Consider the following 230,686-nt stretch of genomic DNA (forward strand, 5'->3'; position numbering starts at 1 on the left):
CGAGACGACAACAAATGAGTTAAATCGTAATGATATCATGAATATATTTTTGGACATTAATTTAGCAAAAGGTTTTACGTATAAATTAAACGCCAGCCGAAGATCATGGAATTATAAAGCAATGGCCTTTAATACATCAAGATCACTTTCCGGAATTGCCAATTCAGGACAAGGAAGCGGCAGTATACTTTATAAAGATAATGTAGAATACCAATTAAGTAATATTTTGAATTACAACTTTAAACTGGCCGAAAAAAATCATTTTAATGCTACTGGAGTTTATGAAATTACTTCATCAGAATACAATGAATTTAAAAACTCGGCAAGCAGAATTCCAAGTGATATTTTGGGAATTTACGGTTTAGAAAGTGCTTTTTTAAATACACCTGAAATTGGCGGAAACGAAAGGTCTCTGATTTCATTTGCAGGAAAATTAGAATATGATTTTGACAGCAAATACTATTTTACAGTTTCAGGCAGAGCCGATGGATCTTCTGTATTTGGTGCCAATAATAAATGGGGATTTTTTCCTGCTGTAAATGCCGCATGGAATGTTTCAAATGAAAACTTCATGAAAGAACACGTTCCGGTTATCAGTAATTTAAAATTAAGAGCCAGTTATGGTAAAGTAGGAAACCAGCCAAAAGATCCGTATCAAAGTATGGCGGTTGCAGATCAGAGAGATTATATCATAAACGGAATAAAAGTATCTGGATACGTTCCGGGAACACAATTGTCTAATCCGGATTTGCGCTGGGAAACTTCAACGCAGTTAAATCTTGCAGCAGATTTTGGATTATTTAAAAACCGATTAACAGGAACTGTTGAGATTTACAATACTGATACTTCTGATTTATTGATTTATGAAACCTTAAATGCAAATACAGGTTATACCAAAAAACTTTCAAATATTGGTAAAGTAAACAACAAAGGTTTAGAAATTACCTTAAATGGTGATTTAATCAAAAAGAAAGACTTCAGATTAAATGTTGGTGCTACTTTCACTAAAAACAAAAACAGCATTGTAAGTATTTATGGCAAAGATGCCAACGGAGACGGAAAAGAAGATGACGATGTTGGGAACTTATGGTTTATAGGAAAACCTATTGATGTGTATTACCGATACAAAGCTGTTGGAATTTATCAGGAAGGAGAAACCATTCCAATTGTTACAGGAACAACTTTATATCCGGGAGACATAAAATTATACGATGCTAATCCGTCAAACGGAGCCAATCCAAACCCGAATGAAGACCGTGTCATTACATCAAAACTGCCAGATTGGTTTGGAACTTTTTCACTGGCTTTAGAATACAAACAATTTGATTTCTCGGCAGATATTTATACTGTTCAGGGAGTTACAAGAGATAATTTATTCTTATACGATTATGTAAAAGGAGGTTCTTTGAGAGGAGTAAAAAACGGTATCAAACAAGATTACTGGACACCTGAAAATCCAGGAGGAAACTGGCCGAGGCCAAGAGACGGAAACGATCCGCCGTATATCAATACTTTAGGGTTACAAGATGCCTCTTACATTCGTTTGCAAAACGTTTCTGTTGGATTTAAATTTCCAGAAAGCACACTTAAACCATTAGGATTAAGTAATATGAGATTGTATGTAACCGGAAGTAATTTGGTTACCCTTACAGATTATCAGTCTTACAGCCCAGAGAAAGAAATAAACGATTATCCGGAACCTGTTACTTGTGTTATAGGCTTACAAGTAGGTTTTTAATAACACAGTTTAAGACATTAAATAAAATAAAAATAACAAGATCATGAAAAATATAAATTTTCTATTTGTTTTGATATTCGGACTTTCTTTAGGACTTACTTCATGTGAAGATTTTCTGGAAGAAAACGTAAAAGATCAGGTTTCTGTAGATTATATCTACAATTCTCCTGCAGGATTAGAAGTAGGAGTAAATGCACTTTACAACCAAATGCGTTTTTATAATCTGCCATCTGGTGATAACAGCGATTTGTGGGCCAATGTTTTCTTTATGGTCGCAACCGATTTAGGATTGCACAGAACCTGGAATACACCTTACGGTACAGGACATAATCCGCAGTCATATACAGGATCAAAATGGATTCAGGGCTATAAAATTATCGACAGATGTTCGGCAATTATTACATCGGCAAGAACTATAAAAATGGATGAGAATGCCAAAAAAAGATTAGTAGCGCAGGCACGCGTTATTAGAGGAGAATTGTATCTGGATTTAAAACAAATGTATGGAGGTATTTTAATTGATACTATTCCAACAACTCCTCAAAACATCAATGACCCGGTAGAATATAAAGTAGCCAGCGATGCTGATGTATATCGATTAATCGATGCTGATTTAGACTATGCGATTGCCAATCTTCCTTTTAAAGTAGATCCGGGACGTTATGGTCAGGGAGTTGCGAGACACATTCGCGGAAAAAGCGCATTATGGCAGGAAGACTGGACAGAAGCTGCAGCACAATTTGACGCCATTATTAACGACGGAACACATGGTTTAGTGGCTCTTGTTGATGTTTGGGGACAAAATGCCAATCATAAAGAATCTCTTTTTACTTATCAAAAAGACTTTTTATTAGGCCCGGAAGATGGGTTAGCTGGAGGAGGCGGTTCGTGGTTAAGCAGCGTTTTTACACACAGAACTTACGAATTAAACGCAAACGAACTGATTCAGGATGTGGCTTACGGAGGTCAGGCTTTAGGATGGTTTTATCCAAATAATTACCTGAAATCACTTTACGATCAGGCAAACGATCTTCGATTCAAAACTTATTATTATTCAGATAATTATCAAGATTATAAAATCAATGTTCCGGGAAATCCAAAATTCGGACAGCCGATTACCAATCCGGCTATTGCAGCGCCAAATGGAAATTACAGAGCATGGCATTGGAGTTTGAAAAAATACCATGATACAGAAAAACTGCCAATGACCTCAAACAGTTACAAAGATTATATGTATTACAGACTGGCAGAAACGTATCTGCTGGCATCAGAAGCACATCATAATTTAGGCAACGATACAAAAGCATTAGCATATTTAAACAAAGTAAGAAGAAGAGGTTATACAGGAAATCCTGAAAGCACCGTAACCACTTTTGATTTGACTGCATGGACTTTAAACAACTATTTAGACGAATCGGCAAGAGAATTAGCTTTTGAAAACAACAGATGGTTCTTATTAAAAAGATTAGGACTTTTAGTAGAAAGACAAAATTTATATTTCCGTTCAAGCCCGTCTGGAACTATTTCGGGAGAAGTGCCTTTAAAAATGACACCGGCAATGGTAAATATGCCAATTCCGCAGAGCCAGATAGATTTAATGGGAAAACCAGAAGGATTTAATGTTGGATACAATTAAGGTTAAAGTTAGTAATAACCCGTCCGGAAGTTAGAATATTCCTGATCTGACTTCCGGATTTAAAAAGAAAACACATGAAAAGTAAACAATATATTTTAGGAGCATTAACCGCTTTGCTGTTTGCCTCTTGCAGCAACGATGAAAAAGTAGTTTTGAAATATGCAGATGAAGGCGATTCAGGCAATCCAAATCCTATTACGCAGACTTTAAAAGAAAAAGCAAAATTTAAAATTGGAGCTGCTGTAAAAATGAAAGATCTGCAAAACGAAGCCAATTATAAAAATGCTGTTTTAAAACATTACAATCAGATTACAGCCGAATTTGAAATGAAAATGGCAAGCATCTGGACCTCTTCAACGGCATATAATTATACCGCCGCCGATTATTTAGTAGGTTTTGCTCAGGACAATAAGATGGAAGTTCACGGACATACTTTGGTTTGGTACGATTCATTTCCGGAATGGTTTAAAAAAGCCCAATACGATTCGATTGCATTTGAAGCCAAAGTAAAAGTCTATATTACTGATGTTGTAGGACGCTACAAAGGAAAAGTAAAAAGCTGGGATGTTGTTAATGAAGTTTTTGCAGACGGCGGCGCCATGCGAAACGAAACGGTTATCAATTCACTGTTTAAAGATCCGATTGGATTTTACGGAAGATGTTTCCGCTATGCAAAAACTGCAGATCCTGATGCAAAATTATTTTACAACGATTACAGCGTAGTTCTGGATGCAGGAAAAAGAGCCTCAATCAAAAAAATGGTAACAAGATTCAAGGCAAACGGAGTACCAATTGACGGTTTAGGAGATCAGTTTCATTATGCCACAGATACCAACAGGCAAACGATGAAAACCGGTTTTACAGATCTTGCTTCAACAGGATTGTTAATACATATTTCAGAATTGGATATTAAAGTCAATACTGGAAAATCAGATTCGTATGTTTTTAATGATGTTGAAAATCAGAAACAGGCAGAAACCTATAAATACATTACAACTATGTATGAAGAGCTCCCTCAAGCCCAAAAATTTGCCATTTCAACATGGGGAGTAACAGATAAATATACGTGGCTTACAAGTTTCTGGCACTCAAAAGAATATCCATTGCTTTTAGATGCTGATTATAATAAAAAACCAGCTTATCAGGGATTCTTAGACGGATTGAAGTAAGAGAGATATTTTAGAAAAAAGAGACAAGAAGCAAGATTTTTGAGAGTATACCCTTTCTGAGTTACAGTTTAGAAAAGTCTTTACTCTTGTTTCTTTCCTCTTTCTCCTTCTCAAAAAAATTAACCAAAAAACATTGAAATCATGACCATAAAACTAAATCATATATCTAAATTAAAATACCTGTTTTTAGTTCTTTTCGCATGTTTATTTTCCTGCGAAGATGATGTACGCGAAGTATATCTTTATAAAAAAGGAGAATTAAGCGCAACTTCAACAAATACAGCTATTAAAGGAGGAGAAACAGTAACGTATATTGATGCATCAACAAAAGTGCGTGCCATAAAGTGGACTTTTCCAGGCGGGTCGCCGGGAGCTTCAATTGAACCGAATGTTGAAGTAAAATATACCAAAGCAGGAACTTTTACAACCACCTTAGAAATCACATTTGTAGACAATACAACTCAAAAGAAAACTTTTACGGTTGAGGTTGAAGCACCGCCGACACCTCCAATTGTTATTCCGGCAGATGCTCTTAAAATTTACTCTGAAAATCCGGATTTTACCAAAATAGCTCCGGTTTTAAACTGGGTTTCAAGCAATCAATTTGTAATTAAAGAAGTTGCTCAAGACGGTTATGAAGGTGCTTACAGAAATTTTTCTCTTCCTGCGACACCGCCGGCTGCAGAAGCAAAATGGGCAATGGCAATTTTACAGTTTGTAAATTTCACTGATATCTCATCTTACACTTATATCAATATGGCAGTAAGAACTACAAGTACAGGAAAAATCAGATTTAGAATGAAAGATGCCTCTAATACTGGTTATGTAGAATTTGATGCCGCAAGTAATTTATACGGACTAAAAAGAGACGGAAGCTGGAACATGGTTAAAATTCCAATTGCCGATTACAAAAAACAGAATCCGCTGTTAGACTTAACAAAAATCAAAGATATTTTGGTTTTAAGAAGCGTTGATCCGGAAGATGTTAGAGCATTAAATAATTACACTTTCGATTTCGATCATATCTATTTATCGAAATAAGATTTCTTTTTTATTACACAATTTCTTTATGGGGCAGTTTTTTTGCTGTCCCATAATTCTTCAAAAACAATTAAAATGAATTTAAAGAAACATTCCGTTTATGCCTTATTCGGTTTTTTAAGTCTCACATTGCATGCGCAGCATAAAAATACATATCAAAAAGTCGAAGCCAGACAAAATGCTTTAGATCCAAAATGGGTAGCGTATGATGCTAAAACTATTGATAAACTTCCAGGATTTAAAATTAAAAAAGAGTCACCAGCCTCCGTTTACGGCGGTTCTAAAATGTGGCAGAAAGAAGCAACCGGATTTTTTAGAACCGAAAAAATAGACAACAGATGGTGGATTATTGACCCGGAAGGTTATCCCTATATTTATAAAGGAATTGCGGTTTTTAATGCAGGACGTTCTGAAAATCAGCAAAAAGCATTTGATAAGAAATACGGAAGCAAAGAAAACTGGGTAAAACAAGAATCAAAATTACTTCGCGATAATGGATTTAACGGTGTAGGAGCATGGTCGAATGTTGATTTGGTTCGTAATGCTGAAAATCCTTTGGTTTACACGGTTATCATTTCGCCAATGGGAATATATCATTCCGATCATATTAAAAAATTTGGAGGAAAATATAAAGAAGCAAGCTGGCAGAATTACCGTTTTGATTTGGTAATGGTTTTTGATAAAGAATTTGATTCTTACATTGAAAAATCGGTAAAAGAGATTGCTCAGTACAAAAATGATAAGTATTTGATGGGTTATTTTACTGATAATGAACTGCCTTGGTATAACGACGCATTAGATAAACATTTAACTTTATTGGCCAAAGATGAACAGGGCTATATTGCTGCAAAAGAATGGTTTGATAAAAGAAAAGGATTTAATACTTCAATCTCTGATATTACTCAGGAAGACAGAATGGCATTTACTGCTTTTTACTTTGAAACTTACATGAAAAAGGTAACCGAGGCATTAAGAAAAGCAGATCCAAACCATATGTATTTAGGATGCCGATTCAATCAGGATAAAGATCAGGAACTAACCAATCCGGAGATTTTTAAAGTGGCAGGAAAGTATATGGATATCATTTCGATCAATCATTACAGAAAATGGGAGCCAAGTCAGGATTTAATGAATAAATGGGGCGAATGGTCAGGAAAACCGTTTCTAATTACAGAATGGTATACTAAAGGTGAAGATTCTGGTTTACCAAACAATACAGGAGCAGGATGGCTGGTTCGGACTCAGAAAGAAAGAGGAATGTTTTATCAGAATTTCACTTTAGAACTTTTAAAAAATAAAAACTCAGTAGGCTGGCATTGGTTCAAATATATGGATAATGACCCGCAGGATTTAAGTACAGATTATTCAAACCGTGATTCAAACAAAGGAATCGTGAACAGTAATTTCGAACCGTATCAGCCATTATTAAAAGAGATGAAAGTTATTAATGATAATGCCTACGAACTGACACGTTATTTTGATAAAATGTAAAAATCTTTAAACACATAGAAACATAGATTTTTTAGGCTTAAAAAAGAGTATAAAAGAAACTAGTTTCTAATGCATAGATGAGCTTTGTGAATCTAGATAATCAAAAATCTGCACAATCTGCCAAATCAGCGGGAGAATTTTCAGCTCACAGATTTAGCAGATTAGCAGATAAAATCTAACAATGTGTTTAAATTAATTAGACTTATATAATTAAAAATTAAGAACTATGAAAAAAATTGTAATGCTGTGCTGCACTTTTCTATTGATGGTAAAAGCAACAGCACAGGAAGTTCCATTAGTTTCCAATATTGCAGCCCGTAACAATATTACCTTAAACGGAAAATGGAGTTATATTGTAGATCCGTTAGAAAACGGGTATTACGATTACCGTTTGATGCCTTTTAAAAACAATGGATTCTTCGAAAATAAAAAATTCAATACCACAGATTTAACCGAATATAATTTTGCGACTTCTGCCACAATGGATATTCCGTCAGATTGGAACAGCAAAGACGAAAGATTGTTTTTTTATGAAGGAACTGTTTGGTTTCAGAAAGACTTTAATTATAAAAAAGATTCTAAAACCAAAGGGATTCTTCATTTTGGAGCAGTCAATTATGATGCAAAAGTCTATGTAAACGGAAAACTGGCAGGAACACACGTTGGAGGCTATACACCTTTCAATTTTGATGTAACTGATCTATTAGTCGACGGGAATAATTTTGTAGTTGTAAAAGTAGATAACAAGCGCCACAAAGATAATGTTCCAACTGTAAATATGGATTGGTGGAATTACGGCGGAATTACAAGAGATGTTACTTTGGCTCAGGTTCCAAATATGTATGTTGAAGATTATTTGGTTCAATTGGATAAAAAAGAAAAAGGCAAGATTTCCGGCTGGATAAAACTGAATAGTGAAACAGCAAATCAATCTATTTCAGTTTCTATTCCAGAATTAAAAATCAAAAAGAGCATTACAACAGATGCTAAAGGAATGGCGTATTTTGAAATTAAAGCCAATCCGGTTTTATGGACGCCGGAAAAACCAAAATTATACGATGTGACCATTTCCAAAGCAGATGAAAATATAACAGATCAAATTGGTTTTAGAACTATTGAAACCAAAGGAAAAGAGATTCTGTTAAACGGAAAAAAAGTCTTTTTGAGAGGAATCAGTATTCATGAAGAAGCACCTTTCAGGTCAGGAAGAGCGTGGTCTGAAGATGATGCTTTAACGTTATTGAATTGGGCTAAAGAGTTAGGCTGTAATTATGTTCGTCTGGCGCATTATCCTCATAACGAAAATATGGTAAGACAAGCTGAGAAAATGGGTATTATGATTTGGTCTGAAGTTCCTGTTTATTGGACCATTTCATGGACAAATCCTGATACGTATGCTAATGCTGAGCGTCAATTACACGATATGATTTACAGAGATAAAAATCGCTGCGGAATCGTGATTTGGTCTATCGCCAATGAAACACCACATAGTGATGAAAGAGACGTTTTCCTGAGTAAATTGGCTAAATACGCACGCACGCAGGATAATACTCGTTTAATTAGTATGGCGATGGAAGTTACCAAAAGTCCAAACAATGTCAATACACTTCATGATAACATGAATGAATTTGTAGACATTGTAAGTTTCAATCAATATCTGGGCTGGTACAGAGGAACAAATGAATCTTGTAAAGATATGCAATGGGTGATTCCGTATAACAAACCAGTTATTATCAGCGAATTCGGAGGAGAAGCTTTACAAGGGCTTCACGGAGATAAAAAAGAACGCTGGAACGAAGAATATCAGGAAGAATTATACATTCAAAATACTCAGATGTTTAATCGTATAGAAGGTTTAGCAGGAGTTTCACCCTGGATTTTAGTTGATTTCAGATCACCAAGAAGACAATTGCCAAACATTCAGGATTTCTTTAACCGCAAAGGCTTAATCTCAGATCAGGGAATTAAAAAGAAAGCTTTTTATGTAATGAAAGACTGGTATGCACAGAAAGAGCAGGAATATAAATAAGTGAGTTAGAGTTTTAGATAAAGAGGAAAACCTTTGGAATCAGAAATGATTTTGAAGGTTTTTTTAGTTTTTGGAAATGTTGTTCTTGAATAAATACAAATAGAGAATCTTCTCCGAAGGTTCGAATCCCTCTTTCTCCGTACTTACTTTTTTGGGAAAATAAACATATTAATTAAAAGGTAATAAAAAAAGAAAACCCTTAACGTTAGTTAAGGGTTTCAAGTTCAGCGGAGAAAGAGGGATTCGAACCCCCGGACCTGTTACAGTCAACAGTTTTCAAGACTGCCGCATTCGACCGCTCTGCCATTTCTCCAATATGTTCGCAATCGTTGCGTGATTGCGAGTGCAAATATAAGGCGTTTTTTCGATTGTGAAAATTTTTTTGGAACTATTTACAAAGAAAAATATATAATAAAAAAAGAAAACCCTTAACGTTAGTTAAGGGTTTCAAGTTCAGCGGAGAAAGAGGGATTCGAACCCCCGGACCTGTTACAGTCAACAGTTTTCAAGACTGCCGCATTCGACCGCTCTGCCATTTCTCCAGTATGTCGCTCTCATTGCCTGATTGCGGGTGCAAATATAAGACGGTTTTTCGGTTCTCAAAACTTTTTTTAGACTTTTTTTTGAAACTTTTTTTAAATAATTTTCAAGTGTCTAGTTATCAGTATTTCCGAAAATGAGCTTTTTTGAAAAATTATTCTAAATCGTCTAAAATTGGTGTCGGTTTTTTATTTTCATCAACTGCGACAAACGAAAAAGTTCCAGAAACTACCGTTTCGCGAAGTTCAGAATACATTTGTTCCATGAAAATATCAACATGAATTTTACAACTTGTTCTTCCAACACTGTCTACTTTTGCTACTAATTCAATTAAGGTTCCTGCTGGAATCGCTTTTTTGAAGTCGATTTGACCTGTAGAAATTGTGACTACTTTTTTACGGCTGAAACGAGTAGCGCAAATAAAAGCTACTTCGTCCATTAGATGAAGCGCAGTTCCGCCAAATAAAGTATCGTAATGATTTGTTGTGCTAGGGAAAACCGCTTTAAAAATACGTGTCTCCGATTTTAAAATTCTTTCTTCTACAGTTCCCATATTAATAAGTTACATATTCAGTGATTTCAAGGCCATATCCAATCATTCCAACGCGTTTTGTCTGCTCAGTATTAGAAACTAATCTAATCTTAGAAATATCAATATCGTGAAGGATTTGAGCTCCAATTCCGTAATCTTTACTATCAATGATTACTTTTGGTGCTTTCAAAGTTCCTTGCGCCTGTAATGATTTAAGTTCAGAAATTCGGTTTAACAGATTTACGGCCGTCATATCCTGATTAATAAAGATAACAGCACCTTTCCCATTTTCATTTATTACTTTAAACATGTCATCTAACTGCTGTTCGGCATTATTAGTTAAAGTACCCAATAAATCATTATTAACCTGTGAAGAGTGAATTCTCGTTAAGATTGGTTCACCAAGATTCCAGGTTCCTTTTGTTAAAGCGATATGAATTTGTTTGTTTGTAGTCTGCTCGTATGCTCTTAATCTAAAAGTTCCAAAACGGGTTTCGATATCAAAATCTTCTTTTTTAACAATTAAACTGTCGTGCTGCATTCTGTAAGCAACCAAATCTTCAATTGAAACTAACTTTAAATCGAATTTTTTGGCCACTTTTATTAATTCAGGTAAACGCGACATTGTACCATCCTCATTTAAGATTTCACAGATAACACCTGCAGGTTTAAATCCTGCCAGACGTGCAAAATCTATAGCAGCTTCAGTATGTCCTGTTCTTCTTAAAACGCCTCCTTGTTTGGCAATTAAAGGGAAAATATGTCCAGGACGAGCTAAATCGTGTGGTTTGGTATTTGGATCAACTAATGACTGAACAGTTTTTGAACGGTCAGCAGCAGAAATACCAGTTGTAACGCCATGTCCTTTTAAATCTACAGAAACTGTAAAAGCAGTTTCCATGTGATCTGTATTGTTGGTAACCATTGCACGTAAATCAAGTTCTTTGCAGCGGCTTTCAGTAAGCGGTGTACAAATTAATCCGCGTCCGTGTGTAGCCATAAAATTGATCATTTCCGGAGTTACTTTTTCGGCTGCAGCCAAAAAATCACCTTCGTTTTCGCGATCCTCATCATCGACTACAATGATTACTTTACCTTGACGAATATCTTCTATAGCTTCCTCAATGGTATTCAGTTGGATTTTTGTTGACATAATTATTGTTTGTTTTGAGCTGGTTTAAACCGCTCATAAATTTTTTGAAACAGTTGTGAAATAGGAGTGGTTATTGCATCAAAATTAATTAATCCGTTATCATTTGTAGCACGATACGTTAATAATATTGCCAATGGTGAAAGAATAAATGAAGACATCCATGATCCCATAAAAGGACTCATACCGCCTTCTTGTGATAATCTTTTTCCAAAAGTATTGATGAAATGAAAAGTAATAAAAATTAAAACCGCAAAAACGATTGGCAGACCAAGTCCTCCTTTTCGAATAATAGCGCCTAATGGAGCACCAATAAAGAACATTAAGAAACAAGCAAAAGCAATAACAAACTTTTCATACAATGCAGTTAAATGCTTGTTGATTTCACGTTGTTTGTCTTTTAAGTCTTTTTGTGTCGTTTCGATTGAGTAAATGTTGCTGGTAACATTACTGCTTGCCATTTTTAAAACATCAGATTTCTCTTTGTTTGTATATAAAGTTAAAAGATCGTTTGGGAGATTTTTTTTCTTTTTGGCTTTTTCTATCTCGCTTTGAGGAATAGATTTTCTAATTCCAACACGCTGGTTTATATTTTCAGAGAATGAAATGATTTCATTGTCAAGATTTTTGTTCAATGAATCTAATGTATAACGCAATTCGTTTACGTTCAGCATGGCATTTGTGCCCTCAATACTTTCTTTACTGTCATCGACTTTATTTAATTCAGATAAATCAATGTTGATGATGTGTTTTTTGAAAGCAGCTTTTATAAAAGGAAGTTTAGCGCGGTCCTCGTATTTTTTTGGAGTAACATCCTGATAGTAAAAACCGTTATTTAAAACAAGTTTCAAAATACTCGATTTCTCACTGCTGATTAATTCACCGTCTTTAGCCTTAATAACAGTTTTGTTTTCACCAATGTTATTTGCTTTTTCATGAATGGTAACGCCGGTTAAAATATTACCGTTTTCACCGGATTTTTTATTGACTTTAATGTTGTAAGTTCCAACATCATTAAACTGGCCTTCGGCAATTGCCATCGCAGGTTTAGCCTGAGCAATATTTTTACGGAAGTTTACAAATTTATATTCAGCATAAGGAATAACGTTATTGGCAAACCAAAAAGCTACAATACTTAAAACAAATATAAAAATGATTAAAACCCGCATGGCTCTTTGAAGCGAAATTCCGGAAGATTTCATGGCAGCGAATTCATAATTTTCGGCTAAATTTCCGAAAGTCATAATCGAAGCCAAAAGAACCGAAAGCGGTAAAACCAGCGGAATAATACGAGGCATAGAAAAAAGCAGGAATTTCACGACCAGTAATAAGTCGAGATCTTTACCTGCTAGTTCTGATATAAATAGCCATACTGTTTGAAGTATGAATATGAAAAATAAGATTACAAATACCGTAGTAAATGTAAATAAGAATGTTTTTAATAAGTATTTGTCTAGAATTTTCAACCTTCTGATTAATCTAATTTATTGATGTAGTATTTCGGGTATTTACTCGCTACAAAGGTAAATTGATTTTTTGATAATGGCTGATTGGTTTTAAAAGAATTAACGGTTAAAGTTGTTTTTGTTCCGTTTTTTCCAGTTTCAATCAAATTATAGATGTGTTTTGTCTGAACGTCAATACCTAACAAAATTTCTTTTCTTTGGTCTTTTCCTGTAGTTGGCACTAATTTAATGTACTGGATTTTTCTTCCTTTTACATTTTGTACAATATCCATAGTGTATTTGTAACCAGAATTAAAGAACGTAAGCATTTTTGAAGGCGTAACTGCGTTATCGTCTTTTTCATTTACTTTAGAAACAGTAACTTCTTCGTCTTCAGGAACAATTGTATATGTTTTTTGTCCGTCGAAAATTTTAGTAACGCCCATAAAATTCAATACATATTGATTTCCTTTCATAGTAACATTTCCTTTACTGTCCTGGTTGATGTTTTCTTTGGCGTTATTCAAAGAATATTTAAAGTCGATTACGATGTTATCGTAGCTTTTTATTTTTGTAGTTACTTCGTTCAATAAATCTTTAGCTTTTTTATCCTGAGCCTGAATAGAAGTGAAGCTCAAAAGCAAAATAACTGCTATTTGAAAACACTTTTTAGTCATGTTAAAGATAGAATTGTTGTTGATTTCCTGAATTTTTGTTCTCATGATTGGATTAATTTTGTTCATTATTAAAAAATTGATCAAGAGCACTTAAGTCTAAAATATTCACGCTTCTTGCTTTACTGCCTTCAAATGGTCCAACAATTCCTGCTGCTTCCAGCTGATCGATCAAACGACCGGCTCTGTTGTAACCTAATTTTAATTTTCTTTGCAATAATGAAGCAGAACCCTGTTGTGCATTGACAATAATCTCTGCAGCTTCTCTAAATAAGGTATCTCTTTCAGAAATATCCATATCAAGATTAATGCCAGTTTCTTCTCCAACGAACTCTGGAAGCAAATAAGCTGTGGCATACGCCTTTTGTGAACCAATAAAATCTGTAATTTTTTCAACTTCAGGCGTGTCAATAAAGGCACACTGCACACGAATTACATCATTTCCATTCGTGTATAATAAATCTCCTCGTCCAATTAACTGGTCAGCGCCCTGAGTATCTAAAATTGTTCTTGAGTCGATTTTTGAAGTTACTCTAAAGGCAATTCTGGCAGGGAAGTTGGCTTTGATTAAACCGGTAATAACGTTTACAGATGGTCTTTGTGTTGCAATAATTAAGTGAATACCAATAGCACGCGCCAGCTGAGCCAAACGAGCAATTGGAACTTCGACTTCTTTTCCGGCAGTCATAATTAAATCGGCGAACTCATCGACAACCAAAACAATGTAAGGTAAAAATCGGTGTCCAGCTTCTGGATTTAATTTTCTGGATTTGAATTTTTCGTTGTACTCTTTAATATTACGAACCATCGCATCTTTTAATAAAGAATAACGATTGTCCATTTCAGTACAAAGTGAATTCAAAGTGTTGACCACTTTTGCATTATCAGTAATAATAGCATCTTCCGTGTCAGGAAGTTTAGCTAAATAATGTCTTTCAATTTTGTTGAAAAGTGTAAGCTCTACTTTTTTCGGATCGACTAAAACAAATTTTACTTCTGCCGGATGCTTTTTGTATAACAATGAAGTTAAAACAGCATTTAATCCAACAGATTTTCCTTGTCCTGTTGCTCCCGCCATCAATAAGTGAGGCATTTTAGCAAGATCGACAACAAAAGTTTCGTTTGAAATGGTTTTTCCTAAAGCAATTGGCAGTTCCATTTCAGCTTCTTGGAACTTTGCAGCTCCAATAACACTTTTCATAGAAACCATAGTTGGAGTCTTATTCGGAACCTCGATACCAATTGTTCCTTTTCCTGGAATTGGTGCAATAATACGAATTCCTAAAGCGGATAATGACAATGCAATATCATCTTCTAAACTCTTAATTTTAGAAATTCTGATTCCGGCTTCAGGCACAATTTCATATAAAGTAACCGATGGACCAACGGTTGCTTTGATTTGCGCAATTTCGATTTTGTAGTTACGAAGTGTATCTACAATTTTATTTTTGTTTTCTTCTAATTCTTCCTGATTAATTGTAATTCCTCCAGTCGAGTATTCTTTTAATAAATCGATGGTTGGGAATTTATAATTGGATAAATCCAAAGTTGGATCAAATAATCCAAAATCAGCAACCAAACGTGAAGCAAGATTTTCTTCTATAATATCTTCCTCTTCGGCTTTTTCAATTACAAATGCTTCATCAGGAGTAACTAATGGAAGTTCTTGTTTTGGCTGAATTGGCTTTAAAATCGGATTTAATTCAATTTCAGATGAATGATTGATTGTTGGTTTTAAAGCTTCTTTATTGATTTCGAATTTAGAATCATCAGTTTTTAAATGAATGTTATCTAATTCAGGATCTTCTTCAATTGCAAATTCTTCTAAGTTATAAGCGCTTTCGGGCTCCAGCTCTTGTTGTTGTGGCTTTTTGATTGAATTTAGTTCTGATTTGAATTCTTTTTTAGTAGAATCAAAATAGGACTGAATTTTTTCTGGAGATACTTTTATTTTAAAGATTAAATAAACGATCAGTCCAAAAAGCAGAGTTAATAAAGTTCCAGTTTTTCCAATGTAATCCTGTAGAAAAATATTCAGCTCATAACCAATAGTTCCTCCCAATTCTGGAGCCGAAGTGGCGAAAAATCCAAACAGAACTGAAACAACAATAATGGCAAATATGTCCCAGAACCAGGTGTTTTTAAGTTTTTTGGTTGAAAGTTCCAATGCTAAAAACAAACCGGTTAAGAAAAATAATCGAACTAATATAAAAGAAGCCAGACCAAAGCCTCTGTAAACAATTAAATCTGCAAGATAGGCTCCAAATTTTCCAAGCCAGTTTTGTACTTCTTCGCTGCGATCTCCAAGGCTGTCAACAGCACTTTGATCAGTCTGCCATTGTCCATTAACATAAAATGAAATAAATGCTACTAACAATGCAATAGAAAAGAGTACCAAAAGGCATCCCAAAACAAATTTTTGCGGTTTGTTTAATTTCCAGGATCTAATGCCTGCAATTTTTGATTCGGTTTTTTTGTCTACAGTTTCTTTTTTACTTTTTGCCATTCTTACGTTCCTGTCCTATATAAATTTTGGAATATAAATAATTAAACCTATTGCAATTGCTGTCATTGCGGCAAAAAATACCGCTCCTGCAGCAATATCTTTAATAAATCCGATTCGTCTGCTGTAATCAGGATGGATAAAATCGGCGATTTTTTCAACTGCCGTATTTAATCCTTCAACGCTTAAAACTAAACCAATGGCTAAGGTTTGACATAGCCATTCGGTTTGAGAAATATGAAAATAGAACCCGGCAATAGTCATGATAATTCCCAATGAGAATTGAACCATAACGCTGTGTTCTGTTTTAATCAATTTTACAGCTCCTTTAAAAGCATAGGTAACGCTTTTTAAACGACCTGTAACAAAAGTATTATCTTTTTGAAACTCCATTTATTGGAAAATATTATAGTGCTGCTAAAGCTGCTTCGTAATTTGGTTCGTTTGCAATTTCTGCAACTTGTTCTGTATGTGTAATTGTTCCATCAGCATCAACAACAATAATAGCTCTTGAGTGTAAACCAGCCAATGGTCCGTCAACAATTTCTAATCCGTTTGCTTTACCAAAAGCACCAGTTTGAAAATCAGATAAATTAACTACATTTTCTAAACCTTCTGCACCACAAAAACGTTTTTGAGCGAAAGGTAAATCTCTTGAAATACATAAAACAGTAGTATTTTCTAATCCGCTTGCACTTGCATTGAAAGTTCTAACTGATGTTGCGCAAGTTCCTGTATCAACACTTGGGAAAATGTTTAAAACTAATTTTTTACCAGCGAAAGTACTTAAAGAAGCAACTGATAAATCATTTTGTACTAATTTGAAATCAGCTAATTTTGAACCAACTGCTGGTAATTCGCCTGATGTATGAACTGGATTTCCTCCTAATGTGATAGATGCCATGATTTTTGTTTAAAATTAATGAGGCTCAAAAGTAAGGATTAATATTTGAATCTAAAAGTATTTGTTATGCGTTTAAGGAGAGATTAAGATTGGCTTTTTGGCAGCCTTGGATTTAAATATTTTAGATTTTAGAGGGTAGATTTTAGATTTGTTCAGCCTGACAAAGATTGCCTAAAAATGGGAACTCAGACTGCGACTGAAAACTGCGACTGAATACTATAAAAAAAAGCGTCTCCAAAAATAGAAACGCTTTCTTCGTCATGTTTTTTTGTTTTTTTCTTTGAAAAAAGAGGCCGATTTATTTATCGATTGAACCTAAAACACGTTTCATAAACGTATTTAAAGCTTCTTTTTTATCAGTTCCCTGAGCAACCAATTTTTGTACTTCAAGAGCACCATACATATTTGAAATCAATTCACCAATTACGTCTAATTCTTCATCTTTAAGAGAAGGAATTTCAGTCATTGCCTCAAGAACTTCAATCGTTTCAATGATATAATCCTGATCGTTTTCTTCGATGAATTGCGTTAAATGCTTTATTACTGGTAATTTCATAATTTTTTGTTTAAGCGTTAAATCGTTTTTTTGTTTAATCGATTAAACGAATAAACAAATAACCAATTAAACAATAGCGTTTACTAAGTCAATTAAAACTTCTTGTTTGTTAGTCTGCGTTTCGCCAACTAATTGTCCGTTTACGAAAGTTGCGAAAGTTGGCAGGTTACTCACATTAGCTAATTTTCTAGATTCAGGAGAATTTTCTGCATCAACCAAAACAAAAGTGACAGCTTCATTTTCTGTTGCTAGTTTTTTGAATTTTGGTTTCATAATACGGCAATTTCCACACCATGAAGCTGAATATTGTACTACTACTTTTTCGTTTTTAGCAACTAAATCTGCTAACGTATCTTCGTTTAAGTCGATTAACATAATTTTATTTTTTAAGGTGCTAAGTCGCTGAGGTACTAAGATTCTAAGTTTTTTAGTTCCTAATCCTTTAATGACTTAACGTTAAGATTTTTTTTGAGATCTAAAGTCCTCGAGGTTCTAAGATTCTAGGTTTGAACCTTAGAACCTGAAGACTGTATTGTAGAATTATAATTTAAGATTTAAAAGTTCAGTTAAAAAAACTTAGAGCCTTAGTAACTTAGAACCTCAGAACCTTAAAAAAGAATTAGTTTGCGCTTAAGTATTCAGCAGTACTGATTCTGTCAGCAGACATAGCTTCTTTACCAGCTTCCCAGTTTGCAGGACAAACTTCACCTTTAGTCTGGATGTGAGTGTAAGCATCAACCATTCTTAAGTATTCATTTACGTTACGTCCTAATGGCATATCGTTTACGCTTTCGTGGAAGATTTTTCCAGTTTCGTCAATTAGGTAAGTAGCTCTGTAAGTTACGTTTGAACCTTCGATGATAACTGAATCTGTATCTTCGCTGTAGCTTGTAGATTCGATATCAAGAATACCTAAAATGTTAGCTAAGTTACGGTTTGTATCAGCTAAGATTGGGTAAGTAACACCTTCGATTCCACCATTGTTTTTTGGAGTATTTAACCAAGCAAAGTGAACTTCGTTTGTGTCGCAAGAAGCACCAATTACGATAGTATTTCTTTTTTCAAATTCTGGTAATGCAGCTTGAAAGGCGTGTAATTCAGTTGGACATACAAAAGTAAAATCTTTTGGGTACCAAAATAAAAGTACTTTTTTATTGTTGTTTACTGCTTCTTCAAAAATGTTGATTTTTAAATTGTCACCCATTTCTGAGATAGCATCTACTGCAATACTTGGGAATTTTTTTCCTACTAAAGACATAATTTTCGTTTTACGTTAAATATTTATTTCTGGTGCAAAAGTAGGATATAAGTACAGGTTCTTACAATAAGATGTGATTATAAAAATTTATAAGTTGATAAATTTTGACTATTCTAAGTTTTAACTTATTGAATGTCAATATTTACTGGTAAGTCGCCGTTGAAAGTATTTTTTTCTAAAAATTGAATTCCTGCTGTTTTTTGAAATTCTTCGAAATCCTGATAAGCCTCAATTAGTCCTGAAGCTTTTTTCAGATTTGGAATTAAAGGCAATGCATACGGATTTCCAAAAACAAAAACGATGCATTTTTTGGTTTGCAATAATTCAGAAAGTAAATTCAAAACTTCGTTATCAATTTCGAAATTATTAAGTGGTTTTGCTTTAGGAACAAATAATGAAATTAAAATAGTTTCGAAATTTTCTAATTCTTTTTGGATTGCCGAAATATCTGAAACTTCTGGATTTTCAAAAGCAAATTCTGGAGAATCAAGTTTTGAGTTCAGCGTTTTGAAAAAGGTGTTTTCAGTATTTTTATATAAACTCAGTTTAGCGAATTTATTGTTTTTCTGCGCTTCAAAAGCTAGTTCAGTACTAGAGTTGTCTATAATTTTAGTAATTGCATTTTGAGCAATTTCTAAGTTTATATTTGATGTTTTTTCAAAATCTAATTCACCCGAAGCTGCAGTATTTCCAGAAAGAATTCCTGCTTTTTCTTTGGCTTTCATAATTCGGTTATAGCTTTCGAAAATACGATCTGGAGAAGCATTTTTATAAATCGCTGCAATTCCTTCCGGCACATTTTCTGCGAAGCATAAAACATCATTTCCAGCATTAAAAGCTTCCCATTCTAATTGACCTTTGGTTTCATACAATTTAGAAACGCTGTGCATATTTAGGGCATCAGAAATTACTAAACCATCATATCCTAATTTGTCACGCAAAAGATCCTGAATAACCGCTTTTGATAATGTTGCTGAAGTATCTTTACCGTCGTTTAAACTAGGAACAGCCAAATGTCCAATCATGATCGAATCGACATTGTTTTCAATTCCTTTAATGAACGGATATAATTCGTTTTCCATTAATTCTTCCAGCGTTTCTTTTAAAACAGGTAATCCCAAATGCGAATCTACATTCGTATTTCCATGCCCGGGAAAGTGTTTCAGACAGCCTAAAACGCCAACTTCAGACATTCCTTTTAAATATTCAATCGAAAAATCGGCTACTTTTTGTTTATTTTCGCCAAACGAACGATATCCAATAACAGGATTATTTGGATTATTGTTGATGTCTGCTAAAGGCGATAAATTATACTGAATTCCGGCTGCTTTTAAATCTAAACCAATTTGTTTTCCAGCTTCATAAACCAAATGAGATTTGTTTTCTGGCAAAGCGCCAAGCGTAATTGCGTAAGGATATTGAGGTGTTTTTTCAATTCGCATTGCCAATCCCCATTCGGCATCAATACTAATTAAAAGCGGTGTAGAAGCGGCTTTTTGATAACGAACAATTAAAGCCTTGATTTTCTCGTAGCTGTCGTCATTAAAAACTACTTTTTTCTTGCTTTCATAATTGGTTGCAGCGCTCGCACGACTATGAAAAAAGGTCAATCCGCCAATATTGTGTTCTTTAATAAGGCGTTCTGTTTCCTGAATATTTTCTTCGGTATCATTGATAAAAACGGCTGGGAAAAAGAATTGTCCTATTCTTTGTCGTAATGCTTCGGCTGTAATTTTCATTATTATAAAGTCTTTTTCATGCAGACACTATTATCCATTTCTTCATAAGGCGGATAATTTGGAATGATAGTATAATTTAATTTTTGGTATAAGTTGATGGCTTCGGGCTGTTTTTTTCCGGTTTCCAAAATAGTATAAGTATAACCGACTTCTTTTGCCCAGGTTTCGAGTTCTTTTAAAATAGCAGAAGCAATTCCTTTTTTTCGATAATCAGGATGCACATACATTCTTTTAATTTCAGTTTTGTCGCTTTCTTTTTCTCTAAAAGCACCGCATCCAACAGGAACATCATTTTCGTAATAAACAATAGTATGTTTTATTTTGTTGGTTTTATTAAACTGATTGTAAAACGAATGATCTACACCGTCTCTAATGGCTAAATCTTTATCTAATAAAGCAACCAGATTTATAAAATCGGGATCATCTGAATTGGTTCGCTTTATGCTCATGATTTTTAATATTTAGAATAGTATTGTTTAATTTTCTAACACATAGAAAAATAGTATTTGGTTCTTGGAAAAGGTGTTTCACTTTATTTAAATACACATAGCTATGTCTTGAGAAATGAGTTTCTCTTTTTTATTCTTTTCACACAAAAAATCTATGTCTCTATGTTTTAAAAGAATGTTTTATTTCAGTTTTGCTTTCTTTTGTTTAGCTAATTGTTTTTTGGTTTCAATTGCTTTTTCTAATCGGTTTTTAAAACGGAAAAGTTTTGGTAAACCTTCCAATCGGTCTTCGATCGTAATTTCTTCGTAAACCACAATGGCTTTTTCTAAAACGCGAATTTCATTTTCCAGATCGTTTTGGTTTTTGTAAATCGTAGCCAAACGATCGTAAGGATGATTTCCTTTAAAGCCTTCCGCGACATTTTCCTCATATAATTCAATAGCTTTTTCAAGATTTCCGGATTTTTCGAACTCAGCTCCTTTTAAGTTGCGTTCGGCCTGCAAATTTTCATTGATTTCCATATTGTAAGAGTTTGATTTGGGGTTAAACTTCTTCAGATTTTTTCCCAAAATCTTTCGGGAAAGTTAAAAAACGTGATAAAATAAGACCTGGAATTGTAGCTATAAGAACCCAGATAAAGAAGTTGTCATAGCCTAAATATTTTTGAATATAACCACTCAGCATTCCCGGAAGCATCATTCCTAAAGCCATAAAACCGGTTGCCAGTGCATAATGTGCTGTTTTTGATTCTCCTTCGGCAACATGAATTAAATACATCATAAAAGCAGTAAATCCAAAACCATAACCAAATTGTTCTAAAATCACGACGGCATAAATGTAATAAATTGATGCGGGGTGAAAAAATGCTAATAAAATGAATCCAATAATAGGTAAATGCATTGTTAAAAACATTGGAAACATCCATTTTGTAAGACCATGTCTGGAAATAGCAATTCCGCCTAAAATACCGCCAATTGTTAAGGCAGCAACACCGCAGGTTCCATAAATAATTCCTACTGCTTCGGTATCTAAAGCCATTCCGCCCAATTTTTTTGGATCTAATAAAAATGGACTTAACATTTTAAGCAGCTGCGATTCTCCTAGTCTAAAAACCAGAATAAAAGCCAGAATTAAACCAATTTGTTTTTTCTTAAAGAAGCTTATAAATATAGTTCCAAAACTTTGATGATGTGTTTCTTTATTTTTTTCGACAGCGTTTATTTCGTTTTTTGGAGTAAAAATGAAATTGTAAATCGTAATAAAGGTCATTAGCAAACCAACTGCAATCATAGTATACGACCATGCTTTAGTATTATCGCCGTATTTGTGTTCCAGATATCCTGCAAAAAGTACAATTAATCCGTTTCCGGCTAATAATGAAAGTCTGTAAAAAGTACTTCTGATTCCGAGGAAAAAAGACTGCTGATTTTCGGGTAAAACCAATAAATAAAATCCATCGCTGGCAATGTCATTAGAAGCCGAAGCAAAAGCTGCAACCCAGAAAATAGCCAGAGTCATTACAAAAAATCCATTTGTTGGAATCGTAAAACCAACTAATAAAAAGGCTATCGAAATAAGGAACTGCATGGATAAAAACCATTTTCTTTTGGTTCCTGTTAGTTCAATAAACGGACTCCAAAGTGGTTTGATAACCCACGGCAGATATAATAAACTGGTATAAACTCCAATATCTTCATTTGAGATTCCGAGATTTTTGTACATAATTACCGAAACGGAAATTATAACGGCATAAGGCAGTCCGGATGCGAAGTTAAGAAGCGGAATCCAAAACCAGGGTTTATTATCTGTTTTCATTAGGCTGAGCAGGTGAATATATTTTAAAATTCTTTTTTATGTCGGCAGCAGCGGGTGTGCTTTCGTTTGCAAAATAATCAATAAATGTTACAGCACAAGCTTTATACATGCTGATTTTTTCTGCAGGAATAGAAAATGAAATAACACCGTCTTTTTCAACAGCTCTAACTTTGTCGATTATTTTTGTCGCGTCGTTTGTATTGATTTTTGAAATATGCTCGCCTCCATAAATTACAATATAACGCACCTTTGTATTAAGCGGACTTTTAATGCTGAAAGTATATGTTGAATTATCTTTTGTAAATTCTGTAAAAACAGGATTGTCGATTATTATGCGTTTTAAATTTGGAACCGCAGCTGGAATCGAAGGATATTTATATTGATTATCTCCTAAAAGACGAACAACATCTAAATTTTTGCTCATGAACCATTTAGCACTGAAATAAGCACTTCCGTTTACATTTTTAAAGCTTCTGGCAAAATCAACCTGAGTTGGAATTTCGGTGGCAAAATACCAGCTTTTATCACCATCGCCTCTAATTTTATAGGATGCATGACCAATATAAATGGCTGTGTTGTTTGCGTTTTCAGACCACCATTTTACTAATTTAGAGTAAGAAGCTCTAGGATTATTCATGCTCCAGTATAATTGCGGCATAATGTAATCAATCCATTTTTGATCCATCCATAAAACAGGATCTGCATACAAATCGTCGTAATTAGAAGTCGATTGTGTTTCTGAACCTTTTGGATCTTGAGATTTGTTTCTCCAAACTCCAAACGGACTAATTCCAAATTGAACCCAGGGTTTACTTGCTTTTATGGTTGTAGAAATGGTATGTACAAAGTTACTCACATTAGCACGACGCCAGTCTGCAAGACTTAAGCCAGAACCGTATTTTTTGTAAGAGGCTGTGTCGTTAAATACTTTTCCGGGAACAGCATATGGATAAAAATAATCGTCAAAATGAATTGCGTCGATATCGTAGTTATCAACTACTTCTTTTACTACTTTGGTTAAATGTGTCTGAACTTCAGGAAGGGCAGGATCGTAATAGTATTTTCCGCCATATTCTATCATCCATTCCGGATGTTTAAAAATATCGTGATTTGGGCTCAAAAGATTTTTATTTAAATCAAAAGTAGCACGATACGGATTCAGCCAGGCATGAAATTCAAAGCCTCTATTGTGTGCTTCTTCGATCATCCACTCCAGCGCATCGTAATACGGATTTGGTGCAGTACCTTCTTTTCCTGTTAAGAATCGTGACCACGGCGCAAATTCTGAAGGATAAAATGCATCACCAACACTCCTGATCTGAACGATAACAGCGTTATAATTTAGTTTTTTATAGGTGTTTAAAATTTCAAGATAATCAGCCTTTTCCTTTTCGACATTATCAATTGCCGTTTTTGGCCAGTCAATATTTACTACAGTTGCAATCCAGACTCCTCTAAATTCATTTTTAGGATATATAATTTTTTCTTGTGAAAAGACTTTCCCTCCAAAGAAAAATAAAAATATTATAGAGTATAGTAAGTACTGATTTTTATGCATTTCAAATGTTTATTTTAACAAGAACCAAAAATAGGTTTAATTTTTTTTCTGCCGCGAATTCACGAATTTTATTTTCTCAAACTATAAAAAAATAATTCGCAGTAATTCTTTTTTGCCACACCCGATAATCATCGGGATAAATAAATTATTTGGATTAATCTTTTAATCCTTTAATCTGTGGCAAACTTATTCTTTAATCAGGAAAAGAAATTTTTCCCATTGTTACAGATGGAATTCCTTTTTGTGAACCAAAATTATAATTTCCGCCGGCAACGGTTTCATTAGCCAAAACGGCAAATAAAACGGCTTCTTTTGCATCGCCTGAAATCCCCAGAACGTCACTTTTTTCAAATTTACAAGACAATAATTCCTGTAACCATTTCACCAATAACGGATTTCGTGCACCTCCGCCCGACATATAAACCGTAAACTCTTCTATTGGTGTTTTAGTATTTTGTACGACAAACAAAACTGCTTCGGCAATTGTTTCGGCACTTAGGCGTGTTAAAGTTGCCAGCAAATCTGGTGCCGAAATGTTTTCCAGACCTAATTTTACCAAAGCTGAGTTTACAAATTCGTGATTAAATAATTCCTGGCCAATTGTTTTTGGAAAGCTTTGTTTGAAAAAAGGATCACTTTTTAATTCGCTTAAAAGTTCTTGATTTACAGTTCCTTTTTTAGCGATTTCGGCATCTTTATCAAAACTTTTTTCAGGAAAAAATTGTTTGGTAAAAATGTCAATTAAAGTATTTGCTGTTCCGGTATCGGTTACAAAAACCTCTTCGGCGTTTTGAGAAGCGGGTAAATAAGTGAAATTTGCAATGCCGCCCATGTTCAGCATAATTCGGTTTTCGCCTTTTTTGCTGAATAATAAATAATCACCATAAACAGCTAAAGGCGCGCCTTCACCGCCTGCGGCAACGTGTTTTTGTCTGAAATCAGATAATGTGATAATTCCGGTTTTTACCGCAATATGATCACCGTCGCCAATCTGCAAAGTTGCATTGGGAAATTTTTCCTGCTGATGTAAAAATTTTGGCGCATGCAGAACCGTTTGTCCGTGCGATGCGATTAAATCTACCTCACTTGCGGGAATATTCCATTTAGCAAGACAATCGTTAATCATTCCTGCATGTAGGTTTGCAATCCATTCGTTTAGCAAAACCAAATGCTGAAAATCGATTGTTTTCTGTGCAAATACCTTTCTTATTTCGGTTTTAATATCGTCGTTGTAATCAATGGTTTCAAATTGCTGGATTTTGACAACCGTGTTGCCGCCTTCACCAGAAACTTCGCAAAGAGCCAAGTCGAGTCCGTCGAGAGAAGTTCCAGACATTAAACCTAGTATTTTTCTGGTCTCTTTTTGAGCAATTTCGTAAAGGGTTTTTATATTTTTATTCATTTTCAAGTAATCTTAAAAAACGCATTTAATTTGATAACGCTAAAATGGGATTATTTTGCATATAAATTTAGAAAAAAGAAATTTTATTGTTTTGAATTGCAAGAATTAACAAAAATCTCATCGGGATGAAATATTTATACACAAATTAATGGAGTCAAGAAGTATTTCATTGTGTTGAAATATTGATGTTTAAAAGATTTCCCTCCACTGGAGCTTCTGAGAAAACGAATCAAAACAGCTCTATATATTACGCTTCTCCAAAGCTTGAGCTATAATTGAAAAATTAACTAAAAACTTATATCTCTAATTTCTATATTTGCTCATAACCAATTAAAAAAAATAAAACCATGTTTGTTATTATAGGACTTTTTGCTTTCCTTTTTATTATCGGAATTATAATCTACAATTCACTTATCGGAAAAAGAAATCAGGTTACCAATGCTTTCTCGGCGATTGATGTTATGCTGAAAAAACGTTTTGATTTGATTCCAAATCTTGTTGAAGTTGTAAAACAATATACAAATTACGAACAAAGCACTTTAACTAAAATTGTTGAGCTTCGTGCAAAAGCGACTTCAGGAAATTTGACAGATGAAGAAAAAGCAAGTTTAGACACTCAGCTGAGCTCAGCCGTAAAAGGTTTAATGGTTACTGTAGAAAATTATCCAGATTTAAAAGCGAATACTAATTTCTTAAATCTGCAGACTACATGGACAGAAAGTGAAGAACAAATTGCAGCAGCAAGAAGAACTTACAACTCAGCCGTAACAGATTATAACAACGCGATTATGATGTTTCCTGGTAATATATTTGCCGGAATGCTGGGCTATACTAAAATTGAGGTTTTGGCAACTCCAGAAGAAGAGCGTAAAAATATTAGTGCAAAAGAACTATTCAATAATTAATGGATTCAGAATTAAATTCTAAAGTCAATCTGCAGGAAATACTGAATACCTTAGAAGTTGATCGGAAAAAAATTTCCGAAACGTATAAAACCTGTTATATATTATTTGGCCTTACATTAGTAATTTTAGTTATCGGGTTATTAATTCGATTTCCTGCTTTGGGAATTATTGGATGTTTAGTTCCATTAATTATAGGTATTGTGATGTATTTTAAAATAGATGATGATGCCAAAAAATACAAAGCAGATTATAAAATGAATGTTGTGGCATCGGCATTAAAAACAGTTAACGAAAGTTTTGTTTTTGCACCACTAAGCGGACTTCCGGAATATGAATTTGTAAGCTCGGAGCTTTTTACAACCGAACCTGATCGCTATAAAACGCAGGATTTAATAACCGGAACGACCGATAAAACTTCTTTTTGGTTTGCCGAAGTACACGCCGAATATAAAACCCAAACTCAAACCAAAAATGGGACGCGAACAGAATGGCACACTATTTTTAAGGGAATTATTTTTGCAGCCGATTTTAATAAAAACTTTAATGTTTCGACAGTTGTTCGTCCAAAAAGTTTTGGTGCTAGTCTTGGAGCGTGGTTTTCTAAAAATGTTTTCAGTTTTGGAAACACCGAAGTTGTACAATTAGAAAACACTGACTTTGATAATAAGTTTGTAACCTATTCTAAAAACCAAATCGAAGCGCGATATATTTTAACGCCTGCCATGATGGAAAGAATTCTGGATTTAAACAAAAAATGCGACGAAACAATTTCGATCTCGTTTATACATTCTAAAATGTATATTGCTTTTCCATTGTCTCAAAATTATTTTGAAGCGCCTATTCATTCGTCACTTTTAGTGCCAGATTTACTTACTGATGATCTTTCAATCGTTAAGTTTATGCACGATATTATTCATGAACTGGATTTGAATACGAGGATTTGGGGAAAGGAGTAAAGTTTCTTTTTTTTATAAAATATTTTAAGCCGTTTAATAGATTTTGATTTATTCAAGATTTATTAAACGGTTTTCTTTTTAAGTAATTCAGGTATAAGTACTTGGTTTTCTAGAACGGTTAATTGTTACTTTTGAGGTGAATAATTAACTAAATAAACTGACCTATGAAAAATTTAATTTTGATTGTTGCTCTAATGTTTGCATTTAATTCAAATGCACAAGCTAAAAAACAATATAGAAGCGCAAAAACAGGACAATATGTTACAAAAGCAAAAGCTGATAAAAGCCCATCTACGACTTACAGTACAACAAGAAAATCAAAAAAATAGACATATTAAAAGAAGAAAATAAATAAAAAAACCTCGATCTTAAAAATCGAGGTTTTTTGTTTCTACTCCGCTAGCGCGAGCGTCTCGCTCGTGCCCGCAAAGAGCATCAATTATTAAAATAAAAACCTCAATCTTAAAAGTTGAGGTTTTCTTTTTTTAATCTTTACTCCAAATCCAAATAAGGATTTAAAGTTTCAGCCAATTCATTGAGCCAGTAAAGACCGTCTCTTAATTTGGCGATTTCATATTGAAGCGATTCGTGTTCGCTCATAACGCCTAACGCCAATGTGAAATTTATCTGCCTAAGTGTTTTAGCCATTTCTTCAGGTTCAATTCTGTCGTTGAAAAAAATCAAAAGCCTGATTTGGGTTTCTGTGGAAAGTGTGTTGGTACTCATAATCTTTGTGTTTAGGAAAAGAACCCGCACAGCTAAGGTGTCCTACGCCACAAAGTGCGTTGCAGTTGTTTCCAATACCGCCACCATACCGCACGGGCAAAAGTTTTTTTGATATCATATTTCTTTGTGTTTAGGATTGTAAAGATATCAAAAAAGTATTTTAAGTAAGAAAAAGATTATTTTTTTTGCTTGATAATGAATTAGAAATAAACTAAATCATCTCTAGATGGTAAATATAAAGCGATATTTTGAGAAAAGATAAACTAAGATAGATTTTCAGGCAGTTTGTCATTTCGACGTAAGGAGAAATCTTCGCAAGAAACTTCGCAACAATGTGCCTCAGCGTGTGGAGATTTCTCCTTACGTCGAAATGACAAGATTGAGGGAATTTGTGGTACAAATGTTTACCAATTACTTCTAATGAAACCAAGTGTCCTAGTCCTGATGGGAGCGGCATCCTTTTGCGCCGGGGTTCGGCGTAAAAGATATAGCGGACAGCAGGAAATAGCTCCTTATTAAACTTCTAAATTTTTTGAGTACCAAATTCCAAAAGAAAACATTCAAAAATTGTTTTCATAAGCCTTTGACTTCGCTCAGGATGACAGTAAGATTTAAAGGCAAAGGAAAAAAAACTTAGAACCTTAGCATCTTAGAATCTCAGCACCTTTTATTTCAACACAAACTCATTTTCTTTCAATTTCTTTAAAACTGCAGCAATAATTTTAGAGCGGCATTCTGAATTTTCCGTCGTTGAAGCCGTTTTAACCCAATACCGAATATTGAGCTGAATGACACCCGCAGCGGCAACATCGGTAATTACGGCTGCATTTTCGTGGTCTTTTTCGGTTACATCTTCGCTGTTTCCTAGAACTTCTTTTACGAGTTCGATGGCGCGGGTATAATCAGAACCATATTCGAGGCCGACTGTGAAAGTCTGAAGCAGAAAACCTTCGCTGTTGTAGTTAATGAGCGTGTTTTTTATAAGAAGCGCATTTGGAATATATATAATTTTCGAATCGCTTTTTACTTCGGTATCACGCAGGTTGAGATTGATGACTTCGCCTTTTACGCCGTTGCTTTCGATAATATCGCCAATAGAAAACGGACGTTTGAATGCCAGAAGAATTCCGGCAAGAAAATTTTCTCCAATATCTTTAAGCGCAAAACCAATTACAAAAGCCGAAATCCCCGCTCCGGCAAGCATACTTTGAGCAACGCCGTCAAGACCAATAATTCGGAACATAAATAAAATTCCGATAATAATTAAAACCGATTTAATTAAACGTGCAATAAAAACTGCCAGAAGACGATCGTGCATTTTTACTTTGAGTCGGTTTCCGGCAAAAATCCCCACTCGGCTTGCGATAAACCACGAAACGAGAACAACTAAAACGGCGAGAATAAATTTTGGCGTAAGATCGACAATGCTATTGTAGTAACCTTCGAGATGGTTGATGACGTCCTGAAAGAAATTTTCCATAATTGTAAAAAGCGTAAAATGTTTAAAATTGTTGAGTGAATTTTTAAACACATAGAAACATAGTTTTTCTTTGCACTTAAAGGCATTTCATTTGTTTAAATTCACATAGTTGCGTTTGTAATTCTATGTGTTAAAATCTAGATTTTTCAACTATTCTCAGAATTTAAAGAAATAAATCTATGTTTCTATGTGTTTGAAAATATTATCCAACTTGGCAAAACAATAAAATTACTTTTTAATAAGTTTTACGCTTTACAGGATTCTCTCAGAATTTTATAAAATATGGCGGAGTTGTTACATAAAATCCAAAAATAGAATCGTTTTGCCCTGCGATATTTTTATCTTTGTGATCTGAGTTTTTTCAGAAAATATTTTTATAAAAAGCACCATTTAACATGTTGACCCAATCTCATTTAGATCAATTAGCCAGCGAACTCGAAGGCACACTTTTGTACGATGATCTTCATAAAACACTTTATTCGACAGACGCATCAGTATATCGGATTCGGCCAAATGCGGTGGCTTTGCCTAAATCTACGGCAGATATCAGCAGGTTAATTCGCTTTGCGGCGCAGCATCATATTTCGGTTACGCCAAGAACAGCCGGAACTTCACTTGCGGGACAAGCAGTTGGAGATGGACTTGTGATTGATGTTTCGAAAAATTTCACAAAAATATTAGGTTACAATGCCGAGAAAAAAACGGTTACGGTTCAGCCAGGCGTAATTCGCGATGAATTGAATTTGTATTTGAAACCGCACGGCGTATTTTTCGCTCCAATTACGTCAACTTCAAACCGCGCGATGATTGGCGGCATGGTGGGAAATAATTCATCTGGAACCACTTCGATTCGGTATGGTGTTACGCGTGATAAAATTGCCGAGGTAAAAGCGATTTTAAGCGACGGAACAGAAGTAGCTTTTGGTGAATTGACTTCGGCAGAATTTATCGAGAAAACCAAAGGCGATTCTTTAGAAAATAAAATCTACAAAAGCGTTTACGACGAACTTTCGGTAAAAGAAAATCAGGAAGAAATTATAAAGGAGTTTCCAAAACCGGAAATTCACAGACGAAATACAGGTTACGCCGTTGATATTTTGTTGAAATCAGAATTATTTGGCGGAACTGAACCCACAATCAATCTTGGAAAATTACTTTGCGGAAGCGAAGGAACACTGGCTTTTACAACCGAAGTGACGCTGAAAGTAGACGATCTTCCTCCGCCTCACAGTATTATGGTTGTTGGACATTATCATACCATTCAGGAATCTCTAGAGTCGGTTGTCGTGGCAATGAAACATCATTTGTACACTTGCGAAATGATCGACGATACGATTTTAGATTGTACGAAAACGAATCGTGAGCATATTAAAAACCGTTTCTTTTTGGTTGGAGAACCAAAAGCGATTATGTTGTTTGAAGTGGCTTCTCACACTTTAGAAGATGCCGAAAAACAAGCCGATGCTTTGATTGCTGATTTAGAGAAAAATAATTTTGGTTATGCGCGAGTAAAAATCTACGGAAATGATATTGACAAGGCCAACGAACTAAGAAAAGCAGGTCTTGGACTTTTGGGAAGTATTGTAGGCGATGATAAAGCTGCCGATTCTATTGAAGATACAGCGGTTGAGTTAAGTGATTTACCAGCATATATTGCAGAATTTTCGGCGATGATGTTACGTCACGGACAGGAAGCGATTTATTATGCGCATGCCGGTGCGGGAGAACTGCATTTGCGTCCGGTTTTGAATTTGAAGAAAACATCTGACCTAAAATTATTCAGAACCATTGCAACAGAAGTGGCACATTTGGTGAAAAAATACAAAGGTTCGCTAAGTGGTGAACATGGAGACGGAATCGTGCGCGGGGAATTTATTCCGTTTATGATTGGTGACAAGAATTACGAATTGCTGAAAAGAATCAAATTAGCATTTGACCCGAATTCGGTTTTAAATATCGGAAAGATTGTCAACGCCTTGAAAATGGACGAAAACCATCGTGTAGTTTCAGGCAGGGTAGAACCGGATATTAAAACGTTTCAGGATTTCTCAGACAGTTTAGGAATTTTGCGTGCTGCCGAAAAATGCAACGGTTCTGGCGATTGCCGAAAAATGCCATCGGCAGGAGGAGCAATGTGTCCGAGTTATCGTGCGACCAGAAATGAGAAAGAAACCACTCGTGCGAGAGCAAATGCTTTAAGAGAATATTTGACGTATTCTGAAAAAGAAAACAAATTTGACCAGAAAGAATTATACGAAGTTTTTGAGTTATGTGTAAGCTGTAAAGCCTGCGCAAGCGAATGTCCGAGTAATGTTGATGTTGCAACTCTAAAAGCGGAGTTTTTATACCAATATCAAAAAGCAAACGGATTTTCGACTAGAAACAAGATTTTTGCCAACAACGCCAAATTGAACAAAATGGGAAGCAAATTCCCGTCGATTACGAATTTTGTTTCGAATCAGTCTTTCGTGAAAAAAACAATGGGAATTGCAACGGAAAGACAAGTTCCGTTATTGGCAAAAAAGACTTTTAGAAAATGGTATCAAAATCATAAACCTGCAACATCAGATTTTCCAAACGGAAGATTGTATTTGTTTGTAGATGAATTTACAAATTATTACGACGTAAATATCGGGATTGATGCTTTTGAATTATTGACGAAATTAGGTTACGAAGTTCTAATTGTAGATCATGAAGAAAGCGGAAGAACGTATCTTTCAAAAGGATTTTTAGAAGAAGCTAAGAAAATTGCCAATCACAACGTAAATATTTTTAAAGATTTGATTTTGGCAAATGCACCTTTAATTGGAATTGAACCTTCGGCAATTTTGACTTTTAGAGATGAATATCTTCGTTTAGCCGATGATAAAGAAGCAGCAGAAAAACTATCCCGAAATGCTTTTACAATTGAAGAATTCTTTAAAAAAGAAATCATAGACGGAAAAATAACTCCAGATTCTTTTTCTGAAGAAACGAAAGAAATTAAGATTCACGGACATTGTCATCAGAAATCTTTAAGTTCTGTTGAAGCTACTTTCGCAATGCTGAATCTGCCTAAAAACAATACAGTTACGATTTACAATTCCGGCTGCTGCGGTATGGCGGGCTCTTTTGGCTACGAAAAAGAACATTATCAGGTAAGTATGCAAATGGGAGAGGATACACTTTTTCCAAAAGTACGCAGCACGGCTGAAAACGTAAAAATCGCTGCTGCAGGAACAAGCTGCCGTCATCAAATTTATGATGGAACAAAGCGAGAAGCACAACATCCAGTTAGTATTTTGAGAAATTGTCTGCGTTGAGAAATGGCTCACTGATTTTACAGATTGAACGGATTAACACAGTTTTTAATCATTCTGTTTGCTTAATTTTTTTTTATAACCCTGCGTTAATCCGTTCAATCTGTAAAATCGGTGGGCAAAAAAAACAATCTGCACAAACCAGTTAAATCTGTACAATCCGCGGGCAAAAAATATTCACGTAAAACAAAATCGTTTTATATATTTGAAATAAGGATATTTTTTGCATTATTTGCAAAATAAAACAAAAACGACTGAATTAAATTAATTTATAACAGTAAAACATATATGGCATTATCAAGTTTATTCCGAAAGAAAACAGTACAGGATATTCTGAAGCAGGTTGCTCAGAACGAAACAGACGGTCATAATGCCTTAGGAAAACATTTGACAACTAAGGATTTAACAGCCTTCGGAATAGCAGCAATTGTTGGAGCAGGAATTTTCAGCACGATTGGAAAAGCCAGTGCAGACGGCGGACCAGCTGTAATCTTTTTGTTCTTATTTACTGCTTTGGCTTGTAGTTTTGCTGCTTTTGCTTATGCAGAATTTGCTTCGATGGTTCCGGTTTCAGGAAGTGCTTATACATATTCTTATGTCGCTTTTGGAGAATTAATAGCATGGATAATCGGCTGGGCTTTAATTATGGAATATGCCGTTGGAAACATTACCGTTGCCATATCGTGGAGTGATTATTTTACCGGACTGCTCCAGAGTGGCGGTATTCACCTCCCGCAATGGATTCAGATGGATTATTTAACCGCTTCAAACGGTTTTAAAGATGCCGAAGCTTTAATGCGAGGCGGAAAATCATTCGAAAATTTAAGCACTGCTTTACAACAAGCCCATACTGCCTGGACAACAGCACCAACAATAGGATCTTTCCATTTTGTAACTGATATACCGGCTTTATTTATCATTATTTTGATTACAGCTTTAGTGTATAGAGGAATGAAAGAATCTCGTAACGCCAGTAACTTAATGGTTGTGGTAAAACTTTGCGTAGTACTTTTAGTAATTGCAGTTGGGGTATTTTATGTAGATACAGCAAACTGGGATCCGTTTGCTCCAAATGGAGTTGGAGGGGTTTTAAAAGGAGTTTCGGCTGTTTTCTTTGCCTATATTGGTTTTGATGCAATTTCTACAACTGCCGAAGAATGTAAAAATCCGCAGAGAGATTTACCACGCGGCATGATGTGGGCTATTATTATTTGTACAATTCTTTATATTGCCATTGCGTTGGTTTTAACCGGAATGGTAAAATATCACGAATTAAATGTTGGAGATCCTCTTGCATTTGTTTTCGACAAATTAGACCTAAAATGGATGTCAGGAATTATTGCTGTGAGTGCAGTAGTGGCAATGGCAAGTGTTTTATTGGTTTTTCAAATGGGACAGCCTCGTATCTGGATGAGTATGAGCCGTGATGGTTTATTGCCAAAGAAATTTTCTACAGTTCACCCAAAATTCAAAACTCCGTCTTTTGCTACAATTGTAACAGGTTTTGTAGTAGCGATTCCAGCGTTATTCTTAAACCTAACAATGGTAACTGATTTATGCAGTATTGGGACGTTATTTGCCTTTGTATTAGTTTGTGCAGGAGTTTTAGTGTTGCAAAACAAACCAGAAATTCCAAGAGGAAAATTCAAAACGCCTTATATCAATTCAAAATTTATTCTGCCCGTTTTAATGATTGCCGGATTGTATTATGCTTTTGCATTCAACAATAAAGCAACAATGGCGTTTATCAATAACGATCCGCAGATTTATGATGCGACTTCAATTGTTACTTCTTTAGATAAATCAGAATCAGAGCAGGTTTTTAAATATTTAGAAAGTATCGAAGTAAATAATAAAACTGCAGAAACTTCAGATTTAGAGCATTTATTAGGACAATACCAAGACGACGAAGTAAAATATGCTGAGGTGGTAAAAGGTTTGCCAATTGCTGATTCTGCAAAATACGAATCAGGTTTTAGTTTATTCAAACACAAAATTCCAATGTGGATATTCCTATTCGTTTTAGTTGGATTAGCTGTTTGGGCTTTTAGAAGAAACTTGTCTTTAATTCCGCTTTTAGGATTAATCTGCTGTCTGTACATGATGGCCGAATTAAGCGTTTGGAACTGGATTTATTTTACAGTTTGGTTAATCATCGGATTACTGATTTATTTTGGCTACAGCCGAAATAATAGTAAGCTAAATGTAGCCAAAGTTTAAATTAGAAATAAAAAGTAATAAAAAAGCCGTTCTGAGATTAATCAGAACGGCTTTTTTTATGAAAAAAATCCGCTTAGAGAAATCTCCAGCGGATTCAAACAACTAATAAAAAATCTTGCAAATTTATTTATAAAGAAGTGTTTGCTTTTATAGTGATCAAATTTTTTTGTTTAAAATACCCCGTTCCGATGGAACTCAATTTTGGGACATTTCTATCCTTTCAACGGATTAAAATCCGTTGTTACAAAACAAATAATTTTTACGGAATTTTACCAGAGTTCCATCGGAACGGTTATGCTGTAGGGATGGATTTTAATCCGTCCCAGATCAAAAATTAAACCAGCGTAAACCCGTTAAACCTGTAAAACCCGTGGGCTGGAAATTTTTAATATTCCAAGTTCAATCATACATCGTTTCATCATTTCGTAAGTACGGTCAATATCATTATCCAAACCAATAGAAAAACGAATCAAACCATCTGTTAATCCCATTTCTTTTTGTTCTTCAAGCGGAATTTCACTAGAAGTTGAGGTTCCAGGCGCGCTGAATAACGTTTTGTAAAAACCTAAACTTACTGCTAGATAACCTAAATTTCGGGCTTGCATTAACTCCATTAATTCATTGGCTTTTTCCAAAGTACCAACATCAATCGTCAGCATTCCTCCAAAACCGTATTCAGGATTAATCATTGTTTTGTACAATTCATGACTTGGATGACTTTTCAACCCAGGATAAACTGTTTTCAAACCATCTTTCTCAAATTGATCTGCCAAGAAATGCGCATTATGACTGTGCTGTTTAATTCTAATATGAAGCGTGCGAAGATTTTTCATCACACTTGCAGAACGCAGACTGTCCATTGTTGGTCCTAAAAGCATACTTGCGCCAGAATTTACGTTTTTCAAAGCGTTGATAAATTCTTTCGACGCACAAGTTACACCGCCAACTGTATCACTGCTTCCGTTAATGTATTTTGTTAAACTATGAATCACAATATCGGCCCCCAATTTTGCAGGAGAAACAGAAAGCGGTGAAAATGTATTGTCGACAACCAATTTCAAATTGTGTTTTTTGGCAATTTTAGCCAAACCAGCAATATCAGCTACTTCTAATAACGGATTACTAACAGTCTCGCAATACAAAACTTTCGTTTTTGGCGTAATTGCAGCTTCAACAACATTCAGTTTTGTAATGTCAACAAAGCTCGTTTCAATCCCAAATCTTGGTGTAAAGTTTTTCAGAAAAGCATATGTTCCGCCATAAATAGTTCGGCTTGAAACGATATGGTCGCCAGCACCGCACAATTGCAATAGAGTAGGCGTAATGGCTCCCATTCCAGATGCAGAAACATTTGCTGTTTCAGTTCCTTCCATTGCTGCCAAAGCCTGATCGAGATATAAATTACTTGGCGACGAATGGCGAGAATATAAATAACAGCCTTCCATATTTCCTTCGAAAGTATCAAACATAGTTTTAGCCGAAAGAAAGGTATAAGTCGAAGAATCAGAAATCGACGGATTCACACCGCCAAATTCTCCAAAGTATTGCAAATCCTGAATTTTATCTGCTGGGTTAAAGTTTTTCATTTTTATGTCATTGCGAGGAACGAAGCAATCTCATCCTCTAGTTAGTATTAATGTTTAGGAGCTATTTCCTGCTATCCGCTGTATCTTTTATGGTGAACCCCACCATAAAAGGATGCCGTTTCTATCAGGGCTAGGGCACTCCTTTTCAGAAGAAATTATATTCAAAATAAAATCTAATTAGAAAATTAATCAATATTAAAATGAATAATTAGATTTTAAAACTATAAAAATATGTTATTAATGATTTTTAATCTAAATTTGATTCATATAAAGCATTTAAATAGATTTTCTATCATTTAGATAAACTATCAACAATTAACCAAAACCATCAACTATAATGGCTTTAGACGCTACAGATAAAAAACTCTTGGTTTTACTACAAACCGATAGTAAAAAAACAACCAAAGAATTATCCTTAAAACTTGATCTTTCTGTTACAGCGGTATATGAAAGAATTAAAAAGTTAGAACGCGAAGGAATAATCAAAAACTACGTCGCGTTAGTCGATAAATCCAAAATCGAAAAAGGATTTGTAGTTTTCTGTCATTTAAAACTCATTCAGCACACAAAAGAATTCTTAACCAAATTTGAAAGTGAAGTCATCAAACTAAATGAAGTTTTAGAATGCCATCATGTAAGCGGCGATTACGATTATATTTTAAAAGTTCTGGTAAAAGATATGGAAGCGTATCGCGAATTTTTAGTAACTAAACTTACTTCATTGCAGCATATTGGAAGTACACAAAGCATGTTTATGATTAGTGAAGTGAAGAATTCGACGGTGATTTCGTTCTAAGATACTAAGTTGCTAAGGTTCTGAGATTCTAAGGTTTCTTTTTTAATCTCGCAAAGATGTGAAGTCGCAAATTTTTAATTGAATTGCCTCCAGCTTCAGCTGGAGGTTTTAGAATTATGCAGAAAAAGGCTTTAGCCAAATCTTAGTCAGTTTGGCTAAAGCCTTTCGTAATGACATTATTCTCCATCCAGCTAAAGCTGGACGCTATTGATTCAACACTTTTACAAAAAACTTCGCGTCTTTGCGAGACTAAAAAAACAAAAACTTTGCGAACCTTCGCGTAATTCTTAGCGCTCTTTGCGGTAAAACTTAAACCCAAAATTTCACGCAAAAAACATTGAAAATTAAACTTTAAACAGAACTTTATTGCTTAATTTTGTAACCGCTAAAATAAAAACAAAATACTATGAGTTCATTTGACGTAGTCATTATAGGTTCAGGTCCTGGAGGATATGTATCAGCAATTCGTTGCGCACAATTAGGTTTCAAAACTGCAATTGTAGAAAAATATAATTCATTAGGCGGAACTTGCCTTAACGTAGGTTGTATTCCTTCAAAAGCATTATTATCTTCTTCTCATCATTATGCTGAAATTGCTCATTTTGCAGATCACGGAATTGAAGTTTCCGGCGATGTAAAAATCAATTTAGAGAAAATGATCGCACGCAAGCAAGCTGTTGTAGATCAAACAGTAGGTGGTATTAACTACTTAATGGAAAAAAATAAAATTACTGTTTTTAATGGTTTAGGTTCATTCGTAGACGCAACTCACATTGCTGTTGCAAAAGTTGACGGAACATCAGAAACTATCGAAGCAAAATATACTGTAATTGCTACAGGATCAAAACCATCTTCTTTACCATTCATCAAAATTGATAAAGAAAGAATTATTACTTCTACTGAAGCTTTAGCTTTAAAAGAAGTTCCAAAACACCTAGTTATTATTGGTGGTGGAGTTATCGGAATCGAGCTTGGACAAGTTTATCTTCGTTTAGGAGCTCAGGTTTCTGTAGTTGAATTCATGGACAGAATCATTCCTGGAATGGACGGAGCTCTTTCTAAAGAATTGACTAAAGTATTGAAAAAACAAGGAATGAAATTCTATGTTTCTCACAAAGTAAAATCAGTAGAAAGAAACGGCGATGCTGTTATAGTTCAGGCTGAAAATGCAAAAGGAGAAACTATTACTCTTGAAGGAGATTATTCATTAGTTTCTGTTGGTCGTCGTCCTTACACAGACGGATTAAACGCTGACAAAGCTGGAGTAAAAATTTCAGACAGAGGACAAGTTGAAGTAAACGATCATTTACAAACCAGCGTTCCAAATATCTACGCAATTGGTGATGTTGTTCGCGGCGCGATGTTAGCACACAAAGCAGAAGAAGAAGGAGTAATGGTTGCTGAAATTTTAGCAGGTCAAAAACCACATATCGATTATAACTTAATTCCTGGAGTAGTATATACTTGGCCAGAGGTTGCTGCAGTTGGACAAACTGAAGAGCAATTGAAAGCAGCTGGAGTAAAATACAAATCTGGAAGTTTCCCATTCAAAGCATTAGGACGTGCAAGAGCAAGTGCCGACTTAGACGGATTCGTAAAAATCCTTGCTGACGAAAAAACAGATGAGGTTTTAGGAGTTCACATGATTGGTGCTCGTACAGCAGATTTAATTGCTGAAGCGGTTACTGCAATGGAATTTAAAGCTTCTGCTGAAGATATTTCAAGAATGAGCCACGCACACCCAACTTTTGCCGAAGCGGTAAAAGAAGCAGCATTGGCAGCTACAGAAAATAGAGCTTTACACGTATAATTTTACGTTAAATCATATTTCAAAAACCATCAGAGAAATTTGATGGTTTTTTTAATTACACCATTTTTAAAAATAAGAGTAAAAATTTTGAGCCAAAAAATGTAAACCTGAAGAATAATTTTGTAAATTAGATATAGATTTCAGGTGCTATCTTTATGATAATTAAAAAGATAGTATTATGAAAAGTAAATATATAGTTCCAGTTTTGATTGGAGCAGGAATTGGTCTCGCATTGTATTCTTGCGGAGGAGGAATTCCAGAGAAAGCAAAAGCTCTAACAAACTTTGACAGCGCAAAATATCTCGGAAAATGGTACGAAATTGCCAGATTAGATTATAAATGGGAAAGAGATTTGAACAATGTAACAGCCGAGTATTCTTTAAACGAAGATAAAACTATAAAAGTCGATAATAAGGGCTATAATGTCAAAAAAGACAAATGGGAACAAAGTGTCGGGAAAGCTAAATTTGTCAAAAAAGACAACATTGGTATGCTAAAAGTCTCATTTTTTGGTCCTTTTTATTCTGGTTACAATGTCGTAGCAATCGATCCTGATTATAAATATGCACTTGTAGCTGGAGAAAGTTTAAAATATATGTGGATACTTTCCAGAGAAAAAACAATTCCGGAAAGTGTAAAAGCAGATTTTCTTATCAAAGCTCAGGAAATTGGATACAAAGTAACTGATTTGGTTTGGGTAAAACATGATAAGTTGAATTAAATAAAAAACGCCGATATTTTTAAATATCGGCGTTTTTTATTTTTATCTGTATGAATCAAGGAGTAAATACAGTTTTATAATTATCCCAATATCTGTAAATCAAAAATAAATTTCCAAGGAAAAGCAATACAGCAATTGGCAGACCTTCTGGCGCAAGGAAATAATTAATAAACAAAATATTGATTGTAATAGGTAAAATCAGAATATTTGCCAAAGTCACAAAACGACCTGTAACAAATGAAAGACCACAAAGCAATTCAACTGTTTTTGCCAAAGGCAATAAATAAGTCGAAGCAACTAATCCCATATTAAATGCCTTAAAATTACCTGTTGTTTCTGGTTCCGGCGCGAGTTTAAAAAAGAACGAAATTGAAGCAAACAGCAAAAGAAGGCCGATTAAAACGCGGACAATGATAGTAGCAATTTTCATAATACTTAGAATTTAAAATAGGTTAAATGATATAATTAGTGGGTTGAAAACGCAAAATCTATATTCATCAATCAAAACTGAAAATTTATTTAAGCCAGCTTTTTTTTGAGAATTTAACAATCAATAATATTCTATTTTGGGATTAGTTTAATGCTATATCAAATATAATGATTTTTTTTCTTACTAAAATGTTGTATTTTAACAGTTTTGATTATTTTTTGAAATATTTTCTATAAACAAAATAACCTCCAATACCAATCAATATAAACGGCCACAGATTAAGGAAAAATATAAAGACTGCTTCAATAATATATAGGCCGTTTTTTAAGGCATCTAAAATCTGAATTCCTAAATTAGGTCTATAGCTGCTGCTGTCTTTTTCGCTTGCCGTTACGTCCTGTTTTATTGTTTGGTTTTGATAAAGCTGTAAAGTAATTGTGCTGAAATTAATCTGATCTTTTAAAGAAAGATTGTTTACTAAAGCATTGTCGCCTGCTTCTTTTTGATTTGCCAATGTATTTTCGGCATCAACAATATCATTTACTTTTTTGCCTTTATTGTCAATTGCTTTTTCTATTCGGCTGGCACTTTCGCTGTTTCGTTTTTGCGAAAGCTGATTACTTAAAAGTTTTAAAGAGACATCATCTGCTTTAATAACTCTAAAATCCAAAAAGTCAATTTGTCTCGCAATTGTTTTAATCACTGTATCCAGCTGCGTATTAGGAACTCGGATTGTGATATTATTTTCTACTGTAAATTTAGTTGTTTCCACAGTGCTGTCCTGACTGATTTTAGTGCTGATCTGGCCCTGAATATTGCTTTGCAGATTCGTATAGGTTACAAAACCTCCAAATTTTTGAACTGCATTTTCGATTGCATAAGTTGATTTTACAACATTTTTGACTTTAAATTTAAGATCTGCAGTTCTGATAAATTTTTGTTTACTGTCTTTGTTTTCGACTGTTGCAGATGATGAAACTGCTGTGCTGTCTGCTGAGGCATAATCAGCTGTTGATTTTCCTGCCGCATAGGCATTTTCAGCAGATGTATTTTCGGCTTTTTTACAGGAAAAAAGCAGCACTATGATGGCTAAGCCGGTCAATCCTAATTTTACAATTGTTTTCATAAAGGTTAAAAATTTGATTAAAATGAACGTTTGTTGGTTAAAGGTTTCTAATTGTGTAAAATATTTCATGAATCGATTCAAAAACGATATACTAAAAAGCGTGCCAATAATTTTAAGATATTCTTTTTATCGAAGGATTTTTTTTGTTGTAATTTTGAAGTTTAAAAAATATCATTTTTGAGAGTTTCTATTCATAAACATATTTCAAATCCTTTTGATTTTAAACAGCAGCTATTAAGCTGGTCACAGCAGTTTCGAGAGGTTGTTTTTCTGGAAGGCAATGGCTATCCTGAGCAATATTCAAGTTTTGACTGTATTCTTGCTGTTGATGCTTTTACATCAATTAAAACTGATTTTCATAATGCATTCGAAGATTTAAAACAATACCAGCAAACCACTAAGGACTGGTTGTTTGGCTATCTGTCGTATGATTTAAAAAATGATATTGAAGATTTAAGATCCAACAATTTTGACGGATTAGAATTTCCGGATTTGTTTTTCTTTCAGCCCAAAAAAGTATTTCTGCTTAAAGGAAATGAACTGGAAATACAATATCTGCTTTTTTGTGATGATGAATTTGAAGATGATTTTAATGAGATAGTTGAAAGTCAATCCCGAAGCTTCGGGACAAAAGCTGAAAGTTCTGCACCTTTAAAAATTGAACAGCGTATTTCAAAAGATTTATACGTAGAAAAAGTAAACCAAATGCTTCATCATATTCATATTGGTGATATGTATGAAGCCAATTTCTGTATGGAATTTTATGCTGAAAATGCTGTTATAGATCCTCAGGAAAAATTCAGAAAACTAAATGAAATTTCGCAGGCGCCATTTTCGGTTTTCTTTAAAAATCATAAACATTTTCTGCTTTCGGCATCGCCGGAACGCTATTTAAAAAAAGTTGGAGAAACTATTATTTCCCAGCCCATAAAAGGAACTTCAAAAAGAGCTGCAGACCCTGTAGAAGATGAAGAGTCAAAAGCCACGCTGGCTTCAGATGAAAAAGAACGTGCAGAGAATATTATGATAACTGATTTGGTACGGAATGATCTTTCGCATACAGCTCAAAAAGGTTCTGTTGAGGTAAAAGAACTCTGCGGTATTTATTCATTTCTGCAGGTGCATCAAATGATTTCGACTGTTGTTTCAAAATTAGATAAACAATATTCAGCTGTAGATGTTTTAAAATCTACTTTTCCAATGGGGAGCATGACTGGAGCACCAAAAATTTCGGTAATGAAAATTATTGAAAATGTGGAAGAAACTAAACGTGGACTTTACAGTGGTGCTGTAGGATATTTTACGCCAGAAAGTGATTTTGATTTTAATGTGGTAATTAGAAGCATATTATACAATCAGGAAAAACAATATGTTTCGTTTTCAGTAGGAAGCGCCATAACATCTAAGTCGGTCCCTGAAAAAGAATACGAAGAATGTTTACTGAAAGCGAGAGCAATGCACGAAGTTTTGCGATAATTTTTTTCGCTGCTAATGGCACGAATTTGCACGAATTACTTTTTTACCATAGATTAAAAAGATTTACACAGATTTTTTAATCATTTTAATCCTTTAATCTGTGGCTAATTTTAGTGCCTATATTTTTTAAAGGGAAAAATTTGTGGAAATTTGTGCAATTCGCGGCAGAAAAAATCCGCTTAACATTTCATTTAAAAATAGATCGAATTTAATTTTTTACTTTTATCGAATGCTTTCAAAATTTCAAAATCATATCGTATCCAGATTTCCTTTCTTAAAACAGAAAAAGCTTTTTCTGGCTGTAAGCGGAGGATTAGACAGTATGGTTTTACTGCATTTGTTTAAGCAGTTAAACTATGAGATTGCTGTTTTACATTGTAATTTTCAGCTTAGGGGATTGGAAAGTTTTGGCGATCAGGAATTTATTCAAAACTATTGTGATAAAAATAACATCAAAATTTTTACTACTCAATTTGATACTCAGGCGTTTGCAGAAGATTACAAGCTTTCGATACAAGTTGCGGCAAGAGAGCTTCGATACAGTTGGTTTTATGAGCTTTTAGAAGAAAAACACTTCGATTATCTCTTAACAGCCCATCATGCCGATGATAATCTGGAAACTTTTATCATCAATTTAACCCGTGGAACCGGATTAGACGGCTTAACCGGAATTCCGGAACAAAACGATAAAATTATTCGTCCATTACTTCCATTTTCAAGAGAAGAAATTTTAAAATACGCTCAGGATAATAATATCGAATGGCGTGAAGACAGTAGTAATGCTTCGATTAAATATGTTCGAAATAAAATTCGTCATGATTTAGTTCCGGTTTTAAAACAAATCAATCCTAATTTTTTGGATGCTTTTCAAAAAACACAATCTTTTCTGCAGGAATCAAAAGAAATGGTAGAAGATGCTTCGATTGTGATTTATCAGCAAGTTGCGAAAGAAGCCGGAGACGACATTCATTTCGATTTAAACCAGCTAAAAAAACTTCCAAATTATAAATCATATTTGTATCAATGGCTGAATGAATTTGGATTTTCGGCATGGAAAGATATTTATGATTTGGTTGAAGGACAATCTGGAAAACAAGTTTTTTCAGATGAATTCAGACTGCTTAAAAATCGCGAAATTTTGATTTTGACTCCAATTTCAGAAACATCAGAAAAAGAAGAATTCGAAATTTATGAAAACGATACAGAAGTTAATTTTCCCTTAAAAATGACACTTTGTAACGTAGGTCACACAACATTCGGTTCAAATAGAACTATATTTGTCGACGCTGAAAAAATCCAGTTTCCTTTGAAATTACGTAAATGGAATGAAGGCGATGTTTTCCAGCCATTTGGAATGAATGGTAAGTCTAAAAAAGTAAGCAAACTTTTTAAAGACGAAAAAATGTCCCTGATCGAAAAAGAAAAAACATGGATTTTGTCTTCTGATGATCAAATAGTCTGGATTGTTGGAATTAGACAGGACGAACGTTTTAAAATAAAAAATACCACAAATAAAATACTTAAAATAGAATTGCAATAATGAACTTTAATCAAAATCATCGAGCGATACTTTCAAGAAGTATCTGGAATAAAATAACCGCCTTTTTACTGCTGTTCTTTTTTACTTTGGCAGGAAATGCTCAAATTTTAGAGCCTGTAAAATGGACTTCTAAAATTGAGAAAAAAGGAAACAATGCCGTCTTAATTTTTGATGGAACAATCGAAAAAGACTGGCACATGTATTCGCAGTTTACACCAGACGGCGGACCTCTTGCACTTGAAATTTCTTTTAAAAACCAAAAAGGAAACTACGAATTAGTTGGAAAAGCAAAAGAAGGGAAAACGAGAACGGCTTATAATGACGTTTTTGGAGTAGATGAAACTTTTTTTGAAGGAAAAGCACATATTGAACAAGAAATAAAAATCATTAATCCGAATTTAAAAACGGTAGATGTAGATTTTGATTTTCAGGTTTGTAAAGAAGTTTGTATCAATTCAAGCAAGAAATTCTCGATTGCTGTTCCTTCAACTTTTAAAATAGATGAAGCCCTTCCTGTTGTGTCAGAAGCAAAATTAGACGAAACAAAAACGGCTGGTTTAGCAGTTGATACTATTAAAAAAGAAACAGCTGCAACTGAAGACCACACTGTAAAAGCTGAAAATGAAGCGAAAGGAGACATTCCGGCTCCAGCACCAGCAAGAAGTTTATGGTCAATCTTTTTTATTGCATTTTTATCTGGATTTGCTGCTTTGTTAACACCTTGCGTTTTCCCAATGATTCCTATGACGGTTAGTTTCTTTACAAAACAAAGTAAAAGTCGTGCAAAAGGAATTAGAAATGCTATTATTTACGGACTTTCTATTATTGCAATTTATGTAATTTTAGGACTTATAGTAACTAAAATATTTGGTGCCGATGCCTTGAATGCATTGTCTACAGATGTTTGGTTTAACCTGATTTTCTTTGTAATCTTAATCATTTTTGCTACTTCATTTTTGGGTGCTTTCGAAATTATGCTTCCAAATTCTTGGGCAAATAAAGCAGATCAACAGGCAGATAAAGGCGGGTTGATCGGGATATTATTCATGGCTTTGGCTTTGGCAATTGTATCATTCTCTTGTACAGGACCAATTGTGGGGACTTTATTGGTTGAAGCAGCTTCAAACGGAGGAATTGCTCCCGTAGTTGGAATGCTTGGTTTTTCATCCGCATTAGCGCTTCCATTTATGTTATTTGCTATGTTCCCGGGCTGGTTAAATTCACTGCCAAAATCTGGCGGATGGTTAAACACCGTAAAGGTAGTTTTAGGGTTTTTAGAATTAGCTTTAGCATTTAAATTTTTATCAAATGCTGATTTAGTTCTTCAATTGCATTTCTTAGAAAGAGAAGTTTTCATCGCAATATGGATTGCAATTTTTGGAGCTTTGACTTTATATTTATTCGGAAAAATAACTTTGCCTCATGATAGTCCAACGCACCATATTTCGGTTGGAAGATTGTATTTAGGATTACTTACTTTAGTGTTTACAATGTATTTAATTCCTGGACTTTGGGGAGCACCGTTAAAATTAATCAGCGCATTTCCACCGCCGCCGCAATATAGCGAAAGTCCTTTTGGAGTAGGAGGTTCTGGTAACGGAGCTGTTTCTTCAGAATCAATAAAAGGACTTCCTGAAGGTGCAGAATTAGGTCCGCATGGTATTATGGTTTTTCATGATTATGAAGATGGATTAGCTTATGCAAAAGAAATTAAAAAGCCAATTATGCTCGATTTTACAGGTTATGCTTGTGTAAACTGTAGAAAAATGGAAAACAATGTTTGGTCAGAACCAACAATTCTTCCAATTCTAAAAAATGATGTGGTTTTGATTTCGCTTTATGTAGATGATAAACGTGAATTGCCAAAAGAAGAACAATTTGTTACTAAATCCGGAGATAAAATCATTACAGTTGGAGATAAATGGACTGATTTCATGATTTCTAAATATAAAACAAATACACAGCCTTTATATGTGATTACAGATTTAGAAGGAAACAATTTAAATGCTTCTAAGCCAACAATAAGTTATGTAAGCGCAGATGAATATTTACATTGGCTGAAAGAAGGAATTTCTAACTTTAAATAATCATTTAAGAATTAAGAATTAAGAATTAAGAATTAAGAATTAAGAATTAAGAATTAAGAATTAAGAATTAAGAATTAAGAATTAAGAATTAAGAATTAAGAATTAAGAATTAAGATTATAGTTAAAAATCTAAAAAATAAAAGGGATTTAATTCAAAGCAAAAAGCACTCTAAATTTATAGCTTAGAGTGCTTTTTTATTTAAGGGAAAAAGGGGAAAATTAATTCTTATAAGAACTCTCCGTGTTGAGAAATATCTAATCCTAACTCTTCTTTTTCTTCAGTAACTCTTAGAGGAGTAATTTTATTTACTACAAAGAATAAAATATAAGAACCAACAAAAGCGAAGATTGAAACAGCAACTAAAGCAGTTAACTGGTTGATGAATAAAGTAGGAGTTCCGAAGATTAAACCTTGATTGTCACCAACAGCAGGGTTAATAGCTTTTGAAGCAAAAACTCCAGTTAATAACATACCTACCATACCACCAACACCGTGACAAGCAAATACATCAAGAGCATCGTCGATTTTTCCTTTAGGGAATTTACTAACTACTAGGTTACTCACAATTGCAGAGAATAAACCAATGAAGATTGCGTGAGAAATGCTTACGAAACCAGCAGCAGGCGTAATAGCAACAAGACCTACAACTGCACCAATACAAGCTCCAAGAGCAGAAAGTTTGTGTCCTAAAATTTTATCAAGGAAAACCCAAGCCATTGCAGCAGCAGCAGCAGCAACTGTAGTTGTTCCTAAAGCCTGAGCAGCAAGACCATTTGCTCCTAATGCAGATCCGGCGTTGAAACCAAACCATCCAAACCAAAGTAAACCTGTTCCTAATAATACATAAGTAATTCTTGCAGGGTTAACTTTTTGAATTTTTCTTTTTCCTAAGAAAATAGCTCCAGCCAATGCAGCCCATCCAGCACTCATGTGTACTACTGTACCTCCGGCAAAGTCTAATACTCCCATTTTAAAGAAAATTCCATCAGGATGCCAGGTCATGTGAGCAAGTGGTGTGTATATGAATAAGATAAATAAAACCATGAATAACAAATAAGCCCAGAAACGTACACGTTCTGCAAAAGCACCTGTAATTAAAGCAGGAGTAATGATAGCGAATTTTGCCTGAAATAATGCGAATAATATAAAAGGAATAGTTGGTGCAAGGCTCCATGCAGTGTTAGTTCCAACTCCTTCAAAGAATAAATTATAAGTTGGATTTCCTATAATTCCTCCAATAGTAGGTCCAAAAGCAAGTCCAAAAGCAACAACAGTCCATAAGATAGTAACAATTACCATTGCCATAAAACTTTGAAGCATAGTACTAATTACGTTTTTCTTACCTACCATTCCTCCGTAGAAAAATCCTAATCCTGGCGTCATTAACAAAACAAAAGCAGTTGCAACGATCATCCAAGCTGTATCTCCTGTATCAAATTTTACAGCTTCAGCCGGAATTGGGTTATCGGCAATGATGAAATTTGATATAAAGGTTAGTACCAAAATAGTGATAAGAATCACACTTAAAATAATTTTTCGCATAGTTATTTAGTTTTAAAATTTTTGATAAAAGTATAAAATCATTTAATACCCCATAAAAAAATAGGGGTTGTTGTTTAATTTTTGTTAAATTTAAAATTTAACCCCTATGATTTTGCGTGAATTTCTTAAAACAAACTTAAAATTTACATTTTGGCAGCATTTTTTTTTCACTTACTGTCATTTTTGATAATTTTTAGGGTAATTGGTTGCTATTTTTTGTAGGATAATGGATATTTGTTGTTTAATAGCGTCTTGATTTTTGTAACGAAGAAGTTTTTTTTAAACTTTTTAACAATTTTGATGATTATAATTTAAGAATGGAAAACAGAAAAATTAAATGGGGAATTGTGGGGCTTGGAAATATTGCACATCAGTTTGCATCAGATTTGTTGTTGATCGAAAATGCTGAGTTGACGGCTGTTGCTTCCAGAGATTTTTCTAAAGCTGAACTGTTTGGAGAAAAGTTTAATGCATCAAGAATGTATAATTCGTATGATTTGCTTTTTGAAGATTCAGAAATTGAAATCGTTTACATGGCAACTCCTCATAATTCGCACGCCGAATTGACAATAAAAGCCTTAGAGAAAGGAAAACATGTGCTTTGCGAAAAACCAATGTCGTTATCTTTTCAAGATGCGCAAAGAATGATCGAAGCTTCGAGAAAATACAATAAGTTTTTTATGGAAGCTTTTTGGACGAGATTTATTCCTTCGGTTCAGGATGTTTTGCAGAAAATTAATAACGGAATTATTGGAAACGTAAACTATATAAAAGCTGATTTTGCTTTTCACGGAAGTGAAACAGAAAACAAAAGGCTTTTTGACAAACAATTAGGCGGCGGCGCATTATTTGATATTGGTGTTTATCCTTTATTTCTGTCTTATATACTATTAGGAAAACCAAAAGAGATCGCAGCAAAAGCAGTTAAACATAAAAATGATATTGATCTGCAGACTTCTATGATATTACAATACGAATCGGCACAATCGGTTTTGCATGCTTCTATTGTTTCAGAATCTGATATGAAAGCGGTTATTTCTGGAACAAAAGGAAGAATAGAATTAAATGCTCCGTGGTTTATTGCTGATGGTTATTCTTTATTTATAAATGAGAAAAAAGAAGCGGCTTTTACGCTGCCTGCTTTAGGAAAAGGATATTCACATGAAATTATCGAATGCCACCATTGTATTTTGAATAATGAAATTGAAAGTAAACTTTGGTCACATCAAAATTGTTTGGATTTGAGTGAGATAGTGGAGGAAGTTAAGAATAAATCATAATCAGTAAAAATCAATATAATACATCCATTCACCAGTTTTTCTATTTTTAGCAAAATAGAAGTTACCGCTGTCAATGATATTTAAGTTTGCTTTTTCATCAGAAGAAATTTGAAATACAAATTCATAATCTTCGCCAAAATCAATTCCTGACTGACGATAGCTTGCATATCCTCCAATTTTATGACCATTCCTGTTTTCAAAAAAATCATAATAAGAGTCAATAGCGCCAGAGTCTTCCAGTTCCAGTATTTTGTCTGTGATTTCATCTGAAATTCCGGAAGCATCTTCCCAAACCGGATAATCTTCTTCAATTAATTTATTAGATAAAGGAAAAGCTTTTATAAACGATACATCATTTTGTAAATCCTTTATAACAATTTTATCTGTGTTTTTGTATTCGCGCAAAACCCAATTATTTCCGTTAGGCGTTAAATCCATTGGGAAATCCTGAGATATAAAAACGGTAATAATTTTTGTTTCTTTTAAAATGTTGGGTACAAAAGGAAACTGATCGAAATATAATTGAAATAAAGGAAGCATTAAGTTCCCTTTTTGATCTAATGGAATTTGTTCGTTTTCATTATATAAATAAACTTTTCCAATCCAGCTTTCAGTAATTGAATTAGTTGGCTTGAACCCGCCAGCTATAAATTCTGTCGCATTTTTTGCCAGTACATTTTTTATTTTTTCTATTTCATCCATTGTCACTGATTTTAAAAGAAAAGTAAATTTAAATATATTCTCTAAGTTAAAAATCTATTTTTGTAAAAATAAAAAGTAATAAAATATTTACAAATATAATTAGATTTATTTCTAATTGTAATACTTTTACTCTTTAATAATAGATGAGTTTTTATGTTAGTAAAAGTTTACGGAAGTGCCGTTTTTGGAGTTGAGGCCACAACCATTACAATTGAAGTGCATATGGATAAAGGAATTGGTTATCATTTAGTTGGACTTCCGGATAATGCCATAAAAGAAAGCAGTTATAGAATTGCAGCAGCTTTAAAAAATAACGGATTAAGTTTTCCGGGAAAAAAAATCACTATAAATATGGCGCCTGCTGATCTTCGAAAAGAAGGTTCTGCGTATGATTTACCGCTGGCGATGGGAATTTTAGTGGGTTCAGACCAGATAAAAGCGCCCGAAATTGAACAGTATATTATTATGGGCGAACTTTCTCTTGACGGAAGTTTACAGCCTATTCGCGGTGCATTACCTATCGCTATAAAAGCAAAAGAGGAAGGTTATAAAGGTTTTTTCCTACCGATTCAAAATGTGAAAGAAGCAGCAATTGTATCTGATTTAGATGTTTACGGAGTTTCTAATTTACAGGAAATAATTGATTTTTTTGCTGGAAAAGGAACTCTCCAGCCAACGATAATTGATACCAGAGCTGAATTTTACAAAACTCTGGATTTTCCTGAGTTTGATTTCTCTGACGTTCGCGGGCAAGAAAGTATAAAACGCTGTATGGAAATCGCTGCTGCTGGAGGACATAATATTATTTTAATTGGTCCTCCTGGTGCAGGTAAAACAATGCTCGCAAAACGAGTTCCGAGTATTTTACCGCCTATGACATTACGTGAAGCGCTTGAAACCACTAAAATTCATAGTGTAGCCGGAAAACTAAAAGAAGTTGGGTTGATGAATCAAAGACCATTTAGAAGTCCGCATCATACAATTTCAAATGTCGCATTGGTTGGAGGAGGAAGTTATCCGCAGCCAGGAGAAATTTCGATGGCACATAACGGTGTTTTGTTTTTGGATGAACTTCCGGAATTTAAACGAGATGTTTTAGAAGTAATGCGACAGCCGTTAGAAGACCGTGAAGTAACTATTTCGAGAGCTAAATTTACGGTGACGTATCCGTCATCGTTTATGCTGGTGGCAAGCATGAATCCGAGTCCGAGTGGATTTTTTAATGATCCAAGTATGCCAAATACTTCTTCTCCGCACGAAATGCAGCGTTATATGAGTAAAATTTCCGGTCCGCTTTTAGACCGAATTGACATTCATATTGAAGTTACACCTGTTCCGTTTGATAAATTAGCAGACGACCGAAAAGCCGAAAGCAGTGTAGAAATTCGTAAGCGCGTAACTGCAGCACGCGAAATTCAAACTAAACGTTTTGCCGATGTAGAAAATATCCACTACAATGCACAAATGAGCAGTAAACTAATCCGTGAGTTTTGTGCCTTAGACGAGCAGTCAAAAGAACTGCTTAAAAACGCAATGGAACGTTTAAATCTTTCTGCCCGAGCTTACGATAGAATTCTGAAAGTAGCACGCACAATTGCCGATCTAGACAATTCAGAAAATATAATTTCGCAGCATATCGCTGAAGCAATTCAATATCGAAGTCTGGATCGCGAAGGATGGCTGGGATAAATTAATTTTAGATTTTAGAATTCAGATTTTAGATTCGAAGCATTATAAAAAAACTTTGTCAAAGTTCTAAACTTTGACAAAGCTTCTCGAAATGGCAAGCAGCACTTTTAATTCAGTTCAATAAAATCTTCAATTTTTATCTCTTCCAAAAAATGAACATCATGCGAAACCACAATTAAAGTTCCTGTATATTCATTAATTGCAGTGTTAAGGATTTCGATATTTTGAATATCAAGATTATTTGTAGGTTCGTCTAGAATGATAATATCAGGAGCTTGATTATTAATTGTTAAACAGCAAAGCATTAAACGCATTTTTTCTCCTCCGCTTAAAGCAGCACAAGGTTTATTCCAGTCATTTTGCGAAAACAAAAACTTGTTGAGTTTCATTTTGATATCATGTTCCTGTAAACCTGATGAATTAAATTTCTGAGCCTGCTCATAAACCGTAATTTCGTTTTCTATAAGCGAATAATCCTGATCGATATAAATAATCTTCGAATCAGCTTTTTGAAAAGTTCCAGTTTTGGGCTTCAATTCGCCCATGATAATTTTAATTAGTGTCGTTTTTCCAGAACCGTTTAAACCTTTTAGTGCTAAACGCTGACCACTCAGAATTTGAAAGCTTAGCGGGTTTTTCCATAGAGACTGATTTTCGTAACTGTGATTAATTTCAACTGCTGTAAAAAGTGTTTTTCCTTTATGTAAATTCGTTTTGTCAAAACCAAATTTCATTTGATCAATATCCGGTAAAGACGATCGCAATTCTTGTAAATCTTTTGAGATTCCGCCAATTTTTTCAGCATGAACACCTTTCGTTTTTGCCGTGCTGTTTTCGGCATTATTGCGTAAAGTATTCATCATAATTCTGGAAACCCCGGCTTTCTTTTGTTTCTTTTCACCGCGTGAATCCAGTTTGTTCTGACGTTCAAGAGTTTCGCGTTCTTTTTCTTTCGCTTTGCGCAAAGCCTTTTCTTTGCTCTGGATATCCTGACTTAAAGCATTGTTTTCTATTCCTTTTTGTTCGGCATAAAAATCATAATTACCACCATAAACTGTAATTCCGTGTTTGGATAATTCACAAACCGGATTCAGTAAATTAAGCAGTTTTCGATCGTGGCTCACAACAATTAAAGTTGAAGAAGTGCTTTTTATAAAATTGTACAATAATTCTCTGCCCGAAATATCCAAATGGTTACTCGGTTCATCAAGCAAAACAAGTTCAGGTTCGTGAATTGAAATTCCGGCCAGAAAAACTTTTGTTTTTTGCCCGCCGCTCAGTGTTTCCAATTTCTGATTCAAATTTAAATCCTGCAATTGCCAATATTTTAATGCTTCATTGCAGCGATCTTCAATTGTCCAGTCATCGTTTAAAGTGTTGAGGTTTTCTTCGGAAACAGTTCCGTTAAGAATTTCCTGAAGCGCATTCAGTTTGTCTTCAACCTGCAATGCCTGAGCAATTGTAAGATGATTAAATTGTCCGAATATCTGCGGCAGATAATAAGGTTTAGAATTGGTTTTTAATATTCCGTCGGCAGGTTGTAATTCGCCTGCAATAATTTTTAATAAAGTTGATTTACCAACGCCGTTATTGCCAATTAAAGCAATTTTTTCGTGAGGATTAACTGTAAAGGTAATTTTATCAAACAACAAATCTTTGTTTGAATGAAGGTATGAGATATTCTGTAAAATAACCATGATTTCTTTCTTTAGGAGATAAACAAATATGTAAGCCGATTTTCAGCTTACCTTAAAATTGTCCGAAAGAAATTTTTATTCACATAGAGTTTGTGCGGTTTATTTAGTGATGCAAAGATATAAAAAATATTTTTTAAGATTTAAATACCAGATTACTCAAATTTTAAATTGGCATTTTTTGACATTAAATAGGAGGTAAGCTTTTTGATTTTTCCGTTTTCCATTTCAAAAACATCACAAAAAACGGCATCCAGTTTGCCGCCGTTTTTCATGTTTCCCTGAACTGCACCTTCGGCAATTACAATGTTATTTTCTTCAATTAATTTAATAATCTGAATTGTTGGACTTCCAACAAAATTGTCATTTTCAATCTCTTTGTCAAAAGCTTCTTTGCCCACATGCTGATAAATTCCGGGCATTTCCCAAACAACATCATCAGTAAGGCAAGCAAGGATTCTTGCGTGATCGCTTACCATAAAAGCAGCCATATATTCGTTTACAGTTTGTTTATTTGGTGTCATGATAAGGAATTATGAATCAATAGATTATAAAATTACAATTTTTTGGAATATTTCTAAAATCCCCTTTATTCTTTTGTTTGAGGATAAAAGAATTTAAAAGAATTAAAAACGGCCAAATGCAGGATTGTTCCATGGTTTTCATTAGGAAAATAATCAAAAAAGACCTTAATGTTTTTGCTTTTAGAAGCCTGTATTTTCTCGGCTAATAAATTGGCATCAACTTCCATAACTCTTGGGATTTCGGTTGGAGTTAATCCTTCTTTGCCCACTGCAATATAAATCTCTGTAGGCTGTTTAAAATTTTCCTGAAGAATTTGTGAATCTATATTCAGTATAGAACCATTATCCCACCATATACTTGGGCTTACAATAACATATTTGTTAAAAAGCGATGGTTTTTTAAGCAGTATTTCAGAACTTAATAATCCGCCAAGCGACTGTCCTATAATCATTTTTGATTCAGTTGTTTTGTATTTTTTATCAATAAAAGGCTGTAATTCTTTTTCGATAAAAGCAATAAATTTATCAGAATGTCCGGTTGTTGGAAAACGTTTTTTATCTTTTTCAAGAGTTGTTGCAAAAGTAAAATCTCTTTTTCTGTCCACCGTTGCAATACCTACCACAATTGATTTTGGAACCTGATTAATCCATTCAAAACTATTAAACTGAACTAAACCTGAGATGTGAATAAAATCTTCATTGGCAGAACCGTCTAATAAATAAATTACGGGATATTTTTCTGCATCTTTTGGGTTGTAGCCTTCTGGAAGATAAATGTTCAGGATTCTGTTTTCGCCTAATTCTTTTGACTGTATTTCGTCGATAACGCCTAATACAAAAGGTTTAGCTGTTTCTGTAGTTTTAGATTTGTTGTTTTGGCTGAAAAGGAAAGGGGAGGATAAAATTAAAAGTGTGATTAAAAATTTGTTCATTGATTGAAGTAAAAATGATTTGTAAAAAGAAAGACGAAAGTTACAATTTATTTTTTGCAGCTTTCGTCTTTTATAGCATTCAAACTTATTTATTTTGCTTTTTCTGCAAAAATTTTGTCTAATCCTTCCATTGCAATGGTGAAACCTTCTTTGAAGCCCATTTGAATAATCATTTCCAAATCAGATAGTTTTTCGTGTTTTATTACAACATCAACGAAGGTAGAACCGCCTTGTTCAGAAAAATTTACATTCCAGTCTGAACGCGGAAATTCGGTATTTAAATTTCCTTCACTGTCACTGAATGCATCCAGATATTTAAAATTAGTCTTCGGGCTGATAGAAGTAAAATCGGCAATTGCCCAGTGTTGTTCGCCTTCTGGCCCAATCATGGCATAAAGTCTGCGTCCGCCTTCTTTAAAATCCATCCTTTTTGTTTTGGATTTCCACGGAGCCGGTGCCCACCATTGATCTAAAATTTCTGGTTCTGTCCATGCCGACCAAACGTTTGCTAATGAAGCATCAAATTCACGTTTTACATTTACAGTACTATTTTCTTTATCTACAGTAAAATTCATTAAAAGATTTGATTTCATAATTCTCTCGATTTTAAATTCATTATTACTTTATTAAACTGTTATTTTCTTGCTTCAAAGATTTTATCCAAAATTTGCATTGTCGCTGTGATTCCATCTTTGAAACCCATTTCGATTAATTTTTCCATTTCTTCAAAGCTGTCTCGTGTTATGGCAATGTCTACAACTGTCAAGTCGCCTTGTTCTGAAAAGGTTAAATCCCAGTATGAACTTGCAAAAGCAGAATTTGGTTTCCCTTCGGCATCACAAAAAGTAGAAGAATGTTTAAAATTTGTTTTTGGAGAAATCGAAGTATATTCAAAACAACTCCAGCGTTCTTCGCCTTCAGGACCAACCATGGCATACAATCTTTTTCCGCCTTCTTTAAATTCCATACTTGTGGTTTTAGATTTATACGGAGCCGGCGCCCACCATTGGTCTAAAATTTCAGGTTCTGTCCAGGCTGACCAAACATTTGATAACGATGCGTCGAATTCACGTTTGATGTTTACAGTCTTATTTTCTTTGTCTACAGTAAAATTCATTAACAGGTTAGATTTCATTTTCTTTAGATTTTAGATTCATTAATACTTGATCCAGCTGGCTGAAACGGCTTTCCCAGATTTTTTTGAATTGTTCGAGCCATTGGTCAACTTCTTTCATTTTTTCGATTTTGAGCTGATAATAAATTTCTCTGCCCACTTTTTTTTCATCTAATAATTCACATTCATTTAAAATTTTGATATGTTTTGAAACTGCCTGACGTGTAGTATTAAATTGTTCTGCAATAGCATTTGGTGTTAATGCATTGGCAGATATTAAAACTAAAATCGCTCTTCGGGTTGGATCGGCAATAGCCTGAAATATATCTCGTTTCATTTTAAATATAAATTACGCAACTAATCAGTTGCAAATATAAGCAACTTTTTGGTTGCGCAATTCTTTTTTATGATTTTTTTAATTGAGGATTTTTTATAGAAACAAAAAAGGCGCATAAAATGCACCTTTTCCTAGTTTTAATTTAGCTTCTAAATTTATTTTTGACAATAATATCTTTAAGTCTCGCTTTCAGGTCTTCTCCCGTATCATAAACCATTTGTTCATTATTAGGGAACGGAACGGCGCGTTTATTAAAATAAGAGATATAATTGTCTTCGCATGCATTTTTATCGCCTTTGTAAGTCGAATAAATATTTTCAAAAACAAATTCACTGCTTACCGGGAAAGTCTGGATTAACTGATTTGTTTTTATATCAATGTAATCAACTTTTGCTGTAATCTGACAGGATTTAAATTGTCTGAATTCGTAAATATTAGCACGAAGTGTTCTGTAATTATCAACTTTTATTTCTTTGCCTAAACTGTCTTTTACAGGTCTTCCGCGACTGTCTACAAGTGTTTTTACACCATCTTTTATTTGTCTTTCTTTAATGAATTCCTTTTCTTTTATTTGTTCCGGCGAAATTAGAATTTGTCTAAAGTTGATAATCAGGCTGTAGTCGTACACTATATTTTTTTGTCTGGCATTATGATAGACCGTCCATTTATCGTTTAATCCGTAAGTTTTAAAATCCAGTAAGTCTTCCTGAAGTAATTTCGGAATCACCATTTCGGTTTCATTTTTCGCGTAAACATCTACAAAATCAGTTCCTTTAAACTGGGCGTCGTCCATCAGTTTTTTAGTGTTTTTGTAATTTGGGTTGATGCTTTCCAAATACGCAAAATCATCATAGGCTTTTCTAAAATCGAGTTTGTTGTTAGATTTTAAAAGAGCCGAAGCATTTTCATATAAATATTTTGAAAGTGCATTTCTACTGCTTACAATTTGATCTGAATAATTATCAAATGGGAAATAAGCGTTTTTTCCTTGTTTCAATAAAGGCAGAGGCAGTAAAGGGCGAATTTTTTCCTGACGATTATTAAGTTGTAAATATGTATTGTAAATACGTTCTGCATTTGCAGGATTTGCTTCTTTTGTGATCATTTCAAGATTGCGTAAATCTCTGTCTTTGGCTTTTGCAAATGCTTCTTCCAGCAGATAAACATAATCTTGTTTTCCTTTAGAATCTTTTTTGGTTCGGAGTGCTTCGACCGCTCTGTCGATGGCGCCGTCGTAATTTCCGTCACTCAGCATAGATTGTGTTGTTTTAACTCCGCATGACGAAAGAGCTAAAAATAGTATAGAAAATAAAAGGGTAATTTTTTGCATGGCATTCTTTAATTGAAGGTGTAAATATATCTTTTTTAACTTTCAACAACTATGCCTTTTTTAAATATTTTGAAGAGCATAAAGAGGTTTTTACAAGAACGATTAGCCCCGCTTTTGCATTTATATCTTCGATAATATCAGCTCTATCGGGATTAAAATAGATGTGTATTTTTTATAACACATAATTTCGCATAATTTATGGCAGCAGTCAATAAATCATCATCCGTATTTATTTCGCTTATTTCTTTCAGTACAATTAAAGCAAATTTGCTATAACCTTCTTCTAATAAAGCTTCTGCATCAAATTCAGCATCATTTAATGAATTCGATTTTTCGATAGCATCTTTCTGTTTTAAAATACCATTTATATGCTTTTTTATTAAATTAATGCTTTGTGCTTGGTTATTGTCTAGATAGGCTCCAAAAGCTCCCGAAAACATTTTTCTTCTAAATGACAATAAAGGTTTTCCATTTTCATCGCAAACGCTATCATGCAGATCTGCCCAGACTTTTTGTTGCTTTCCTTTTGGAGTCCAGTTAAAAGAAATATTTTCTCTTTTTAAAATTTCTTCACCAAAACTAATTTTCTCAAATTTTAATTTTAAAAATTCTGTTCTTGATAATTCTTTTTCGAGTTCTTTAGAATTTTCTTTCCAAAAGACTTTCCAGGCTGCGACATCTTTTCCTTCGATGAAATCTTTAAAGTATTTTAGATATTTCTTTTCCATTTTTAATCTTCCCAGGTTTCAATTAAATTATCGCTCCATAATTTTTGAGCAAACTCTTTAAAAACTTTGGGGCCTTTTTTGAAGTTTTCATCCAGTTTATATTCACCGCCTATATATTGTTCTTTGCCATTGTCAAGAAGTCCAACAGCAACTTTGCTTTCGCCTCGCATAGCATATTTTTGATTTCCTTCGTACATGATAACCTTCATGTCGCACGGACTCACATCGCCGTGGCAGACAGTTTTGTACATCAGCCATGTTTCGGCAATTCCGTTTTTGTTAAAATCTGTAACCTGAAATGTGTTTTTTACAAACGAGGCTACTATATCTACAGGACAATCTGAAATATAGTCGTAAACTTTCCAGGTTTGTTTTGCTTCATTTCCCGAAACTATAAAATGATACGCAAACAATTCGGCATCAGAGCCATCGGTTTCGTGTTCAAATTTTTTGTTTATATGATAGCCTGTTTCGGTTGTAATCACAATATTATCTCCTAATTTATCTTTCCATCGAACGGCATTTTTAATAAAGCCTTCATATTTTATTGAACTTGGAAATTGTGTAGAATCAATTTTTTCTACCGTTAAAACAAAATCTTTGTCTTCAATTGCTTCTGATTCGGTTTTTGCTGTGGGTTTAATTTCTTCTTTTTTATCTTCTTTACAGCTTGAAAAGAGAATTACAGAAAGTAATACGATGAAAATATTTTTCATAAATTTTATTTTGGCGTTTAAAAAATTAATTTGGGTTTAATTGAGTAAGTAGCTTTTTTATCAATACAATCTGCCCTAAATGATAATAACTGTGTTCGATCATACAGTCAATATTTCTTCTATAAGTACCGTATTTTTCATCAACGAATGGTTCATTGAGTTTTTCATCTGGCATTTGTTCAACAAAAGAAGCAAATTCTTGACTGTCGTTCCAAAACTTCTCTAAAAAGTTGTTCCATTCTTCCTGTGATTGAATAGAAGGAAAGTCAAAACTGAATTTGTCTTTTATATCGAGTGTTCCGCCTTTAAAAACCTGATTAAGTCCTTTAATGTAATAATGAATATGCTGTGCAAGAACTGCAATTGTATTTAAGTTTTGAACAGGTTTTACTGCGATTTTCCAATCCAGATTTTCGAGCTGGAGTTTGTAATTTGTATTTGCAACCCAAGTTCCGTTTAGGATAATTTCTTTAAAACGACTAGCAATTTCTAATGTACTTTTCATATTCAAAATTATTTAGGAAGTTATTTTACAGCTTTATTCCTGCTGAACCCAATCGTATTTACCATTATTTAGGTAAATAATCCCGCCTCCGCAGCTTTCATCGGCGTGAATAAAGATTCCGTCGTTTGGCAGTTTTATTTTGTCTCCTTCTTTTATTTCTTCATCGCTTATAATTTCGCCGTCTTCATTTACATTGTTCCATACAATGTTTCCTTTTGATGCTTTTTCGAATACTCCGGCCCAGTCAATTTCGTCAAAACCCTGATCCAGAATATTATTTCCCATTCCGAAATAATCTGTGCGGTTTCCGTTCCCGAAAATTATTCGCAGACCGCTTTTATCGTTATTTGTACTTCGAACAATTTCTACAGTTTCATTTTTTCCGTCTCCGTCTAAATCGCATAGAATTTTGTTTGTTTTATGTTTTGCAGAAATTACAATTGTATCGAAGTCGTCGTTTATAATTTCATTTTCTTCTACTGTTACAACTGTGTCTTTTAAAGCAGCTGGTGTTTTTTCGGTTGTTGATTCTTTTTTGCAAGAGATAAAAATAAAGGCAGATAAAAGTAAAATTTTGAATTTCATGTTTTTGAATTGCGATTTAGGTGTATTTCGAATCGCTAAAATATAAAAAAAGGTTTACAAGAAAGTTACAGGAAATGAAAATTAGCCGCCGCAATGTGTCTTTGTTGAAATTAGATTGTTCAATAAAAAATGCTTCGGAGAAGCATAATATTTATAACAATGATGTACACGCAGATTTCAAGCTCCAGCGGAGCGATATATATTGTTTAAAATGTGCCGCTCCTCTGGAGCTTTTTGTGTATGGACATGAATTGTGCTATAAATATTGCACTCCTCCGGAGGTTTCACAGTAGATAGAAAATGTATTGTTTATTGCAAAATAGCCTCAATTTTTGTTTCTGATTTTTCTTTAACTGGGCTGTCTGGGCGAAAACTCCAAATAATTAGAAATTTTCCTTTTGCCAAATATTCTTCCGGACGTTCATTGGTTGGCTGGCCGGCTTTTCCCCATAATAATCCCTGCAGAAATCTGTCGCCTTTAAAAACGTGTTCAAATTCAAAATACATAATAGAACCGCTGTCGGCTCTGTTTTTAAAACTTTGAATCTGCTTGCTTTTTACGACTCCCACAATATTACTGTAGGTTTCGATATCTGTATAAAAATTGCAGGCCTGAGGCGTAACACAAATTTGACCGTCGTTTGCTGTATAACCTTTTGGAATTTCTTTTGCTTTTAATTTTAAATCGGCTAAGGTCTGGCTGAAAACATTGGCAGTAAATAACAGGAATAATGCCGACAGGGAAATCGTAATTTTCATTGTTTTTGGTTTTAGATTTGGGTAGTTTTGAATTTAATTTATGATTTTCTAATTTTTATCTGATACACAATTTCCCAAAAAATAATTGAGAAAACAGCATTCGCAAATATGGCGGTTTTAACCTGATACGGATCGTAATCTATAAACAAATGCAGATTGGTAAATTTTAAAGCCAAGAATAGAGATAAAGCAGCAATACCAATAGCCGAGATTATATTTAGTAATACATTCCACTTTAATCCAAAAAAGGCATAAATGAGATTGAAAACAGCAAATCCGCAGCCTAAAGTTATATAAGGATCGGTTTTTAATTTTTCGCCTACCGAAAGAAAAAAGGTTGTAGAAGTAAGGTATAAAAAGAATAGAATTGAGTAAACAAGGATTCGTATTTGTGGTTTCATTTTGTTGTATTTTATTTGTTTATTTTTCGTTTACAAAAAAAGCACAAAATCATAAGATCTTTGTGCTTTTGCTGGATTTTTATTATCGAGGAAATTATTTTCCTTTTAGTAATTTTTCTAAATATTCGTTTTTGTCTTTTTCGGCCTGAACTAGACGTTCGTAAAGCTTTTTGTTTTCTTCATAAGATTCAATCAATTTATCTATTGGATTGAATGTTGGATGAAAGTTCATAGAAGCAGCAATCATTGTAGAATTGTCACTACTACTATTGTGATATGTATTTCCAATAATATTAAATACAGCTTCATCGCTATAATTTTTTATAGCTTCTGCCGAAACGCCTAAAACTTCAGCAATTGCATCTAATTTATCATCTTCAATGGTTTCGCTTCCTTCAATATTTGAAACAGTTTGCTGCGTAACACCAATTGCAAAAGCAAGTGCTTCTTGTTTCATACCTCTAAGCTCTCTGATTCGGCTTATGTTTCTTCCAATATGTTTTGGTTTTGCTGTTGTAGTCATAGCTCAAAGATATTTAAAAAATTTTAGATTTTTTGATCGTTGTAAAAAACAAAAATACTTTGTAAGATACAATTATCATTTGTCGGTTACCCGAAAATCTATTGATTACTTGCGGGAAGTAAAAATACAATTTTTCTTACTTTAAAATTAAAGATTGTTAAATAAAATAAATGCCTAAAAATATAAACAAGAAATTAAATACCGATGAAAAAAAATGAAATGGAAAATGAAGAGAAATTTAGAAAATTAATGTGTTATTATTTTAAAACTCTAAAATCGGCGAATAAAGAAAATGAGCAATATGTTGCCAAAGTTAAATTTTCAAGTTATTATGAACTTGGCTGTGCTATTAGCGAAATGCTAAAACTATGCGTTTTAGGCGTAGATAACGATGTGCATAAAATTTCAGAAACAGATATAAAAACAACTATCAATTTGTCTTTAATTTTAGAAGTTGTACATCAGCTTTTTCCTCTGGATGCATTTGAATTTCTGGATGAAATCGATGAAATGCTTCTTGAAAAAGTTCAAAATTTAAAAGAATAATATACTTGCGTCTCGCTCGTGCCTGTGAAAGTTTTTTTATTGTTGATTTCTTAAGATTATGTTCACGAGCGGGACGCTCGCGCTGGCGGGGGCAAAATAAAAAATCCCATTCACTTTTCGAGAACAGGATTTATGATATGTTACTTTTGAAATTAAAAGCTTAGTTTAAACTCGATTTTATTAATTTCATCTTGTTTTCCAGATTGAAACTCAATATTTTTAAGATTATTAAGTGATGAATCAATAATAACTTTTGAGTCTTTTGTAGTTAATCTTTTAGTTTTAATTGTTTTTTTTACACTCTTCATATTCTTTTCCTTTTAATTAAAAAACCATCATAGTCCTTTTTATAATCAAATGGCTCATCTATGATTTTATTATTATCAATCATTCTTGCACCAAATATATCAAAAGTTTCTGATAATTCCTCTAGATTTAACATAATAGCTCTTTTGTAAGTATTTGTTCTTCTGGCATCACTTCCTCTAAAAAAGATTGTTATTTGCGGATTAACACTTGTAAATTCATATACAGTTTTTACTACAGTTGCTAAAACAATTCTAATATCTCCGTTATCATTTATGATTTGATCATCTATAATATATTTCTTTTTTGATAAATCGTATTTTAAATCTCCAAAACCAAGATTGTATACATTTGAGTTTGTAGTAGGTGAATAAACAACTACTTTTCTAAAATTGCCTTTATGTCCGACACTTACAAAATTGAATACAGTCGATAATTCATTTTTAATAAGAGCATATTTTTTATAATTCATTTACGTGTAAATTTCTTACAAAATTAAAGTTTTTATAAATTTATCTAAATTTTTAGACAAAAATCTGGAATAAAAAAATCCCGCCTCAATTAAGAAACGGGATTAAAGTGATATTCTCTTTTTTTCTATTGTTAAACCGCAGCAGCAATTTCTTGTGGTAACGGAATTTGATTTTTAAGTAAATCTTCAAATGTTTCAGCCTGGCGAATCAAGATTCCCTGACCGTTCATCCATAAGACTTCGGCTGGTTTGTATCTTGAATTGTAGTTTGAAGACATTGAGAAACAATATGCTCCAGCGTTTCTGAAAGATAAAATATCTCCTTCAGTAATTTCCTGAATTCTACGGTTGTTTGCAAAAGTATCAGTTTCGCAAATGTATCCAACAACTGAGTAAAAACGCTCTTTTCCTTTTGGGTTTGAGATGTTTTCGATATGGTGTGAAGATCCGTATAACATTGGACGAATTAAGTGGTTGAAACCACTATCTACTCCAGCAAAAACTGTAGATGTTGTTTGTTTTACTACATTTACTTTTACTAAGAAATGACCTGCTTCGCTCACCAGAAATTTTCCTGGTTCGAAAATCAGCGTTAAGTCTCTTCCATACTCAGCACAAAAAGCGTTGAATCTTTTTGATAATTTTTTACCTAATTCTTCGATGTCTGTTTCGATATCGTCTTTTTTGTAAGGAACTTTAAATCCGCTTCCAAAATCTAAGAATTGTAAATCTTTGAAATGTTTTGCGGTATCAAATAAGATTTCAGCAGCATACAAGAATACTTCGATATCTAAAATATCAGATCCTGTGTGCATGTGAATTCCTACGATGCTCATTTTTGTGTTTTCGACAATTCGCAATATATGCGGAATCTGGTGAACAGAAATTCCGAATTTACTATCAATATGTCCCACAGAAATGTTAGCGTTTCCGCCCGCCATTACGTGTGGATTAATACGAATACATACCGGAATATGCGGGTGTTTTGTTCCGAATTGCTCCAGAATAGATAAGTTGTCAATATTAATTTGTACACCCATTGCGGCAACTTCTTCGATTTCTTCTAGAGAAACGCCGTTTGGTGTAAAGAAAATTCTTTCGGGTTCATAGCCAGCATGAAGTCCTAATAAAACTTCCTGAATTGATACAGTATCTAAACCAGACCCCATGTTCTTTAATAACTGAAGAATCGCAACATTTGACAATGCCTTCATGGCGTAATTAACTCTTAAGTTTTCTACCTTAGAGAAAGCTTTAGTTAACCTATTGTACTGAGATTGGATTTTTTCGGCATCGTAAACATACAACGGACTTCCAAATTGGTCTGCTAACTGCAGTAAATCTTTTGCTTGCATTTTTAAATCATTTTGGGCAAAGTTATTACACTTTTATCTATCAACAAATAATTTGTAGAAAAATAACAAATTATAACAAATTGTTTTATTTTAAACAAAAAGTTGCTTGTTTTGGAATTTTGTAACCTTTTTTAAGGTACTGAGGTACTAAGATGCTAAGGTACTAAGTTTTTTTGGCTCGAATTCGCGAATTAACTTATTCTTAAATGCTGTTGAAATTATTATTTTGCCACTCCCGATAGCTATCTGGATAAAATGATTTGCACAGATTATTTTTTGTTTAGCCACGAATTACACAAATTTTCACGAATTTTTAATTTTAGATTTTTCGCAAAATACTAAAACATAGTCTGTGGTTTCAACCACGGGAAACATTGGGATTGGGCTTAGTCATAGATTGTATTCCCGTGGTTGAAACCACGGGCTATATTGAAATAGAAACCGGCCAGAAAATAAAAATTCGTGAAAATTGGTGTAATTGCTTCGCCAGTTCGCTATCGCTCGGGTCGTGGCTAAGAAAAAATCCTTTTAACCATGATAATCTATGGCTAAAAAAAACAAAACCCCTGAATTATCAATTCAAGGGTTTGTAGTAGTTAGTTATGTTGTTTATCGGAAAAGATTAATAAAATGCAAGGAAAAAAGACTTAGTATCTTAGCATCTTAGCACCTCAGAACCTAAAAAAAATTATAAGCTCGGTAAATCTCCTTTTCCTTTAGTAGGCAAGTTTGTAGATCCCATAAGGAATAAATCTACTTCTCTTGCAGCTTCGCGACCTTCTGAAATAGCCCACACGATTAATGATTGTCCTCTTCTCATATCACCTGCTGTGAAAATGTGAGGCACGTTTGTCTGATAGTTATGCGCTTTGTAATTGCTTCTCATATCAGTTTCGATTCCTAATTGTTCGCTTAATGTTTTCTCCGGACCTGTAAATCCAAGAGCTAATAAAGCTAAATCGCAAGGCCAGATTTTTTCAGAACCTTCTTTTTCGATTAATTCAGGACGCTGACCTGGAGTCATTTTCCATTGCACTTCAACAGTTTTTAATCCAGTTAATTCACCTTTATCGTTAGAAATGAATTCTTTGGTATTGATTAACCAGTTTCTGTCACAGCCTTCTTCGTGAGAAGAAGATGTTTTAAGTTGCAACGGCCAGAAAGGCCAAGGAGTTGATTCGCTTCTTCCAACTGGAGGTTTTGGTAAAATCTCAAAGTTAGTTACCGATTTAGCTCCGTGTCTGTTTGAAGTTCCAATACAGTCAGAACCAGTATCTCCACCACCAATAACGATTACATCTTTACCAGTTGCTTTAACCTGATCTGGAATTGATTCTCCGTATAAAACTTTAGTTTGCTGTGTTAAGAAATCCATTGCCTGAACAACGCCTTTGCTTTCGATTCCTTTAGTTGGCAAGCTTCTTCTTTCAGTTGCTCCTCCGCATAAAACGATAGAATCGAATTGGTTTAATTCTTCAACGCTGAAGTTAACACCAACATTTACATTAGTTTTGAAAGTGATTCCTTCTGCTTCAAGAATAGCTACACGACGGTCGATAATTCCTTTTTCTAATTTGAAATTTGGAATTCCGTAACGTAATAAACCACCAATTGCGTTGTCTCTTTCAAAAACAGTAACCGTGTGACCAGCTCTGTTTAACTGTTGAGCAGCTGCAAGTCCCGCAGGTCCTGAACCAATAATGGCAACTGTTTTTCCAGTTCTTGTTTTTGGTGCTTGTGGTTTAATCCATCCTTCAGCGAAACCTCTTTCTACGATGCTTTTTTCGATGTTTTCGATAGAAACCGGATCTTTGATGATTCCTAATACACATGATTTCTCGCATGGAGCAGGGCATAAGCGTCCTGTAAATTCAGGGAAGTTATTAGTAGATTGTAAAATCTCTAATGCACTCTGCCATTCTTCCTGATGCACCATGTCGTTGAAGTCAGGAATTAAATTTCCTAACGGACAACCACTGTGGCAAAAAGGAATTCCACAGTCCATACATCTTGATCCTTGTTCTTTTAATTTATCTTTTGGTACCGGAATAGTAAATTCGTTGTAGTTAGAAACACGTTCTGCTACTGCTAAATTACTTTCATCGGCTCTGTTATATTCTTTAAATCCGCCTATTTTACCCATGACATTTTAATTAAATCTAAATGATTAAAATTCCAATTACTAAATTCCAAATTCCAATTTTTTTAACCGCAAAGAGCGCAAAGGCTTTTTTAAAATTCTTTGAGAGTTTTAAGTTCGCAAAGCTTTGAGGTTGATTTCAATCTAAAATCTAAAATCTGAATTCTAAAATCATTTATCCCGCTATTAATTCTTCTATTTTTTTCTCTTCTGCAATTCTTTGTAATGCTTTTTTGTAATCAGTTGGCATTACTTTTACGAAGTGCTGTTGTTGGTTTTCCCAGTCTGCTAAAATTCTTTTTGCTAATGGACTGCTTGTGTACAACGAATGATTTTTGATCAGTTTTCTTAGTTTCGTAAGATCTTCTTCTTCCATTGGGTCGAATGCAACCATTTCCATGTTACAAACTGTAGAATCGAATTTCTTATTTGGATCGTAAACATAAGCTACACCACCGCTCATACCAGCCGCGAAGTTTCTTCCTGTTTTTCCTAAAACTACTACTGTACCACCGGTCATGTATTCGCATCCGTGATCTCCAATTCCTTCAACAACTGCTGTTGCTCCAGAATTTCTCACACAGAAACGCTCTCCGGCCATTCCATTAATATAAGCCTCTCCGGTAATAGCTCCGTAAAGGGCAACGTTACCGATAATGATATTGTCTTCAGGGTTGAAGGTTGCAGTAGGAGGTACTTTTACAATTAATTTTCCTCCAGAAAGACCTTTTCCTAAATAATCATTACAGTTTCCGTGAATTTTAAATGACAATCCGTTTGTTGCGAATGCACCAAAACTTTGTCCGGCAGAACCTTCAAAATCAACTAAAATAGTGTCATCAGGTAATCCTTGTGCGCCGTAGATTTTTGAGATTTCGTTACTCAAAATCGCACCTACAGAACGGTCTGTATTTTTAATTTTAAAGGTTACTCTTGTTTTCTCTTTTCTATAGATAGACGGAATAGCTTCTTTGATAATATCAAAATCCAATACGTTTTCAAGTTGGTGATCTTGAGTAGTTGTATTATGATTAGGCTGTGTTTTCGCTTTTTCCGGTTTGTATAGAATTGATGACAAGTCTAAGCCATTTGCTTTATAATGTTTGATGGCTTTGTTCACATTTAATTTTTGTGACTGACCTACCATTTCTTTTAAAGTTCTGAAACCTAACTGCGCCATGATTTCTCTTAACTCTTCAGCAATAAAATACATGAAGTTGATTACGTGCTCTGGAGTTCCTTTGAAATTCTTTCTCAATTCAGGATCCTGAGTTGCAATACCAACTGGGCAGGTATTTAAGTGACAAGCTCTCATCATGATACATCCAGAAGCTACAAGCGGCGCAGTTGCGAAACCGAATTCCTCAGCTCCTAATAAAGCTGCGATTGCAACGTCACGACCTGTTTTTAACTGTCCGTCGCACTCTAAAACTACACGGCTTCTTAAATCGTTTAAGATCAAAGTCTGCTGAGCTTCAGCTAAACCAAGTTCCCACGGAATACCTGTGTGCTGTAAAGAGGTTAATGGAGCAGCTCCCGTTCCTCCGTCGTAACCAGAAATTAAGATTACGTCAGCTTTAGCTTTGGCAACACCGGCAGCGATGGTTCCAACTCCAACCTCAGAAACTAATTTCACGTTGATACGAGCTTCACGGTTTGCATTTTTCAAATCGTAAATCAACTGAGATAAATCCTCAATTGAGTAAATATCGTGGTGAGGAGGAGGCGAAATCAAACCTACATAAGGTGTAGAGTTTCTGGTTTCTGCAATCCAAGGCACTACTTTTTCTCCAGGTAACTGTCCACCTTCACCAGGTTTCGCACCTTGAGCCATTTTAATCTGGATTTCTTTAGCATTTGTCAAATAGTTGATCGAAACACCAAAACGTCCTGATGCAACTTGTTTGATCGCACTGTTTCTAGAATCTCCGTTAATTTCTTTCTGGAAACGTTTTGGATCTTCTCCACCTTCTCCAGAGTTACTTTTTCCGCCAATTCTGTTCATTGCAATTGCTAAATTCTCGTGTGCTTCTCTAGAAATAGATCCGTAAGACATGGCACCCGTTTTGAATTTCTTTACAATTTCTGTCCAAGGCTCTACTTCATCAATAGAAATTGGGTCTAAATTGTTGAATTCGAATAAACCTCTAATAGTCATTAAGTTTGAGCTTTGCTCGTTAACGGCATTTGAGTATTCTTTATAACTTTCTGGGCTGTTTAAACGAACTGCCTGTTGTAATTTAGAAATAGTGGTTGGGTTAAACATGTGTTTTTCTCCACCACGTCTCCATCTGTAAATACCTCCAATTTCAAGAGAAAGCAAGTTTGCAATTTTTGAATTTGGGAAAGCTTTTTGGAAACGTTTTTTAACTTCTTTCTCTACTTCCATTAAACCAATTCCTTCAATTCTTGATGGAGTGTAAGGGAAGTATTTAGATGTAAATGTTTTGTTTAAACCTAAAATCTCGAAAATCTGAGCAGCTCTGTATGAATGTAAAGTAGAGATACCAATTTTGTTCATGATTTTCACGATTCCTTTTGCAATCGCTTTGTTGTAGTTTACAACAGCATAATCAGCTTTTACTTTTGTGATGAAACCTTTTTCAACTTGATCGTGAATGATTTCGTTTACCATGTAAGGGTTGATTGCACTTGCACCATATCCAAACAATAAAGCAAAATGATGAGGTTCTCTTGGTTCTGCAGATTCGATGATGATTCCGAATTTAGAACGAACCTGTAAAATGTTCAAAGAGTGGTGAATGTAAGAACAAGCCAATAACATTGGAATTGGAGCTAATTCTTCGCTCACGCCTCTATCAGATAAGATGATGATGTTGCATCCTTCTTCAACCGCTTTAAAAGTTGCCTGAACACATTTTTCAAGCGCACGCTCTAAACCGTTAACTCCTTTTTCTATTTTGTATAAAGTAGAAATAGTAGCCGATTTGAAATCTGGGTGATCTATATTTCTAATTTTATCCAAATCCTCATTAGAAACAACTGGATTTTGGATTTTTAATTTTTTACATTGTTTAGATTCAATTTCGAAAATATTGAAATCTCCACCAATCGCTAAACTGATATCAGTGATGATTTCTTCACGAATACCATCCAACGGCGGGTTTGTAACCTGAGCAAACAATTGTTTGAAGTAATTGTACAACAACTGAGGCTGATCTGAAAGAACTGCTAAAGGTGTATCGTTACCCATAGAACTGATTGCTTCAGCTCCGTCGCTGCCCATTGGGTTGATGATTGTTTTTAAATCTTCGATAGTATAACCAAACAAACGCTGTCTTGTTAAGAAATCTAATTTTTCAACAGGAGTAGGGTTATTTGTGTAAGGAACGCTGGCTAAAGGTAACAAGTTTTCGTCAACCCATTGCTGGTAAGGACGTTTTGTAACTATCGCTTTTTTAACTTCTTCGTCTTCGATGATACGGCCTTCGTTCATATCAACCAAGAACATTTTTCCTGGCTCTAAACGACCGTGCTGAATTACATCTTCTGGATCGATGTCTAATACACCAATTTCAGATGACATAATTACGAATCCGCTTTTCGTTAATGTATAACGAGAAGGACGCAATCCGTTTCTGTCTAGTAAAGCACCAATTACGTTTCCATCTGTAAACGGAATAGAAGCAGGGCCATCCCAAGGCTCCATGATACAAGCATTGTACTCATAGAAAGCTCTTTTTTCCGGAGACATTGTCTGGTGTTTTTCCCAAGCTTCAGGAACAACCATCATCATTGCCTCTGGAAGAGAACGGCCAGTCATTAATAAAAGTTCAATTACCATATCCATAGAAGCAGAATCTGATTTTCCTTCTAAGATAATTGGGAATAATTTTTTGATATCATCGCCAAAAACTTTGCTCTGCATAAGCTCTTCACGAGCACGCATACGGCTTACGTTTCCACGAAGTGTATTGATCTCGCCATTATGACACATGTATCTAAACGGCTGAGCTAGGTCCCAAGATGGGAATGTATTTGTAGAGAAACGCTGGTGTACAAGTGCTAAACGAGTCACCAAGTCTGGATCTTTCAAATCTATATAATAACGGCTGATGTCTTCCGGCATCAATAGACCTTTATATATTATAGTAGTTGTCGATAAACTAGTAAAATAAAACATGTGGCTTTCTGAGGTTTTAGATCCTCTTACGGCGTGTTCAGCAATTTTTCTAGCTGCAAAAAGTTTTGCATTAAATTCTTGTTCAGTTAAATCCTGACCGTTTTTAGAAACGAAAACTTGTTTAACTGTTGGTTCTTTTTCTGCGGCGATTTCACCTAGATTTTCAACGTCAACGGGTACATCTCTCCAACCTAAAACTTTTAAGTTTTGGTCTTTGATTGTAGCTTCAAATGCATTAATACAAAAAGAAACCTGGTTTTTGCTTTTTGGTAAAAAAACCATTCCTACTGCATACTCACGCGCTTCTGGGATTTCAAAGTCACAAACTTTCTTAAAAAAATCATGAGGAATGTCGAATAAAATTCCGGCCCCGTCACCAGTTCTTCCATCAGAACTTACGGCACCACGATGTTCCAATTTAATTAAGATGTCTAATGCTTTGTGAATAATATCATTTGACTTAATACCATTCAAATTACAAATAAATCCTGCACCACAATTGTCGTGTTCAAATTCAGGCAGATAAAGCCCTTGTTCTTTAACTCTCATTCTTGATATTTTTTTTACAAAAATAAAGATTTCGTTAAACATAATGTAGTGAAATTATCTATTCGCTTTCATTTTTGTAGTAATATTAGAAAAAGGGTTCTTAAATGATAATATTATTATATAAACCATTGCGAATTATCAAAATCATAATTGAGAATAAAATATATTAAGAAAAATCGTCGCAAGGCCAATAAATTCAGTGAATTTTTTGTTAAATATCAAACGTTTTCTGCGATTTGTGTTAACATTAACAAATTGTTCCGTTAACGATTTGTTTGCGTTGAGAAATATTCAACGGTTTATACCTGTATACAATATTATTTAATTGAAAAAGATTTTACTATTAAGTTGTATTTTGTTACTTTTGTCGCACTTTTATTCTGAAATAAATTCAGAACCAGACAAATTCTATATTATGAACATACACGAATATCAAGGAAAAGAAATTTTAGCGAGTTACGGAGTACGCGTACAACGCGGAATTGTGGCTAACAATGCGGTTGAAGCTGTAGCTGCTGCAAAACAATTAACTGCCGAAACTGGTACAGGATGGCATGTAATAAAAGCACAAATTCACGCAGGTGGTCGTGGAAAAGGTGGTGGAGTTAAGCTGGCAAAAAACTTACAACAAGTTGAAGAGTTAGCAGAACAAATCATCGGAATGCAGTTGATTACACCTCAGACTCCGCCTGAAGGTAAAAAAGTAAATAAGGTATTAGTTGCAGAAGATGTTTACTATCCAGGTGAAAGCGAAACTTCTGAATTTTATGTTTCTGTTTTATTGAATAGAGGTACAGGACGCAACATGATTATGTATTCTACTGAAGGTGGAATGGATATCGAAGAAGTTGCTGAACATACTCCACACTTAATCTTTACTGAAGAAATTGATCCAACTGTTGGGTTACAAGGTTTTCAAGCTAGAAGAATTGCTTTTAACTTAGGACTTTCTGGAAATGCTTTCAAAGAAATGGTTAAATTCATCGACGCACTTTACAATGCTTACATTGGTTCTGATGCTTCTATGTTTGAAATCAACCCAGTTTTAAAAACTTCTGATAACAAAATCTTAGCTGTTGATGCTAAAGTTAACATCGACGATAACGCTTTATACAGACAACCTAAATATGCTGAAATGAGAGATATCCGTGAGGAGAATCCAATCGAAGTTGAAGCTAAAGAAGTTGGTCTTAACTATGTTGACCTTGACGGTACTGTAGGATGTATGGTAAACGGAGCTGGTCTTGCAATGGCAACTATGGATTTAATTAAATACGCTGGTTTTGAGCCTGCTAACTTCCTTGACGTTGGTGGAACTGCTGATGCTAAACGTGTTGAAACAGCTTTCAGAATTATCTTGAAAGATCCAAACGTAAAAGCTATCTTAATTAACATCTTCGGAGGAATCGTTCGTTGTGACCGTGTTGCTCAAGGTGTTGTTGACGCTTACAAAAACATGGGAGACGCTATTAAAGTGCCAATTATCGTTCGTTTGCAAGGAACAAATGCTGAAATTGCAAAAGAATTAATTGACAACTCTGGTATGCCAATCTTATCTGCAGTTCAATTCCAAGAAGCTGCTGACCAAGTTAAAGCTGCTCTTTCTTAATTAAAATAAGAAATCAATTTATATAGAAAATCCCTCCATTTCGGAGGGATTTTTTTGGAGTTAATTTAACCGCAAAGGGCGCAAGTTTTTTGTCAAGGATTATGAATACAAACGCAAAGTTCGCAAAGCCAAATCGATAAAATTTTGTGGATTTTATTTCAATATAGCCCGTGGTTTCAACCACGGAGACGCTCAGTGACATACAGATTTGATAAACAAATTGTGATATGCATTGTGTCTCCTTGGTTGAAACCACGGGCTATGTTTTAAAATTAGGAACTTTATTAAAATCTATTGGTAACAAAAAATTCGCAAAGCTATATGTTTAAAATTTTAGCCACAGATTATACAGATTAATACAGATTTTTTTAAATCTTTCTAATCCTAACAATCAGTAGCTAAAAACTTTGCGAACTTTGCGTTCCCGATAGCTATCGGGATTGCGCTCTTTGCGGTTAAAAAAATACTATTTCAAAACAGTCGCCAAATCTACAAGTTCAAATGCAGGATCATGAGATATAAATTCTCTAATCAATGCAGCATGTCCAGCGCCGACTAAAATCATTATTTTATTATCTGTACTTTCAGTCAGTTTTTGAATTAAAGAATACATATATAAATTTCTTTTGTACCAATTTGCAACTAAAGATGCTCCAGTAAAATCATCTGGATTTCCACCTCTGTTTGCTACTTCCAAATACCATTGAATATTTTCATTTTCGGATTGTTTTGTATTGTAATACAGCATCATTTCTTGTAAAGAACTTTTTCTAATTTTTTCGTTATGCTGCTTTTCGAAATTTTCCGTCACCACTTTATTTCTCTGTATTAAATCCTTTTGGTTTGCTTTTTCCATTGCCATCATTAAACTGTCATATCGAAAAGAAGTGTAAAGATTCATTCCGTATAATTTTTTATGATTCAGTTTTTTAGCTGTACGAAGTGCCAGTTGTGTTATTTCACTTTTGTTGTTTTTAAAAAGACTGTCAGTATTTTTATTATAAAACTTATCCAAGTCGGTTTGTTTGCTAAATTCCCATTCTACAAATATTTTATCAGGTCCAAACTTTTTGATTTTGTCACTCATAATTTCGAGTTCCTTTTGGCTCTTTTCAGACATAATGCTGAAACTATTTAGCTGGGCAACATCAAGACCTGGATTTGCATAATGAAAAGTTCCAATTAATAAAACCTGTTTCTTTTTTATTTGAGATGATGAAAGATTAAATGTAAGAAGTGCTAGTAATAAAATGATTTTCTGCATGATTGTTTTGATTTAGATTCACAACAAATGTATAAGTGTGTTAGAAGCGTTTTTCTCATTTTTGATGAATTACAGGTTTTATTTGATCAAGTGCTCAAATTTTACTTTCAAAAAGTTGGTATATGATTTTTGATGTTTTGTCACTAAGAAAAACTGGTTTTGTATAAACAACACTTTCGTTTCAGTGTATAATTGTATTTTTGGTTTCATAACTGTTTTCTATGAAACTTAAAATACCTTTTTACTACCATATTATTCTTTTTGCCGGGTTGTTTTTAACCTTTTGTCTTTGGGATTACGGAATAAATAACCGACTAGAGATGGTACAGCAAACCAAAATTTATTTCTGGCTTACATCGACTTTTATGCTTTCGGTTTTTGCGTCTTACCTTCTCAATTTTTATACTTTTTGCAGCTGGTTTTTAAACAAAAAGAAAATTCTTTTTTACTTTTTAAGTATTCCGGTTTCTTTAGTCATTTTTGCAGGTATAAGGTATTTTTTTCAGGAAATAATTATGTTTCATTTTACAGGAATGCATAATTATTTTGAAGAAAGCAGAGAAATAACGTTCTACATAAAAGACAATTTTTTATACGGACTTCCTGCTGTAATTTTAAGTGCTTTCAGTTATTTATTCTGGGAATTTCAAAATACACAGAAACAAAATCAGGAATTAATGCTGGAGAATAAAAAAGCCGAATTTCAAATGCTGAAAGCACAAGTGAGTCCGCATTTTTTATTTAATACTTTGAATTCATTTTACAGTCAGTTAATTTTAAAAGATGATAAAATGGCTTCAGATGTTTTGGTTCTTTCAGATCTGCTTCGGTATGTAATTACAGAAACAGACAAAGATGAGGCAATACTATCAAGGGAAATTCAGTTTATAAAAAACTATATTCATTTACAGAGAAAACGATTTGAAGATCAATTGTATTTAGATTTTTCTGTTGAAGGAGATTATTCTAATGAGAGAATATTGTCATCGGTATTAATTCATTTTGTTGAAAATGTTTTTAAACACGGAAAATTTAATAAAGAAAAAGAAACCGCAGTTATTTCCATTAAAATAAAAGATGAGTTTCTGGAAATCTCAACTTTTAATTATAATGCCGACGGTGAAAATTATTCCTCGACCGGAATTGGTTTTACGAACTTAATAAAAAGGTTGGAATATGCTTATAAAAACCAATTTGTTCTTGAAAAAAGCGAAGAAAATAATACCTTTAAGACATACTTAAAAATACCGCTAAAAAAATAATTTATGGCTTTTAAATGTATTATTGTTGATGATGAACCGCCTGCAACACGGATACTCGAAAATTATATTGGGAAAGTGAGTTTTTTAGAAAAAACCGAAGTTTTTAACGATTCATTAAAAGCGTTAGAGTTTTTAAATACACAATCTGTTGATGTGATTTTCCTGGATATCCAAATGCCTCAATTAACAGGATTACAGATTTCCAGAATTATTTCAAAAGATATAAAAGTTATTTTTACAACTGCTTATCCTGATTTTGCATTAGAAGGGTTTGAATTAAATGCTGTTGATTATTTATTAAAACCTATATCTTTTGAACGGTTTTATCAAGCCGTTTCTAAACTGAATACTCAGTCAAAAACAGTTGTTTCAAATCAAAATAATTTACCTGATTTTTTATTTATTAAAACAGATGCAAAGAATAAATTCCAGAAGGTTTTTTTAAATGATATTTTATATGTAGAAAGTCTTCAGAATTATGTTTGTATTCATACTTCTAAACAGCAGATTATTACACATTCGTCATTGAAAAATGTAATTGAATCATTACCGGAAAACAATTTTATTCAAATACAGAAATCCTATGTTGTTTCTTTAAAACATTTAGAATCAACAGACAATTATTCTGTTTACATTAACGGAAAAGAACTTCCTATTGGAGCAGCTTATAAAGAAGCATTTTTTGATAAAATAGAGGAGAATAAGATTTAAAAGTTAACCGCAAAGTACGCTGAGATATTTACTTTTCTTTGTAATTATAAACGCAAAGTTCGCAAAGCTGGATAGATAAAGCTTTGCGAACTTTGCGTTTTTGAGTGTACAGCTGATAAAAAAAACTCAGTACCCTTTGCGGATAAATTATTTCTTATTCTTACCGTTTTTAAAAACCACTTTTTCTACAACAGCTGGTTTTCCATTTCCTTTTGGGAATGCTTTCTTTTTTGGTTTTCCGGCTGATGAACCTGATTTTGAAGAACTTTGGTCACCTCTATATTTTTCTGAATCTTTTGGAGCAGCTTTAAATTCTGGTCTTTCTTTAGAAGTTTCTTTCTTCGGAATTTCTGATTTATGTTTAGCTAAAACATCATTAGGGTTTTTAGGATTTTCTTTCGTTCCTCTTAAATGAATCACTAATCCGTTTAAGAAATTACGCAAAACCTGATCACCGCATTCCATGTAGTTTGGATGATCTTCGGCTCTAAAAAAAGCACCTAATTCTGATTTCGAAATTCTAAAATCTACTAATTCTAAAATTTCAACTATCTGGTCATCACGGAGCATCAAAGCCACGCGAAGTTTTTTAAGTATATCGTTATTTGTCATAATTTTTGTTTCAGGTTTTTCTGTTTCAAGTTTCAAGTTTTTCCAATCTGAAACTACAACACCTCATTTATTTTTTACAAAGGTAGTTTTTAAAATGATTAAAATCTAGAATTGAAATCATTTAAAGTTGTAACCAATTTATCTAAATCTTCTTTAAGATGATTGGCTGTGATTACAATTCTATTTAATGGTTCGGCTTCTTTGTTGTATCTAAAACTGGCGATAATGATTTTTTCCTGCTTTAGTTTTTTTACCAATTCATTTGATAAAAGATAAATTAAAGGGTAGTTTTTATCAAATTTAACATTACTGTTTTTAATTAAAATCGAATCAATATAATTTAAATTATCTAACAGTTTTTGATGCTGTATTTTATAAATTTCAGAAGCATCATAAATTGTTTGTACAAAAGCTGGATTCATTCCCGCAGCACTTGTAAAAGTTTCAATTTCTTTTATTGCTGTAATGAATTCAGAATCTGATGCAATAACACCGCCTGTTAATCCAAAAGCTTTTCCGAGAGACGAAACCAAGATTTTTCTTTTAATGGGAAATGAAATTGCAGCATAAATTCCAGAACCATTTTTGTTTACAATTCCCAGCGAATGTGATTCGTCAATAACCAATGTAACTTCTTTATGATTTGGAATTTCTTTTAAGAAAGATAAATCAACAGCTTTTGTTTGAAATGAAGGAACGCCATCTGTCAAAATTGTGATTTTTTCCGGTTTTGAGTCTAATAAACGATCATTCAATTTTTCATTAATAAAAACAGGCTGGCTATTTTCAATTTGAATAGCCGAATGAATTTCATTTAAATGATAAAAAACAGCTGTTTCTTTTTTTAATTTCTCTAAAACCAATTTTCCGGCCAGCATTCCCGAAGAAACGGTAACGGTGCTTTCTGATCCTATGTGAGAAGCTAAAAACGTTTCGCTGGCATCATAAGCCGTTAATTGAATATTTGCAGTTCTGGAGCTTCCGTAAGTTGTTCCCCATTTTAAGATATTCTGAATAACCAAATCCTGAAATGCTGTGTTTGTTGGAAGTCCTAAATAAGCAGTTCCGCCAAAATACAAATACTGTGCTTGGTCAATTTCAATAACTCGATCAGGAAATTTTTCGACTTTCATTTTACAGCAGTGTAACTCCCGTTCCGTTTAAATTAGAATAACTTACAACACCGTCTTTTATGGTTACGCCCGTTGCAATATCTTCTGCCAAAAGTAACGCTCCGTCCATATCTACATAATCTAATTGAGGCAGTAAGTGAGCAATGGCAGAAATCCCAACAGTAGATTCGGTCATACAGCCCACCATTGTTCTTAGTCCTAATTTTTTAGCTTCTTCAATCATGCGTTTTCCAGGTGTTAATCCGCCGCATTTTACGAGTTTTACATTCACACCATGAAAATGATTGAAACATTTTGCCACATCTTCTTCAATAATACAGCTTTCGTCTGCAATTACAGGAAGAACAGAATGTTTAAAAACTTCTTTATGACCTTCCCAATTGTCGGCTTTCATAGGCTGTTCTAGAAATTCAACACCTAGTTTTTTTAGTTCAACCGAATTATTGATTGTTTCTTCAACTCCCCAGCCGCAGTTGGCATCGATTCTAAAAATGGCATTGGTGTGTTTTCGAAGCTCTTTTACAATTTCTATATCTTCTTGAGTTCCCAGTTTGATTTTATATATCGGCCAAGGAAGTTCCTGCATTTTAGAAACCATTTTATCGATAGAAGCAATTCCGATGGTGTAATCTGTCATTGGATTTCTTTCGGTTGTATAGTTCCATAATTCGTAAAGTTTTTTACCCTTTTTGCGGGCATACAAATCATTGTAAGCAAGGTCTAATGCACACAAAGCAAACATATCATCTTTTAGATATTGATGAATTTTAGCCCAAAATACATCGGGTGTATCATTCTCAGTATCTTCAATAATACTTCTTATTTTTTCTAAATCCTGCATCATCATCGGAACTGTGATGTTGTAATACGGGTTTGATGTGGCTTCTCCAAAACCCGAAAATCCTTCACTTTGAAGTTCAACAATCAGCGAAGGCTGAAAATCAATTGATTCTCTTGAAATGGTAAAAGTATGTTTTAGTTTGAGATTGTATTCTCTTAAAATAAGTTTCATGGTTTAATGCTTGTTTTTTGTTTTTTTGAAAAATAGAATTCTAACTCTTTTTGATAGACATTTTTACGCCAATGCCTGTTTGTAAATCTGGTGCATTATCTAAATTTAAATCTTCCCGAAGATACACAAAATAAGAAAATCGCTTCGTAGAATAAGTACAAATTGCACTCCATCCTTCTAAGTCTTCATATAAATGGGAAATTGTTTTCTGCCAATGCGTATTTATCCTTTCTCCGGTTAAAACAATATAATCTATGTCGCTTTTCTTATTATAAGAATTTTGAAAATTGTAATTGATTCCATAAGAAATGTGATTGCTGTTTCTAAGTTTTACTTTGTAATTAATCAAACCTTCAAAACTGCATAAAAAATCCTGATTGCTGAGATTTACGCCATCTCCGTATTCAAAAAGATGCTGGCGTAAAACTCCGGCACTTAAACCAAAACTTAGAATATTTTTATCTTTAATAATCCTTTTTTTTATGATAGAAGATGAAATTCCAAAATCGGCTGCAGGATTGTATTTTGAAGTATTAATACCTAACTGCGCTCCAAAATTTAGGTAAATATGATGTTTTTCATTCATTTCCAGTTTTGGATAATAAGTATAATTAATATCAACTCCCGGAATCGTGAAATTATTGTTGTCCATTTTTAGAACCTTTCCGTTCTCATCTTTATATACTATTCCGGCTTTATTTATACCATAATGATATCTTGAAAACGGATCTTTTCCACCGGCAATATTGCGATGAAACCACTCGATCGATTCATCAGAAGTAAAAACCGAATAGGGATATTTACCTCGATCCAGTGAGTTGGCGCGAAGACTTAAATTGAGTTCATGATTAACGGTAAGCGGTAATGTAAAATTGAATCGGTAGGATCGAATAACACCATCGGCCTCAAACTCTTTGATTTTAGAAGGAGATTTATTTAAGTCAAAAGCAAATTCACGAACGTGCCATGGAAGATTTTTAGAATTTTCACGATCAACTGGATCTGTTAATTCGTATGATTTTACATAAGGAAGTACAACGTTTCCACTCGAAACTTCAAATGAAAAGGAGTATTTTTCAGTATTTCGAACATTGAAATTATGATTTAATCTCGAAATGTAAATTCCAAAAGGATGTGTTGAAAGTGTATTCGGTTTTATGATATCAGATGAATTTTCCAATTCTTCATTCCAAAAATCAGCTTTGTTTGATTGTGCTGCAGAAAAACAATTGACAAGTAAAAAGAGAAAAAAGAGTAAATGATATTTCATTTCAGATTTTAAAAATTTTGATAAATCTAATAAATTTTAAAAAGATTAGATTGGTTAATTTTTAAAAAAATGAATTGTTTTAACTTTTTTAAAATAAGCTTTTTAAGGTAATTGTTCCTGTAGTTTTTTAATGTCGTCACGAAGCTTGGCAGCCTGCATAAAGTCTAATTCTTTTGCTGCTTTTTCCATAGATTTTCGTTTCTCGCGAATTAGTTTTTCCAGATCAGCTTTTGATAAATAAGCTGTTTCCGGTTCGGCTGCAGCTGGAAGAGTGTGACCTAATTCGTATTCTACCAAAGGATTTTTGGTAAATGCGCTGTCGATCTTTTTATTTAAAGCCTGAGGCGTTATATTATTTTCAACGTTAAAGTTAATTTGTTTTGTTCTGCGATAATTGGTTTCGTCAATTGTTCGCTGCATACTGGCCGTAATTTTATCAGCATACATAATTGCTTTACCATTTAAGTTACGTGCAGCACGACCAATAGTTTGGGTTAAAGAACGATGATTTCTTAAGAAACCTTCCTTATCAGCGTCTAAAATAGCAACAAGAGAAACCTCCGGTAAATCTAAACCTTCACGAAGTAAGTTAACTCCAATTAAAACATCAAAAATACCTTTTCGTAAATCCTGCATGATTTCGATACGTTCTAAAGTATCTACTTCAGAATGGATGTAACGACATCGAATACTGACTTTTGTTAGATATTTAGCTAATTCTTCGGCCATTCTTTTGGTTAAAGTAGTCACTAAAACTCTCTCGTCTAATTCGCATCGAACCTGAATTTCCTCAATTAAATCATCAATTTGATTTAAACTCGGACGAACTTCGATAACTGGATCTAACAGTCCAGTTGGACGAATAATCTGTTCGACATAAATACCATCCGATTTTTGTAATTCATAATCGGCAGGAGTAGCAGAAACGTAAATCACCTGATTTTGCAATGCTTCAAACTCTTCAAATTTCAAAGGTCGGTTATCCATTGCAGCTGGTAATCTAAAACCATATTCAACCAGATTTTCTTTACGGCTGCGATCGCCTCCATACATGGCATGAACCTGAGAAACGGTTACGTGGCTTTCATCAACAACCATTAAATAATCACTTGGAAAATAATCCAGAAGACAGAAAGGTCTGGTTCCGGCTTGTCTTCCGTCAAGATAACGTGAGTAATTTTCAATTCCGGAACAATATCCTAATTCGCGAATCATTTCTAAATCGAAATTGGTTCTTTCTTCCAGACGTTTGGCTTCTAAATGTTTGCCTATTTCTTTAAAGTAATCTACTTGTTTTACTAAATCCTGCTGAATTTCCCAGATTGCACCTTGTAAAACTTCCGGAGAAGTCACAAACATATTGGCGGGGTAAATAGTCAGCCTTTTAAATTTTTCAATAACCTGCGAAGTCTTGGCGTCAAAAGATTCTATTTCTTCGATTTCATCACCAAAAAAGTGAACTCTGTAAGCATCATCTGCATAACTTGGATAGATTTCAACTGTATCACCTTTAATTCTAAAAGTTCCCGGATTAAAATCAGCTTCAGTTCTGGCATATAAACTCTGCACCAGACTGTGAAGTAATTTGGTTCTTGAAATAACCTGATCTCGGGTAATTTCGATTACATTCTTTTTAAATTCAACAGGGTTTCCAATACCGTATAAACAAGAAACTGATGCAACAACCAAAACATCACGACGTCCTGAAAGAAGGGAAGAAGTAGTGCTTAAACGCATCTTTTCGAGCTCTTCATTGATTGATAAATCTTTTTCAATAAAAACTCCCGTTACAGGCATAAAAGCTTCTGGCTGATAATAGTCGTAGTAAGAAACAAAGTATTCAACCGCATTATTAGGAAAAAATTGTTTGAATTCTGAATACAGCTGCGCCGCCAAAGTTTTGTTGTGTGCCAAAACCAGCGTAGGGCGCTGTACTTCCTGAATAACATTTGCTACAGTAAAAGTTTTACCAGATCCTGTAACTCCTAATAAAGTTTGATATTTTTCTCCGTCGACTACACCTTGCGCCAGTTTTTGTATGGCTTGAGGCTGATCTCCTTTTGGACTATAATCTGAAGTTACTTGGAAACTCATTTGTTACTGATGAAAAATTAGTTTTGTAAAGATACAAAGTTTGAATGCTATTCTAAAAAATTAATGACAGCATCATTTGTAATTTTAGGCTGATCGATTGTTAAAAAATGCCCTGCATCTTTTATGATTTTTGTCTTGCTGTTTGCTAAATATTTTTGTGCACGTTCTAAACTTTCTTTTGAATTAATAACGTCTTTATCGCCAATTATAACCAAAACCGGATTTTGTATTAATAAAAGTTCTTTATCTGAAAAAGGATGCATTTTAAGCATACTGGAGTTTGATTTTGCATATTTATTGGCCAGATAAAATTGTCTTTTATAAACTGGACTTATTTTTTCGGGATGAGTTGAAAATGTAGAAAGTGTTTTTCCGAATTTTTTCTCACTCGGAAAAAGTTTCAGCATTAAAGCAGAAGTTGTTTTGCCGACTTTATCAATAAATTTGAATGTCTGCGCCGGACTCAATAGAACAATTTTATCAATTAAATTCGGTTTTTGAGTGGCTAATAATGTTGCGATCCAGCCGCCTCTTGATGCACCTATAATGTCAAATTTCTTGAGTTTATAATAGCTGAAAATTTCGTTGTAATAAACCAGAATATCTTCTGATGAAAGTGGTTTTGCCGTTAAGTGCGATTTATTGGGTTCCATTATAAAATCGATGGAATAAATGCGATGATTTTTGGCTAAAACCTTAATGTTTGGATACCACATTGTAGAGCTGGCATCCATTCCATGTAGTAATACTAAATCTTTTCCGTTTTTTGGACCTGCAATGATTACATGAGCTGTTCCAAAACTGGTTTTGACATCTTCTTCAGTATATGGAATTTCCCAAAGTTTTAAGGACTTGTTATAAGCGGTTTGGTATTTTTGTTCTTCGCTTTTAGTTTTAAAAACATAATCTTCAAATTTTGCTTTTTTGGAAGCGCAGCTGGTAACTAAAAATAATACAATAAATAGGCGGGAATATAGTTTTAGCATAGTGATAAAATTCTGGTTTTAACATTAAAGTTACGATTATCGTAAACGAATGATGTATCAGAATTTTATTTTAAAGTATCATAATTTTAAGATTGTTCTCTTTTTGATGTCAAATAGTATACTTGCACCAAAGCTAAAATAGCATTTGGAATAATTACAGGTAAAAGCCATTGTCTCATATCTCTATAATCATTTAAAAAAATACCATAGATAACAAAACAAATACAGCCAAACATATTAATGAATCGAATGGTTCTGAGGTTTTTCAGCATAAAACCACCTACAATAAAAACAGATGCGAGATAACCTATATATTCTGCCATAATCTTGATTTTAAATAGTTGATACTAAATGTAGCAAAACCAAATTATAAAATCAATATTTTGTATTGAAAATCAGGAGTTTATATAATCCATTTTTTCTGTTCTATTTCGTTTAAAAAGCTCCATGCCACAATACGGCTGTTTTTTTGTCCTTGTGACATTTCAATTGTTTTAACTGAAACGGCATTTACCTTTTTTAGGGTTTTATATATAGAGGAAAGATTTTCTTTTTTAGAAACCAATGTTGTAAACCACAAAACTTGTGAAGTATATTTGACACTTTCATAAATTATTTGTGTTATGAAGCCAATTTCACCTCCATTGCACCACAATTCGGCATTTTGGCCTCCAAAATTTAAAACAGGATTTGTGTTTTTCTTTTCTTTCGGATTTAAATTCGAAACTTTTCTGGAAGTGCTTTTGTTTGCTTCTTCTGCTGATGCATGAAAAGGCGGATTACACATGGTGAATGTAAAACGATCTTCGGGAATTATAATGTTTTTGAAAATAAACCGGGGTTCTGTCTGCTGTTGTAAACTTATAGCATCAATTAATCTTGGATTTGCTTCTATGATTTTGCTGGCATTTTCAATCGAGGTTTTGTAAATGTCTGTTGCAACAAAACTCCAATTATAAATAGAATTTCCTAATATCGGATAGATTAAATTGGCGCCCGTTCCTATATCAAGTCCCATAACAGAATTGCCTTCTGGAATTTTACCATTATTTGTTTCTTTTAATAAATCGGCTAGATAGTGAATATAATCAGCGCGTCCCGGAATGGGCGGGCAGAGGTAATTTTTAGGAATATCCCAGTTTTGAATATCGTAATAAGTTTGCAGTAAAGCTTTGTTTAAAGTTTTTACAGCAAGCGGATTACTGAAATCAACGGTTTCGATTCCGTGTTTGTTTATCGAAATAAAAGCCTTTAATTCGGGACAATTAGAGATAAGAAGTTCAAAATCATATCGGGAACGATGAAGATTTCTAGGATGTAAATTGTCTTTTTGTGAATTGTTTTCTGCTTTCATTTAGATTTATTTCAGTGCAAAGATAGGCATTCCTTTTTTGGGATTGAGAATTCTAAACGAATGTAAATATTACAACAATAGATTTAATCAAAACATTCCATTAGCAGTAAATCACCATTTGAATGAGAAATAGTTACAAGACCATCTTTTGCAACAGAATTACTGCTTCCGGTTCTATACCCCATGGTTAAGGTGTCATTTTGCAGAGGATATTCTAAGTTGGTTGAATAAATACCATTTACAACCCCAATTGGAATCAATGAAATAGGTGTTTTTGCTGTATACCATTTTTCGAATTTCGTTGGAAGAAGGAAAATCTTAGAATGATCGTCGAGAATTACAATTTTTATTAAATCACGGTAACGAACTATATTCGTAAGGTTTGTAATTGTATGATCGGCACGTTTTCCGGTTGCCCAGACTACATTTACGGCAGGGATTTTTCTTTTAACCAGATAATCAAAAGCTTTCTCTAAATCGGTTTTGTCCTGATCTGGTGTATGAACAATTTCGATAGGATATTGTGAAGTTTTATACACTTCCGGATCGAAACCGCGGTCAAAATCTCCCAGAAGCACATCGACTTTAATTCCTAATTCAATTACTCTTTCAATAGCAGAGTCTAACACTATAACAAGCGGAGACCATTCTAGCAATTGGCCTAATAATTCGGGATTACAGGCAGCTCCATTGGCAATTATTAAAGCAGGTTCCTGATCGTCGCGTACAATATGGTGTGAAGACATTTAGAGTTGATTTTAAATATGCTGCAAATGTACGAAAGTTATGGGCTTTGACTGGTATCAGTTCACTTAATTGACTTTAAAAGCTACTGCATCAACTTCTATCTGCATATTGTCGAGAGCTAATCTTGGAACTGGAATTAAGGTACTGGCAGGAAAAGGTTTGTTTTTCCAGGTTTTACGAATTTCTTCTTCCCATATTTTTAGTTTTTCTGAGGAATGACCGACTATTAGAACTGTAATTTTCATCACATTTTCTGGCTTTAGCTGGTAACTGTTTAAAATCGTTGTCAGGTTTTTTAAAGCCGTTTGAACTTGCTCTCTAAAGGCGGGGCTTAAAATATGTTCTTTGCCTAAACCACCGCTCTGACCTGAAATATAAACCAGCTCTCCAGGTGTTTTTACAGAAGATGCGTGACTGAAACCATACGGAGTGGGATTAAATAAAGAATCAGGATTTTTAAAAGTTTGCGCTTTTGTCTGGAATATGAAAACGCATAATAAAAGGGAAATTAAATGTTTCATGTTTTAAAAATTAAAATTAAGAGCACAAAGGTTTCGTAATTCTAATTTTTAAAACATTTACATATGTTGAGGTTTTGCTGTTTTAGCAGTTTTTTTGTCTACAAGATTAATCAAGCAGTCTTCTGTGATAATTTATCTGTCCTAAATGATAACCTAAATGTGCAGCAAGATGAACTAAGAAAAATCCGGTTGTCATTTCTTTTTCAAAAACAATCTGCGGGTAAACTGCAGTTAAATCATCTTCGGTTAAAGAATCCAGTGCATTGTTTACAACTAAAATAGTGTCTTCAATTTTTTGGATTAATTCTGATCTCGGCACATCTTTTAGAGAAAATTCTAAAGGACGGTTTCTAATATATCCTGTTTTTCCAATTTCGGCTCCAATGTAAGTATTGATGTTTCCAATTAAATGCAGGCAAAGATTACCTCCAGAATTAGAAATGTTTTTTTCAATGTCCCAAATGTGGTTTTCGTATTCATACGATTCAATTTCGAATTTCAATTTATTTAAATCTCTATTAAAAAGTATTTTTAGTGTTTCGATTAACATGTTTTTTAGCTGAAAGTTAAGAAGAATAATTCACTGCCCGGAAAATCAATCTCTGTTTTTTATTGGGATCCATATTTCTTCTTCAGAGTCTGGATCATCTTTTTTGTATTTATGGTCCATTACTGCAAAATGCGGTCTGTTATCAACAGTATATTTTGAATTTGGAAGCCATTCTGTAAAAATAGGATGATAGGTTTTGTGCGCTTCTGAGGCTGGCCCGTAATGAACAAAAACGGCATATAAGCCATCCGGAACAATTAAAGTTTCCAGGTTTTCTGGAATAGTATCTAAATTTTGGACTTCAACGGCGGCCCATTTTTGAAATGTTTTAGAAGGATCAAAATTGTCAAAATGATCTAAAGTATAAACCTCAAGAGAATACAAATTATCGTCAATAGTATTTTTGATATTCTTACGGCTGGGCATAAAACTGCTCCATAATTCAAATGTTTTATTTTCTATAAAAGACATTTCAATATGTTTTCCGATGAGTTTTTTTTCGCTCAAAGTCTCAATTCTAGCTTCCATATTTCTATTGTATTGTGAATTTTTTTGTTTCTTTTTCACTTAATGAAAAATAGCCTAACGGATAATTTGCTTTGTCTGTTGTATTGATAATATTTCCTTTTACAGTTGCAGGAGGAGATTGAAACGGTCCGCCGGTATTACTGCCGGCAATGCTTACTAAAATGCTCATGTAATTGTAGTATTGTTTTGAAATGCCAATGTGAGTAATTTCAATTTCATCGCCAGGTTTTAGATCATCATCATCTGAAACGCTGAAAAATTCATTTCCCTGAAAAAACTTATCTTCATCTACATAATAATTCGAAGTTATTTTGTTAGAATATAGATATTTATACAAATAGAAATTGTCTTCATCTGGCGGATCATTATAATACGCTCTTACTTCGATATCTTTTCCGGTAAATCCTCCTTCATTATTTTGTTCAATTCTGGTAATTGGCGCTACAGATTTTAATATTTCTGCTGCAGTATAAGTATTTCCGCCGCTGGTTACAGTTAAGGTGTATGTTTCGTTAATTTTTGGAATAAAATCATTGCATATATAACGGCCGGTTTTTTGAATTTCAATAAAATTAAACTGCTTGCCGCTGCTGTTTTTTATATAAACTACTGCTCCGGAAACTGTTGGAATTGTATTTTCGAAATAACCAGTTGTTGTTGTTAATTTTATAACCTGTTGTTTTCCCGTTGTGCCTTTCTCCCAATTTATTGCTGCTTCGATCACTAGTTTTGGAGGTGCAGTGTCGAGATCAACATCGACAACATCTTCACAACTAATGAAGAAAGATGAGGAAAGTAAGACGATTAATAAAACTACTTTTTTCATATTGTATTAATTTTCACTTGTGAAAAATTGTGTTTAAAATTTAAAATTGTAACTAACTGCAGGCACTATACCAAATATTGAAAATCGTACAGCTTCGTTTATTCCTGTATCAGAATTCTGCCTGAAATTAATAGAAGCAGCGTTGCTTCGGTTATATAAATTATAAATACTGAAAACCCATTCGCCTTTCCAGTTTCGGTCTTTATTTTTTCTTGGTGTTAAAGTTGCCGAAATATCTAAATGGTGATAAGCAGGAAGACGATTCTCATTTCGTAAACCGTAACTTGGAACTGTAATTCCTAAGTATTCATACTGCCCGTTTGGATACGTAACCGGCTGTCCGGATTGTAAAACAAAGTTAGCGCCAAATGACCATTTTTCATTTAAATTATAAGCAGATGTTACAGCCAGATTATGCGTTTTATCGTAAGCAGAACTGTACCATTGACCATCATTAATTCCAATTTCTTCAGGAGTTCTTCCTGGTGTCTGCTGTTCAGATCTTGATAAAGTATAAGAAATCCAGCCGTTGAATTTTCCAGTGTTTTTCTTTACCATAATTTCGAGACCGTAAGCACGCATTCTTCCATTTAAAATTACCTGCTCGATAGCATTATTTGCAATTAAATCGGCACCGTCTATATAATCCAGCCTGTTTTGAATTTTTTTGTAAAAAGTTTCAACTTCAAGTGAATAATCTCCTCCTTTAATATTTCGGAAATATCCTAAAGCCACCTGATCTGCAATCTGTGGTTTAATGTAATTATCGCTTGGCATCCAGACATCAAGCGGAGTAGGAGATGAGGTGTTTGAAATTAACTGAAGATATTGCGCCATTCGGTTATAACTCGCTTTTATTGACTGATCTTCATTTAATTGATATGAAATGGCAAATCTTGGCTCTAGATTATTATAATCCTGAATTACTTTGTTCTTACCGAAATATTTTGTTGAAGTGGGTGTGCCTTTTTCATAAATCTGCATATCAGAATTAAAAACAACAGGACTATTATTGTCGTAATAATTAATAGTCGACGAACCTAAACGATAAAATAAACTGTATCGTAAACCGTAAGCAACCGTAATTTTTTTAGAAAGCTGATTTTCGGCATCTAAGTAAACCGAAGGTTCAAAAGCGTATTTTTTATCTAATTGATCCGGATTAATTCCTGAATCAGCACTGCTTGGTTTAATGGTTCCCGGATTAAATTCATAATAAATTCCGTTTAAACCATAATTCAATTTGAATTTATCTGAAATATAATGTTTGAAATCGTATTTGATGTTGTAGTTTTTGATTCCTGAATCCCATTTGAAACCAACAAAATCCAGATCAAGTCCATAATAATAGTCACTGTAAATTAAAGATAAATTCGAAAATAATTTATTTGAGTACAAATGGTTCCAGCGAAGATTTAAAGTTGAATTTCCATAAATATTGGTAAAACTTTTATTCAGACTGAAAACATCGCGTCCAAAATATCCGGATAAATATAAGCTGTTATTATCGTTTAATTTATAGCTGAATTTTGCATTTAAATCATAAAAATAAGCCGAGTTGTCTTTGTTGTCTTCAGAAAGTTTTAAAAACAAATGCGCGTAAGAAGCACGTCCTCCAATTAAAAAAGAACCTTTGTCTTTTACAATTGGACCTTCTACAAGAAGACGGCTGGATATTAAACCAATTCCTCCGTTTACATGAAAATCTTTACTGCTTCCGTCTTTCTGGTAAATTTCCAGAACAGATGAGGCTCTTCCTCCAAAACGTGCCGGAATGCCTCCTTTGTATAATTTTAAATCTTTAATGGCATCTGGATTAAAGACTGAGAAAAACCCGAAAACATGTGATGAATTAAAAATTGTAGCTTCATCTAATAAAATTAAATTCTGGTCAGCACCGCCGCCCCGAACATTAAATCCTGATGCGCCTTCGCCCGCATTTGTAACTCCGGGAAGCAATAAAATCGATTTTAAAACATCGACTTCTCCTAAAACTACCGGCATTTTTTTTATGGTTGAAATAGAGAGTTTATTCACGCTCATTTCTGGCGATTTGATGTTTATTTTGCCCTTATTATCAGTTATAATAACTTCCTGCAGTTCTTCGCCGCTTTCGCTGATATAAAAATTATTCTTAGTATTTTGATTTAAATTGATAGTCTGCTGAATGGTTTGATAACCTATATAACTAATTTCTATTTGATGTTCGCCTCGCGGCACTGTAATAGAATAAAAACCGTATTCGTTTGTGGTTGTTCCTATTTTTAAGGCTGGAATATAAATGTTGACCCCAATTAAAGTTTCATTATTTTTAGAATCCTTTATAGTACCGCTTAGTGTAAATTTATCCTGAGAGAAAGAAGTAAAAGTCGTAAAGATAATAATTAGAAAAAGGCTGATTTTTTTTGTAATCATTGTGCTGGTTTTGATATACATAGATAGTGATTCTTGCTAAATATTACAGACGAACTTTTGTTAAACATAAGTTAAGAATAAAAAAAGGACAACTTTGTGAGTTGTCCTTTTTTAATATTTGTAAAACGCACAGAAGTGCGCTTAAATTATTTGATTTTAGCAATAATAGCATTGAATGTTTCACTAGGGCGCATTGCTTTGCTTACTAACTCAGGAGTTGGCTGGTAATAACCGCCAATGTTTTGAGCTTTTCCTTGTGCTGCAATTAATTCAGCATCGATTTTAGCTTCGTTTGCTTCAAATTCAGCAGCAATTGGAGTAAAGATCGCTTTCAATTCAGCATCTTTGTCCTGAGCTGCTAAAGCCTGAGCCCAGTAGAATGCTAAATAGAAGTGAGATCCACGGTTATCAATCTGACCAACTTTACGAGCCGGAGATTTATCGTTTGCTAAGAATTTATCGTTTGCCTGATCTAAAGTTTCCGATAAAATAATTGCTTTAGAATTGTCTAAAGTTTGTCCTAAATGCTCTAATGATGCACCAAGAGCTAAAAATTCTCCAAGTGAATCCCAACGTAAATATCCTTCTTCTGTAAATTGCTCAACGTGTTTTGGAGCAGATCCTCCAGCACCAGTTTCAAACAACCCGCCGCCGTTCATTAAAGGAACGATAGATAACATTTTTGCAGAAGTTCCTAATTCTAAAATTGGAAATAAATCTGTTAAGTAGTCACGTAAAACGTTTCCAGTTACAGAAATTGTATCTAAACCTTTGATGATTCTGTCTAAAGTAAATTCTGTAGCAGCAATTGGGTTTAAAATACGGATATCTAAGTTTGTAGTATCGTAGTCTTTAAGGTATTTTTGAACTTTTACGATCAATTCTCTATCGTGTGCTCTGTTTTCGTCTAACCAGAAAACTGCAGGAGTATCAGATAAACGAGCTCTGTTTACAGCCAATTTAACCCAGTCCTGAATAGGAGCATCTTTTGCCTGACACATTCTGAAAATATCGTTTGCTTCAACGTTTTGTTCCATTAAAACATTTCCGTTTTGGTCAACCACACGTACAACACCGTCACCTTTAATTTGGAAAGTTTTGTCGTGAGATCCGTATTCTTCTGCTTTTTGAGCCATTAATCCAACGTTTGGAACACTTCCCATTGTTTTTGGATCAAAAGCCCCGTGTTTTTTACAGAAATCGATAGTTGCAGTATAAACACCAGCATAAGATCTGTCTGGAATAACAGCGAATGTATCTTGTGCTTTACCTTCTTTGTTCCACATTTGTCCAGAAGTACGAATCATTGCCGGCATAGAAGCATCAACAATTACATCAGATGGAACGTGTAAGTTTGTAATTCCTTTATCAGAATTAACCATTGCTAAAGCTGGTCCGTCAGCGATTGCCTGATCGATAGCAGCTTCAACTTCTGCCTGTTCTGGTCTTCCGGCAATTTTAGCGTAGATATCGCCTAAACCGTTTCTTGTATCAACGTTTAATTCAGCAAATAAAGAAGCGTATTTTTTGAAAACATCTGCAAAATATACTTCAACGATAGCGCCAAAGATAATTGGATCAGAAACTTTCATCATTGTAGCTTTTAAGTGTACAGAAAGTAAAACTCCTGCAGCTTTAGCTTCAGCGATTACATCTGCAGCAAAAGCTTTTAATTTATTTACACTTAAAACAGAGCTGTCAATAATTTCACCTGCTTTTAGCGGAGTACTTGCTTTTAAAACAGTTGTAGTTCCGTCTTTAGCAACGAATTCAATTTTTACATCATTAGCATCATTTACAGTTAGTGATTTTTCGCTTCCGTAGAAATCACCGTTTGACATAGAAGCTACCTTTGTTTTTGAGTCAGCAGACCATGCACCCATTGAGTGTGGATTTGCTTTTGCAAAGTTTTTAACGGCTCTTGGCGCTCTACGATCAGAGTTACCTTCGCGTAAAACAGGGTTTACAGCAGAACCTAATACTTTTGCATATTTTGCTTTAATTTCCTTTTCAGAATCGTTTTGCGGATCTTCCGGGTAATTAGGAACATTATAACCATGTGATTGTAATTCAGCAATAGCCGCTTTTAATTGTGGTACAGATGCTGAAATGTTTGGTAATTTAATAATGTTAGCTTCTGGCTGAGTTGCTAATTGGCCAAGTTCTGCAAGAGCATCTCCTGTTTTTTGAGCATCTGTTAAAGATTCAGGGAAGTTAGATAAAATTCTTCCTGCCAAAGAGATGTCTCTAGTTTCAATAGCAATACCAGCTGTAGAAGTAAAAGCTTGGACAATAGGTAATAAAGAATAAGTCGCTAATAATGGCGCCTCATCAGTTAAGGTGTAAAAAATTTTTGAATTCTGTGTCATTTTTTTTTCTTTTTTTATAATCGTGTCGTCACAAGAATGGCGATGTAAAGGTAAAAGTCGGCTCAAAAACGAGCGGAGCAAATATAATAAAAACAGTCCGAAAACGGTGTAGTTTTAGTTAGAAAAGCATGTTTTATCAGATTGTTATTTCGTGCTCATTAAATTGTCAAATCGATGATTTTGCTATTAAAAAATTACGGTTTTGATATTAGGAAAGAAAAAGACATAAAAAAAACTCGTTTCAAATGATATGAAACGAGTTTTTTATAACAATTAGATAAATGATTATCTTCTTTTATCTTTAATCTTAGCTTTTTTACCAGTAAGTTCTCTGAAGTAGAAAATTCTAGCTCTACGAACTGCACCTTTTTTGTTGATTTCGATTTTTTGTAAAGCTGGTAAGTTTACTGGGAAGATACGCTCAACTCCAATAGCTCCAGACATTTTACGAATTGTGAAAGTTTCTGTAGTTCCAGAACCTCTTCTTTGAATAACAACTCCTTTAAAAAACTGAGTTCTTGTTTTTTCACCCTCTTTAATTTCGTAGAAAACAGTGATTGTGTCTCCAGCTCCGAAATCTGGGAAATCTTTTTTAGCAACGAATTCGTTTTGAACGAATTTTAATAAATCTGCCATGATAATTTTATTATTATAGTTTTATATAAAGCAACATTCACGTATTTCGCCAGAGGTTGGTCTAATTCGGGTGCAAATGTAGAAAATAATTATAAATTATGAATTATAAATTGAAAATTATTTTAACTATCTGATAAAATGATTGTTAGACTCAGTTTTTAGTTTCACTTTTCAGTTTTTTTCTTTTTAAAAAATGTAAAACATAAGTATTCATTTACTTTTAATAAATAGAAATCCTATATTCGTAATAAACAGATTGTAATTATAAGATAAAATTAGGATGGAGAAAAATTATCTGAAACAATATATTGAGTTTTCTAATGCATTTAGAGAATCAAACAGCTCAAAAGAAAGTGTAGAAAATATTTATGATCTGCTTTATGAATTGGAGGATGTGGATAGAACTAAAGAAGACAACTTAGTACTTTCAAATGCATATATTCTTTTAGGTTTTCATAAATCAGCTTATGAAGTTTTTAAAGAAACGGTAGATTTGAGTAATAGTAAAGAAGTTTCTAAATTATATGTGATGGAACAAAAAGCCAAATCACATGGAAATAATTTTATCATAAAAGACATTAGAAAACTTAAGGAAAAGAAAGAATTGCCAAAACTTACTCGATCAGATTTTCAAATTTCTAAAGAAGATAGAAGGAAGTTTGAAATCCCTCAAAAGGAGATTGTAATATTCAATAAAAATATAAAAGGAAAAATCTCGATATATACTCCTGATTTAGATATTGAAAAATATTCAGATATAATTTTTGAACATCTCAATTGGCTTGCAGATTGCAAAAATGAATTAATTGAATTTTATAATCAAAACAATGAATTTATTGATGAACAGGCAAATGATGATTGGTATGATACTTTAGATATTTACAGTATTCAATTGACGATTAATAATTCATCAGACATTGAAACTTTAATTTCTGCAGGAGATACTTTTTCGCAAGATCATATTTTAGATATAGAACTAACAAATCGAACGATTATTTCGATGAATTACGACGGCTGAATTTTTATTTAGTCCTGGTTTTCGGCCTCAGTTACTGAAAACTGAAAACCGCGACTGAATACTTTTTAATGCTCTTCCAATAAATCTGGCCGTCTGTTTTTAGTATGTTCATATGCGGCATCTTCACGCCATTTTTCGATTTTAGCAGCATGTCCGCTGGTTAAAACTTCGGGAACTTTCCATCCTTTATAATCGGCTGGTCTTGTGTATATAGGTCCAGAAAGTAAATTATCCTGAAAACTATCTGTTAAGGCTGAAGTCTCATCACTTAAAACACCCGGAATTAAACGAATCAAAGCATCAGATAAAACCAAAGCACCTAATTCTCCTCCAGATAAAACATAATCGCCAATAGAAATTTCTTTGGTAATAAAATGATCTCTAACTCTTTGATCAACACCTTTATAATGACCGCATAAAATGATAATGTTTTCATACATTGACATTTTGTTGGCCATTTTTTGGTTTAAAGTTTCGCCGTCTGGAGACATATAAATGATTTCGTCGTATTCGCGCTCACTTTTTAAATGTGTAATACAATCGTCAATTGGCTGTATCATCATCACCATTCCGGCACCTCCGCCAAACTGATAATCATCTACGCTTTTTTGTTTGTTGGTTGTATAGTCGCGCAAATTATGAAAATGTACTTCAACCAAACCTTTGTCAATAGCACGTTTCATAATCGAAGCCTCAAACGGACTTCTTAATAATTCTGGCAAAACCGTTATAATGTCAATTCGCATTTTCTTCTCTAATTATTCTAGGCTGCAAAGATACAAGTTAATAATTGGCATTCTAAAAAACAAAAAGCAAATAATTCCAAATCTTAAATAGCTGTCAAAATATTTGATAATGATTGGTTTTGGTGTTAATGTATTGCTTGTCAATTTGTTAAATGATAATTATATAACATTAGAGGATAATTGTGTAAATAAAATTTTACTAATTTCAAGTATCATTACAATGCTTAATTATATGAATGGCAGATTAAAAACCAATCTAAAAACTAAATTTTATGAAAAAGATACTACTAATGACTGTTATATTTGCTCTCCACGTTTCTTGCTCAAGTACTAAAAATTCGATGGATGTTTCAATAGGAGAAAACAAATCAAAATTAATTAAGACGTATGGATCTCCCGTAAGAACTTTACCCGATAACGAAAATGGAGAAATTCTTGTATATGCAGATCAGGTTTTCCTGAATGAAGATAATTCTAATGGTCCCAGAATAGCGGGACAAAACTATTGGAATTACAATTATGTATATGTAAACAAGGATGGAAAAGTAACTTCAACTCGAAAAGAAAAACAAAACTATCCTCCTCAGGCTATTGATTCTCAAAAAATACAGGGAATGAATTTGCTGACGGCAAAATAGATGTAGTCCATACGGGACAAAATATGTTACGATAATTCTTGGCTGCCGATATTTTGTTCCTAACGGAACAGATAAATGATAAGTTAATAACAAAAAAAAAGAAAGATAATTCTTTCTTTTTTTTTGTTATGTTTGCGATGTAAAAATTATTCCGCTAGGAATAAAATATCGGTAAAAAAAAATAATATATAGAATCAATGTCCCGTAGGGACTGCATAAAATGGCAAATACATATTCATTTTGTTTTTGCTGTGAAATATAGGAAAGCAATTATTCACAAAAACTGGAGAGATGAATTGTTCAAGTATATTTCTGGAATCATAAAGAATAATAATCATAAACTTTTGGCTATAAATGGCGTTTCAGATTATGTTCCTATTTTGATTGGTATAAGGCCTGTGCAGTCAATATCAGAATTGATGAAAACTGTGAAACAAAATTCATCAAAGTGGATAAATGAAAATAAATATATAAATAGTCATTTTGAATGGCAGGAAGGGGATATGGAGCATTTTTATATAGTAAATCTCAATTGAATGCCGTTATAGAATATATTCAGAAGCAAGAACAACATCATAAAAAGAAAACATTTAGAGAAGAGTACATCAATTTTCTTGAAAAATTTGAAGTTGATTATGATGAAAAGTTTATTTTTAAAGAACTAATCTAAATTTGAACATGTCTCCACAAACATTAAAAATTGTAGCCATAACCGGCAGTACAAGAAAAAACTCAAGTAATTATAAAATTCTAAAACATATTTCAGAGCAAATTAAAACAGGTTTTGAAGTTGAAATATTTGAAGATTTAGATACCATTCCTCATTTTAATCCAGATTTAGATACCGAAAACCCTCCGAAAGAAGTTGTATTATTAAGAAATAAAATAAAAGAGGCAGACGGAGTAATAATATGCACTCCAGAATACGTGTTCAGTTTACCCGGAAGTTTAAAGAATGCTTTAGAATGGTTTGTTTCAACTACTATTTTTTCAAATAAAAAGACGGGCTTAATAACTGCTTCGGCATCTGGAGAAATGGGACACGAACAGCTCGAGCTGATTATGAAAACCCTTGAAGCTAAATTTGATAATAATACACAATTATTAATACAAGGTATTCGGGGTAAAGTAGATGCAGATGGAAAAATTATAAATGAAGAAACCAAAGCAGCTCTTCAAAACTTCACAAATAACTTTGAAAATCAATTTTTATATTAAAATTACTTTCTGAAATTAGATCAAAAATGATTACAAGAAGAACTTTTATTATAAATACAAGTCTTACTGCAGCGACAGTTTTGGCTTTACCTTCATTAGCATTTTCTATGGATAAAAAAGAGATTGGTTTACAGTTGTACACATTGAGAGAGGAACTTCCAAAAAATGTAAAAGCGGTTTTAGAAAAAGTTGCAGCTTCTGGATATGCAAATGTTGAAACGTATGGCTTTTCGATTAAAGATCAATTTTGGGGATTATCTCCGGTTGAATTAAAAAAGATTTTAGATGAAAATAATCTAAAAGCAGTAAGCGGTCATTATAATTTAGGAAGCTTTTTATATGATGGAAATACTACTGAACTTATAGCTTCAATTGAAGCGGCAAAGACTCTTAAAAGCGAATTTCTAACTGTTCCCTGGGTTGATGAACCTTTTAGAAAAAGTCTTGAAGATTATAAAAAGATTGCTTCACGATTAAATCAGGCAGCTAAAATGTGTGCCGATTCTGGATTAAAATTTGCTTATCATAATCACGATTTTGAATTTCAAAAACATGATGGTGTTACGGGTTATGAGATTTTATTAAATGAAACCGATAAAAACCTTGTTTGTTTTGAATTAGATCTATACTGGGTTGTTCGTTCAGGAAATGATCCGCTGCAATTGTTTAAAGAAAACCCGAGCCGTTTTAAAATGTGGCATGTAAAAGATATGGATAAAAAAAATCAGGCGCTGAATACCGAAGTCGGATCTGGATCAATTGATTTTAAACCTTTTTTTGCAGCAGCAAAACAGGCCGGAATGGTTCATTTTTTTGTTGAACAGGAAAATAATTTTGCTGTAAATTCTTTTCAGTCCATTAAAACAAGCTGCGATTTTATTTCAAAAAAACTGATATAAAACTAAATCATCAAAATGTCTTATTTTTGTAAAAATCAATTTTGAAAGCTATGCAGAATATTGGAACAAGTAAAGAATTTATAAAAGGAGACGAAATAGAGTGGGAAGTGGTTGGCGAAGGAATCAAACGCAAAATTCTTGCTTTTGATGACAGAGTTATGCTTGTAAATGTACATTTTGAAACGGGAGGAATTGGTGTTTTACACGAACATTACCATACTCAGGTTACGTATGTTGCAAGCGGAAAATTTGATGTCACCATAAATGGCGTAACAGAAACCTTAAAAGAAGGCGACAGTTTTTACATTCCGCCGCATGCAGTACATGGAGTTGTATGTTTAGAAAGCGGTATGCTTACCGATGTTTTTGGTCCAGCAAGAGAAGATTTTCTAAAATCATAAAAGTTTTAAAATCAAGAGAATTATCATTTGAAAACCTTGATCTGATCTTAAATTTAAAAATTTTATAACTTTTTTAAAGTTTTGATTAAGATTAGATCGGTATTTTTGCAAAATGAATTTATCTAAAACTAACGTATTGTTTATGGCAGTTTGCACTGGTCTTATAGTTGCAAATCTTTATTACTGCCAGCCTTTAATTGTTTTAATTGCAAACGAATTTAAAATTCCTGAAGCCAGCGCCGGAACTATAACATATTTAACTCAGGCCGGTTATGCCATTGGGTTGTTTTTTATGGTGCCGCTTGGTGATAAATTAGAACGCAAAAAGCAGATTTTAATTACCACTTTTGCCTCTGTAATTGCATTACTTATTGCAGCAACAGCAAAAAGTTTTCTTATTTTGCAGATAGCTTCTTTATTAATTGGAATCACTTCAATTGTACCGCAGCTTATCTTGCCTTTGGCCGCTTCATTAAGTACGCCGGAACAACGAGGAAAAGTTATCGGAACTATCATGAGTGGTTTATTGGTCGGAATTTTGCTATCGCGAACTTTAAGCGGATTTATTGGCGAAGTTTTAGGCTGGAGATCGATGTTTTATATCGCGGCCGGAATTTGTCTTTTGATCTTTTTTGTCATTCAAAATAAATTCCCTGTAAATAAACCTCAGTTCAAAGGGACTTACGGGCAATTAATCCAATCTTTATTTACCCTTATAAAAACACAGCCGGTTTTACGTGAAGCTACAGCAATCAACGTATTTAGTTTTGCTCAGTTTGGTGCTTTCTGGACCACAATGGTTTTACTGCTTTCCGGAGAACCTTTCCACTTTAATAGTGCTACAATTGGTTTATTCGGAATTGTAGGAGCTTCGGGAGCTTTGGCAGCGCCTTTGGTTGGAAAAATAGGAGATAAAGGAAATTCGAGAATTGCAGTTGGTTACGGTTGTTTATTGATATTAATAAGCTTCTTGATTTTCTATTTTTCTATAGAAAGTGTAATTGGAATAGCGATTGGAATTGTGTTTATTGATATTGGAATTCAGGGTGTTCACATTTCAAATCAAACCAGAGTTTATTCTCTATTGCCAGAAGCCAGAAACAGATTAAATACGGTATTTATGTCGTTTAGCTTTTTAGGAACCGCTGCAGGATCTGCTTATGGATTATTGTTGTGGAAACTGGGCGGATGGCATGCGGTAACGATTGGCTGTATGGTTTTATCGTTATTATCATTAACAGTTTATGGACTGACTTATAAATCAAAATCTAAAAAACAGAAAGCACAAATTGATTAAAAAATTAATTTGTAAATTTGCGTTCAATTAAAAAATAACAACAATGGAAAACGGAATATATGCTAAATTCAACACTGGCAAAGGTGCGATTTTAGTAAAACTTACACACGATTTAACACCTGGAACTGTAGGAAACTTTGTTGCTCTTGCAGAAGGGAATATGGAGAATAAAGTGAAACCTCAGGGACAAAAATTCTATGACGGATTAAACTTTCACAGAGTAATCGCTGATTTTATGATTCAGGGTGGATGTCCTAAAGGAACTGGAACAGGAGATCCAGGTTATAAATTTGATGATGAATTCGTACCAAGTTTAAAACACGACCGTCCAGGAGTTTTATCTATGGCAAATTCAGGTCCTGGAACTAATGGTTCTCAATTTTTCATTACACACGTACCAACTCCTTGGTTAGACGGAAAACATACTGTTTTTGGACATGTAGTTGAAGGACAGGATATTGTTGATGCTATTGCTCAAGGTGATGCATTAGAGTCTGTAGAAATCATCAGAGTTGGTGAAGAAGCTCAAAAATGGAATGCAATTGAATCTTTTATTTCTTTAAAAGGTGCCAGAATGAAAAGAGAAGCAGCGTTAAAAGCAGAATCTGAAGCAAAAATGGAACAATTAGCAGCTGGTTTTGATAAAACAGAAAGCGGATTACGTTACAAAATGATTCAAAAAGGTGAAGGTAAAAAAGCTGAAGCTGGAAAAACAGTTTCTGTACACTACGAAGGATCTTTAGAAAACGGAAAAGTTTTTGATTCATCTTACCCGCGTAAAAAACCAATCGAATTTAAATTAGGAATTGGGCAGGTTATCGAAGGATGGGACGAAGGTATTGCTTTATTACAAGTTGGAGACAAAGCTCGTTTTGTAATTCCATCTGATTTAGCTTATGGACCATCTGGTGCAGGTGGAGTTATTCCGCCGCATGCAACTTTGATTTTCGACGTTGAATTAATGGACGTAAAATAAGAATATACAAGACAATTTATAATTGTTTTAAACTAGAATCCCGTTCGGTAATCGAATGGGATTTTTTTTAAATTTACTTGAAAACTAAATTTAAAAACAAGATGAAATTAAGAATATTAAGTGCAGTATTTGCAGCTGCGCTTTTAACAGCATGTGGTTCTTCAAAATCTGCTTCTGTAGCTTCTGCTACTCCGGCAGCTCCAGCAAATACGACAGTAGAATTAACTCCTGAACTTGCAGAAGGAAAAAACTTGTATGAGAATAGTTGTGCCAGATGTCATAAATTATATGAGCCGACTAAATTTAGCAAAGAAGACTGGCAGCCAATTTTAATCCGCATGCAGAAGAAAGCAAAACTTGATGATGTAAAAATGGCTTCAATAACAAATTATATTCACTCGCAATTATAATTTGCATTCAAAATAATAAAAAACCTGTTCAGTATTTTTTGAACAGGTTTTTTTTATTTTTCAAATAGATATAAAAAAACACCTTCACATGATGAGGTGTTTTATAAATTAAGAATGATGTACTACAGCCGAGTTATCTACTGCTACAATCTTTAAAGTTTTAATGCCGGCCGGTAATTCCCAATCGACTTCGTCATTTTCTTTAAAACCAATAATAGCTACGCTTAAAGGTGCCAGAATTGAAATTTTGCTCTGCTTGACATCTGCATATGAAGGTAAAACAATTTGAATCTTCATTTGTTTATTTGCTTTTACATCTTCAATCGTTACAAGAGAATTAATCCTGATAACCGAACTGTCCAGTTCGCTTTCTTTACTTATTACAGCGCGGTCTAACTCTTGCGAAAGCTGATTTGCCTCTTTAGTATTAGTTGAATTTTTACTTTTTAAAATCAATTCTCTTAAAAATTGATAGTCTGATTTACAGAAAGTGGGTGTTGGTTTCATATCTATATTGAATTTATTGTTATTAATTTTTTTTGAATGATTTTTCTTCTTTTGTATTGTTTAGAACGAACTTTCCTTATCCTATTAAAAATAGGTCGTTAAATGAAAATTATGTAGTTTGAAAAAACAAAAAAATATCCGACCAAAATTGATTTTTGTCAAATACGTAAATGCTTAAGCTGATGTAAATCCTCCGCCTGAAAGAAGAAAAGTGAAATAGACGGAGGCCTAATTAATAAAGGCCTTACTATGCGAAATAAATACAGCAGAAAGCGGCTTTCTTGTAAGAGAAAGCAGCAAAGCAGAAACTGTAAATATTGTTATAGTGCTCACAATGAGTAATGTTTGTTTGTTAGCAAAGATAGTAAACTTTTTTTAAAGCGCACATATCTTTATTTCCATTTGATATTGCAGCCAATACTAGGCTTTTGAATTTCGTTTAAAATTCGGTTATAAATCAAAGCGTCGATAGCATTTCTTAAATCAGTTCCGCTTAACGGAATTCCGTTTCCGGGTCTTGAATCATCTAATTGTCCTCTGTAAAATAACTTATTTTGATTGTCAAATAAATAAAAATCAGGAGTGCAGGCAGCCTCATAAGCTTTGGCAGTTTCCTGAGTTTCATCAAATAAATAAGGAAAATCTATTTTATGCTGTAAAGCAAAATCAGTCATTAATTCCGGAGAATCTTCGGGAAATTTTACAATATCGTTGCTTGAAATGGCAATTATTCCAAGTCCCTGAACACGATAATCGTTTGCAATCATGACAATTTCGTTAATAACATGAAGCACAAACGGACAATGATTGCACATAAAAATAACAAGAGTTCCTTTTGATCCTTTTAAATCTTCAAACGAATAGACATTATTCGAATTAGTATCTTTTAAATAAAATTCGGGAGCAATTGTCCCAAGCGGAATCATATTTGAAGGAGTTCGTGCCATTTTTATAGAATATTAATTCTCAAAAATAGCTTTAAAAATCTGTAAAAGAAAGTGTACAAGAAGAAATTGTTGTATCTGACTGTGAGTAATTTTTTGAACAGATTGCACAGATTAAAATGATTTTGAAATTTTATAACAGATTTTTATCCGCAAAAAGTCCTTTTAGTCTGTGTAATCTGCAGCTGACTTATTTTATGAATTCAAGAACTCAAGTAAATCTTTATTTAATTTGTCTTTTTCGGTATAGAATAAGCCGTGTGGTGCGCCTTCATAAACAATAAAAGTATTGTTTTGTATTGCTTTGGCGGTTTTTTCTGAACTCACTTCAATAGGAACATTTTTATCGTCGGTTCCGTGTATTATTAAAGTTGGAACTTTAATAGTATGCAGTTCGTCTCTAAAATCGGTAGTGTTTAGGGATTCTGCACATTGCAATGTAGCTCTTGGTGAAGCTGCAGAACATAAATCTCTGTAATATTCTAACAAAGGCGTGCTTAAAGGTTTATTGATAATGTTTACACCAAAAAATATTTTTCCAAAATTATCCAAAAAGCCTATTCTGTCTTCATGTATTGAGGCAGCAGTTGCTTCGGTTTTTTCTTTTGGACGTCCTTCTGGATTATCTTCAGTTTTTAATAAAAATGGAATAATAGACGAAATAAGAGCGGCTTTTGTAACGCCTTTTCCCTGATGTCTGCTAAAATATCGAACTACTTCACCGCCGCCCATCGAAAAGCCCACTAAAGTCACATTTTCTAATTCTAGCTGTTCTATGATTTCACTTAAATCATCACTTAGAGTATCATAATCATAGCCATCCCAAGGCTGAGACGATTTACCAAAACCACGACGGTCATAAGCAATTACACGATAATTATTTTTAACCAAAAATTCAATTTGATATTCCCACATTTCGTTAGAAAGAGGCCATCCGTGAATTAAAATAACGGGTTTTCCTTTTCCGTAATCCTTTACATAAAGTTTTACATTTTTGGCCGTTTCTATATATTTATCTGTATTTAACTGATGAATATCGAAGTCTAAATCTCTTAGAGTTGGATTTGAGTTTATTATACTATTTTCCATTTTTTACATCTTTTTCTAGTTAGTTACTAAACCTGTATCGTAAAATTAATTCGAGAGTAAAAAAATGGGTTATAGAATTAGGTATATTCGTTACAAAATTTATAGGTTTGTAAATAAAGAATAAAAATGGATTTAACCTGGAACGAGTTTGAAAGAACCGATATGCGTGTAGGTACAATCATTGAAGTTAATGATTTTCCCGAAGCGAGAAAACCTGCTTTTCAGCTTACAATAGATTTTGGTGCAGAAATTGGTATCCGAAAATCATCGGCACAAATTACAAAACGATATAACAAAGAAGATTTAGTAAACAGACAGATAGTGGCGGTTGTAAATTTCCCAAGAAAACAAATTGGAAAATTTATGAGCGAATGTCTGGTTCTTGGAGCTGTAGGCGAGGAGGGAGATGTTATTTTACTTGCCCCGGATTTTAAAATTCCAAACGGATTGCGTATTGGCTAGTTTTCAGTCGCAGTTTTCAGTCTCAGTCTCAATGTAAAATTGTAAACTGAGACTGCGAACTATTTAGTTTTAGAAATTAACTGTTGCAAAATAACCTGTCCTTCTTCCCAATATTTCAAATCGGAGTCTGAATTGATATGTCCTTGTTGACCGACGTTTACAAAATCACTTCCCCATTTTTCTGCAAAATATTGTTTTCTTTCGAATGAGGCGTAAGGATCGTTTTCGCTGGCTACTACTATTGATGGAAAAGGTAGTTTGTAAAGCGGCATAGGCGAAAAATTTCTGATAATATCCGGTGTATGTTCAGGTGAATCAACATCGGCTGGAGCCACAAGTAAAGCGCCAATTATATTTTTATTTGAATGTGTTTCTGCCCAGTGCAATACTAATGAAACTGCCAGACTGTGTGCTACTAAAATAGTTGGATTTTCAAGTTTTGAAACTGCTTCGTTTAAACGGGAAATCCAGTCTTCGCGTACAGGTTCATCCCAATTGTCCTGAACCAGACGAATTGAATTTTTAAATTTTTCGTGCCAAAAGGTCTGCCAGTGTTTCTCTCCGGAATTTCCTAATCCCGGTAAAATTAATAGTTGTGTTTCCATTGCCGTGGAATTATTGTATTTATTTTTTAGTTTGTTTTTCTTTTAAAATTCGGTTGACTTCATTTACCAATAAAGGAAAAGCAGGTTCCGTCATTCCATGTCCATAACCGTCTAATTCGTATAGTTTTGTTTGTGTATGTCCAACCAGTTTCATCATTCTGGCCATATAAGCGTTTTCTTCATAACGGCCTAACATTTCCAATTCACGATCTCCTGTAATTAATAAAAGCGGCGGAGCATCGGCGCGAACGTGATACAAAGGTGCAAACGTATCAATTATAGGTTGTTTTTCCGGAATTCCGTTTTCTCTTCTAATTTCAAAATGTGTAATACATTGTCCGCTAAACGGAATAAGTCCCGCAATTCTGTTGGCATCGATTCCTTCTTTTTGCAGCCATTTTTTATCTAAGCCAATCATCATTCCCAGATATCCTCCTGCCGAATGTCCTGAAACGAAAATTGAAGATGGATCTCCTCCATAATTAGCAATATTGTTAAATGCCCAGCTTACTGCTGCAGCGGCATCTTCAATTGCTTTAGCTGCTTTTGCTTTTGGAGATAATCTATAGTTTACGCCAATAATAGCAAAACCTTTATTTTTTAAAGCCTCCGGGATTTCTTTGCTTCCTCCTGTTAATCCTCCGCCATGAAACCACACAATAGTGGCAAAGCCTTTTGTGTTTTTTGGATAATAAATATCGAGAACACATCTTTCGTTAATGTAACTGTCAGATTTATTTATAGCGGTGTTATAATATTGAATGTTTGATTTGGTTTCATAATCGGTTTGTTGTGCCAATGCCGAAACGGTAATTAAAACGAATGTTACTAAAAATATTACTTTTCTCATTACAAGTTTATTATAAATTAAATCTAAAGCCTAAAATTGAGATTTGATTATCTACTAAAATTATAGAATTTTAAAGTATAAAAAAAGCCCAAAATGTGTTACATGTTGGACTTGTATTTTTTAAGGTTGTATTAAGACTAAATATCGTCAAAATCAATATCGGTAAAGCTTGATCTATGCGTTTCTGCTTTATCAGAGCTGTATTCTTTTTTAAAATCTTTTTGGTGTCTTTCAGAAATTACTTCTTCGCCTTTGTGGTTCAAAACGTATGAAGTCATTTCTTCTAATATTTCAGCAAAAGCACTAAAATCTTCTTTATATAAATAAATTTTGTGTTTTTTAAAATGAAAAGAACCATCTTCTTCAGTAAACTTTTTGCTTTCGGTAATGGTAATATAATAATCGTCAGCTTTAGTAGCTCTCACATCAAAGAAATAAGTTCTTCTTCCTGCTCGTAATACTTTAGAAAAAATCTCTTCTTTTTCTAACATGTCATTTTCTCTCATAATACGTTCTATCATTTTTGGAATTAATAGTAATCAAAAATCATAAAAAATTATCTATTACGCAACAATTAAAGTAATTCTTTTTCCGAAAGTTGTTTTAAATATAACGACGCATAATAGCCTTCCTGATTTATTAATTGATTATGAGAGCCTTGTTGAATAATCTTACCATCTTCAAGAATAATAATTTTGTCGGCATTTTTAGCCGAAGAAACTCGATGACTGACAATTATTGTAGTTTTATCTTTACAAAATTCGAATAAATTGTTTAAAATCGTTTCTTCGGTTTCGGTATCGACTGCAGATAAACAATCATCAAAAAGTAAAATAGCAGGATTTTTTATAATTGCTCTTGCAATAGATACACGCTGTTTTTGTCCGCCGGAAAGTGTTATTCCTCTCTCGCCCAAAATTGTATCATATTGTTTGTTAAAAGCGATGATATTATCGTGAACTACAGCATTTTTGGCAGCATCAATAACTTCTTCATCAGTCGCATTTTGATTTCCGAATTTGATGTTATTTTTAATCGTGTCCGAAAATAAAAAGGCATCCTGAGGCACAATTCCTATGCTGTTTCTTAAATCATTTAGGTTTAAAGTGCTGATCTCATTTCCGTCAATTGTTATTTTTCCGCTGGTAACATCATATAAACGGGAAATTAAAGACAATATTGTTGATTTTCCAGAACCTGTTTTTCCTAAAATGGCAAGGGTTTCTCCTTTTTTTACCGTAAATGAAACCTCTTTTAAAGCTTCAATATTAGTATCTTCATAAGTATAATTAACATTTTCAAAAGCAATCTCGCCCTGAATATCTGATGAATTTGGATTGTTGTTTTTGATTTCCGGTTCAATTTTCAAAAATTCATTTAATCGTTTTTGAGAAGCCTCTGCTTCTTGAACCATAGATGAAACCCATCCAAGCGATGCAACCGGCCAGGTTAGCATATTAACATATAAGATAAATTCGGCAATAGTACCAATATTCGGAATAGTTCCGTTAATGTACATCACGCCTCCAAAATAAATTACCACCAAATTACTGATTCCAATAAGGGCAATCATTAAAGGACCAAACAGCGATTGCACTTTAGCAAGGTCTAAGCTTTTACGTTTGCTTTCGTCTGAAAGTTCAATCATATTGTTTTGGTGCTGATTTTCTAATGAATACGCTTTGATAACTCTAATTCCTGAAAATATTTCCTGAGTAAAGCTTGAAACTTTTGAAAGATATTGCTGAAATGTAGTGCTTCGCTTATTGATTTCTGAACTTAGTTTGAAGATACAATAAGATAAAATTGGCAGCGGCAGAATAGTATATAACGTAAGCAGTGGCGAAACATTATACATATATAGTATAACAATAGCAAAACGAATAACTGTATTTATGGTGTACATTACGGCAGGGCCAACGTACATGCGGACTTTTGATACGTCTTCGCTTATACGGTTCATTAAATCTCCGGTACGATTTTGCTTGTAGAAATTCTGTGAAAGATTTTCGTATTGCTTGAAAACTTCGTTTTTTAAATCAAATTCTATATGGCGTGACATTACTATTAAAGTTTGTCTCATTAAAAAAGTCAGGAAACCTCCCACAATGGCACTTCCTATAATCAAAAGGATGTTATGAATTAATTCCTGCTGGTAAAAGTTTGTTGTTATAGAAGATTTTTGATCAGTTTCTGATAATTTGAGAAACTTCTCAATTACATCAAAAGACTGACTCACCAGTTTTGGAGTAAATAAAAAGAATATTTGTGCGATTATGGTGATTAAAATACCTAAGGAAAAACTGTATTTATATTTGATGAAATATTTGTTTAAATAGCTTAATTCTTTCATTTTTTTAAGAAATTCGATATTGAATTGATTGGGAATTATGAATTATTATTAAATAAAATTATAATAAAATGCAATTTAATCAAAACAATTATATTGTAAAATTGTTATTTTATGGATAAAAAATTAGCACATGTGTATTTTTTGTTTATGTTTGGATTGTCTTTTTGACGAATTCATAATTTTTAAACAAATTAAAACTAACACTATGAATGCAGCTTTCGCAACTGGAAAGGAACTTCAAAAAATGGACCCTGTTTTTGGTCAGTTATCTTTTGATGATCACGAACAAATTGTATTTTGTAATGACAAAGATACAGGTTTAAAAGCAATTATTGGTATTCATAATTCTGTTATGGGACCAGCCTTAGGAGGTACAAGAATGTGGAATTATAATACCGAGTGGGAAGCATTAAACGATGTTTTGCGTCTTTCCAGAGGTATGACTTATAAATCAGCTATTACCGGTCTGAATATTGGCGGTGGAAAAGCGGTTATTATTGGAGATGCAAAAACTCAAAAAACGCCTGAATTAATGCGTAAATTTGGTGAATTTGTACACTCTTTGAGCGGAAGATATATTACAGCTGAAGATGTTGGAATGGAAACTAAAGACATGGACACTGTAAGAGATGTAACGCCTTATGTTACCGGAATCTCTGAAGAAAGAGGCGGTTCTGGAAATCCTTCTCCTGTAACAGCTTACGGAGTTTATTTAGGAATGAAAGCAGCTGCTAAAAGTCAGTTTGGTTCTGATGTTCTGGAAGGTAAAAAAGTTTTGGTTCAGGGCATTGGCCACGTAGGTGAAACTTTGGTTGATTATTTAACTAAAGAAGGAGCGATAGTTACAATTACTGATATCAACGAAGAAAAATTATATCAGGCAGCTTCAAAATACAATGCCGCTATTTATACAGGTGAAGATTTATATACTGCCGATGTAGATATCTATGCGCCATGTGCAATGGGAGCAACAATTAACGACAATACTGTAGATAAAATTAAAGCTAAAGTTATTGCCGGAGCAGCAAATAACCAGTTAGCTGATGAAAATGTTCACGGTGCAAGATTACAAGAAAGAGGAATTTTATACGCTCCGGATTTCTTGATTAATGCTGGTGGAATCATCAATGTTTATGCTGAATTAGAGCATTATGGCAAAGCTGAGATCATGTCTAAAACAGAAAATATCTATAATACAACTTTAGAAATTATCGATTACGCTGCTAAAAACGGAATCACAACTCATAAAGCGGCACTTACAATTGCTCAAAATCGTATTGATGCAAGAAAAATCGAAAACGCTAAGAAATAATTTTTAGAGTTTTTTATTATTAGTTTACAGTCTCAGTCAGAGTTTTCAGATTTTGAAAATTGTGACTGGGACTTTTTTTATGCAATTCTTTACTGCTGTAAACAGATACTTTTTTTTATCTGATTCCTAATATAATACTATAAACGGTGACTGCGACTGCAAACTCTAATCCAAAAGCACGACTTTTTTACGAATTAATTTTAATATCAGGATTGAAATTCCTAATTTTGCAGACTAATTTTTAAATGTTCTTACGAGGTGGTAAATAGAAGACACATACGCATTAAAGTAATGCAGTCCATTTATGCAATGCATCAAAGCGGTTCTGATAATATGGAAAAAGAAGAAAAATTTCTTTTCTACAGTATTGATAATATTCAGGACTTATATCTGATAATGCTTTCTTCATTGATTGAAATATGCAAAAAAGAATCAGTTTTTTTACATCTATCAAGCAAAAAACATCTTGCAACTCCAGCAGAACGTAATCCGAACGAAAAGTTCATTAAAAACAAAATCTTTCAGCTTCTTGCCGAAAGTAATTCCCTTAGCATTGCTTTAGAAAACCGTAAAATCAATAACTGGTCATTAAATGATGATTATATTATTTTGCTTTTAAATGATATTAAAGCAAGTGATATTTACAAAAAGTATATGAGCAATAATGTCAATACTTTTGAAGAAGACAAACAGTTTATTGCTGATTTATTTGCTGAAGTTATTGTTCCAAATGATAAATTATATGAATATTTGGAGGATGATAAATTAACTTGGGTTGATGATATTCCGGTTGTAAATACGCACATTATTAAGCAGTTAAAAGCAATTAAAACTGATAATCCCGACGAATTTAGAGTTCCTAAATTGTATAAAGATGTTGAGGATAAAGATTTTGCAAAAGATTTATTTAGAAGAACTGTTTTAAACGAAGCTGTTTTAGCAAAAGAATACGACGATAAAACGCCAAATTGGGACAGTGAAAGGATTGCAGAAATCGATACAATTATCCTGAAAATGGCAATTTGCGAATTCTTAAAATTCCCTTCGATTCCTGTAAAAGTAACTCTTAACGAATATTTAGAAATTGCAAAAGAGTATTCTACGCCAAAAAGCAGTATTTTTATCAACGGAATTTTAGATAATCTTGTAAAAGAGCTTGAAGCCAGTAAAAAAATGGTGAAAGTGGGAAGAGGGTTAATGTAATTTTAGAAGAAATTCCAGTTTAAGAATAGAAAATTCCAAAAAGAAAATATTAATATAAATCAAAAACAGAATTTAATTATGGGACAATTAAGTCAATTTGCACCGTTCCTTTTAATGTTTGTGGTAATCTATTTCTTTATGATCAGACCACAGCAAAAAAGAGCTAAAAACGAAAAAGAATTTGAAAGCAGCCTGAAAGTAGGTGACAAAATAGTAACAAAAAGCGGATTTCACGGTAAAATTGCTGAATTAGCAGAAACTACTGTAGTAATCGAAACTATGTCAGGAAAATTAAAATTAGAGCGTTCAGCTATTTCTTTAGAATTGAGCGCAGCTTTGAATAAGAAAGCTTAATTTTAAATTACAATATTTTAAAAATCCCAAATTCCAAAAAGGAGTTTGGGATTTTTTGTTTAAGCAAAACGCATGTAATGTAATTGGAGGAACGAAGTATCCGCACTAATATAAGCATGTGTAATAAGCATCGTGAGATTGCTTCGTTCCTCGCAATGACATTACTTTACGTAAAAAAAAGACCTTTGTCAAAGTTTTAAACTTTGACAAAGGTCTCGTATTGCTTATAATTTTGAATTTAACTATCTGTATTTGTCGTTTAATCCAATATTTCCTAAAATCATCGGAATAACTTTTTCGATTCTTGCGAGTTTTGTTTTTTCCTGTTTTGCACTTTCAATATATTCCAGAAACTCGTATTTCTTATAAGGAGTAAATTTTTCAAAAGCATCTTTTAAAGCCGGGTTTTGAATCATTTCTTTTTCAAGAAGTTCTGAAACAATGGTTTCTTTTTTTGAAGGTTTTATGACTTTTCCTTCTTTTTCATTTTCAATTGCTTCTAAAATATACTCAAGAACTTCTTTTTCGTTTACTTCTTCTTTTGAAGTAAAACGCCATTGACGCATTGATTTTGTTTTGTCTTCTTGAGCATTTATCAGTCTCTTTTTTTCATCTTTCAGAAATACACCATTTAGAAACCAAATTGCAAAATAATTTTTAAAACCTCCAATTCCGATAACATTTTTTTTGTTGTAAACATAAATTGGACCTCCCCATTTTGTGGTTTCGACCAGTTCAGTTTTGTCAATGATTGCTTTTAGAAAAAGAAGTTCTTCTTCCCATTGATTGACTTTGTCCCAAACGTGTTTTTTGTCAGAATTCGTTTCCACTTTATTTTGTTCTTTTAGGTTTTTCTGCCGCATCAAAAGCTCCTGGAATCGCAGTCAATTCTGCAATTTTTACAATTACATCAGTTGCTTTTTGAATGCTTTCTGCGGGAACATATTCGTATTTTCCGTGGAAATTATGCCCGCCCGCAAAAATATTCGGACAAGGTAAACCCATAAAAGATAACTGAGAACCGTCAGTTCCGCCGCGAATAGGTTTTATGATAGGTTTTATGTTTAATTCGCGCATCGCTTTTTCGGCAATATCCACAATATGTTTTACCGGAAGTACTTTTTCCTTCATATTGTAATATTGGTCTCTTATCTCGGTAATTACAATATCTTCGCCAAATTTCTTTGCAAATTTTTTATTGAATTTTTTCGCAATTTTCTCAATCAGCTCTTTACGTTTTTCGAATTTCTTTTTGTTGTGATCGCGAATTATCAATTCTAAAACAGTTTCTTCAATGCTTCCTGTTAAATGGTGAACATGGAAAAATCCTTCGTAACCTTTAGTTTCCTGAGGCGTTTCTCCTTTTGGAAGTTCGTTGATAAATTCATTAGCCAAAAGCATAGAATTAATCATTTTACCTTTTGCATAACCCGGATGAACACTTTTTCCTTTAAAAGTAATTTTTGCTCCTGCAGCATTAAAGTTTTCATATTCTAATTCGCCAATCTGGCTTCCGTCCATAGTATAAGCCCATTGAGCGCCAAATTTTTCAACATCAAAATGATGTGCGCCGCGACCGATTTCTTCATCTGGCGTAAAACCAATCCTGATTTTTCCGTGCTTTATTTCCGGATGCTGAATTAAATATTCCATTGCTGAAACAATTTCTGTAATTCCCGCCTTATCGTCAGCTCCTAATAAAGTTGTTCCGTCAGTTGTAATAATCGTCTGCCCTTTATATTGTAATAAATCTTTAAAGTAATCCGGAGATAAAATGATGTTTTTTTCAGCGTTTAAAATAATATCTTTTCCATCGTAATTCTCTACTATTTGAGGCTTTACATTGGCACCGCTGAAATCTGGTGAAGTATCAAAATGAGAAACAAAACCAATTGTAGGCACTTCGTGATCGACATTGCTTGGCAGTGTTGCCATAATGTAAGCTTTGTCGTCTATAGTAACATCTGTTAATCCAATTGCTTTTAGTTCTTCAACTAATTTATTGGCAAGATTCCATTGTTTTTCTGTACTTGGTGTTGTTTTCGAATTCGGATCTGATTCAGTATCAATTGTTACATAACTGATAAAACGATCTATGATATGTTGCATTTCTTTTTATTTTTAGCAAATATAAACATTTTTTTTAGGAGGTATATTTTGCTGTCTGCCTTCCAAAAAATAGAAAAAGGATTCTGTTTAGAATCCTTTTATCGTACTGTTTTTTATAGTTTAAATACTTTTTACACATCTAAAACCAACATGGTTAGCGGCAGATCTGATTTCTCCTTTTCCTCTGGTTCCAACCATATAGCGTGTACAGTATTGGTCAGTACATAAAAAAGAACCGCCGCGATGCACACGTTTTATTTCGGTTGGGTCATTAGGATCATAGTAGGCATTTGGCCCCTGCGGATTTTTGACTGTTTTACCGCTTTCTGCTAATGATTTGTAATAATCTACACTGTACCAGTCATTCACCCATTCCCATACATTTCCGGCCATATCGTACAAGCCATACGCATTTGGTGCAAATTGCGCGGTTGGAGCTATTCCTTTAAAACCATCTTCGCCGGTATCACCATCTTTTATTGGAAAATGACCTTGATAAATATTGGCCTGAAATTTTCCCTTTGGTTTTAAATCATTTCCCCATGCATATAAGTTTCCTGTTTTGCCGCCGCGTGCGGCAAATTCCCATTCTGCTTCGGTTGGAAGTCTTTTTCCTGCCCATTTAGCATAAGCAGCAGCATCTTCGTATACAACATGTACGACTGGGTATTTTTCCTTTCCTTTAATATTGCTCTGCGGACCTTCCGGATGTTTCCAGTCTGCGCCCGGTTCGTAACGCCACCACTGCAGAAAATTATTTAAATTAACTGCTGAAGGAGTGGGAGTAAAAACCACTGAACCTGTAATTAAATCTTCTTCATTAGCTGTAGGAAACTCTTCTTTAGTTGGTTTCTGTTCAGCTACAGTAACATAACCAGTCGCTTTTACAAATTTTTCAAATTCTTCATTTGTAACTTCAGTTTTGTCCATATAATATCCGTCAACATAAACACGATGAATAGGAGCAGCGTCTTTTGTAACCCCTTTTATACTGCATAAACTTTCATCTTCAACATTACTTCCCATAGAGAATTCTCCTCCGGGAATCCAAACCATGCCTTCCGGAGCTTTGCCTGAAGGTTTATTTTTGTTTTCGATGGTAGGTTTAAATGCCGATGGTTCTGAAGTATTTGGTGTTTCGTGACATTCTAAAGCTGTTTCTTTTACTTTTTCTTTAGGTGAAATTAATTTAGTTACACCATAAGTAATGGAAATTATAAAGATGGTCAGAAATGCGAAAATCCAAAAGGTTTTATTTTTCATGGTTAATAGTTTTGGTCTGATGGTATGGTTGTCAAATAGATGGGTAAAATTATAAAAATAACTTTTAATAGTATAGTAATTTTATAGAATTAATAAAATTAATCTATTCTTTTTCAACTTGAACTACTTCATATTTATCTTTCCCATCAATTTTTACGGGTTGATAATAGGTTTCTCCAAATTTTACATATTTAGCATCACCAATAGTAACTTCTTCACCTCCTTCTGGCAGGTTTTCAACTATAGTTCCGGCTGTTGGTGCTACTACTGTATATTTTTCTCCATCTTTTTCATAATACGTTCCTCCGTAGTAATAGTTATTAACGGTTCCTGTATTGACCGTTTCAGCACCGCTTGGAATATTATTTACTGTACCGCCAACAGGTGCGGGAACAGCTGTATAACCTCCGTTTGTCGAGGTGTACCAAACTCCCTGATCATAATGATACTGCGTGCTTTCTACACTAACCACAATGGCTGTGACTGCTAATGTGGCTACAAAGAAGCCCCACGGATGCCAAACGGGACCCCAATAAAAAGGAACGTAAGGACGTGGGAAATATGGATGATAACAATTGTATCTGTAACCTCCGTATACATAAGGCGGACGTGCATAAGGTCTAGGTCCTGGTCTCACAATTGTGTTACGATTGTTACGAACATGAACACTGTTATTAACGTTAATATTTACATTGTTTCTGTTTCTGTTAACTGTGTTGCCGCTTATGTTGGTATTTCGGTTGCCAGAGTTTCTAATGTTGTCAGAATTTCGGTTACCTGAATTGTTTCTGTTATTAATTTTTGTGTTTGATGCATTAGCGGGCCTTGTAACTTTTGTTCCAGATCCGTTAGATCCTGGTCTTGTCGCTGCAGGTCTTGTTGCCGGCCGTGATTGATTAGCCGGCCTTGTTGCTGCTGGTCTTGTGTGAGCGCCGCCACTAGGTCTGTGAACACCGCCTCCGCCGCCTCCAACACGACGTTGTGCAAGGCTGTCAATAGAAATCAAAAAAAACGATCCGGACAGACAAACAATTGCTGCTTTTTTTATTGTTTTGCTTATATTTTTCATTTTCAGTGTTTTATGTCGTATAAAGTTATTAAAAAAATGAATTTGTATTTGAAAAAGAAGTAAGAATTTTATAATGAAATATCCCATTGTATTCTAAATCGCCAGCCTTGCTCTAAAGGAAGTGTCTTGTCCTGAAAACTGAAATAGCTAAACTCCGAAGTCAATTTATTTTTATGTCCTTTAAAGAACCAGTTAAAAGCCAATGTAGATTCGTCTTGTCTATTTTGCCTTATGGAATAATCAGGTCTGTATGCGGCGTGTCTCGCTGCCATTTCCAAATGTTTGGGCCACCATTCAAAAACATTATGAAAAAAATACCCTGCCTGAACGTAGTAGCCTTTCATAACAGTCATATCATTATTATTGTATTTATCGATAATTTCTTTGGTATGCCATTCGCTCTGCCAGGAAAAACCACGATACATAAAAGCGGTTTCTACATTCCATTGATTCACTCTGTACTGCCCTGGCAAACCATTTTCAAATCCGTCGAGAGAACCACCGCCAGCTTGCGAAAAACGAGTATACGGGCTTCGGTTAGTTATGGCAGAAAAGGCAATAATAGGAGTGGGTTTTTCGTGAAATTCTAAATCACAGCCTTCAAAATCCAGAAACCTGCCTAAGAAATTCCATTGTGCTCTTCCAAAATACATAAGATGATTATCGTCATTAGAAGTACTGCCTCGTCCTGTTCCGGTTAATGCTGCAAACCAATAATTAAAATCGGCAATTCCTGTTCCTTTTAAATGACCGTAAACTTCAACTCCTAATTCTCTATCAACTGTAAAAGGGCGGTTAATAAGAGATCGTTCTACCATTTGTTGTTCACCGCTGCTTATAAAACGTTCGCGCGTAAATTCTGTTTTCCATTGCCCGACTTTAAAGCTCAGCCAATCCCATTTTTCAATCATTATTCTAAAATCAAGCAAATTGGACTGACTTAATTCGTATTCCCAATAATATTTAAGCCAGGGTTCAAATGCATGACCGCCAACTTTTAGTCTGGCTCGATTTATTTTAAAAGTAGTTTTGGCATCCTGACTGTAATCGTCATAAGTTAAAGGGTCTGTATCATAAGGAGTAGAAAAACGAAATTGTAATCGGCTTTGCAATTGAAAAAGAAATTTATTGTCTTTGGTCTGCAATTCGATTCCTTTACTGCCATATCGAACATTCATGAGTTTAGTTGTGTCTTTTTCCTGCTGAGACCATCCTCTAAAACCAATTAATAAAATAAAAACTAAAACCAGATTTTTCGAAATACGATTTGTTTTTTCTGCGTTGTACATAAGTTCAATAGGGTTGTATAAAATTTATTTTCCTCCAAAGTTTTTTGCAATTCCTAATCCAATTCCCCAGCTGTCATAAGCATTCCATTTTAGATCATAGCTGAATGTTCCAAAAATCTCCCAGTTTTTAGGAAGTTCATAACCGTATTCTATGCCCGCTCTCGTCAGGAAAAAATTGTCTTCTTTTGCAAATTCGCCTCCAAAACCTAAAAGAAAACTCCAATGTTCATTAGGTTTATAAATTCCCATTAAAGCAGGGGCAACAGGGTAGCTGCGTTCTACAGTTTCTTTATCTTCATCATTTGCATAAACTTTCTCAACTTTAAATTTTTCGATTACAAAATCAGTATGAAGTCCAACAGCCCATTTTTCATGAAACTGAAACGTATAATCAATTCCCCATGCTGGCAGGCTTAATACTTCACGATTTCCTTCATCATCTCTGCCTTCAAAAACATGAACATGATTTATTGAAATGCCTATTTGATGATGCGGACTAAAGTTTTTTTCTACACTTTCCTGAGCTGAAATTTTGGTATAACCGGCTAAACAAAATATTATTACCAGAAAAGCTGTTTTTCTTAGATGAATTCGGGTGTCTGCTTTCCTTTCATTTTGCATAATTTCTAATTTTTGAATTAAAAAATTGCAGCAATATTTTTTGTAATTGCTTCAAAATTAAATAATAAAAAAACCAGAGAAGGAGAATGAGAGCCTTGAAGTTGTTTCATTTTATAACTTGCAACCTCTTATTTATTTGTTTTTTCTAAAAAAGCACCTTTTTAAACTATAATATTTAAATTTGCAGCCAAAATAACAACAACACAACTCTTATGTATAAATTGATAATTCGTCCGATACTTTTTTGGTTTGATCCTGAAGAAGTGCATTACTTTACTTTTTCATTTGTAAAATTCATTTCAAAAATCCCTGGAGTTTCGTCGATTATAAGATCAATTTATGAAGTAAAAGACAGCCGTTTAGAAAGAGAAGTTTTTGGCATTAAATTTAAAAATCCGGTTGGACTTGCAGCAGGATTTGATAAAGATGCTAAACTGTATAAAGAGCTTTCAGATTTTGGTTTCGGTTTTATAGAAATTGGAACCGTAACTCCGGTTGGACAGGAAGGAAATCCTAAAAAACGTTTGTTTCGTTTAAAAGAAGATCAGGCGATTATTAACCGAATGGGGTTTAATAACGGCGGAGTTCTCGAAGCGGTAGAACGTTTGAAGAAAAATTCGGGAGTTTTAATTGGAGGAAATATAGGAAAGAATAAAGTGACCGACAACGAAGATGCTGTTAAAGATTACATCATTTGTTTTGACGCTTTATACAATCATGTTGATTATTTTGTTGTGAATGTAAGTTCGCCAAATACTCCAAATTTAAGAGCATTACAGGATAAAGAACCTCTAACGGCTTTATTGCAGACTTTGCAGAACAGAAATGTTGAAAAACAAAAAACAAGTACTCAAAAAGTAAAACCAATTCTTCTAAAAATTGCTCCAGATCTTACAGATGAGCAATTGTTAGATATTATCGATATTGTAAAAACAACACAGATTGCAGGTGTAATTGCAACCAATACTACAATTTCGAGAGAAGGTTTACAATCTTCAAATCAATCTGAAACGGGAGGTTTATCTGGAAAACCATTAACAAAACGCTCTACAGAAGTAATTCGTTTTCTTTCGGAAAAAAGCAACAAAGCATTCCCAATTATTGGAGTGGGAGGAATTCATTCTGCCGACGATGCGATTGAAAAACTAAATGCAGGAGCAAGTTTAGTACAGTTGTACACAGGATTTATTTACGAAGGGCCAGCGTTGATAAAAGCAATCAACAAAAAAGTTTTAGGGCAGTTGTAAAAGAAGTGCCTGAACGATTAACCCGGCGAGAATTGCGGTTCCAAAACTAATTAAAGTACCAATTAAAACATATTCGGTTAGTTTTCGGTCTTTGGCTTCTTTTAAATCTCCAAACCTAAAAATAGATTTGGCAGCTAAAAGAAATCCGATTGCCTCAAAATGATTAGTCAGGATAAATCCGAAAACAAATAAACGTTCCAGAATACCAATATAATTTCCGGCCGCAATTAATGAATTGTCCTGATTGTCGATTTTACTTTCAGGAGCCCAGATCGAAATTATCGTTTTGATAAAAATGGATGCTGGTTTAGTAAGCAGTAAAATCCCGGTTAAGAAAATCCAGAATTCATTATTCGTCCAGAAATTGGGAACCGTTTTATTTTCGTATAAAAGCACAACTCCAATTAAAATTAGAATATGCGCAATTTGGTCTGCAACGAACCAGGTGCGTTTATTTTTCTTTTTCTGAAAATTTAATTTGATTAAATCGATGATGCCGTGTGTAACAGTAATTAAAACTGCATAAGGAATAAAACTGATTTCTCCAGCCAAAATTGCGGCCAGGATTCCATGAAGAAAAATGTGAACATATAAGTAAATACTTTTATGTTTTTTAATTTCTTTATCGGCTACCCAGGAATTGGGCTGCCAGATAAAATCGCCTAATAAATGGGCTAAAAACAGTTTTACGAATAAAATCATGAGGCTTTAAGTTGTTTTATTTGTGTTTTAAAATATCGATCTAAATTCATGACCAAATCAAACTGAGCTCGTTTTTGTCTTCTGCTTACTGCAGCTTGATTAATACCTAATATCTGCCCCAATTCTTCCTGCGAAAGTGTTGGATTTTCTATTGCTTTTGCAACAAACTCAGCCGACTGTACAAGCCAGCTGTCCATAAAAGTCAAAGCCAGCTGAATCATCAAATTCATTTTTTCATCAAAAGCAGTATCACCCGTACGCATCGCTAAAGTTACTTTTTGCTTTTTTAAAGTTTCAAAAAGTTCTCCAGAATTGATAAAAGCGGTTCCGTTACTTTCGGAAATTTTAGCAGCAGAATGCGTTTTATTTCCAAAACCAATACTCATTCTCGCATCAGACTTAATGGATCTCAAATGTGCTTTAATTAAAACAGCAGTCAAGAAAGCATCTTCAGGATTTTCAATTTCAATTTGAAATTCGTCCCCTCTGTAAACTTCCCATTGGGCTGGTGTTTTGCCAATTGGAGATAAGATTTTTTTTAAATCTTCTACCCAATGTTGTGATTCGTTTTTTCTCGAATCGATTATATCGCCTGTAATTACACTAGTCATAACTTCAAATATAAGTAAAATAGTATACAATTTCTATTACAAATATAAGGAATGTTTTTAAATATTACATTTTTTGGTAATATTATTAATTATTACTTTTTTGTGTAATAAAATTAAATATTACAATATTGTGTAATAATTTTGATAAGAAAAAATTATCTTTTTTATCTTTAAAAAAGGAACTAACTTAGCATGTACTAAAGAATAAGCTTTGAATAAAGAGATCAAGATTATAGAATGTCCAAGAGATGCCATGCAGGGTATCAAAACTTTTATTCCAACCAAAAATAAAGTAACTTACATACAAGCATTGCTTCGTGTAGGTTTTGACACGATCGATTTTGGGAGTTTTGTATCTCCAAAAGCAATTCCGCAGATGCAGGATACGGCTGAGGTTCTTGCAGAATTAGATTTATCTCAAACAAGCAGTAAGCTTCTTTCGATAATTGCCAATACACAAGGTGCAGCTCTGGCTTCAGGATATGATGCCATTCAATATTTAGGGTTTCCTTTTTCGATATCTGAAAATTTTCAGATGCGTAATACACATAAAACGATCGCCGAATCTTTAATTACTCTTGAAGAAATTCTGGAAATCGCCGATAAAAAAAATAAAGAAGTTGTAACCTATCTTTCAATGGGTTTCGGGAATCCGTATGGTGACCCGTGGAATGTTGAAATTGTGGCAGAATGGACTGAGAAACTGGCAGGAATGGGCGTGAAAATTTTATCGCTTTCAGATACAGTTGGAAGTTCAACTCCAGATGTTATTACGTATTTATTTTCGAATTTGATTCCGAAATATCCCGAAATCGAGTTTGGTGCGCATCTGCATACAACGCCTGACAGCTGGTTTGAAAAAATCGATGCTGCATCAAAAGCCGGATGTACCCGTTTTGACGGCGCAATTCAGGGGTTTGGAGGCTGTCCTATGGCGACAGACAAACTAACAGGAAATATGCCGACTGAAAAATTGGTTTCTTATTTTACTGCGAATAAAAAAATAACAGGACTTAATTCTTTAAGTTTTGAAAGTGCTTATAATGAAGCATCTAAATTATTTGGGAAGTTTCATTAAAAATAATGCTGACAACTAAATGTTATGAAAGGTTTTAAATTATGGCTGGAATTTGAGGAAGTTAATCCTGATAATTGAAATGTCAATCAGTATAAAATAATGAACTTTTAAAGTTTCAAAATAAGTCTTAAAAGTTTCATTAAAAATATTTTATTAAAATAAGTAATATCTGACAATAAAATGCGTTTTTATGTATTCTAATAAAATTAAAATGAAACGAAATCTCATACAAAGAATCTCAGTAATATTTTGTATTGCAGTTCTTTTTCTGTCTTGTTCCAGTGATTTAAATTTTGATCAGGTTAATGATTTTAAAATAGAGCCTGTATTTGTGGCCAATGTGGCGCATTTTAATGTTGCAGCAGATCAGATTGAAGATGATGGAACCGGACATGTCCTGCCTCCTGATGTTGAAGATTTTGATGTTTTTAAAAATAAGTTTTTAAATGATGATCTGATCAAGGCTGAACTCAATTTCGAAATTGAAAATACTTTTAACAGAGCGTTTAAGGTTGAAATAACGTTTATTGATGCAAACGATCAGCCAAAAGAAACTATTACCCTGAATGTTCCGCAGTACAACGGCACTGTAAATATTATAAAATATCCAACCGAAGTTTTTGAAGGCGACAGGCTGGCTATGTTGAAGCAAACCGTAAAAGTAGGTTTTGTTATAACAGTTGAACCCGGAACTGGTGACATATCAGGTAATTTGAAATTAAAATCAGGTGCAACCGCTTATATGAGAATCGAATGAGAAAAGCACTTTTAATTTTAGTACTAATAGTGCAGTTTTCTTGTTTTGCTCAAAACAAACAAATTCTGTACAACTTTACGTCAATTCCGCAGTCGTCACTTGTAAATCCGGGTGCCGATGTTTCTTATAAATATTATTTTGGTGTTCCGCTTTTGTCCGGAGTTTCTGTAAATACAGGTTCAAGCAGTTTTTCAGCTTATGATTTGTTTGCCAATAATGGTGTAGATTTTAATGATAAAGTCCGAAATATTATCAATAAATCAGCATCAAATGATAAAACACAAGTCAACCAGCAGTTAGAAATTTTTTCGGGCGGATTTAGAATAGGAGGCAGGGAGAGCCAGTCTTATATTTCATTTGGAGTATATCAGGAATTTGATTTTTTAATGTATTTTCCAAAAGATCTCGCTATTTTGGCAGTAGACGGAAACCGTGATTATATTGGAAAATCATTCAATTTGGGCGATTTAAATGTTCGTGCAGAGGTGCTTTCCGTTTTTCATGTTGGATTTCATAAAAAACTTAATGAGAAACTTGTTTTAGGAGGACGTGCTAAAATTTATTCAAGCGGTGCCAATGCTACTTCAACCAAAAATTCAGGATACATATATACAGGTGAAGGCACTGGAACCAACATGTATACGCAGATAATTGATTCTAACTTAGAGCTTAAAACGGCCGGAATTGCAAAATTTAGAAAAGACGAATACGAAGGGAGTATTCCAAGCGATATAGCACATAATACTTTTTTTAACGGAAGTCTTGGTTTAGGGTTTGATGCCGGATTGACCTATTATTTTAAAGACAATCTGCAGTTTACAGCCAGTATATTAGATGTTGGATTTATAAGACAATCAAAAGATGTAGAAACCAGACGATATAAGGGAATGTATCAGTACGATGGAGTAAATCCAATTTTTAACGCTGTAAATGAACCAAAAGATATTTTTGACGATTTTAAAGAAGCTATACCAGAGGAGAAACTGTACGATAAATACACCACATGGCGTCCGGTGAAGTTTAATTCTTCTATTCAGTATTCTTTTGGTGAATCAAGATATGACGGCGAGTGTAATTGCAAAGTTCCGGATCAAAGAAGGTATTTAAATACAGCGGGAGCACAATTGTTTGTAATGACAATGCCTACAAATGATCCTTATCTGGCTTTGACAGCTTTTTACAAAAGAAGTATTTTAGAAAAACTAGATGTAAAAGCCACTTATACAATCGATCCGTATTCTAAAACAAACGTTGGCTTAGGAGTTTCAGGAACTATTGGGAAATTTAATATTTATGCTTTAGCAGATAATATTTTCGAATATACAGATGTTTCAAAAGCAAACAGTATTGCCTTTCAATTTGGTTTCAACTTTATTATCCAGGATTCTAAAAAATAAAATTCCAATTTTTGCATTGGAAGCCTAGTTCTCAAATTCCAAAAAAAAAAGACGCGATTTTTCGTTTTTCTTTTGGAATTTGAAATTTAGTTTTTCAAATCTAAAATCATAAGTATTTTCCTGTAAAGTTAAATTTATGAATAAGTTAGTATTCAAGTTAGCAATTTATTCACTATATTTGCACGCAATTCAACTAGAAATTGCACCATGATAGCACACAACTCCAAGATTATCGGCGAAGGTTTAACTTACGACGATGTATTATTAGTACCTAACTACTCGAATGTGCTTCCCCGCGAAGTGAGTATCAAATCAAAATTCTCAAGAAACATAACATTAAACGTTCCAATTGTATCTGCTGCTATGGATACAGTGACCGAAAGTGCAATGGCAATTGCTATGGCACAAGAAGGCGGAATTGGAGTTTTACATAAAAACATGACGATCGAGCAGCAAGCTGCGAAAGTTAGAAAAGTGAAGCGTGCTGAAGCAGGAATGATTATCGATCCGGTAACATTACCAACAAATTCAACTATTGCCGATGCTAAAAACGCTATGAAAGAATTCGGAATTGGCGGTATTCCAATTGTTGATGAAAACAAAATCCTTAAAGGAATTGTTACCAATCGTGACTTGCGTTTCGAAAAAAACGGAGCAAGACCAATCGCTGAGGTAATGACAAGCTCAAATTTAGTTACTGTTGCCGAAGGAACTTCATTAGAGCAGGCTGAAGTAGTTTTACAAGGTCATAAAATTGAAAAATTACCAGTTGTAAATGCTCAAAACGAATTAGTTGGTTTAATTACATTTAGAGACATTACAAAACTGACTCAAAAACCAATCGCTAACAAAGATTCATTTGGTCGTTTAAGAGTTGCCGCTGCTATTGGCGTTACAGGAGATGCAGTTCAAAGAGCTGAAGCTTTAGTTGCTGCCGGAGTAGATGCTATCATTATTGATACAGCTCACGGACATACTGAAGGTGTAGTTAATGTATTAAAAGAAGTAAAATCAAAATTCCCTCAAATAGATGTAATTGTTGGAAACATTGCAACTCCGGAAGCTGCTAAATATTTAGTAGAAAGCGGTGCTGATGGTGTAAAAGTTGGAATTGGACCTGGTTCAATTTGTACTACACGTATCGTTGCAGGTGTTGGTTTTCCTCAATTTTCAGCAGTTTTAGAAGTTGCAGCAGCAATTAAAGGAACTGGAGTTCCGGTCATTGCAGATGGTGGAATTCGTTATACAGGAGATATTCCTAAAGCAATCGCTGCTGGTGCTGACTGTGTAATGTTAGGTTCATTATTAGCAGGAACAAAAGAATCTCCAGGTGAAACTATTATTTTTGAAGGAAGAAAATTCAAATCATACCGTGGAATGGGATCTGTTGAGGCAATGCAGACAGGTTCAAAAGACCGTTATTTCCAAGATGTTGAAGACGACGTTAAAAAATTAGTTCCAGAAGGAATCGTTGGACGTGTTCCTTACAAAGGAGAATTAAACGAAAGCATGCTTCAGTTTATTGGAGGTCTTCGTGCAGGTATGGGGTACTGTGGTTCAAAAGATATTCCTACTTTACAGGAAACAGGACGTTTTGTTAGAATCACGTCAAGCGGAATCACTGAAAGTCACCCGCATAACGTAACTATTACAAAAGAAGCTCCAAATTATTCTAGATAATTTTTAGTTTTTTCAAATATCAAAAAAGGCATAAGATTTAGTTTCTTATGCCTTTTTTGTTTTAATTGATAATTGAAATTCCATTATTCAATTCATCAATAAGCTTTTGATTTCTTTCAATGGCTTCGGCTTGAGCGCCATACTGCAATTGTATAGAACCGCCTTTTCCACTGTAGATAAAGCCTTGATATTTATATAAATAATCATTGTAATCTAACTCACACTCAAAGTAATTTACTTCAATACTATTTACTTTTTTCTTGTAAATTTTTAGGTTTTTAATTTCCCCAAATTCTTTGTATTGTTCTTCAATGGTGCTTTTTAGTTTTTTATCAGGTATAAAATGATCATATTCAATAAAATAAGCACTTATTAAATTGTATTTATCTCGAAACTCAACATCCCAGGTTTCTGTTTGAGGACTTTTTGTCCAATGTTGGGGATTGTATTTTATTTCATAAATCTCTTTTCGGCTGGTATAAGTTTCTAATTTAGGGTTATTTTTAGTTTGCGCTGCGGCGAAATAACCTGATAGTAAAAACAATAGGAATATTTTTTTCGACATTTAATATTAAAGATTGACAGTTTATATTTGCAAACTAAAATAGTAAATAAAACTAAATTTGTTTCAAAAGAAACGTCTTATTTTAGAGCGCAGCAGTCTGTTGTTCTGTTTCTCTAAGTTTTTGATTTTCCAAAATCTTCTGAATAAATGGTTTTACTTCATTTTCGATTTCATTTTCAGAAATACTCAAAGCTTTTGGGTCAGATGCCAGTTGCAGCCACGGTTTTGGACCGTCAAAATCATAACTTCCAAAAACAACAACCGGAGTTCCTTTTACCTTTACATTTTCCTTATCTTTTAGAATCCATTCATCGGCAAATTTGTATAGATATTTGGCATCTTTTTCTAGTAATCTTAAGCAGGAATGCGAAGCTGGATAACCCGGCAGTTCATATTGATGAAAACCAACACCAAGTTTATTTTCGATATTAAAATTCCATTTTAATTCCCATTCGTCATTGAATGTACTTGTTGTTTTTTCTGCTTTCCAATTCGTAAAAAATAATCCTGTTGGGGTTGGATCTTTTTTTCTTCCCATATTTGTTGGACCTGTACGAACCAATTCACCATTTTCGTAAGCAGCAAAAGTCTGCGTAGGATAGGAGAAAATGATAATTTTAGAAACATCTTCTAAGGCAGTAACATGTAATGGAAATGAAAGATAGTAAACCAGATCTCCGCTAAAATCTGAAGGAATTACAATCGAATCCAGTTTTTTAAGATTTGCTTTATCGGTTCTGTTTACTGCGTAAACAATATCCATTTTTGTACTGTCGGCTTCATTGGTTTTCAGCCATTCTTTTGCATTTGTAAATTGGTAAGAAACACTAGATTCTGGTTTCTTATGTTCAATTGTTTTCTTTGGTTTTGCTTTTTCTGTATTGTCAGTAAGGCTTATAGTGTCGCTTTTTTTACATGAAACCATTAATCCTAACATTAGAATAAGTAGTACGTTTGCTGTATAATATAACTTTTTCATAAGGTCGTATTTTTATGAAAATAAAATTATAACTATACCAGTCAATATGCCTTACACAATTCTTAGAATTGTTTTCGGGATTTTCATTTTACAGCTATAGCATTCATTTGAAATATGAATGCGGAATAATAAAAAAAGCTTTGCCTAAGTTTAAAATTTTGACAAAGCTTTTTTTGAGTATTTTACATAATTTTAGAATCTAAAAATACTCAAAAAATCTAAATAAGTCCTTTTATTTTAGCATGCTGCAATAACAAAATAGTTTTAGCATCAGTAATCTCGCCAGATTCGATCATGGCATAAGCTTCATCAAAAGTATATTCCAGAACCTCGATGTTTTCCTGTTCAGCGTCAAGTCCGCCTCCGGAACTTACTTTCATGCTTTCATCATATTCTCCCATAAACAGATATAAAATCTCTGTTACAGATCCTGGAGACATATAGGTTTCAATAACTTTTTGGACTTTTTTTAAGCGATAACCTGTTTCTTCTTCGGTTTCGCGAATAATGGCTTGTTCAGCATTGTCTTTGTCTAAAAGTCCAGCACAAACCTCAATCATCATTCCGGTTTTGTTTCCGTTAAGATATGTTGGTAATCGAAATTGTCTGGTTAATATAACGGTCTTTTTAGCTGTATTGTATAGTAATATTCCAGCGCCGTTTCCGCGGTCATAAACTTCGCGAATATGCGATTCTATTTTTTCATTTTCTTTTTTATAGTTAAAAGTAACTTTATTTAATACATACCAATTGTCTGATAATAATTGGGTATCTGTTATTTCAATTTCTGGATTTTTTCTCATTTGGAAAATTGTTTCAAAAAAAAACGCCCTGATTTTCAGAGCGTTTAAAATGTATTATTTTGTTATTGTTTGTTTTCTGTCTGGTCCAACCGATACAATTTTGATTGGCACTTCGATTTCTTTTTCAATAAACTCAATATATTCTTTTAGCTCAACAGGCAGTTGATCGTAAGTTGTTAAGCCTGTTAAATCTTGTTTCCATCCTTTAAATTCTTTGTAAACCGGAGTAACATTTTCTGGTTCGATGTTGTATGGAAAGTGAGAAATGTTTTGTCCTTTGTAGTTATACTCGGTACAAACTTTTAAAGTTTCAAAACCAGAAAGTACATCACCTTTCATCATCATTAACTGTGTAACTCCGTTAACCTGAACTGCATATTTTAACGCAACAAGGTCTAACCATCCGCAGCGTCTTTGTCTCCCTGTTACAGAACCAAATTCGTTACCAATTCTTGCCATAGTAGCGCCAACTTCATCAAAAAGTTCAGTTGGAAAAGGTCCGCTTCCTACACGAGTAACATAAGCTTTAAAAATTCCGTAAACTTCTTTGATTTTGTTAGGAGCAATTCCTAAACCTGTACAAGCTCCTGCAGCGGTTGTGTTTGATGAAGTAACGAAAGGATAAGTTCCAAAATCAACATCTAGCAAAGATCCCTGAGCTCCTTCGCAAAGAATAGATTTTCCAGCTTTTTGAGCCTGGTGCATGTATTCTTCACTGTCAATAAAGTCTAGTTTTTTTAATTCTTCAATAGCTTCAAAGAATTCTTTTTCAAGTTCAGCTAAGTTGTATTGAATGTTTACATCATAAAAAGCAATCATAGCTTCGTGCTTGTCAGCCAAAGCTCTATAACGATCTTTAAAATCTTCTAATTCGATATCACCAACACGTAAACCGTTTCTGCCTGTTTTGTCCATATAAGTTGGCCCAATTCCTTTAAGGGTAGAACCAATTTTTGCTTTTCCTTTAGAAGCTTCAGAAGCTGCATCAAGCAAACGGTGAGTTGGTAAAATTAAATGTGCTTTTCTTGAAATGATTAATTTCTTTTTAATGTCAAGGTTGAATTTCTCTAAACCTTCGATTTCTTTTTGAAAAACTACAGGATCAATTACAACTCCATTTCCGATGATATTTACTGAATCTTTGTGAAAAATTCCAGAAGGAATAGTTCTTAGTACGTGCTTAATTCCGTCAAACTCTAATGTATGTCCTGCATTTGGTCCACCTTGGAAACGTGCAATAATATCATAGTTTGAGGTAAGAACGTCAACAATTTTTCCTTTACCTTCATCTCCCCATTGTAATCCTAGTAATAAATCTACGGTCATTCTGTTTTAATTTGCGTTGGGACAATCTAAGTTGTCCTACTGATTATGTAGTTAATTTTCTTTTTTTAATTTTTTGAAAAAGTCTTTGTTTAAAGACTATGAGTTTTGTTTTTTATTTCCGTAGAAATAAAGTGAATGATTTGTGATTTCAATATCAAAAATTTCTTCGATAGTCTTTTTGATGGTTTGAATTCTTGGATCGCAAAATTCAATTACTTCACCCGAATCAGTCATAATGATGTGATCATGCTGTTTATCAAAATATGATTTTTCGTAGTAAGCCTGATTTTGTCCAAATTGATGTTTTCTAACCAAAGCGCAGTCTAACAATAACTCGATCGTGTTGTAAAGCGTAGCCCTGCTCACACGATAGTTTTTGTTTTTCATTTTGATGTATAGGTTTTCTATATCAAAATGCTCCTCGCTATCGTAAATTTCCTGAAGTATAGCATAACGCTCAGGAGTTTTGCGATGCCCTTTTTGTTCAAGATACAATGTAAAAACATTTTTTACAATTTCTTGATTCTTAGTGTTGTCAGTTGAAATAAGTGTCATATCCGGCAAAGATAATTTTTTATTTTTAATGAATAAAAGTTTCGGGTTTAAAGTTTCGTTACAAAATTCTTATAGTTTCCCTAAAAAGTTAGGTTCTGTACTCTCTTGTAACCTTATCAACGCCGTCAATTTTCTTAATGGCATTGATCATTTTTTTCAAAATGGTATTGTTTTGAACAATAACAGCAACCTGTCCGTGAAAAATTCCGGCATCAGTACTCAAAGAAATACTCTGAATATTAACGCTCATATTGTTTGAAATTACACGGGTTAATTGATTGGTAAGTCCTAAAACATCCATTCCTGTAATATTGATAATGGCTTTAAATTCTTCCTGAGAAGAATCGATCCATTTAGCACTCATAATTCGGTAAGCATAGTTAGACTGCATTCCAATAGCATTTGGACAGTCTTTTTTATGCACTTTAATTCCTTCGTTGATCGTTACGAAACCAAACACATCATCACCCGGAATTGGATTACAGCATTGCGAAAGTTTATAATCGAGTTTGTCATGCTCTGTTCCAAAAACCAGCATGTCGTAATTACTGCTGATAACTGGTTTGTGAATATCCTCTGCAGCAGTTGTATCTTTATTTCTTTTGATTTTATTTTTGAAGAAATTGATAAACGTATTGCTTTTTTGAGCTGCGTAATCTTTTAACTGCTGATTTTCGATTGCGCCAATTCCTACTCGGTAAAATAAATCTAAACTCGTTTTTAATTTGAAAAAGTTAACTAACTCGTTTGTTACTTGTTCGTTAAGCGTAATTTTTAAATGTTTCAGTTTTCTGGTAAGTAATTCTTTTCCTTCCTCGCCAATTTTTTTGGTGTTCTCGTTAAGAACGTTTTTAATTTTATTTTTTGCTCTCGAAGTCGTTACATATTCCAGCCAGTTTACGGTTGGTTTTTGGTTTGGAGAAGTAATAACTTCAACCTGATCACCGCTTTTTAATTCATGATTTAAAGGAACAAGACGCCCGTTTACACGAGTTCCTCGTGTTTTAATTCCAATTTCAGAGTGAATGCTGAAAGCAAAATCCAGAGATGTTGCGCCTTTTGGCAGTGATTTGATTTCTCCTTTTGGCGTAAAAACGAAGATTTCTTTTGAATATAAATTCATTTTAAAATCTTCAACAAAGTCTACAGCATTGGTTTCAGGATTTTCCAGAGCTTCACGAAGCAAATTCAGCCAGGTATCAAGACCGCTTTCTTCGGTTGCACCATTTTTATATTTGTAATGCGCTGCATAACCTTTTTCGGCAATTTCATCCATACGCTCGCTTCGAACCTGAACTTCAACCCAGCGTCCTTTTGGTCCCATAACCGTAATGTGAAGCGCTTCGTATCCGGTTGATTTTGGAGATGAAATCCAGTCACGTAAACGGCTTGGGCTTGGTCTGTAATGATCAGTTACTATCGAATAAATTTTCCAAGCGATGAACTTTTCATCATGCGGATCTGCTTTGTATACAATTCGCAGTGCAAATTTGTCATAAACTTCATCGAAGCTTACATTTTGCGCACGCATTTTTCTACGAATCGAGTAGATTGATTTTGGACGGCCTTTTATAATATAATCAATGTTTTCTGCATCAAGAGATTTTTTGATTACTTCAGAAATGTCGTTTATATACGCATCCTGCTGCTCTTTAGTTTCTCTAATTTTGCTTACAATATCATTATAAACAGCGGGTTCTGTATATTTTAAACCTAAATCTTCAAGTTTGCTTTTAATGTTGTAAAGTCCCAGACGGTGGGCAAGGGGAGCATAAATGTATAATGTTTCCGATGCGATTTTGGTCTGCTTGTATTCTGCCATCGAATCCATTGTCTGCATATTATGAAGACGATCGGCTAGTTTTATTAAAATTACGCGGACGTCATCATTCAGTGTCAGGATCATTTTACGGAAATTTTCCGCCTGCATTGATGCATTTAAATCTTTTTGAACTAATGAAATTTTGGTTAAACCTTCAACCAGCTGCGCCACTTTAGGATTAAACATACGCTCGATATCTTCGACCGTAATAGGAGTATCTTCAACAACATCGTGCAGTAACGCTGCGGCAATAGAAGTCGCACCCAGACCAATTTCTGAGGCTACAATTTTTGCAACTGCAATAGGATGAAAGATATACGCTTCGCCAGATTTGCGTCTTTGTTCTTTGTGAGCATCAACAGCAACATCAAAAGCTTTTCGAATTAATTTTTTATCAGTCGTGCTTAAAGTCTGGTAACTAATTCTTAGTAATTCCTTGTATTCCTGCGCAATAGCTTTGTTTTCTTTTTCTATATCAATTTCTGTCATAACGGCATAGTTCAAGTACTAAAAATAAGAATTAGTTAGAACATACACAAGGGAATGGAGTGTTGATTTTAGAAGGTAAATTTTAGATTTTTTCAGAAATAAATTTCCAATTTTTTAAATCCCAAATGTAAATTTCAATCTCAAAAATCAATCTCAATTGCAATTGCAATTTAAAATAGTTTAAAAAACACCAAATAAGTAAAGAGAAACAAATTTGAAAAAGGAGCAAAGCAACTTTTAGAAAATCTAAAACCCTCTTTGTCTTTTAGCTTCAAAAATTAAAATAGCGGCTGCGACAGAAACGTTCATGCTGTCGATTTCTCCCTGCATTGGAATAATGATGTTCTGCGTTGCTTCGTCACGCCATTTCTGAGATAAACCAGTGGCTTCTGTACCCACAACTAAAGCTGTTGGAGCAGTGAAGTTTTGAGTATGATATGAAGTTGAATTTTGTAAGGTTGCCGAATAAAAACTGATCTTTTTTTCTTTTAAAAAAGCAATAATTTCTTCGGTTGTTCCGGTTGCAATTTGATTGGTAAACAAACAGCCAACGCTGGAACGCACAATATTTGGATTGTATAAATCACTTTTTGGGTCAGCAATTAAAACGGCATCAAGATTTGCAGCGTCGGCAGTACGTAAAACGGCGCCCACATTTCCTGGTTTTTCTAGTGATTCGGCTACTAAAATTAATGGATTATCAGATAATTTTAAATCGGATAATTTTAATGATTTGGTTTTGGCTACAGTCAAAATACCTTCGGTCGTATCGCGGTAAGCCAGTTTTTGATAGACTTCTTTGTTGATTTCGATTAATTGAACCGACGAACCAACTAATTTGTTTATTTGATTTTCGGTAACTAAATCGGGTAAAAACAAAACGGTTTCAATTTCATAACCGCCTTTTATGGCTAATGAAATTTCGCGTTGTCCTTCAATTAAAAATGTTCCGGTTTGTTTTCTTGCTTTTGCTTTTTCCTGCAATAAAGCAAGCGATTTTATAAACGGATTTTGAACTGAAGTGATTTGTTTCATTTTTTGAGCGACTAAGATTCGAAGGCGCTAAGGTACTGAGATTTTTTTAAAAGTTGCAAAGAGACAGAGAGACAAAGAGGCAAAGGTTTTTTTTCTGTCACGAATTCACGAATTTTATATTGATTTCGAAACCAAATAATTCGTGAATTCGCGACGACAAAAAAACTAAATTATTTTTCAAAAAGTTCTTTAACTTCAGTTTCTACAGGATGATTTGTTGTGAAATTATACCCCATGATTTTTGCAATGGTTTGAGCGAATTGCTTTTGATAGAACTGAGAATCTGTTTTGATTTCGCCTTTTGGGGCAATTTCCGGCCCCATTGCAGCAAACCAAATTTGTGATGCGCCTTCAATATCAGCTCCGTGATCTCTCCATTGCGATTTTATTTTGTCGCCTCGACCGTGGTCAACGGTTATAAATAAAGTTGTTTTGTTTTTGTACTGCGGATCATTTTGCACAAAATTCCAGATTTCCTGAATCCATTTATCGACTTGGTTCGCTGCATCCAGATACGACCTGTAATCGCCATGATGCGCCCATTCGTCGGTTTCGCCATAAGCGATGTATAAAACTTTTGGTTTCTTGGTTTTCAATTCACCCATAGCCTGATAATGCGTAAAAACATCCAGACATTCATCTTCATGAAAAGGCTTAAACGAATTATTACGCATTTCGTTTAATAGTTTTTGTGTTTGTGTTGGTTTGTTTCCACCCACATTGTCAAAAGCAGAAATTACAGGAAATCCGCTTCTTTCTTCATTTAAAATTCGATCAAAAGCATCCCACGCGCCAAAAGCGGCAGTTTTGCCTTTTAGTTTTGGCTGTTTATTTAAGAATTCCAAAACATTTACATTTGGATTGGCTTTGTAACCGTTTGAATTTACGTTTACATCAACATTTCCGGTCATGATTTCGCTGTATCCGGGATAGCTGAACCAATACGGATTGGCAACATCCACTTTGTTTCCTAAGTCACGATTACCGTAAATCTGTCCTTTTGATGCAATTTCCGACCAGAAAAAAGGCATAATTTTTTGGCGTGATGTTTTAAAATCCTGACCTGAATATTTTTTGTAAATGTAAGTACTGTCTCCCTGATTGAATTTTTTATCGTTGGCAATTGCTGTGTCTAAACCTTTATAAACTTCCTGCCATCTAAATCCGTCAGTAGTTATAATGATAATGTTTTCTGTTTTTTGTGCAGAAGATAAAAAGCTGGTTAAAATGAATAGAATTAGAATTGATTTTTTCATTCCTTGTAGTTTTACAAATTAGAAGATTAAAGATATTTATAAAAAACAGAATGTTTAATTATTCAGTTTTAAGAAATAAACATTTTTTATAATTCTTCAGTTTTTGAAAAAAGAAGATGCTGACAATTACTTTTTCTGCGTTTTTAAATATTTAACTGCTTCTTCCAGTACGCTGTCTCTATTGTTTAAATAGTCGTTTAGAGTAGGTGCAATTTCTATATCAGGTTTTATTCCATAGCCTACAAATTCCCTTCCGTCTGGATAAGTATCTTTTTTGGTACAGACTCTGGCATATCCGCCACCAGGCAAATCAAACAAAAAAGGCTGTCCTGTACTTCCATATGATTTTTCGCCCATTTTAATCATATGTTTTTGATTATCGGCAAAAATCAAGAAATCTTCAGCTGCCGAAGCTGTATTATGACCAAGTAAAATTACTGTTGGAACCACAATTCTTTTAGCATTTAGTTGAATTGTAGTTGGATTATATTCAAGATCAAAATAAAATTGATCGTGATAACACAAATAGGCTTTTTTCTTCCACGGAATGTTTATGGTGTCTTTAGCATCAATGTATTTTCCCCATGCTTTGTAAGCCGGAAGATGATCTCTGGTTTTTTGGCGCGATCCGTAAAGAATAGTATCGTTTGTCAGATATTGTAATATATCACTTCCAACATTGGTACTGCCTCCTCCGTTACTTCGTAAATCAACGATTAACGATTTAGCTTTATATAATTCAGGAAGTTTTGTAACGAACAAGCTGTCAATTTTTTCATCACTAAATGAATTTAGCGAAATATAAGCTGTCTCTTTATTTACCCATTTAAAATCTAAAAGTTTTTTTTCGGTTTCTGCAGGGAAGACTTCCTTTTCTTCTGTTTTTTTATGCGTTAATGCCAGTTCAATAATTTTTTTATTGGGCTTTTTTATTTTAACTATAAAAGTTTCTCCTTCAAGCCCTTTTAATAGATTCGAAATACTCAAATCTTTTAAAACATAATCGGTAGAAGAAGAGATATATGGAGCAGTATTTTCATCAATAAATTTTTGGGTTGATTTTCCATTTACTTCAATGATTTCGCTTCCCACCGGAATTTCATCTTTTTTGCTGTAATTTGTTCGGATTATTATGGCTTTGCCTTCAATATTTTTAATGAAAAGTTTGTAGTCTCCAAACATCGCAGTCATAGGTTCAATGCTTTTTGGAAAATAAACATTTGTATGTCCGTCTTTTAATAAAGCACAGAATTTTTGAAGTTCACGGTAATATTCGTAATCGTTTTTTGTGTTTTGAACTATTGTAATAAGCTCTTTATATCGATTATCCCACATTGTTCGGTCAACTTTATCGAGATAGACAAAATTGTAATTTACTTCCTGCCAGAATTTTGAAAGTCCGTAGACTTTATCGCTTGGTGTTAATGTATTTGGGATTTGTCCAAAAAAAGGTGTTGTAAACAATAATAAAGCAGTAATAAACAGCTGTTTCATTTATGTATTAGATTTTTTTGATTGATGATTTTTAGAAGAATAAATGATTTACAAAATCCCTCTTGATTTAATTTCCAAATACTTATTGATGGCATCTAAAGTTAAATTCTCAGGCTGCGTTAAAACCGAATGGATTCCGTATTTCTTTAATTCATTTGCAATTAATCGTTTTTCAAACATGAATTTTTCAGCAATTACTTTATCATAAACTTCCTGAATTGTATCGGTTTTTTTATTGATAATAGCATTTAATTCTGTATTCTGAAAAAAGACCACGACCAATAAATGGCTTTTTGCAATTCCTTTTAAATAAGGTAATTGACGATTTAAACCGTCCATGGTTTCAAAATTGGTGTACAGGATAATTAAACTTCTTTGGTTGATGTTTTTCTTAATATCAACATACAATCGGCTGTAATCACTTTCAAAAAAGTCGGTTTTAACGTTGTATAAAGTCTCCAGAATTTTTTGCATCTGCGAACCTCTTCTTTCTGCAAAAACTCTGTTTTCTACTTTTTTAGAAAAAGAGAAAAGTCCGGCTTTATCTTGTTTTTTCAGAATTACATTTGACAAAACTAAAGTTGAGTTTATCGCATAATCTAATAAACTTAAACCGTTAAAAGGCATTTGCATAACGCGTCCTTTATCAATTGCCATATAGACTGACTGTGATTTTTCGTCTTGAAACTGATTGACCATTAAAGCATTTTTCTTTGCTGTGGCTTTCCAGTTTAAAGTTCGAAGATCGTCGCCCTGAACATATTCTTTAATCTGTTCAAATTCCATTGTATGTCCAATTCGACGGATTTTTTTGATTCCGTATTGAAATAAATTATTCGAAAATGCCAGTAAATCGTATTTTCTTAACTGAATATAAGACGGATATGCTGGCACCATTTGATCTTTTGCAAAAGAAAATCTTCTCGAAATTAATCGTAACGGAGATGAAACATAAATATTTAAATAACCAAAATGATATTCACCGCGTTCTGTGGGACGAAGATCATAGCCAAATTCTTTTTGGTCTGAGGCTTGTATTTTTTTTACAATTTTAAAATCACGAACCTGAAACTGAAACGGAATTTCATCAATTATCTTAACCAAAATTGGAAAAGTATAATGGTTTTTGATTTGAACATTTATAGGATTTAAATCTCCATTTGAAAGTTTTTCGGGAGTAATTCGTTCTGCTTCAATTCCTGTTTTTGTGAAATATAAAATTAGAATATCAAGTCCCAGAAATGTCAATAAAACTAAAAGAATAAACCAAACGGCATTGTACAGATTTGGAAATATAAAAGCACAGATAAATAATCCTATAATGCCTAAAAGCAAATAGAAAAAGAAATTATTGAGATATAAACTTTTTATTAATTTCAAGTTTTCTTGGTTTTATGTTTTACTAATAAATTTTAGTGAATTCATCAAAATTAAAACCTTCAAGAGAAGCAATTTTCCAAACTCCGTTTTCTTTTACAACAGTGGTTTTGTATTTAAAATCACCTTTCCAGAACCAGGTCCAATAAAAAGAAGCTTTGTTGTTATCTACTTTAAGGTTATTGACTGCCATTGTTTTCCAATATTCATCCGGGTAATCCTGACAGCTGCACCACGGATTTGAATCATTTCCAAAAGGAGGCAGATCGCCTACAAGCCATTCTATTTTTTTATTTTTAAGATTGGCGTCAAGTTTTAGTGCAATTTTATTGTAATTGTCTAAAAACTGCTGTGAGAAGAAATTCGTTTTCTTCAGCGCTTCCATTCTTTTTTTATGTGCTGTTAAATCTAATCCGGTGTATTTGTCTCCTTTTTTGTTTGTAACTGGATCAAAATCAGTGTTATTGTTTTTTGTTTCAATCCATTGATAAGCTTTTCTAATTAAGCTTTCAATTTCTTGTTTGTCAGTTTTGAAATAAAAATTTTTATCATTTTTTAAATCAACAGAATCTGCAGGCTTAAAGCTTACCGCCAGAATCCAAAGTGAGAATAGGAGAAGTAGTTTATTAGTGTTCATTTTTTTTAGTTTTCAGTCTCGGTATACAGTTTTCAGTCGCAGTTTTTAGTCTCAGTGCTAAACTGTAAACTGAGATTGCGACTGAAAACTGCAGCTAAGAACTAATAATTATCTAGGTATTTCAACCGTTTCAATAATTTGTTTGATAATTTCCGAGCTTGTTATACCTTCCATTTCACGTTCTGGAGTAACGATAACACGGTGTTGCAAAACAGGAATTGCTGCTTCTTTAATATCTTCAGGCGTTACGAAATCACGTCCGCGAATGGCTGCGAAACCTTTTGATGCATTCAAAATTGCGATTGAAGCACGAGGTGAAGCTCCTAAATATAAAAAGGCATTTTCGCGTGTGTTGACTACAATTCGTGCAATATATTCTAATAAATTTTGCTCAACTCTAATTTGTTTGATTAAAGTTTGGTATTGATTTATTTCTGAAGCAGAGAGAATAGTTTTGATAGCTTCTAATTTGCCATGATCCTGCAATAAATGTTCTCTTTGGATAATCAGGATTTCTTCGTCTAGTTTTGGATAATCAATTGTAATTTTAAACAAGAAACGGTCTAATTGAGCTTCTGGTAAACGATAAGTTCCTTCCTGCTCAATTGGATTTTGGGTTGCAATTACCAAAAACGGAGTTTCTAATTTGTATCCAGATCCGTCAATTGTAATCTGGCGCTCTTCCATAACTTCAAAAAGAGCTGCCTGAGTTTTTGCCGGAGCACGGTTGATCTCATCAATTAAAATTAAATTAGAAAAGATTGGCCCTTTTTTAAACTCAAATTCTGAAGTTTTCAGATTGAAGATAGAAGTTCCTAAAATATCCGAAGGCATTAAATCCGGTGTAAACTGAATTCGGCTGAAGCCAATATTTAAAGTTTTAGAAAGCAGTTTTGCCGTAATGGTTTTAGCCACTCCCGGAACACCTTCTAATAAAACGTGTCCGTTTGATAAAATAGCAACCAAAAGCTGGTCGACCATTTTATGCTGGCCAACAATTACGGTTTCGATTTCTTTTTTAATCGCATTAACGTGATCTAAAAGAGGTGCTAAATTTAATCGTGTTTCAAAATTCACATTTTCATTTGTGATTTCTGTTTGTGATGTATTGATATCGTCCATGTTTGGTATGTTTTTCTAATTGAGTATTCTGTTTTTTAATGTAAAATCTTTTCTATGGCATTATTAATCCGGATTAGATCCGCTTCGATATTTCCATGGTAACTATTTCGATATTCGTTGATTAAAAGTACAAGTTCCTGAATATCTTTTTCGTCTTTACCGGTTTTATGATGCAGTTTTTTTACAAACTCGTCATCTAATTTTGTAGTATCGATTAAATATTCGGTTCTGATTCTTTCTAAGAAATAAATGATTTTTTTATCAATTATATTCTTGTGATCGCCTTCCTGATAATACAGGTTTCCAATTGTTTTGGTAAAATCGATTGTTAAATTAGACAATGGCTGTAAAATAGGAACAATTCGCTGTTTTCTTTTGGCGTTGAACAAAATAAAAACAAACATTCCGATTAGGAATAAATACCAAGCCCATTTTAAAGCCGGCTGGCTGAAAATGTATCGAAGCGGCGAAGCTGATATATTTTCATCATTTGGCGATTTTGTGTACCAAAAAACATCTCCTTTAGGAATATAGGATAACACCTTTTCGGTATATTGATAACGGTCTTTTTTGAGCAGATTATAATTTGTAAAAGCAACCGGATTTGTATGTAAAAAGAAATATCCGTTTTTATAAGGCACTTTTATAAAGTTGATATTTTTTTTGTACTTCGGATTTCCTTCGTAGCCTAAAACGGTTGTGTTTAAGGTGTCGATTTTAGAAAAATAATCGGCTATGTCACTTGTTGATTTGTATATTTTTGAACTTAGTTTTTTGTTTGCCATCCATACCGAAGCATCTTTGGTTTGCAGTAAGTTAGACGAATATTCAAATTTTAAGCTGTCTAATAATGTTTTAGGGAAATTTGTCATGCTTAAAAAAGCATTATTTCCGTGCGACACAAAATACAGGATTTCTTTTGCCGACTGATCGTCAAGATTATTTTGCTGTGAAATATTGATAAAAGTTCCTTTTACACTATAAGTTTCAACAAGTGTGTCTTCATTATATTTTGAATCTAAAAACTCATACGGCGTGATATCTGGAATTCTTTCAATTTTTTGATTTTTAAGAATACCGCCGATTTCTTTATCAAAAACATATAAACCATAAGGAATTTTGTCATTGACAGAGTAGGTTGGACGCCAGTCGATTGTTTTTTGTTTGTTGTAATCTCCAATTAGAATTAAGATTAATATAAAAACCAAAACAGCTATGTATATTTTAATGTTTTTACTCATCAGCTAAAGGTTTTTAATGCATTCTTAAATCTATTCTCGGTTTTATTGAATGTGGCATCATCAATTTCAAATTCGCCATACCAGATATAATTGTATAGATAAGATAGATAGGTAAACTCTTCTCTATGTTTAGGATTTTGAATTTCGTATAAATAATCTGAATTTGTTTTTTCGATATCCCATTCAATATAATTGTGCTGTGCCATTGTTTTTAAAAGCCATAAATAATAGTATCGCACAGCAGTACGTTTTTCTCCGGCTTCAAGACTTTCTTTGATTAATTTTTCAAAATCTAAAAGATGGATGTTTTTTTCAAGATCAGAGTAATAAACGTTTCTTTTATTAGCATTTTTGCCAAAAATCCATTGTCCTTCTTTATTGATAATGGCTTTTACAATTAAATAAATTACGACAATAATAACTGCTACGCCAATTATGCGAAGTAACATTACTGCAACATTTAAGGAAGTCTGCGGATCGTTAAAAGAAAAAAGTTTTCTTAACAAACTAGCAATCCAGTCTTTAAAACGGTCCCAAAGATTTTTTTCCGGCGCTTTTTGTTCGTAAACAAAATCAGAATCGGTATATTTTTTTTGGAAGTTTTTCGGGAAATATTTCGCTTCAACTGATTCAGAATCAATTTGAATATCTTTTTCGGTAAACTTAACTGAATCAATTTTTGGAGGTTCTTCCGTCAGCAAAGAATCCTGTGCGTTTGTAATACCGCAAAAGAAAAGAAAATATAAAATAAAGAAAATTCTATTCATTACTGGTTTGTATTAATTCTATTTGGCTGTTATTTTTTGGATTTTCTTATGAACAATAAACGGATAAACTAAGTAATAAAATGAAATTATTCCAAGCGTAACTAATATAATGGAGCTGCTTAACCAATTGGGCATATCGATTGAATATCTTGTAATAAAACCTTCGAGAAATCCTGCACTGATTGTAAAAGGAAAAGTGCTTAAGAATATTTTAAAACTGTTTTTAAAACCAATTTTAAACGAATTCATTCTCGAAAAGGTTTTAGGAAACAAGATTGAAGCTCCTAAGATAAATCCGGCAGCAGATTCGATTACAATAGCAAAAATTTCCATAGAACCGTGAATCCAAATACCGCGGACGCTTTGCCAGAAAACATTTTGTTCATAAAAGAAATACTGAAAAGACCCAAGCATTAATGAGTTTTGAAGAAAAATATAAAACGTTCCAATACCGCCAAAAATGCCGTATAAATAACATTTTGCTCCCACATAAAGGTTATTCATGGTGATGCCGATAAAACTTCCCCAGTTTGATCCCGATCCGTAAACTGCCATTGGATTTCCTTTTTTGATATTTTCCAAAGACATATTAACGTATTCATCACCCAATATTAAACGAACAAAATTTTGATCGTAACGTGCGGAAACCACGCCCATGGCAACGGTGAAAAAAAACAAGACAAAAGCATACAGGAGATATCTTTTGTAATCGTAGAGTAATAAAGGCACTTCGGTTTTAAAGAATTCAACAATTCTGTTTTTTTCGGTGCGTTTGGTTTTATAAATTTTTTGGTAAATCTGCGATGCAAGATGATTTAAGTAGACAACTGTCTTACTTTTAAGGTAATAGGTTTGTGCGTACGACAAATCATTCATTAATTGAATGTACAAATTAGCTAATTCGTCAGGATTTTTCTTAGCTTTACCAAAAATAGCTAGCTCAAATTCCAGCCATTTTTCTTTATTTTGTTTTATAAATGCAACTTCTCTCATTGAGGGCTAAAATATGAAATATGTCAGAATTATCTATTAATACGACACAAAATGTTAAAATAAATTTTATTGCTGCAACGCCGGGCGAACGTATGGGTGCTTATTTCATAGATTTAGGCATTAAAATTTCCTATGTAATCGTTGTTTTATTAATTGTTTTCAGCTGGCTGAACCTTGGCCAGGCCCTGGATAGTTTAGATATGTGGTCCAGAGCCGCGGTTTTTATTGTACTTTTTATTCCATGGATGATTTACTCATTAACTCTGGAAAGCATTTTTGAAGGTCAGTCATTTGGTAAAAAACTTGTGAAGATAAAAGTCGTAAAAATAGACGGATATCAGGCAGGTTTTGGCGATTATTTAATGCGATGGTTTTTTAGAATAATCGACTTTAGTTCTTTTTACGGTCTTGTTGCTTTAATTACGATTATTTCAAGTAAAAAAGCGCAGCGTTTAGGCGATATGGTGGCGGGAACAGCAGTAATTACTCTGAAAAACAAAATTAATATTAGTCATACAATTTTAGAAGAAATTGGCGATGCTTATGTGCCGACTTATCCCTTGGTAATTAAATTATCAGATAATGATATGCGAATTATTAAAGAAACATTTCATAGAGCCGTGGCAAAAAACGATCATGAAATCATTTACAAACTGGTAGCTAAAATTGAAAGTGTTGCCGGAATTAAAAATCAATCCGGAAATAACTCTGATTTTATTCGTGTAGTTTTAAAAGATTACAATTTCTATACGCAGCATATGTAATTTTATGCAGTTAAAACGCTGTATGTGTTTTTCTTAACGTGATTATCATTTAAATTTTATAATTTTAACAAACGTGATTTTATAAAACCAACATAAGGAAACTAAAATTTAAATGCTATGATAATTAAAAAGCTGACTGCCGTATTATTAATGTTATTTGTTTCTGTTTTTGCTTTCGCCCAAGGCGGGAAAAAGCTGGATAAAATTATAAAAAGAGATTATCAGATTATTGAAGGAACCATTTCTAAAATATCTGATAAAACTGTAGAATATTCTCTTCCCGGAGAAACTCTCACAATTTCTCTCGATGTTTCGCAGATAGCCAGAATTGATTTTGCCAGCGGACGCTCTCAGACTTTTGATGTAAGTCTGGGAAATAGTGATTCTTCTACCGTTGTTGCAGCATCACAAATAAAGCAGAATACAATTGCAGTGCTTCCCGTTCCTTATTTAAATGCAGACAATCAGGAAAGTTCAGAAGATATGGCAAAGTTTGCTCAAAATGATCTTTATAATAAGCTGATAGATAAATCGTCTAATATTTTACCGTTAATAGTTCAGGATTTAAGAACAACCAACAGTCTGCTTCATAAAGCCGGAATTGATCATACTAATATTGATGAAACGCCAATTGAAGATCTTGAAAAAATACTGGGCGTTGATAATATTGTCGCTGCAAAAGTTTCGTATACCATGAATTCAGGCACGACTTCGACTACTTACAATTCAGGAAATGCAAAAGTAAGCGACAATAATAAGAAAATAAAAACCAATGATGTTTCGACTACAACCGCAAATACACAGGTTTACTATTATTACACTGTTTATTTTGATATGTATAAAAACACCACAAAAATTTATTCGCAAACCCGAAAACCTTTTCTGGCAGTAAAAGACAGCTGGATGGATTCTATTACCTATTTATTAAAAAGAAGCCCTATTTACGTTAAAAGATAAATAAATACTTGAAGTAGAATAGCACTAAAAAAATAGGAGAAATACTAAAATCTCTGCACCTTTGCATCTTTGTAACTTAAGAAAAAATGTTTCATTTATTAGATATTATTGGTACAATGGCCTTTGCCATGTCTGGTGCTTTAACAGCAATGCATAAAAGACTCGATCCGTTTGGGGTTTTCATAATTGCTTTTGTTACGGCTGTAGGAGGCGGAACACTCCGCGATGTTTTAATTGGCAGAACTCCGGTAGGATGGATGATGAACCTTCAATATGTTTATGTAATTATTTTAGGTTTTTTTCTGGCTATTATTTTTAGAAAAAAGTTTGATAAACTCAGAACTTCATTGTTTTTGTTTGATACCATTGGTTTGGGAGTTTTTACTTTGATAGGTTTGGAAAGAGGTCTTTTAACAGGACTGCATCCGGTTATATGTATTGCCTTAGGAACCATGACGGCTTGTTTTGGAGGCGTGACACGAGATATTTTGTGCAATGAGATTCCAACTGTTTTTAGAAGAGAAATTTATGCTACGATATGCATTTTTGGCGGCATTGTATTTTTTGGACTTCGCAAACTAAATTTAGAAGACGATATATTGTATTTAGTAACTTCGATTGTAATAATTTCTATTCGCTTACTGGCAGTAAAATACAAATGGTATCTGCGTGCTTTTGAACATAAATAGAATTTAATTAGATATATTAGCCACAGATTAAACGGATTAAATAGGTTTTTTAAATCATTGAAACCGTAAAATCTGCGACAGAAAAATGAAAAACCTTACTGTAAAAAAATACGATCAAAACGATTACAAAATTTGGAATGACTTTGTTAGTCAGGCCAAAAATGCAACGTTTTTATTTCATCGTAATTTTATGGAATATCATAAAGATCGTTTTGAAGATTTTTCACTTTTAATTTTTGAAGAAGAAAAACTACGAGCTATTCTGCCGGCAAACAAAAATGGAAACACGGTTTATTCTCATCAAGGACTTACGTATGGCGGATTGGTTTATAAAGAAGAAACAAAACAAACTGCTGTTATCGAGATTTTTCGAGCTGTTTTATCGTTTTTAAATGAAAATAGTTTTGAAAAATTATATTTAAAAACCATCCCATCAATTTATCATCTTAAACCATCTGACGAGATTTTGTATACTTTGTTTCTGGCAGATGCAAAACTAATTCGCAGAGATTCACTTTCGGTTATTGATTTATCACAGGAAAAATCAATTTCAAAAATTAGAAAAAGAGGCATTAAAAAAGCACTTTTAAATAAACTTATCATTAAAGAGGAAGCGGGTTTTGAATTGTTTTGGAATGAGGTTTTAATACCAAATTTAGATAATAAGCATAATGCAAAACCAGTTCATTCGATAGAAGAAATGAACCATCTTCAGTCTCTTTTTCCAGAAAATATTCATCAATTTAATGTTTATTTTGAAGATAAAATTGTGGGCGGAACCACAGTTTTTGAAACCGAAACGACAGCACATTGCCAGTACATTTCTAAAAATCCGAATATAGAAGATTTAGGAAGTTTAGATTTCCTTTTTCAGTATTTAATTCAGGAAAGATTTGCACATAAACGGTTTTTTGATTTCGGAATTTCGAATGAAAATCAAGGGAAAAATCTAAACGAAGGATTAACGTATTGGAAAGAAAGTTTTGGAGCAGGCACGATAATTCATGATTTTTATGAAATCGAAACTTCAAATTATACTACGTTAAATGGTATTTTTGTCTAAAAAACCAAACCAATGATTTCATTTCTGGATCTAAAAAAAATAAATCAGCCATACGAAACTGCTTTTCAGGAAAAACTGAAAACGGTTTTAGACAACGGCTGGTATATTTTAGGAAAAGAAGTTGAAAATTTTGAAAAAGCTTTCGCCGAATATTGCCACTCTGAATATTGTATTGGAGTAGGGAATGGTTTTGATGCTTTGGTTTTAATTTTTAAAGGCTATATCGAACTCGGAATACTCAAAAAAGGTGATGAAGTTATAGTTCCGGCAAATACTTATATTGCCAGTATTCTGGCCATTCTGCAAGCCGATTTGATTCCTGTTTTGGTTGAACCAAGATTAGAAACCTACAATATAAATCCGGATTTAATTCCCGAAAAAATCACATCAAAAACAAAAGCCATTTTAGCCGTTCATTTATACGGACAATTAGCTGAAATGGAGAAAATAAATGAAATTGCACAAAAACATAATCTTGTTGTTGTAGAAGATTGTGCACAATCTCACGGAGCCATTAACAATCAACCATTAACAATTAATAATTTAAACTCAGCATCTGCATACAGTTTTTATCCGGGGAAAAATTTAGGCTGTCTGGGCGATGGAGGAGCTGTAACTACAAATGATGCTGAATTGGCAAAAATGCTTTTTTCACTTCGCAATTATGGATCCCAAAAAAAATATTATAATGATTATGTTGGTGTAAATTCGAGATTAGATGAATTACAGGCTGGTTTCTTAAACCTAAAAATTCCCAATTTAGACGCCGATAATCAGAAAAGAAGAAACATTGCAAAACGATATTCAGCTGAAATAAAAAACGAAAAAATTATACTTCCTGATTGGAATTTTTCTAATAATCATGTTTTTCATTTATTTGTTATTCGAACGGAAAACAGAGAAGATTTACAAAATTATTTAGTTCAAAATAATATTCAAACTGTTATTCATTATCCGGTTCCGCCGCACAAACAAAATGCTTTTTCTTCCGAAACTTCGGGATGGAATACTTTATCTTTTCCCATAACAGAGAAAATCCATAACGAAGTTTTAAGTCTGCCAATGAGCCCGGTTCTTGAAGATCAAGAAGTTGATTTTATTGTTGCCGTTTTAAATAAATATTAGTTTGAGGGCAGTAAAAAAAATAGTCAATTCTACTTTGTTTAAGATCACTTCGTTAAACAGTTTTAGCGTAGGACTTAAAATAGGGATTGGATTAATAACTTCAAAAATACTGGCCATTTTTGTGGGACCCGGCGGAATGGCTTTGGTGGGTAATCTTCGTAATTTCTTGACTTCTTTAGAAAGTATTTCAATATTGGGTTTTCAGAACGGAATAGTAAAATATATTGCCGAAAATCAAAAGAATGAAGAAGAATTAAAAAAAATAATCGCAACAGTTTTTATTAGTTTAGTCTGCACTGCACTTATTTTAAGCGGTATTTTGTATTTTTTTGCTTCCTTTTGGAATGATAAAATTTTAGAACACAACGGAGATAATGCTCTAGTATTTAGAGTTCTGGCACTTGCTTTACCTTGGTATACCGTTTCTGTTTTTCTGCTTTCCGTTTTAAATGGTTTAAGTAAATTCACAAAAGTAATTTGGGTAAACATTACAGGAAACTTAATTGGTCTGGCGGTTTCTCTGGTCATGATATTAAAATTCCACACTTTAGGAGCTTTATTAGCCATTGTAATAACACCATCATTATTGTTTTTTGTCACTTTTTATTTTGTACAGAAAGAGATTCAATTTCTAAAAATTATTCGCCTGCAATCATATGATTTTACCATTATAAAAAACTTACTGCCTTATTCCTTAATGGCTTTGGTATCCTCTGTTTTAGGTCCAATAGTTTTATTAGCCGTTCGAAATAATCTTATTGAAAAGTTAGGATTAGATCAAGCCGGTTTTTGGGAAACCATGACCCGAATTTCATCTTATTATTTACTCTTCGTAAGTACAATTCTAACTGTTTATTTTTTGCCAAAACTTTCAAAAGCTCAGGATAATGACCAAACAAAATCTATTTTTTGGCAGTTTTATAAAACAATTTTGCCTGTTTTTTGTTTTGGCTTACTTGTAATTTATTTTAGCCGCTATTTCATAATTCAATTATTGTTTACCAAAGAATTTTTACCCGTGACATCGCTTTTTTTCTGGCAGTTAATTGGTGATGTTTTTAAAGTAGCAGCATTAATTTTGGGATATCAGTTTTTTGCCAAAAAGCTGACGAAAGCTTTTATTATTACAGAATTGTTTTCTCTTGGCACTTTGTATTTTTTGAGTCTGCTTTTTGTGAATTATTATGGAATAGAAGGAATGGTTATGGCTCAGGCTTTAGACAACTTTCTTTATTTTGTAGTGTTAGCGGTTTATTTTAGAAAATGCTTAATTTAAATAGAATCATATTTCGATCATTTGTACTATTTTTATTGAAGTTATATTTGCTCAGGATGAAATTAAAACGCCTTGAATTCTATTTTTATAAATGCTAAATATTAAATTTTTGAATCCATTTTTTACAAAAGAAATTAGAGTTTTAATTTGCGCAGGATTCCTTTTTCGTGCTTTATTATCCATTTTGTATTTTCACGTAACGCTGTTTCCTGATTCTGAAGGATATTTATTTTTAGCTGAAAAAATCTTAAGCTTCGATCTCAGTTTTTATAACGGAGAAAGAACTCCGGGATATCCGTTATTTATTGCTTTAGCATTAGGTTCTACAATCTTGACCGTTGTGTATCAGGTTGTTTTAGGGATTTTTACTTCTGTTTATTGGTATAAAACCATTTTAAAACTAAATTTCGATTCAAAAGCAGCATTATATATTACGCTTTTTTTACAAAGCTTTCTCCAGATTCATTTTTACGAAAGAATAATATTGGTAGAATCTGTAACCCTCTTTTTTGTTTCGGTATTATTTTACTATTTAGCTGCTGATTATTTAGAAAATAAAAGTTTTAAAAGAGACTTTATCGTCGCATTAGTTCTTGGTATACTTGTTTTGATTAAACCATTTTATGCCTTTATTCCATTTGTTATTTATGGGTTTAGTGTGGCGAAGAATTTTAAAATTTCAAGGATTATAAATTCTAAACTCATTATTTTACTGTTTCCTTTAATTTCTTATTTTGGATGGTCTTATGTAAATAAAATAAATACCGGATATTTTGTTTCGACCACATTTTTCGGACTTAATTTATCTCAAAACTGTGTTTATTTTGCCGAAAAAACAACACCGAAATACCAATGGATTGGATCTGTTTATGCCAAACACCGGGATAAATTAATAGCTGAAAATAACCAATTAGAACCACATCTTCAAACCGATATTGCGATGACGATTTGGGATGCTCAAACCGAATTACTGCCCAAAACAGCGGGTAATTTTGCCTTACTTTCGGCAGAACTTGGCGGTTATGCTAAAGCGACGATAAAAAAGAATCCGCTGGAATATGTAAAACAAGTTGTTTTTAGATCTTGGTTTGATTTCTGGAAGCCAAAAATATATTGGGATTACGATAGTTTTTCTCTGCCTTTTGTAAACAAAATATTTTTAGGAATCTGGTATTTTCAAACAGTATTAATCTGGATTTTTAAAGTCTTTTTTGTGCTTTTAATTCCGTATCATTTTGGTTTGTTTTTAAAGAATCGCAGTATTACAAAAGAACTTCTTTTTACTACGATTATTTTTCTAACCTCTGTATTGCAAGCTTTAGTTACGTTTGGCGGCAATGCAAGATTCAGCTTTCCTTTTGAATATATTATGATGCTGGTTGTTATTTTATTTGTCAGGAAAAATATTTTAAATAAGAGAAAAAAACTTGAAGTTTAGTTTATTTCAAATTCCAGGCATTAAGGTATTTTTGTGCAATTTTGATATAATCGTGTTCTTGCTCTATAAAAGCTCTGGCACGTTTTCCTATTGCCTCAATTTCATCCGGATTTTCAATTAAAAAAGACAATTCGTTTACTAGATAATCAACATCAGGAATTGCATTTACACAAACTCTTTCAGTTAAATTATAATGTGCTGTAAACTCATCTTCAGCTCCGGTAAAAACCACTTTTCCTTTTGCCATTGCTTCCAAGGCATTATAGCCTTGATCGTAGCCGTAAACCTGATCCAGTAAAATATGAGACTGATTATATAAAGCGATATATTCGTTATACGGCACATTTTCAACTTTTATAATATCGACTTTAGAATCATATTTTTTTTGAATTATCGAAACAGCTTCTTCAAAAAATACTGTTCCTTTTTTAATGGCGCTGCTGTTATTTTTTCCCAGAAATATAATTACTTTATCAAAAACAGCTGTAGCTTGAAAAGTAATTTTATCTGTGTTTACCGGGTTTGGAATCAATGTTTTTTCGGGTAATGCAATTTTATAATCAAAATCAGAAACCATTATTTTAGAAACTTTTTTGCTGACAAACTCATATAAATCGCGATAGTTTTTATGCGTATATTTTAATGAAAAACGATAGTTGGACGCTAATTTTTTATTTTGTAAAAGCGGCGTCAAAATCGAATACTTTACTTCATCTTTTAATAAAAAATCGATAACCGGAGTATCTTCGCCGCAAACCAATAGAAAGCTTTTTTTGTTTTGATTGAAAAGCTTTTTCAAAAGGTATTTTGAAAAAAACGGATACGTTTCAATCGCATTCGAGTTGATTAATTGTACAACATCGTAGTTTTTTAATTTTGAAAGAAAGAACCAAAACCGAATTCCTTTTTCGGCCAATTGTAAATCAGTTTTAAAAATTCGGAAGAGAACTTTATTGCAAAAAACTAAAAATTTATTGTCCAGAAAAAACTTTGGGTGAATAGAATAATCAACAGGAAATTTTTTAAAATTATCGCCCGTTGCAATAATCGAAACTTCGTGTTGTAAGGCTTCTAATCCTTCTTTTAAAGAATTATGTAATCGGCTGTATTCTCCTACCAATAGTATTCTCATTTCTGCGGGAAATATTTATATTTACGTAAATATATATGAAAATGTTAAATGTTTTTTCTGAAAATGATTTTGAAATTCTAATTGCGACCAAAGATAAGCGCAATTTAGATTTTTTACAGCCCATGTTTCCGTTTGAGCATTTTTCAACTTTTAATTTATTGATTGTAAATCAAACCGAGAATACTTTTTTACAATCTGATTTTGATTCGGTTAGGGTTTTAAACAGCAATGAAAATGGCTTGTCGAAAAGCAGAAATAAAGCGATTCAGAATGCATCAAAAAACATTTGCCTTTTTACAGACGATGATGTCGTTTTTACAGAAAATTTAAAAACGAAGATTTTTTCTGCTTTCGAAAAAGATTCGAAAACAAGTATTATTACCTTTAATCATGTGAGAATTGGAGATACCGAGCCGCAAAAAAAGGCAATTAAAACTTTTATTCATGACCAAAAAAGCATCTGGAATGTAAGTTCAATCGAAATTGCTTTTAAATTAAATGATATAAAGGAAAGCAATATTTGGTTTGATGAAAACTTCGGGCTTGGTTCTTTTTTTGAAACTGCCGAAGAGTTTTTGTTTTTAAAATCGGCTTTAAGCCAAAACTTAAAAGTTAGTTTTAATCCTGAAATTATCGTTTCGCATCCGCAATTTTCATCGGGAAAAAACGAAGGTTCAGATTCTATAATTTACGCCAGATCGGCTTTATTTTATAAGCTGTACCATAATTTTGCTTATGTTTGGCTTATCAAATATGTCTTTTTTTTAATTCGAAGAAAAAGTATTAAAATATCGGAAATACAAAAAAAAATTAAAGCAGGAATAAACGGAATTTCAAAATTTAAAGAAATAACTAAAAGCAAATTATGACCACAAATGCCGATATTCAATTAATTGAAATTCCAAAAATTCAAGATCGTCGAGGAAACCTTGCTGTTATTGAAAAGGATACGATTCCGTTTGTTTCAAAAAGAGTCTATTATTTGTTTGATGTTCCAAGCGGGAGCAAACGCGGCGGACATGCTCATAAAGAACAGCACGAGCTTTTAATTGCTTTGAGCGGGAGTTTTGATGTTGTTTTAAAAGATGGTAAAACAATAAAAACAGTAACGCTGAACAAGCCCAATATTGGTTTGCTGATTGTAAATGGAATTTGGAGAGAATTAAAGAATTTTTCGTCAGGCGCCGTATGTTTGGTTTTGGCTTCAGACGAATTTGACGAAAACGATTATATTCGGGAATATAAAGATTTTAAGTTATTTAAAAACAGATGAACCTAATCCGAGTTCGGCCAGTTTAAGTTTTAAATCAATTAAAATCTGCAATAAATTTGAGGGAAGAGTCAGCAATATTCTTTTTTTAAGACTTAAATTTTTCAAATTAATTCCGTCGTAATAATACTTAAACAGCGTTTTATTATTGATAAGTTTACTCTTTACAGCCAGCGAAAACCGATTTAAATCCAAAAAAAATTTAAGGTCAGGATTAGTTTTTTCAAGTTCCAGAAATTTAGAAAAATCCATTTTAGAATTCATTAAAGAGGAGTTTTTAGAAAGGCTGTTTTCATCATGTGTGTAGCGCACCAATATTTTCCAGATAAATAAAACAGGATAAACAATCCCAATTCTAATCCATAAATCCGTGTCTTGCCCGCTTTTTATGTTAGGATCAAAAACACCTGTATTCTTGAAAATGCTTTTATTAAAAACAGTTCCAGAAGTCAGGATTACAGATTCTTTAGTACTGGCACGAAAATAATTTACGATCTCAAAATCGCCTGTTTTTTGTATTGAATATGTCGCAGGAAAAGTTTTTTTAGATGTTTCGATTTCTATCGCTGCAGCAAAAACTTTTTGTTCTGGAAAATGCGTACAATAATAATGCATTGTTTCTAAAAAATCAGGATACCAATAATCATCGGCATCCAGAAAGGTTACGAAATAAGCATTTGCCTCGGCTAAACCAAAATTTCTGGTTTGAGAAACACCTTCATTTTTTTTGCTGAAATATAGAATTCGATCGTCTTTAAACTGTAAAACCTTTTCTTCACTTTTATCTGTAGATCCGTCATTTACTATAATAATTTCAAAATCATGAAAAGTCTGGTTCAAGACACTTTGTATCGTATTCTCGATAAATTTTTCTTTGTTGTACAACGGAATTATGATAGAAAAGAAAGCCATTTATTTTGTTTTTAAAGAACAATAATAACCTAAGCGATAAATGTCAAAAAGCAAAAGAGAAGGATTTTTGCTAAAGAGCTGTTTTACAAATAAAGATTTGAAAACTCTAAAACCAAAAGCAGTTAAAGCAGTAAGATGATATTTTTTTATAATTTGAAAATAATGTGACAATTTCACATAATCTGCAGAAATAAAATTGGAATCGACTAGATTTTTTAAGCCTAAAACGGCTTCTTCAGATTTTCTTAAAAAAGTTTTACTGTCTTCAATTCCTAAATGAAAAACAGGGTTTTCGATATGAATTATTTCGATTTGTTTCTGCTTTAATTCAAAAGAAAACAAAGTATCTTCATGTCTGAGATTTGGAATGTTTTCATTGAAACTGACCTTTGAAAAAATACTTTTTTTGATTAAAAAATTCAAAGTCAAGAAAGAAAGATATGGATTTTTTTCTCGGTCAAAAACATTTAAAGCTTCCCTTTTTGTGCCATAAATCCATCGTAAAAGTTCATTTTTGCATGGTTTTGAGCTTTCATATAAAATACCTCCATATACTATTTTTTCTCTGTTGTCAATCTGAGAAATATATTTTGAAATGAAATTTTCATTTACAGGAAATGTATCAGCATCAAGAAACAATAAATTCTCGTAAACAGCTTTTTCTGCCAGCAGATTCCGAATAGCACTGCGTCCGATGTTTTTTTTTAAAACAACAAATGAACAGTTTTGTAATTGATTAATTTGTTGATTTTCATTTGTAAAAAGATTCGAAGCGTCATCTAAGCAAATGATTTCAAATGTTATGTTTAATTCCACGGCTTGATTATGCAGTTTTTCAACTAATGAAAATGCCTTATAATCAAAAACCGGAATTAAAATAGAAAGCATTACACGCTTCTTTGCACTACTTCAAAAATTCTTTCCTCTTCACATTTCAATGTTTTCGATGGGAATTTCATTAACAAAGCATAATCGTGAGTCGCCATGATAATAGTTTTACCATTGGCATTGATCGTTTTTAAAACTTCTAAAACCTCAGAACTTGTCTGCGGATCAAGGTTTCCTGTTGGTTCGTCGGCAAGGATAAACTCTGGGTCGTTAAGCAAAGCTCTCGCAATGGCAACACGCTGCTGTTCACCGCCAGAAAGCTGGTGAGGCATTTTGTTTAGGAAATCTTTCATTCCAACTTTATCCAAAACTTCATCAATTTTGTATTCCATTGCTTCTTTTTCAACCCAGCCGGTTGCTTTAAGAACAAAAAGCATATTGTCTTTAATAGAACGATCCGGAAGTAATTTAAAATCCTGGAAAACGATACCAATTTTACGTCTCAGGTACGGAATATCTTTTTCTTTTAAAGTTGCCAAATCAAAGTCAACAATATGAGCTTCACCTTCAGTTAAAGGGAGATCAGCGTACAAAGTTTTTAAGAAGCTGCTTTTTCCGGAACCTGTTTTCCCGATGATGTAGATAAACTCACCATGTTGAACATCCAAATTAATATGAGATAAAATTTTTCTTCCTTCTTGATATATAGTGACTTCTTTAAGAGATAGTACGGTTTGTGACATAATAAAATTGATTTGAATGGTAAAAGTAATAAGATAACGATTGGATTCAAAATAAATTTCAATCATTTCTTAAGAAAAATTCTAGAAAAAGGAATGAAAATTTAAATGATAAAGGCAATAGATATTCATTTTAACAGATCTGTTAAAAGCTCCTCGCTTATAATAACTTATGCTGGTTATAAAGCTCAGATTTATTTTTCTTAATGCGCCTAAATGTCTGTAATTGCATTTTTGTTCATAATAAATTCAAGAAACGTTTCGTTATAAACGGTATAAAATGATAAATTTGAATATTAAATATAACTAAAATGCATAGACTTTCCTGGTTCTTTTTATTCCAAATTATCCTTACTTCGACTATAGCTTCGGCACAAAAATCAGCTATTTATACTTACGAATTAAAGGATTTTGACAAAGCACTGGCTTTATATAATGACAAACAATACGCTTCGGCACAACATATTTTTGAGTATGTAAAAAATAACGCAGCAACTGAAGAAGTAAAATCAGACTGTGCTTATTATATCGCAAACTGTGCAATTAGAACCAATCAGGCAAATGCCGATGCTTTGATGGAAAAATTCGTAGAGGATTACCCAACAAGCACCAAACAAAATCAGGCATATATTGAAGTGGCGCAGTATTTCTTTGAACAAGGAAATTATCCAAAAGCTTTGCAGTGGTTTGACAAAGTAGATGAAAGCTACATGAGCAAAAAAGAATCGGATAAATTTAATTTCCAGAAAGGATACAGCTATTTTAATGCTAAAAAGAAAAAAGAAGCTACAACGTATTTTAATAAAGTCGTAAACTCTCCAGAATACGGTTCGCAGGCCAAATATTATTTAGGATTTATGGCGTATGAAGGCGACGATTACAAGGAAGCAACGAAGTATTTTGATGAGGTTTCGGGCGAAGAAAAATACAAAGAGAAACTTTCGTACTATCAGGCTGATATGAATTTTAAACTAGGAAATTTCCAAAAAGCAATTGATTTGGGCCAAAAAGCAATGGCGAAATCAAATGAAATGGAAAAATCAGAATTGAATAAAATTATTGGTGAAAGTTATTTCAATTTAAAACAATACGATAAAGCCATTCCTTATTTAGAACAGTATGCAGGGAAAAAAGGAAAATGGAATAATACTGATTTCTACCAGTTAGGTTATGCGTATTACGAGCAGAAAAATTACGAAAAAGCGATTTCTCAATTCAATAAAATTATTGAAGGAAAAGATTTCGTAGCTCAAAATGCCTATTATCATTTAGGTTTAAGTTATTTAAATACAGGTAAAAAACAAGAAGCTTTAAATGCATTTAAGAATGCATCAGAAATGGATTTTAATGCACAAATTCAGGAAGATGCAGCTTTAAATTATGCTAAAGTGAGTTATGATATTGGAAATGCGTATCAAACCGTTCCGGGAATTTTACTTGATTTCTTAAAAAAATATCCAAACAATTCAAACAGGGCAGAAGTTGAAAAACTTTTAGTCGATTCTTATATTTCGACTAAAAATTACAAAGAAGCTTTAGCATTATTAGAAAAAAACAGAACTGCCGAAAATAAAGCGGCATATCAAAAAGTACTTTTTTACAGAGGAGTTGAATTGTATAATGAATCGAATTATACTGAAGCCGGAAAAATGTTTAAAAGTGCTGCAAGCGAACAAAAAACGCCTGAATTTACTGCACGCGCTACATTCTGGAAAGCAGAAACGGAATATCTTAATGACGATATGCAGAATGCATTGCTGACCTACAAACAATTTGCTGGACTTCCGGCTGCTAAATCTACAGACGAATACAAAAACATCAATTACAATATTGGTTACACGTATTTTAAATTGAAAGAATACGATCAGGCTGCTAGTTCATTTCAGGCACAGATCGACAATAATAAAGAAGATAAAGTACGTTTAAATGATTCGTACTTGCGTTTAGGAGATTCACGTTTTGTGAATTCGAAATATACGCAGGCAATGGAAGCGTATGGAAAAGCAATGGACGGAAAAAGTGTCGATGCTGATTATGCTCAGTTTCAAAAAGCACTTTCATACGGTTTTATGTCTAAAAATGATCAAAAAATCAGTGAACTGAACAATTTCCTGAAAATGTATAAAAAATCAGAATACCGCGATGATGTTTTGTTTGAATTAGGAAATACGTATGTGGCTGATAAAAAGAATGATTTAGCGATTAAAACCTACGATCAGTTAATTTCAGAATATAAAAACGGTTCGTTTACATCAAAATCAATCTTAAAACAAGGTTTAATTTATTACAATTCAGATCGTGATGAACAAGCACTTACAAAATTCAAAAAAGTAGCGGCTGAGTTCCCAAAAACGCCGGAAGCCCTTGAAGCTGTTTCTACAGCCAGATTAATTTATGTTGATTCAGGAAGAGTAGATGAATATGCATCATGGGTTAAAACTTTAGATTTCGTTTCGGTTACAGATGCAGAACTGGATAATGATACTTACGATGCCGCGTTTAAACAATACAGTCAAAGCAACAGCAAAGCTGCAATTACAGGTTTTGCAGGTTACATAAGCAAATTCCCTGCTGGTTTACACGCTTTAGAAGCTAATTTTTACTTAGCACAATTGTATTATGCAGAAGGTTCTGAAACTAAATCAGTTTCTAATTATCAATATGTAATCGAACAGCCAAGAAGCGAATTTACAGAGCAGGCGCTAAACAGACTGGCTCAGATTTATTTAAAAGCAAAAGATTGTGATAAAGCAATTCCGGTTTTAGTTCGTTTAGAAAGTGAAGCAGATTATCCTCAAAATAAAAACTTTGCTCAGGCTAACCTGATGAAATGTTATTATGACAAAAAAGACTATGATAATTCAGTAATTGCGGCTGAAAAAGTATTAGCAAATCCTAAATCTGATGCCAACGTAAAAGCCGATGCACAAATTATTGTAGCTCGTGCGGCTATTCAAACAGGAAATGAAGATAAAGCAAAAGCAGCATACGCAAAACTGTCTACAACTTCAAAAGGAGAATTAGCAGCCGAAGCATTGTATTATGATGCTTACTTTAAAACAAAAGAAGGAAAATTTGAAGCATCAAATACTGCGGTTCAAAAACTAGCCAAAAGTTATTCTGCTTATAAATATTACGGAGCAAAAGGTTTGATTTTAATGGCGAAAAACTTCTACGGTTTAAAAGACAGCTATCAGGCAACTTATATTTTAGATAACGTGATTAACAATTTTACAGATTATCCGGATGTGGTAGATGAAGCTAAAAAAGAGTTAAGTGCGATTAAATTAGAAGAGTCTAAAACGAATTCATCAATTAATAAATAAGATAATTTTAGAGAGAAGATGCAAGCAAGATTTATAAATGTCTTGTCTCTTTCCTCTTAATTCTCTAAGAAGAAAAAAATAAGAACAATGAGTTTACCTTTTTATATAGTTGATGTTTTTGCCGATAAAAAATATGCCGGAAATCAGCTGGCGGTATTTTTAGAAGCCCAAAATTTGAGTTCGGAAGAAATGCAGCAGATTGCACGTGAGATTAATTTTGCCGAAAGCACATTTGTAACCAAAATTGACAGAGAAAATAATAAAGCTGAGATTAGAATATTTACACCAGCTCAGGAAATGCAGTTTGCAGGTCATCCAATAATTGGCACTTCGTGGGTTTTGATGAACAAGATTTTTGATAATTCGCCTTCAGAAATTAAACTGGAAGTTCCGATTGGGCCAATTGCCATTCAAAAAACAGAAGATTTGATTTGGCTCAAAGCAGCACAGCCGAAGTTTTGGGATGTTTTCTCAAAAGTTGATTTTACATTTTTTAGTAATCTGCAGGTAAGTGATTTTGAAAATCAATTTCCAATTCAGGAAGTTACAACAGGAAGCGCTTTTGTAATGGTTGGATTAAGCAGTAAAAGAGCCCTTGAAAATTTGGTTTTAGATAAAGATAAAACAGATCAATGGCTGAAAAATAATTGTAAAACAAATCACAGAGGCTTATATTTTTATTACCTGGAAGGAGAAAAATTGTTCAGCAGAATGCTGTGCGTTGAAAACAATCAATTGGTAGAAGATGCTGCAACAGGAAGCGCCAGTACGTGTCTGCAGGCTTTTTTGCTAAAATATCATAAACCTGAATTTGAATTAATTAATTATCAGGGAGATTATATAGGACGTCCGTCTCAAATATATTTTAAAGGCAGATTAACCGGAGATCATTTTGACATTAATATTGGAGGAAAAGCACAGTTTGTTGCCAAAGGAGAGTGGGAAGCTTGATTTATAGAGAATAGAAGCAAGAGTAAGATTTTAGAAAATAGAATAAAAATATATAGAGAAAATTAGAAATAAAAGAGAAGTCTTTCTTCTTTTCTCTTAAAAAGAAAAAATATGAAAATTAACTGCCGAAATAAAATTATTGTTTTACTAGTGTTATTTGTCTGCCAGCTTTCGTTTTCGCAAGTTAAGAAAAATGAAAGCATTGGAACTGAAACAGTAAACGTAGTAAAACCTTATTCGCCAACTATATCTGATGCTTTTAAAGTAAAAGAAACGCCATCGCTGGACGATGCAGGAAATCAGCCGAAAGAAACGATAAAATATAGTATTTTGTCTGTTCCGGTGGCTTCGACTTTTACGCCGTCAAAAGGTAATGCACAAGGTGTGGATAAATCTAAAAAAGAAAGATTGTTTAATAATTATGCAACGCTTGGAGTTGGAAATTATGGGACTTTAAATGCTGAATTATTCGTAACTCAGGATTTAGGAAACAATGATTATCTGGCCGGAATGCTGCGTCACCATTCTTCGCAGGGAGGAATTAAAGATGTTAATCTAAATGATGAATTTTACGATACAGGTTTAAATATTGGTTATGGACAAAATAACCGCGATATGTCCTGGGGAGTAGATTTGGGTTATCAAAACCAAGTATACAATTGGTACGGTTTACCTGCCGATTTTGGAATGACTTTAGCACCGGGAACACAGGAAGATTTAATTAGAGGAATTAATCCAAATCATTCTTATAATACCATTTCTTTGGGCGGAAATGCCGAATTTAATGAAGGAATTTTTAGTAAAATTTCGACAAGATTTACGCATTTCTCAGATAGTTTTTCTTCTTCTGAAAACCGTTTTTACCTAAAGCCGACTTTTAAAGTTGATATTATGGATCAGGCAATTAATACAAATATTATTGTAGATCACGTAAGTGGTTCTTTTGAACACAATTATGCCTGGGATAATACAGAACCTTTAAAATATAGTTTGACAAACTTTGGAATCGAACCAAGTTTTGTAGTTCATGAAAATGAGTGGACATTAGAATTAGGGGCAGGATTGTTCTATGCTTTAGATTCTGAAAACAGCGGAAACAAATTTTATATCTATCCAAAAGTAAATGCTTCATATAAATTGGTGGGCGATTTGATGATTTTCTACACAGGGGTAAACGGAGGTTTAAATCAAAACTCGTATGCTGATTTTGTAACCGAAAATCCATTTTTGTCTCCAACATTAAACATGAGACCAAGCAGTACACAATACAATGTTTTTGCAGGATTAAAAGGAAAATTGGCTAATAATGTGAGCTATAACTTAACAGGTTCGTATTTAAACGAAAAAAACAAAGCATTGTTTAAGAGCAATGATTATACAGAAGATTTTTCGAACCAGAATTATGCTTTTGGAAACTCGTTTGGGGTAGTTTATGAAGATATCAGAACCTTCCGTTTTTATGGAGAATTAAAAGCTGACTTTTCTCAGAATGTTACTTTTGGAATCAACGGAACTTTTAACAGCTACAATACAGATAACGCTGTTGAGGCATGGAACTTACCAACAATGAAGCTGAGCTCGACTTTAGATGTTAATATTACCAAACAATGGTATGCTGGTTTAAATGTATTTTACGTTGGAGAACGTAAAGACATGCAGACTAATTTAGACTTTGGAACAGATCCGGTTATCACAACATTAAAAAGCTATTTTGATGCCAATGCTCATTTAGGATATAAATATAATGAGCGTTTGACTTTTTTCTTAAAACTAAACAATATTGGAAATCAGGCATACCAAAGATGGCTTAATTATCCTGTTCAGGGATTCCAGGTTTTAGTTGGAGGAAACTATAAATTCGATTTTTAAGCAGCAAGACTTTATAGATAGTAAGGCACGAAGTTTTTAAAACAGGAAGTGTCTTTTTAGCCATGGGTTCATGAATTTTTGGAGTAGATTCGTGAATTTGTGGCTATTTTTATGATTTAATTTTAAGATAATGAAAGTTCTAATTAGACAAGAAAGTAGAAACGATTATAAAAGTGTATTTGAATTAATAGAAAAAGCTTTTAAAAATCAGGAATACAGTGATCACAAAGAACAGTTTTTGGTTGAAAGATTTAGAAAATCAGAAGTTTTTATTCCGCAGTTATCTATCGTTGCTGAGGTCGACGGGCAAATCGTGGGACATATTTTATTTACAAAACTGCAGATTGTAAATGAACTCAGCGTTTTTGAATCTTTAGCATTGGCACCCGTTTCAGTTTTACCGGAATTTCAAGGAAAAGAAATTGGTTCAAAACTTATTTTATATGGACACGAACAAGCTGAAAGATTAGGATATAAATCCGTTATTTTGCTTGGGCATGAAGATTATTATCCAAGATTTGGATACCAGCGCTGTGAAAAATATAATATAAAAATGCCGTTTGATGTTCCTGCAGAAAATTGTATGGTTGTACCGCTTGTAAAAGACGGTTTAAAAGAAGTATACGGTAACATTGTTTACCCAGATGTTTTCTTCGAATAAATTCTTAGCCAACCAAAAAAACTTTGCACCTTTGTATTTTACATCTTTGCACCTTAAAAAATGACTTTTAAAGAAAAAATATATTCACACTACATACAAATGGTTCAGGACAGGATTGATGTTTTTAGAGACATGATTTCTAATTTAACAGAAGATTCTAAAAACGACGCCAAAGGTTCTGCCGGAGACAAACACGAAACAGCTTTGTCGATGATGCATATCGAACAGGAAAAGCTAACCCATAAATTAAAAGAATCCATTGCACAAATAGCAGTTTTAGACAAAATTGACCCAGCCAAAATAACAGAAAATATAGTTTTAGGAAGTTTGGTAAAAGCAAACGGAATTTATTTGTATGTAAGCGTGGCACTTCCAAAAATCGCAATTGACGGTATCAATGTTATTGCACTTTCTCCGCAGTCACCTTTAGGAAATCATTTAATGGGTAATAAAGTTGGTTTTGAGTTTGAAATCAATAAAACACATTATATTATTCAAAGTGTTGAATAATTTAAAATTGGATTATAGAGAACTTTCTGCCTAGTATGTTTATGTAAACCACAATTCCAGAACAATTTTCTATCTCTTCTTTACGAATCTTTTATTTGTAATGGAAAAACTCAAAAATTAATTCAAAAAAATGACTTAAAGTTTCAATTTTAAACCAGTTTTATGGTCAAAATTGAAATTTTTAAGTTTGAGGCTTTTTTTAATGCTTAAATTTTACATTTTGTATGTAAAAATAAATTTATGCTTATAAATTGTAATTGAAATTAGTGTTTGTGTTTTTCAATTGTAATCGATACTGCATCTTTGCCCTATCAAAATGAAATTTAAAGTTTTAAAAATATAAAATTATGTGTGGAATTGTATGTGCCTTTGATCTAAAGCAAAAAGCTGAGAGTTTAAGACCTCAAGTATTAGAAATGTCTAAAATCATTCGTCACCGCGGACCAGACTGGAGCGGAATTTACAGTAATGATAAAGCAATTCTTTCTCACGAGCGTCTGGCAATTGTAGATCCAGCTTCAGGAAAACAACCTTTATTTACAGAAGATAAAAAATTGGTTTTGGCTGCAAACGGTGAAATTTACAATCACAGAGATTTGCGTAAACAATTTGAAGGGAAATATAACTTTCAGACTGAAAGTGACTGCGAAGTTATTTTAGCATTATACAGAGAAAAAGGAGTAAACTTTGTTGATGAATTAAACGGAATCTTTGGTTTTGCAATTTATGATGTAGATAAAGATGAGTATTTCGTAGCTCGTGACCACATGGGAATTATTCCATTATATATTGGATGGGATCAGCACGGAACTTTCTATGTAGCTTCTGAGTTAAAAGCTTTAGAAGGATATTGCACAAAAATTGAATTATTCCCTCCAGGACATTATTTATCAAGCAAAGACGGAGAATTCGTTCAATGGTACAAAAGAGACTGGACAGAATATGATGCAGTAAAAGATAACGAAACAAGCATTCCAGAAATTAGAAAAGCATTAGAAGCAGCAGTTCACAGACAATTAATGAGTGATGTTCCTTACGGAGTTTTACTTTCTGGAGGTTTAGATTCTTCTATTACTTCGGCTGTAGCCAAAAAATTTGCACAAAAAAGAATTGAGTCAGATGATACTACAGATGCCTGGTATCCGCAATTGCACTCTTTCTCAGTTGGATTAGAAGGTTCTCCGGATTTAGCCGCAGCTAGAAAAGTAGCAGATCATATTGGAACTATTCACCACGAAATTAAATTCACAATCCAGGAAGGTTTAGATGCAGTTCGTGATGTGATTTACAACCTTGAAACGTATGATGTAACTACAGTAAGAGCATCAACTCCAATGTGGTTAATGGCGAGAGTTATCAAATCTATGGGAATCAAAATGGTTCTTTCAGGAGAAGGAGCAGATGAGTTATTTGGAGGATATTTATATTTTCACAAAGCACCAAACGCTAAAGAATTCCACGAAGAAAACGTTCGTAAATTAGGAAAACTTCATATGTACGATTGTTTACGTGCCAACAAAAGTTTGGCAGCGTGGGGAATCGAAGGCCGTGTACCATTCTTAGATAAAGAATTTATGGATGTTGCAATGCGCATCAACCCGCAAGATAAAATGATCAACAAAGAACATCCAATGGAAAAATGGGTTGTTCGTAAAGCTTTTGAAGATATGCTTCCTGAAAGTGTGGCATGGAGGCAAAAAGAGCAGTTTTCTGATGGAGTAGGATACAGCTGGATCGATACTTTAAAAGAAGTGGTAGCCAGAGAAGTTTCGGATGAGCAATTGGCAAACGCAAGATTCAAATTCCCATTACAGACTCCAACTTCAAAAGAAGAATATTACTATCGTTCTATCTTCTCAGAACATTTCCCAAGTGATGCTGCAGCATTATGCGTTCCTCAGGAAGCAAGTGTTGCCTGCAGTACAAAAATTGCTTTAGAGTGGGATGAAGCGTTTAAAAACTTAAACGATCCTTCAGGAAGAGCAGTTGCAAATGTGCATGACGATGCTTATGTAAAAGCATAAATGAGTTAATTATTAGAATTAGTATATATATTGCTGGAAAAACGTTCTCTACCGAGGGCGTTTTTCTTGTCTTAAATTGTTAAATTCTATATTTTCAGTTCTTTATAAAATGGAATCGATAATTAATTGACTTACTTTTTTTATATTTGGCATTCGCCGGAATAAAGTTAAAGCCGCTTGATTTTAGTATTGAAAAGAGCAGGAAAGAAAAAAATAATATTTAGATTTGCCTGCAATAGAAAATTTTAATGATTTTTTAATGTTCAGCTTATTTTAAGTTGACACAGAAGAATAAAAATATAAAATAGATTAGTATGTCTGGATTATTGGCCGTTATTGGTAAAGGAAAAGACCCGCAGCTTGTAAAAGAACTTTCTAACAGAATGTCACATCGTGGCCCGGATGAAAGCGATTTGCATATTATGGAAAATGGAAGCATACTTTGTCATGAAAGTCTGTCTATTATCGATCTGCATTCGGGAAAACAGCCTATTCAGGGAACGAACAAAGCATGGATGGTTCACGATGGTGAAATTTATAATTATCAGGAATTAAAAAACACAATTTTAAAAGATCATACTTTTAGAACCAATTCAGATTCAGAAGTTATCGTGCATTTATATGAAGAGTTTGGATATGATTTTTGCAACAAACTTGATGGTGATTTTGCTTTCGTAATTATCGACGGTGATAATTATATAGCAGGAAGAGATCCAATTGGAGTAAAACCTCTATATTATGGATTAGATGAAAGAGGAAGAATTTATTTTTCTTCAGAAATGAAATCAATTGCCGATCAGTGTAAATCATTTTCAACTTTCCCTCCGGGACATTATTATACAGGAAAAAGCGGTTTTGTAAAATATTACCATCCAGAATACGAAGATCATTTAAAGGCTGATCAGCCGCTAGATTTTGGATTAATCCGCGAAAGTTTAATCGAAGCTACACGCAAACGTTTAATAGGCGAAGTTCCTGTTGGAGTTGTATTGTCCGGTGGTTTAGATACCTCTTTAATTTCTTCTGTAGCTTCAAGACTGCTAAAAGAAAACGGTAAAAAACTGCCGTCTTTTTCTATCGGTTTAGATGCTGATGCGCCAGATAATATTTCGGCTAGAAAAGCAGCAGAATTTTTAGGTACAGATCATCATGAAATACATTTTACAGTAAAAGAAGGAGTAGAAGTTTTAGAGCAGGTTATTGCATCGATAGAAACGTATGATATTATTTCTGTTCGTTCAGGAGTTCCAATGTATTTATTGTCTAAAGCAATCAGCGAAAAAGGCGTAAAAGTAATTTTATCAGGAGAAGGCGCCGATGAAATTTTTGGAGGACATTTGTATTTTAGAAATGCGCCTTCGACAGAAGAATTTCAGGACGAAACTATCGAAAGAGTTCAAAAATTATTTACTGCAGATTTACTTCGTGCAGATAAAACAACAATGGCTAACGGAATCGAAGCCAGAGTTCCGTTTCTTGATAAAGATTTTTTAGATGTTACCATTCGAATTAAAACCGAAGAAAAACAACCTAAAACTTACGATGGAGTTGAAAAATATATTTTAAGAAAAGCATTTGATACTCCCGAAGATCCTTATTTACCGGCAGAAGTTTTGTGGAGACAAAAAGAGCAGTTTTCTGATGGAGTAGGATACAACTGGGTTGATGAGTTGATAGAGTATTGTGATTCGCAGGTTACAGATGAACAATTGGCTGGTGCAAGTGCAGAATTCCCGTACAATACGCCAACAACAAAAGAAGCGTATTATTACAGATCGATTTTTCATAAATATTATCCACAGGTCAGTGCGGCGCAAACCGTTCGTAAATGGATTCCAAAATGGCAGGAAAACCAAGATCCAAGCGGAAGAGCTAATGCAGCACACTTAAAAGGAAATTTTGAGAATATAAAATCAGTAGCTGTTTAAAAATATATTTTAAAATATAAATTTCCAGACGGAATTTCAAACCATAAAACCGAAACAGATATTTGATCTCGTTTCGGTTTTTTTATGGGTGTAATTAAGATTTTTTTGTAATTCCTAAATCTTAGTTAATGTAGGTTTTTACTTTATGAAAAATATTATATTTGGTTATCATTAACAAATTAATAACCAATCAATCACAACCTATGAAAAACGTATTACTAGGTGGAATTTTATGCTGTGCATTAATTTCATTGAGTCCTGTTTATGCCCAAAAAAAGGTCGAAGTGCCTAAATACATTACCAATATTGAAGGTGTTAAAGAGTATTCTTTAAACAACGGATTAAAAATTCTTTTAATTCCAGATGCTTCTCAGAGCAATATGGTAGTTAACATTGTCTATAATGTAGGTTCCAGAAATGAAGGCTATGGCGAAAAAGGAATGGCGCATTTGCTGGAACACATGCTTTTTAAGAGTACTAAGAATTTAGGCGATATTAAAAAGATGTTGTCAGACAAAGGAGGAAATGCAAACGGAACCACCTGGTTAGACAGAACAAACTATTACGAGATTTTTCCATCAAGCGATGAAAACTTAAAATGGAGCATCGAAATGGAAGCCGACAGAATGATTCATGCTACCATTTTACAGTCAGATCTTGACAAAGAATTCTCAGTAGTTAGAAATGAGTTTGAAATAGGAGAAAATAATCCTGATGGAGTGTTACAGGAAAGAATTCTTTCTACAGCATATTTGTGGCATAATTACGGAAACAGCACCATAGGAAGTAAAGAAGATATTGAAAGAGTAAAAGCAAATAGGCTGCGGGTTTTTTATGAAAAATACTATCAGCCCGATAACGCAACTCTTATAATTGCAGGGAAATTTGATGAAAAGAAAGCGCTGCAGTATGCAGGTCAGTATTTTGGAGCGATCCCTAGACCAAAAAGAGTTTTAGATAAAACCTATACAATTGAACCGGCTCAGGATGGAGAAAAATATGTTGAGCTTAAAAGAGCCGGAGACAGCAAAAATGTTGGAGCTTTGTACCACACGGCATCGTATGCAGATAAAGATTACGCAGCTATTGATGCGTTAGGCGAAATTTTAACAGCAGATCCATCAGGTTATTTGTATAAATCTTTAGTCGAAACACAAAAAATATCCAGTATTTATTTTTGGCAGCCTACAGTAAGAGATGCCGGATTTATTTATTTTGGAGCCGCATTGCCGAATGATAAAGATGTAAAAGAAACGAAAGAACTTATTAGAACTGAGCTGGATAAAATTGCATCAACAAAATATACAGATCAGGATATTAGCAGAGCAAAAGCTAAAATTATTAAACAGATTGAGGCGGTAAAAAATAATACAATTTCGTATGCTATAAATATGACAGAAATTGTTGGAGCCGGCGATTACAGACTCGGTTTTTTATATAGAGATGCAATTGAAAACCTTACAAAAGAAGATGTTCAAAGAGTAGCCGAGAAATATTTTAAAGCAAATAACAGAACAGTTGGTGTTTTTATTCCGTCAAAAGATGAAGTAAGAGTAAAACCAAACGAATGTACTGATGAACAGTTATCAGCATTAATTAAAGATTACAAAGGAAAAGCACTTGAAAAAGAAGCTGCGTCGTTTGAGGCCTCTATTAAAAATTTAAAACAAAATTTTGCTGAAGGTAAATTAAGCAACGGCATAAAATACGGATTAATTAAAAAAGAAATCAAAGGCGGAAAAGTTCAGGCGAGTTTTAGATTCCCGGTGAGTAACGAAAAAGATTTAACAGATAAAAGCGATATTGCCGGTATTCTTGCTCAGTTATTAAAAACAGGAACAAAAACTCAAACCAAAGAGCAGATCCAGGATCGATTAGATCAATTAAAATCTTCTATTAGTTTTAATTTTTCGAGACAAACTTTATCAGTCAATATCAATACTTATAAAGAAAATTTTAAGGAAGTAATGGGAATTTTAGCAGACTTGCTTACTAATTCAACTTTTCCTGAAAATGAACTTACAAAAACAATTAGTGAGTATAATACTTATTTAGAGTCTAGTTTAAACGATCCGCAGGCTGTGGCATTTACTGAAATTACAAGGTCAACAACAAAATATCCAAAAGGGAATATGTTTTATACACCAACGATTCAGGAACAGATAGATGCTTTCAAAAAAATAAAACGATCAGAAATTGTTGATTTTTATAAAGATGTTTTAGGTGGAAATAATGGTGTAGGAAGTGTAGTAGGAGATTTAGATGCCAAAACTACAGGAGAAATTTTAGAAAGCACATTTGGAAAATGGAATTCTAAGGCGAAATATGAACTTGCTCTGCCAACTTATTTTGAAACGCAAAAACTAGATAAAGACATTATTACACCAGACAAAGAAAATGCGGTTGCTTTAGGAAGAATCAGTTTTAAAATGGATAGAAACAGTGCTGATTATCCTGCATTTGTTATGGCAAATGAGATGTTAGGAAGCGGAGGTTTTTTAAGTGCCAGAATTCCGATGAGGTTAAGAGAAAAAGAAGGAATCAGCTATGGAGCAGGCTCTTTTGCAGATATTCCAATTACAAACAACGTGGCTTCATGGAGTTATTATGCTTTTTTAAATCCAACTAAAAAAGGTGCTGTTGAAACTGCTGCAAAAGAAGAAATCGCAAAAGCAATAAAAGATGGATTTACAGCAGAAGAACTAAAATCTAATCTAACCAGCTGGCAAAACGAAAGAAAAACAAGATTAGGAGTTGACGGTACATTAATGGAACTCTCAAATAATTATTTACAATACGGAGTGCCTTTAGAAGATTATGATAGTTTGGAAACAAAAATCAAAGCTTTAAAAGTCGAAGATGTAAATAGTGTCTTGAAGAAATATCTTTCATTAGATAAAATGACTTCAGTTTATGCTGGAGATTTTAATAAGAAAAACTAAAGAGGAAAATTTCAACATAAAAAAACCGAAATGCATTTCACAATGTCATTTCGGTTTTTTTTATGCTGTTATTAGGATTTGAATTTGGGATTTCAAAATTGATTTTTGTGTTATTCCTATTTTTAGAATTTGGAATTTATGAATTTTGAATTTAAAATTCACTTTTGGAATTATTTTTTGGTTTTTCAGACAATTGTGTTAATAACTTAAGCGCTTTAAGTCGGAATTTTATGGGTATATACCCCGCGTTTTTATATATTTGCGTGTTAGACAGTAAATACATTTTTTAGAATAAATTATATGAGCGAAGAAATCAAGAAGAACAATTATTCAGCAGATAGTATTCAGGCATTAGAAGGAATGGAGCACGTAAGAATGCGTCCATCGATGTATATTGGAGATGTAGGAGTTCGAGGGCTTCACCATTTGGTTTACGAGGTTGTTGATAACTCTATTGATGAGGCGATGGGAGGACATTGTGATACTATTGGTGTTACAATAAACGAAGACGGTTCGGTTACAGTTGAAGACAACGGTCGTGGTATTCCAGTTGATTTACATAAAAAAGAAGGAGTTTCAGCACTTGAAGTTGTAATGACTAAAATTGGTGCCGGAGGTAAATTCGATAAAGATTCGTATAAAGTTTCCGGAGGACTTCACGGAGTTGGGGTTTCTGTAGTAAATGCACTTTCGGTTCACATGAAATCGACTGTATTTAGAGAAGGAAAAATCTATGAGCAGGAATACGAAAGAGGGAAATCATTATATCCGGTAAAACAAATTGGAGAAACAGATAAAAGAGGTACACGTCAGACCTTTTTTCCAGATGATACTATTTTCCAGCAGACTACAGAGTTCTCTTATGATACTTTATCAGCTCGTATGCGTGAGCTTTCTTTCTTAAATAAAGGAATTACGATCACGTTTACTGATAAAAGAGAAGTAGATGACAAAGGCGAATTTAGAAGCGAAGTTTTTCATTCAGATGAAGGTCTTAAAGAATATATCCGCTATTTAGATGGAAACCGTGAGCCAATTATTTCTCACGTAATCAGCATGGATCACGAAAAAGGTGAAATCCCGGTTGAGGTTGCCTTAATCTATAATACAAGTTATTCTGAGAATATTTTCTCTTACGTAAATAACATTAATACACACGAAGGAGGTACGCACCTGCAAGGTTTTAGAAGTGGTTTAACAAGAACACTTAAAAAATACGCTGATGCTTCTGGATTGTTAGATAAATTGAAATTTGAAATTTCGGGAGATGACTTCCGTGAAGGTTTAACAGCTATTATTTCGGTAAAAGTTTCTGAGCCTCAGTTCGAAGGACAAACAAAAACGAAACTTGGAAACAGAGAGGTTGTATCTCCGGTTTCTCAGGCAGTTGGAGAAATGCTTGAAAATTATTTGGAAGAAAATCCAAATGATGCTAAAATAATTATTCAAAAAGTAATCTTAGCAGCTCAGGCTCGTCACGCGGCGAAAAAAGCACGTGAAATGGTACAGCGTAAAACCGTTATGGGCGGCGGCGGATTACCAGGAAAATTATCAGATTGTTCTGAGCAGGATCCGGCAAGATGTGAGGTTTACTTAGTCGAGGGAGATTCGGCTGGTGGAACAGCAAAACAAGGACGTGACCGTAACTTTCAGGCGATTTTACCATTACGTGGTAAGATTTTGAACGTTGAAAAAGCGATGCACCATAAAGTGTTCGAAAACGAAGAGATTCGTAATATCTTTACTGCTTTAGGAGTTACCGTTGGTACAGCAGAAGATAGTAAAGCTTTGAATATTGAAAAACTTCGTTACCACAAAGTAATCATCATGTGTGATGCCGATGTCGATGGAAGCCACATTTCTACCTTAATATTAACGTTCTTCTTCCGTTTCATGAAAGAGCTTATCGAAGAAGGTCACGTTTATATCGCAGCACCGCCTTTATACTTAGTTAAAAAAGGTAACAAAAAAGAATACGCATGGAATGACGTTCAACGCGATCAGGCCAATGAAAGAATGGGAGGAAGTGCAAACATTCAGCGTTATAAAGGTCTTGGAGAGATGAACGCAGAACAATTGTGGGAAACAACAATGGATCCTCAATTTAGAACTTTGCGTCAGGTAACAATCGAAAGTCTTGCAGAAGCAGATAGAGTTTTCTCTATGTTAATGGGAGATGAGGTACCGCCTCGTAGAGAATTTATCGAGAAAAATGCAGTTTACGCAAATATCGATGCCTAATAAAAAATAACTTTCAATTCGTTTAATTGTTTAAATTTACTTAAACGATTAAACGAATTGTTAATTTATAAAACAAACAAATTATTAATAACCGATAAAGTAAAAAATATGAAAGTTACCATTGTAGGAGCAGGAAATGTTGGAGCTACTTGCGCAGATGTTATTTCTTATAGAGGAATAGCAAGCGAGGTTGTATTGTTGGATATTAAAGAAGGTTTTGCCGAAGGAAAAGCGTTGGATATTACACAATGTGCGACAAATACTGGTTTTAATACAAAAGTGTCTGGCGTTACCAACGACTATTCTAAAACCGCTGGAAGTGATGTAGTGGTTATTACATCAGGAATTCCAAGAAAACCGGGAATGACTAGAGAAGAATTAATTGGTATTAATGCAGGAATTGTGAAAACAGTTGCTGAAAATGTACTGAAATATTCTCCAAATACTATAATTGTTGTAGTTTCTAACCCAATGGATACTATGACTTATTTAGCTTTAAAAGCTACAGGACTGCCAAAAAACAGAATTATAGGTATGGGCGGTGCATTAGACAGCTCTCGTTTTAGAACTTATTTATCTTTGGCTTTAGATAAACCGGCAAATGATATTTCTGCGATGGTAATTGGAGGTCATGGTGATACAACCATGATTCCGTTAACACGTTTGGCTTCTTATAATGGAATTCCGGTTTCGCAGTTCCTTTCAGAAGATGTACTGCAAAAAGTAGCAGCAGATACTATGGTTGGCGGTGCTACGCTTACAGGTCTTTTAGGAACTTCTGCGTGGTATGCACCGGGAGCTTCTGTTGCTTATTTAGTAGACAGTATCCTAAACGATCAAAAGAAAATGATTGCCTGCTCAGTTTTCGTAGAAGGCGAGTACGGGCAAAATGATATATGTATAGGTGTACCGTGTATAATTGGTAAAAACGGTGTAGAAGAAATTGTAGATATCAATTTAAATGACCAGGAAAAGGCTTTATTTGCTAAAAGCGCAGATGCGGTTCGTGGTATGAATGATGCTCTAAAATCGATTTTAGTGTAATAAAAACAGGAAAAAAAGGAAAAGGCTGCACTTTTGCAGTCTTTTTTTTGAGATTAATTAATAAATAAATTGGTTAATCTTTCCGTTAATTATATATTTGCTCGATTTAAAAAAAATGCAGTAATTCGTGATCTCGATTTTTTAGTTTTAAAAACTCATGTCAGGGCTTATTTTTAGGGAATTTAAAACCAAAAACAAACAATAAAACATAATTAATTTTTAGTAATAATGCAGAATAAAGGACTTATTAAATTTTTCGCAATTCTATTTGCATTGGTAAGTATTTACCAACTATCATTCACTTTTGTGGCAAATAATGTCAAAGGTGAAGCTAAAGCTTTTGCAGGAGATAATCCTGATAAAGAGCTGAAATATTTAGATTCTATCGGTAAAGAAAAAGTATTCAGTCTTGGTTTTACAGACTTCACTTATAATGAAGTAAAAAACAAACAGCTAAATAAAGGTCTTGACTTAGAAGGAGGAATCAACGTTATTCTTCAAATCTCTGTTAAAGATGTATTAAAAGGTTTAGCGAATAATTCTAAAAATCCGGTATTTAATAAATCATTAGCTGATGCAACTGCGAACTTAGAAGGAAATAAGACCTATTTAAATAAATTCTTCGAAGCTTTTGAAGCTAACTCAAAAGGAACTGTAAAATTGGCTTCGCCAGATATTTTTGCAAACAGAAGTTTACAAGGAGATGGTGGTATCGATTTTCAAATGACTGATGCACAAGCTCAAAAAGTTATCAAAAGAAAAGTTGATGAGTCTATCGAAAGTGCTTACAAAGTATTAAGAGAGCGTATCGACAAATTTGGTGTAACACAGCCAAACATCCAAAAATTAGGAGAAACAGGAAGAATCTTAGTAGAACTTCCAGGTGCTAAGGATGTAGACAGAATTAAAAAATTATTAGGAGGAAAAGCTCAATTAGAGTTCTGGGAAACTTTTAAAATTGAAGAAGTTGGTAACTTTTTAGTTGCTGCTAACGAAGCTTTAAAAAAGACAGAAGTTAAGAAAACAGAAACTAAAGCTGTAGCTAAAGATTCATTGAATGCTTTATTAACAGATAATTCTAAAGATTCTCTTGACGCTAAAAAAGGAAATAATCCTTTATTTGACAAAATGATTGTTCAGGGTGGTGGTCCGGTTTTAGGATACTTCGCTACTAAAGATACTGCAGCAATCAACGGTTATTTCAAAAGACCAGATATTAGAATTTTATTGGGTGCTGACCAACACAATGCAAAATTTGTCTGGAGCAAACCAACTACTATAAAAGATGCTAAAGCAAAAGAAGTTGAAGCTGTAGAATTATACGCTTTAAAAGGAAACAGAGATAACGTACCAGCTATGAGCGGTGGTGTTGTAACTGATGCAAAAGATACTTTTGACCAAATGGGTAAACCAGCTGTTTCTATGCAAATGAACAGCCAGGGAGCTAAAGTTTGGGAAGAATTAACAGGAAGAGCTTTCTCTCAAAAAGGTTATATCGCTATTGTTTTAGATAACATCGTTTATTCTGCGCCAGGTGTTACAAGCGGTCCAATCGCTGGAGGAAGATCTGAAATTACAGGTTCTTTTGATGTTGCTGAAACAAAAGATTTAGCTAACGTATTAAATGCAGGTAAATTACCAGCATCTGCAGACATTATTCAATCTACAGTTGTAGGACCATCTTTAGGTCAGGCAGCAATTGATGCAGGAACAATTTCATCTGTATTAGGTTTCTTATTAGTTTGTGTTTGGATGGTATTCTATTATGGTAAAGCTGGATGGTATGCGAACCTTGCTTTATTATTAAACTTACTGTTCTTATTCGGAATTATGGCAAGTTTTGGTTTCGTACTTACATTGCCGGGTATTGCAGGTATCGTATTAACATTAGGTACTGCGGTAGATGCGAACATCATTATATATGAAAGAGCAAAAGAGGAATTACGTGAAGGTAAATCATTGTCAGAAGCTGTAGCAGCATCTTACGGATGGCACGGAGCAATGCGTTCTATTATTGATGCTAACGTAACTCACGTTTTAACTGGAGCGATCTTATTTATCTTTGGAACAGGACCAATCAAAGGTTTCGCGTTAACATTATTAATTGGTATCGTAACTTCATTGTTTACTTCTATCTTTATTGCTAGAATTTTCATTGACAGAAATATTGCAGGAAAAGCTGATTTAACTTTCTCTACAAGTATTACTAAAAACTGGTTTACAAACTTCCACTTTGACTTTATTAAAGTTAAAAAATTCACTTACATTTTCTCTTCTATTGTAACAGTAGTAAGTTTAACTTCTATCTTCTTTATTAACGGATTAGATGAAGGTGTAGATTTTGTTGGAGGTAGAACTTTCCAGGTTAAATTTGAAAAACCAATCGATGCAACTGTAGTTTCAGATGAATTATCTGCTGCTTTCGGTACTCCGGTTGAAGCTAAAATTTTAGGTGATGACGATCAGTTGAAAATCACAACTAAATATAAAATTAAAGAAGATGGTGTAGCTATCGACGAAGAAGTGAACCAAAAATTATACAAAGCATTACAAAAGTATTACCCAAATACTTCTTATGATAAATTCATCAACTCTTTTGACGGTAAAAAAGTTGGAGTTTTACAAGCTTCTAAAGTTGGAGCTTCTATCTCAGAAGATATTAAAACAAACTCTTACTGGGCAGTACTTGGAGCAATGGCAGTTATTTTCTTATACTTAATGGTATCTTTCCGTAAATGGCAGTATTCATTAGGTGCGATTGCAGCAGTTGCACACGACGTAATCTTCGTATTAGGAATCTACTCTTTATGCTACAAGTTCATGCCATTCCACATGGAAATGGACCAGCACTTCATCGCTGCGATCTTAACGGTAATTGGTTACTCTATGAACGATACTGTAATTGTATTTGACAGGGTGAGAGAGTTTATCATCGGAAACCGTAAAGGTAGTTTTGAAGATATCGTAAATGCTTCTATTAACACTACATTATCTAGAACATTGAATACTTCATTAATGATGATCATTGTATTATTAACGATGTTTATCTTTGGTGGTGAGTCAATCAGAGGATTTATCTTTGCAATGTTAATTGGTATTATTGTAGGTACTTATTCTTCATTATTTATCGCTACTCCGGTATTGGTAGATACGATTTCAAGTGATGAAAAACACACAATCGAAGACAAACATAATAAAGCATAATTAAAAGCTTAAATTATATTAAAAAGATCCAGTGAAAGCTGGATCTTTTTTTTTGTATTATATTTAAATGAATTTAAAAACGATTTATGATTAGAAAATTACTTTTGAGTATACTATTTCTTTTTGCTGTAAAGATGTCTGCACAAGAAGATAAATCCCGTTTTTCTCTAGGTTTTAATTATGGATTCGGAAGTGAGTTTAATAACCGGAACTACACGTTTACAAATCATTTTTACAAAATACAGCTTTATTACAAACTAAAACAGACAAAGCATTTTCAATATCAAATCCTTGTTCAGCCGGAAATTAATTTTGCTGAACATCAATTATTAAATTTCTATTTTGTGAAGCCGGAAACGCCGGATTATGAACAAAAAAGAGCCCAATATATACAGTTAAAAGATATTCGCGAATATGTGCTCAACTGCGGTTTTTTAGTTCGTAAACCAATTGGTGAAATTTGTTCATTTTATATTCTCGGCAGTATTGGCCCGATGATAACAGATACTGAAACCGAAAGAATGTCGAAAGGTTTCGCTTTTGCCGATGTTTTAGCAGTGGGATTCTCTTTAAATTATCATAAAATTCAATTTGACATTCGCCCAAATATCAGGCACGTATCGAATGGTGGATTAAGCAGTACAAATTCTGGTTATAATACCAGAAATATAGAGTTTGGGGTTTCGTATTCGTTGTAGATTAAATTCTTAAAAAAATTATAAGATTAATACTTTAAAATAGAAAATAGCTTACACTTTAATGTGCTGTAAATATAAGGCGGATTTTTATCCGCTTTTTTTATACCCTTTAATGTTAAAATGAAAGAAAATATTTATAATTATTTTATTTAAAAGAATAAAAAGATTACATTAGTCGCGATAACAAAGTGTAGGTTATAATCTACATTTTGTTTGGTGAATTTATATATGATAGTTTGAAATGGTAAAAAAACATGTATTGAGTCTTATTGATATCAGGCTCATTGTATTCTTAATTGTAATTGTGGCACTGTGTGCTATTCTAACTCTGCTGATTAGTGATAAAGTAGAAGATTTTGCGAAAAAGTACAAAAAGAAATTTTATGGATATATCTTATTATTTGTTTTAATCTATACCCTTATAGCATTTTTAGGATACAATAAACTCTTTATTGAACTTAGAAATGAATTTATTTTTTATCAGGCAGCTTCTTTGTTATTAGGAAGTTTACATGCATGGTTCTATCGTGAATTTTTTCAGGAGTTTAATCTAAAAAAATATAGTGTTGAGTTACTATTTTCCTTTATCGTTCCGCTGTATTCAAGTATTTTATTTGCCATTATTTATACATTTTTAAACGGAATAAATTTTACGCTTTTAATGAGCGCACATTTTTTGGTCTTCGTTATTCCAACGTGTATCTATATGGTATTTTGTTTTATGATGCTGATACCTCCAAGAAAATATATAACCTGGACTCCCGAAAAATCGTATTCAGCAATAAAAGACGACGAAATGGAGGCTATTGTATTGATTACTTTTTTAATAAAGAAAAGCTACGATGATACAGAATATACTTCAATAAGAATACAAGCCCCTGTGAAAGTAAGTTTTGGACGTTTGTTTTTTCTTGCCGTTGCAGGATATAACAGGCAAAACGAAGGAGAAAATATTGATTTGCAGATGCCTGATGGAAAAGACTATAACTGGGTATTTTATTTACAGTCTAAATGGTACGAAAACACCCGCTATATAGATGCTGCATATGATGGTGCAATGAATCAAATTACAGAAAACTCAGTAGTAATATGCCAGCGTGAAATAGAGAAAAATGCACCTCCGGAAAAAAAGAAAAAAACAGATCAAAAACTGTATGGTGTCGATTCGCATAATGAGGGGGCTGATCAGGAAAAGTTTGACGAATTAAAAGAAACAGAAAAGGAAGCAGCTATAAAATAATCTTTGGAATCAATAAACATTTAAAAATTTAACCGCCGTTAACGAATATGGAAAAAGACGAAGACAAAGAAAAAAAGAAACAACAGGTTTTATTTGTAAGCCAGGATTATATACTGCCGTTTCGGCCTCTTGAACTTAATCATGAGTATTCGGTTTTGTACACAATCGAAAAAGGAGATAAAAAAGAAACCTTTGAACAAAATTTTAGTTTAAGAAGATTAAAACCTGACAGCAGTCAAAATGAATATCATTTTATTCAAATTGATAAAATATCAGAATTATTGGTTGATGGAAAACCCGTAGATTCAAGAGCCTACAAAGTGGCAGAAAAAACTGCCGAACTGCTGTATCCCCTAAGAATCGTGGTTAATAAATACGGCAAATGGGTAGACATAAATAGTTACTATAAACTAAAAGAGCGCTGGGAAAATCAAAAAGAAGCTATTAAAGAACTATTTGATGGAAAAACCTTTGAAATGTTAGCTCAAAATATCGAAAATGCTATCGAAGATGACAAATATCTGGTAGGATTAATTTCCGGAAATTGGTTTTTAAGAGCCTATTTTAACGGAATACACAGAGCCTATACCCGAAAGTTTGAAAGAGAAAGAACCTTGTATTTTCCTGCTGCCGCAGAAGGGGATGATATTGAATTTTCGATTGTTCAAAAAGTAAATCCTTATTTAAATGACTTAAACGAAATAGAAGTAACACAAACAGGAGAATCAGAAAGTGAATATTTGGATGGAAATTATACTGCAAGATATTTTTTAAATCCAAATAATTATATCATTAAAGACATAGAACTAGAATGTAATTTACAAATGAGTTCATCAAGAAAGATTAGTGTAAGTGTTAAGGATTTAGATAGAAATGAAATCGTTTTAGATTCAGGTATATCACTTTTAATATAAAATAAAAAAATATTCATTATGAGTTCAAAATATGTTGTTGTAGACGGTGCTTTGTGCAAGTGTAAGTTTAGCGAAGACACAAAAGCCACTGATATTTTACTGGTAAAATCGCAGAAAAAGCATTTTGCAAATGATAAAGGAGCTGATAAAAAACTTATTGCCACAACAAAAGAAGTCAATCAAACCTTAAAGCAAGGCACATTTGGCAAATGCACTTTGCAGCCAACATCAGGAGGGAATTCTCCTTGTGTTGCATTGCCGCTAAAATGGGATAATCCCTATGAAAAAATTACACTGAGCAATCAGGGTAAAATTTTAACCGAAGACAGTAAAGCAGCATGTAATATAGGCGGACCGGGCTGTATTGAAATTTTTAAACACGGACAAACAGCCGAAGTAGGGAGCGGGCAGATGCAGAGAGCAGATCGTGATGCAGTAAAACAAATAAATCCGCTGTTAAATCCCGACGATTTAGATGAAAACGGTATTTGTTTTTAAATAAAATAAGAAAAATTATGGCAAAACTAAAAATATTTGGAAAAGCCAATCCTGTGGTTGGTACTAAAGAATTTTATTCAATTAATGATTTTTTTGAAAATTCAGCTTCTGCTCAATTAAAACAACCAAATTTTGAAAGCATATCAGGTGATCAGGTAAAATGGAGTATCTGGGTATTGTATGGAAAAAGATGGAAAAAAGTTACAGAAAATAATAAAACCGGCTTAACAGTACCTTACACTTTTTCTCAAAAAAGCTTAACTAGAAAAGGAATAAGAATGCTTGTTGAAGCCAATGGCGAAAAAGCAGTTCTTGATATTGTAACACAAAAAGCATCTCAAGGAAAAATACTGCATGTAGATTTATTAGACAATAATTATAATAAACCTGCCAGACCATTTGCTTATGGCGACTGGATTATTGCACGTGTACATTGTGTTGATATGGAGCTGATGCCTGTAAAGATAACTTTATGGGAAGACGACGGCGATAAAGCCAAACAAAATTCAACAAATGTAAAAATAGAGATTAAGAAAGGCGATGTATTAAACGGCAAGGCCGATGTTGCTTTTTATCTGGATCCAAGTCATAAATGGCTTGCAAATGCTAAACTGGCTCCCGGAGATGAAAACGAAGGAGAATTTCATGAATACTATGTAACAGCAGAAATTTTTGAAAAAGTTTCAAAAAGAATTGCCAGTAAAAATACCAATGTGCCTAACCCTGATTATAAAAAAGAACCAGAAGCAAAAAAACAAACTCCGGCAGAACAAAAAGGACCGTCTAAAAAAGAAACCAAAAAGATAGCCCTGTCAGACAAAAAAGTTCAGGATTATCACGAGCAGAAAATTGCTGTGAAAAATGAAATCTCTAAAAATCCTGTCTGGGAAAAGATTAATAGTTTTATGATGGTGGGCGGTGAGGATTCTATTTGGAATAAGAATCATAAAGATGGAGAATGCCCAAATTGTATTGCTGCTGTAAAAGCAGGACAATTAAAAAAAATATTTACAAAAACAGATCTGACTATTTTAGAAACTGTTGGCGCAATATATACAAAGTATATGAAAGAGCTGGGTATGGATACCTGCTGGAACAAAGCGCATTTTTTTGCACAGGCAGTTGTAGAAAGCGGTAAAGAGCTTACTGTAAAAGGTGCAGGAGAAAGTTTTGATTACTCGGCAGATGATTTGTATCTGGGCAGATGGAGTGAAAAAGAGCAAAAACGAAAAATTATTTTTTCATATTTCACAACACATAAAGATGAAGCTTATCAATATGGACGTATTAAAGAAATTAGAAACGGTAAAAAAATAATTGTTCAATACGCTAACGAAGAAATGATTGCCAAACTGGCTTACGGACCCAACGCCGCAAAAGGTGTGGAACTTGGTAATACGCAACCCAATGACGGCTGGGATCTTAGAGGACGAGGGCTTGTACAGCTTACCGGACGGTCTGGCTATGAATATGCAAACAATTATACCAAAAGAGAAGGGGCAGATATTGTGCAAAATCCCGATTTAATTGTTACAAATCCTGCAATTGCCGTTTTATCTTCGATGGCATTTTTTAAATGGAAAGGTATTACGAGGATTGCAAATGAAGAAAAAAATAATACAGAGCTAGTTTCTAAGAAAGTAGGATATGATGTAGTACTTGCTGATGGTAAAAGAAACCATTCAGAAAAACAAGAAGTTTTTACAAATAATACGTCCATTGTATTTGAAACGAGTAGTTGTAAATATGGCGAGAATGAAGACGTAGCAGATTTAAAAATCCAGCAGGGTATTACTTGGTTAGAAGGTATTGCGATTGATCAGGACCTTGCGGGGGAAAAGTCAAATTATAAGGTGTTGTATGCTAATGACATAAATAGAACTTCAGAAGCTGGTGAAGATACCATGGACTGTTCAGAATTAGTTTGCAGATACCTGCAAAAAATAGAATGGAGTTCAAAAGTTTTAAGTATGAATACCTCTGGTCTATTTAATTATGCAAAAAAACATGCAAAATGGCTTGTAAAACATGATGCAATAGGTTACAAACCCAAAGTGGGCGATATTTTTATATGGAAAAACGATGCTGGAAGTATGGGGCATACCGGAGTTGTAATAAGTTTTGATAAAATCGATGACGTTGTCACTACTATTGAAGCAATTAAAAGTTTTGAAAAACCGAATGATATGAATGATGCCGTTCAGCTAGAAGGTGTAGTTAAATTAAAATGGCAAAGATTAAGTAAGCATTTAATAAATCATCCTGTTAGAACTTCAACCTATACAGCATCAACATGCAGATTTTATACGCCTAAAATTCATTATTCAAAACAAGATAAAAAGTAAAAACCTAAAATTTTATGAAAAAATATGCCTTATTATTGCTTTCCTTATTTGTGTTTTTTTTAAGCTGTAAAGAAAAAGAAAAAAATGAAAAAGTGATAATCAATCAAAAAAATGATATTTTAAATGTTGATTTAACAGAAATTAAAAATTTAATACATCTTCAAAAAAATGCAAATTATATTGATTATCGACCTGACGATCCCTATCGTCCTACAGAAAAAGATCTTCTGATTCTTATTCCATTTGTGGAGCAGGAATTAAAAAAAGCGGGCTATAAAACTTTACCAAGTAATCAGTTTGAAAGCAGAATAAGAAATCTTGTAAAAGATAATAAAACTAAAAACTACAATTCTTTTACTACAATTTTTTTAAATAAACTGGATAGGACGGATAAAACATTAAATGAATTTGAATTTGAATTTGATTTAAATAATCAATTTGCTATTAAAAAATATAATTTTATGACTCCAATGCTGTTTTTGGAAGATGTTATAAAAATTAAAAAAGATAATAGTTATTCAATTAGTGTTCCTCATTATATAATTGCAAGAAATAAATATTTATTCAATGACAGCAAATCTGATTTGGACTGGCTTCTTGTTAATGATCAGGATTTTTTAAAAAGTTTAGTTAATTCTTTAGGATATGATAAAGAACCCCGAATAAATAAATTGTTGTTGGAAGATTATTATAAAATGCTTAGTACATCAAAGCCTTCTAAAAAAGAAAAAATAGGAGCATTTTTCTTTACAAAAGATCTCAATAATAATTTTTGTATTAGGCAAGGTTTGATTGATTATGTGAAAAATAATACTACTGTAAATGATAATAGACTTTTATATGCTTTAGACGATTATTCTTATGCTTTATATGGCGATAATTTGAATAAAATTTATGGCAGCGATGATCCTGCTAAAATGTTTAATGATGTAGATAAAGCTCATATTGTTGCTGTAATTGCAAGTATTGAGGTTCCTGCAATTGCAAAGTATAAATCAGAGAATCCGGAATTATGGAATAATGTGGTATCAGCACTTTATAATCTTCTTGTGGCACATCCTGAAATAAAAGATATTATAATAAAAAACAATTATTTTGGTATAAAGAACATAAAGCAGGTTTTAGAGGACACTATTGATGAAATTGATGTAGATAAAATTAAAAGAGGAGAAGATTTCTAGATTATGAAAAAAGAAACCTTACTACTACTTTGTTTTTTTACATTTTTTTTAAACTGTAAAGACAAAGTAAATGATGAAAAAATAGTCGACATTCAAAAAAAAGATACTTTAAATATTGATGTTGCAGAAATAAAAAACTTAATAAAGCTCCAGAAAAATGCAAACTATATAGATTATCGACCAGATAATCCTTATTTACCTACAGAAAAAGATCTTCTTGCTATTATTCCATTTGTAGAGCAAGGGTTAAAAAATGCAGGATATAAGACTTTATCAGATGCTGAATTTGAAAACAGAGCAAAGGATTTAGTAAAAGATAATAAAGTAAAAAAATATAATGCTTTTACTACTGTATTTGTAAATAAATTGGATAGAACTTCCGAAACTCTCAATGAACATGAATTTGATTTTGACTTAACAGATAATCAATTTGTTGTTAAAAAATATAATTTTATGATTCCAATGTTGTTTTTAAGAGATGTTATAAAAATAAATAAAGATAATAGCTATTCAATTAGTATCCCTCATTATATAGTTGCAAGAAATAAATATTTGTTCAATGACAGTCAAGCCGATTTAGACTGGCTTATGGTTAATGATCAGGATTTTTTAAAAAGCCTAGTTAATTCTTTAGGTTATGATAAAGAACCTAGAATCAACAAACTTTTATTAGAAGATTATTATGAAATGTACAATGGCTCTCAACCAACTGAAAAACAACTTATAGGGACATTTTTTTTTACAAAAGATTTGAATAATAATTTTTGTATCAGACAAGGCCTGGTAGACTATGTTAGAAACAATACTAAGGCAAACGATAATAGATTTATTTATGCTTTAAATTATTATAGTTTCGCTTTGTATGAAAAAGAATTAGGAGAAGAATTTGGAAGTAAAAATCCTTTTAAAATGTTTAATGATGTTGAAAAAGCTCATATTGCTTCTGTAATTGCAAGTATAGAAGTACCGGCAATTGTGAAATATAAATCAGAAAACCCTAGATTATGGAGTAATGCGGGATCTGCATTATATGATTTGCTTGTTGAGCATCCCGAAATTGAAGATATTATTGTAAAGAATAATTATTTTGGTATAAAGAACATGAAGCAGGTTTTAGAGGATACTATTGATGAAATTGATGTAGATAAAATTAAAAGAGGTGAAGATTTCTAGATTATGAAAAAACATGTCTTACTACTACTTTGTTTTTTTACATTTTTTTTAAGCTGTAAAGACAAAGTAAATGATGAAAAAATAGTCGACATTCAAAAAAAAGATACTTTAAATATTGATGTTGCAGAAATAAAAAACTTAATAAAGCTCCAGAAAAATGCAAACTATATAGATTACCGACCAGATAATCCTTATCTCCCTACAGAAAAAGATCTTCTTTTCCTAATTCCCTTTGTTGAGAGGGAATTAAAAAGGCAAGGATTTAAAACAATTTCTAATACTCAATTTGATAAAAAAATAAATTCTTTAATAAAAGACACTAAAATTAAAATAAAGAATCATGATTCATTTACGACTATTTTTACAAATGATTTTGATAAAAAAGACCAATCATTAGATGAGTATGAGTTTGAATTTGATACAGATAATCAATTTGCAATTAAAAAATATAATTTTTTGATTCCGATTTTGTTCTTGCAAGATATTATAAAAATAAAAAAAGACAATAGTTATTCGGTCACGATACCACATTATGTCGTAGCGAGAAACAAATATTTGTTTAATAACAGTAAAGGTGATTTAGATTGGCTTCTGGTTAATGATCAGGATTTTTTAAAAAATTTAGTGATTTATTTAGGATATGATAGAGAGCCTAGAATAAACAAGATGGTTTTAGAAGAGTATTATAAAACATTTAGTGGTTTTAGGCCTATTGAAAATGAGAAAATAGGAACATTTTTGTTTACAAAAGATTGGGAAAATAATTTTCAAGTGAGGAAAGGACTTGTAGAGTATATTAAAAACAATACCACTGTAAATGACAATAGGTTTATCTATGCATTAGATGATTATACTTTTCATTTGTATGACAAAGATCTAGATGGTATTTATGGAACTAATAATCCATTAAAAATGTTTAATCCAGTAGAGAAGGCTCATATAGTATCTATAATAGCGAGTATTGAGGTTCCTGCAATTGCCAAATACAAACCACAAAACCCGCAATTATGGAATTATGCAGGTTCAGCATTGTATAATATACTTGTTGAACATCCAGAAATAGAAGATATTATAGTAAAACATAATTATTTTGGTATAAAGAATATGAAACAGGTTTTAGAAGATACTATTGATGAAATTGATGTAGATAAAATTAAAAGAGGAGAAGATTTCTAGATTATGAAAAAAGAAACCTTACTACTACTTTGTTTTTTTACATTTTTTTTAAACTGTAAAGACAAAGTAAATGATGAAAAAATAGTCGACATTCAAAAAAAAGATACTTTAAATATTGATGTTGCAGAAATAAAAAACTTAATAAAGCTCCAGAAAAATGCAAACTATATTGATTATCGCCCTGACGATCCTTATCATCCTACAGAAAAAGATCTTCTAATTCTTATTCCATTTGTAGAGCAGGGATTGAAAAGTGCAGGATATAAGACATTATCAAGTAGTGAATTTGAAAACAAGATAAAAGATTTGGTAAAGGATAATAGATTTAAAGAATACGATGCTTTTACTACAATTTTTGCAAATACTTTAGATAGAACCAATAAAACCCTTAATGAACATGAATTTGATTTTGATTTAACAGACAATCAATTCGTTATTAATAAATATAATTTCATGATTCCTATGTTATTTTTAAGAGATGTTATTAAAATAAATAAGGATGATAGTTACTTAATCACTATACCTCATAACATTATTGCAAGAAACAAATACTTGTTTAATGAAAGCAAAGTTGATTTAGACTGGCTTTTGGTTAACGATAAAGACTTTTTGATGGATTTGGTTGTTTCTTTAGGTTATGATAAAGAGCCAAGAATAAACAAATTATTATTAGAGTATTATTATGGTATGTTTAATGAATCTGTACCTATTAAAGATGAGAAAATTGGAATATTTTTCTTTACAAAAGATTTAAATAATAATTTTTGTATCAGACAAGGTCTTTTAGACTATGTTAAAAATAATACTACAGCAAAAGATAATAGGTTTATTTATGCATTAGACAATTATGCCTATGCATTATATGGTAAAGATTTGGATATGATTTATGGAAGTGATGATCCCGCCAAAATGTTTAATGATATTGAGAAGGCACATATTGTATCTATAATCGCAAGTATTGAGGTTCCTGCAATTACCAAATACAAATCACAGAATCCTGAATTATGGAATAATGCAGGGTGGGCATTATATGATTTGCTTATACAGCATCCAGAAATAGAAGATATTATAGTAAAGAACAATTATTTCGGTATTAAAAATATGAAACAGGTTTTAGAGGATACTATTGATGAAATTGATGTAGATAAAATTAAGAGAGGTGAAGATTTCTAGATTATGAAAAAAGATGCCTTACTACTAGTTTGTTTTTTTACATTTTTTTTAAGCTGTAAAGACAAAGTAAATGATGAAAAAATAGTCAATACCCCGCTAACGACCGTCTCGTTCGTGATAATTAGTTTTAGATTAATTTGTAAAATTAATTTAGATTGTGTTCATCAGCGAGATGCTCGCGCCAGTATTCTCCAATGCAAATAATTAAAATTTTAAAACCCTTGAACTTATTTAAAGTCGAGGGTTTTTAATTTTATGACCATTCAAAATAAAAGTCTTTTTACAAAACAGAATACTTTTCTCACTTATTGAAGCTGGCGTTTTTTTGATATATTTGCAGTCCTAAATTACAGAATCATGAAATCGAAAAAACTTTTGCCCGTGCGGTATGGTGGCGGTATTGGAAACAACTGCAACGCTTCTGTAAGCGTAGGACACCTGTAGCTGTACGGGTTTTATATTTCCTTAAATTACAGAGTTATGAGTACAAACACCCTTTCAAGAAACTGAAAAAAGATTACTCACTTTTTTCAACACGACAGTCGATTCCGAAAAAATGGCAAAAGCAATCAGACAAGTTAATTTTGTCCTTGCTCTAGGTTTGATCAGGGAAAATGAAACCCTTCAACAAGAAATCAATAAACTCGAAAACAGTTTCTATTGGCTTAATGAATTAGCGGAGATATTGAATCCCTATTTGGATGTAGAATAATCGTTTTATTTATGTTTTTAAAACTTAAAACCTTTTTGATCTTTAAGATTAAAGAGGTTTGTTTTATGCTTTAAAAATTACCGTAGATAATAAGTTAATAGGGAATATATCTTTTAAGATTTACTATAAAAGAAAAGTCCAGTATAAATAAATATACTGGACTTTATTATTTTAAAAGTTTCTTTTGTAAACTATGAAGCAGCTAAAGGATTTCTTTGTGCTCTAATGATAAAGAAAAGACCAATTATAATAAAAGGAATACTTAACCATTGTCCTGTTGAAAATAAGCCTAATTCTTCTTCGATACCGCCCTGGCTTTCTTTTACAAATTCTACAATAAATCGAACTACAAATAAAAGTACCAGGAACAATCCAAATAAGTATCCTGATTTAAGTCTTGCATTGGTTTTCCAGTACAAGAAAAATAAAATAGCAAAGACAAAAATATAGCAAAATGCTTCGTACAATTGAGTTGGGTGTTTGGCAGGAACCTGTGCTAATAAATCAGCAAATTTTGGATTTGTTGCAATGGCATTATAAGCCTCTTTTGGATTGGCAATTTGTGTTGCGTTTACAGCCTCTGCTTTGCTGAACTGGTCATGTAAAAAACGAATTCCAAAAGCAGAAGTAGTTTCGTGGCCAATAATTTCTGAGTTCATGAAGTTTCCTAAACGAACAAAAATAGCACCGCTGGCAACCGGAATAACTACACGGTCTAAAATCCATAATAACGGACGTTTTAAGATCATTTTGCTGTAGTAATACATTGCCAGTATAATAGCAATCGCTGCACCGTGACTTGCTAATCCCTGAAAGCCTGTGAATTCGAATTTTGGTTCGAATTTGAAAGGCAAGAAGATCTCAAGTAAATGATTTCTAAAATATTCCCAGTCATAAAATATAACATGTCCTAAACGAGCTCCAATTAACGTTGCTAAAACAGTCCAGACAAATAATGAATCTAATTTGTCGATTGGCTCATTTTCGCGTTCGAAAATCTTTTTCATTAGGTACCAGCCTAAACCAAAAGCAATTACGAACATTAAACTGTAATAGCGAATCATAAAAAATCCTAAATCAATTCCTTCTGAAGGATTCCAAACGATGTTTAAAGGATGTGTCATATAAGGTAATTTTTTTATTATATTTTGTAAAAATAGATATTAAAAGCGGAGCAAATCTTTATAAAAAGTTAATGTTTGTGTGAACATTTCTTTTCTGGAACGGGATCGTAACCTGTTCTTCCCCACGGATGACAGCTTAAAATTCGTTTCATTCCCAAATAGCCTCCGTAAAATAATCCGTGAGTCTGCAGCGCCTGAATCATGTACGTAGAACACGTTGGTTCAAATCGGCATGAAGCAGGTGTAAAAGGTGAAATCGCAGTTTGATAAAAGCGTACTAATAAAACAAATGGCGTAATGACTTTCATGATTTATTAGATTTTTTTCTTTCTTAAATTGAGAAACTTGTTCCTTCTTTGCCGTCTTTTAACTGAATTCCAAGCGCAATTAACTGATCGCGGATTTGGTCAGAAAGTGCGAAATTTTTATCTGCTCTGGCTTGATTTCTCATTCCGATAAGCATGTTTACAACGCCTTCTAATTTATCGTTATTGCTGTCTGCAGCTTTCTCGTCGCTTAAACCTAAAACGTCAAAAACAAACGCATTAATGGCAGTTGAAAAAGATTTTAAATCTTCGGCAGAAATAGTTTCTTTTCCTTCTTTTAATAAATTGATATAACGAACAGCTTCAAATAATTGTGCAATTAAAATTGGGGTGTTAAAATCATCATTCATGGCGTCATAGCAAGCTTGTTTCCATGCTGCAAAATCAACAGAGCTGGAAGAACCTGCTTTTATTGCTGGTAAAGCTTCAAGAGCTTCCATTAATCTTTTGTATCCTTTTTCGGCAGCAGTAATTGCATCATCAGAAAAATCTAAAATACTTCTGTAATGTGCCTGAAGCATAAAGAATCTGGTTACTGATGCTGAAAATGCTTTGCTTAAAATCGTATTGTCGCCGCTTAAAATTTCTCCCGGTAAAATATTATTTCCGGTAGATTTTGCCATTTTCTTCCCGTTTAGCGTAAGCATATTAGCGTGCATCCAATAATTTACCGGCGATTGTCCTGTGCAGGCTTCGTTTTGAGCAATTTCACATTCGTGATGAGGGAATTTTAAATCCATTCCGCCGCCGTGAATATCAAAATGATTCCCTAGATATTTAGTACTCATTGCAGTACATTCTAAGTGCCAGCCAGGAAAACCATCACTCCAAGGCGAAGGCCATCTCATGATATGTTCTGGTTCTGCTTTTTTCCAAAGTGCAAAATCCTGCGGATTTCTTTTGTCTGACTGTCCGTCAAGATCACGGGTATTCGCAAGCATATCTTCGATGTTTCTGCCGCTTAAAACGCCGTAATTATTGGTTTCGTTATATTTTACAACATCAAAATAAACAGATCCGTTGGCTACATAACCAATTCCGGTATCGATAATTTTTTTGATAATCTCGATTTGTTCAATAATATGTCCCGTTGCAGTTGGTTCAATACTTGGCGGTAAAAAGTTAAAAGCTTTTAAAATGTCATGAAAGTCAACAGTATAACGCTGCACAACTTCCATTGGCTCTAACTGCTCTAAACGTGCTTTTTTGGCAATTTTATCCTCTCCTTCATCAACATCATCTACAATATGACCAACATCAGTAATATTTCGAACGTAACGAACTTTATAATCAAGGTGTAAAAAATACCTGAAAATCACGTCAAAAGACATAAAAGTCCTTACGTTTCCTAAATGCACATTGCTGTAAACCGTTGGTCCACAAACATACATTCCAACATTTCCTTCATGGATTGGTTTGAAATTTTCTTTTTCACCCGAAAGTGAATTGTATATTTTTAGTGGCTGACTGCTGTATAGTGGCATATTTTTTTTGATGTTTAATCATTTATTTGTTTAACCGTTTAATTGTTTGGTTCGTTTTGCTGTATAAACGTTTTATCGTTTTTATTCTTTTGTAAGATAATATTTTTTTAAACTATTTATCTGGTTACAGATTTTTTCGATTTTTTCACGAGATTCTACATATTCAGCTTCGGATAATACATAATTTAAATCTCTTGAAATAATTAAGTGATTCAAAGTTTCCATTGCTGATGAATACGAGATCGTTAAAAAATGAGCTTTATCTTTATTTGTATTTCTCGAAGTTCCTTCTGCAATATTAGTCGCAATTGATGATGAGCTTCTTTTTATTTGAGAAGTTATTCCGAACAATTCATTTGATGGAAATTTAGCAGTTAATTTATAAATATCCAAAATAAACATTCTTGCATTCTGCCAAACTTCAAGTTTCTCAAATGAAAAAACGTACATATTTTTAAGTTAAATCGTTTAACCGTTTATTTGTTTAACTGTTTTCGATTAAACGATTAAACAAATAAACGATTAACCCAATATTTAAAATTGTGTATCTAGTTTAATGTAATCAAGAAATTCTCTTTTTGTTTGAGGATCTTTGAATTTTCCGCCGAATTCAGAAGTTACAGTACTGCTTTCGATATCTTTGATTCCTCTTGAGTTAACACAAAGGTGTTTTGCATCGATAACGCAGGCTACATCTTCTGTTCCTAAAGCTTTTTGAAGTTCCTGAACAATCTGCATTGTTAAACGCTCTTGTACCTGAGGTCTTTTAGCATAATACTCAACGATACGGTTCATTTTTGATAAACCAATAACTCTTCCGCTTGAAATATAAGCAACGTGCGCACGTCCTATAATTGGCAGTAAGTGGTGTTCACAGGTAGAATAAACCGTAATGTTTTTTTCTACCAGCATTTCGCCATATTTGTAATTATTGTCAAAAGTTGAGGCTTTTGGCTGTTTTGCAGGATTTAAACCTCCAAAAATTTCTTTTACAAACATTTTAGCTACTCGGTTTGGAGTACCTTTTATGCTGTCATCAGTTAAATCCATTCCAAGAGTCTGCAGAATGTTTTCAACATCTTTTTTAATTTTTTCTATTTTTTCTTCATCAGTGATATCAAAAGCATCCTCTCTTAAAGGGTTTTTTGCATTACTGCTGAAATGACTGTCACCTATTTCGTCTAAAAAATCTTCGTTATTTATCATTAAAAACTACTATTATAATGGGTATATCTTTTTAAGGCGGTAAAGATAATTAATAAATGGGAAACCTTTTCTATCGTTTTTATTATTTAATCGATCCTTTTTAGATATAATTTAAAATTGTTCCAAAATACAAAAGACAATAACAGGAATCGTTATTGTCTTTTGAGAGTTTAAGTTTAGTTTGTTTTATCTATTGTTGTACACTAGTAAAGCCTCTTTTAAGATGTTTACTGCCGTAATTAGATCTTTTTTGTTTAAAACGTATGCAATTCGCACCTGATTCAATCCCATTCCCGGAGTAGAATAAAATCCTTTTGCGGGTGCAATCATAACAGTTTCGCCGTTTAAATTATAGCTTTCCAAAAGCCATTGAGCAAAATCATCAGAATCTTCAATTGGCAGCTGGGCAATACAGTAAAAAGCACCTTTTGGTTTCGTTACAATGACACCTTCAATTTTATTTAATTCAGAAATTAAGGTGTTACGACGTTCTTTATATTCGCCAATTACTTCGTCAAAATAACTTTGCGGCGTATCAATTGCTGCTTCACAGGCAATCTGCTCAATTGTTGGCGGGCTTAAACGCGCCTGAGCAAATTTCATAACAGTTGCCAGAACATCTTTATTTTTAGTAATCAAACATCCAATTCTGGCACCGCACATACTGTAACGTTTAGAAACAGAATCTACCATGATTACGTTTTGCTGTACATCTTCCAGATTCATTACAGAAAAATGCACATCATCTCCATCGTATAAAAATTCGCGGTAAACTTCGTCAGCAATTAAATATAAATCGTGTTTTTTAATTAATTCTGCTAATTGTTTAATTTCCGTTTCAGAATATAAATATCCAGTCGGATTACCAGGATTACAAATTAAAATAGCTTTTGTTTTTGGCGTAATTAACTTTTCTACTTCGTCAATACTTGGCAGTGCAAAAGCCGTTTCAATAGTAGAAACAAGAGGCACTACAGTTGCACTTGTAGAAGATGCAAATGCATGATAATTAGCATAAAATGGTTCCGGGATAATGATTTCATCTCCTGGATCTGTAATTGTGGCCAGTGCAAAAAGTAAGGCTTCAGAACCACCAGTTGTAACAATGATGTCTTCTGTGTTAACGTTTACATTTTGGCGCTGGTAAAAATGAGCTAATTTTTTTCTATAGCTTTCATATCCGGCAGACGGACTGTATTCTATAATACTCAAATCAATATTTTTTACCGCCTCGATGGCCACTTCCGGTGTCTTGATATCCGGTTGACCAATGTTTAAGTGATACACCTTGTGTCCTTTTTTCTTTGCTAAATCAGCATAAGGAGCCAGCTTGCGTATCGGTGATTCAGGCATGTTTCTGCCCTTTTGAGAAATTGTTGGCATGAGTATAAATTATTGAAGTGCAAATTTGCATTTTTTTTTCGAAATTAACGTAAACAATACGAGTACTTATAAAAATGTAACAATAATAAATATATTTGCTAATTTTATAATAAAATATTGCCAATGAAAAAATATATAGCCCTGTTTTTTGGCTTATTGCTGCCTTTTTGCTTAAAAGCTCAAGATAGTTTTACTATTGAGAACAATAAAAAAAAGGCTGTAATCCCTTTTAAATTGATAAACAACCTCATTTTTATTCCAATAAAAGTAAACGGAATCGAACTGAATTTTCTATTAGATTCAGGTGTCGAAGAAACCATTTTGTTTAGTATGGATGAAATGCAGGAAGTTAAATTTAATAATGTCGAAAAAATCAAACTTAGAGGGCTAGGATCTGAAAATGAAATTGAAGGTTTAAAATCAACAAAAAATACTTTTGAAACACACGGGTTACGATCAGACAATCATATGCTGTTTGTAATTTTAGATCAGAGTTTTAATCTTTCATCTCATATTGGTATTCCGGTTAACGGCATTATAGGCTATAAATTTTTTAAGAATAATTTGATTGAGGTTAATTACGAAAAAAAGAAAATTACGGTTCATACCGACAATGAATCTATTAGGAGAAGACTCAACAATAAGTTTAAATCTATTCCTATTACAATCGAAAAATCGAAACCTTATATTTATACAAATGCCGTAGTAGACAGTGTAGATATTAAAGCTAAACTGCTGATTGATATAGGTAATAGTGATGCTTTCTGGATTTTTGAAAACAATAAAATAAAGCTTCCAAAAAAGAACTTTCCAGATTTTTTAGGAAAAGGTTTCAGCGGTGATATTGAAGGACATCGTGCCAGAATAAAAATGTTTTCAATTGATGAATTTGATTTTAAAAAACCAATAGTAGCATTTCCGGATTCATCATCAATTCGAAATGTAAAAATGGTACCGGATAGAATAGGTTCAGTAGGGGGCGAAGTATTAAAACGATTTACAGTTGTTTTAGACTACAAGAACCAGAAGTTGTATTTGAAAAAAAACAATAAATTCTCAGAACCTTTTATCTATAATAAAAGCGGTATAACAATTCAGCACAACGGTTTACAATGGGTTCAGGAAACAGTTCATCTAGAAACTGTCAAGGTTGCAGGATCATTGAGCGAGGCCGAAATGGCAGCAAATAATAATGGCAGCGGAGGAAATTTTAGATATAAATTTTCTTTAAAACCAATTTATGAAATTGTAAATATTAGAAAAAATTCTGCTGCTGAAAAAAGCGGTTTACAAAAAGGGGATATTATAGTAAGTATTAACAATGAAAGACCTTATAAATATTCTTTACAGCAGATTAACCAGCTTTTAAAATCTGAACATGATATATGGATCACGATAGAAGTAGAAAGAAACAGTCTTATTTTAAAGTTTAGATTTAAGCTTGAAGATGAATTGTAGTTTCTTTTTTATGATTTTTTGATACGAAAAAATATTTACATATTAATATCTATATATTTAAAAAATTAATAAGAAAATTAAGTTTTTTTAGAAAGTAAGCACATATTTTATTATGTTTAACCAAAATAATAATTTATGGTCAAAAACTACATTAATTTCTTACAATTTTTATTGTTTTTTGTTTTTTTAACGGCTTTATCTCCAAAAATTTATTCGCAATGTGCTGGTAGTGATGGTTCTGTCACGATTTGCAACGTCGAAGATATTTCAAATAGATCAGTTTCTTTATTTTCTTTTTTAGGAGGAAGTCCTGTACCCGGCGGAACATGGTCTGATGATGATGGTTCCAGAGGTTTGAGTACTACAACAGGAATCTTAAATGCCCAAGCTATTAGGGCTGGGGGAACCTATCAATATACATATACAGCTCCTGGCGCGGGATGCACTGTGAATACGGCAAAAGTTTTGGTTACAATTGGTGCATTCGAAGGATTTCCAGCTCCATATGCAACAAAATGCAGTGATGAAAACACCTATAATTTGTTTTCTGCATTTAATAGTACAGTAATTAGTCCGCATACTAATGGAACATGGAGAGATAGTTCAGGTAATGTTATTCCTCCATTGCTTACTATAACCAACATGAATGGTAATTTTCAATATTCTTATACTGTACCGCCTGTTCCCGGATGCGATACAGCACCATTAACAACTTCAATAACACTTACTGTTATCAGGGCACCGCAACCGGGAATAGGTCGAGATTTGCTTTTGTGCGGCACCACTGATTTAGATGGTTATACTGCTTTTGATGTCAGTACCTTATTATCTGGTCAGGACCCTGATGGAAGATGGAGCGGCAGAGGCATAACCTCTCCTTCAAATCCGGTTGTCAATCTTAAACAAGTATTTGCAACATACGGACCTGGAGAGTATGCTTATAATTATACTGTTTTATCAGACAATGATAATTGCCCTGATAAAACAACAACGATGATAATCACACTCGAAAAAAGATTAGATTTTACCGGAGCCAAAATTGAAGTTGAGAAAAATATTTGCGAAAATGAAATAAACACTGCAACCTATTCAGCAACAATTACGCAGGGAGCAGAAGCAATACCAGATAATGAGTACAGCGTTACATTTAACGTGTCTGGACCAAATGGCGGAACAGAAACAATAAAAGCATTTTTTGTAAACGGAAAACTTAGTTTTCCTGTAAATTCTGCTTACTTTCGACAGGTTGGAGTTTTTCATGTAACCGTTACTGGTATTGTTGCTGTAGATAGTAAAGGAGCCTGCCGCAACATCATAAATAATTTAACTACAGATTTAGAAATTCATACGCTGCCTTATTTAGAGGGAGCTGTTTTAACTCCAGAACCCACATGCCAAAATAAAAATGCATTAGTACATCTTACCAATGCCTTACGTTTAGGAGACGGAAATTATAATATTCGGTACAATATAAGCGGAGATAATTCGGCATTAGGCCAAACGGCAAACATTACAGTTGCGGGCGGCAGTTCAAGTTTTATAGTTCCGGGAAGTTTAAATATAAAAAGCGGTGTATCAACTATTACTATTACGAATATTACAAACACAGCAACCGGCTGTACAAATACTGCCACAATTAGAGGAGACTTAATTATTAATCCTCTGCCCAATGCTGCAACAGTAAATGTTGTTGTAAATGATTATTGTTTAAACGATCCGGTTACGGTAACCGTTTCGGGATTAGGAACGTTGACTGATGTTACAGTGTCCTATATGCTTCAGGATAGTAATTTAAGTACTTTAGAATCTGTTGCCTTGTCTGTCACTAACGGAAAAGCCGATTTTGTAATACCTGTCGGCTTGCTTTTAAACACAGGATCTACAATTATATCAGTTTTGAATTTAAAAAATAATATCACCAATTGCGATGTCAATCTAAACAACGTTTTAGATAGTTTTATAATACATCCAATTCCGGTAAAACCAACTGTTAGTCCATTGTCTTTTTGTAAAGTCGATGAAGCAGCGGTAGAAAACTTAACTCCAAAGGGAAACCAATATAAATGGTATGATTCAGCAACAGCGACAACGCCACTTGCAGGCACAACAATTTTACAATCTGGAAATTATTATGTTAGAGAAACTTCAGTGGCTGGATGTACATCAGAGCCTGCAGAAGTTCCGGTTACAATAAACGATTCTCCCGTTCCCGTACTAAATTCAGACGGGCAGAATTTCTGCGGACTAACTAATCCAACTATTGGAGATTTGTCAAATAATACCAACATTCCAGCAACAGTAGTCTGGTATGATGCACCTGATAACGGCAATCTGCTTTCAGCTTCAACTCGTTTAACTGAGCAGGGAAGGTATTATGGATTTAACTTTCCAAATTCGGCTTGTTTTTCTTCAGAATATATTGAAGTTACTGTTGCATTAACAGATTGTGACAATGTGCCGAATGACTTTTTTATTCCCGATGGGTTTTCACCAAATGGAGACGGTATAAATGATTCATTTGTTATTAAAGATATTGAATTTCTATATCCGGATTATACACTTGAAATTTTTAATAGATACGGAAACGGAATGTATAAAGGAGATAAAAATAAACCCGCCTGGGACGGAATGAATTACGAAAAGAGCGGTATTGCCGGCGGTATTGCGCCAAATGGAGTTTATTTTTATGTATTGCATTTTAATAAAGATAACAAACCGCCAAAACAAGGCCGTCTTTATTTAAATCGATAAATCTCTTCTTTATATTATTTAATATAATTTTCAAATGAAAAAAATACTACTCCTTATAAATTTTCTCTTTTACGTATCAGTTTCTGCGCAGCAAGATCCCGAGTATACACATTATATGTATAATATGAGCGTTGTAAACCCGGCATACGCAACAGGAGTTCCGGCTATGATGAATTTTGGAGCCTTGTACAGAACTCAGTGGGTGGGCGCTGTTGGTGCTCCTAAAACGTTCACTTTTTTTGGACATACTGCCATTACAGATAAAATAGAAGCAGGTTTATCTTTTATTTCAGATGATATAGGTGACGGCGCTAAAAAAGAAAATAACATTTATGCCGATTTTGCATACGTTTTAAATCTGGGAGGGAAGAACAAACTCTCTCTTGGATTAAAAGCAGGTTTTTCGTCTATACAAAGTAATTTTAACGGATTTCGTTTTACAGATCCGCAGACAGATTTTGCTTTTTCTGAAAATATAAACGCAACAAAGCCAAACATTGGAGTTGGAGCTTATTATTTTAGAGACAATCTTTACGTAGGATTGTCTGCTCCTAATTTATTGAAATCAAAATACATTGAAGAAAAATCAGGAATTAATGCTTTTGGAGCCGAAGAAATACATACATTTTTAACCGCAGGATATGTTTTTCAGGTTAATAATATGTGGAAAATTAAACCTGCATTTATGTCAAAATTCGTAAAAGGCGCGCCAATTACTTTAGACGTTACGGCGAATGTTTTGTATAATGAAAAATTTGAATTTGGAGCCGCTTATAGAATAGATGATTCTGTAAGTGCTTTGTTTAATATTAATGTAACTCCTTCGCTTAGAGTAGGGTATGCTTACGATTATACGCTTACTAATTTTGGTCAGTTCAATTCAGGAACTCACGAAATTATGCTCCTCTTTGATCTTGATTTATTAGGAAAAGGGTTTGATAAATCTCCAAGATTCTTTTAAAATGAAAAATATGAAAAAACTACTCGTTATTATATTCGTATTTTCAATACAGTTTATAAATGCTCAGGATCAGGAATTGATAAGAGCAAAGAAATTTTTTGACAGAACTTATTACAGCGAAGCAATCGTTTTGTATCAAAAACTGGCTGATGACAGACCTTCGCAGGAAGTAATTAAAAACTTAGCCGATTCGTATTTTTATACCAATGATTTGGTAAAAGCCCAGCGTTATTACCGACTTTTAGTAAAAAACTACAATAACAATTTAGATAGAGAATACTATTTTAGATATGCTCAAACTTTAAAAGCAACCAATAGTTTTGATGATGCAAATGAAGTTTTAAAAGAATATTATGCAAAATCTTCAAATACAGAAGATGTTATCAATTTCGAAAAAGACATTAAAACTTTAGAAAATGTAACCGCAATTGGTAAACGATTCGAGATCAAAAACCTGCCAATAAATACACCAAATTCAGAGTTTGGAGCGGTCGAATATAATGGTAATTTGGTTTTTGCGGGCGTTAAATTGAAACCCGGAATTTTCGATAAAAAATTTAAATGGGATAATGCGACGTATTTAAATTTGGTTACAATCCCTCTCAAAAACATCAATGCTGCAGATTCTATTGTGCATTATTTTGCCAAAGAATTAAAAACAGGAATGCACGAATCAAATGCTGTTTTTACAAAAGACGGTAAAACAATGTACTTTACCAGAAACAATTCTAAAAAAGGAACGAAAAAAAGAGATGATAAAAAGATTTCAAACCTCCAGATTTTTAAAGCCGAATTGGTAGAAGGAAAATGGACTAATATTTCATCATTACCTTTTAACAGCCCAAATTATTCTGTAGAACATCCAGCTTTAAGTGCCGATGAAAAAGTGTTGTATTTTGCTTCAGATATGCCGGGAACTTATGGTTCATTTGATATTTATTCGGTAAATATTAATAAAGGTGCATTTGATACTCCAAAAAATCTCGGGCCGTTAGTAAATACAGATAAAAGAGAACAATTTCCTTTTGCATCTGCAGATAATAAACTATACTTTTCTTCAGACGGACATTTAGGTTACGGATCTTTAGACGTCTTTGTTTCTGATATAAACGGAAATGAATATTCTAAGCCGGTGAATATTGGTTTGCCTTTAAATTCAAACTTAGATGATTTTGCTTTCAATATTAATTCAGAAACCAAAGAAGGATATTTTGCATCCAATAGAGAAGGAGGAAAAGGGAACGACGATATTTACCAATTTAAAGAAATCAAAGATCTAATTGTAGAAGATTGTAAGCAGTTTATTGCCGGGGTTATTACAGATATTGATACTAAACTGGCATTAGAAAGTGCAACCGTAATTTTACAGGATTCTGAAAATAAAACCTTAAATACTATTACAACTTCTGCCGATGGAAAATTTAGTTTTACAGCAGCTTGTGAGACATCTTATAAAGTTTCGGCTTTTAAAGAAAAATACACAAACGAGTCTGTAACTTTAACTTTAGATAAAACAAGAGATAAGATCAATGATGCTTCTTTAGCATTAAAATCTTTAGAAGTCATCAAATTAGAAGAAAAAGAAAAAGCCGAAAAGAAAAGACAGCAGGAAATTATTATTGAAGAAGAAAATAAGAAGAAAACAGAACTTGCTGCTATAGAATTAAAAAAGAAAGAGAAAAAAGCCAAAGAAGCAGAAATCGCTGCTGCTGAGGTTAGGAAGAATGAAAAAGTAAAAGAAATTTTAGAGAAAGAAAAAGATGTTATAAGAGATAAAGACCGTTTAATTATCAAAACAGATCCTATTTATTTTGACTATAATTTGTGGTACATTCGTAAAGAATCGAAAGTAGTTTTAGGCAGAGTAGTTGAGCTGATGAAAAAATATCCGGGAATGGTAATCGAAATTGGCTCGCACACAGATTCACGAGGGAATGAAAAATTCAATGCCGATTTATCTCAAAAAAGAGCTAATTCAACCAGAGAATTTATAATTCAGTCTGGAATTGAAGCCAAGAGAGTTTCTGCAAAAGGTTACGGAGAATCAGTTCCTATTATAAAATGTAAAACCGATGATGCCTGCTCTGAAGAAGAACATGAATTAAACCGAAGATCAGAATTTGTAATTAAGAGTTTATAGATCTTTTTAAATACTATTATAAACCCGACAGGTTTCAAAAACCTGTCGGGTTTAATTTTGTAATCAATATTTTTTAAAAATCTTTTTCTTGAGTTCTTTTTTATTAATTTTATAGAATAACCATGAAATAAAAATTGTTCAAATATGAAAAATCTAGTTTTACCATGTCTGCTAGTAATCTGCATTGGATTTCAAAGCTGTAAAAATGACGAAAAACAAAAAGAAGAAGCTGCAGCTAAAGCAGAAGCAGAAACAGTTGTAAGCAGTGAGTGTTATCAGGCTGTATACGAAAAAGATACAATTGCCTTAAAACTGAATACTTTAAAAAACGGAAAACTAAGCGGTAATATGATTATGAAAGTTGCTCCTTCTACAGTTAGAACTGGTGAAGTTGCAGGAGAATTTCATGGTGATACTTTATTTATAGATTACACCTTTAAGGATAATGTAAATAAAGACAAAACATTTAAAAACCCAATGGCATTTTTAAAACGAGATAAACAGCTTATTTTAGGAAACGGCACAATGCAGACTACAATGGGAGTTACTTATTTAGTAAAAGATAAACCTATTGATTTTGATCGTGTAAAATATAAATTTGATACTGCAGAATGTGCCGACAAAAAATAAGATATAAACCTGCCGGGTTTAACTTATAATAATAAAAAAAAGCCATTTCTAATTCAGAAACGGCTTTTACTATTTTTAGATTTTATTTTTTTATAAAACTTCACCTTTAATTTTTAGAGCTACACGCCCGTCAGGATAATTGACAGCATTGGTTTCAACCGTAATTGTTTTACGAATTGGACCGCTTGCCATATTGTATTTTACATCAATTTTTCCTTTTTTACCCGGCATAATAGCTGCGGCAGGTTTAGTAACAACGATTGAGCTTAATGTCGATTCAGCACCAACAATTAAAAGCGGTGCATCGCCGGTGTTTGTAAATTCAAAGGAGCGTACTCCATTATCAGTCTTTGAAATTTTTCCATAATCAATCGTATTGTCCGGGGCTGCAAATTCAATCTTTGGGCCATTTTGTGCATAACCTATTGCGCTAAACAATACGACAGCAATAAAAGAGGCAACATTTTTCATTTTGAAATTGTTTTTAAGTTGTAAGTAAATATACATTGTTTTAATTAACACACAAATTATTAATTCGTTTTTTATAGTCTACTTAATTATTTACTTTTGCTGTCAGTTATAAATACAAAAATTGAACCAGTTTTTTTGTTTAACTGTTTAATCGTTTATTTGTTTAATCGTTGAGATTGATTTATAAATGATTTTTTTAAACAGAAACAAGAAAACAAATCAATTTGAAATTCGATGATCAAAACCGATAACGGTTAAACAAAATTAACGATTAAACAACCCTAGTAAATGACAATTCCAGCACAATTTGACGCTAAGACGATTGAGAGTAAATGGTATGATTACTGGATGAAAAACAACTATTTTCATTCAGAACCAGATCATAGAACACCGTACACCATTGTAATTCCGCCGCCAAACGTCACTGGAGTCCTTCACATGGGACATATGTTGAATAATACGATTCAGGATGTTTTAATACGTAGAGCGCGTCTAAAAGGATTCAACGCTTGTTGGGTACCGGGAACAGATCACGCTTCTATTGCTACTGAAGCAAAAGTGGTAGCAAAATTAAAAGCAGAAGGAATCAATAAAAACGATTTGACCCGCGAAGAATTCCTAAAACATGCTTGGGAATGGACAGATAAATACGGTGGAACAATCTTAGAACAACTTAAGAAACTAGGTGCTTCTTGCGATTGGGAACGTACCAAATTTACTATGGATCCAGACATGTCTGCATCTGTAATTAAATCTTTTGTTGATTTATACAACAAGGGATTAATCTACAGAGGATACCGTATGGTAAACTGGGACCCGGAAGCAAAAACTACGCTTTCTGACGAAGAGGTAATTTATGAAGAACAACAAGGAAAATTATTTTTCTTAAAATATAAAATTGAAGGTTCAGAAGATTTCTTGACGATTGCTACAACACGTCCTGAGACTATCTTCGGGGACACTGCCATCTGTATCAATCCAAACGATGAGCGTTTTACACATTTAAAAGGTAAAAAAGCAATCGTTCCTATTTGCGGAAGAGTAATTCCAATTATCGAAGACGAATATGTTGATGTTGAATTCGGAACAGGATGTTTGAAAGTAACGCCTGCTCACGATATGAACGATAAAACGTTAGGAGAAAAACACAACCTAGAAATCGTTGATATTTTTAATGAAGATGCGACTTTAAACAGCTTCGGATTACATTATCAAGGAAAAGACCGTTTTGTAGTTCGTACAGAAATTGCAAAAGAACTAGAAGAAATTGGAGCTTTAGCAAAAACAGAAACACACTTAAATAAAGTGGGCACTTCTGAAAGAACAAAAGCGGTAATCGAACCAAGATTATCAGACCAATGGTTCTTGAAAATGGAAGAATTAGTTAAACCAGCAATTAAATCGGTTTTAGAAACAGGAGATATTAAATTACATCCAAAACGTTTCGAAAACACTTATGCGCATTGGTTAAACAACATTCGCGATTGGAATATTTCTCGTCAGTTATGGTGGGGACAACAAATTCCGGCATACTATTACGGAGACGGAAAAGAAGATTTCGTAGTTGCAGAAAATATCGAAGACGCATTAAAATTAGCACAAGCTAAAACCAACAACCAACAACTAACAACTGACAACTTAAAACAAGATGTTGATGCATTGGATACATGGTTTTCATCTTGGTTATGGCCAATGTCAGTTTTCGGTGGAATTATGGATCCAGAAAGTGCAGATTTTAAATATTACTATCCAACAAATGACTTAGTAACAGGTCCGGATATTTTATTTTTCTGGGTTGCGAGAATGATTATTGCAGGTTATGAATATGCGGGAGAAAAACCATTTACAAATGTATATTTGACTGGTTTGGTTCGTGATAAACAACGTCGTAAAATGTCTAAATCATTAGGAAATTCTCCTGATCCTTTAGATTTGATCGATAAATTCAGCGCCGATGGAGTTCGTGTAGGATTGCTTTTAAGCGCTTCTGCCGGAAACGATATCATGTTTGATGAAGAATTGTGCAGTCAAGGAAAAGCGTTTTCAAACAAAATCTGGAATGCTTTTAAATTGATTAAAGGATGGGAAGTTTCAGAAACTATCGCACAGCCAGAATCATCAAAAGTGGCAATCGAATGGTATGAAGCTAAATTGCAGCAGACTTTAGTTGATATTGAAGATAATTTCGAGAAATACAGAATTTCAGATTCATTAATGGCAATTTACAAATTGGTTTGGGATGATTTCTGTTCTTGGTTCTTAGAGATGATCAAACCTGCATACCAACAGCCAATTGACAGCGTAACTTTCGCGAAAGCGATCGAAATGTTAGAAAACAACTTGAAGTTATTGCATCCGTTTATGCCATTCTTGACAGAGGAAATCTGGCAGTTAATTGCTGAAAGAACTCCAGAAGAAGCTTTAATTGTTTCAACATGGCCAGAAGTAAAACCGTTTGACGCAAAATTAATTGCTGATTTTGAAAACTCAATTGAAGTAATTTCTGGAATTAGAACGATCCGTAAAGACAAAAACATTCCGTTTAAAGATGCAATCGAATTGAAAGGAATCAATAGCGAAAATGTTTCGATTTATTTTGATTCAATCATAACGAAATTAGGAAACGTTTCGGCTTTCGAATATGTTTCTGAAAAAGTAGACGGGGCATTGTCTTTCCGTGTAAAATCAAATGAATATTTCATCCCGATTACAGGAAACATCGACGTTGAAGCTGAAATTGCAAAACTGACAGAAGAATTGAATTATACAAAAGGATTCTTGAAATCTGTTGAAGCAAAACTTTCAAACGAGAAATTCGTAAACGGAGCTCCAGAGAAAGTCCTTAACATAGAGAAACAAAAACAAGCTGACGCTCTGGCAAAAATTGCTACAATCGAGCAGAGTTTGGCTGGTTTGAAATAAGAATTTAATTTCTATTACATTATAGAAATAAACCCGACAGGTTTTAAAACCTGTCGGGTTTTTTGTTTTAAGTTAATATTGTCATTTCGAGGAACGAGAAATCTTCGCAATCCCGAAGCTTCGGGACGCAACGAAAATACAATCTTTGTCGAGCTTCTCGTGGAGATTTCTCGTTCCTCGAAATAACAATATTGGGATGTTTTTTCAGAATTACAAATAATACGTTTTATCTTTTCTTCCTCAAAACCAAAAACAAAGGATAAGAAACAATTGCAATTCCAACAATAATAATAAAGCTTTTAGGGTCGCTGTAAATGAATCCAGCAAGTAATGCGATAGAAAATATAATCGCTATTATAGTTGTCCAAGGATACCAAAATGAGCGATAGGGTCTTGGTAGATCCGGTTCTGTAGTTCTTAGTTTTAAAAGTGAATAATAGGCCAGTCCCCAAACGATTATCGAGATGAAAGCTGCAAAAGAAAATAAGACTTCAAAAGAACCAATGCAGATTAAAAACAAACTGAAAAATGATGAAACCAAAAGCGCAACAATTGGTGTTCCGCCTTTATTGACTTGAGTTCCTTTTTCGATAAAAAACCCGTCACGACTTAATCCGTACAAAATTCTTGGCGGAATCATCATAAAAGCATTCAAAATACTAATTAAGGAGAAAATAGAAATTATGGTAACGATTTTAGCTCCGCTGTCACCAAAAAGAATTTTAGCAACATCGGCAGCAGCCAGATTCGATTTTGCTATAGTTTCGATTGGGAGAACGTGAAAAAATGCTGCATTTACCAAGATATAAATGGCTACAACAAGCAGAACGCCGCTGTATAAAGATTTCGGAATATTTTTGCTCGGATTTTCATTTTCTTCAGCAAAAAAACAAACGCCGTTCCAGCCGTTGTAAGTCCCAATAATAAGCTGTAAAGATTTGAAGAATCCGAAAATAAGTCCGATTTGAAAAATTGAATTATCTGTTTTTATTGGCGGAACTTCAACTCCAGAATACATAAAACAAGCCGTAACCAAAGCTGCAAAGCAAATTACTTTTAAGAAACTGGTAATCTGCTGAATTACGCTTCCGTTTTTTACACCGCTTAAATGCAATAATACAAATGCAACCAATAAAGAAATAGATAATACGGTAGAATAATGTGCTAATTGCGGAAATAAAATAATGGTGTATTCGCTGATTACAATACAGTAAAAAGCAGGAGGGATGGCATTTACAATATAATCGTACCATCCTGAAAGAAATCCGGCATAATCGCCCAAAGCTCTTTTAATATAATTATAAGATCCGCCAGCTTTTGGCAGCATGGTTGCTAATTCTGAATACGAATTTGCTCCCAATAAAACGTATAAACCTCCAAATAGCCAGGAAGCAAGAATCAGCCAGTAATTATTGAGCATTTCGGCAATAGTTCCGGGCGTACGTAAAATGCCGACACCAATTGTTCCTCCAATTAAAACAGCAATATTAAAACTAAAGCCTAAACTTTTTTGTAATTGATTTTTTGGAGAATCTGACATTTTTTTGGATTGTTTTTTAGGATGATATTTTCAGGCAAAAATAGTGTTAATTGAATTATAATTGGGCTTAAAATAAAAATCCCAAGATTTTCTAGTGAAACTGAAAATCTTGGGATAAAATCAAAACTCTAATTCAATATTTTAGAACTTGTATCGCAGGCTTGTCATAACTTGACGAGGAGCAATTGGGTTTACACTGTAGTTTTCGTGAACAGTATAATTTAACTCGTTTGTAATGTTTGATAGTTTGCAAAGAATAGAGAATTTTCTCCATGTATATCCAGCTGAAACATCAATAGTTGTGTAACCATCAATAGGGATTTCTCTGTGGTAGATACCATCAGGATATTTGACAAGATCTGTGCTGTATTGGTCATTCCAGCCTCCAAAACGGTCACCAATGTAGTTTCCAATCGCTCCTACAGAAACTCCTTTAAAGAAACCTTCAGGAACTAGGTAATAGAAACTTAAATTTGCGGTATTGGCTGGAGTTCTAACAAGACGATCACCTTCTATAAAACTTCCGTTTAAACCAGATGTTTTAGTATATCGCATATCATTGTAACTGTAACCAGCAATAATGCTAAGTCCTTCAATTGGTCTTGCAGTAACGTCTACTTCAATACCTTTACTTTTAGTTTCACCGCTTAAAACTTTTATGTTCGTATCTGAGTTTAAACTTCCGTCAGCTTTAAATTCGGCTGTTTGCGCCAGATTGCTGTTTACGATTTGATAAACTGTAACATTGGTGCTTAGCATTCCTTCTAAGAAATCAGTTTTAATACCAGCTTCATACTGATCAATAATAGATGGCTCAATTGGTTTTAAATCAGCTGTAGTTCCCGTGTTTGGAGTAAATGAAGTAGAATAACTTCCAAAGATAGAAATATCTTTTCTTGGCTGATAAATTAATCCAAATTTTGGAGAAAATGCGTTGTCTAATTTTTTAGCACCAACTGTTGGAACTGCATTTTCAGGTTTAACGGTTTGCACTTTATTGGCATAAACTTCTTTGTAAGTCGTAACTTCAGCTTCCTGCCATGACCATCTTACACCTGCCAATACTTTTAGTTTGTCTGTAATAGAAATCAAATCTTGAAAATAAACCCCAAAACGATTCGTTTCTGTTTTTGCAATTTGAGTTGCTCTCGCGCTTGGAATATCATTTCTCTGTGTTGACGGATCAAAATTGAAAAGATTAATAGTGTCATAATTTGCAGGGTCAAATGCAAAAGTATATGCTGTTGCGAATGAGTTTTCCCAGTCGGCACCTGTAAATATCTGATGCTTTACAGATCCAGTGTTAAAATTCCCCTGAAGACTTATCTGATCTCCTAATATTTGTTCCAGGTTTTTGTTTTGAACCAATGGTCTTGTCCATTCTCCATTATCTTTAACAGATGATAATTGTGCTGTAGATTTTGAAGCTCTATCATAATTTTGGAAAGAGCTGTTGAAATTAAGTTTCCAGTTTTTATTAAAATCATGATTTAATAATACAGAAGCGCTGGAAGATTTAGTAGTACCATTCGACCAAAGTGATCCGTAAAAAGTATTACGAGGTAAATCTAGAATTTTTGTTCCAATAATTCCTGTTCCGAAATCAGGAGTCCAGTCTGCTGATAAATAATCTCCCTGCAGCGTAATTTGTGTTTTAGGATTAATTACAAAAAGCAGCGATGGATTGATGTATAAACGTTCGTTTTTTACAACATCTCTAAAGCTTTCTGAGTTTTCGTAAGAACCATTAATTCTAAAAGCGATTGATTTACTTAAACCGCCATAAAAATCAAAAGCAGGTTTGTAATACGCAAAACTTCCTATCTGCATTGATATCTCGCCGCCGCTTTTAAATTGAGGAGTTTTGGTTACCAGGTTAACGATTCCTCCCGGAGCAACATTTCCAAACAATAAAGCCGATCCTCCTTTAAGAAATTCTACTTTGTCTAAGCCGGAAACATCAGGAATTGATCCTGCGTTGTAACGGAATCCGTTTTTAAACATATTGTTGGCAGATAAATCGTAACCTCTTGAAAAGAAAGATTCCTGAGCACCGCCTCGCGCAGAACCAACATAAACACCGTTGGCATTTTTAAGAACTTCACTTAATCTGATTGCCTGTTGCTGTTCGATAACTTCAGAACCAATAACTTGTATAGCTTGCGGATTATCCATTGGTTTTAATCCGGAGCGAACTGCTGTTACCGGTTTTGGCTCTTTGTTTTTAGTAACAATTACTTCGTTTAATATTTCTCCTTTTTTGCCTTTTACAGTATCTGTAACTGAAGCTCCAGATTCATTATTTGAATAACTCTGACCGTAAGAGACGAAACTTAATAATCCTAAGGCAAATAGTAAATTATATTTCATGGTATTTATTTAGATTCAATAAAAATTATCGATTGCAAATATAAATACACATCTTCTTTAACAGGAAATTAAGAAGTGTTTTTCTTTCTTAAACCTTACTTAGTCTTTTCTTAAGATTTGCTTAAGAATTTTCTAATTCTATTTTAATTTTGTATTAATGTTGGATTTTAAGCAAAAAAAAACCTTGCCGGAAAGCAAGGTTTTTTAATTGAAAATCTAAGTATATATTTTACAAGATTACTTTACCACAATTTGGTAAGTAGCCATTTTCCAGATTTCATCATATTTTTTTCCGTTATGTTCACCAGCAGATTTATCAGTGTGAGCATATTCTACCATGTAGTTTCCAGACCAGATTGGAGTAAAAGAAAATTCTCCTTTATCGTTTGTCCATAATTCTTTTTCCCAGCCATTTGGAGCGATAACTTTGATTTTTGCTTCTTTAGCAATAGCTCCGTCATAAGAAGCAACTCCAGTTACTTTAGCATCTTTTTTTGCTGTATCTGCATTTTCTGAGAAAACAGCAATTTTATTAGTGTTTGCTGTAATATTATTTCCAGCTGCTTTGTTTCCAACAACAACTGTTGCACTTGAGTTGTAATCTAATTTCATTGTTCCGTAAACATCTTTAACCGTGTGCTGCATTACAATTGTGTAAACACCTTCTTCAGTTGGTGTAAAGAAAGCCTGGTATTTATTATCTAAAGCTTTAGAAGTAAGTTTTGTTTCTTTTTTTGAAGGAGAAATTACTACCAAAGAGAAATCTTTTAAATCTGAGAACCATTTATCTGCTTTTGTAATATCATTATCTGAGAATTCGCCAAAGTAAATAGAAATTTCCTGAGCTTTTCCTTTTGTTCCTGTTGCTTTAGTTTCGATCCAAAGTGCGTGTGCAAAAAGCTGAGGTGCAGCAAAAAACATTAAAAAAGCAAATGTTATTAATTTAAAAGTTTTTGATTTCATAAGATCAGGTTTAAAATTATTAAAATGATATTTTTCACAAACATACGCCTTATTTAGAATAATTAAAAATAAAACAACAAAAAAAGCCCCAAACCATATAATTATATGGTTTGGGGCTTTTAAAATTTTTAAGCTTATTTAGAATTTATAAGTAAAACTAGCAGCAACATTTCTTGGTTTCTGCGGATTTACTGTAGACCATCCTCCGTTAAAGTAATCTTTATTGGTAATGTTATTTACATTTAAGCTTACGCGGAATTTATTTGAGTTATAGAAAACAGATCCGTTGATAACAGTGTAAGCAGGAAGAACAAATTTTCCTGTAACATCACTGTCTAAAACAGCATTATCACTGGCATAATTTCCACCAAATCCAAGTCCGAAGTTTTCTAATGCACCTTCATCAAATTTATAAGTAGCCCAAAGATTTACCAGGTTTTTTGGCCCTGCCCAGAAAGGTCTTTTTCCTTCATCTAACCAAACGTTGTTTATGTCTCCTTTGGTAATTTTACTTTGATTGTAGCTGTATCCGGCAATAATGCTGAAATTTTTTGATACTGCAGCATTCAAATCAAATTCAAATCCCTGACTTCTTGCTTCACCGCCTTGTGAACTATACATTGGGTTGCTGGTAACTAAATTAGCAACATTAATAACATAATAACTAGCGGCAGCAGTTACTTTATCTGAAAATAAATCAGCTTTAATACCAGCTTCTAATTGATCAGCATGTTCCGGTTCAAAAGTTTTTGTCCCAATTACATTTCCGCTTCCGTCATAAACCAATCCTGGTGCAATATTTCTAAAGCCATTCATGTAATTTGCAAAAACAGATAATTGATCCTGAATTGGCTGATAAACTACTCCAAATTTTGGAGAAAGTGCTGTTTGATTATAATTATCGGTATCTTTTTTGATATTTCCTTCATTATCAAAATAATCTACTCTTAAACTCGCCATTACTAACAAAGCAGGCGTAATGTTTAAAACATCGGAAACATAAGCGCTGTAAGCTGCATCTTTAGAATTATAATCCGGTCCCGGTGCAGAAGCTAATAATTTATCTACTGATGTCTGGCTTAAATTGTAAGGATTTGCCGGATCCAGCTGTCTAACTTCACCCTGAGGTGTAACGTTATAAAGGTGTGCGTAACCTGAACCTCCAAACATTAAATTTCTTTCAAAATAATCTAAACCAGCCACAAGACGATTTCTCATTTTTCCAATTTTGAAATCTCCAATAAAATTCTGCTGGATATCAGTTGTTGCAGTTTGAGAATTTTCTTTTGTGATCCAGAAAGCAAAATCTCTATTTCCGTTTTCATTGTCAGACATGTAAGAGTAATATCCTTTTGATTTAGTTGAAGTTCTTGAAAGAATAGTCTGCGAAGTCCATTGGTCAGAAATCTTATAATTCATCTGAGCCTGCAGATTGAATCTCGGATTTTTCATTGGTAAATCGTTGCTGTAAAAAGATAATTTTGTATTGTAATTTAAATCATTTAAATCAGCATACTGAAGTTTTGAGTACTGGCCTAAAAACAATATAGGTGATGCTGCTTTTTCTTCAGCCATAAATTCGGTATTAATCAAGAAAGACAATTTCTCATTTACTTTATAAGAAAGGGAAGGAGCAACAAAAATTGAAGTTCTATACCCAGCGTCCTGAAAACTGTTTTCTGTCTGGTAAGCCGCATTAATTCTAAAAGCCGCATTATCATTATCGTCAAGCGGTGTATTAATATCTGCAGTAACTCTGTTTAAGCCAAAGCTTCCTGCTATATATGAAACTTCACCGCCAAAACCGCTGTATGGTTTTTTTGTTACAGTATTAATAAGACCGCCGTAGCTTACTAAACTGCTTCCAAATAAAGTTCCGGATGGTCCTTTGATGACTTCGATACGTTCGATATTTGCCGGATCTAAACTACCTCTTGTTAATCCAGGCAGTCCGTTTACAACATTGGCCTGAACTTCAAAACCACGCAATGAATAAAATGAACCTCCATCACCGCCACGCCCTGTAGACTGCCATAATTTTTGAATTCCCGGAACATTTTTTAAAGCATCATCATAATTTGTAATTACCTGTTCTTTCATTAATTCTGATGAAACAATATTGTAAACCTGAGGATTTTCAACGTTTTTTAGAGGCATTTTTGATACAAAGCTGCTTTGTTTTGGAAATGCTTTGCCTCTGGAATGTGTAACAATAATTTCTTTTAACTGTTTATTTGAAACTTTCAGCTGTAATTTTAATGACGATGTTTCGCTTGCAGAAACAGTAACTTCTTGTTCCAGAGTTTCGTAACCTGATAATGAAACCTGAACAGTATAAGTATTTGGTTTTACTCGGTTGAATTCAAAAGAACCATCTTCTTCAGAAACAGTTCCGTGTTTTGAGTTTTTTAGAATGATGTTTACGCCAATTGCAGGTTCGCCATCAGACGTTGTAATGTTTCCTTTAATTTTTCCGTTAGTCTGTTGAGCGTTTACAGTGCTTGTAAAAATAAAAAGCAGGGCTGTTAAATACATAAAACGCTTCATGCTGCGGTTAAAATAATTCATGATTTTTTTCTTTTTAAGTGGATTACGGGGGGATGTGTAAGATTGGTAAAAACACCGCAAATGTAGAAATTATAATTTTTTTAACAATACTGTGAACCCTTATAATTACTTCGTTTTGTTCGTTTTTTTGTTATTTCTTCCCCACCAGATTAAAAATCCGGTAACTGGTAAACTTGCACAAATCAGGCTGGCAAAAAAGGCGAGTAATTTTCCCGCAAATCCAAGGATACTTCCAACATGTAAATCATAATTAATAAACCGAAACTTCTCACCATTATTCTTCTCGTGATAAGTCTCAATTTTTAAAGGTTTGGCTGTGTAACGATCAAATTCAATAGAGACATCATCAAAACGATTATTGTATCTTATAAATGTGCTAAATGTTGCCAGCGAATCTTTTTCTTCAGGTACAAACAAATAAAAACTTTTTGCTTTAGGCTGCGATTGTCTAATGGAAGCGTAAATCTTATCAGTGGGCATTTTTTTAGTGTATTGTGTAGTATCAGAAACGAACCTCTCGTTTTCAAATGTTTCTCCGCCATTAAGCAGCCATTGTACCCCTTTATCATAAGACTGAAATGCCCAGACTAATCCTGTCAAAGCGATTAGTAAAGCAAAAAGCATCGAATAGAATCCAAGAATATTATGTAAATCGTAGTTCTTGCGTTTCCATTTAGTACTGTTTTTCCATTGAAACGAAAAACGTTGTTTAGCCGCCTGCTTGTTTTTAGGCCGCCAAAGTATAAGACCGGTAATAAGCGAAATAATAAATACAATAGTTGCCGTTCCTACAATTGGATCTCCAATATCGCTGTTGAGACATAATGTTTGATGCAGCATGCGAACAAAAACAAAAAACTCGAAATTATAATCTTCTTGTTTTTTTACATTTCCGGTAAAAGGATCCAGATAGAGATAAGTATTATGATATTGATTCCAGTACCAAAACGCATCTTTGTCTAATTCTTTATAAAACCACATAACTACAGTACGATTATCATCGCTAAACGTCCTGCATCCTGAAAAAGATTGTTTAGGATAATCAGAATTTGCATTTTTTGCAATTTCAATTAATTGGCTTAAAGGTAATTTTTTGTCCTTTACCTGATCTACGTAATAATAATCATGAACAAGAGGACGTAATTCTTCTTCAAAACAATACAGGCATCCTGTAATACCCAATATAACTACAATCAAACCGGAAGATAATCCCAGCCATAAATGGATTTTTAGAATTAATTTTTTAAAAGTCATTTACTAAGATTTACAAATAAAATGTTTAACAAAAAGAAACACCTCCGTTGTATTGCAGAGGTGTTGTTTTAAGAAAAAAAAATGACTTTAGAATTTTAATGTCAAATTAACCAAGAAGTTTGTTGGAGCTTGGGAGTTTCCATAAAAATCCCAGTATTTTTCGTTTGAAAGATTATTGAATTTAAGTCCGACTCTCCAAGTAGGCTGATCATAAAATACAGTAGCATTTGCCGTGGTATAAGAAGGAATGTAAAAAACATTATCATCAAACATATAACTTTTTCCAACATAATTAATTCCAAATCCGGCCCCTAAACCTTTTACAGTATTTTGTAAGGTATAAGTTGTCCAGAAATTTGCAACGTTTTCTGGAGCTCCAACAGCTTTTTTGCCAGTAGCAGGAATTGTATTGTCATTAAAAGCATATCCGGCAATAATGTTAAAACCTTTAATTGGATTCGCAATTAATTCAAAGTCAAAACCTTTGCTGACTTGTTCTCCATTTTGATAAGCAAAACCATTATTGTCATATTGTACTGCATTGTCAATTTTGATATTATAATAACTTAAAGTAGTACTTAATTTTTTATTGAATGCCTCAACCTTTACACCAGCTTCATATTGTACGGCGTATACAGGATCTAAAATCAATCTCGTAGCATCTGGCTGTGTAGCAGGAGGCGAATTTTGGAATCCGTTCATGTAATTTCCAAAGATCGAAACCTGATCTTTAACAACCTGATACACTAATCCTAATTTTGGAGATAATGCCGTTTGATTGTAACCTTCCGTACCTTCAACAGTATCTAGTTTATAGTTGTCTAAACGTAAACTAAGCATTGCTGATAATCTTTCAGTAAAATTAATAACATCCGAAGCGTAAACGCTAAAAGTCTTATTGGTAGTAACTGGATATGCAGTTTGTTTTAATACAGCATCTACCGTCTTTCTTCTCATAGGATCAAAAGGAGTTCTCACGTCTATTGTATCAATATACGCTGTTGCTCCAGAAGAGAATCCGCTTTTATTAAAATTGTAATTTGCACCAACTAATAGTTTATGTTTAATACTACCTGTTGCAAACTGGCCGTTAATATTTTGCTGAATATTAGTGTAATTGTCATAAATAGGTCCCCAGTTTCCAACTCTTCTTGCGGCTTGGTATGGGTTTAACCAAAGCGTATAAGTCTGATAACTGCGATCTACGTTTTCTCCCATAAAAGAGAATAGAGTAGTAGATTTCCAATTTTCTGATATTTGATATTCTGCCTGAGCAAAAACTTTATTTGCAGAAGTTTTAGCATCATTATCATCATAAAATAATGATTTTTTGTAGTCAATTTTCAAATCACCAGGGTTTGTAATTCCGGAAGCAGCATCATATCTATGATAAGTACGTCTTGTATTGTTTGAACTGATGTATTCAGCATCGATATTAAAAGTAAGTTTTTCGTTTGCTTTAAAAGTTAAACTTGGAGTAACGGCAACCGTATTATTGAAGCCATAATCTAAAAAGCTTTTTTCTCTGTTAACTGCAGCATTTATTCTAAATAATACCGTTTTTTCTTCATTTAAAGGCGTGTTAACATCTGCAGTAAAGCGATTTAAGTTAAAACTTCCCGTAGTATAAGAAACCTCTGTCGCAGTTGTTTCAAAAGGTTTTTTGGTAACAAGGTTTACAACACCTCCAAAAGATGAAATAGTAGAACCAAATAAAGTTCCGGATGGACCTTTTAAAACCTCAATTCTTTCTACGTTGGCAAGATCAGTAGAAGAACGGTTAGTTGAGGTTTCCATACCATTTCTGGCATTAATGCCCGTAGTAAATCCTCTAAAAGTTACGGCAACACCTCCGGATGGATACGTAACCGGAACTGCTCCGGGTGAGTTTTGTACAGCACTTTTAATATCTACAGAAACCTGCTCTAAAAGAAGTTCTTTATGTATAACATTATAAACTTGTGGATTTTCCAGATTTGTTAAAGGCATTCTGGCAACATAATCTGTTTTTTTAGATAAAATGCTTTTTTTACTGTTTACTACAACTTCTTGTAATTCTTTATTAGAAACTTTTAACTGCAGATTTACAGTAGTTGTTTCGCTTTCGGCAATAATTACTTCGCTTTCAAGTGTTTCGTATCCTGTTAAAGAAACTTGTAAAGTATAAGTGTTTGGTTTTACCCTGTTAAAATCAAAATTTCCGTTCTCATCAGAAACTGCCCAGTATTTTGATTTTTTTAAGATGATATTTACTCCGGCAGCCTTTTCACCATCTGCAGTTGTGATGGTTCCTTTAATTTTTCCATTTTGCTGTGCAAACGTGGTTAAGAACGTAAAGACAAAACTAATTGTCATTAGAAAACGTAATGTTTTCGGTCTAAGATATTTCATTGGTTAAAAATTGGTTTGTAATTAAAATTTATTTAGAATAAATAAAAACAATACAAATGTAGAAATTATTGTTTTTTTTACAAATAATATTTCAATTCATTTGTTTTTAAGCCTTACAAGGTTAAATAAGAAAGAAAAGTCTTTTATTTTTTCTGAAATAAAACCGAAAAATTGGATGTATTTATTAAAGTGTGAAACCGACAATAATTCGTTTTAAAAGCTTTATTTTTGCAGTCTGAAATAAAAGAATTCATGATTTTACCTTTTTTCAAAAAGATTCAAAACACGCCTAGAGGATATCGAATCGCAAATACTGTATTTTTCTTTCTTTCGGGTTTTGGTTATTCTTCTTGGGTTTCGAGAATTCCGCATATCCAGGCGCAGCTGCATTTATCTGAAGCTGAATTTGGAGCTGTTTTATTTGCTTTTCCAATAGGTTTAATGCTTACAATGCCGTTTACCGGAAAGTTGTTAAACAAGTACAGCAGCCGTTATATTATGCTGCTTGGAGCAGTTATGTTTAATGTAGCTTTGTCTTTGCCTGGTTTAGCCGCATTTGTCTGGCAGCTGGTTATTATACTTTTGTTTTTTGGAGCTTCGCGTAATATTTTCAATTTGTCAATAAATGCACAGTCTCTTGAAGTGCAGAAACTCTATCCAAAATCGATTATAACACGTTTTCATGCGGTTTGGAGTATTGCTGTTTTCTCTGGAGCCGGTTTAGGTTATGTAATGGTAACGCAGAAAATTGCTCCATCACATCATTTACTGGGAGTAAGTATTTTTATGCTGGCTCTTACAGCTTGTTTTTACCCAATGAGTATTCATAATGAGCCTGTTCCGGTTAAAAAGAAGTTTTTCTCGATGCCGGAAAAGAATCTTATAAAGTTTGCCTTGATTTGTTTCGTGTCTATGGCCTGCGAAAATACGATGTATGACTGGAGCGGTATTTATTTTGAAAATATCTTAAAGGCTTCTCCAAAATTAACAAGTGCTGCTTTTGTGTTTTTTGCGTCGGCAGTAACTTTAGGACGTATATTTGGCGATTATGGCGTAATGAAATTTGGAACTAAAAAAATCCTGCTTTACAGCGGAATTTTAATTACTGCTGGTTTTGGTCTTTGTTTTATCCTGCCGTATGCTTACCCAACTATTTTTGGTTATGTTTTAATCGGGTTTGGGGTTTCTTGTGTGGTACCGCTGGTGTTTAGTATTGCAGGAAGATCTTCAAAATTAAGCAGCGGATCTGCTTTGACTTCTATATCTACAATTGGTTATCTTGGTTTTTTACTAGTACCGCCAATGGTTGGTTTTATATCAGAATATTTAAGTATGAAATGGGCATTTTTAGTTATGGCGTTTTTAGGAATTCTGATGATTTTTATGGTGAATAAGATAGGGGAGAATGAGTGATTTTTTTTAATCTGCTAAGTTGCTGAGGTTCTAAGGGATTAAGTTTTTTGCTTAAAAACCTATCTTATCGTTTTTTCATAATAAATTTCTCAGTATAAGGTTTGCCTTTTTTCAAACCTGAAATTTCTGCTATTAGCGAATCTTTCTCAACCAGATTGTAAATAATTTTATTTGGATAATCGTGTTTTGGGTTTTCAAAAACAATTTGATTATCTGCAGCTGAGGTCATTTCAAAACTTACGGGCAATTCTTGATTCTGCCCCGGAACTGTTACTATATAGGCTAATTTTCCGTTTACTTCTTCAAGACGTACATGTTCTGCAAAAACGGTATCATTTTGTCCCACAACAAAATAAGATTCTCCTAAATAAACGGAATCATTTTCTTTTTTCCATCGTTCGGTAAGTTCACCATCTGCCGATTTATTTTCCCATTCGCCAATAAACCATTCGGCTTTTGCAAGTTTAGAATAGATTTTTGCGGGAGTTTCTGGTTTGGTTTCCTTTTTGCAAGACGCGAAAATGCCTAAAGTCAAAACTGCGAAAAAAATGCTATATGATTTCATAATTCATTTATTTAAAACCAAATTGGTGTTATCAAATATAAAATAAATATTTGGTATTTAGATTGTTGTGATTGTTTTAGCAGATTGCCATTTCTTGTTACAAAAATTGTCCGAACCTATGGTTCTTTTGTATTGGGGAACATTTTGTTGTAACCGGATTAAAATCCGGCCCTACAATATTTTCGAACCTATGGTTCTTTTTAATCGAAATTCCGTAGAAAAAAATAATATTGCAGCAAGTTTTGTATTCGGGAACATTTTGTTGTAACCGAATTAAAATCCGGCTCTGCAATATTTTTCGAACCGATGGTTCTTTTTTTAATTTTAAAATTCCGAAGGAATGAATTAATATTATAGAAACGGATTTTAATCCGTTTAGAATTAGAGTAAAATTAAAGCTTAAAGATTATTTTTAAATTTGATTTGGATCAAAATCATACATAAAGTCATTCAATTGTCCCTCTGAACTTTCCAGACCAACAATATCCATTAATTCTTCAAAATAAGCACAAATTCTTTCACGATTTTCTGTATCCAATTCAAGATAAATTCCTGAAAATCGATTGAGCCCATTTTTTATTGCATTTTGATAATTTTCAACTGTAGGATTGTTTGATTCTGCAATCTTCTTAAAGTCATCTGCAGCTAAATTAATTTTTTCTGTCAAAATTGGTTTTAATTTTTCATCACCAATTCCTGGATAAAAAATGGTATTGTCTGGTAGAAATTTTTCTTTGTTTTTGAAATTTTCAAATTTAGGCATAGCATCAATTGTTGTTGTCATCTTAGTTTGTTCACAAGACAAAAATGAAAATATTATCGTTATTAAAAATAATTTTAATTTTATCATTATTTCTTCGTCATTACAAACTTTTCCGAACTAGGTTTTCCTTGTAAATTTCCAGAGATTTCAGCAGTTAAAGTATTATCAGCGTTTTTGGTATAAGTGATTTTTTGCGGATAATCGTGTTTTGAATTTTCAAAAACCAATTGTTTATCAGATTCTGCGGTTGATGCAAAAGCAACGGCTTTATCTTCATTTTGTCCTTTTACGGTTGCAAAATAGGTTAGGGTTTCGCCTTTTTGAGCCAGAACAATTGTTTCAAAATGCAGTGTATCTTTCTCTTTTATATAATAAGACGACGCATTAAAAGTACTGTCGTTTAGTTTCTGCCAGTTTTCAGTTAAAATACCTTCAGCCGATTTGTTTTCCCAGTTTCCAATAATCCAGTCGGCGATTTTGATTTTATCTTTTTCGACAGATTCTTTCTTCTGGCAAGAAACAGCGGCTAAAACAAGCGTTAAAAGAGTAATTTTCTGAAACATATTTTATAAGATTTTGGTTTTGTAATATGCTACTAAAGTATGAAAAAAATGTTTGCCACGACTCGACCGAAGGGAATGACGAAGTAATTATAAAAAATTCCAGAAATAATTTGCGAATAAAGAAATGTGGTATTGACTGTGAAAAGTATTTTTGTCTCTCGCAGATTTAGCGGATTAGGCTGATTTTTTTAGTTCTAATTATAAATTAAATCTGCAGAATCTGCGTAAAAAATGAATTAGTGAGAATTCGTGTAATTACTTCGTCATTCCCTTCGGTCGAGTCGTGGCAAAAAAACACCGTAAAAAAAATCATTTTAATCCCTTTAATCTGTGGCAAGAAAATACTAAACTCTTCCCTCTAAAATAGAGTAGACCAATTCCTTTGTTGGTTTTTGATCTTGAAGTTTTGCGCGGACTTCATCAAAAGTAACTTTAAAATCACAACCCGATTTATATTCAGAACATCCGTAAGCGGTTTTTCCTTTTAAGATGTTTCCTTTTTTGCATTTTGGACAGGATAAAGAATCTGATGCTGTTTCCTTAGTTGTCTTTTTTATATCCGTTTTTTTGGGTTCGAGTTTAAGTTTGTAATTCTCTTCAAAACGAATTAAACCTTCAACTGTGCCGGCATCGGTTTTAAAACCTTTTATGTTTACGGTTGAGCCTTTTTGAACTAATCGTAAATATTGGCTTTCGGTAATTTTTTTATCATGAAAAACATATGGAAGCACAAAATCGCATCCCGATTTATATTCAGAACATCCAAAAGCCGATTTCCCTTTTATAAAATTTCCTTTCTGGCATTTCGGACAAGTTTCTGCCAAAATTCCTGCTGCTTTCTTTTTTTCTGCTTTTACAGCTGGTTTCTGAATTGTTGCTGCATGTGAAATATTGGCGTGTCTGGTTTCACTTCGTACTTCGGTAACCAAAGCTTCGACCATACGTTTCATGTTTCTGATAAAAGCAGCTGCTGTAAAAGTACCTTTTTCTATATCTTTCAATTGCTTTTCCCACGAACCCGTAAGCTCAGCCGATTTTATCAATTCGTTCTGAATTGTATCAATCAACTGAATTCCCGTTGTAGTTGGTAAAACCTGTTTTTTATTTCGAACAATATACTGACGTTTAAAAAGCGTTTCGATAATGTTCGCACGTGTAGACGGACGACCAATTCCGTTTTCTTTCATCAATTCGCGTAAATCTTCATCGTCTACTTGTTTTCCTGCGGTTTCCATGGCGCGCAGCAAAGTTGCTTCGGTAAAATGATTAGGCGGTTTGGTTTCTTTTTGAAGAAAAGAAGGTTCATGCGGTCCTTTTTCGCCCACAACAAAACTCGGCAGTAAATCCGGTTCTTTTTCTTTCGCATTCGGATCTTCAAAAACCACACGGAAACCTTTCTTTAAGATTTCTTTTCCTGTAGCTTTAAAAGTTACGTCGGCTGCTTTTCCAATTACGGTTGTGTTGGCAACAAGACAATCGTCGTAAAATACAGCAAGAAAACGTTTTACAATAATATCGTAAACCTGCTGCTGATTATAAGGCAGATTAATTTCTATTCCGGTTGGAATAATCGCATGGTGATCTGTTACTTTTTTATCGTTGAAAACCTTAGGTGATTTTTTGATTTTCTTTCCTAAAAGCGGTTCTGTCAAGTCACTGTAATTGGTCAGTTTTTGCAGAATCCCCGGTACTTTTGGGTAAATATCTCCAGGCAGAAAAGTGGTATCAACTCTGGGATAGGTAATAGCTTTTTGTTCGTATAAAGTCTGCGCAATTTTAAGCGTTTCTTCTGCCGAAAATCCAAATTTTTGGTTGCAATATACCTGTAAACCTGTTAAGTCAAACAGTTTTGGAGCATATTCGTTTCCGTTCTTTTTATCAACAGAAACAATTTCGAAATCACTTTCCTTTACTTTTTCAGCCAGAATTTCTCCGTCTTCTTTTTTTAGGAAACGACCTTCTTCGTAACTAAAAAGCGTTTCTCTGTATAAAGTCTGCAATTCCCAATAGGGCTGCGGTTTAAAGTTTTCAATTTCTTTAAATCGGTCTACAACCATTGCCAATGTTGGCGTCTGTACGCGCCCAATAGACAAAACTTGTTTGTAACCGCCATGTTTTACGGTATACAAACGAGTTGCATTCATCCCTAGAAGCCAGTCGCCAATGGCTCTCGAAAATCCGGCGTAGAATAAATTATCATAGTTTTCAGAAGGTTTCAGGTTATCAAAACCTTCTTTTATGGCTTCTGTAGTTAAAGACGAAATCCACAAACGTTTTATTTCGCCTTTGTAATGCGCTTCGTTCATTACCCAGCGCTGGATTAATTCTCCTTCTTGTCCGGCATCCCCGCAGTTTATAACCAATTCGGCTTTATCAAAAAGTGCTTTGATGATTTTAAACTGTTTCTGAATTCCCGAATTCTGAACAACTTTGGTTTCGAATTTTTCAGGAAGCATGGGCAGATTGTTTAAATCCCAGCTTTTCCAGTGCGGTTTGTAATCGTTAGGTTCTTTTAAGGTGCATAAATGACCAAAAGTGTAGGTTACAGCATATCCGTTTCCTTCGTAATATCCGTCGTGCTTGGTATTGGCGCCCAAAACAGATGCGATTTCACGTGCTACACTTGGTTTCTCAGCAATACATACCTTCATTTTCTCCTTTTCTTATTGAAGAGCGAAGTTAGGATTTTTATGAGAAAGGGACAAAGGTTCTTAGTTACAAAGGGGCAATAAAACAGAAAAACCACAAACAAGAGCTTGTGGTTTTTGAGTTTATATATTTAAAAGTAAAGCGGTTGTTATTTTGATTTTGCCTGCTTTAATTTTAGGCGCATATTGAATTGTTTGACAATTTCTTTAACATGTGCATCTTTGATTTGTTTTCTGTTCAAACCCTGTAGATTTTGTACATATCCTGTAAAAACATGGCTTATAAAAAGAGGCGATTCAGCAGAATTGTTAGATGCGTTGTGGCAGGAGAAGCAATTAACAAGATTGTTTACGGTATTTCCATGTATAGAAGATGGACTAAATCCTACCTGAACATAGGTTTCCATAGTAATATTGTAAGCTGCAGTAGAACCTCTGGTTAAATCTCCCGGTGAAGAATTTGAAAGATTATAGCTCAACGAATCTAATAAAGCCGCTTGTGCCGGAGTGCTGTTGTATCCTGCAGTATTAATCCACAATGAACCATTGTAGAAATAATTGTTCCAAATGCCTGTCAGCTGTGTTTTAACGCTTTGGTTAATAGTACGAATGTTATTGAAGTTTTCAGAACCATTTTGGCTTGTATCCATATAAAGCTGCACATTAAAAGAACCTTTCATTGCTTTTTCTACAGGAACGCCATATTTGTAGACAGAAAAGACATCAGTGTAATTTCCATTTCCTGTAGTTATATTCTGAACCGTTGCTGTGTTGTTTTTATTAAAAAACGGATAATCAACTGTACTTGTTACAGGGGCATCAGCAGTTGGCGTAGCTTTAGTCCAGTCATAAGCAGGCGCAAGGTTTTCATGTTCAAAAGTTGCCCATACAAATTCGGGATGATTTTCTACAATTCCCACGACATGCATTCCTAAAAGTGCTACTTTTGTTTTTACTCCGTTTATTACACCCTGAGTAACAAAATAAGTTGAAGTATCTTTAAGAGCGCTTGCATCAATCCATGAAGTTTTTAGTTCTAATGCTCCTACAGGAAAAGTGATATCTTTTACTTTTGTAGGATCGTTTTTGGCAATTGGACCATATTTTATCATAGTGTCGTAAAGAAGTTGGTCCATAAATATAGAATAATAGACTGTAGTTTGTTTAGGAACACCCGACTGGTATTTAGGAGTTTGTAAAATATCAGTATTAGAACTTGCCTGAGCAGTATCTGTTAAAACAATTCCGTTGCTAGGGTCTAATTTCTGTCCTGCTGCGTTCACCTGAATCAGATTGGTCATAAATAAAGGTTTTCCATTAACTTCATTGGTCAGCCATAGAAATTTTTGCCATGACCACTTATGAAAGTCACAATTTGTTACCGTAGCATTGTTGGCAAATACGCTTGTTGGTCCTTCATTTGGCGGAGGAGTCTGGCGGGTATTGTTTACCATCGTAAACCAATTAGCAGGAGCTAAACACTCAGAAGAAGCTGCGCTTTTGTTTATTGTTGTATAATTATCATTTTTTCCCTTTGCGTCCTTTTTACAAGCGCTTAATGCGATTATTATGATAAAAAGGCATACCATTTTTGTAGTTTTCATAACATGGGGCTTTAGTTGGTTTATTTAATTATCTTTTTTTGAATACCTGAAAGTAGATAATTAAGAAAGTGACTTTTGAAAAAATGTCATAAGTCCGCCATATTGAGGTATGAAGCCAATAAAAATGTGTATTAATTAAATAGTTACTGAGATACTAAGATTCTGAGTTTTTTGAGCTGTTGTGTTGATTCTTGCGGAGGCTTTGAGGTTTTTAAAAGCTCTTTATAAAAAATAAAAACCGCTCATAGAAATTTCTTGAACGGTTTTTTATGAAACAATTGTTTTGCTAAGTTCAAAACAAGAGATTAAAAATTCAGTTTGAAGTTATGTTTGTTAACTTCTTCCAGTTTATCAGATTTGAGTTTTATATCTTTTATTTTATCTAATTCTGGATCAACTTTTACTATAGATTCCATTTTAGTTTGTTTTTTAACAATTGTATGCGTTTTCATATTATTTTCTTTTAATAATAAATCCATAAAAATCACCATTTGAATCAAAAGGAACGTTGAATATGTTTCCATTTTCATCTTCTATTGTTCCAAAGATATGAAATGTTTTTGATAATTCTCTCAAATTTAGCGATATAGCTATCCTGTATAAGCGTGTTCTGCTTTTAGTACTGCCTTTAAAAAAGATTTTCCTTTCAGGATATCTTTCTGAAAAAATATAAGCAGATTCAGCAACTGTAGCTAGAATTTTATTGCGATCCCCATTATCACTTACAATTAAATCGTTAATTATAAATTCTTTTTGGATTTGATCAAAAACTAAATCTCCAAAACCTAAATTATATATTGTATCATTTTTTGTAGGTTTATAAACGATACCTTTGTCTATTTCGCCATTAATTCCCTTACTCTTAAATCTAAATAGTGTAGCATCAGTATTTGTAAGTAATTCATATTTTGCAATATTCATTTGTAAAATAATTAATCCTGCAAAAATATATTTTATTATAAAAATAAACTTACTTTTTTTGTTTTTTTAGATAGGGAATATATCTAACTCTTAAAAATATCAATTCTCTGCATCCATGGAATATCCGATCCTAAAAACTGAAGTTTAGTTTTTACAACTTTATCGCTTTTATCTCTTGGATTTTTGGTTACAAAACGAGCTGTAGAATTATTAAAATCTAATGTGTATTTTTCGTTCAGATCTTCTTTTTTGTCTGCCGAAAAAGTGATCAGATTATCTTTTGCACTCCATTTTCCTTTTCCGTATGAATTGGTTTCCGGCGGCGTTCCGCCTTGCATTTTAGAGTAGGAATGAAATTCAAATGTTCCATCTGGATTTAAGGTCAATTTGTATTCAATTATGTGTTTTGCTTCTTCGCTAAGTGAACGGGTATAATCGCCCGCAAATTGATTTGATTGTGCGAATAATGTAAAGTTTGAAATTAAAAGTAAAGCGGTTATTAATAGTTTCATAGGTTTTGTTTTTTTTTGATTTATAAAATAAAATTGCCTTCCAGAACAATCACTGCTTCTCCAAGAATGTAAACTTTGTCTTGTACAAGTTCTGTACTCATAGTTCCGGTTCTTAAAGAAGATTGAAAGGCATTTAGTTTTGTTTTATTCAGTTTTTTTGCCCAATATTTTGTCAAAAAGGTTTGAATTCCTCCCGTTACAGGATCTTCGTCAGTTCCTGCCCAAGGCCAGAAATATCGATAATGGAAATCGAAATTTTCGTTGTCTGAAATTGCAGTTACCAAAACCCCGTTTATTCCGGTATGCGAATTTACCAACGCTGTAAAATCGGGTTTTAAATCTGCCAGTTCGCGGGCGCTGTCAATTTCAAGTAAAATTATTTTATTGTTTGGGCTGTATCTTTTTTCCAGAATTTTAGAAAGTCCAAGTGCATCGAGCAGTTTTTGAGGCACCTCAGTTTCTTCTGTTTCATAAACCGGAAACTGCATTTTTATTTTATGAACTTCTTTCTCAATAAACAATTCAACATTATTGATGTTAATAAATTTTATGCTCTCAAATGAAGTCGTGCTGAAAACAATTTTAGAAGAAGCCAGCGTCGCATGCCCGCATAACGGAATTTCGGTTTTTGGGCTAAAAAATCGAATACTGTATGTATTGTCTTTTATTTGTTTTATAAAAGCCGTTTCCGAAAATCCTATTTCTGCAGCAATACTCTGCATGCTTTCTGCATTTAATTCTATATTGGGAAGACAAACTGCTGCTGGATTTCCTTTAAATTTTTCCTTCGTAAATGAGTCAACAAAATAAGTCTTCATTTTTATTTGGGTCTTTTTAAATATATAAAAGCAAAAATATTCTAAATCAATATACTGCTTTATTCTAATTGTTAATCATTGGGTCTAAACTGTTATCCTTGTTTCGCAAATCTAATCCGCCTTCGTAAACCGATTTAAGATTAGTGAGATAAAAATGCCAGCCGTTTGAACAACCCAATCTTATGTATTTTTTCGAATTATCATCTGTTGGAATATCATGATGATGAAGTTGAACTATTGTATAACCATTTGTTTCGCTCAAATTTATATCAACCAGACAAGTTCCTTCAAAAGTAAACTGTAAATGGTCTTTTCCGTTGGCAGAAGTAATTTTTCCCAACATGGCATCATCATACAAATACCAAAGCCATTCATACCTACTCCCTTCTAACACGTTTTGATTTTTGCCAATAACTTCCTGATTTGCATCAAAAAAAGATACTTTTTCGAGAAACCATTTTTCTAATTCACCTGCAATTGTCCAGGCATTATAAATGTCGCTGAGTTTAGCTTTAACGGCTATTTTTTTGGTAAATGATGTCCAGTCGAAGTTTTTCATTTTAAATTTAAATTAGATTTTTGTCAAGTTTTCTGAGCCGTAACCACATGCCGCACAATATATTGCTTTTGGAGTTCTGAAAGGTTTATAACAATTAGGACAATCTTTTCCAAATTGGCTTCTTTGGTGATGCAAAATAGCCAAAGGATTTGATTCGTATTCGCTAGTTATTATTCGATACATTTCTAGTAAATATTTATATTGCTCATAAGTTTCAATTTTGTCAAGCCAAACATGATCTTTAATTTTTCTTCGTTCTAATTCTTGGTCAACAATTTTTTTTCCCTCAAACCAAGCATCTCGACATAATTTAAATTCATTGTCATCAAGCATTTTGACTTTTATATTGCAACGCCAGCAAAATTTTTCTTCCATTTAAATCTTCCAATTTAAAACAAATATAAGGTATTTCTTGTAAGTTTTTAAGTGTGATTTAATGCCGGTTGCATATAACGGATTGTATTTCATTTACAAAACTCAGAATCTTAAAGTTCTCTAAAAGAGCTGGTTTTTTGACAGAAAAGCCGTAGATTGCACGTTTAACTTCAAATGTTATACAATAATGGTAACGGCCAATTTTTATTTACTAAACAGCGGTTTGATGTGCTTAATGTACACATTATTGTATTTGCATGACGATACTTTCTTAAAAAGCTCAAAAGAGTTTATTACTTGTGCCCTGCTGCAACTCTAAGCAGGGATCCTTTTTATAGTTCGTTTTTATTTAACCTCAATTTTCATTCAGGATATGATATCATTGAATTGAATCGAGCTGGATATTCAATGAAGAGTTGTTTATCATACGCAATGAAAAGTGAAGAAAAAAGAAAGTAATGTCACAAAATAATATCATTTTAACAACAGGAACCTACGATTTAATTAAAGACCACGTAAGAAGAAAAAAAGTAACACCGCAGGAAGAAGAACTTTTATTGAGCGAACTAAAACATGCAACGCAGGTATTGAGAAAAAACCTTCCCGAAGATGTTGTTTCGATAAACCGAAAAGTAACTTACAAAGACCATAATACTAACCAGGAAAAAACAATTCTTTTGGTTGGTCCCGAAAAAGTAAAAGTGAGCAAAAACAAAATTTCGGTTCTTTCAGACGAAGGTATTGCAATGGTTGGTTACAAAGTAGGAGATCTTATAGAATGGCCGGCTAAAAATGGTCATTTGAAATTAGAAATTTTAAAAGTAGAAGCAGAGGCATAATATTTTAGTGTTTTCGATTTGAGTTTAGTAACAATCCCAAAAGAGTTTTTCTTTTGGGATTTTTTTATGCAGAAACCAAAAGAAAAATAAGATAATTACTTCAAAAAACGTTCGTCGAAAGCTTAAAATAATTAAATTCGTTCTTCTCAATTTAACCATAACCAATTATAAATGAGTATGAAACAAGCTGGAAACATAAACGAAGTAATTCTGTTATTAGATGAAATAATAGAAAAATCAAAAATAGACCAAAGCAATTTAGGTTTATTTGCTATTCTGTACAGAGAAGTTACTGTAAGAGTAAAAGAAGGCATACAAAATGGTTCTTTTCAAAATGGCGACCGAATGGAAAAACTCGACGTTATTTTTGCCAACAGATATCTAAAAGCCTATTATGAATATCAGGCCAAAGAAAAACCATCAGAATGCTGGGGATTTGCCTTTGAACAAGCCGATAAATTTTGGCCCATAGTGTTACAGCATTTACTTCTGGGAATGAATGCTCATATTAACCTTGACTTGGGAATTGCCTCGGCAGAAATTTGCACAGTTGAAGATATCAAGGATTTACAAGCCGACTTTGATAAAATAAATGCCATTTTGAGCAATTTGGTTGGCGGTGTCGAAAAATGCTTAATCAAAATTTGGCCGACACTTACGTGGATATTAAAATTTACAGGCAAAATAGATACTTTTTTTATTGATTTCAGTATGGAAACGGCAAGAAACGGAGCCTGGAAATTTGCCAATGAATTTGTAGCTGTTCCCGAAAATGAAAGAGAAGCCTGCATACAGCTGAGAGACCAAAGAATTACAGAAATCGCCCGATTAGTCTCAAACCCCGGATATTTTGTGAGCGCTGTTTTTAAATTCATCCGTTTATTCGAAAGAGGAACGATCGCTCAAAAAATAATCGATATGCAGATTGCCGAACAAAATAATGTGGAGTGTGTGGCGGCGTGATTTTGAAAAAAAAAATGATATTTGAAAGCGCAGATTTGTAAATCTGTGCTTTCAGGTTATATGCATGCAATAAATACTCCTTTTAGCTTTTTTATTTAATCCGCTAAATTTGCAGGTATGATTAAGGTTTTATTTTTCTAATTCAATTTTGAGTTTTTCGATTATTTCCTTTTCAAATTCTCTTTTCACCATTACATTTTGAAACAAACCTAAATCCTGATTGACTAACTGCCATTGTGTTTCTCTGTTTTTGTATACTGCTACAAAACCTAAAGAGGTTCCATTATTGCCAGATGGTCTTGTCCAGGCTTTTATTCTTTTACCATCCAGATTAAAATAAATGTCGTGCCAAAAGTCTGTGGTGTCTTTGTCTTTTAAGTCAGTATTTTGAAGATGCATTTTTTCCAGCGCATCAAGGATTTTCTTTTCAGGATATTCAAGATAATAGGTTTCTGCATAGGGATATGTTCCTGCTGCATAAAAGTGAAAGGTAGAAAAAAAAGAAATTATCTTATAAGAAAAAAATAAAACTATTGTGATGAGTATTAATAGCTTAAATTTTGATTTGGTCATTTATATTTTAGTTTAAATTTGTATAGTACTCAATACTCGATAGCGCGGATTTGCAATCCGTGCCCGCAAAGATTGGCTTTTTTAAAATACTTGTATTGTGTCTCACTGTTGCAGGCACGGATTGCAAATCCGCGCTATCGGGGTAGGAAAACTAATGAAGATGTTTTTCAATAACTTTGTCAATTATATTTTCTGCCCACAAAAAAGTATTTTCTTCCCAATCTGTATTTTTAAAGTTTCTTATTGTTTCTACTTTTTGGCGTAATTTTTTTAGCAAGTCAAGATTTGGCTGACGTATATTTTCTACATACATGATATCTTGCATAATCCAAGATGCATCTTCAAGTGGTAATAATAAATATTGAGTAAAGAAGATTTCGTAAATGTCAACAATTTTTACAATTCTATTATTATCATAATTCAATAAGGTACAACAGAATTGATAACGTTCATCATCCGTAAAATTATTTAATTCTTCTATAAAACTTAACCATTCTTTTTCGTTAAAAGTATCAAGAATTTGATGGATTGATTCGTCACCTTCGTAATACCAATAATCCCCGTCGATATCTCCGTTGTCATTAATGATTTTTTTTATTGAATCAATTTTCTTTTCTAAATTCATATAATCTTGATAAGATGCTTTTTTACAAATCCTTAATCAATTCACTTGGATGAATTTTTAAAGCTTGCGCAATTTTAAACAAAGTGCTTACTTTCATTTCCTGCGAACCTTTTATATATTTTCTTAAGTTCTCCACATCCATTTCAGCATCATGAGCAACTTCTCTTGGTTTTAAATCATTGCTGTTAATCACATCTTTTATCTTAATTCCTAGTTCTTTTACAACCTCAGGAATTTCGCTTTTTCTTTCTCTTTTCATAGAAATGAAATTACAAGTAATAGATTGTTTTGATATGATTGTTAAAAATCGATTGTTTTCAACCGAAATTTATATATTTGTTTAAAATTGTAAATCAAATCTTATATGAAAATAGAAATGCAAAATAAAGAAAGAGCTCAAGAATTATTAGAATTAATAAATAAAGGAAGATATTTCACCAAACTACAACCAGAACCAAAAGAAACCAACTCATATACAATACCGCTAAAAGTATCTTCTTATAACGAAGTAAATCTAATGGTTTCAGATTTGTTAAAAGCAAGTCTTATTTTGCTTAATCCTGATGCAAACGGTTTGTCGAGTTTTACAAAAGACAATAATGTCAATGTAATGACTTTGCTTGAAATTGCCTTGCAGTTATTGCCAGAAGATGAAATGGAGTTGTTGGATGAGGTTTATAAGGTTTGTTTTTATAATTAACATTTTTAATATGTATTATTGTTAATTTTGGCATTTTAACGATTATTTATGTTGTTTAACGATTAAAGTGTTGGTGAATATATAATGAAGAAAGGGTTTTCGTATTTTTGTGAATTAATACATTAATATGGAAAAAGCTTTATTAGATATACCGACTTTAGAATTGTTGGATAAGTTTGGTGCAGGAAAACATAAGCCAGGTTCTGGAAGTGCGGCAGCTTTTCAAGCAATGATTGCTTCGAAATTATTAATAACTGTAATAGGAATTACAAATAGACCCAATTTACAGAAAAGTTATAGTAGTGTTTTGCCAACATTACTGCAATATTTGGATGATATAGAAAATAGAATATTTCCTCAATTAAGCGAGTTATTTATTAAAGACGCATTAGAATTTGATAGAGCAATTGAGCTTAGAAAATTACGTAATCAGGAAGTAGATCCCGTATATAAAAATCAATTAAGGAGAGAAGCTTTAGAACAAATGAAAGTTGCTATTGCAATTCCTTTAGAAATATGTAAGTTATCAATTGAATTATGTGAAATTGCAAATTATGTATTTGATAATGCATTTAAAAGTGCCAGAGGAGACTCGCATGTGGCTTTTAGTGGCGCTGTTGCAGCATTAGCGGGTTCTTTATCTATTATTCGTTTAAATCTTCTGCAATTTGGAAGTGACGATTTTCGATATTGTGAAGAGATACGTTTAAAATTACAAGAGTTAGATATAGATTATGCAAACTACAATTTACTTGCAACTTCTAAAATTACTGTTCTTCAAAGAGAATTTGATGCAAAAGCTCCTTTTTACCTTGAGTTGAATGATTTATTAGATAAGCTCAAGCTAAATAAAAAACCTACAGATTTTGAAATTGAGAAAGGTATAACTGATTTCCAAAATCTCGTTTGGAAATATAAAGATAGTATTTGGAAGAATGCTCCAAAAGAGCCTTGGGAAATCCTTGATCCTCAGAAGATTTTTAAAGATGTACTTTGCTATGATTATGTTGTTAGAGAAGAATTTGCTGTGCCTGATGATAAAGGAAATATTATTGAGATTGCTGGTTTAATTAATCAAGCAAATAGATTGGTAGTTGTTTCAAACAAATTTTCATTACCCATTCAAAGGTTTACAGGAGCACATGAATTAGCACATGCATTGTTTCATGATCAAAAGGTACAACATCGAGATCTACCATTAGATAATGATACATATCATCTACGTCCTTTCGATGAGAAAGTTGCAGATAAAGGAGCTACTTATTTCCTGATGCCCCAAAAAGATGTTATTAAACAATTTGCATTGCGATTTGAAAGTTTGAATTTTACTATTAATGAAGAGACTTCGTTTAATTTAATTAGAAGAGATATATTATCTTTAAAAAAGGAATGTAAAAATCTTCGAGAGCTTTCAAGAAAATTAGCTTTAACGGAATCTTATAATGGTCGTCGCTTTCAATCATTATCAGAAAGATTCAATGTCTCTGTTCAAGCTATGGCTATTAGATTAGAGCAATTGAATTTGGTTAAATATTAAATTTTATTAATTCCCTGAGCAAATAAAAATGTTCGCGACAGTGAACAATTTCTTGTATTCATGAAATTTTTATTCTTGAATATTGATTGGGTACGAAGTTAGGAGACTTCATAAATTACTAAAATTATTTGGATTTAAAAAAGGTAAATCAACGGAACCCTCTGTAAAAAGACTTTCATCTGTATCATCGAAAAAACTTTTTCTAATACCCCGATACCCGATAGCGCGGATTTGCAATCCGTGCCCACAAAGATTAGTTTTTTAAATTATTTGTATTGTGTCTTGCTGTTGCGGGCACGGATTGCAAATGCGCGCTATCGGGGGTAACTTGTAAATTATGATATTTTTTGTAAAAGGAATAATTTTGTCTTTCTTAACCTTTACTGCTTTTGCCTAGTAAATAACCTGAAATTGTGCCTAATAAACCTACTATTGGTGTGATTTGTTGTTGAGAATAACCTGCGGTAATTAAAAATAATCCAGCGACAATTAAAAGGGTAATGCTTACAATTTGTACTGTATTTGGTCCCCAGCCTTTTTTCTGCTTTATCAAAATATAAAAAATCCCTCCAATTATTATTCCCCCAAAAATTAATATGGAAATGCTAAGATATAATGAATGCTGATATTGCTGTTCAGAATAATTTGGATAATATTTATTTTTATTTACAATACTATCCAATTCTTCAGGAGATATAAAATAATTATAATCTGAATTATTTTCATGTCGAATGCTATCAAGATGTTTTTTGTATGTTTCAATGACGTTTTTATTTAAACTGTCATTTTTTAAATTTTGACTAAAAATATTAGCAGTTGTTATAATGAAAAAGAAAAGTAATAAGTTTTTCATAATTTAAGATCTTGTTATTTTTGCTCCTATTTTTCAAATTTATTTTTACCCAATAAGAAAAAAATCTCAAAGCAAGTAATATTAAACACACACACTTGTAAAACTTAGTAATCTAAAATTATTTTATAATTGTTTTAAAATTAGTATCATATAGATTTTTCGCTAATTATCTTCCTTTTCTTCATTACGTAATATTTGTATTGCTAAACCACCGTTGGTATGTAGTTTAGATTTTATTTTATTATCGATTAAATCTTTATCTGTTTCAAATTCTTTTAGCAAATTTGGAATTAAAACTTTTCCAATTATTTGACCTTTAGATATTTCTACATTAGAATGAATGACATTATTTATACTACACTCAATTCCATTTAAATCTTTTGGAAGCTGGACAATATAAACAATACCATTTGAATTGTCAATTTCTTTAATTTCATTAAAGAGCTCTACTACTTCGTTGGGAATTTTATCTTTTAATGATTCATTTTTGGTTAAAGCCAAATCAATAATTTCTTTTGCTTCCCGTATGGCCATAAAAGCTTGACCTCCCTTAGTTTTTGACAATGTATATTGTGCACTTGCTAAACTTAATGGTGTGAAACTTATTCTAAACTCTTTCTTTTCTAATGCATCTAAATAGTGCTCAATTCCATATGCAGTTGTCCAATCAAGAAAGCCTTTTTTTAAATCATATTTTTCAAAATCAGTACTTTTTAATGTTTCCACAAGAATTTTAACGTGTTCAACATTATAAGGAGCCCAGTTAGATTTAAAACCATTTT

At 33.3% G+C, this 230,686-nt stretch carries 203 protein-coding genes, 2 tRNA genes and 2 pseudogenes (2 of these 207 cut by a window edge); 82 read left to right on the forward strand and 125 right to left on the reverse strand.

What is annotated here, in order from left to right; all coding sequences use genetic code 11:
• The 6 genes from PQ462_RS05590 to PQ462_RS05615 form a co-directional block, all read left to right on the forward strand.
• Positions 1–1,738 carry the 3' portion of a SusC/RagA family TonB-linked outer membrane protein gene (locus tag PQ462_RS05590; protein ID WP_274252678.1) on the forward strand. 1,289 nt of this gene lie to the left of the window's left edge, so the window shows 1,738 of its 3,027 coding nt (coding positions 1,290–3,027); its start codon lies beyond the left edge, outside the window; the stop codon is at positions 1,736–1,738.
• Positions 1,739–1,781: 43 nt separating this feature from the next.
• Positions 1,782–3,374 carry a RagB/SusD family nutrient uptake outer membrane protein gene (locus PQ462_RS05595; protein WP_012024148.1) on the forward strand — a complete coding sequence of 531 codons (1,593 nt, stop codon included), beginning with the start codon at positions 1,782–1,784 and terminating at the stop codon, positions 3,372–3,374.
• Between the two features lie 74 nt (positions 3,375–3,448).
• Positions 3,449–4,543 (forward strand): endo-1,4-beta-xylanase, encoded by a 1,095-nt coding sequence (locus PQ462_RS05600; protein WP_274252679.1) that lies wholly within the window; start codon positions 3,449–3,451, stop codon positions 4,541–4,543.
• Between the two features lie 141 nt (positions 4,544–4,684).
• The gene (locus PQ462_RS05605) at positions 4,685–5,584 is read left to right on the forward strand and encodes a PKD domain-containing protein (protein WP_274252680.1); all 900 of its coding nucleotides are present in this window, start codon (positions 4,685–4,687) and stop codon (positions 5,582–5,584) included.
• A gap of 75 nt (positions 5,585–5,659) precedes the next feature.
• Entirely contained in the window at positions 5,660–7,075 is a 1,416-nt protein-coding gene (locus PQ462_RS05610; protein WP_274252681.1) for a hypothetical protein, read from the forward strand.
• Between the two features lie 226 nt (positions 7,076–7,301).
• The gene (locus tag PQ462_RS05615; RefSeq protein WP_274252682.1) at positions 7,302–9,104 is read left to right on the forward strand and encodes a glycoside hydrolase family 2 protein; all 1,803 of its coding nucleotides are present in this window, start codon (positions 7,302–7,304) and stop codon (positions 9,102–9,104) included.
• Positions 9,105–9,332: 228 nt separating this feature from the next.
• On the opposite strand, the gene PQ462_RS05620 is transcribed toward PQ462_RS05615, so the two are convergent.
• The 18 genes from PQ462_RS05620 to PQ462_RS05705 form a co-directional block, all read right to left on the reverse strand.
• Positions 9,333–9,417: transfer RNA gene (locus tag PQ462_RS05620), tRNA-Ser, on the reverse strand.
• A 144-nt stretch (positions 9,418–9,561) separates the two neighbouring features.
• Positions 9,562–9,646: transfer RNA gene (locus tag PQ462_RS05625), tRNA-Ser, on the reverse strand.
• A gap of 152 nt (positions 9,647–9,798) precedes the next feature.
• Complete coding sequence (locus tag PQ462_RS05630) at positions 9,799–10,197, reverse strand: acyl-CoA thioesterase (RefSeq protein WP_012024176.1); 399 nt, start codon at positions 10,195–10,197, stop codon at positions 9,799–9,801.
• Between the two features lies 1 nt (position 10,198).
• Positions 10,199–11,329 (reverse strand): 3,4-dihydroxy-2-butanone-4-phosphate synthase, encoded by a 1,131-nt coding sequence (gene ribB, locus PQ462_RS05635; RefSeq protein WP_073409900.1) that lies wholly within the window; start codon positions 11,327–11,329, stop codon positions 10,199–10,201.
• Positions 11,330–11,331: 2 nt separating this feature from the next.
• Complete coding sequence (locus PQ462_RS05640; protein WP_012024178.1) at positions 11,332–12,792, reverse strand: LptF/LptG family permease; 1,461 nt, start codon at positions 12,790–12,792, stop codon at positions 11,332–11,334.
• A gap of 8 nt (positions 12,793–12,800) precedes the next feature.
• Positions 12,801–13,493 carry a LolA family protein gene (locus PQ462_RS05645; protein ID WP_081432686.1) on the reverse strand — a complete coding sequence of 231 codons (693 nt, stop codon included), beginning with the start codon at positions 13,491–13,493 and terminating at the stop codon, positions 12,801–12,803.
• A gap of 7 nt (positions 13,494–13,500) precedes the next feature.
• The gene (locus tag PQ462_RS05650; protein WP_274252683.1) at positions 13,501–15,951 is read right to left on the reverse strand and encodes a DNA translocase FtsK; all 2,451 of its coding nucleotides are present in this window, start codon (positions 15,949–15,951) and stop codon (positions 13,501–13,503) included.
• Between the two features lie 15 nt (positions 15,952–15,966).
• On the reverse strand, positions 15,967–16,341 hold the full coding sequence (locus PQ462_RS05655) for a diacylglycerol kinase (protein WP_012024181.1): 375 nt from the start codon (positions 16,339–16,341) through the stop codon (positions 15,967–15,969).
• A 13-nt stretch (positions 16,342–16,354) separates the two neighbouring features.
• Positions 16,355–16,852, reverse strand: coding sequence for a thiol peroxidase (tpx, locus tag PQ462_RS05660; RefSeq protein WP_012024182.1), 498 nt, complete (start codon positions 16,850–16,852; stop codon positions 16,355–16,357).
• 298 nt (positions 16,853–17,150) lie between these two features.
• Entirely contained in the window at positions 17,151–17,408 is a 258-nt protein-coding gene (locus PQ462_RS05665) for a DUF6952 family protein (RefSeq protein WP_008462029.1), read from the reverse strand.
• Positions 17,409–17,474: 66 nt separating this feature from the next.
• Positions 17,475–17,783 carry a thioredoxin family protein gene (locus PQ462_RS05670; RefSeq protein WP_012024183.1) on the reverse strand — a complete coding sequence of 103 codons (309 nt, stop codon included), beginning with the start codon at positions 17,781–17,783 and terminating at the stop codon, positions 17,475–17,477.
• A gap of 244 nt (positions 17,784–18,027) precedes the next feature.
• The gene (locus PQ462_RS05675) at positions 18,028–18,666 is read right to left on the reverse strand and encodes a peroxiredoxin (protein ID WP_012024184.1); all 639 of its coding nucleotides are present in this window, start codon (positions 18,664–18,666) and stop codon (positions 18,028–18,030) included.
• A 125-nt stretch (positions 18,667–18,791) separates the two neighbouring features.
• Complete coding sequence (locus PQ462_RS05680) at positions 18,792–20,405, reverse strand: glycoside hydrolase family 3 protein (RefSeq protein WP_274252685.1); 1,614 nt, start codon at positions 20,403–20,405, stop codon at positions 18,792–18,794.
• 2 nt (positions 20,406–20,407) lie between these two features.
• Positions 20,408–20,854, reverse strand: a complete 447-nt coding sequence (locus PQ462_RS05685) for a GNAT family N-acetyltransferase (protein ID WP_274252686.1) — start codon at positions 20,852–20,854, stop codon at positions 20,408–20,410.
• A 180-nt stretch (positions 20,855–21,034) separates the two neighbouring features.
• Positions 21,035–21,376 carry a hypothetical protein gene (locus tag PQ462_RS05690; protein WP_121361952.1) on the reverse strand — a complete coding sequence of 114 codons (342 nt, stop codon included), beginning with the start codon at positions 21,374–21,376 and terminating at the stop codon, positions 21,035–21,037.
• A 22-nt stretch (positions 21,377–21,398) separates the two neighbouring features.
• Positions 21,399–22,670, reverse strand: coding sequence for an MFS transporter (locus PQ462_RS05695; protein ID WP_073409897.1), 1,272 nt, complete (start codon positions 22,668–22,670; stop codon positions 21,399–21,401).
• Positions 22,657–24,228, reverse strand: a complete 1,572-nt coding sequence (locus tag PQ462_RS05700; RefSeq protein WP_274252687.1) for a glycoside hydrolase family 10 protein — start codon at positions 24,226–24,228, stop codon at positions 22,657–22,659. The genes PQ462_RS05695 and PQ462_RS05700 overlap by 14 nt, the downstream gene beginning before the upstream one ends.
• Positions 24,229–24,421: 193 nt before the next feature.
• On the reverse strand, positions 24,422–25,630 hold the full coding sequence (locus tag PQ462_RS05705) for an anhydro-N-acetylmuramic acid kinase (protein WP_274252688.1): 1,209 nt from the start codon (positions 25,628–25,630) through the stop codon (positions 24,422–24,424).
• A 347-nt stretch (positions 25,631–25,977) separates the two neighbouring features.
• Between PQ462_RS05705 and PQ462_RS05710 the strand changes: the two genes are divergently transcribed.
• From PQ462_RS05710 to PQ462_RS05720, 3 genes are all read left to right on the forward strand, one after another.
• On the forward strand, positions 25,978–26,535 hold the full coding sequence (locus PQ462_RS05710; protein ID WP_274252689.1) for a LemA family protein: 558 nt from the start codon (positions 25,978–25,980) through the stop codon (positions 26,533–26,535).
• Positions 26,535–27,491, forward strand: a complete 957-nt coding sequence (locus PQ462_RS05715; RefSeq protein ID WP_274252690.1) for a DUF3137 domain-containing protein — start codon at positions 26,535–26,537, stop codon at positions 27,489–27,491. The genes PQ462_RS05710 and PQ462_RS05715 overlap by 1 nt, the downstream gene beginning before the upstream one ends.
• A gap of 164 nt (positions 27,492–27,655) precedes the next feature.
• Complete coding sequence (locus PQ462_RS05720; protein ID WP_175556824.1) at positions 27,656–27,820, forward strand: hypothetical protein; 165 nt, start codon at positions 27,656–27,658, stop codon at positions 27,818–27,820.
• Positions 27,821–27,983: 163 nt separating this feature from the next.
• Here the strand turns inward: PQ462_RS05720 and PQ462_RS05725 are convergent, their stop codons facing one another.
• Together PQ462_RS05725 and PQ462_RS05730 are read right to left on the reverse strand one after the other, a co-directional pair.
• Positions 27,984–28,217 (reverse strand): hypothetical protein, encoded by a 234-nt coding sequence (locus PQ462_RS05725; RefSeq protein WP_274252691.1) that lies wholly within the window; start codon positions 28,215–28,217, stop codon positions 27,984–27,986.
• 667 nt (positions 28,218–28,884) lie between these two features.
• Positions 28,885–29,697 carry a mechanosensitive ion channel family protein gene (locus PQ462_RS05730; RefSeq protein ID WP_274252692.1) on the reverse strand — a complete coding sequence of 271 codons (813 nt, stop codon included), beginning with the start codon at positions 29,695–29,697 and terminating at the stop codon, positions 28,885–28,887.
• 395 nt (positions 29,698–30,092) lie between these two features.
• On the opposite strand from PQ462_RS05730, the gene PQ462_RS05735 reads away from it, so the two are divergent.
• Together PQ462_RS05735 and PQ462_RS05740 are read left to right on the forward strand one after the other, a co-directional pair.
• Positions 30,093–32,999, forward strand: coding sequence for an FAD-binding and (Fe-S)-binding domain-containing protein (locus PQ462_RS05735; RefSeq protein WP_274252693.1), 2,907 nt, complete (start codon positions 30,093–30,095; stop codon positions 32,997–32,999).
• Positions 33,000–33,284: 285 nt separating this feature from the next.
• Complete coding sequence (locus tag PQ462_RS05740) at positions 33,285–35,216, forward strand: amino acid permease (RefSeq protein ID WP_274252694.1); 1,932 nt, start codon at positions 33,285–33,287, stop codon at positions 35,214–35,216.
• 353 nt (positions 35,217–35,569) lie between these two features.
• On the opposite strand, the gene PQ462_RS05745 is transcribed toward PQ462_RS05740, so the two are convergent.
• Positions 35,570–36,802, reverse strand: coding sequence for an aminotransferase class I/II-fold pyridoxal phosphate-dependent enzyme (locus PQ462_RS05745; RefSeq protein WP_274252695.1), 1,233 nt, complete (start codon positions 36,800–36,802; stop codon positions 35,570–35,572).
• A 337-nt stretch (positions 36,803–37,139) separates the two neighbouring features.
• On the opposite strand from PQ462_RS05745, the gene PQ462_RS05750 reads away from it, so the two are divergent.
• From PQ462_RS05750 to PQ462_RS05760, 3 genes are all read left to right on the forward strand, one after another.
• The gene (locus PQ462_RS05750) at positions 37,140–37,598 is read left to right on the forward strand and encodes an Lrp/AsnC family transcriptional regulator (protein ID WP_274252697.1); all 459 of its coding nucleotides are present in this window, start codon (positions 37,140–37,142) and stop codon (positions 37,596–37,598) included.
• 406 nt (positions 37,599–38,004) lie between these two features.
• Positions 38,005–39,408 (forward strand): dihydrolipoyl dehydrogenase, encoded by a 1,404-nt coding sequence (gene lpdA / locus PQ462_RS05755; protein ID WP_274252698.1) that lies wholly within the window; start codon positions 38,005–38,007, stop codon positions 39,406–39,408.
• Positions 39,409–39,586: 178 nt separating this feature from the next.
• Complete coding sequence (locus PQ462_RS05760) at positions 39,587–40,129, forward strand: lipocalin family protein (RefSeq protein WP_274252699.1); 543 nt, start codon at positions 39,587–39,589, stop codon at positions 40,127–40,129.
• A gap of 55 nt (positions 40,130–40,184) precedes the next feature.
• Here PQ462_RS05760 and PQ462_RS05765 read toward each other — a convergent pair whose 3' ends face one another.
• Together PQ462_RS05765 and PQ462_RS05770 are read right to left on the reverse strand one after the other, a co-directional pair.
• Positions 40,185–40,559, reverse strand: a complete 375-nt coding sequence (locus tag PQ462_RS05765; RefSeq protein ID WP_012024202.1) for a DoxX family membrane protein — start codon at positions 40,557–40,559, stop codon at positions 40,185–40,187.
• Positions 40,560–40,770: 211 nt separating this feature from the next.
• Positions 40,771–41,685: a DUF4349 domain-containing protein gene (locus PQ462_RS05770; protein ID WP_274252700.1), complete on the reverse strand. Its 915-nt coding sequence runs from the start codon at positions 41,683–41,685 to the stop codon at positions 40,771–40,773.
• Positions 41,686–41,862: 177 nt separating this feature from the next.
• On the opposite strand from PQ462_RS05770, the gene PQ462_RS05775 reads away from it, so the two are divergent.
• The 3 genes from PQ462_RS05775 to PQ462_RS05785 all read left to right on the forward strand — a co-directional run bounded on the left by PQ462_RS05775 (position 41,863) and on the right by PQ462_RS05785 (position 46,788).
• The gene (locus tag PQ462_RS05775) at positions 41,863–43,161 is read left to right on the forward strand and encodes an anthranilate synthase component I family protein (protein WP_274252701.1); all 1,299 of its coding nucleotides are present in this window, start codon (positions 41,863–41,865) and stop codon (positions 43,159–43,161) included.
• Positions 43,162–43,390: 229 nt separating this feature from the next.
• Entirely contained in the window at positions 43,391–44,701 is a 1,311-nt protein-coding gene (gene tilS, locus PQ462_RS05780; RefSeq protein ID WP_274252702.1) for a tRNA lysidine(34) synthetase TilS, read from the forward strand.
• Positions 44,701–46,788: a protein-disulfide reductase DsbD family protein gene (locus PQ462_RS05785; RefSeq protein WP_274252703.1), complete on the forward strand. Its 2,088-nt coding sequence runs from the start codon at positions 44,701–44,703 to the stop codon at positions 46,786–46,788. The genes tilS and PQ462_RS05785 overlap by 1 nt, the downstream gene beginning before the upstream one ends.
• A 226-nt stretch (positions 46,789–47,014) precedes the next feature.
• Here PQ462_RS05785 and PQ462_RS05790 read toward each other — a convergent pair whose 3' ends face one another.
• Positions 47,015–48,331 carry an ammonium transporter gene (locus tag PQ462_RS05790; protein WP_012024207.1) on the reverse strand — a complete coding sequence of 439 codons (1,317 nt, stop codon included), beginning with the start codon at positions 48,329–48,331 and terminating at the stop codon, positions 47,015–47,017.
• Between the two features lie 317 nt (positions 48,332–48,648).
• Here PQ462_RS05790 and PQ462_RS05795 point away from each other — a divergent pair, with 317 nt between their 5' ends.
• On the forward strand, positions 48,649–49,611 hold the full coding sequence (locus PQ462_RS05795) for a Gfo/Idh/MocA family protein (protein WP_274252704.1): 963 nt from the start codon (positions 48,649–48,651) through the stop codon (positions 49,609–49,611).
• On the opposite strand, the gene PQ462_RS05800 is transcribed toward PQ462_RS05795, so the two are convergent.
• Positions 49,612–50,313: a DUF1963 domain-containing protein gene (locus tag PQ462_RS05800; RefSeq protein WP_274252705.1), complete on the reverse strand. Its 702-nt coding sequence runs from the start codon at positions 50,311–50,313 to the stop codon at positions 49,612–49,614.
• A gap of 153 nt (positions 50,314–50,466) precedes the next feature.
• Between PQ462_RS05800 and PQ462_RS05805 the strand changes: the two genes are divergently transcribed.
• Entirely contained in the window at positions 50,467–52,002 is a 1,536-nt protein-coding gene (locus PQ462_RS05805) for a YifB family Mg chelatase-like AAA ATPase (RefSeq protein WP_274252706.1), read from the forward strand.
• A 107-nt stretch (positions 52,003–52,109) separates the two neighbouring features.
• Here PQ462_RS05805 and abc-f read toward each other — a convergent pair whose 3' ends face one another.
• From abc-f to PQ462_RS05875, 14 genes are all read right to left on the reverse strand, one after another.
• A complete protein-coding gene (gene abc-f, locus PQ462_RS05810) occupies positions 52,110–53,699 on the reverse strand; it encodes a ribosomal protection-like ABC-F family protein (protein ID WP_274252707.1) in 1,590 nt (529 codons plus the stop codon).
• A 152-nt stretch (positions 53,700–53,851) separates the two neighbouring features.
• Complete coding sequence (locus PQ462_RS05815; protein WP_012024212.1) at positions 53,852–54,220, reverse strand: nuclear transport factor 2 family protein; 369 nt, start codon at positions 54,218–54,220, stop codon at positions 53,852–53,854.
• Positions 54,221–54,285: 65 nt separating this feature from the next.
• Positions 54,286–55,152: an alpha/beta hydrolase gene (locus PQ462_RS05820; protein ID WP_274252708.1), complete on the reverse strand. Its 867-nt coding sequence runs from the start codon at positions 55,150–55,152 to the stop codon at positions 54,286–54,288.
• Between the two features lie 89 nt (positions 55,153–55,241).
• Positions 55,242–55,745 carry an SRPBCC family protein gene (locus tag PQ462_RS05825; RefSeq protein ID WP_274252709.1) on the reverse strand — a complete coding sequence of 168 codons (504 nt, stop codon included), beginning with the start codon at positions 55,743–55,745 and terminating at the stop codon, positions 55,242–55,244.
• Positions 55,746–55,786: 41 nt separating this feature from the next.
• A complete protein-coding gene (locus PQ462_RS05830; RefSeq protein ID WP_274252710.1) occupies positions 55,787–56,287 on the reverse strand; it encodes an SRPBCC family protein in 501 nt (166 codons plus the stop codon).
• Positions 56,277–56,603: an ArsR/SmtB family transcription factor gene (locus PQ462_RS05835; RefSeq protein WP_012024216.1), complete on the reverse strand. Its 327-nt coding sequence runs from the start codon at positions 56,601–56,603 to the stop codon at positions 56,277–56,279. The genes PQ462_RS05830 and PQ462_RS05835 overlap by 11 nt, the downstream gene beginning before the upstream one ends.
• A gap of 142 nt (positions 56,604–56,745) precedes the next feature.
• Positions 56,746–57,933, reverse strand: coding sequence for a hypothetical protein (locus PQ462_RS05840; RefSeq protein WP_274252711.1), 1,188 nt, complete (start codon positions 57,931–57,933; stop codon positions 56,746–56,748).
• Between the two features lie 152 nt (positions 57,934–58,085).
• A complete protein-coding gene (locus tag PQ462_RS05845; protein WP_274252712.1) occupies positions 58,086–58,661 on the reverse strand; it encodes a hypothetical protein in 576 nt (191 codons plus the stop codon).
• A 2-nt stretch (positions 58,662–58,663) separates the two neighbouring features.
• Positions 58,664–59,377, reverse strand: coding sequence for a M949_RS01915 family surface polysaccharide biosynthesis protein (locus PQ462_RS05850; protein WP_274252713.1), 714 nt, complete (start codon positions 59,375–59,377; stop codon positions 58,664–58,666).
• 25 nt (positions 59,378–59,402) lie between these two features.
• Complete coding sequence (locus tag PQ462_RS05855; protein WP_274252714.1) at positions 59,403–59,882, reverse strand: DUF1572 domain-containing protein; 480 nt, start codon at positions 59,880–59,882, stop codon at positions 59,403–59,405.
• Positions 59,883–59,915: 33 nt separating this feature from the next.
• On the reverse strand, positions 59,916–60,467 hold the full coding sequence (locus tag PQ462_RS05860; RefSeq protein ID WP_274252715.1) for a hypothetical protein: 552 nt from the start codon (positions 60,465–60,467) through the stop codon (positions 59,916–59,918).
• A 309-nt stretch (positions 60,468–60,776) separates the two neighbouring features.
• The gene (locus PQ462_RS05865; RefSeq protein ID WP_274252716.1) at positions 60,777–61,226 is read right to left on the reverse strand and encodes a hypothetical protein; all 450 of its coding nucleotides are present in this window, start codon (positions 61,224–61,226) and stop codon (positions 60,777–60,779) included.
• Between the two features lie 38 nt (positions 61,227–61,264).
• Positions 61,265–61,627, reverse strand: a complete 363-nt coding sequence (locus tag PQ462_RS05870; RefSeq protein ID WP_121361931.1) for a hypothetical protein — start codon at positions 61,625–61,627, stop codon at positions 61,265–61,267.
• A 94-nt stretch (positions 61,628–61,721) separates the two neighbouring features.
• The gene (locus PQ462_RS05875) at positions 61,722–62,150 is read right to left on the reverse strand and encodes a helix-turn-helix domain-containing protein (protein WP_274252717.1); all 429 of its coding nucleotides are present in this window, start codon (positions 62,148–62,150) and stop codon (positions 61,722–61,724) included.
• Between the two features lie 204 nt (positions 62,151–62,354).
• Between PQ462_RS05875 and PQ462_RS05880 the strand changes: the two genes are divergently transcribed.
• Positions 62,355–62,696 (forward strand): hypothetical protein, encoded by a 342-nt coding sequence (locus tag PQ462_RS05880; RefSeq protein WP_274252718.1) that lies wholly within the window; start codon positions 62,355–62,357, stop codon positions 62,694–62,696.
• 152 nt (positions 62,697–62,848) lie between these two features.
• On the opposite strand, the gene PQ462_RS05885 is transcribed toward PQ462_RS05880, so the two are convergent.
• The 5 genes and pseudogenes from PQ462_RS05885 to gltB all read right to left on the reverse strand — a co-directional run bounded on the left by PQ462_RS05885 (position 62,849) and on the right by gltB (position 71,662).
• Positions 62,849–63,004 carry a hypothetical protein gene (locus PQ462_RS05885; protein ID WP_274252719.1) on the reverse strand — a complete coding sequence of 52 codons (156 nt, stop codon included), beginning with the start codon at positions 63,002–63,004 and terminating at the stop codon, positions 62,849–62,851.
• Positions 63,001–63,474, reverse strand: a complete 474-nt coding sequence (locus PQ462_RS05890; RefSeq protein WP_274252720.1) for a DUF6934 family protein — start codon at positions 63,472–63,474, stop codon at positions 63,001–63,003. Before PQ462_RS05890 ends, PQ462_RS05885 begins: the two co-directional genes overlap by 4 nt.
• Positions 63,475–63,605: 131 nt before the next feature.
• Positions 63,606–64,832 (reverse strand): annotated as a pseudogene (lysA, locus tag PQ462_RS05895) (diaminopimelate decarboxylase); the annotation flags it as partial.
• A 685-nt stretch (positions 64,833–65,517) separates the two neighbouring features.
• Entirely contained in the window at positions 65,518–66,972 is a 1,455-nt protein-coding gene (locus tag PQ462_RS05900) for a glutamate synthase subunit beta (RefSeq protein ID WP_274252721.1), read from the reverse strand.
• Positions 66,973–67,144: 172 nt separating this feature from the next.
• The gene (gene gltB / locus PQ462_RS05905; protein ID WP_274252722.1) at positions 67,145–71,662 is read right to left on the reverse strand and encodes a glutamate synthase large subunit; all 4,518 of its coding nucleotides are present in this window, start codon (positions 71,660–71,662) and stop codon (positions 67,145–67,147) included.
• Between the two features lie 415 nt (positions 71,663–72,077).
• Here gltB and sucC point away from each other — a divergent pair, with 415 nt between their 5' ends.
• Complete coding sequence (gene sucC, locus PQ462_RS05910; protein WP_012024229.1) at positions 72,078–73,271, forward strand: ADP-forming succinate--CoA ligase subunit beta; 1,194 nt, start codon at positions 72,078–72,080, stop codon at positions 73,269–73,271.
• A 466-nt stretch (positions 73,272–73,737) separates the two neighbouring features.
• Here the strand turns inward: sucC and PQ462_RS05915 are convergent, their stop codons facing one another.
• A complete protein-coding gene (locus tag PQ462_RS05915) occupies positions 73,738–74,535 on the reverse strand; it encodes a DUF5694 domain-containing protein (protein WP_274252723.1) in 798 nt (265 codons plus the stop codon).
• Positions 74,536–74,756: 221 nt separating this feature from the next.
• On the opposite strand from PQ462_RS05915, the gene PQ462_RS05920 reads away from it, so the two are divergent.
• Positions 74,757–75,797 carry a sensor histidine kinase gene (locus tag PQ462_RS05920; protein ID WP_274252724.1) on the forward strand — a complete coding sequence of 347 codons (1,041 nt, stop codon included), beginning with the start codon at positions 74,757–74,759 and terminating at the stop codon, positions 75,795–75,797.
• A gap of 3 nt (positions 75,798–75,800) precedes the next feature.
• Positions 75,801–76,508, forward strand: a complete 708-nt coding sequence (locus tag PQ462_RS05925; RefSeq protein ID WP_121361924.1) for a LytR/AlgR family response regulator transcription factor — start codon at positions 75,801–75,803, stop codon at positions 76,506–76,508.
• Between the two features lie 147 nt (positions 76,509–76,655).
• Here the strand turns inward: PQ462_RS05925 and PQ462_RS05930 are convergent, their stop codons facing one another.
• From PQ462_RS05930 to rplS, 16 genes are all read right to left on the reverse strand, one after another.
• Positions 76,656–77,120 carry a DUF1456 family protein gene (locus tag PQ462_RS05930; RefSeq protein WP_012024233.1) on the reverse strand — a complete coding sequence of 155 codons (465 nt, stop codon included), beginning with the start codon at positions 77,118–77,120 and terminating at the stop codon, positions 76,656–76,658.
• Between the two features lie 98 nt (positions 77,121–77,218).
• On the reverse strand, positions 77,219–78,253 hold the full coding sequence (locus tag PQ462_RS05935; protein ID WP_274252725.1) for an aminotransferase class I/II-fold pyridoxal phosphate-dependent enzyme: 1,035 nt from the start codon (positions 78,251–78,253) through the stop codon (positions 77,219–77,221).
• A gap of 1 nt (position 78,254) precedes the next feature.
• Positions 78,255–79,265 (reverse strand): dipeptide epimerase, encoded by a 1,011-nt coding sequence (locus PQ462_RS05940; protein WP_274252726.1) that lies wholly within the window; start codon positions 79,263–79,265, stop codon positions 78,255–78,257.
• A gap of 40 nt (positions 79,266–79,305) precedes the next feature.
• A complete protein-coding gene (locus PQ462_RS05945) occupies positions 79,306–80,535 on the reverse strand; it encodes a hypothetical protein (RefSeq protein ID WP_274252727.1) in 1,230 nt (409 codons plus the stop codon).
• 102 nt (positions 80,536–80,637) lie between these two features.
• Positions 80,638–82,629, reverse strand: coding sequence for an excinuclease ABC subunit UvrB (gene uvrB, locus PQ462_RS05950; RefSeq protein WP_012024237.1), 1,992 nt, complete (start codon positions 82,627–82,629; stop codon positions 80,638–80,640).
• A 47-nt stretch (positions 82,630–82,676) separates the two neighbouring features.
• Complete coding sequence (locus PQ462_RS05955) at positions 82,677–83,615, reverse strand: alpha/beta fold hydrolase (RefSeq protein WP_274252728.1); 939 nt, start codon at positions 83,613–83,615, stop codon at positions 82,677–82,679.
• Positions 83,616–83,701: 86 nt separating this feature from the next.
• Complete coding sequence (locus tag PQ462_RS05960) at positions 83,702–83,938, reverse strand: uroporphyrinogen decarboxylase (RefSeq protein ID WP_274252729.1); 237 nt, start codon at positions 83,936–83,938, stop codon at positions 83,702–83,704.
• An 80-nt stretch (positions 83,939–84,018) separates the two neighbouring features.
• Complete coding sequence (gene rlmF, locus PQ462_RS05965; RefSeq protein ID WP_274252730.1) at positions 84,019–84,969, reverse strand: 23S rRNA (adenine(1618)-N(6))-methyltransferase RlmF; 951 nt, start codon at positions 84,967–84,969, stop codon at positions 84,019–84,021.
• Positions 84,970–85,052: 83 nt separating this feature from the next.
• On the reverse strand, positions 85,053–85,715 hold the full coding sequence (locus tag PQ462_RS05970) for a thiamine diphosphokinase (protein ID WP_149208154.1): 663 nt from the start codon (positions 85,713–85,715) through the stop codon (positions 85,053–85,055).
• Between the two features lie 66 nt (positions 85,716–85,781).
• Complete coding sequence (locus PQ462_RS05975; RefSeq protein ID WP_274252731.1) at positions 85,782–86,237, reverse strand: RidA family protein; 456 nt, start codon at positions 86,235–86,237, stop codon at positions 85,782–85,784.
• 106 nt (positions 86,238–86,343) lie between these two features.
• The gene (locus tag PQ462_RS05980) at positions 86,344–86,787 is read right to left on the reverse strand and encodes a DinB family protein (RefSeq protein ID WP_274252732.1); all 444 of its coding nucleotides are present in this window, start codon (positions 86,785–86,787) and stop codon (positions 86,344–86,346) included.
• A gap of 45 nt (positions 86,788–86,832) precedes the next feature.
• Positions 86,833–87,315: a GyrI-like domain-containing protein gene (locus PQ462_RS05985; RefSeq protein WP_012024245.1), complete on the reverse strand. Its 483-nt coding sequence runs from the start codon at positions 87,313–87,315 to the stop codon at positions 86,833–86,835.
• Positions 87,316–87,319: 4 nt separating this feature from the next.
• Positions 87,320–88,141: a DUF4249 domain-containing protein gene (locus tag PQ462_RS05990; RefSeq protein ID WP_274252733.1), complete on the reverse strand. Its 822-nt coding sequence runs from the start codon at positions 88,139–88,141 to the stop codon at positions 87,320–87,322.
• 33 nt (positions 88,142–88,174) lie between these two features.
• Complete coding sequence (locus PQ462_RS05995; RefSeq protein ID WP_274252734.1) at positions 88,175–90,556, reverse strand: TonB-dependent receptor; 2,382 nt, start codon at positions 90,554–90,556, stop codon at positions 88,175–88,177.
• A 146-nt stretch (positions 90,557–90,702) separates the two neighbouring features.
• Positions 90,703–92,925, reverse strand: coding sequence for an NADP-dependent isocitrate dehydrogenase (locus PQ462_RS06000; protein WP_274252735.1), 2,223 nt, complete (start codon positions 92,923–92,925; stop codon positions 90,703–90,705).
• A 285-nt stretch (positions 92,926–93,210) separates the two neighbouring features.
• Positions 93,211–93,561: a 50S ribosomal protein L19 gene (gene rplS / locus PQ462_RS06005; RefSeq protein WP_012024249.1), complete on the reverse strand. Its 351-nt coding sequence runs from the start codon at positions 93,559–93,561 to the stop codon at positions 93,211–93,213.
• Between the two features lie 280 nt (positions 93,562–93,841).
• Between rplS and PQ462_RS06010 the strand changes: the two genes are divergently transcribed.
• On the forward strand, positions 93,842–94,579 hold the full coding sequence (locus PQ462_RS06010; protein WP_274252737.1) for a hypothetical protein: 738 nt from the start codon (positions 93,842–93,844) through the stop codon (positions 94,577–94,579).
• Positions 94,580–94,644: 65 nt separating this feature from the next.
• On the opposite strand, the gene trmD is transcribed toward PQ462_RS06010, so the two are convergent.
• Complete coding sequence (trmD, locus tag PQ462_RS06015) at positions 94,645–95,325, reverse strand: tRNA (guanosine(37)-N1)-methyltransferase TrmD (RefSeq protein ID WP_012024251.1); 681 nt, start codon at positions 95,323–95,325, stop codon at positions 94,645–94,647.
• Positions 95,326–95,597: 272 nt separating this feature from the next.
• Here trmD and PQ462_RS06020 point away from each other — a divergent pair, with 272 nt between their 5' ends.
• From PQ462_RS06020 to PQ462_RS06055, 8 genes and pseudogenes are all read left to right on the forward strand, one after another.
• Positions 95,598–95,963 (forward strand): hypothetical protein, encoded by a 366-nt coding sequence (locus PQ462_RS06020; protein WP_274252738.1) that lies wholly within the window; start codon positions 95,598–95,600, stop codon positions 95,961–95,963.
• A gap of 197 nt (positions 95,964–96,160) precedes the next feature.
• Positions 96,161–96,633 (forward strand): annotated as a pseudogene (gene tnpA / locus PQ462_RS06025) (IS200/IS605 family transposase).
• Between the two features lie 8 nt (positions 96,634–96,641).
• The gene (locus PQ462_RS06030; protein WP_274252739.1) at positions 96,642–97,181 is read left to right on the forward strand and encodes an NADPH-dependent FMN reductase; all 540 of its coding nucleotides are present in this window, start codon (positions 96,642–96,644) and stop codon (positions 97,179–97,181) included.
• A 26-nt stretch (positions 97,182–97,207) separates the two neighbouring features.
• The gene (locus PQ462_RS06035; protein ID WP_274252740.1) at positions 97,208–98,080 is read left to right on the forward strand and encodes a sugar phosphate isomerase/epimerase family protein; all 873 of its coding nucleotides are present in this window, start codon (positions 97,208–97,210) and stop codon (positions 98,078–98,080) included.
• A gap of 50 nt (positions 98,081–98,130) precedes the next feature.
• Positions 98,131–98,481: a cupin domain-containing protein gene (locus PQ462_RS06040; protein WP_073409842.1), complete on the forward strand. Its 351-nt coding sequence runs from the start codon at positions 98,131–98,133 to the stop codon at positions 98,479–98,481.
• Positions 98,482–98,623: 142 nt separating this feature from the next.
• Complete coding sequence (locus PQ462_RS06045) at positions 98,624–99,778, forward strand: MFS transporter (protein ID WP_274252741.1); 1,155 nt, start codon at positions 98,624–98,626, stop codon at positions 99,776–99,778.
• A gap of 43 nt (positions 99,779–99,821) precedes the next feature.
• Positions 99,822–100,754: a peptidylprolyl isomerase gene (locus tag PQ462_RS06050; RefSeq protein WP_274252742.1), complete on the forward strand. Its 933-nt coding sequence runs from the start codon at positions 99,822–99,824 to the stop codon at positions 100,752–100,754.
• A gap of 101 nt (positions 100,755–100,855) precedes the next feature.
• Positions 100,856–101,164, forward strand: coding sequence for a cytochrome c (locus tag PQ462_RS06055; RefSeq protein ID WP_274252743.1), 309 nt, complete (start codon positions 100,856–100,858; stop codon positions 101,162–101,164).
• Positions 101,165–101,272: 108 nt separating this feature from the next.
• Here PQ462_RS06055 and PQ462_RS06060 read toward each other — a convergent pair whose 3' ends face one another.
• From PQ462_RS06060 to PQ462_RS06070, 3 genes are all read right to left on the reverse strand, one after another.
• The gene (locus tag PQ462_RS06060) at positions 101,273–101,671 is read right to left on the reverse strand and encodes a GreA/GreB family elongation factor (RefSeq protein WP_012024260.1); all 399 of its coding nucleotides are present in this window, start codon (positions 101,669–101,671) and stop codon (positions 101,273–101,275) included.
• A 392-nt stretch (positions 101,672–102,063) separates the two neighbouring features.
• Positions 102,064–102,618 (reverse strand): thioredoxin family protein, encoded by a 555-nt coding sequence (locus PQ462_RS06065; RefSeq protein ID WP_274252744.1) that lies wholly within the window; start codon positions 102,616–102,618, stop codon positions 102,064–102,066.
• 192 nt (positions 102,619–102,810) lie between these two features.
• The gene (locus PQ462_RS06070; protein ID WP_274252745.1) at positions 102,811–103,704 is read right to left on the reverse strand and encodes an alpha/beta fold hydrolase; all 894 of its coding nucleotides are present in this window, start codon (positions 103,702–103,704) and stop codon (positions 102,811–102,813) included.
• Positions 103,705–103,830: 126 nt separating this feature from the next.
• Between PQ462_RS06070 and PQ462_RS06075 the strand changes: the two genes are divergently transcribed.
• Positions 103,831–104,166 carry a tRNA-binding protein gene (locus PQ462_RS06075; RefSeq protein ID WP_274252746.1) on the forward strand — a complete coding sequence of 112 codons (336 nt, stop codon included), beginning with the start codon at positions 103,831–103,833 and terminating at the stop codon, positions 104,164–104,166.
• A gap of 59 nt (positions 104,167–104,225) precedes the next feature.
• Here PQ462_RS06075 and PQ462_RS06080 read toward each other — a convergent pair whose 3' ends face one another.
• From PQ462_RS06080 to PQ462_RS06095, 4 genes are all read right to left on the reverse strand, one after another.
• Positions 104,226–104,771, reverse strand: a complete 546-nt coding sequence (locus PQ462_RS06080) for an RBBP9/YdeN family alpha/beta hydrolase (protein ID WP_274252747.1) — start codon at positions 104,769–104,771, stop codon at positions 104,226–104,228.
• Between the two features lie 19 nt (positions 104,772–104,790).
• Positions 104,791–105,621 (reverse strand): alpha/beta hydrolase, encoded by an 831-nt coding sequence (locus PQ462_RS06085; RefSeq protein WP_274252748.1) that lies wholly within the window; start codon positions 105,619–105,621, stop codon positions 104,791–104,793.
• Between the two features lie 137 nt (positions 105,622–105,758).
• Positions 105,759–106,127 carry a PUR family DNA/RNA-binding protein gene (locus PQ462_RS06090; RefSeq protein WP_044047683.1) on the reverse strand — a complete coding sequence of 123 codons (369 nt, stop codon included), beginning with the start codon at positions 106,125–106,127 and terminating at the stop codon, positions 105,759–105,761.
• A gap of 68 nt (positions 106,128–106,195) precedes the next feature.
• Positions 106,196–107,974 carry an ABC transporter ATP-binding protein gene (locus PQ462_RS06095; RefSeq protein WP_274252749.1) on the reverse strand — a complete coding sequence of 593 codons (1,779 nt, stop codon included), beginning with the start codon at positions 107,972–107,974 and terminating at the stop codon, positions 106,196–106,198.
• Positions 107,975–108,179: 205 nt separating this feature from the next.
• On the opposite strand from PQ462_RS06095, the gene PQ462_RS06100 reads away from it, so the two are divergent.
• The 3 genes from PQ462_RS06100 to yajC all read left to right on the forward strand — a co-directional run bounded on the left by PQ462_RS06100 (position 108,180) and on the right by yajC (position 110,843).
• Positions 108,180–109,286 carry a Glu/Leu/Phe/Val family dehydrogenase gene (locus PQ462_RS06100; protein ID WP_274252750.1) on the forward strand — a complete coding sequence of 369 codons (1,107 nt, stop codon included), beginning with the start codon at positions 108,180–108,182 and terminating at the stop codon, positions 109,284–109,286.
• A 291-nt stretch (positions 109,287–109,577) separates the two neighbouring features.
• The gene (gene nusB, locus PQ462_RS06105; protein ID WP_149208531.1) at positions 109,578–110,489 is read left to right on the forward strand and encodes a transcription antitermination factor NusB; all 912 of its coding nucleotides are present in this window, start codon (positions 109,578–109,580) and stop codon (positions 110,487–110,489) included.
• A gap of 78 nt (positions 110,490–110,567) precedes the next feature.
• Complete coding sequence (gene yajC / locus PQ462_RS06110; RefSeq protein WP_012024270.1) at positions 110,568–110,843, forward strand: preprotein translocase subunit YajC; 276 nt, start codon at positions 110,568–110,570, stop codon at positions 110,841–110,843.
• Between the two features lie 242 nt (positions 110,844–111,085).
• Here the strand turns inward: yajC and PQ462_RS06115 are convergent, their stop codons facing one another.
• The 6 genes from PQ462_RS06115 to PQ462_RS06140 form a co-directional block, all read right to left on the reverse strand.
• Entirely contained in the window at positions 111,086–111,673 is a 588-nt protein-coding gene (locus tag PQ462_RS06115) for a YdeI/OmpD-associated family protein (RefSeq protein ID WP_121362896.1), read from the reverse strand.
• 1 nt (position 111,674) lies between these two features.
• Positions 111,675–112,952, reverse strand: coding sequence for a peptidase T (gene pepT / locus PQ462_RS06120; protein WP_274252751.1), 1,278 nt, complete (start codon positions 112,950–112,952; stop codon positions 111,675–111,677).
• Positions 112,953–113,072: 120 nt separating this feature from the next.
• Complete coding sequence (locus PQ462_RS06125) at positions 113,073–114,215, reverse strand: formylglycine-generating enzyme family protein (RefSeq protein ID WP_274252752.1); 1,143 nt, start codon at positions 114,213–114,215, stop codon at positions 113,073–113,075.
• Between the two features lie 103 nt (positions 114,216–114,318).
• On the reverse strand, positions 114,319–115,284 hold the full coding sequence (locus tag PQ462_RS06130) for a DUF6515 family protein (protein ID WP_044047685.1): 966 nt from the start codon (positions 115,282–115,284) through the stop codon (positions 114,319–114,321).
• Positions 115,285–115,352: 68 nt separating this feature from the next.
• The gene (locus tag PQ462_RS06135; protein ID WP_274252753.1) at positions 115,353–116,573 is read right to left on the reverse strand and encodes an OprO/OprP family phosphate-selective porin; all 1,221 of its coding nucleotides are present in this window, start codon (positions 116,571–116,573) and stop codon (positions 115,353–115,355) included.
• Positions 116,574–116,597: 24 nt separating this feature from the next.
• The gene (locus PQ462_RS06140; protein ID WP_274252754.1) at positions 116,598–117,194 is read right to left on the reverse strand and encodes a hypothetical protein; all 597 of its coding nucleotides are present in this window, start codon (positions 117,192–117,194) and stop codon (positions 116,598–116,600) included.
• A gap of 212 nt (positions 117,195–117,406) precedes the next feature.
• On the opposite strand from PQ462_RS06140, the gene PQ462_RS06145 reads away from it, so the two are divergent.
• The gene (locus PQ462_RS06145) at positions 117,407–118,441 is read left to right on the forward strand and encodes a quinone-dependent dihydroorotate dehydrogenase (RefSeq protein WP_012024277.1); all 1,035 of its coding nucleotides are present in this window, start codon (positions 117,407–117,409) and stop codon (positions 118,439–118,441) included.
• On the opposite strand, the gene PQ462_RS06150 is transcribed toward PQ462_RS06145, so the two are convergent.
• Positions 118,427–119,143: a DUF3307 domain-containing protein gene (locus tag PQ462_RS06150; protein ID WP_274252755.1), complete on the reverse strand. Its 717-nt coding sequence runs from the start codon at positions 119,141–119,143 to the stop codon at positions 118,427–118,429. The genes PQ462_RS06145 and PQ462_RS06150 overlap by 15 nt on opposite strands.
• Complete coding sequence (locus PQ462_RS06155) at positions 119,140–119,754, reverse strand: hypothetical protein (RefSeq protein ID WP_274252756.1); 615 nt, start codon at positions 119,752–119,754, stop codon at positions 119,140–119,142. The genes PQ462_RS06150 and PQ462_RS06155 overlap by 4 nt, the downstream gene beginning before the upstream one ends.
• Positions 119,755–119,965: 211 nt before the next feature.
• Between PQ462_RS06155 and PQ462_RS06160 the strand changes: the two genes are divergently transcribed.
• The 4 genes from PQ462_RS06160 to guaB all read left to right on the forward strand — a co-directional run bounded on the left by PQ462_RS06160 (position 119,966) and on the right by guaB (position 124,666).
• On the forward strand, positions 119,966–120,832 hold the full coding sequence (locus PQ462_RS06160; RefSeq protein WP_012024280.1) for a hydroxymethylglutaryl-CoA lyase: 867 nt from the start codon (positions 119,966–119,968) through the stop codon (positions 120,830–120,832).
• Between the two features lie 211 nt (positions 120,833–121,043).
• On the forward strand, positions 121,044–121,589 hold the full coding sequence (locus PQ462_RS06165) for a hypothetical protein (RefSeq protein WP_274252757.1): 546 nt from the start codon (positions 121,044–121,046) through the stop codon (positions 121,587–121,589).
• Positions 121,586–122,986, forward strand: coding sequence for a DUF5723 family protein (locus tag PQ462_RS06170; protein ID WP_274252758.1), 1,401 nt, complete (start codon positions 121,586–121,588; stop codon positions 122,984–122,986). The genes PQ462_RS06165 and PQ462_RS06170 overlap by 4 nt, the downstream gene beginning before the upstream one ends.
• 207 nt (positions 122,987–123,193) lie before the next feature.
• Positions 123,194–124,666, forward strand: coding sequence for an IMP dehydrogenase (gene guaB / locus PQ462_RS06175; protein WP_012024284.1), 1,473 nt, complete (start codon positions 123,194–123,196; stop codon positions 124,664–124,666).
• Positions 124,667–124,727: 61 nt separating this feature from the next.
• On the opposite strand, the gene PQ462_RS06180 is transcribed toward guaB, so the two are convergent.
• The 15 genes from PQ462_RS06180 to PQ462_RS06250 form a co-directional block, all read right to left on the reverse strand.
• Complete coding sequence (locus tag PQ462_RS06180; RefSeq protein ID WP_012024285.1) at positions 124,728–125,231, reverse strand: hypothetical protein; 504 nt, start codon at positions 125,229–125,231, stop codon at positions 124,728–124,730.
• Between the two features lie 82 nt (positions 125,232–125,313).
• The gene (locus PQ462_RS06185; protein WP_274252759.1) at positions 125,314–126,210 is read right to left on the reverse strand and encodes a L,D-transpeptidase; all 897 of its coding nucleotides are present in this window, start codon (positions 126,208–126,210) and stop codon (positions 125,314–125,316) included.
• A 218-nt stretch (positions 126,211–126,428) separates the two neighbouring features.
• Entirely contained in the window at positions 126,429–127,013 is a 585-nt protein-coding gene (locus tag PQ462_RS06190) for an NUDIX domain-containing protein (protein ID WP_274252760.1), read from the reverse strand.
• Between the two features lie 54 nt (positions 127,014–127,067).
• The gene (locus PQ462_RS06195) at positions 127,068–128,339 is read right to left on the reverse strand and encodes an adenylosuccinate synthase (RefSeq protein ID WP_274252761.1); all 1,272 of its coding nucleotides are present in this window, start codon (positions 128,337–128,339) and stop codon (positions 127,068–127,070) included.
• A gap of 96 nt (positions 128,340–128,435) precedes the next feature.
• A complete protein-coding gene (locus tag PQ462_RS06200; protein ID WP_012024289.1) occupies positions 128,436–128,894 on the reverse strand; it encodes a Fur family transcriptional regulator in 459 nt (152 codons plus the stop codon).
• A gap of 88 nt (positions 128,895–128,982) precedes the next feature.
• Entirely contained in the window at positions 128,983–131,205 is a 2,223-nt protein-coding gene (locus PQ462_RS06205; RefSeq protein WP_012024290.1) for a RelA/SpoT family protein, read from the reverse strand.
• Positions 131,206–131,451: 246 nt separating this feature from the next.
• Positions 131,452–132,240 carry a TrmH family RNA methyltransferase gene (locus PQ462_RS06210; RefSeq protein ID WP_274252762.1) on the reverse strand — a complete coding sequence of 263 codons (789 nt, stop codon included), beginning with the start codon at positions 132,238–132,240 and terminating at the stop codon, positions 131,452–131,454.
• 170 nt (positions 132,241–132,410) lie between these two features.
• Complete coding sequence (locus PQ462_RS06215) at positions 132,411–133,496, reverse strand: alkaline phosphatase family protein (protein ID WP_274252763.1); 1,086 nt, start codon at positions 133,494–133,496, stop codon at positions 132,411–132,413.
• A 126-nt stretch (positions 133,497–133,622) separates the two neighbouring features.
• Positions 133,623–134,990: a S41 family peptidase gene (locus PQ462_RS06220; protein ID WP_274252764.1), complete on the reverse strand. Its 1,368-nt coding sequence runs from the start codon at positions 134,988–134,990 to the stop codon at positions 133,623–133,625.
• Positions 134,991–135,038: 48 nt separating this feature from the next.
• Positions 135,039–136,370 carry a DUF58 domain-containing protein gene (locus PQ462_RS06225; protein ID WP_044047690.1) on the reverse strand — a complete coding sequence of 444 codons (1,332 nt, stop codon included), beginning with the start codon at positions 136,368–136,370 and terminating at the stop codon, positions 135,039–135,041.
• A 22-nt stretch (positions 136,371–136,392) separates the two neighbouring features.
• Entirely contained in the window at positions 136,393–137,004 is a 612-nt protein-coding gene (locus PQ462_RS06230) for a DUF3828 domain-containing protein (protein WP_274252767.1), read from the reverse strand.
• 108 nt (positions 137,005–137,112) lie between these two features.
• A complete protein-coding gene (locus PQ462_RS06235; protein WP_012024296.1) occupies positions 137,113–138,126 on the reverse strand; it encodes an AAA family ATPase in 1,014 nt (337 codons plus the stop codon).
• Positions 138,127–138,161: 35 nt separating this feature from the next.
• Positions 138,162–139,367, reverse strand: coding sequence for a DUF4350 domain-containing protein (locus PQ462_RS06240; protein WP_274252769.1), 1,206 nt, complete (start codon positions 139,365–139,367; stop codon positions 138,162–138,164).
• Positions 139,367–140,134 carry a DUF4129 domain-containing protein gene (locus PQ462_RS06245; protein WP_274252770.1) on the reverse strand — a complete coding sequence of 256 codons (768 nt, stop codon included), beginning with the start codon at positions 140,132–140,134 and terminating at the stop codon, positions 139,367–139,369. The genes PQ462_RS06240 and PQ462_RS06245 overlap by 1 nt, the downstream gene beginning before the upstream one ends.
• A gap of 18 nt (positions 140,135–140,152) precedes the next feature.
• Entirely contained in the window at positions 140,153–141,127 is a 975-nt protein-coding gene (locus PQ462_RS06250; RefSeq protein ID WP_274252771.1) for a stage II sporulation protein M, read from the reverse strand.
• A gap of 20 nt (positions 141,128–141,147) precedes the next feature.
• Here PQ462_RS06250 and PQ462_RS06255 point away from each other — a divergent pair, with 20 nt between their 5' ends.
• From PQ462_RS06255 to PQ462_RS06285, 7 genes are all read left to right on the forward strand, one after another.
• Complete coding sequence (locus PQ462_RS06255; RefSeq protein ID WP_274252772.1) at positions 141,148–141,891, forward strand: RDD family protein; 744 nt, start codon at positions 141,148–141,150, stop codon at positions 141,889–141,891.
• Positions 141,892–142,008: 117 nt separating this feature from the next.
• The gene (locus PQ462_RS06260; RefSeq protein ID WP_274252773.1) at positions 142,009–142,848 is read left to right on the forward strand and encodes a hypothetical protein; all 840 of its coding nucleotides are present in this window, start codon (positions 142,009–142,011) and stop codon (positions 142,846–142,848) included.
• Positions 142,849–142,934: 86 nt separating this feature from the next.
• Positions 142,935–143,537 (forward strand): trimeric intracellular cation channel family protein, encoded by a 603-nt coding sequence (locus tag PQ462_RS06265; protein WP_012024302.1) that lies wholly within the window; start codon positions 142,935–142,937, stop codon positions 143,535–143,537.
• An 85-nt stretch (positions 143,538–143,622) separates the two neighbouring features.
• Positions 143,623–144,600 carry a GNAT family N-acetyltransferase gene (locus PQ462_RS06270; RefSeq protein ID WP_274252774.1) on the forward strand — a complete coding sequence of 326 codons (978 nt, stop codon included), beginning with the start codon at positions 143,623–143,625 and terminating at the stop codon, positions 144,598–144,600.
• Positions 144,601–144,612: 12 nt separating this feature from the next.
• Positions 144,613–145,725, forward strand: coding sequence for a DegT/DnrJ/EryC1/StrS family aminotransferase (locus PQ462_RS06275; RefSeq protein WP_274252775.1), 1,113 nt, complete (start codon positions 144,613–144,615; stop codon positions 145,723–145,725).
• Position 145,726: 1 nt separating this feature from the next.
• Positions 145,727–147,001 (forward strand): O-antigen translocase, encoded by a 1,275-nt coding sequence (locus tag PQ462_RS06280; RefSeq protein WP_274252776.1) that lies wholly within the window; start codon positions 145,727–145,729, stop codon positions 146,999–147,001.
• A 109-nt stretch (positions 147,002–147,110) separates the two neighbouring features.
• Positions 147,111–148,439 (forward strand): hypothetical protein, encoded by a 1,329-nt coding sequence (locus PQ462_RS06285; RefSeq protein WP_274252778.1) that lies wholly within the window; start codon positions 147,111–147,113, stop codon positions 148,437–148,439.
• 1 nt (position 148,440) lies between these two features.
• Here PQ462_RS06285 and PQ462_RS06290 read toward each other — a convergent pair whose 3' ends face one another.
• The gene (locus PQ462_RS06290) at positions 148,441–149,571 is read right to left on the reverse strand and encodes a glycosyltransferase family protein (protein ID WP_274252779.1); all 1,131 of its coding nucleotides are present in this window, start codon (positions 149,569–149,571) and stop codon (positions 148,441–148,443) included.
• A 35-nt stretch (positions 149,572–149,606) separates the two neighbouring features.
• Here PQ462_RS06290 and PQ462_RS06295 point away from each other — a divergent pair, with 35 nt between their 5' ends.
• Positions 149,607–150,440, forward strand: coding sequence for a glycosyltransferase family 2 protein (locus PQ462_RS06295; RefSeq protein ID WP_274252780.1), 834 nt, complete (start codon positions 149,607–149,609; stop codon positions 150,438–150,440).
• Complete coding sequence (locus PQ462_RS06300; RefSeq protein ID WP_274252781.1) at positions 150,437–150,844, forward strand: sugar 3,4-ketoisomerase; 408 nt, start codon at positions 150,437–150,439, stop codon at positions 150,842–150,844. Before PQ462_RS06295 ends, PQ462_RS06300 begins: the two co-directional genes overlap by 4 nt.
• Here the strand turns inward: PQ462_RS06300 and PQ462_RS06305 are convergent.
• The 3 genes from PQ462_RS06305 to PQ462_RS06315 are packed head-to-tail and all read right to left on the reverse strand — an operon-like array spanning position 150,827 to position 153,324.
• On the reverse strand, positions 150,827–151,753 hold the full coding sequence (locus PQ462_RS06305) for a glycosyltransferase family 2 protein (RefSeq protein WP_274252782.1): 927 nt from the start codon (positions 151,751–151,753) through the stop codon (positions 150,827–150,829). The genes PQ462_RS06300 and PQ462_RS06305 overlap by 18 nt on opposite strands.
• Entirely contained in the window at positions 151,754–152,641 is an 888-nt protein-coding gene (locus PQ462_RS06310; RefSeq protein ID WP_274252783.1) for a glycosyltransferase family 2 protein, read from the reverse strand.
• Positions 152,641–153,324 carry a cell division ATP-binding protein FtsE gene (locus PQ462_RS06315; protein WP_274252784.1) on the reverse strand — a complete coding sequence of 228 codons (684 nt, stop codon included), beginning with the start codon at positions 153,322–153,324 and terminating at the stop codon, positions 152,641–152,643. The genes PQ462_RS06310 and PQ462_RS06315 overlap by 1 nt, the downstream gene beginning before the upstream one ends.
• A gap of 308 nt (positions 153,325–153,632) precedes the next feature.
• On the opposite strand from PQ462_RS06315, the gene PQ462_RS06320 reads away from it, so the two are divergent.
• From PQ462_RS06320 to PQ462_RS06420, 21 genes are all read left to right on the forward strand, one after another.
• Complete coding sequence (locus PQ462_RS06320; RefSeq protein ID WP_274252785.1) at positions 153,633–156,647, forward strand: tetratricopeptide repeat protein; 3,015 nt, start codon at positions 153,633–153,635, stop codon at positions 156,645–156,647.
• 87 nt (positions 156,648–156,734) lie between these two features.
• Entirely contained in the window at positions 156,735–157,598 is an 864-nt protein-coding gene (locus PQ462_RS06325; RefSeq protein ID WP_274252786.1) for a PhzF family phenazine biosynthesis protein, read from the forward strand.
• 111 nt (positions 157,599–157,709) lie between these two features.
• On the forward strand, positions 157,710–159,467 hold the full coding sequence (locus PQ462_RS06330; protein WP_274252787.1) for a TonB-dependent receptor: 1,758 nt from the start codon (positions 157,710–157,712) through the stop codon (positions 159,465–159,467).
• 130 nt (positions 159,468–159,597) lie between these two features.
• Positions 159,598–160,128 (forward strand): GNAT family N-acetyltransferase, encoded by a 531-nt coding sequence (locus PQ462_RS06335; protein ID WP_274252788.1) that lies wholly within the window; start codon positions 159,598–159,600, stop codon positions 160,126–160,128.
• A 60-nt stretch (positions 160,129–160,188) separates the two neighbouring features.
• Positions 160,189–160,638, forward strand: coding sequence for a hypothetical protein (locus PQ462_RS06340; protein WP_012024317.1), 450 nt, complete (start codon positions 160,189–160,191; stop codon positions 160,636–160,638).
• A 347-nt stretch (positions 160,639–160,985) separates the two neighbouring features.
• Entirely contained in the window at positions 160,986–162,662 is a 1,677-nt protein-coding gene (gene asnB, locus PQ462_RS06345; protein ID WP_012024318.1) for an asparagine synthase B, read from the forward strand.
• Positions 162,663–162,976: 314 nt separating this feature from the next.
• A complete protein-coding gene (gene asnB, locus PQ462_RS06350) occupies positions 162,977–164,590 on the forward strand; it encodes an asparagine synthase B (protein WP_274252789.1) in 1,614 nt (537 codons plus the stop codon).
• Positions 164,591–164,793: 203 nt separating this feature from the next.
• Positions 164,794–167,532, forward strand: a complete 2,739-nt coding sequence (locus PQ462_RS06355; protein ID WP_274252790.1) for a M16 family metallopeptidase — start codon at positions 164,794–164,796, stop codon at positions 167,530–167,532.
• Between the two features lie 300 nt (positions 167,533–167,832).
• A complete protein-coding gene (gene gyrB, locus PQ462_RS06360; protein WP_274252791.1) occupies positions 167,833–169,773 on the forward strand; it encodes a DNA topoisomerase (ATP-hydrolyzing) subunit B in 1,941 nt (646 codons plus the stop codon).
• 108 nt (positions 169,774–169,881) lie between these two features.
• Positions 169,882–170,817: a malate dehydrogenase gene (gene mdh, locus PQ462_RS06365; RefSeq protein WP_073409958.1), complete on the forward strand. Its 936-nt coding sequence runs from the start codon at positions 169,882–169,884 to the stop codon at positions 170,815–170,817.
• A 228-nt stretch (positions 170,818–171,045) separates the two neighbouring features.
• Positions 171,046–174,021, forward strand: a complete 2,976-nt coding sequence (gene secDF / locus PQ462_RS06370; protein WP_012024323.1) for a protein translocase subunit SecDF — start codon at positions 171,046–171,048, stop codon at positions 174,019–174,021.
• Positions 174,022–174,107: 86 nt separating this feature from the next.
• On the forward strand, positions 174,108–174,719 hold the full coding sequence (locus tag PQ462_RS06375) for an acyloxyacyl hydrolase (RefSeq protein ID WP_274252792.1): 612 nt from the start codon (positions 174,108–174,110) through the stop codon (positions 174,717–174,719).
• A gap of 241 nt (positions 174,720–174,960) precedes the next feature.
• On the forward strand, positions 174,961–175,959 hold the full coding sequence (locus PQ462_RS06380) for a TssN family type VI secretion system protein (protein WP_274252794.1): 999 nt from the start codon (positions 174,961–174,963) through the stop codon (positions 175,957–175,959).
• 47 nt (positions 175,960–176,006) lie between these two features.
• The gene (locus tag PQ462_RS06385; RefSeq protein ID WP_274252795.1) at positions 176,007–176,873 is read left to right on the forward strand and encodes a hypothetical protein; all 867 of its coding nucleotides are present in this window, start codon (positions 176,007–176,009) and stop codon (positions 176,871–176,873) included.
• An 18-nt stretch (positions 176,874–176,891) separates the two neighbouring features.
• The gene (locus PQ462_RS06390; RefSeq protein WP_274252796.1) at positions 176,892–177,371 is read left to right on the forward strand and encodes a DUF4280 domain-containing protein; all 480 of its coding nucleotides are present in this window, start codon (positions 176,892–176,894) and stop codon (positions 177,369–177,371) included.
• Positions 177,372–177,388: 17 nt separating this feature from the next.
• Entirely contained in the window at positions 177,389–179,716 is a 2,328-nt protein-coding gene (locus PQ462_RS06395; RefSeq protein WP_274252797.1) for a CHAP domain-containing protein, read from the forward strand.
• Between the two features lie 14 nt (positions 179,717–179,730).
• Positions 179,731–180,897 (forward strand): hypothetical protein, encoded by a 1,167-nt coding sequence (locus PQ462_RS06400; protein WP_274252798.1) that lies wholly within the window; start codon positions 179,731–179,733, stop codon positions 180,895–180,897.
• A gap of 3 nt (positions 180,898–180,900) precedes the next feature.
• Positions 180,901–182,070, forward strand: coding sequence for a hypothetical protein (locus PQ462_RS06405; RefSeq protein WP_274252800.1), 1,170 nt, complete (start codon positions 180,901–180,903; stop codon positions 182,068–182,070).
• 3 nt (positions 182,071–182,073) lie between these two features.
• Positions 182,074–183,246, forward strand: a complete 1,173-nt coding sequence (locus PQ462_RS06410; RefSeq protein WP_274252801.1) for a hypothetical protein — start codon at positions 182,074–182,076, stop codon at positions 183,244–183,246.
• Positions 183,247–183,249: 3 nt separating this feature from the next.
• Positions 183,250–184,419, forward strand: coding sequence for a hypothetical protein (locus PQ462_RS06415; protein WP_274252802.1), 1,170 nt, complete (start codon positions 183,250–183,252; stop codon positions 184,417–184,419).
• 556 nt (positions 184,420–184,975) lie between these two features.
• Entirely contained in the window at positions 184,976–185,131 is a 156-nt protein-coding gene (locus PQ462_RS06420) for a hypothetical protein (RefSeq protein ID WP_274252803.1), read from the forward strand.
• A gap of 191 nt (positions 185,132–185,322) precedes the next feature.
• Here PQ462_RS06420 and lgt read toward each other — a convergent pair whose 3' ends face one another.
• The 6 genes from lgt to PQ462_RS06450 all read right to left on the reverse strand — a co-directional run bounded on the left by lgt (position 185,323) and on the right by PQ462_RS06450 (position 190,654).
• Positions 185,323–186,255: a prolipoprotein diacylglyceryl transferase gene (gene lgt / locus PQ462_RS06425; protein ID WP_012024332.1), complete on the reverse strand. Its 933-nt coding sequence runs from the start codon at positions 186,253–186,255 to the stop codon at positions 185,323–185,325.
• A gap of 68 nt (positions 186,256–186,323) precedes the next feature.
• Complete coding sequence (gene yidD / locus PQ462_RS06430) at positions 186,324–186,563, reverse strand: membrane protein insertion efficiency factor YidD (protein ID WP_068843653.1); 240 nt, start codon at positions 186,561–186,563, stop codon at positions 186,324–186,326.
• A 23-nt stretch (positions 186,564–186,586) separates the two neighbouring features.
• Positions 186,587–188,065: a cysteine--tRNA ligase gene (cysS, locus tag PQ462_RS06435; RefSeq protein WP_274252804.1), complete on the reverse strand. Its 1,479-nt coding sequence runs from the start codon at positions 188,063–188,065 to the stop codon at positions 186,587–186,589.
• Between the two features lie 81 nt (positions 188,066–188,146).
• Positions 188,147–188,515 carry a four helix bundle protein gene (locus PQ462_RS06440; protein WP_274252805.1) on the reverse strand — a complete coding sequence of 123 codons (369 nt, stop codon included), beginning with the start codon at positions 188,513–188,515 and terminating at the stop codon, positions 188,147–188,149.
• 84 nt (positions 188,516–188,599) lie between these two features.
• Entirely contained in the window at positions 188,600–189,271 is a 672-nt protein-coding gene (gene folE, locus PQ462_RS06445) for a GTP cyclohydrolase I FolE (protein ID WP_012024336.1), read from the reverse strand.
• 186 nt (positions 189,272–189,457) lie between these two features.
• A complete protein-coding gene (locus tag PQ462_RS06450; RefSeq protein ID WP_012024337.1) occupies positions 189,458–190,654 on the reverse strand; it encodes a pyridoxal phosphate-dependent aminotransferase in 1,197 nt (398 codons plus the stop codon).
• Positions 190,655–190,777: 123 nt separating this feature from the next.
• Between PQ462_RS06450 and PQ462_RS06455 the strand changes: the two genes are divergently transcribed.
• From PQ462_RS06455 to PQ462_RS06475, 5 genes are all read left to right on the forward strand, one after another.
• Positions 190,778–192,112 (forward strand): PDZ domain-containing protein, encoded by a 1,335-nt coding sequence (locus PQ462_RS06455; protein WP_274252806.1) that lies wholly within the window; start codon positions 190,778–190,780, stop codon positions 192,110–192,112.
• A 135-nt stretch (positions 192,113–192,247) separates the two neighbouring features.
• Complete coding sequence (locus PQ462_RS06460) at positions 192,248–194,863, forward strand: gliding motility-associated C-terminal domain-containing protein (RefSeq protein ID WP_274252807.1); 2,616 nt, start codon at positions 192,248–192,250, stop codon at positions 194,861–194,863.
• 34 nt (positions 194,864–194,897) lie between these two features.
• Positions 194,898–195,824, forward strand: a complete 927-nt coding sequence (locus PQ462_RS06465) for a PorP/SprF family type IX secretion system membrane protein (RefSeq protein ID WP_149208074.1) — start codon at positions 194,898–194,900, stop codon at positions 195,822–195,824.
• Between the two features lie 10 nt (positions 195,825–195,834).
• The gene (locus tag PQ462_RS06470; RefSeq protein WP_274252808.1) at positions 195,835–197,964 is read left to right on the forward strand and encodes an OmpA family protein; all 2,130 of its coding nucleotides are present in this window, start codon (positions 195,835–195,837) and stop codon (positions 197,962–197,964) included.
• 144 nt (positions 197,965–198,108) lie between these two features.
• Positions 198,109–198,594 carry a hypothetical protein gene (locus PQ462_RS06475; protein ID WP_274252809.1) on the forward strand — a complete coding sequence of 162 codons (486 nt, stop codon included), beginning with the start codon at positions 198,109–198,111 and terminating at the stop codon, positions 198,592–198,594.
• 90 nt (positions 198,595–198,684) lie between these two features.
• On the opposite strand, the gene PQ462_RS06480 is transcribed toward PQ462_RS06475, so the two are convergent.
• Positions 198,685–199,065, reverse strand: a complete 381-nt coding sequence (locus PQ462_RS06480) for a DUF1573 domain-containing protein (protein ID WP_044048295.1) — start codon at positions 199,063–199,065, stop codon at positions 198,685–198,687.
• Between the two features lie 288 nt (positions 199,066–199,353).
• Between PQ462_RS06480 and PQ462_RS06485 the strand changes: the two genes are divergently transcribed.
• The gene (locus tag PQ462_RS06485) at positions 199,354–201,987 is read left to right on the forward strand and encodes a valine--tRNA ligase (RefSeq protein WP_274252811.1); all 2,634 of its coding nucleotides are present in this window, start codon (positions 199,354–199,356) and stop codon (positions 201,985–201,987) included.
• Between the two features lie 226 nt (positions 201,988–202,213).
• Here PQ462_RS06485 and PQ462_RS06490 read toward each other — a convergent pair whose 3' ends face one another.
• From PQ462_RS06490 to PQ462_RS06515, 6 genes are all read right to left on the reverse strand, one after another.
• A complete protein-coding gene (locus tag PQ462_RS06490) occupies positions 202,214–203,527 on the reverse strand; it encodes an APC family permease (protein ID WP_274252812.1) in 1,314 nt (437 codons plus the stop codon).
• A gap of 141 nt (positions 203,528–203,668) precedes the next feature.
• Positions 203,669–205,897 carry a TonB-dependent siderophore receptor gene (locus tag PQ462_RS06495; protein WP_274252813.1) on the reverse strand — a complete coding sequence of 743 codons (2,229 nt, stop codon included), beginning with the start codon at positions 205,895–205,897 and terminating at the stop codon, positions 203,669–203,671.
• A 237-nt stretch (positions 205,898–206,134) separates the two neighbouring features.
• Entirely contained in the window at positions 206,135–206,860 is a 726-nt protein-coding gene (locus PQ462_RS06500) for a DUF4198 domain-containing protein (protein ID WP_274252814.1), read from the reverse strand.
• Between the two features lie 138 nt (positions 206,861–206,998).
• A complete protein-coding gene (locus tag PQ462_RS06505; RefSeq protein WP_274252815.1) occupies positions 206,999–209,428 on the reverse strand; it encodes a TonB-dependent receptor in 2,430 nt (809 codons plus the stop codon).
• Positions 209,429–209,533: 105 nt separating this feature from the next.
• Complete coding sequence (locus PQ462_RS06510) at positions 209,534–210,682, reverse strand: PepSY-associated TM helix domain-containing protein (RefSeq protein WP_274252816.1); 1,149 nt, start codon at positions 210,680–210,682, stop codon at positions 209,534–209,536.
• 87 nt (positions 210,683–210,769) lie between these two features.
• Positions 210,770–213,073, reverse strand: a complete 2,304-nt coding sequence (locus PQ462_RS06515; protein WP_274252817.1) for a TonB-dependent receptor — start codon at positions 213,071–213,073, stop codon at positions 210,770–210,772.
• A 252-nt stretch (positions 213,074–213,325) separates the two neighbouring features.
• On the opposite strand from PQ462_RS06515, the gene PQ462_RS06520 reads away from it, so the two are divergent.
• On the forward strand, positions 213,326–214,486 hold the full coding sequence (locus PQ462_RS06520) for an MFS transporter (protein ID WP_149208065.1): 1,161 nt from the start codon (positions 213,326–213,328) through the stop codon (positions 214,484–214,486).
• 64 nt (positions 214,487–214,550) lie between these two features.
• Here the strand turns inward: PQ462_RS06520 and PQ462_RS06525 are convergent, their stop codons facing one another.
• The 11 genes from PQ462_RS06525 to PQ462_RS06575 all read right to left on the reverse strand — a co-directional run bounded on the left by PQ462_RS06525 (position 214,551) and on the right by PQ462_RS06575 (position 223,814).
• Positions 214,551–215,051: a DUF6265 family protein gene (locus PQ462_RS06525; RefSeq protein WP_274252818.1), complete on the reverse strand. Its 501-nt coding sequence runs from the start codon at positions 215,049–215,051 to the stop codon at positions 214,551–214,553.
• A 412-nt stretch (positions 215,052–215,463) separates the two neighbouring features.
• On the reverse strand, positions 215,464–215,835 hold the full coding sequence (locus PQ462_RS06530; protein ID WP_274252819.1) for a DUF4844 domain-containing protein: 372 nt from the start codon (positions 215,833–215,835) through the stop codon (positions 215,464–215,466).
• 65 nt (positions 215,836–215,900) lie between these two features.
• Entirely contained in the window at positions 215,901–216,377 is a 477-nt protein-coding gene (locus PQ462_RS06535; RefSeq protein WP_274252820.1) for a DUF6265 family protein, read from the reverse strand.
• Between the two features lie 344 nt (positions 216,378–216,721).
• A complete protein-coding gene (locus PQ462_RS06540; protein ID WP_274252821.1) occupies positions 216,722–219,028 on the reverse strand; it encodes a type IA DNA topoisomerase in 2,307 nt (768 codons plus the stop codon).
• A gap of 146 nt (positions 219,029–219,174) precedes the next feature.
• Positions 219,175–220,629 (reverse strand): hypothetical protein, encoded by a 1,455-nt coding sequence (locus PQ462_RS06545; RefSeq protein ID WP_274252822.1) that lies wholly within the window; start codon positions 220,627–220,629, stop codon positions 219,175–219,177.
• A 305-nt stretch (positions 220,630–220,934) separates the two neighbouring features.
• Positions 220,935–221,081 carry a hypothetical protein gene (locus PQ462_RS06550; protein ID WP_274252823.1) on the reverse strand — a complete coding sequence of 49 codons (147 nt, stop codon included), beginning with the start codon at positions 221,079–221,081 and terminating at the stop codon, positions 220,935–220,937.
• A gap of 1 nt (position 221,082) precedes the next feature.
• A complete protein-coding gene (locus PQ462_RS06555; RefSeq protein ID WP_274252824.1) occupies positions 221,083–221,550 on the reverse strand; it encodes a DUF6934 family protein in 468 nt (155 codons plus the stop codon).
• 83 nt (positions 221,551–221,633) lie between these two features.
• Positions 221,634–222,062, reverse strand: a complete 429-nt coding sequence (locus tag PQ462_RS06560) for a copper resistance protein NlpE N-terminal domain-containing protein (RefSeq protein ID WP_274252825.1) — start codon at positions 222,060–222,062, stop codon at positions 221,634–221,636.
• 20 nt (positions 222,063–222,082) lie between these two features.
• Positions 222,083–222,880: a PhzF family phenazine biosynthesis protein gene (locus tag PQ462_RS06565; protein WP_274252826.1), complete on the reverse strand. Its 798-nt coding sequence runs from the start codon at positions 222,878–222,880 to the stop codon at positions 222,083–222,085.
• Between the two features lie 64 nt (positions 222,881–222,944).
• Entirely contained in the window at positions 222,945–223,439 is a 495-nt protein-coding gene (locus PQ462_RS06570) for an SRPBCC family protein (RefSeq protein ID WP_274252827.1), read from the reverse strand.
• A 12-nt stretch (positions 223,440–223,451) separates the two neighbouring features.
• Entirely contained in the window at positions 223,452–223,814 is a 363-nt protein-coding gene (locus tag PQ462_RS06575; protein WP_274252828.1) for a hypothetical protein, read from the reverse strand.
• Between the two features lie 458 nt (positions 223,815–224,272).
• Here PQ462_RS06575 and PQ462_RS06580 point away from each other — a divergent pair, with 458 nt between their 5' ends.
• Both PQ462_RS06580 and PQ462_RS06585 read left to right on the forward strand, forming a co-directional pair.
• On the forward strand, positions 224,273–224,653 hold the full coding sequence (locus PQ462_RS06580; RefSeq protein WP_274252829.1) for a GreA/GreB family elongation factor: 381 nt from the start codon (positions 224,273–224,275) through the stop codon (positions 224,651–224,653).
• Positions 224,654–224,824: 171 nt separating this feature from the next.
• Entirely contained in the window at positions 224,825–225,616 is a 792-nt protein-coding gene (locus PQ462_RS06585) for a DUF5995 family protein (protein WP_274252830.1), read from the forward strand.
• Between the two features lie 129 nt (positions 225,617–225,745).
• On the opposite strand, the gene PQ462_RS06590 is transcribed toward PQ462_RS06585, so the two are convergent.
• The 3 genes from PQ462_RS06590 to PQ462_RS06600 form a co-directional block, all read right to left on the reverse strand.
• Positions 225,746–226,189, reverse strand: coding sequence for a hypothetical protein (locus PQ462_RS06590; protein ID WP_274252831.1), 444 nt, complete (start codon positions 226,187–226,189; stop codon positions 225,746–225,748).
• A gap of 151 nt (positions 226,190–226,340) precedes the next feature.
• Positions 226,341–226,814: a hypothetical protein gene (locus PQ462_RS06595; protein WP_274252832.1), complete on the reverse strand. Its 474-nt coding sequence runs from the start codon at positions 226,812–226,814 to the stop codon at positions 226,341–226,343.
• Positions 226,815–226,836: 22 nt separating this feature from the next.
• Positions 226,837–227,073, reverse strand: a complete 237-nt coding sequence (locus PQ462_RS06600) for a helix-turn-helix domain-containing protein (protein WP_274252833.1) — start codon at positions 227,071–227,073, stop codon at positions 226,837–226,839.
• Between the two features lie 105 nt (positions 227,074–227,178).
• Between PQ462_RS06600 and PQ462_RS06605 the strand changes: the two genes are divergently transcribed.
• On the forward strand, positions 227,179–227,514 hold the full coding sequence (locus PQ462_RS06605; RefSeq protein WP_274252834.1) for a hypothetical protein: 336 nt from the start codon (positions 227,179–227,181) through the stop codon (positions 227,512–227,514).
• Between the two features lie 127 nt (positions 227,515–227,641).
• The gene (locus PQ462_RS06610; protein WP_274252835.1) at positions 227,642–229,051 is read left to right on the forward strand and encodes a cyclodeaminase/cyclohydrolase family protein; all 1,410 of its coding nucleotides are present in this window, start codon (positions 227,642–227,644) and stop codon (positions 229,049–229,051) included.
• Between the two features lie 373 nt (positions 229,052–229,424).
• Here the strand turns inward: PQ462_RS06610 and PQ462_RS06615 are convergent, their stop codons facing one another.
• Positions 229,425–229,904, reverse strand: coding sequence for a hypothetical protein (locus tag PQ462_RS06615; protein WP_274252836.1), 480 nt, complete (start codon positions 229,902–229,904; stop codon positions 229,425–229,427).
• A 162-nt stretch (positions 229,905–230,066) separates the two neighbouring features.
• Positions 230,067–230,686, reverse strand: the 3' portion of a protein-coding gene (locus PQ462_RS06620) for a hypothetical protein (protein ID WP_274252837.1). The gene runs 121 nt beyond the window's last position; the window shows 620 of its 741 coding nt (coding positions 122–741); its start codon lies off the right edge, out of view; the stop codon is at positions 230,067–230,069.

The sequence above is a fragment of the Flavobacterium sp. KACC 22758 genome, assembly GCF_028736135.1.
GTDB lineage: Bacteria > Bacteroidota > Bacteroidia > Flavobacteriales > Flavobacteriaceae > Flavobacterium > Flavobacterium johnsoniae.

What these genes read in the sequence shown, in the direction of transcription:
- PQ462_RS05760 (WP_274252699.1), top strand. Translation starts at nt 39,587, where the DNA reads ATGAAAAGTAAATATATAGTTCCAGTTTTGATTGGAGCAGGAATTGGT.
- PQ462_RS05935 (WP_274252725.1), bottom strand. Translation starts at nt 78,253, where the DNA reads ATGAAAGTCGAAAAATTTCCTGATCGAGTTATTGAAATTGACCAAGCA.
- PQ462_RS05645 (WP_081432686.1), bottom strand. Translation starts at nt 13,493, where the DNA reads ATGAGAACAAAAATTCAGGAAATCAACAACAATTCTATCTTTAACATG.
- PQ462_RS05830 (WP_274252710.1), bottom strand. Translation starts at nt 56,287, where the DNA reads ATGAAATCTAACCTGTTAATGAATTTTACTGTAGACAAAGAAAATAAG.
- ribB (WP_073409900.1), bottom strand. Translation starts at nt 11,329, where the DNA reads ATGTCAACAAAAATCCAACTGAATACCATTGAGGAAGCTATAGAAGAT.
- PQ462_RS06270 (WP_274252774.1), top strand. Translation starts at nt 143,623, where the DNA reads ATGAAAAACCTTACTGTAAAAAAATACGATCAAAACGATTACAAAATT.
- PQ462_RS05730 (WP_274252692.1), bottom strand. Translation starts at nt 29,697, where the DNA reads ATGGAAAATTTCTTTCAGGACGTCATCAACCATCTCGAAGGTTACTAC.
- PQ462_RS06500 (WP_274252814.1), bottom strand. Translation starts at nt 206,860, where the DNA reads ATGAAATCAAAAACTTTTAAATTAATAACATTTGCTTTTTTAATGTTT.
- PQ462_RS05675 (WP_012024184.1), bottom strand. Translation starts at nt 18,666, where the DNA reads ATGTCTTTAGTAGGAAAAAAATTCCCAAGTATTGCAGTAGATGCTATC.
- PQ462_RS06570 (WP_274252827.1), bottom strand. Translation starts at nt 223,439, where the DNA reads ATGAAAAACTTCGACTGGACATCATTTACCAAAAAAATAGCCGTTAAA.
- PQ462_RS05825 (WP_274252709.1), bottom strand. Translation starts at nt 55,745, where the DNA reads ATGAAATCAAATCTTTTAATGAATTTTACTGTAGATAAAGAAAATAGT.
- PQ462_RS06035 (WP_274252740.1), top strand. Translation starts at nt 97,208, where the DNA reads ATGATTACAAGAAGAACTTTTATTATAAATACAAGTCTTACTGCAGCG.
- PQ462_RS06200 (WP_012024289.1), bottom strand. Translation starts at nt 128,894, where the DNA reads ATGACACTTATTTCAACTGACAACACTAAGAATCAAGAAATTGTAAAA.
- PQ462_RS06235 (WP_012024296.1), bottom strand. Translation starts at nt 138,126, where the DNA reads ATGGACGATATCAATACATCACAAACAGAAATCACAAATGAAAATGTG.
- PQ462_RS05715 (WP_274252690.1), top strand. Translation starts at nt 26,535, where the DNA reads ATGGATTCAGAATTAAATTCTAAAGTCAATCTGCAGGAAATACTGAAT.
- PQ462_RS05670 (WP_012024183.1), bottom strand. Translation starts at nt 17,783, where the DNA reads ATGTTAATCGACTTAAACGAAGATACGTTAGCAGATTTAGTTGCTAAA.
- PQ462_RS05930 (WP_012024233.1), bottom strand. Translation starts at nt 77,120, where the DNA reads ATGACAAATAACGATATACTTAAAAAACTTCGCGTGGCTTTGATGCTC.
- PQ462_RS05815 (WP_012024212.1), bottom strand. Translation starts at nt 54,220, where the DNA reads ATGACACCAAATAAACAAACTGTAAACGAATATATGGCTGCTTTTATG.
- PQ462_RS06330 (WP_274252787.1), top strand. Translation starts at nt 157,710, where the DNA reads ATGAAAATTAACTGCCGAAATAAAATTATTGTTTTACTAGTGTTATTT.
- PQ462_RS06450 (WP_012024337.1), bottom strand. Translation starts at nt 190,654, where the DNA reads ATGCCAACAATTTCTCAAAAGGGCAGAAACATGCCTGAATCACCGATA.
- PQ462_RS06550 (WP_274252823.1), bottom strand. Translation starts at nt 221,081, where the DNA reads ATGAAAACGCATACAATTGTTAAAAAACAAACTAAAATGGAATCTATA.
- PQ462_RS05695 (WP_073409897.1), bottom strand. Translation starts at nt 22,670, where the DNA reads ATGAAAACAGATAATAAACCCTGGTTTTGGATTCCGCTTCTTAACTTC.
- PQ462_RS06315 (WP_274252784.1), bottom strand. Translation starts at nt 153,324, where the DNA reads ATGTCACAAACCGTACTATCTCTTAAAGAAGTCACTATATATCAAGAA.
- PQ462_RS05925 (WP_121361924.1), top strand. Translation starts at nt 75,801, where the DNA reads ATGGCTTTTAAATGTATTATTGTTGATGATGAACCGCCTGCAACACGG.
- nusB (WP_149208531.1), top strand. Translation starts at nt 109,578, where the DNA reads ATGCAGTCCATTTATGCAATGCATCAAAGCGGTTCTGATAATATGGAA.
- PQ462_RS05980 (WP_274252732.1), bottom strand. Translation starts at nt 86,787, where the DNA reads ATGTTAATCGAAACACTAAAAATACTTTTTAATAGAGATTTAAATAAA.
- tpx (WP_012024182.1), bottom strand. Translation starts at nt 16,852, where the DNA reads ATGGCATCTATCACATTAGGAGGAAATCCAGTTCATACATCAGGCGAA.
- PQ462_RS06030 (WP_274252739.1), top strand. Translation starts at nt 96,642, where the DNA reads ATGTCTCCACAAACATTAAAAATTGTAGCCATAACCGGCAGTACAAGA.
- PQ462_RS05985 (WP_012024245.1), bottom strand. Translation starts at nt 87,315, where the DNA reads ATGGAAGCTAGAATTGAGACTTTGAGCGAAAAAAAACTCATCGGAAAA.
- PQ462_RS06515 (WP_274252817.1), bottom strand. Translation starts at nt 213,073, where the DNA reads ATGAAATATCTTAGACCGAAAACATTACGTTTTCTAATGACAATTAGT.
- PQ462_RS05870 (WP_121361931.1), bottom strand. Translation starts at nt 61,627, where the DNA reads ATGAAACCACAAATACGAATCCTTGTTTACTCAATTCTATTCTTTTTA.
- PQ462_RS06170 (WP_274252758.1), top strand. Translation starts at nt 121,586, where the DNA reads ATGAGAAAAGCACTTTTAATTTTAGTACTAATAGTGCAGTTTTCTTGT.
- PQ462_RS05835 (WP_012024216.1), bottom strand. Translation starts at nt 56,603, where the DNA reads ATGAAACGAGATATATTTCAGGCTATTGCCGATCCAACCCGAAGAGCG.
- PQ462_RS06525 (WP_274252818.1), bottom strand. Translation starts at nt 215,051, where the DNA reads ATGAAATCATATAGCATTTTTTTCGCAGTTTTGACTTTAGGCATTTTC.
- PQ462_RS05975 (WP_274252731.1), bottom strand. Translation starts at nt 86,237, where the DNA reads ATGAAACATTTAATTTCCCTTTTATTATGCGTTTTCATATTCCAGACA.
- PQ462_RS05920 (WP_274252724.1), top strand. Translation starts at nt 74,757, where the DNA reads ATGAAACTTAAAATACCTTTTTACTACCATATTATTCTTTTTGCCGGG.
- PQ462_RS06530 (WP_274252819.1), bottom strand. Translation starts at nt 215,835, where the DNA reads ATGACAACAACAATTGATGCTATGCCTAAATTTGAAAATTTCAAAAAC.
- PQ462_RS05650 (WP_274252683.1), bottom strand. Translation starts at nt 15,951, where the DNA reads ATGGCAAAAAGTAAAAAAGAAACTGTAGACAAAAAAACCGAATCAAAA.
- PQ462_RS06470 (WP_274252808.1), top strand. Translation starts at nt 195,835, where the DNA reads ATGAAAAAACTACTCGTTATTATATTCGTATTTTCAATACAGTTTATA.
- PQ462_RS06255 (WP_274252772.1), top strand. Translation starts at nt 141,148, where the DNA reads ATGTCAGAATTATCTATTAATACGACACAAAATGTTAAAATAAATTTT.
- PQ462_RS06305 (WP_274252782.1), bottom strand. Translation starts at nt 151,753, where the DNA reads ATGGCTTTCTTTTCTATCATAATTCCGTTGTACAACAAAGAAAAATTT.
- PQ462_RS06395 (WP_274252797.1), top strand. Translation starts at nt 177,389, where the DNA reads ATGGCAAAACTAAAAATATTTGGAAAAGCCAATCCTGTGGTTGGTACT.
- PQ462_RS06400 (WP_274252798.1), top strand. Translation starts at nt 179,731, where the DNA reads ATGAAAAAATATGCCTTATTATTGCTTTCCTTATTTGTGTTTTTTTTA.
- PQ462_RS05705 (WP_274252688.1), bottom strand. Translation starts at nt 25,630, where the DNA reads ATGAATAAAAATATAAAAACCCTTTACGAAATTGCTCAAAAAGAGACC.
- PQ462_RS06000 (WP_274252735.1), bottom strand. Translation starts at nt 92,925, where the DNA reads ATGACACAGAATTCAAAAATTTTTTACACCTTAACTGATGAGGCGCCA.
- PQ462_RS06575 (WP_274252828.1), bottom strand. Translation starts at nt 223,814, where the DNA reads ATGGAAGAAAAATTTTGCTGGCGTTGCAATATAAAAGTCAAAATGCTT.
- lgt (WP_012024332.1), bottom strand. Translation starts at nt 186,255, where the DNA reads ATGACACATCCTTTAAACATCGTTTGGAATCCTTCAGAAGGAATTGAT.
- PQ462_RS05850 (WP_274252713.1), bottom strand. Translation starts at nt 59,377, where the DNA reads ATGAAAAATATTTTCATCGTATTACTTTCTGTAATTCTCTTTTCAAGC.
- pepT (WP_274252751.1), bottom strand. Translation starts at nt 112,952, where the DNA reads ATGCAACATATCATAGATCGTTTTATCAGTTATGTAACAATTGATACT.
- PQ462_RS05735 (WP_274252693.1), top strand. Translation starts at nt 30,093, where the DNA reads ATGTTGACCCAATCTCATTTAGATCAATTAGCCAGCGAACTCGAAGGC.
- PQ462_RS05890 (WP_274252720.1), bottom strand. Translation starts at nt 63,474, where the DNA reads ATGAATTATAAAAAATATGCTCTTATTAAAAATGAATTATCGACTGTA.
- PQ462_RS06600 (WP_274252833.1), bottom strand. Translation starts at nt 227,073, where the DNA reads ATGAAAAGAGAAAGAAAAAGCGAAATTCCTGAGGTTGTAAAAGAACTA.
- abc-f (WP_274252707.1), bottom strand. Translation starts at nt 53,699, where the DNA reads ATGGTTATTTTACAGAATATCTCATACCTTCATTCAAACAAAGATTTG.
- PQ462_RS06190 (WP_274252760.1), bottom strand. Translation starts at nt 127,013, where the DNA reads ATGAGAAAAAATCCAGAAATTGAAATAACAGATACCCAATTATTATCA.
- PQ462_RS06080 (WP_274252747.1), bottom strand. Translation starts at nt 104,771, where the DNA reads ATGGAAACACAACTATTAATTTTACCGGGATTAGGAAATTCCGGAGAG.
- PQ462_RS06230 (WP_274252767.1), bottom strand. Translation starts at nt 137,004, where the DNA reads ATGAACACTAATAAACTACTTCTCCTATTCTCACTTTGGATTCTGGCG.
- secDF (WP_012024323.1), top strand. Translation starts at nt 171,046, where the DNA reads ATGCAGAATAAAGGACTTATTAAATTTTTCGCAATTCTATTTGCATTG.
- PQ462_RS05770 (WP_274252700.1), bottom strand. Translation starts at nt 41,685, where the DNA reads ATGAAAACAATTGTAAAATTAGGATTGACCGGCTTAGCCATCATAGTG.
- PQ462_RS06075 (WP_274252746.1), top strand. Translation starts at nt 103,831, where the DNA reads ATGGATTTAACCTGGAACGAGTTTGAAAGAACCGATATGCGTGTAGGT.
- asnB (WP_274252789.1), top strand. Translation starts at nt 162,977, where the DNA reads ATGTCTGGATTATTGGCCGTTATTGGTAAAGGAAAAGACCCGCAGCTT.
- PQ462_RS06055 (WP_274252743.1), top strand. Translation starts at nt 100,856, where the DNA reads ATGAAATTAAGAATATTAAGTGCAGTATTTGCAGCTGCGCTTTTAACA.
- PQ462_RS06300 (WP_274252781.1), top strand. Translation starts at nt 150,437, where the DNA reads ATGACCACAAATGCCGATATTCAATTAATTGAAATTCCAAAAATTCAA.
- PQ462_RS05605 (WP_274252680.1), top strand. Translation starts at nt 4,685, where the DNA reads ATGACCATAAAACTAAATCATATATCTAAATTAAAATACCTGTTTTTA.
- PQ462_RS06165 (WP_274252757.1), top strand. Translation starts at nt 121,044, where the DNA reads ATGAAACGAAATCTCATACAAAGAATCTCAGTAATATTTTGTATTGCA.
- PQ462_RS06545 (WP_274252822.1), bottom strand. Translation starts at nt 220,629, where the DNA reads ATGAAAACTACAAAAATGGTATGCCTTTTTATCATAATAATCGCATTA.
- PQ462_RS05700 (WP_274252687.1), bottom strand. Translation starts at nt 24,228, where the DNA reads ATGCATAAAAATCAGTACTTACTATACTCTATAATATTTTTATTTTTC.
- PQ462_RS06420 (WP_274252803.1), top strand. Translation starts at nt 184,976, where the DNA reads ATGGCAAAAGCAATCAGACAAGTTAATTTTGTCCTTGCTCTAGGTTTG.
- PQ462_RS05880 (WP_274252718.1), top strand. Translation starts at nt 62,355, where the DNA reads ATGAAAAAAAATGAAATGGAAAATGAAGAGAAATTTAGAAAATTAATG.
- PQ462_RS06595 (WP_274252832.1), bottom strand. Translation starts at nt 226,814, where the DNA reads ATGAATTTAGAAAAGAAAATTGATTCAATAAAAAAAATCATTAATGAC.
- PQ462_RS05680 (WP_274252685.1), bottom strand. Translation starts at nt 20,405, where the DNA reads ATGAAAATTACAGCCGAAGCATTACGACAAAGAATAGGACAATTCTTT.
- yajC (WP_012024270.1), top strand. Translation starts at nt 110,568, where the DNA reads ATGGGACAATTAAGTCAATTTGCACCGTTCCTTTTAATGTTTGTGGTA.
- sucC (WP_012024229.1), top strand. Translation starts at nt 72,078, where the DNA reads ATGAACATACACGAATATCAAGGAAAAGAAATTTTAGCGAGTTACGGA.
- PQ462_RS06135 (WP_274252753.1), bottom strand. Translation starts at nt 116,573, where the DNA reads ATGTACAACGCAGAAAAAACAAATCGTATTTCGAAAAATCTGGTTTTA.
- PQ462_RS06405 (WP_274252800.1), top strand. Translation starts at nt 180,901, where the DNA reads ATGAAAAAAGAAACCTTACTACTACTTTGTTTTTTTACATTTTTTTTA.
- PQ462_RS06335 (WP_274252788.1), top strand. Translation starts at nt 159,598, where the DNA reads ATGAAAGTTCTAATTAGACAAGAAAGTAGAAACGATTATAAAAGTGTA.
- PQ462_RS06250 (WP_274252771.1), bottom strand. Translation starts at nt 141,127, where the DNA reads ATGAGAGAAGTTGCATTTATAAAACAAAATAAAGAAAAATGGCTGGAA.
- trmD (WP_012024251.1), bottom strand. Translation starts at nt 95,325, where the DNA reads ATGCGAATTGACATTATAACGGTTTTGCCAGAATTATTAAGAAGTCCG.
- PQ462_RS06260 (WP_274252773.1), top strand. Translation starts at nt 142,009, where the DNA reads ATGATAATTAAAAAGCTGACTGCCGTATTATTAATGTTATTTGTTTCT.
- PQ462_RS06615 (WP_274252836.1), bottom strand. Translation starts at nt 229,904, where the DNA reads ATGAAAAACTTATTACTTTTCTTTTTCATTATAACAACTGCTAATATT.
- PQ462_RS06590 (WP_274252831.1), bottom strand. Translation starts at nt 226,189, where the DNA reads ATGACCAAATCAAAATTTAAGCTATTAATACTCATCACAATAGTTTTA.
- PQ462_RS06485 (WP_274252811.1), top strand. Translation starts at nt 199,354, where the DNA reads ATGACAATTCCAGCACAATTTGACGCTAAGACGATTGAGAGTAAATGG.
- PQ462_RS06520 (WP_149208065.1), top strand. Translation starts at nt 213,326, where the DNA reads ATGATTTTACCTTTTTTCAAAAAGATTCAAAACACGCCTAGAGGATAT.
- PQ462_RS06010 (WP_274252737.1), top strand. Translation starts at nt 93,842, where the DNA reads ATGGAGAAAAATTATCTGAAACAATATATTGAGTTTTCTAATGCATTT.
- rplS (WP_012024249.1), bottom strand. Translation starts at nt 93,561, where the DNA reads ATGGCAGATTTATTAAAATTCGTTCAAAACGAATTCGTTGCTAAAAAA.
- PQ462_RS06475 (WP_274252809.1), top strand. Translation starts at nt 198,109, where the DNA reads ATGAAAAATCTAGTTTTACCATGTCTGCTAGTAATCTGCATTGGATTT.
- PQ462_RS06150 (WP_274252755.1), bottom strand. Translation starts at nt 119,143, where the DNA reads ATGATTTTATTCGTAAAACTGTTTTTAGCCCATTTATTAGGCGATTTT.
- PQ462_RS05990 (WP_274252733.1), bottom strand. Translation starts at nt 88,141, where the DNA reads ATGAAAAAAGTAGTTTTATTAATCGTCTTACTTTCCTCATCTTTCTTC.
- PQ462_RS06375 (WP_274252792.1), top strand. Translation starts at nt 174,108, where the DNA reads ATGATTAGAAAATTACTTTTGAGTATACTATTTCTTTTTGCTGTAAAG.
- PQ462_RS05665 (WP_008462029.1), bottom strand. Translation starts at nt 17,408, where the DNA reads ATGAAATTACCAGTAATAAAGCATTTAACGCAATTCATCGAAGAAAAC.
- PQ462_RS06460 (WP_274252807.1), top strand. Translation starts at nt 192,248, where the DNA reads ATGGTCAAAAACTACATTAATTTCTTACAATTTTTATTGTTTTTTGTT.
- PQ462_RS06505 (WP_274252815.1), bottom strand. Translation starts at nt 209,428, where the DNA reads ATGAATTATTTTAACCGCAGCATGAAGCGTTTTATGTATTTAACAGCC.
- PQ462_RS05845 (WP_274252712.1), bottom strand. Translation starts at nt 58,661, where the DNA reads ATGGAAAAGAAATATCTAAAATACTTTAAAGATTTCATCGAAGGAAAA.
- PQ462_RS05785 (WP_274252703.1), top strand. Translation starts at nt 44,701, where the DNA reads ATGAACTTTAATCAAAATCATCGAGCGATACTTTCAAGAAGTATCTGG.
- PQ462_RS06565 (WP_274252826.1), bottom strand. Translation starts at nt 222,880, where the DNA reads ATGAAGACTTATTTTGTTGACTCATTTACGAAGGAAAAATTTAAAGGA.
- PQ462_RS06295 (WP_274252780.1), top strand. Translation starts at nt 149,607, where the DNA reads ATGAAAATGTTAAATGTTTTTTCTGAAAATGATTTTGAAATTCTAATT.
- PQ462_RS05955 (WP_274252728.1), bottom strand. Translation starts at nt 83,615, where the DNA reads ATGCTAAAACTATATTCCCGCCTATTTATTGTATTATTTTTAGTTACC.
- PQ462_RS05750 (WP_274252697.1), top strand. Translation starts at nt 37,140, where the DNA reads ATGGCTTTAGACGCTACAGATAAAAAACTCTTGGTTTTACTACAAACC.
- PQ462_RS05865 (WP_274252716.1), bottom strand. Translation starts at nt 61,226, where the DNA reads ATGAAAATTACGATTTCCCTGTCGGCATTATTCCTGTTATTTACTGCC.
- gyrB (WP_274252791.1), top strand. Translation starts at nt 167,833, where the DNA reads ATGAGCGAAGAAATCAAGAAGAACAATTATTCAGCAGATAGTATTCAG.
- tilS (WP_274252702.1), top strand. Translation starts at nt 43,391, where the DNA reads ATGCTTTCAAAATTTCAAAATCATATCGTATCCAGATTTCCTTTCTTA.
- PQ462_RS06455 (WP_274252806.1), top strand. Translation starts at nt 190,778, where the DNA reads ATGAAAAAATATATAGCCCTGTTTTTTGGCTTATTGCTGCCTTTTTGC.
- PQ462_RS05940 (WP_274252726.1), bottom strand. Translation starts at nt 79,265, where the DNA reads ATGAAACTTATTTTAAGAGAATACAATCTCAAACTAAAACATACTTTT.
- PQ462_RS06490 (WP_274252812.1), bottom strand. Translation starts at nt 203,527, where the DNA reads ATGTCAGATTCTCCAAAAAATCAATTACAAAAAAGTTTAGGCTTTAGT.
- PQ462_RS05615 (WP_274252682.1), top strand. Translation starts at nt 7,302, where the DNA reads ATGAAAAAAATTGTAATGCTGTGCTGCACTTTTCTATTGATGGTAAAA.
- PQ462_RS05740 (WP_274252694.1), top strand. Translation starts at nt 33,285, where the DNA reads ATGGCATTATCAAGTTTATTCCGAAAGAAAACAGTACAGGATATTCTG.
- PQ462_RS06290 (WP_274252779.1), bottom strand. Translation starts at nt 149,571, where the DNA reads ATGAGAATACTATTGGTAGGAGAATACAGCCGATTACATAATTCTTTA.
- PQ462_RS06185 (WP_274252759.1), bottom strand. Translation starts at nt 126,210, where the DNA reads ATGAAAAAGTTATATTATACAGCAAACGTACTACTTATTCTAATGTTA.
- PQ462_RS06605 (WP_274252834.1), top strand. Translation starts at nt 227,179, where the DNA reads ATGAAAATAGAAATGCAAAATAAAGAAAGAGCTCAAGAATTATTAGAA.
- PQ462_RS06240 (WP_274252769.1), bottom strand. Translation starts at nt 139,367, where the DNA reads ATGAGTAAAAACATTAAAATATACATAGCTGTTTTGGTTTTTATATTA.
- asnB (WP_012024318.1), top strand. Translation starts at nt 160,986, where the DNA reads ATGTGTGGAATTGTATGTGCCTTTGATCTAAAGCAAAAAGCTGAGAGT.
- lpdA (WP_274252698.1), top strand. Translation starts at nt 38,005, where the DNA reads ATGAGTTCATTTGACGTAGTCATTATAGGTTCAGGTCCTGGAGGATAT.
- PQ462_RS06560 (WP_274252825.1), bottom strand. Translation starts at nt 222,062, where the DNA reads ATGAAACTATTAATAACCGCTTTACTTTTAATTTCAAACTTTACATTA.
- PQ462_RS06210 (WP_274252762.1), bottom strand. Translation starts at nt 132,240, where the DNA reads ATGAAACAAATCACTTCAGTTCAAAATCCGTTTATAAAATCGCTTGCT.
- PQ462_RS05790 (WP_012024207.1), bottom strand. Translation starts at nt 48,331, where the DNA reads ATGCGAAAAATTATTTTAAGTGTGATTCTTATCACTATTTTGGTACTA.
- PQ462_RS05630 (WP_012024176.1), bottom strand. Translation starts at nt 10,197, where the DNA reads ATGGGAACTGTAGAAGAAAGAATTTTAAAATCGGAGACACGTATTTTT.
- PQ462_RS06245 (WP_274252770.1), bottom strand. Translation starts at nt 140,134, where the DNA reads ATGAATAGAATTTTCTTTATTTTATATTTTCTTTTCTTTTGCGGTATT.
- PQ462_RS06480 (WP_044048295.1), bottom strand. Translation starts at nt 199,065, where the DNA reads ATGAAAAATGTTGCCTCTTTTATTGCTGTCGTATTGTTTAGCGCAATA.
- PQ462_RS06310 (WP_274252783.1), bottom strand. Translation starts at nt 152,641, where the DNA reads ATGCTTTCTATTTTAATTCCGGTTTTTGATTATAAGGCATTTTCATTA.
- PQ462_RS06040 (WP_073409842.1), top strand. Translation starts at nt 98,131, where the DNA reads ATGCAGAATATTGGAACAAGTAAAGAATTTATAAAAGGAGACGAAATA.
- folE (WP_012024336.1), bottom strand. Translation starts at nt 189,271, where the DNA reads ATGATAAATAACGAAGATTTTTTAGACGAAATAGGTGACAGTCATTTC.
- PQ462_RS06090 (WP_044047683.1), bottom strand. Translation starts at nt 106,127, where the DNA reads ATGAGAGAAAATGACATGTTAGAAAAAGAAGAGATTTTTTCTAAAGTA.
- PQ462_RS05855 (WP_274252714.1), bottom strand. Translation starts at nt 59,882, where the DNA reads ATGAAAAGTACATTAGAAATTGCTAGTCGTTTTAAAGAAATTATCCTA.
- PQ462_RS06205 (WP_012024290.1), bottom strand. Translation starts at nt 131,205, where the DNA reads ATGACAGAAATTGATATAGAAAAAGAAAACAAAGCTATTGCGCAGGAA.
- PQ462_RS06050 (WP_274252742.1), top strand. Translation starts at nt 99,822, where the DNA reads ATGGAAAACGGAATATATGCTAAATTCAACACTGGCAAAGGTGCGATT.
- PQ462_RS06340 (WP_012024317.1), top strand. Translation starts at nt 160,189, where the DNA reads ATGACTTTTAAAGAAAAAATATATTCACACTACATACAAATGGTTCAG.
- PQ462_RS06320 (WP_274252785.1), top strand. Translation starts at nt 153,633, where the DNA reads ATGCATAGACTTTCCTGGTTCTTTTTATTCCAAATTATCCTTACTTCG.
- PQ462_RS06065 (WP_274252744.1), bottom strand. Translation starts at nt 102,618, where the DNA reads ATGGCACGAACTCCTTCAAATATGATTCCGCTTGGGACAATTGCTCCC.
- PQ462_RS05655 (WP_012024181.1), bottom strand. Translation starts at nt 16,341, where the DNA reads ATGGAGTTTCAAAAAGATAATACTTTTGTTACAGGTCGTTTAAAAAGC.
- PQ462_RS05610 (WP_274252681.1), top strand. Translation starts at nt 5,660, where the DNA reads ATGAATTTAAAGAAACATTCCGTTTATGCCTTATTCGGTTTTTTAAGT.
- PQ462_RS06465 (WP_149208074.1), top strand. Translation starts at nt 194,898, where the DNA reads ATGAAAAAAATACTACTCCTTATAAATTTTCTCTTTTACGTATCAGTT.
- PQ462_RS06085 (WP_274252748.1), bottom strand. Translation starts at nt 105,621, where the DNA reads ATGAGAAAAGTAATATTTTTAGTAACATTCGTTTTAATTACCGTTTCG.
- PQ462_RS06145 (WP_012024277.1), top strand. Translation starts at nt 117,407, where the DNA reads ATGTATAAATTGATAATTCGTCCGATACTTTTTTGGTTTGATCCTGAA.
- PQ462_RS05710 (WP_274252689.1), top strand. Translation starts at nt 25,978, where the DNA reads ATGTTTGTTATTATAGGACTTTTTGCTTTCCTTTTTATTATCGGAATT.
- PQ462_RS06580 (WP_274252829.1), top strand. Translation starts at nt 224,273, where the DNA reads ATGTCACAAAATAATATCATTTTAACAACAGGAACCTACGATTTAATT.
- PQ462_RS06610 (WP_274252835.1), top strand. Translation starts at nt 227,642, where the DNA reads ATGGAAAAAGCTTTATTAGATATACCGACTTTAGAATTGTTGGATAAG.
- PQ462_RS05820 (WP_274252708.1), bottom strand. Translation starts at nt 55,152, where the DNA reads ATGAACAAATTTTTAATCACACTTTTAATTTTATCCTCCCCTTTCCTT.
- gltB (WP_274252722.1), bottom strand. Translation starts at nt 71,662, where the DNA reads ATGAGAGTTAAAGAACAAGGGCTTTATCTGCCTGAATTTGAACACGAC.
- PQ462_RS05995 (WP_274252734.1), bottom strand. Translation starts at nt 90,556, where the DNA reads ATGATTACAAAAAAAATCAGCCTTTTTCTAATTATTATCTTTACGACT.
- PQ462_RS06390 (WP_274252796.1), top strand. Translation starts at nt 176,892, where the DNA reads ATGAGTTCAAAATATGTTGTTGTAGACGGTGCTTTGTGCAAGTGTAAG.
- PQ462_RS05720 (WP_175556824.1), top strand. Translation starts at nt 27,656, where the DNA reads ATGAAAAATTTAATTTTGATTGTTGCTCTAATGTTTGCATTTAATTCA.
- yidD (WP_068843653.1), bottom strand. Translation starts at nt 186,563, where the DNA reads ATGAAAGTCATTACGCCATTTGTTTTATTAGTACGCTTTTATCAAACT.
- PQ462_RS06585 (WP_274252830.1), top strand. Translation starts at nt 224,825, where the DNA reads ATGAGTATGAAACAAGCTGGAAACATAAACGAAGTAATTCTGTTATTA.
- PQ462_RS06495 (WP_274252813.1), bottom strand. Translation starts at nt 205,897, where the DNA reads ATGAAATATAATTTACTATTTGCCTTAGGATTATTAAGTTTCGTCTCT.
- PQ462_RS06325 (WP_274252786.1), top strand. Translation starts at nt 156,735, where the DNA reads ATGAGTTTACCTTTTTATATAGTTGATGTTTTTGCCGATAAAAAATAT.
- PQ462_RS05600 (WP_274252679.1), top strand. Translation starts at nt 3,449, where the DNA reads ATGAAAAGTAAACAATATATTTTAGGAGCATTAACCGCTTTGCTGTTT.
- PQ462_RS05885 (WP_274252719.1), bottom strand. Translation starts at nt 63,004, where the DNA reads ATGAAGAGTGTAAAAAAAACAATTAAAACTAAAAGATTAACTACAAAA.
- PQ462_RS06125 (WP_274252752.1), bottom strand. Translation starts at nt 114,215, where the DNA reads ATGAAAAATAAAACCTTTTGGATTTTCGCATTTCTGACCATCTTTATA.
- PQ462_RS06180 (WP_012024285.1), bottom strand. Translation starts at nt 125,231, where the DNA reads ATGTCGAAAAAAATATTCCTATTGTTTTTACTATCAGGTTATTTCGCC.
- uvrB (WP_012024237.1), bottom strand. Translation starts at nt 82,629, where the DNA reads ATGAGTTTCCAAGTAACTTCAGATTATAGTCCAAAAGGAGATCAGCCT.
- PQ462_RS05840 (WP_274252711.1), bottom strand. Translation starts at nt 57,933, where the DNA reads ATGCAAAAAATTACCCTTTTATTTTCTATACTATTTTTAGCTCTTTCG.
- PQ462_RS05795 (WP_274252704.1), top strand. Translation starts at nt 48,649, where the DNA reads ATGGAAAACAGAAAAATTAAATGGGGAATTGTGGGGCTTGGAAATATT.
- PQ462_RS06275 (WP_274252775.1), top strand. Translation starts at nt 144,613, where the DNA reads ATGATTTCATTTCTGGATCTAAAAAAAATAAATCAGCCATACGAAACT.
- PQ462_RS06070 (WP_274252745.1), bottom strand. Translation starts at nt 103,704, where the DNA reads ATGGAAAATAGTATAATAAACTCAAATCCAACTCTAAGAGATTTAGAC.
- PQ462_RS05875 (WP_274252717.1), bottom strand. Translation starts at nt 62,150, where the DNA reads ATGACTACAACAGCAAAACCAAAACATATTGGAAGAAACATAAGCCGA.
- PQ462_RS06440 (WP_274252805.1), bottom strand. Translation starts at nt 188,515, where the DNA reads ATGTACGTTTTTTCATTTGAGAAACTTGAAGTTTGGCAGAATGCAAGA.
- PQ462_RS06535 (WP_274252820.1), bottom strand. Translation starts at nt 216,377, where the DNA reads ATGTTTCAGAAAATTACTCTTTTAACGCTTGTTTTAGCCGCTGTTTCT.
- PQ462_RS06355 (WP_274252790.1), top strand. Translation starts at nt 164,794, where the DNA reads ATGAAAAACGTATTACTAGGTGGAATTTTATGCTGTGCATTAATTTCA.
- PQ462_RS05800 (WP_274252705.1), bottom strand. Translation starts at nt 50,313, where the DNA reads ATGGATGAAATAGAAAAAATAAAAAATGTACTGGCAAAAAATGCGACA.
- PQ462_RS06510 (WP_274252816.1), bottom strand. Translation starts at nt 210,682, where the DNA reads ATGACTTTTAAAAAATTAATTCTAAAAATCCATTTATGGCTGGGATTA.
- PQ462_RS06215 (WP_274252763.1), bottom strand. Translation starts at nt 133,496, where the DNA reads ATGAAAAAATCAATTCTAATTCTATTCATTTTAACCAGCTTTTTATCT.
- PQ462_RS06540 (WP_274252821.1), bottom strand. Translation starts at nt 219,028, where the DNA reads ATGAAGGTATGTATTGCTGAGAAACCAAGTGTAGCACGTGAAATCGCA.
- PQ462_RS05970 (WP_149208154.1), bottom strand. Translation starts at nt 85,715, where the DNA reads ATGTCTTCACACCATATTGTACGCGACGATCAGGAACCTGCTTTAATA.
- PQ462_RS05745 (WP_274252695.1), bottom strand. Translation starts at nt 36,802, where the DNA reads ATGAAAAACTTTAACCCAGCAGATAAAATTCAGGATTTGCAATACTTT.
- PQ462_RS05900 (WP_274252721.1), bottom strand. Translation starts at nt 66,972, where the DNA reads ATGGGTAAAATAGGCGGATTTAAAGAATATAACAGAGCCGATGAAAGT.
- PQ462_RS05945 (WP_274252727.1), bottom strand. Translation starts at nt 80,535, where the DNA reads ATGAAATATCATTTACTCTTTTTTCTCTTTTTACTTGTCAATTGTTTT.
- rlmF (WP_274252730.1), bottom strand. Translation starts at nt 84,969, where the DNA reads ATGAAAGCAGAAAACAATTCACAAAAAGACAATTTACATCCTAGAAAT.
- PQ462_RS06100 (WP_274252750.1), top strand. Translation starts at nt 108,180, where the DNA reads ATGAATGCAGCTTTCGCAACTGGAAAGGAACTTCAAAAAATGGACCCT.
- PQ462_RS06130 (WP_044047685.1), bottom strand. Translation starts at nt 115,284, where the DNA reads ATGAAAAATATAAGCAAAACAATAAAAAAAGCAGCAATTGTTTGTCTG.
- PQ462_RS06060 (WP_012024260.1), bottom strand. Translation starts at nt 101,671, where the DNA reads ATGAAACCAACACCCACTTTCTGTAAATCAGACTATCAATTTTTAAGA.
- PQ462_RS06020 (WP_274252738.1), top strand. Translation starts at nt 95,598, where the DNA reads ATGAAAAAGATACTACTAATGACTGTTATATTTGCTCTCCACGTTTCT.
- PQ462_RS05860 (WP_274252715.1), bottom strand. Translation starts at nt 60,467, where the DNA reads ATGAAATTCAAAATTTTACTTTTATCTGCCTTTATTTTTATCTCTTGC.
- PQ462_RS06380 (WP_274252794.1), top strand. Translation starts at nt 174,961, where the DNA reads ATGGTAAAAAAACATGTATTGAGTCTTATTGATATCAGGCTCATTGTA.
- cysS (WP_274252804.1), bottom strand. Translation starts at nt 188,065, where the DNA reads ATGCCACTATACAGCAGTCAGCCACTAAAAATATACAATTCACTTTCG.
- PQ462_RS05805 (WP_274252706.1), top strand. Translation starts at nt 50,467, where the DNA reads ATGTTAGTAAAAGTTTACGGAAGTGCCGTTTTTGGAGTTGAGGCCACA.
- PQ462_RS06385 (WP_274252795.1), top strand. Translation starts at nt 176,007, where the DNA reads ATGGAAAAAGACGAAGACAAAGAAAAAAAGAAACAACAGGTTTTATTT.
- PQ462_RS06155 (WP_274252756.1), bottom strand. Translation starts at nt 119,754, where the DNA reads ATGACTAGTGTAATTACAGGCGATATAATCGATTCGAGAAAAAACGAA.
- PQ462_RS05725 (WP_274252691.1), bottom strand. Translation starts at nt 28,217, where the DNA reads ATGAGTACCAACACACTTTCCACAGAAACCCAAATCAGGCTTTTGATT.
- PQ462_RS06195 (WP_274252761.1), bottom strand. Translation starts at nt 128,339, where the DNA reads ATGACCGTAGATTTATTACTAGGATTACAATGGGGAGATGAAGGTAAA.
- PQ462_RS05690 (WP_121361952.1), bottom strand. Translation starts at nt 21,376, where the DNA reads ATGGAAATCAATGAAAATTTGCAGGCCGAACGCAACTTAAAAGGAGCT.
- PQ462_RS06415 (WP_274252802.1), top strand. Translation starts at nt 183,250, where the DNA reads ATGAAAAAAGAAACCTTACTACTACTTTGTTTTTTTACATTTTTTTTA.
- guaB (WP_012024284.1), top strand. Translation starts at nt 123,194, where the DNA reads ATGATAGCACACAACTCCAAGATTATCGGCGAAGGTTTAACTTACGAC.
- PQ462_RS06140 (WP_274252754.1), bottom strand. Translation starts at nt 117,194, where the DNA reads ATGCAAAATGAAAGGAAAGCAGACACCCGAATTCATCTAAGAAAAACA.
- PQ462_RS06410 (WP_274252801.1), top strand. Translation starts at nt 182,074, where the DNA reads ATGAAAAAACATGTCTTACTACTACTTTGTTTTTTTACATTTTTTTTA.
- PQ462_RS05915 (WP_274252723.1), bottom strand. Translation starts at nt 74,535, where the DNA reads ATGCAGAAAATCATTTTATTACTAGCACTTCTTACATTTAATCTTTCA.
- PQ462_RS05960 (WP_274252729.1), bottom strand. Translation starts at nt 83,938, where the DNA reads ATGGCAGAATATATAGGTTATCTCGCATCTGTTTTTATTGTAGGTGGT.
- mdh (WP_073409958.1), top strand. Translation starts at nt 169,882, where the DNA reads ATGAAAGTTACCATTGTAGGAGCAGGAAATGTTGGAGCTACTTGCGCA.
- PQ462_RS05765 (WP_012024202.1), bottom strand. Translation starts at nt 40,559, where the DNA reads ATGAAAATTGCTACTATCATTGTCCGCGTTTTAATCGGCCTTCTTTTG.
- PQ462_RS05595 (WP_012024148.1), top strand. Translation starts at nt 1,782, where the DNA reads ATGAAAAATATAAATTTTCTATTTGTTTTGATATTCGGACTTTCTTTA.
- PQ462_RS06045 (WP_274252741.1), top strand. Translation starts at nt 98,624, where the DNA reads ATGGCAGTTTGCACTGGTCTTATAGTTGCAAATCTTTATTACTGCCAG.
- PQ462_RS05685 (WP_274252686.1), bottom strand. Translation starts at nt 20,854, where the DNA reads ATGAGCATAAAGCGAACCAATTCAGATGATCCCGATTTTATAAATCTG.
- PQ462_RS06095 (WP_274252749.1), bottom strand. Translation starts at nt 107,974, where the DNA reads ATGAAAGAATTAAGCTATTTAAACAAATATTTCATCAAATATAAATAC.
- PQ462_RS06555 (WP_274252824.1), bottom strand. Translation starts at nt 221,550, where the DNA reads ATGAATATTGCAAAATATGAATTACTTACAAATACTGATGCTACACTA.
- PQ462_RS06220 (WP_274252764.1), bottom strand. Translation starts at nt 134,990, where the DNA reads ATGAAACAGCTGTTTATTACTGCTTTATTATTGTTTACAACACCTTTT.
- PQ462_RS06265 (WP_012024302.1), top strand. Translation starts at nt 142,935, where the DNA reads ATGTTTCATTTATTAGATATTATTGGTACAATGGCCTTTGCCATGTCT.